Origin of the sequence: Sideroxyarcus emersonii (assembly GCF_021654335.1) — a bacterium.
Classification (GTDB): domain Bacteria; phylum Pseudomonadota; class Gammaproteobacteria; order Burkholderiales; family Gallionellaceae; genus Sideroxyarcus; species Sideroxyarcus emersonii.
In genome coordinates this window covers 1,172,408-1,403,093 of the sequence record NZ_AP023423.1, presented here as the reverse complement: position 1 = coordinate 1,403,093, position 230,686 = coordinate 1,172,408, and the positions used below count along the sequence as shown (strand labels likewise).

Here is a 230,686-nt window from a genome sequence, read left to right as displayed (position 1 = left end):
GCGTCGATCTGGTGATGGCGGGCAAGGTGGAGAACGCCTTCTGCAACATCCGCCCGCCCGGGCATCATGCCGAGCGGGACCGGGCGATGGGGTTCTGCATCTTCAACAACATCGCGGTGGCGGCGGCGCATGCCCTGGCGGCGCATGGCCTGAGCCGGGTGGCCATCGCGGATTTCGATGTGCATCACGGCAACGGCACCGAACACACGTTCCACGAAGACCCGCGCGTGATGCTGTGCTCGACTTTCCAGCATCCGTTCTACCCGTATTGCGGCGCGGACAGCGGCAACGACCACATCGTCAACGTGCCGCTGGCCGCGGGTTCGGGCAGCCGGGAATTTCGCGATGCGGTAACAGGCTTGTGGCTGCCGGCGCTGGAACGATTCCAGCCGGAGCTGTTGCTGATCTCGGCCGGTTTCGATGCGCACCGGGAGGACGACATGGCCATGCTGAAACTGGTGGATGCGGATTACGGCTGGGTGACCGAGCAATTGAAGAAGTTGGCCGAGAAACATTGCCGCGGGCGCATCGTCTCGATGCTGGAAGGCGGCTACGAACTGCATGCGCTCGGGCGTAGCGCCATGACCCACATCAAGGTGCTGAGCGGACTGTAACGGGAAAGATCATCGACATGGATCAACGGCAATTTGATTACATCATCATCGGTGCGGGCAGCGCCGGCTGTCTGCTGGCGAAACGGCTGACCGAGGACCCGGCGGTCAGGGTCCTGCTGCTGGAAGCGGGCGGGCAGGACGACTATCTCTGGATCCATGTCCCGGTCGGCTATCTGTATTGCATCGACAACCCGCGGACCGATTGGCGTTTCCGGACGGAAAAGGAGCCCGGCCTGAACGGACGCTCGCTGATCTATCCGCGCGGCAAGGTGATGGGCGGTTCCTCGTCGATCAACGGCATGATCTACATGCGCGGACAGGACGCCGACTACGCGCGCTGGGTGGATGCGACCGGCGATTCCGCCTGGTCGTGGCCGGAGGCGCTCAGGCGCTACAAGAAGTTCGAGGATTATCACGGCGGCGACAACGAATGGCACCGGCAGGGCGGCGAATGGCGCGTCGAAAGGCAGCGCCTGAAGTGGGATATCCTGGAAGTGTTCAGGCAGGCTTCGCAGGAAGCGGGCATCCCGTTTTCGGACGACTTCAATCGCGGCGACAATTTCGGCGTGGGCTATTTCGATGTGAATCAGCGTGCGGGCTGGCGCCTGAATGCGTCGCGCGCCTTCCTGAAGGAGGCCGCGCAAAGACCCAACCTGACGCTGCGCACCGACGCCCAGGTCAGGCAGTTGAGCATCGATCCGGCGAGCAGACGCTGCCTCGGTGTCGAATACCTACAGGGTGGCAGCGTCCATTCGGCGGAGGCACGCAGGGAAGTGTTGCTGACCGCCGGCTCGATCGGCAGCGTGCAGATCCTGGAACGCTCGGGCATCGGCTCCGGGCAACGTCTGAACCGGCTGGGCATCAAGGTGCACAGCGATCTGCCCGGCGTCGGCGAGAACCTGCAGGATCATCTGCAACTGCGCATGATCTATCGCGTCAACGGCATCGCCACGCTGAACACCCGCGCCAACTCATGGTGGGGGAAAGCCATGATCGGGCTGGAGTACCTGCTGAAGCGTTCCGGCCCGATGGCGATGGCGCCGTCGCAACTGGGCGCGTTCGCGTTCAGCTCGCCGGACCAGGCGCGGGCCAACGTGGAGTATCACGTGCAGCCGCTGTCGCTGGAAAGGTTCGGCGAACCGCTGCACAGTTTCAACGCGTTCACGGCCAGCGTCTGCAACCTGCGCCCCACCTCGCGCGGCAGCGTGCATATCACCTCGCCCGAGGTGGATGCCGCACCCGAGATCAAGCCGAATTACCTGTCCACCGAGGAAGACTGCCGGGTCGCCGCCGATTCGCTGCGACTGACCCGGCGGATCCTGGCCAGTCCGGCCTTCAAGCCGTATGCGCCGGAAGAATACAAACCCGGCAACGAGCATCAAACCGAGCAGCAGCTGGTCAAGGCGGCTGGGGATATCGGCACCACGATCTTCCACCCCGTCGGCACCTGCAAGATGGGGCGCGCAGATGACCCGACGGCGGTGCTGGATCCGGAATTGCGCGTCAGGGGTATCGACGGTTTGCGCGTCGTCGATGCTTCGGCGATGCCGTACATCGTTTCGGGGAACACCGCGGCGCCGACCATGATGATCGCCGAGCGAGTGGCGGAACTGCTGCAGGCCAAGGCGTGATGCACTGGCACGAGCCCGCCTAAGTAAGCTCTGATTAAGTTTCGACTCGTCATTCCGGCGCAGGCCGGAATCCAGTTCTTTCAATAAGCTGGACACCGGCCTGCGCCGGTGTGACGACTTGATCTGAACTTCCCTTATTCACTACTGGCAGTATGACTTCTCGCATTCGGCCTGACGTCACGCCGAAATTTCGGGGTATGATTTGACGCATCCATTCCTGTTTCCAGAGAGGTAGTGCTCATGTCACACGCGATTCGTATCCATCAGACCGGCGGTCCGGAAGTGTTGCAGTGGGAGCAGGCCGATGTCGGCGCTCCCGGCCCCGGCCAGGTCAAACTGAAACAGACAGCAGTCGGGCTGAATTTCATCGATGTCTATCACCGCACCGGACTCTATCCCTTGCCGCTGCCGTTCGTGCCGGGCATGGAAGGTGCCGGGGTCGTCGAGGCGGTCGGCGACGGCGTCACGCACCTCACAGTCGGAGACCGGGTCGCCTATGCATCGGTGATCGGCGCTTATGCCGAGAGCCGGCTCATCCCGGCAGACAGGCTGGTCAAGCTGCCGGCCAGCATCGACGACCGCACAGCGGCAGCGATGATGCTGCAAGGCATGACTGCACGCTATCTGATCCGCGACATCTACAAGGTCGGGCCGGGCGACACCATCCTGATACACGCTGCCGCTGGTGGCGTCGGGCTGATCGTCTGCCAATGGGCCGCCGCCCTGGGGGCAACCGTGATCGGTACCGTGTCCAGCGACGAGAAGGCCGCCCTTGCCAAGGCCAACGGCTGCCACCATCCCATCGTCTATACCCGCGAGGATTTCCAGGCACGGTTGCTGGAGATCACCGGCGGCAAGAAACTGCCGGTGGTCTACGATTCGGTCGGCAAGGACACTTTCATGAAGTCGCTCGACTGCCTGCAGCCGCGGGGCCTGATGGTGCTGTTCGGCGCTTCGTCGGGCGCGGTGCCGCCGTTCGACCTGTCCGTGTTGTCGCAAAAAGGCTCGCTCATGATCACCCGGCCGACACTTGCCACCTTCGTGGCGACCCGGCCCTTGCTGGAGGAGAATGCGGCCGACCTGTTCGATGTGGTCGGCTCGGGCAAGGTCAAGATCTACGTCAACCAGACCTATGCGTTGAAGGATGCGGCACAGGCGCATCGCGACCTGGAAGCGCGCAAGACCACGGGCTCGACCGTACTGACGGTCTGAGCTGACCGCACGCCGCGCCGATGTCCACTTCCGCCAGCTGGTTCTACTGGGCGCTCATGTCGGCGGTGTTCGCTGCGCTCACCGCCATCTTTGCCAAGATCGGCATCAGGGGCGTCGATTCCGATCTGGCCACGCTGGTCCGGACCGCGATCATTGTCGTCGTGCTCTCGGCTTTCATCTGGTTCACCGGGAAATGGAGCAACCCGTTCGCCCTGTCTTCCCGGACCTGGCTGTTTCTTGCGCTCTCTGCGCTGGCTACGGGCGCTTCGTGGGTCTGCTACTTCCGCGCATTGCAGATCGGCGATGCATCCAAGGTCGCCCCGGTCGACAAGTTGAGCCTGGTGCTGGTGGCCATCTTCGCCGTCGCTTTCCTGGGCGAGCGGCCGTCGTTGCGCGAGTGGGCCGGCATTGCGATGGTTGCCGGCGGGGTGCTGGTCCTGGCGCTATAGTTGGCAGGAGGAACACATCATGCAAGACATCGATAAAATTGTGTGCGGCAGCCGGATATTGCTGGCTGGCCTGATCGCTCTGGGTTGCCGGCTGGCTGTGGCGGCGGAAGATCCGGTGACCCCGGAACAGGTGGTCGGCGCCATCGAGAACACGTTCGGGGTGACGCCCGGCGAACGTCGCAACCATACCAAGGGCACCTGCGCGACAGGGGAATTCGTCGGCATGCCTGAAGCTGCGGCGTATTCGCGCTCGCCGCTGTTTTCCGGGAAGCGGATCCCGGTCGTCGCGCGCTTCTCGCTCGCGGGCGGAAACCCGAAAGCGCCGGACACCGCCAGGAGCCCGCGCGGGATGGCACTGGAGTTCGCGCTGCCCGACGGCAGCCTGCAGCACATGACGATGCTGAACATACCGGTTTTCGGCGCCATGCGGCCGCGCACCTTTCTCGACCTGATGGTCGCCTCCAGGCCGGACCCGGCGACCGGCAAGCCCGATCCTGAAAAGATCAAGGCTTTCAAGGCCACTCATCCGGACAGTCGGGCGCAATCCGAGTTCATGGCGCAGAACAACCCGCCGGCCAGTTATGCGAGCAGCGCCTACTATGGCATCCACACCTTCAAATTCATCGATGGCGGAAACAGGACCACCCTGGTGCGCTGGCGTTTCGTGCCGCAGGATGGCGAGAAGCGGCTGACGGATGAAGAGCTGAAATCCTTGCCCGCGAATTTCCTCGAGCAACGACTGATCGAGCGGGCCGGAACGGGGCCAGTGCGCTGGGATATGATGGTCAGCATCGGCGAAGCGGGCGATCCGGAAAACGATCCCACGCTGGCGTGGCCGGCGGCACGGAAGCAGGTCAGGGCAGGTACGCTGACCATCACCGCCGCGATGCCGCAGAAAGGCGCCGCATGCGAACCGGTCAATTTCGATCCCCTGGTAATGGGAGACGGCATCGCGCCGACCGGCGATCCGATATTGCTGTTCCGTTCCCCCGCTTATGCGCTATCGTTCGCCCGGCGGCTCGGCGGAATTTGAGTGCGCGTTCGTGTAGTGGATTAGATTCGTTTCCGGACAAGACCAAGGGGCAAGGCAGTGGGCGATTCACTTGAGAATCTGCGGCATGAACTGGAAGTTTCCCGGCATGCACTGGCTGAAGCCGAGGAGCGCTATGCCCGCCTGAATGCCGAGGGCTTGGCTGCTGCGGATGAATTCGAGAATGCCCGCAAGCAGATCGAGCGCGTGAAGCAGGAATGGATGGCTGCGCTCGACGTGGTGGAAGCGCCGATTTTCCTGCATGACAGGGATTTCCATGTCCTGCGCTGCAACCGCGCCTATCAACAATGCGCCGGGCTTCCTTACTCGGAGATCATCGGCCGGCGCTATTTCGAGGTGTTCCCCAAGACTCATGCGCCGCTGCGCAACTGCTTGCAGTCGCTGGAAAAGAAAATTGAAGCGGGCCATGAGGAAGAGGTGGAATTCGGCGATCAGGTCTTCCGTTCACGCGCCTATACCGTGAACGACGAGCTGGGTGCCTATCTCTATTCCGTGCACATTCTGGAAGACGTCACCGAACGCCGTCAGGCCGCCGAGGCCTTGGCCGCGAACGAGAAGAAGTTTCGCGAACTCGTCGAATCCTTGTCTGACTGGGTCTGGGAAGTGGACGAGCAGGGCAGATACACCTATTGCAGCCCCAGGGTGAAAGATATGCTCGGCTACGACCCTGAAGAACTGCTCGGAAAATCGCCATTCGACCTGATGCCGTCGGCCGAAGCGGCAAAAGTGAGGGACATCTTTGCCAGCCACATCGCGGCAAGAAAACCCTTGAAATGTCTGGAGAACACCAATCGCCACAAGAACGGGCATCTGCTCGTGCTGGAAACCAGCGGCACCCCGATCTTCGATGCCGATGGAAAATTCAAGGGTTACCGGGGCATCGATCGCGACATCACCGACCGCAAGAGGCTGGAGCAGGAACTGGAATACCAGGCGCATACCGACGTGCTGACCGGACTGCATAACCGGCGCCATTTTTTCGAACTGGCGGAACAGGAACTCGCACGTTCCAAACGCTATGGCAAGCAGCTTTCGCTGCTGATGCTGGATGTAGACCAGTTCAAGATACTGAACGATACCTATGGCCACCATGTCGGGGACCTGGTGCTGCAGAAGCTAAGCCAGATTTGTGCCCAGACCCTGCGCGAGATCGACATTGCGGGGCGCATCGGCGGGGAGGAGTTCGCCATCCTGCTGCCGGAAACCAGGTCCGATCATGCACAGGAGGTGGCGGAGCGGCTGAGGGTGGCCATCGCAGGTGCAACGGTGCCGCAGGAAAGTGGCGGCTTTCCGGTACAATTCACGGTTTCGATCGGGGTCACCAGCCTGGTCGCTGCGGATACCCAGATAGACGAGATGTTGCGGCGCGCCGATGTGGCCCTGTATGTCGCCAAGGAAGCCGGACGAAACAGGGTATGCACCGAAGAAGTCGCTTGAGACGATAAGCCAGAAAACTAAAGAAATCCGCAGAGTGGCCGTAAGTTACAAGAGACCACGGGATTCTCGGGTACAGCTGAAAAATCAAACAAGCTGGCCAAAAACAATAAAAACAGGAGCGGGGGAATGAAAAAGAATTTGCCTGTCACGCAGATCGAGAAGCTGTTCTCACAAGATATACGCATAGTCTCGAAAACCGACCTTAAGGGGCTCATCACTTATGTGAATGACGACTTTATCGAGGTCAGCGGTTTTACCAGGGAGGAGTTGGTCGGGAAGAACCACAACGTGGTGCGCCATCCCGACATGCCGCCCCAGGCATTCAAATGGTTATGGGACACCATCAAACAAGACCTGCCGTGGCGGGGCATCGTCAAGAACCGCTGCAAGAATGGCGACCATTACTGGGTAAAGGCGCTGGTGTCTCCCATCAAGAGCGATGGAAAGGTGGTCGGGTATCTCTCGGTCAGAAGCGTTCCCTCCAGAAATGAAGTCGCCGCGGCAGATGCCCTGTACAAGCAGCTCAATGCGTCGGGCGCGCCGATCGCCTCCAGATTCGATCGTTTCAGGTTCAGGAACCTTTCCCTGAACCTCAAGCTTCAGCTGCTCATTCAACCGGTATTGTTCTTCTTGCTTGCAGGTGCGACGTACAGTCTGTATGAGCAGATGAAGACGAGCGTGCTCAATACGGCGCAGCAGCGTGCCGAGGCAACCGCCATGCAGGTGATCGACACCGCCAACATGCTGATGGTCACCGGGATGATCTCCGACCAGGATAACCGGAAGCTGATGATCAAGAAGATCATCGAAGGCCAGCAGCTGAAATCGTTGCGTTTGATGCGAACCCAGCAAGTGGTGGATCAGTTTGGTCCGGGGCTGCCAGAAGAGCACCTCGACGATCCGCTGGTGAAGGAAGTGATCGAAACATCGGTCAAGCAGGGAAAAACCGTTCCCTACTTCAAGCAGTTCCAGGCGGACGGGAAGTTCCTGTTCAGGGCGATCACCCCCTACATCGAATCGCATTCGTTTCACGGCACCGACTGCCTGAGTTGCCACAATGTCGCGGAAGGCAGTTCGAATGGCGCATCCGATATCACGCTGGACCTGACCGACGATTTCGGCCACCTGCACAATCTGCTGTTCATCCTGATCGCATCGCAGATCGGCTTGCAGTTGCTGGTCTTCGTGATCCTGCGGGGCAGCTTCAGGCGATATGTGGAGAAGCCGCTGGTCGGAATGGAAAAGCAGTTCGAGGATGTCATTGAGGGCAACCTGGCTGGCGATATCGACATTTCCGGACGGGATGAAACCGGGCGGCTGTATTGCAAGTTGCAGATCATGCAATCGCAGATCCAGGTGATGCTGGACGAGATGGCGCTGGCCTCGTCCATCATCATGGAGCGCAGTGCCGAACTGGATGGGAAGGTGGTTCAAGTCGCCGAACATTCCAGCAACCAGAGAAACGGCATCCAGCAGATCACGAGCACCATGGAGAACTTCAGCCAGTCTGTATCCCAGGTTGCCCAGGATGCCAATGATTCTGCAGGAGCAGCCCAGAGTTCCCAGGCGATGATCGAGGAGAGCAACAAGCGGATGGAGAAGGCCATCGCCTCGACCACCAAGGTGGTGCAGGCGGTGAAGACCTCCAGCAATACTATCGACGAGCTCAAGGCGGCCATCCAGAAGATCGGCGATATCAGCAAAGTCATCAAGGAGATCGCAGACCAGACCAACCTGCTGGCCCTGAATGCGGCGATCGAGGCCGCTCGTGCGGGCGAACAGGGCAGGGGGTTCGCAGTGGTGGCTGACGAGGTGCGGAAGCTGGCTGAACGGACCGGCTCAAGTACCACGGATATTGCCAATATGGTGGAGAACATCCATGCCGTGAGTCAGAGCGCGGTTGCTTCGATGCATCAGGCGATACAGGAGGTCGAGGAGGAGGCGGTGATCGTCCAGGAGAACGGGGATATCCTGAAAAAGATCATGGAATCGGGCCGGCAGGTAACGGAAAATGCCCGGCGTATCGCCAGTGTCTCGGAGGATCAGTCGCACGCCAGCAAAGATGTGTCCCATAACCTTGAACATATCTCCGGGCTGGTGGAGAGCAATGCCGATATTGCGGATGCGGCAAAGCAGGCTTCGCAGGCGCTGATCAAATCTGCTACCGAGCTGCAGGCCATGATCGAATTGCTCAACCGCAAGAACTGACCGGCCCGCTGCAGATATCCGCGGTAGGTTCTTGCCTCATGGCTGCGGATTCTTGGACAGCAGGTTCCCGCGTACGAAGTTGATATGCAGGCGCAATTCGTAAAGCAGGTCGCCGAACGCGGCTGGCACGACTATCCTGTTGGCTGCATCTTCGATGCGTTCCAGCTGCTGCAGGAATTCATCCCGCCGGGCGGGATCGAATGACGACCTGATGGCGTTGCGCTCGAGCTCCAGCAATGCCCGGTACCAGCGATAGATGCGCGACCTGATCCGCCAGCGGTAGACGGCCGGAGCGATCTTCAATGCCGGAACCAGCAGGATGACGACCGGCACGATGGCTTCGAGTGCGCGCGAGATCAGGCTGGCGATCCAGAACGGAAAGGTACGGTAGAGGAAACTCTTGCCGGATGTGTAATAACGGCTGGCGTCCTTGCTGATGCGGAATTCGTGCTCCGCCGGGTTGGGGAATTCGCCGCGCTTCTTGTACAGGCCGGGCTTGCCGTGCACCTCCTGCGCCGCTTCCAGCAACACGTCGGAGAGTGCGGGGTGCAGGTTGTCGCGAGCGATGAGTTCCACTGTGGGGCCAACCAGGTTCAGGTCGGCCGGGGGGATGTCCTTGCCGAAGTCGAGTGCGCCCCTGGGGATTTCCAGCATGTTCAGGTATTCGATGCGGCGCGTATAACCTTCGGCCTGGGTGAAGTTAAACAGATGGACATCCGGGTTGTGCAGCAACGAGCGTATCGTGTCTATCGAGGTTGAATCGCTCATCAGGAAAACGGCATCGACGCGATTATCCAGCAGCGCTTTCGCCGGGTCCTCCCCCGTAGCCAGCAGCGTGGTTCCGTCGTTCGGCACGACGCCGTTGGCTTTCAGCAGGGCAAGCGCCAGGGTATGGGTACCGCTGCCTTCGAGGTCTATGTCCAGCCGACGCCCCTTGAAATCGGAAAGCAGTTTTTTCGGCTTGCCGCGGTAGAAAATCATCAGCGGCTGATAGGCGACATTGCCGAGGGACATCAGGTGTTCGATGTCAGTGTTGCCGACTTCTCCGCCCATCACGAATCCCACATCGACCTTGACGGCAGGATTGGAGAGCATCCTGAGGTTATCCATGGAGCCTTCCGAGGGAACGATGTTGACCGTGATGCCCTGCTTGGCCAGGATCGCCTTGTACTTCTCTGCGTTGTTCTGATACGAGCTGCCTTTGGGGCCGCTGGCGATGGTGATGGTGGTAGGGGTGGCGGAATTTATGAACACCAGAATCGCCATGCTTGCTGCGAACACGACGAGCAGTATTCCGCTTGCCGACATCAACAGGCTGATGCCGGTGATCGCTTTGAGTTGTGCCAGTTTCCTGGCCAGGTAGGCATGCATAGAGTTCATGGCAATCCGTCGATATGGATAAAGTGCTCGACCGATTCTATCTCAGGCGGCATACATCCAGCAGGTTCCGAAAAAACCGGATCACCCAGGACGGCAACAAAAAAGCCCTGGAAGGGCTTTTAATTTGTGTTGCGGAGTTTTTTTGCAGCGTCCTGACGAAACGTGCATATTTAATGTGGCGTCCCCTACGAGATTCGAACTCGTGTTATCGCCGTGAAAGGGCGGTGTCCTAGGCCTCTAGACGAAGGGGACTTCGTTGCTGCTTTTCTTTTTGGTGGAGGTAAGCGGGATCGAACCGCTGACCTCTTGCATGCCATGCAAGCGCTCTCCCAGCTGAGCTATACCCCCGGGATGCCCCGAAAAGAGCGCGCATTATAGTGATGGCATCCGACCTTGTAAAGCAACTCAAACAGATTTTTTCGCGAGGTTCTTTTCCATGCGCGCCAATACCATTTCGCGCGGGAAGAGTGCGACCAGCGCATCCACAGAAGGTGTCTGGGTTTGCCCGGTGAGCATGACGCGCAAAGGCATGGCAAGCTTGGGCATCTTCAGGCCGTGCTTGCCGATGACTTCCTTGATGGCGGCGCTGATGGCGGCGGTCTCCCATGCGACGGTCTTGAATTGCAGCAGCAGGTCGTGCAGGGCGGGGACGGATTCGGCAGAAAGCTGTGCTTCCAGCAGGGCGGCTTCCGGATGCAGGTCGATATAGAACACTTCGGCCGCATCGGCCAGTTCGTTCAGGGTGGCGACGCGTTCCTTATACAGGCCGGCGATGGCGCCCAGGTCCGGGCTGTCGCCGATCTTGATACCGCGCGCTTCCAGGCGTGGCCGCACCATGTCGGCCAGCTTTCCGTTGTCGGTCAGTTTCAAGTAATGGTTGTTCAGCCAGTTCAGTTTTTCGGTGTTGAACTGGGCGGCGGAAGGGGTGATATGGTCGAGGTCGAACCACTCGCAGAACTGCGTCACCGAGAAGACTTCGTCGTCGCCATGCGACCAGCCCAGGCGTGCCAGGTAGTTGATGACCGCCTCCGGCAGGTAGCCGTCTTCGTCGTATTGCATCACGCTCACTGCGCCGTGGCGCTTGGACAGTTTGGTGCCGTCGTCGCCGAGTATCATCGACAGGTGAGCGTAGTTCGGCAATTTCGCCCCCAAGGCCTTGAGGATATTGATCTGGCGCGGAGTGTTGTTGACGTGGTCGTCGCCGCGTATCACCTGGGTGATGCCCATGTCCCAGTCATCCACCACCACGCAAAAATTATAGGTCGGCGTGCCGTCCGAACGCGCGATGATGAGATCGTCCAGTTCGGTGTTGCTGAATTCGATATGTCCTTTGACCATGTCCTTCCAGCCAACGACACCTTCGGCAGGGTTTTTGAAACGTACGACCGGTTTTACATCGGCGGGGATGGCGGGCAAGGTCTTGCCCGGCTCAGGGCGCCATGTTCCGTCATAGCGGGGTTTTTCGCCGCGCGCACGTTGCGCTTCGCGCATGGCATCCAGTTCGGCCGGCGTGGTATAGCAATAGTAGGCATGGCCGGCAGCCAGCATCTGCTGGATGACCTCCTTGTAGCGCGGCATGCGCTCCATCTGGTAGTAGGGGCCTTCGTCGTAGTTCAGCTTGAGCCAGTCCATGCCATCCAGGATGGCTTGTACGGCCTCCGGTGTGGAGCGTTCGACATCGGTATCTTCGATACGCAAGATGAATGTACCGCCGTGTTTGCGTGCGTAGGCCCAGGAGAACAGTGCCGTGCGGGCACCTCCAATGTGCAGATATCCGGTTGGACTGGGAGCGAAGCGGGTACGGACGGTCATGTTGCTTTCCTGTTTGATGGGGCTTGAAATGAAGCCGCGCATTCTACGATAGTTGGCCAATACCGATAAAGAAATTGACCATATATGTTTCCCTATGATTAAATGCGCGCCCTCTATCGGGCGGTTAGCTCAGCGGTAGAGCACTGCCTTCACACGGCAGGGGTCACTGGTTCGAACCCAGTACCGCCCACCAGTTCGCTACAGACTTTCCAATGAAAAAGGGTTGGCAATTACGCCAACCCTTCAATTTATCCCTCCGACGAATCAGTGTCCGTGCATCAGATCATCGTGGTGGGTGACTCTATGTATGGCTGCATCATCAATCCAGATGATGATTGCGGCAACGACGACGATACCAAAAATAACAAATGGGACTATAGACATTTAACTCTCCTTGGAAAATTAAAAATCAACTCAGGATTAATGTCGAGATTGACACCGATCCGCCTTTGTTTCTTTGCTTGCCGTACCAATCAACGTGAGAAACGGAATGTGCCGACCTGGCAATTGAAGCGCGCTGCCTGATCATCAGCAAACCGTGGGATCATGCTTGCATTACCTAGTTAACTTGTCAAGTATTGTGCGACTGCCTTTAAATGCGCCGATGCACTCTGCTGACAGCATTGAGGTATAGCGCAACTAGGCCGGCTACCAGCCAAAGACTGCCGATAGCAGCGATCCAGAAGCCGACCGCTCCGCGTGGCGGACCGAGTTTGTCTGTCAACCCCAGCAGGATCCCGCCCCCCAGGCCCAATCCCCACAGGACGGAGGCATAGATCAGCATCGGTACGGCTGACTTCTTGTATCCCCGCAGGGCATTGACGGCCACTGCCTGTAACGCATCGCCAAGGTGATACAAACCGACCAGCGCAATCAGGGGGATAGCGATCTTCTGGACCTGCGGATCTGTCGTATAGATGGCTGCGATTTGTGGCGAACCTAGCCAGAACAGCAAGCTGATGACAACCGCGATCGACATGCCAAGGCGGATCCCTAGCCAACTGATATGCCTGGCACGTTCGGGTTGTCCTGCGCCAATGGCTTGTCCGGCCATTACTGCGGTTGCATTGCCAAGCGATAGCGGAACCATGAATGCCATGGCGGCGAGATTCGCCGCGATCTGGTGGGCGCCTGACACGACCGGCCCGAGCCTGGCAATAAATAGCGCCATCATGGTGAACGCAGTCACGTCGGCAACGAAAGTAAGTCCGATGGGGATACCCAGGCGCAAGAAATTCCAGATCGCTTCCCAGTCTGGCAGGGTGAATCGAGCCTGTATCTTGAATTCCGTGTAATCCGGATGTCGCAGGCACCAGATCCACACGAACACAGCCATCAGCCAGGCATCCAGTGCCGTGGCAACCGGACAGCCCGTTGCCCCCATCGCCGGGAATCCCAGCAAGCCAAACATTAAGACCGCATTCAGGGGGATTTTGAATAGCAGGGCCATCAGGTTGATGAACATGACAGGTTGCGGGCGGCCAATGCCTGTCGATAGGCCAAAGAATATTCTCAGCGCAATGGTGGCAGGCACACCCCATGCTGATGCTGCCAGATAGGCTCTGACTTTGCTTTCTACCACGGGTTGCAGCGACGAGATTGCGATGAACGGCTCAGGGAAGCAAAGCAGAGTGATCGCCACAAGCGCGAGCACCAGGGAAATCCAGATGCTCTGATGGATCTCGCGGCCTATGTCTGCGCGTTGCCCGGCACCATATAAGTGGGCAATTATCGGCGGGAGCGCGAGCAGCACGCTGATCAGTGACATCAGCACGGTGGCCATGATCGAGGAGGCAATTCCTACTGCGGCCAGATCGATCGCGGACAACCGGCCGGCCATCGCGGTATCGATTACGCTGTTTGTCATCAAGGCAAGCTGGGCAATCAGGACCGGCCAGGCAAATTGCAGCAGTTCTCTGGTTTGGGATGGGGAGTGGCCGTCGCCGGGCTTATCCGCAATTAGTTGCCGCATGATTTTTACAATTTTACATAATATACATTATGCGCAAAAAAGGTGTGATGAAGACAAAGCGGCTTCGACTTTAATCCATTCAATATCAATTAACTACAGCTGATTCAGGAACAACCGTTTGAAGTTGCGTGTGGTTGCCAGCCCAACTTCATCGACCGTGATATTCCGCAATCTGGCGATCTCCTCGGCAACATGCTTCACGTAGGCCGGCTGGTTGGTTTTGCCTCGATGCGGTGTCGGGGCCAGATAAGGAGAATCCGTTTCGATCAGCATCCTGTCGAGAGGAATGCTTTGCGCAACCCCCTTGATGATGGTCGCGTTCTTAAACGTCAGGATGCCCGAAAACGAGATGAAGAATCCAAGATCGATCGCCGCATTGGCGACTTCAAGGTTCTCGGTGAAACAGTGCATCACTCCGCCGACGCTGCCGGCATTTTCCTCGGCCATGATGCGCAGCGTATCCTGCGCGGCCGACCGGGTGTGGATGATGAGCGGTTTGCCGCATTCACGGGCGGCACGAATATGAGTACGGAAACGTTCGCGCTGCCATTCCAGATTACCGGTCAGGCGATAATAATCCAGGCCGGTTTCGCCGATGGCGACGACTTTCGGGTGCTGCGCCAGACGAACCAGTTCAGCCTGGGTGGGCTCGACCTCCAATTCGTAGTCGGGATGAACGCCGACCGAGGCATACAGGTTGTCGTGACTGTGGGCCAGTTCCAGCACCTGCGGAAATGAGGGCAAATCGACCGAGACGCACAAGGCATGCGAAACCTGGTTATCCCGCATATTGGCGAAAATGGACTCAAGCTGACCTGCCAGATCGGGGAAATTTAGGTGGCAATGGGAATCGATGAACATGGATCAGATCAGGCGGCAAACATCTGCCGGTAAGACAATAACAAGGATTCGAGGAACAGCCTCGGGTTGAGCGGATGAAATGCGGCTCGGCGCGCCTCGAGCAGTTCCTTCTGAAAACGCATCAACGCAGCAGCCGAGACGCCCTCGGCAAGCCTGGTGATAACAGCTGATTGCTCTGGGAAATAGCGGACTGCGCCTGCCAGTTTGGCGCTGGCGAGGTCGTGACACCATTGCTGCAAACAATGGATGACATGCACCGGCGTGCTGCGCTGCAGGCTGTCGGCCAGCGCCAGGACGTCCAGTTTGCTCGGCTGCCTGATAGCGGACAGCAGTACATTGCGTTCTTCCGCGCCCTCGCCCGACTCGGCCCAGTTCAAGGCTTGCAGGGGGGCGAAACCGGTTTGCGCCAGCGCGTGTTCCGGGTTTTTGATACCTTGCTGGGCGAGCCAGGCAGTTCCGGCCGCAAGCGTCGGAGTATGCACAGCAAAGCCGAGACAGCGGCTGAGTATGGTCGGCAGCAGTTGCTGCGGCTTATGAGTGACCAAAATAAACAACAACTTGTCTGTCGGTTCTTCCAGTGTTTTGAGCAAGGAGTTGGCCGCATTGCTGTTCATTGCTTCCGCCGGGTTGATAATCACGACGCGGTATCCGCCGCAATGGGCAGACAGGTTGGAAAAGCCGGAAAGATCGCGTATCTGGTCAACGGAAATCTCGCGCGATGGTTTTTTGCCGCCGGGCTTGTCATCGGAATCATCGGCCGCGGTCAGCGCATCTGGCTGGATGAGGCGAAAATCGGGATGGCTGTCCTGCTCGAACCAGTGACAGGAACTGCATTCCTGACAAGCCACACCTTCTGCCGACGGATTTTCGCACAGCAAAGACTGGGCGAAATTCAGCGCCAAGTCGAGTTTTCCTATCCCCTGCGCTCCTTTCAGCAGCAATGCATGGGGTAGCCGGCTGCGCAGCCCTTGCAGGGCTTGCCACGATCCGGTTTGCCATGGATAGAATGGTTTCATTTCAAAGCGATGCGACAATCTGTGCCAAAGCCTGTTGAACTTCAGCCATAGTCTTTTCGGCGTGAATGACGGCAAAACGTTGCGGGCTTTGGGCAGCCCTGGCGAGATACGCCTGCCTGACGCGCTCGAAGAATTCGCCCCGTTCCTGTTCGAAGCGGTCTAGGCTGACGTTATTGGCAAGACGCTGCCGCGCGATTTCGATCGGGATATCGAACAACAGGGTCAGATCGGGCTGCAGATCGCCATGCACCCATTGCTCCAGTTGCTCCAGTTTTGCCAGCGCCACCCCCCTGCCGCCGCCCTGATAGGCAAAACTGGCATCGCTGAAACGATCCGAAATGACCCAGGTGCCGCGTTGCAGCGCCGGGCGGATAACTTGCTCGACGTGTTCACGGCGTGCCGCAAACATCAACAGCGCTTCGGTCTCGGCATGCATCGGCTGATTCAGCAAAATCTCGCGCAAACGTTCCCCCATCGGGGTACCGCCTGGCTCTCGCGTCACCAGCAGATCTATGCCGCGCTGGCGTAACACATTGGCGAACCACTCCAGGTGGGTGCTCTTCCCTGCCCCGTCCACGCCTTCGAAAGTGATGAATTTGGCTGAGTTCATTTCTTTAATTGATAACGGTTAACCGCATTGTTATGTTCGGCCAGGGAGTTGGAGAATTGCGAACTTCCATCGCCGCGCGCGACAAAATACAAGGCATGACTGGCTGCCGGATGCAGCACTGCCTGCAAGGAAGCGGCCCCGGGCAACGCGATCGGGGTCGGCGTCAACCCATCGCGGGTGTAGGTGTTATACGGCGTGTCGTGCGTAAGGTCACGCTTGCGCAGATTGCCATCGAACTTGTCTCCCAAGCCATAAATGACGGTCGGGTCGGTCTGCAACCGCATGTTCTTGCGCAGGCGATTGATGAAGACCGAGGCGATCATGGGGCGGTCGCTGGATTGTCCGGTCTCTTTTTCCACGATGGAGGCTAGGATCAGCGCCTGATAAGGCGTCTCGAACGGCAGGTCGGGATCGCGCTTCTTCCAGCTATCCTGCAGGTTGCGTTGCATCAGCTGATATGCGCGCTTCAGCACTTTCAGGTCGCTGCTGCCATTGGCATAGTTATAGGTATCCGGAAAAAACAGGCCTTCGGCAACCGTTTCGCTCGCACCGATACGTTTCAGGATCTCCGCATCCGACAGCTGCTGGCTGTCGTGGCGCAAGGTGGAATCCGAATTCAGTATGGAACGTAACTCCTTGAAGGTGGAGCCTTCTATGATCGTAACGGAGCTCTGCTCGACTTGTCCTTTGCTGATCATGTTCAGCAGCTGCAACGGCGTCACTTCGTGTTCCAACTGGTAGTTTCCAGGCTTGATCTGCGACGCCTTGCGCAGCCCTCTGGCCAGCAATACGAACAGCCATTCGTTGTTCAGGCCGCCAGCCTGTTGCATCTGATGCGCGGCGCTTTTCAGGCTGCTACCCTGCTTCAGCGAGAATTCGAACGGGGTATGCTCCAGCGGGATCGGGGTACGCGCATAGTAAGTGAACAGGCCTGCCACGATGACCAGTACGAACAGCAGCCACAACGCCAATTCTTTAATGATGCTCATCTTTCAACCATTCCTGTATTTTCCAGGCCAGTGGATGCGTCGTGCGCCGGTAGGCGGCGAGTTCGCATACCGGCCATAACCCGAATACGCTGTTTACAACGAATATCTCGTCGGCCTGGACCAGTTCTTCCAAACGGAGGTCGGCCACCTTGCAGGTTACGCCATGGTGCTTGCCCCAGTCCATCACGCGGTCGCGCTGCACCCCAGCCACGCCGCAACGCGACAGGTTCGGCGTATAGAGGATATTACCGCGCAACATGAACAAATTGCTGCGGGTGCCGCCAATGACATAACCGGCGCTGTCGCTCATCAAGCCTTCCGGCATGTCGCGTCCCTGCAGCTCACTGGCTGCCAGCACATTCTCGAGCCGGTTCAGATGCTTGATGCCGGCCAGCAGCGGCTGGTGCCCGAGGCGGATCTTGCAGGCATGCATGCGCACGCCCTGTATGGCATTTTCCGCTGGATACGCGACCGGCGGAGTGACGCTAAGGATGCGGGTTGCTTCGGATTGGGCTTGAGGCGCATAGCCTCTCGCAGAGGGGCCGCGGGTGATAATGATCTTGGCGACTCCATCGGGCTGGGCCTTGCCAAGCTGTTGCAGCTCGCTGAACAGGATCAGCGCCGAAGGACAAGGGATCTTCAGCGCACCGCAATCGCGCTGCAGTTTGGCGTATTGGCGTTCCCAGCATACAGGACGTCCGGACCGCATCAGCAGCGTGCGGAACACGCCGTCGCCGTAGGTCAGGCCGCGATCTTCTGCATTGATTGTATTGCCCGGCGCGCCGTTGATCAGCATCACGGCGCGGGATCAGACCTTGCGGAACACCAGAGAGCCGTTGGTCCCGCCAAAGCCGAAATTGTTATTGATCGCCACATCGATCTTCATCTGGCGTGCGGTATTGGCACAGTAGTCCAGATCGCACTCCGGGTCCTGCTCGAACACGTTGATCGTGGGCGGTGCGATCTGGTGATGGATAGCCAGCACGCAGAACAGGGACTCGATGCCGCCCGCCCCGCCCAGCAAGTGGCCGGTCATCGATTTGGTGGAGCTCACCACCAGCTTCTTGGCATGATCGCCGAAAGCCAGCTTGATCGCTTCGGTTTCGTTCTTGTCGCCCAGCGGCGTGGAGGTGCCGTGCGCGTTGACGTATTGCACCTGATCCGGGGTGATGCCGGCATTGCGCAACGCATTGACCATGCTGCGCCTGGGGCCGTCCGTGCTGGGAGCGGTCATGTGATAGGCGTCCGCGCTCATGCCATAGCCGGTGATCTCGGCATAGATCTTGGCGCCACGGGCCTTGGCATGTTCGTACTCTTCCAGTACCAGCACGCCGGCCCCCTCTCCCATGACGAAGCCGTCGCGATCCTTGTCCCAGGGGCGGCTGGCCGTGGCTGGGTCGTCGTTACGGGTGGACAATGCCTTGGCGGAAGAAAAGCCGCCGACCGCCAGAGGCGAAATGGTCGATTCGGAACCGCCGGCGATCATGACGTCGGCGTCGCCGTATTCGATGATGCGCGCGGATTCGCCGATGCTGTGCGTGCCGGTGGTACAAGCCGTCACAACGGAGAAATTCGGCCCCTTCAACCCGTACATGATGGACAGGTTGCCCGAGATCATGTTGATGATGGTGCCGGGAATGAAGAAAGGCGAAATCTTGCGCGGGCCGCCAGCCAGGAAGTCGCTATGCGTCTCTTCGATCATCGGCAGGCCGCCGATGCCGGAACTGATGCATACGCCGATGCGGTCGGCGTTCTGTTCGGTTACCGTCAGGCCGGAGTCCTTGAAAGCTTCCATTCCGGCCACAAGGCCGAAATGCACGAAGCGATCCATGCGCCGGGCATCCTTGGCCGGCAGGTATTGGGTTACGTCGAAGCCGTTGACCTCACCCGCCACCTGGCAGGCGAACGGGCTGGGGTCGAAACGGGTAATACGCCCGATACCGGACTTGCCAGCCACGATGTTTTGCCATGTTTCGGCAACCCCCATACCGACGGGCGTGATCGCGCCCAATCCGGTCACTACAACTCTGCGCCTAGCCAAACTGGACTCCGCTGCGGAAAGAAACGATTAGATTCGGACTAAATTACTTGGAATGAGCGTTGACGTAGTCGAGCGCTTGTTGCACGGTGGTGATCTTCTCTGCATCTTCATCAGGGATCTCAACGCCGAACTCTTCTTCCAAGGCCATAACCAGTTCTACGGTATCCAGGGAATCGGCACCCAAATCGTTCACAAAAGAAGACTCGTTCTTGACTTCGGATTCGTTCACACCCAGTTGCTCAGCTACGATTTTCTTGACTCGTTGTTCGTTAGACATCCCTGATTCTCCTACTCTGATTAAAGTTCAAAAAGCGCAAGTATTCTACCAAACTTGCGCCGAATTCCAAAACACCACGTTTACTCCATGTACATCCCGCCATTCACATGCAAGGTGACACCGGTGATGTAGGCTGCGCCAGGACCGGCCAGGAATGCCACGGCGGCAGCGATATCGGCAGGCTGGCCAAGGCGTTTCAGCGGTACATGCTCGACCAGCTTGGTGCGCTGCTCCTCACCCAGAGCATGGGTCATATCGGTATCGATGAAGCCGGGGGCGACGCAGTTCACGGTAATGTTGCGGCTGCCGATCTCCTGCGCCAGCGATTTGGTGAAGCCGACCATGCCGGCCTTGGACGCGGCGTAGTTGGCCTGCCCTGGGTTGCCCATGCTGCCGACCACCGAGGAGATGCTGATGATGCGTCCGCCCCTCGCCTTCATCATGGCGCGCAGCACGGCGCGGCTCAGGCGGAATACGGATTTCAGGTTGGTCGCCAAGACGTCGTCCCACTCTTCGTCGGTCATGCGTGCCAGCAGGTTATCGCGGGTAATGCCGGCGTTGTTCACCAGGATGGAGATTTCGCCGAATTGTTCGCGGATGGCGGCCAGTACCTGTTCGCTCTGGGCCACGTCATTGACGTTCAGCGCAAAGCCCTTCCCTTTGATTCCTGCTGCGCTCAGGTATTCGTTGATGGCTTGCGCGCCCTTGTCGCTGGTGGCGGTGCCGACTACGGTTGCACCCTGCTTGCCCAGTTCCAGTGCGATGGCCTGGCCGATGCCGCGCGAAGCGCCGGTAACCAGTGCGATTTGTCCTTGTAGCGTCATATGTCCCTTCCCCTTTATACGAGTGCGGCCAAGGCCGCTTTCAGAGCTTCGCCGTCATTGATGGCCATTGCCTGCTGGTTGGTATCGATACGCTTGTTCAACCCTGCCAGCACCTTGCCGGGGGCGCATTCTACGTTATGGGTGATACCTTGTTTACCGAACGACTGTACGGTCTCGACCCAGCGCACCGGCGAATACAACTGGCGCACCAGTGCGTCCTTGATCCTGGCTGGATCGGCATATGCAGCGACATCGGCGTTATGCAGCACGGGAACAGCCGGGGCTTGCACGGACACATCGTTCAGGTAGGTACGCAATTGTTCCGCAGCGCCTTTCAGCAGGCTGCAATGAGAGGGTACGCTCATCGGCAGCATGATGGCGCGCTTTGCGCCCTTGGCCTTCGCCAGTTCCATACCGCGCTCGACTGCGCCGCGATTACCGGCGATGACGACCTGCCCGGGCGAATTGAAATTGACCGCTTCCAGCACCTCGCCCTGGGCGCCCTCGGCGCACACGGCACGTACCACATCGTCGTCCAGTCCGAGGATCGCAGCGATGCCGCCCACCCCTTCCGGCACGGCTTGTTGCATGCATTGGGCGCGGAACCGCACCAGCGGCAAGGCATCGGCAAAGTTCAAGGCGCCGGCGGCAACCAGCGCAGTGTACTCGCCCAGGCTGTGTCCGGCCATGATGGCCGGCTTCGCGCCGTTCTGCGATTGCCATGCGCGGTATACCGCGACGCCGGCAGTCAGCATGACAGGCTGGGTATTCACCGTGGCGTTCAGGTCGGCATCGCTGCCTTCGGCAACCAGTTGCCACAGATCCTGTTTCAGCACATCGGATGCTTCGACGAATGTATCGCGCACAGCGGCGAAATCGGCATAGCCGTTCATCATGCCGCGCGATTGCGAGCCTTGTCCCGGAAATACGAAAGCGAATTGAGTCATATCGAACCTACCACTTGATTAATACGGCACCCCAGGTGAACCCGCCACCCACGGCCTCCAGCAGAATGTTTTGTCCGGCCTTGATGCGCCCATCGCGTACGGCAGTATCCAATGCCAGCGGGATCGAGGCTGCCGACGTATTGCCGTGGTTGGCGACAGTCACCACCACGTTGCCCATTCCCAGGCCTAGCTTCTTGGCGGTCGCCTCGATGATGCGGATATTGGCCTGGTGCGGCACCAGCCAATCGATGTCAGTACCGCTCAGTTTCTGCTGATCCAGCACTTCCTCAACTACCTCGCTCAACACATTGACGGCAAACTTGAAAACAGCCTTCCCATCCATCGAGACCTTGGGGTCGGCTTTCAACATGTTGCGGTGAATGCCATCGGCGTGCAATTTGGTCGCCACGATGCCTGGCGTGTCGGAAGCGCGCAATACCACTGCACCGGCTCCGTCCCCGAACAGCACACAGGTGGTACGGTCATTCCAATCCAGCATGCGCGACAAAACCTCGGCGCCTACCACCAGCACAGTCCTGGCCTGCCCGCCCCGGATATAGAGATCTGCCGTATTCAAGGCATAGACGAAACCGCCGCACACCGCCTGCATGTCGAAGGCCGCCCCGCCGTTCCGGATGCCCAGCTTGTCCTGCAAGATGCAGGCCGTACTGGGGAACGCCATATCCGGCGAGGTGGTGGCCACGATGATCAGGTCGATCTCATCGGCTTGGATCCCGGCCGCTTCTATCGCCTTGCGGCTGGCCTGCAGCGCCAGATCGCTGGTCAGCTCGCCGTCGGCCGCAAAGTGGCGCTCGACGATGCCGCTGCGGGTGACAATCCAGTCGTGCGAGGTGTCGACGATCTTTTCGAGGTCGTGGTTGGTGAGCACCTTGGCCGGCAGGTAGCTGCCTGTGCCGATGATATTGGAATAAATCAAAGCCCCTCTCCTGCGGTTTGTTGGCGTGCGTGATGCCATTTCTCGATGTGCTCGCTGATGTGGTTCAGCATGCCGCCACGCGATTCTTCGGCGGCACGCTCGATGGCACACAGGTATGCGAACGAGTCGGCCGAACCGTGGCTTTTCACCACGATGCCTTTCAGGCCGAGGAAGCTGGCGCCGTTGTAGCGGCGGTGATCCAGTCTGTGCTTGAAGGCCTTGAGCACTGGCATGGACAACAACGCCCCCAGCTTGGTGAACCAGTTCTGGCTGAAGCCTTCCTTCAGGAAGCCGCCCATCATCTTGGCCACGCCTTCGGCGGTCTTCAGGGCGACATTGCCCACGAATCCGTCGCACACCACCACATCGGTCACGCCCTTGAAGATGTCGTCGCCTTCCACGTTGCCGTAGAAATTGAGGTCGCTGGCCTGCAGCAATTCGGCGGCCTGCTTCACCGTTTCATTGCCCTTGATGTCTTCGCTGCCGATGTTCAGCAGGCCGACCGTAGGCTGTTCCTTATGCTCCAGCGCGGATACCAGCGTGCTGCCCATCAAGGCGAACTGCAACAAGTGCTCGGCCGTACAGTCCACGTTTGCCCCCAGGTCCAACATGCAGACCTGTCCGTTGACGGTGGGCAAAAAGGAAGCGATGGCAGGACGATCGATGCCCGGCAAGGTTTTCAGCACGTAACGGGCCGTCGCCATCAACGCGCCGGTATTGCCGGCGCTGACGCATGCAGATGCCTCGCCGCTCTTCACAAGGTTGATGGAAACGCGCATGGAAGAGTCTTTTTTGCCGCGCAAGGCAGACTGGGGCGATTCATCCATGCCGACAACTTCAGTCGTGGCATGGATGCGCAGGCGCGTACGATCGGCAAAGCCGAGTTTGCTCAACTCGGCTTCGATGGCATCGGGCAAGCCGACCAGTATCACAGTATCGTCAGGATGTTTCTTCAGATAAGCGACAGCCGCGGGAACGGTCACCCGCGTCCCGTGGTCGCCGCCCATGGCATCAATAGCTATCGTGATATCCACCGGGCGATCCTCTTAGGCGAGAAATGGACAGAGTTCGGCTCCCGCACGGGAGAGCCAAGCAAAGGACCGAATGGACTTATTCGCCCTTGGTCTTGACGACTTTCTTGCCGCGATAGTAGCCGCTGGGGCTGATGTGATGGCGCAGATGCGGTTCGCCGGTGGAAGGCTCGATAGCCAGCGCCGGGTTGGTCAGGAAATCATGCGCACGATGCATCCCGCGTTTGGACGGGGATTTTTTATTCTGCTGAACTGCCATTTATCTACTCCTCACAAAAACTGTCTTACTTCTTCAATCCGGCCAGCACCGCGAACGGGCTTGCCTTCTGTTGTAAATCACTTGCTGCCGGAGCGCATTCACCTTCCGGATGCCGGGGCGCGAATGGCAAACTCAACAACAACTCTTCCTCAATCAATGCCAGCACATCCAGATTCGGGACTGCTTCGATGGCATCCATCTCGTCGTCATCCTCTCTGGCCTCATCCAGCCTGTCTGCAGGCAACAGCCACAACCTCGACACGATATCCACCGGATACGCCAGTTCCTGCAGGCAACGCTGGCACCTTAAGGCACAAACCCCTTGCAGGGTGACTTCCAGCATGTCGCGACCGTCCTCATGGTAGCCACGTACTATATAAGTCAAAGAACCTTCGGATTTAGCCAATACGTCGACCAATCTGGGCAGCGCTGACACCGCTATTTCGCCGCGTATTTCCTTGCCTTTTCGGGCAAAGTCCACGCTTTCTATGAAAGGCCGTGCAAACATGAGGCGCGCATGATATATATTCCGACCACCTCTGTCAAAGACGCTGTTAAAGGAACATCTTGAATTCTCAGCCGCTTGTGCTTGCCTCGACCTCTATATATAGAAGTCAGCTGCTCTCCACCCTGCAACTCCCGTTCCAGACCGCCGCACCCGATGTCGATGAAACACCGTTGCCCGGTGAGAGCGCCGAACAAACTTCGTGGCGGCTCGCACAAGCCAAGGCACAGGTCGTCGCCAGGCGCTTCCCCGATGCGCTGATCATCGGCTCCGACCAGGTGGCCTTGCTGGATGGCAAACAGATCGGCAAGCCCCTCAACCATGACAATGCCGTGCGGCAACTGAGCGCAATGCGCGGCAAGACAGTGACGTTCTACACCGCGCTGACCTTGCTGAACGCAGCCAGCGGTGCAATGCAAACCGATGTCGCCATCACCAAGGTAAGCTTTCGCGACCTGCGCGACGACGAGATCGAACGCTATCTCAAGAAAGAACAGCCGTATCATTGTGCCGGCAGCGCCAAGTCCGAAGGACTGGGAATCGCCCTGATCAGCCGCATAGAAGGCGACGACCCCAATGCGCTGATTGGCCTGCCCCTGATTCTGCTGGTCAGTATGCTTGAAAAACAAGGCGTTAGGGTTTTGTGATTGAGGCGTCCGAATTTTCAGGTTGCGACTGAAATTTCTTTCTGGTATTAAAGCGCGCTTGAAAATTTTTAGTTTCACCTTGGAGATCGACGTAATGCCAGCACCAGCAAGCAAAACCTCCGCACCATACAAGCCGAAAAAAGGCGAGGAATACATGAATCCGGACCAGCTGGAGCATTTCCGCAATGTTCTGAATGAGATCAAGCTGGGCCTGAGTCAGGATATCGACCGCACCGTACACACCATGCAGGACGAAGCGACTGTCTTCGCGGATCCCAACGACCGCGCCAGCCAGGAATCGGACATGAGCCTAGAATTGCGCAACCGCGACCGCGAACGCAAGCTGATCAAAAATATCGACAAGATGCTGGGCCGGATCGAAGCTGGCGACTATGGCTATTGCGACAAATGCGGTGTGGAGATCGGCCTGAGCCGCCTGGAAGCGCGCCCGACGGCAACCTTGTGCATCGACTGCAAGACACTGGATGAGATCAGAGAGCGCCAGGTCGCAAAATAACCATCCTGCGGCATGGCTCAAAATAAAAATCCCTGCCTAGGCAGGGATTTTTTTATGCCGTAAAGAAGCGCAATGAATGTTGGAGGCGCGAGCCGGAGTCGAACCGACCTACACGGATTTGCAATCCGGTGCATAACCGCTTTGCTATCGCGCCGTCAGGCTAATTGCATAGTAGCAAAAATTATGGGAAAGCCGTGAAGGCTTTCCCAAGTTATCTGGAGCGGGAAACGAGACTCGAACTCGCGACCTATACCTTGGCAAGGTATCGCTCTACCAACTGAGCTATTCCCGCAAAAAACGAAGTCCGCATTATATGGATATCGAACTTCGTGTCAAGAAAATCAGCACAGATATTTTTGTTTTGTTCGAGTTTCGCCCGCCTCTGTATAATGCGCCGCTCGTTAATTTCGGAACTGATGTTCCGTTATCGCCTATCTGCCCGGGTGGTGAAATTGGTAGACACAACGGACTTAAAATCCGTCGGGGAGAAATCTCTGTACCGGTTCGATTCCGGTCCCGGGCACCAAATACAGATGTTAAGCAAACTCAACCCCACTCAGCGCGAAGCGGTCAAACATCTTGGTTCGCCCCTGCTGGTTCTTGCCGGAGCGGGCAGCGGCAAGACGCGCGTCATCACGCACAAGCTGGCCTACCTCATCGAGGAGTGCGGCTATTCGCCGCGCAATCTGGCCGCCATCACCTTCACCAACAAAGCCGCCAGGGAGATGAATGAGCGTATCGGCAAACTGCTGGGCGGGCGGGAAGCCAAGGGACTGACCATCTGCACTTTCCACGCGCTGGGCATGCAGATCCTGCGCGAAGAAGCCCTTTTGCTCGGCTACAAAAAACAGTTCTCCATCTTCGACACCGCCGACACCGGCAAGATCGTCGCCGAATTGCTGGGCAGCCCAGATAAACAGGAGGTACGCACCGCACAAAGCGTGATGTCGAACTGGAAAGCAGCCTTCCTTACGCCCGAACAGGCAGGGAGCATGGCCGAGAACGAAGAGCAACAGCGCCTTGCATTACTTTATGCCCGCTACCAGGAAACGCTGCGCGCATACCAGGCCGTGGATTTCGACGACCTCATCCGCCTGCCGGTGGAATTGTTCAAGACGCAGGAAGAAGCATCCCAGCGCTGGCAGCATCGCTTCCGCTATCTGCTCGTCGACGAATACCAGGATACCAACGACTGTCAGTACCAGATGATGAAGCTGCTGGCGGGCGATCGTGCCGCCATCACGGCGGTGGGCGACGACGATCAGGCCATTTACGCCTGGCGCGGCGCCAGCACGGCCAACCTGAGCAACCTGCAGAAAGACTATCCCAGCCTGCGCGTCATCAAGCTGGAGCAGAACTACCGTTCCTCGCAGCGCATCCTGCAAAGCGCCAACCACCTGATCAAGAACAACACCAAGCTGTTCGAGAAGAACCTTTGGAGCGAACACGGCCCCGGCGACCCGGTACGCGTGTTCGCGGCGAAGGATGACGAGAGCGAGGCCGAGTCTGTGGTGTTGCGCCTGCTGGCGCACAAGTTCGAGCACAAGACGCGTTTTACCGATTACGCCATCCTCTACCGCAGCAACCATCTGTCGCGCGTGTTCGAGGAACAGCTGCGCACGCACAAAGTACCCTATACGGTCAGCGGCGGAACCTCATTCTTCGATTACGCCGAGATCAAGGACCTCACCGCCTACCTGCGCCTGATCGCCAACCCGGACGACGATCCCGCCTTCATCCGCGCGATCACCACCCCCAAGCGCGGCATCGGCAACAGTACGCTGGAAAAACTGGCCGGCTATGCCGCATCCCGCCACATCAGCCTGTTCGAGGCCGCATTCGAGCCAGCGATGGCGGAGCAGTTGCAACCGCGCCAGCACGAGGACCTGCTCACCTTCTGCAACTTCATCAACCGCATGCAGGCCAGGGCCGAAAAAGAACCCTGCAACGAAGTGATGGGCGACCTGATGAGCGCCATCGATTACGAAGCCTGGCTGTTCGACAGCCATGAGCCGCGCCAGGCCGAAACCAAATGGAAGAACGTGCAGGACTTCGTCGGCTGGATGAACCGGAAATCCGAGGCGGACGAAAAAACCATGATTGCGATGACGCAGCTGATCGCCCTGCTCAACCTGCTCGAATCACGCGAGCAGGAAAACGATGCCGTCTCGCTCTCCACCCTGCATGCTGCCAAAGGACTAGAGTTCGGTCATGTGTTCCTGGTCGGTGTGGAAGAAGGCATCCTGCCGCACGAGCGCAGCGAAGCACCGGAACAGATCGAGGAGGAGCGCCGTTTGATGTATGTCGGCATCACCCGCGCGCAGCGCTCGCTGCAGATCAGCTACTGCACCCGGCGCAAACGCGGCAAGGAGTTCTCCGGGTGCGATCCCAGCCGCTTCATCGCCGAACTGCCGCAGGCGGATATCGTCTATGCGGGTGTGGCGACGGTGGGCAACGCCCCCGAAGTGACGAAAGAGGAAGGAATGGACAAGCTGGCGCGGCTGAAGGCGATGCTGGTCAAGTAATTCAGTATCAGGGACCGCCGGGCGTGCGCTATACCTGATCGAACAGTGTCGCCGCGGTGTGCGCCAGAAGCGCAACATCAAGGACACCGATGCATTCTTCGGCGACCTCGATTCCGTTCAGCACCGCAGGACGTTCCGCTTCCGTGATCTCCCACACATCAGTGCTGTCGCCCCTCCTGCGCACGTCTGTCAGTGTCGTGATCGCAGTGTCCAGTATTTCGATGGCATCCGGGATCTGGGTGTTTTTCTGCGCCAGTGCCGAGCGGACGACACACAGCGCCACCGCAAGACGGCTAAATGCGGTGACACTGAATTTTCCTTCGCATGCGGCTTGATAAGGCAGGTACATGTCCATCGCGTAGATGTCTTTCAGCCCCTGAGTAACGGGTACACGCAACGGGGTGTTCTTTTTGGCCATGCTCTGCTTTCCAATCTCGCTGGTTCGCCAATTCCCGGCAAACGATTAATCCCAAAAACCTTTTTGTGCAGCAAATCTTGACCAGATCCTGCGGAACTCGGCAACCCGTTCCGCATAATCATGTTCCATCCAGCCGCGTATGAGCGCCAGTGTATCGCGCCGTGCGGCATTATCCAACTCGTTCAGCAACCGATGTGCCACGGCGATATCGTTCAAGGCTCCCAGGATATCCTGCAGCCTGGACAGGACGGCCACATACTCCTTGATCGCGGCATCATGGAACAGCGAGCCGAACATTTCTATGCTGTAGCGCAATTTCTTGCAGGCGATACGCAGAACATGCAGCTGTTCGGCATTCTCGCCGGCCGTTCCAGCGCCATATTTGAGTACTTGCCTGCTTCGCTTCTCAAGTATTTTCGCAACGAACCGGTCAAGCCTTGCTCCCGTCCCGAGCCATCGGTCACTGTGCATCCAGGCGCCCAAACGGAGCAACAGGCGCTGGAATTCCTGCGATGACAGATTGTCTTCCATGCCGGCATGCTGTTTCTTGCGCGCTCGCTCGCTCGCTCGCAGCACCTCGCGCAATCCAGAATGCTCCGGCATGCGCGTACAGATGGGGGCCAGCGTCTGTGTCACGAACACATCCCATTCACGCGATCTTCCCAGTTCGACGCATAGCCTGGCAACCTGTTCGCGCAATTCCGCCAGCTCTTCGTCATCCCCGTCAAAGCGTTGCGTGATGGAAAGTGCCACGCGCAACCGGCGCAACCCGACACGCACCTGATGCAGATACTCCTCATCCACTTTCAGCAATGCCCCCGGCACATTGGCCTGCACATGCGCCAGACAGGCGCCGATCAGGCTGGGCAATACACTGGCGGTGCTTTGCGATTTCCTCAATTCAGGAAAACGGGCTTTGCTGACCGAAGGTCCGGATGCCGAAAACAGCAGATAGCCGTATTCCGCCTTGCTGGTATGTTCGACCTCCAGCGGCACGATGTCGAGCAACGCCAGGGCCAGCTCGAACAGCTGCCGCGGTGCGCCGGATATGAGTTCGAGTTCCACCTCGGAGATCGGACAACTCGATTTCCCGGCCCGTATCTCGCCGCTGTCCATGCACAGCTCGATCCGGGCACCGCCGAATTCCAGCAGGCGTACGTTGCGCGTGAAGTCGGTGACAAACACCGGCTGCAGCCGGTTGCGCACACCGTGCGGCAACTCGCCGCCACCGGCCTTGAGCATCTCGAAATCGAGCTGCTCGGATGGCACCGGCGTCTCCCATTCGTTGCGCTGATGCAGACCGGCGCTCACCTGTCCGCCGCCTTTCAGGGTTTGTATCCATTGCCTGCCGGCACGACGCAGCCGCAACGCCATGGCTTGCCGGCGCAGCTCAAGATCGGCAGTATCGTAATAGATGCTATAGAGCTTTTGCGAACTGGCGCGACCGGTAGCCAGCGAGCGCAGCCATGGATGGCGCTTGAGCTTGAGCAGATGCTCCGGCGAGATATGCAGCTTGATTTCGGTTTCGACGATCACGATGGATTCAGAGCAGAACCGGCGCATCCGGCAACTCGTTGGCCTTGCTGCCGGTTTGCGGATAATGAAGCGCCAGATACCCTCCTACGCTGCGTATCCCGGCAATGACACCCGCTTCGAATTTCCCTTGGCGAAAGGCCGCTTCCATTTGCCGGCAGACCGTTTCCCAGGTTTCATTGCCAAGTTTGGCATGCACGCCGCGGTCCGCCACGATCTCGACATCACGATCGGCCAGCAGCAGATAGATCAGCACACCATTGTTATGTTCGGTATCCCAGATACGCAACATGGAAAAGACCTCGATCGCCCGTTCTCGGGCGCTCTGTCCGGCCAGCAAGGGCCTGGTGTCCAGTGCCGCCTCAACAACGAAGCGGATCTGGCCGGCATGCGTCCGCTCGACCTCCGCAATGGTGCGCTCGATGTTTTCCAGCGCGGCGCGCGGGAAGATCCTGCGCATCGCAGCCTGGCTGGACGAGAGATGTTTGATGATGCGTTTGATATCCATTTACCAATCTCCCGAGGCCCCACCACCACCGAATCCGCCACCACCGCCACCGAAGTCCCCTCCTCCTCCGCTTCCCCAGCTTCCGCCGCCTCCCCAGCCTGACGGAAAGGATGGCCCCCATCCGCTCGTCCCGAACAGCAGGGAGAACAGGAAAGCCGCCACTGCGGCGGCGATCGCCCAGGCCACCGAGAACAAGGTCGCCCAGACCAGCAACCCGATCACTCCGCCGACGATCAGGCCGCTGGGAAGCCGGCCCAGCAATTGCCGCAATATGATGTTGCCAACCATGAAGATGATGAATCCGATACCCAGCAACTGTCCCAGGCTATCAGAACCGTTGCCGGATGATGGCGATGCTTTCGGTGCGGGAGGCGGCAGCGACTCTCCTTCGACCACCTGGATGATGGCGCTCACGCCGGCATCGATGCCGCGGTAGAACTCGCCACGCCTGAAATAGGGTGAGATGACCTCGGACACGATGCGCTTCGCCGTGGCATCGTTCAGCGCGCCTTCCAGGCCGTAACCCACTTCGATGCGCAGCTTGTGGTCATCCTTGGCGACAAGCAGCAGCACGCCATCGTCCACCCCCTTGCGCCCGAGCTTCCAGGCATCCACCACGCGGATGCCGAATTGCTCAATCGTTTCCGGTTGCGTGCTGGGCAATATGAGCACGGCAACCTGCGACCCCTTGCTAGCTTCGAATGCCGCCAGTCTGGCGTCCAGCGCCTGTATCTCGGAGGCGTCGAGCGTGGCGGTCAGATCGGTGACGCGCTGGGTAAGCCGGGGCACCGCAACCTCGGCCCGCGCTGTGCCGCACAGCAGCAGCGCGAGCAGGAGAAGCTGTGCGAACCGCTTCATTTATTTTGCCGGCGCAGCCTTGGGCGCGGAGAAATCCACCGTCGGCGCCTTCGAAACAGCCTTCTCGTCTTCCACGGTGAACGAAGGCTTGACGCTGTAGCTGAACAACATTGCCGTCAGGTTGGTCGGGAACGAACGCGCCAGCACATTGTAGGCCTGGACCGATTTGATGTAGCGGTTGCGCGCCACGGTGATGCGATTCTCCGTACCCTCCAACTGCGCCTGCAAGTCGCGGAAGACGGCATCGGATTTCAGTTGCGGATAGTTCTCCGTCACCATCATCAGTTTGCTCAATGCCGTCGTCAGTTCCCCCTGGGCAGCCTGGAACTGGGCAAATGCCTTGGGATCGTTGATCAGTGCCGGCGTTGCCTGAATGGTGCCGACCTTGGCACGCGCCTCGGTCACCCCGATCAGCACATCCTTTTCCTGCTGCGCATAACCCTTGACCGTGTTCACCAAGTTAGGGACCAGATCGAAGCGGCGCTGGTACTGGTTCAGCACTTCCGCCCAGTCGGCCTTGACCTGCTCGTCATAACTCTGGAAATCGTTGTAGCCGCAACCGCTTAACAACGCTGTCATCAGTACCGCCAATAGTGCTCGCATCGTTGAATCTCCTTAGTTGAACCAGGATTCTGCCCGGGAAAATATATCACTAAACCGCCTGCCCTGCCGCGTAGGCAGACGACCAGGCCCACTGGAAATTGTATCCGCCGAGCTGGCCGGTGACATCCATCACTTCGCCGATGAAATACAGCCCGGGCACCTCGTTGCACTCCATCGTCCTGGATGACAGCGCATGCGTATCCACTCCGCCGCAGGTTACTTCCGCCTTGCTGTAACCCAGGGTGCCGGTCGGCGTGACCTGCCACGCTTTCAGCTTGTCGGCCAATGCCTTCAGTTCCTTTTCCGCATACTGGTTGAGCGGCTTGTTTTCCAGCCATTGCGTGGCGACGATCTCGGCCAGGCGTTTCGGCAGGTACTGGGCGAGGAAGTTGCTCAGCAGCATTTTGCTGCCGCGCTGTTGCAGGAAGATTTCCCGCACATCGTGATCGGGCAACAGGTCTATGGACAGCGGTTTGCCCGCTTCCCAGTAGGACGAGATTTGCAGGATGGCTGGGCCGCTCAGGCCGCGATGGGTGAACAGCAGGTTCTCGCGGAAACTGCGCTTGCCGAAACTGACGACCGCTTCCACGGAAGCACCGGATAATCCGGCGTACATTGCCCATTCTTCAGGATGGAAACTGAGTGGCACCAGGCCCGGTTTAAGCCTGGTCATGGGAATGCCGAACTGCTCGGCGACCTTGTACCCGAACGGAGTGGCGCCGATCTTGGGGATGGACATGCCGCCGGTGGCGATGACCAGCGCGGCGGCACGGAATCTCCCGCGCGACGCGGTCACGTAGAACGCATCGCTGCGCTCGATCTTTTCCACGCTGCACGGCATGCACCAGCGCACCCCTGCCGTATCGCATTCCGATCTGAGCATGGCGATGATCGCTTCCGAACCGTCGTTGCAGAACAGCTGCCCGAGCGTTTTCTCGTGATAACCGATGCCGTGCCTGTCCAGCATGTCGATGAAATGTTGCGGCGTGAAACGCGCGAGTGCGGAACGGCAAAAATGCGGATTCTGCGACAGGTAGTTATCCGGTTTTGCATGCAGATTGGTGAAGTTGCAGCGTCCGCCGCCGGAGATGCGTATCTTCTCGGCCAGCTTGGGCGCATGCTCCAGCAGCAAGACCGAGCGCCCTCGCTGAGCCGCGGTCAAGGCGCACATCATCCCGGCAGCACCTGCCCCGACGATCAATACATCGAACCTGGTTGTATCCATCAATGCTGCATCGTGTGGTGCCGGATGAAATCATCTACTGCAGCGCGATATTCGAGCGGCGCAATGATGGCGTTATTGTTGTGCTCGCCGCCCTCGATCAGTTTCAGCGTCTTCTGCGACGGTGCCCGTTCGAACAGGCGCTGGCTCATCCGGTATGGCACCAGACTGTCCCATGTTCCGTGGATCAGCAGCAGCGGAATCTTCAAGTTGCCTATTTTGCCGAGCGAGTCGAAGCGCTGGTTCAGCAACGGCTCCACCGGTAGATAGGGATATTCAATTTCCCCCATATCCACCAGCGAGGTGAAGCCGCTCTCCGCGATGACGCCGGCCGCTTCCGGGTGGCGCACGGCCAGATCGATGGCGATGGCACTTCCCAGCGAGTGGCCGAATATGAAAGTTCGTTGCGGATCGCTTGCGCGTTGCTTGAGCAGATAGTTCCAGCTCGCATCGGCATCTTCATACACCTTGGATTCGCTGGGTTCCCCCCCGCCGCTCTTGCCGTAACCGCGATAGTCGACCATCAGCAGGTTGTAGCCCATGTCGTGCAAGCGTGCCGCCTTGTCGATATCCAGCGCGGCCGAGATGTTCCTGTCGTTGCCGTGCAGATAGAGCATGGTCGGGGCATCGGCACTCGCCGCAGGTATCCACCACGCGAACAGGTCGCCGCGCTCCGCACCGCTGCCGGAAGGGATGTGGACCTCCTCGAATTTCATGCCGAGCCGTTGTGGCGAGGTCTGCAGCATCGCAACGGGTTTGAATATCTTCTCGCGTTGCGTTGCCCACATATAGGCGCACACCGACAGATACGCCAGTACCGCCAGCATCAGCGCCCAGCGGATGCGCCTGGACCACTTCAGGATGACGGCTGTTCTTCCAGCTTTTTCCATATGCACGATCCTTTGCTGGCCTTCTCGATGTCGGCAAGTTGCGCATTGTGCAGCGCCAGTTCTTCCTCGCTGGCCGGCAACACGCGCACGTTCAGGCGGATAGCCTCGCCCTCTGCGGTGAATTGCACGCCATCCTCTTCGGAACGCTCGTCGCCGAGCAGGCTTTCCTGCCCCCGCGTCATGCCCAGATAGACCTCTGCCAGCAGTTCAGTATCCAGCAACGCGCCATGCAGCGTACGGTGCGAGTTATCGATCTGGTAACGGTCGCACAGCGCATCGAGATTGTTCTTCTTGCCCGGATGCAGTTCCTTGGCCACCTTCAGGGTATCGATCACCGAATTGGTCAACGGCGGCAGGCCGGCAAGGGTCAGCTCGGCATTGAGGAAGCCGATATCGAATGGGGCGTTATGGATGATCAGCTCGGCACCGGCGATGAACTCCAGCAAGGCGGGAGCGATCTCGGCGAATTTGGGCTCGTCTTGCAGACGGTCCAGCGTCAGGCCGTGCACGGCCGCCGCACCTTCGTCGATCTCGCGTTCGGGATTGAGGTAACGGTGAAATGTCCGATCGGAGACCTTGCGCCCGTTCAATTCGATCGCCGCAACCTCGATGATGCGATGCCCCTGTTTCGGATCGAGTCCCGTGGTTTCCGTGTCCAGCACGACCTGCCTCATGCTTCCCCTCGCAATGTCTCGATACCCTTGTTGGCAAGCTGGTCCGCCCGTTCGTTGCCGTCATGGCCGGCATGCCCCTTGACCCATACCCATTCGACGTGGTGCTGTTCCGCCAAAGCATCCAGCCTGCGCCACAGATCCTCGTTCTTGACCGGCTTCTTGTCCGCCGTCTTCCAGCCGCGCTGTTTCCAGTTATGCACCCATTCGCTGATGCCCTGCTGCACATATTTGGAATCGGTGTGCAAGCGCACCCGGCATTGGCGTTTCAACGCTTCCAGCGCCGAGATCGCCGCCAGCAACTCCATGCGATTGTTGGTGGTATGCGCCTCGCCGCCATAGATCTCGCGCTCCTTGCCCTGCGTGCGCAGCAATGCGCCCCACCCCCCGATACCGGGATTGCCCTTGCAGGCCCCGTCGGTAAAAATTTCCACTATTTCACTCATCGTTTCCATTCTTCTTTTGCGTCACCCCCTTGTTCAGCTTGGGAGTGACTGGCAAGAGGTTCCTTACCAATCCATTGTTCCACTGCGGCTTGATCAGTCGCATCCCCGGCACGCGCTTGATCGCATGCAGGAAATACACGCCACCGCTCACCGCCCACCAGCGGTCTCCCGCCTTTTCCATGAAAGCGAAGCGCTCCAGCCATTTCGTGGTATGCAGCGGCGGCGCGTACGCGGCAAAGCGTCCGCCTGCGATCTCGAAGCCGAGCAGCGCCAGCCAGTCCTTCAGGCGCGGCAGGCGGATGAATTGCCCGCACCACGGGTAACCCTGTTTCCTGCCCAGCGCACGGTGCATGCCCCACAGGCTGAACGGATTGAACCCGGTAATGATCAGATTGCCCTCCGGCCTCAACACCCGTTCTACCTCGCGCAATATCTGGTGCGGGTTATCGGCGAACTCCAGCACATGCGGCAGCAGCACCAGATCCAGGCTGTCGCAGGAGAACGGTAGCTCATCGCAACACAAGCGCACATCGTTGCCAGCCAGTGCGCCAGCGGTAAAGCGCAGCGGCATGCGGCTCCTGCCCAGAAAATCGTGCTCCGGCAATCCCAGTTGCACGGCGTTGAAGCCGAAAATATCACTGACAGTATGGTCGAAATAAGCCTGTTCGCTGGCCAGCACATATTGGCCCTGGCCGCTGGCAAACCATTCGCTCAAACTTTGCGCAGTTAACTTACAATTCGGCATCCAACCCTCGTTTATATCATGCTCACCATCGACGGCATCCCGGCCCTGCAAGACAACTACATCTGGCTGCTTCAGCGCGCAGGCCGTGCCGTTGCCGTCGATCCTGGCGAGGCTGCGCCTGTACTGGATTTTCTGCATGCGAGCAACCTGCAGCTTGACGCGATCCTGTGCACCCATCGCCACCACGATCACGTTGATGGCATCGAGGAATTGCGCGCAGTATATAACGTGCCGGTGTATGGGCGAAGCCATCCGAACAATCCGCACATCACCCATGACTTGCGTGAGGGTGACCGCCTCCGGCTTGAGCAGCTGGAGGCGAGCTTCGACGTCATCGAAGTCCCCGGACACCTGGACGACCATATCGCTTTCATCGCCCCGCAGATACTGTTTTGCGGCGACATCATGTTTGGCGCCGGTTGCGGCAAGAATTTCGAAGGAACGGCCGCACAATTGCATCGCTCGCTGCAGCGGCTGGCCGTCCTGCCCGACGATACCCGTGTCTATTGCGCACACGAATACACCGCCTACAACCTGCCTTTTGCACTTGCCTGCGAGCCCAACAACCCGGATATCCAGCAGCGTATCGCCGATACCAGGCGCTTGCGCGCTGAGAATCAACCCACCGTCCCGTTCACCCTCGCCCTGGAAAAGGCGACTAATCCGTTCTTGCGCTGTTCTAACCCCGAACTCATCCGAACCCTGAAGGCCAGAGGACTGGGTAGCACTGACGAAACTGCCGTATTTGCTGCCCTGCGCGAGTGGCGGGATCGTTTTTGATTGCGGGAAACGGCGTTCTAGTTTATCCTGCGCGCCCTTTCGGAGAGGTGGATGAGCGGTTTAAGTCGCACGCCTGGAAAGCGTGTGTGGGGTAATACCCCACCGCGGGTTCGAATCCCGCCCTCTCCGCCAGACACAAAACCGTCCTTGCAGACGGTTTTTTTATTCAAGGACGAGCATTGGGCTTGTCTGTACCGTCTGCGGCGCGTCCATGCGTGCCATTTCGTGAATCTGCTTGCCGCTTCATGTGGCCGACTATATAGTCGTTGACGAGAGCGGCCAGACGACAGCCCCCGATCCACCACTGCCATGCACGATGAGCAATAAATTTATAGCGACACTGCAGAACAGATTGCCTGAATCGCACGCCAAGTCATTCACCGGCCTGATTCTTGTCGGCCTGCTCATCGTCGCGCTGCCCCTGATACTGCCCCTCATATACAGCACGACCTCCATCAGCCAGCTTTCCAAACAAAGCCGACAAGCCGTCAATCAGGCGGAACAAATTGCCCATCTCAGCCGCATCCTGGTCGATCAGGTTTCGGCGATGGAGCGCAGTACCCGGCTCTCGCTCATCTTGTCCGACAAATCTTTGCTGAAAGGGTATTACCAGAGTCACGAAAATTTCAGGGAAGCCCTGCAGAACCTTGCCAAGCTCCCCCTCACCGACAAGCAACAGCAATTGCTGGACGTGATGGATACCGCAGAATCGTCCATCTTTTCGCGCGTGCAGAGCATCGCGCTTGCGCATAAAAAAACGGGCAAACGGAATATCGACTTCACTCCGCTGATGGATTCGACACAAGCATTCCTGAACCATGGTGAAGCCCCGGTCGAACGAGAAGTGGAAGCGATGCAGGAAATGGCCGGGCAAGCGAACAAGGTAACCATCTGGTTGCTGATCAGCTTGGTACCATTAGCCTTGCTGCTGGCATTCGGTTTTTCCCTGCTGATCACTCGGCCGATTCGGCAGATCGACGATGCGATCAGGTCGATGGGCAACGGCGAACTCTCGAAGAGCATCAGGATCGACGGCCCCCAGGATCTGCAACAATTGGGCGACAGACTGGACTGGATGCGCCTGCGCCTGCTGGAGATCGAAGAGCAGAAATCCACCTTTCTCCAGCATGTTTCCCATGAGCTCAAGACGCCGCTCACCTCGATCCGCGAAGGCGCCAATCTCCTCACAGACGGGATCGCCGGGCCATTGACCGCACAGCAGAATGAAATAGCGCGGATACTTTCCGCCAACAGCATTCAATTGCAGAAACGAATCGAAGACCTGTTAAACTTCAGCGCACTGCAGGCTGGAAAAGCTGCACTGCATTGGCAAAAAATGGCATTGCGGACGATCCTTGACTCGGTATTGCACGATCAATATCTGGCGATAACCAACAAATCCCTGAATATCGATCTTCAATCCCCTGATTTATCAATTGAATGCGATGTGCAGAAAATCCGCACCGTGGTGGACAATCTGTTATCCAATGCGATCAAATATTCACCGCCGGGCGGACAGATTAAAATCTGCGCGGCAAATATCGACAATAATGTCAGGCTGGAAGTGTTCGATCACGGCCCTGGCATAGACCCTATGGACAGAGAGAAAATTTTTGACGCCTTCTATCAGGGACGCAAGGCGCCCCAAAGCCACATCAGGGGCACCGGACTCGGCTTGTCCATCGCGCGCGAATACGTGATGGCACATGGCGGTTCGATCGAATTGGTGGAAAGCGGCCAAGGCACTTGCTTCCGTGTCACCCTTCCCCTGACCCGAGCCATCGCAGCATCATGAGCATCAAAACCCCGTCCTTCCCGATCCTGAACGTGCTCTTGGCGGCAACCCTGCTGTCCGCCTGCTCTGTGCTGTCGCAATTTCGCCCGTCGACGAACCTCAACGTTTGCCCGCCGCCACCAGGAATCGCACTTTCGTCGAATCAGGTCGTGCGCTACTACTCCTGCCTTGGCACATTGGCCGACGAGGCAATCAACAAGGAATATCAAGCCACCAACCGGAGCTTCTCGATCACCGGGAGCGATTCCGACCGCCTCCGGCTGGCAATGCTGTTATCGCTGCCCGATACAGGTTTCCGCAGCATTGGCACAGCACTCGACCTGCTGCAACATCTGCCCGCAGGGACAACATCTGCCCCCTCTGAGCTGCAGGATATTGCCGGCATGTTGGCCAGGTTGCTCGCCCAGCAGTTGCGTGCGGATGGTGCGGTTGACGACCTGACCAAGGCTCTCGCCGCCGAAAAGGCGCATGCCGAATTCCTGCAAGGCAAGATCGATGCCGTCAAGGATCTTGAAATCAACCTGATACACCGGGATCAGCCATGAGTGCAGCACAGCAAACCACGGCGCCTGCACGCAGGATACTGATCGTGGACGACGATGCCGATCTGCTGCAGCTTCTTTCCATGCGGCTGCGTTCTGCCGGCCTCGAAGTGGATACGGCAAACAGCGCCGAGGCGGCGATCAACAGCCTGGACATTTCCAGGCCGCATCTCGTGATCACCGATATGCGCATGCAGGGCATGGACGGCATGGCGCTGTTCGAACATATCCACAAGACCATACCGACCCTGCCCGTCATCATGCTGACTGCGCATGGCACCATTCCGGATGCCGTCGACGCCACACAACGCGGATTGTTCGGTTATCTGACCAAGCCATTCGACAGCAAGGTGCTGCTGGACCAGGTCGCCAAGGCGCTCCAGATCTCATGCGCGGCGGCACAACCCGGAAAAGCGAACGACTGGCGTGCCTCCATCATCACGCAGAGCCCGATGATGGAGGACGTCCTGACCAAGGCAAAGCTGGTGGCCGAAGGGGATGCCAGCGTACTGATCTGCGGCGAGAGCGGCACCGGCAAGGAACTGCTTGCGCATGCAATACACGATGCCAGCCCGCGTGCGCAACGGCCATTTGTGGCCATCAATTGCGCAGCGATTCCGGAACAGCTGCTCGAATCCGAACTGTTCGGCCATGTCAAAGGCGCTTTCACGGGGGCGGTGCGCGACCACAAGGGATTGTTCCAGTCGGCCATGGGCGGCACCGTATTCCTGGATGAGATCGGCGACATGCCGCTGGTACTGCAAGGCAAGCTGTTGCGGGTGCTCCAGGAAAAACAGGTGACCCCGGTCGGTGCAACCCAGTCCGTTCCGCTCGATGTGCGCATCATTTCTGCGACCCATCGCAACCTGAGCGCCGAAATCGCCGCCGGCAACTTCCGCGAGGATATCTATTACCGCCTGAATGTGGTGGAACTGGCGATCCCGCCGCTTTCCAGGCGCAGGGAAGATATCCCGTTGCTGGCCAAACATTTCCTGGCTGTCCTGGCCGAAAAATACAACCGGAAAACCAACGGATTCTCCGCAGAGGCAATGGAAACGCTGATCAGCGCCCCTTGGCCTGGCAACGTCAGGCAATTATTGAATGTGGTCGAACGCAGCGTCGTGCTGAGCACCACCCCGCTCATCTCCTCCGTACTCGTCCAGCAGACGATCCATAAAGAAGAAGAGATGCTGATGTCGCTTGAAGAGGCGAAAAGCCGTTTCGAACGCGACTACCTGATCCGCATCCTGAAGATCACGGAAGGCAACGTGACCCAGGCGGCAAAACTGTCAAAACGCAACCGCACCGAATTCTACAAGCTGCTCCAGAAACATCAGCTCAGCCCATCGCTGATCCGGCAATCGCAGGACCTGCCGACATAAACTGCCTGCTGCATGAATGATCTTCCGTACAGGGCGATCATTCGTTCGAGCGCATCCAGCCCAGCGCCGGATCAGGCAGCCGACTGGTGATGAGCAATCAATTTGTCGATGAACTGACGCAGGAAGTGGTCGGGTTGCGAACTGTGGAAACGATCGAACTCCGCTCCCCGGCTATAGGCGATCACGGTGGGGAAACCGCGTACCTTGTGCTTGCCGGCGATACGCATGTTCTCGTCGGCGTCCACCTTGGCCAGCAGGAACTTGCCGTTATATTCCTTCGCCAGCCTTTCCAGGTGCGGCCCCAATACTTTGCACGGCGCACACCATTCCGCGCCGATGTCCAGCAGGACAGGCAGTTCCTGTGAGCGAACGAGCACGCGCTCGTCGAAATTGGCTTCTTCCACGTCATAAGAAAAATGATGCTGGTCTTGCATGTGCATGGTTAATCTGTTCCTTTAAGTCGAGTGCTGTTTACAAGGATTAGGGGTACACTACCTTAATACGATTTGATGGTGAATTAACGGCGACGCTATGCTACCAGACAATGCAATTCGTTTTGAGGCGGCAGATCGGACATGGCTGGACCATCTGGTCATGGAACACGGGAACGACCCGTCCAGCCTGTTGCAGATATTGAGGGGCATGCAGGAGCATTTCGGGCATATCCCGGCTCATCTTGTTTCCCGTCTAGCCGACCGATTGTCCATCCCGCGCGCCCGCATTGAAAGCGTCGCCTCGTTCTATTCCTTCCTGCAACTCAGGCCTCACGGCGAATACCGCGTCCTGTTCTCCGACAATGTCACCGACCGCATGTCGGGAAGCCAGGCATTGATGGAACTGATGTGCCAGCAACTGTGGCTGCAGCCGGGCAAACTCTCCGAGGACGGGCTGGTCAGCATCGACACGACCTCATGCACCGGCATGTGCGATCAGGGCCCTGCAATGCTGGTGAACGATCATGCCATCACACGCCTGGACCACCAGCGCATACAGGAAATCGTCCAGTTGATCCGCAACCGCACGCCGTTGGCCGACTGGCCTGCGGATTTCTTCCGCATCGAGGACAACATCCGTCGCAGCGGCCTGCTGCTCGGCAACACCTTGCCCCGCGGAGAAGTGCTGCGTGCAGCATTGGTGCTCGGCAGCCACAACATCCTCGAACAATTGAATGCTTCCGGATTGCGCGGGCGCGGCGGCGCAGGTTTCCCAACCGGCCAGAAGTGGGAAGCATGCCGCCATGCGGCGGGGAGCGGGCATTACGTGGTATGCAATGCCGACGAAGGCGAACCGGGCACCTTCAAGGACCGCGTGCTGCTTAACTGCCAAGCCGACCTGGTGTTCGAAGGCATGACCCTGTGTGCGCTGGCGACCGGTGCCAGGAAAGGCTTCCTGTACCTGCGCGGCGAATACCGTTACCTGCTCGACTCGCTGCGGGCGGTGCTGCAGCGCCGTCGCGAGGACAGGCTGCTGGGAGTTGATATCCTTGGCCAACCCGGCTTCGATTTCGATATCGATATCCATCTCGGCGCCGGCGCCTATATCTGCGGCGAGGAATCGGCGCTGATCGAATCGCTGGAAGGCAAGCGCGGCGTGCCGCGCAACCGGCCGCCGTTCCCGGTGACTCATGGCTATCTGCAGCAGCCCACTGCGGTGGATAACGTCGAGACCTTCTGTCAGGCAGCCATGGTGCTGCACATCGGACCGGAGAAGTATCGCGCCATCGGCACGGCCAGATCGAGCGGCAGCAAGCTCATCTCGGTGTCCGGCGATTGTCCCCGCCCCGGCATCTACGAATACCCGTTCGGCGTCACGGTGCGTGAAGTGCTGCAGGATTGCGGCGCGGTGAATGCTGCGGCAGTGCAGGTTAGCGGCCCTTCCGGCGTGTGCGTTCCGGAAAGCGAATTCGACCGCAAGCTGGGTTTCGAGGACCTGCCCACGGCAGGTGCGTTCATGGTATTCGACGACAGTCGCGACATGTTCGAAGTGGCGCGCAACTTTGTGCATTTCTTCGCGCATGAAAGCTGCGGTTTCTGCACTCCCTGTCGGGTTGGCACCTCGATGCTGAAACAGGGCATGGACAAGATCGCCGCCGGACATGGGACACACTACGATCTTGCCGAAATCGACAAGCTGGACCGTGTACTGCAGACCACTTCGCACTGCGGACTGGGGCGCACTGCCTGCAACCCGGTCCTGCATACCCTCAAGCACTTCCGCCCGGCATACGAAGCGCGCCTGAAATCGCTGGAATTCGAACCGGCCTTCGATCTTGACGGCGCGCTGGCGAGAGCACGGCAAATGACCGGGCGCGACGATGCCGGTGCACACCTGAAGGAGAACGAATGAACGAAACCTTCCAGCTCGATGGCACCAGCGTTCCCTTCGAACCTGGGCAGACCGTGATGCAGGCCGCACTGGCGGCCGGACATTACATCCCGCACCTGTGCTACCACCCCGAGTTCAAACCGCATGGCAGCTGCAAGCTCTGTACGGTCAAGGTCAATGGCCGTACCGTTGCTTCCTGCACCATGCCGGCCGAATCGGCAATCGTAGTGGAAAGCGACATCGAGGAATTGAACGCGCTGCGCCGTTCCCTGGTGCAGATGCTGTTTGCCGAAGGCAACCATTTCTGCCCGTCATGCGAAAAGAGCGGAAACTGCGTGCTGCAGGCGCTGGGCTACGATCTCGAAGTCCATGCCACAGGTTTCCGCCACCTCTACCCAGACCGTCCGCTGGATGCCTCCCACCCCGACATCCTGCTCGATTTCAACCGCTGCATCCTGTGCGAACTTTGCGTACGCGCCTCCAGCGAGGTGGACGGCAAGAACGTGTTCGCCCTGGCCGGGCGCGGCATCACCAAGCACCTGATCGTCAATGCCGAATCCGGACTGCTCAAGGACACCAGCATCGCGCTCACCGACAAGGCGATGCAAGTCTGCCCGGTTGGAGTGATCCTGCCCAAGCGTGTCGGTTTCAGCGTTCCCATTGGCGAACGGCGCTATGACCAGCGACCGATCAGCGAACAGGCGCTGGATGATGCACCGCGCCGGACAGATGCCAGCGGGAACTGCGCAGCCTGCGAAGGAACACCATGAACAGGAAACTGCGCGTCGCCACCACTTCGCTTGCCGGCTGCTTCGGTTGCCACATGTCCTTCCTCGACATCGACGAACGTTTGCTGGCCCTGCTCGATCTGGTCGAATTCGATCGTTCCCCGATCAACGACATCAAGCACTGCGGGCCGAGCGACATCGGCATCGTCGAAGGCGGCGTCTGCAATGCGGAGAACGTGCACGTACTGCACGAGTTCCGCAAGAACTGCAAGATACTGGTCGCCATCGGCGCCTGCGCCATCAATGGCGGCTTGCCTGCACAGCGCAACCATCTCGACCTCGGCTCTTGCCTGACCGAGGTGTACCTCACCGAGCCCGGACTGGCACATGGCCATATCCCGAACGACCCGGAGCTTCCGCTGCCGCTGGACAAGGTTCATCCCTTGCACGAAGTGGTGAAGATCGATTACTTCATTCCGGGCTGCCCGCCATCTGCCGACGCCATCTGGAAGTTTCTCACCGACCTCATCGCCGGCAAGACGCCGGAACTGGGACATGGGTTGATCAAATATGACTGATATCAACGACAATCTGGAAACCGCCGCCCATCCAGAGAAGCTGCGCCGCGTGGCCATCGATCCGGTGTCGCGTGTCGAAGGACATGGCAAGGTGACATTGCTGCTGGACGAGAACGACCGCGTGCACCAGGTGCGACTGCACATCGTCGAGTTCCGCGGTTTCGAGAAATTCATCCAGGGCCGTCCCTACTGGGAAGCGCCGGTGATGGTACAACGGCTGTGCGGCATCTGTCCGGTCAGCCACCATCTGGCGGCATCCAAGGCGATGGACATGATCGTCGGCGCGACGTTGACCCCGACTGCCGAAAAAATCCGGCGGCTGATGCATTACGGACAAATTCTGCAGTCGCACGCGCTGCATTTCTTTCACCTGTGTTCGCCTGATCTGCTGTTCGGATTCGACTCCGATGTCGCCAAACGCAATATCGTCGGAGTCGTTGGCGCCTATCCGGACATCGCAAAACAGGGCGTGCTGCTGCGCAAATTCGGCCAGGAAGTGATCCGCATCACCGCAGGCAAGCGCATCCACGGCACCGGCTCCATTCCGGGCGGGGTGAACAAGAACGTCGGCATCGAAGAACGTGACTACCTGCTGCAAGACATCGAACAGGTCGTGGCATGGAGCCAGGCATCGGTTGGCATCGCCAGACAGCTATTCGAACAGAACATCGATCTCTATAACAATTTCGGCCGCTTCAAGGCGCACACGCTCAACATGGTGCGCGAAGACGGTGCACTCGATCTTTACCACGGCGGCTTGCGTGCCCGCGACATGGACGGAAAAACGCTGTTCGACCATTACGATTACAGTCATTACTGGGATGTGATCTTCGAGGATGTGAAGACCTGGTCGTACATGAAGTTCCCGTTCCTGCGCAGCCTGGGACCGGAAAATGGCTGGTATCGCGTGGGGCCGCTCTCGCGTGTCACCCAGTGCGATTTCATCCCCACCCCGCTGGCCGAGCAGGCACGCAAGGAGTTCCTGGCCTTCAACGGCGGCTCAGCCGCGGGAGCAACGCTGGGTTTCCACTGGGCGCGCATGATCGAGATGCTGCATGCCGCCGAGGTGATCCAGGAGTTGCTGCACGATCCGGACCTGCAAGGCAGCGAGCTGGTCAGCCAAGGTGCGCGGCAGGAACGCGGGGTGGGCGTGATCGAAGCGCCGCGCGGCACGCTGATCCACCACTACAAAGTGGACGAGAACGACCAGATCGTACGCTGCAACCTGATCGTCTCCACCACCCACAACAATCAGGCAATGAACGAGGCCATCCGCCAAGTGGCACGGCAGTACATCGACGGCCGCCGCCTGACCGAAGGACTGCTCAATCATATCGAGGTTGCCATCCGCGCATTCGACCCCTGCCTGTCCTGCGCCACCCATGCATTGGGCAAGATGCCGCTGGAGGTTGAGTTGCTGGATGCCTCAGGCGAGCATGTGGATGTGCTGACGCGCTCATGCGACGGTTCTTTCAGCTGCGCTGCCTGATGCCTGCCCCACTGCTTGTCTTCGCCATCGGCAACGAATCGCGCGGCGACGACGCACTGGCCCCGCTGCTGCTGCGCCAACTCGCAGCGCAAGATTTCCCCCAAGCCGAGTTCGTCGAAGATTTCCAGTTACAGGTCGAGCACGTCACCGACCTCTCCGGGCGCGATGCCATCCTGTTCGTGGATGCAGACATGTCCTGTGCAGCTCCCTGCCTGCTGCAACCGATCACCGCAGCGCATGATCACAGCTACACCAGCCATGCCATGACGCCCAATTCCTTGCTGCATGCCTTTCACCAGTTCTATGGCAAAGCAGCTCCGCCCAGCTATCTGCTACGCATCCGGGGATATGGATTTGAATTGGGAGAAGGAATGAGCCCGGAGGCGGAAACGAATTTGCAGCTGGCGGAAGCGAAGGCGCAAGAGTGGATCGCTGAAGTCGGAACGCAGCTCAAACCCGATAATTGACTGGCAGCATGGTGCTGCGGATTCAAGCGGTCGTCGAACAATCAAAAGATTGATGGCATTCTACTGGTTGCTCCTAACCCACAACGGGCATCAGTATTCCTGAAATACGGAAATCAGACCATCTTGAAGGTTATGGTTTTTTTACAGTTCATCCATTAGAGCGAAAATGAATTACCTATGGATTTTCTTGAACCTTGATGCCTATTGCAGGCAACAGAGCCTTGAGGTCATTTAAACGGTTGATCGATAACTCGGAAAGAATATGTCCGGCTGACAAGATCAGGGTGCCGTCTTTAAGATGAACATTTTCTTTCAATGTCATTCCTGGACGCAACCTGTGTAGCGAAAGATGATGTTGCATCAGGCTCTCTCTTCTGGCGCGCACTTTGTTATCAGCTGCTTTATGGTCCCCGATGATGATGGCGGCACCGTCGTGGCTATTGACAGGACGATGATCAGAACCAGACAAACCTTTTAAATCAGTCCTGACCGCATCGTACGCTACAGGCGCGCGAAAATGGGGGCGCTCTGACAAGGCATGGGTTATCTTTTCATACACAACTGCCGGTATTATGGGCTTGACCAGGAAGCCGTTTATATCCAGCGCAAATGCGGAACCAATTACTTCCGGCTGGGAAAATGAAGTTACAACCACGATTCGAGTATCATGCTTGGCATTTGCCTTACCTGAACGAATCAATTGAACGAATTCGATGCCGTTCATCCCCTGCATATCCACATCAGTAATAATCAGATCAAACGTGTTGGACTCGAGTAGCCTGATTGCAGATCTTGCGCTGTCTGCACCAGTAATTTTATCGAATCCGAAATCCTGAAGTACACGAACAAGAATTTTGCGCGTGAAATCGTCGTCATCTACGACCAGGATATTTTTCTTACTTTGGCCCTGAGCAGATAGCAGTGAACTGGAAGCAGTTTTATAGTTTGCCACAAAATCGTGAAATGCCCTGGCATCCATTGGCTTGGCAATAAAGTAGCCTTGCACGGTATCGCACCCAATTCCTTTTAGCGCCTCCCAATCTTGTTGTGTCTCTACCCCCTCGGCAACGCTCTTGACCCGAAGTTTGTGTGCCATGTCGATGCTTGATTCGACAACGATACGTAACGCATCGTTGTCTGCGAAATCTTTTACAAAAGACTGATCGATCTTCAGTTCGCTGAATGCGATACGTGTGAGCTGCTGCAAGCTGGAATAACCAGTTCCATAATCATCAATGGATAGTGAGAATCCATTCATGCATAAACGCGCAAGATTTTCCAAAGCACTTGCCATATCAGTCATGGCTGATGATTCAGTGATTTCCAGTACAACATATTGCGGCTCGATTCCTGCCCTGCGGACCGTTTGGGTGATTCTGTCGGCCAATGCAGGATCATTCAATGAAACCAGTGACAGATTGACAGAAACCGTAAGCAAGTGGCCATTGTTGTGAAGAAGGCGGCACTCGGCAGCCGATCTCTCAAGCATCATGAAAGTCAGATCATCAATATTTCCGCTCTTTTCCAGAGGTGAAATAAAGGCATTAGGGCCAACCACACCATGAGTCGGGTGGTTCCAGCGGGCCAGCACTTCAGAGCCCACGATGCGGCCGGTCTTAACATCCACTTTGGGCTGGAAAAATGGAACGAACTGATTTTCACGGATTCCATGTAATATCTCCTCAAGAGTAAAGCTCATTGAGGGAACTCGTTGGGGTTCCTTCTTTATTGAGTGATCATATTTCAACAGCATCTCTTTGAGATGCGTCAGCAGAATGGGCTTTTCAATTGCTCCAAGCAGCTGGATGCCATACATCTTGGTCATTCTTGCCACTGAGGCCAGCAGCTTGCCATCCAGCGCACTGGTAATAATGACTGCAATATTCCTGCCTTCGTGCCCCAGATGCCGAAGGAACTCCATGCCATCCATTTCCGGCATGTTCAAGTCACAAAGCGCTACGTCAATTGAATTGGAAGCACCCTCACTCCGAATGATTTCAAGCGCATGTCGGCCATTGTCTGCAGGGAATATTGAGGTCACGCCCAGTGATCGCAACATGTTTGACAGTGTTTGGCGCTGGAAATCGTCATCCTCCACAATCAGGACATTCAATTCACTGATCTTCATCATGCGACCTCGGATTTTCTGTTGTCATCAAGGGGTCAAGAAATACTTCCAGCTGCCTGATAGCATCGTCCAAAGACCTTTTGGCTGCGCTTGCACCGGCCATATCAAAATCTCGCGCTGCTTGCTCGATAGTTGCACTCGCTGTTGCCAGATAATGTGCCCCAACCATTCTGCTGGAGCCTTTCATTCGATGCGCCGTGCTCTCCACCCTGGCTAGATCACCTTGCTGCAGCATTTCCATCAGTTTTCCACTGTCTGCGCGAATATGAGACTGGAAATCCCTCAACACTTGAATTTGATCCTCCCTGTCCGTCACGACCATGTTCAAGACTGAGAAATCTACAGGTTCGGTCCGTCCGCTGTTCGTAGCATGCGGTGAAGATGGGTTAATGACACCATCTGTTCCAATGACAGATAGCCACTTTGCCAGCGTCTTCTTTAGCTGTGCCAAATTTGCAGGCTTGACCAATAAATCATCCATGCCAGCATGCTTGCAACGCTCTGCCTCCACCGCCTGTGCATTCGCCGTCCATGCGATGATCGGTATGCGCGAGCGCGCCTCCTCGGCCTCAATCCGGCGAATCTCCTGAGAAAGCACATAGCCATCCATGTTTGGCATATGGCAATCGGTGATGACCAGCGCATAGCTTCCATCTCGCCACATCGACAATGCCATTTGCCCGTTCTCCGCTGTTTCGGACTGAAGCCCGAGTAACTTGATCTGGCGTGCAAGCAGGTCGCGATTGGTCGGATGGTCGTCCACTGCAAGTACCAACGGTGCATTCAAGCTGTCCGTAAACAAGGGAGACACTTCCCTATGCTTCACTTCCGGATGAATGTTCTGCACAATCTCCCCAGGCACACCGGAAACAGGCAGGGTCAGCGTGATGCTGAAGATGGATCCCAGTCCCGGCTCGCTCCTCAATCCGATTTGCCCGTCCATCATTTCCGAGAGACGTCGGCAGATCGCCAAACCTAAACCTGTACCTCCATACATTCGGGCTGTGTCGGCACTCTCTTGTCGGTATCGTTGGAACAAGTGCTCTTGGACTTCCTTGGCGATGCCTATGCCCGTATCCTTGACAGAGAAGCGTATCCGCTCACCACTATCAAGTTGCTCGATCAGTTCGGCACTCAACTCGATCTCACCGTACTGTGTAAACTTGATCGCGTTGCTGACAAAGTTGTTCAGCACCTGTGACAGTCGCAATGGGTCGACGATGTGAGCCGCACTAATGCGTGGATCGACACGCCGGTAAAGAATCAGATTTTTTGCGCTGGCTACTCGAGAATAGGTATTGACCACCTCTTGCAGAAGCTGGGGAATCGAAGTGGGGCGAAGCGAGAGTTCCAGCTTGCCTTCCTCGATCTTCGACCAATCGAGGATATCGCTGACGATGCGTAACAGCCCCCTGCCGGAATCCCAAGCGGTGTCCAAGGTTGTCCGCTGCTCCATATCAAGTTGGGTCATGGAGAGCAACTCAAGCATTCCGAGCATTCCGGTCAGTGGTGTGCGGATCTCATGACTCATCGTAGCCAGAAAGGAATCCTTGGCGCGGTTGGCAGCCGCCAGTTCCACCTCGCGCTGTTCAAGTTTCTGCATTGCAATTTTAAGAGCTCGATTGGCGTCCTTGACCTCGGATGACCGGCGCATTACTTCCGCTTCCATGCGCTCTGCATGAGCTTCTATCTTTCCAAGTTGTTCCACCTTTTCCAGATTGGCACGTTCTCGCCCTAGAATAAATTCAGTCACGTCTTCTACATGATGAATGATGTAGGCAACGCTGCCATCGTCGGCAAATACCGGAGTGTTAACCGGGCTCCAGTACTTGACCTCGAAGCCGTCCCCGCCATCACGCCGGGGAATGTCGTATTTCTGCACGCCCATGGTGTCCAATTTGCGATCCGAGACGACACGATTGAGCGACATGTGCAGATCGCCAACGCCGCTCACGGATTTATCATTCGGATTATCAGGGAATATTTCAAAGAGACCGTGGCCAATAATGGCATCGCGCTGAGTTCCCGTGGCTGACAGGTAGCGGTCGTTCACAGCCATAATGGTAAACACCGCATCCGTCCGTAAAATCAGGTAAGGATGCGGACTAGCCTCAAACAACAATTTGAAGAATGGGTCATGCTGCTTTTCCGGGAGATGATTCATCGCTGATGTATGGACATGGATGAATGTTCCGCTCGTTTCTTCCAGGCATGCCGAAACCAGCGAGGAGGTGGTGTCACAAGAAAAAATCGCGTCGAAGTCGGATTGGGAACTCTCATACGGCTCGATCCTTTATGGCGCCGAGATGGCATCTCAGCAGTGGCTGCCGACGACCGCTAATGCACTTCCGCTTAGCGGCTCCTGCAAGGTATGGTCATCCTTGGTCAACTTTTCCCCCTGACATTCTTGAATGACAGCAGAAGTAGCGGTGCAACCCAACTGGAACTTTACTTTACAAGTCCGTATTTATGAATAGGCCAAAATATCTATATAACTGCCTATACCTGCTATGGGAATTAGTTGGGTATTCTGGAGACGATAGCAAAAGGCCAGACGTTTATTTTTACGTTGTCGTCAGTGCTGGCCAGGTCAGAAGCGTCCATGCGACTCGATTCATACCGAACGGCTCCTAATTGGAAGACGCCCTCGAAAGTCTCCCGTTGGCCGATTCCTGACTGCTTCACATCTCAGCCGTAAAAGACTGCTCTTGGGAAGCAGCAGCCCGCCCTGCCCACTTGCCAGAATGATAGATGAGACGGCGATGGCCGGACAGCCATCGCCACAAGAGGTTAAACCACCTTCACCTGCACCAACTCTTCACCGTTCGGGTCGGTAACATGCACTGCGCAGGCGATGCAGGGGTCGAAGCTGTGCACGGTACGCAGGATCTCGATAGGTTGTTTGGCATCGTGCAGTTGATGACCTTTCAGCGCGCCCTCGTATGGCCCCTGATTGCCCTGCCCATCGCGCGGGCCCGCATTCCAGGTGCTGGGCACGATGGCCTGATAGTTGTCGATCTTCTGATCCTTGATGACGATCCAGTGCGACAGTGCGCCGCGCGGCGCCTCCATGACCCCCACACCTTGCGCATGGCTGGGCCAGGATGATGGCTCCCATTTCGATTCGTTGAAGGTCTTGATGTCGCCGGCTTTGATGTTGGCAACCAGCTGGTCGTACCAGCCCTGCATCGCATCGGCGACAATCTTGGTTTCCAGCGTGCGTGCCGCGGTACGACCCAGCGTCGAATAGAGCGCTTGCACCGGCACATCGAGCTTCTTCAGCGTCATGCCGACCAGTTCCTTGGTCTGCTCATGGCCAGATGCATATAACATCAGCACTCGCGCCAGCGGTCCAACCTCCACCGCCTTGCCTTTCCAGCGCGGCGATTTCAGCCAGGAATATTCCTTGTCCACATCCAGATAGTCGTAAGGTGGCTTCGGTCCGGTGTAATCCAGTTTTGTTTCGCCCTTGTAGGGGTGCAGCCCCTGATCCTTGCCCACCGAATAATCGTACCAGGCATGGCTGACGAACTCCTGTATCTCCCCTTCCGCATCCATATCGATAGGATGTATCTTGCTCAGGTCACGATCCAGTATCACGCCGGAGGGAATCAGGTAGGAGGACGGATCGGACATCCCCTTGGCGGGAAAATCGCCGAAAGTGAGGAAGTTACCGACTCCCTCGCCCTGCTTGAACCAGTCCTTGTAGAAACCGGCAATGGCCAGCGTATCCGGCACATAGACCTGGTCGACAAAGCTGCGCATTTGGTTGATCGCGTTCTGCACCGTTTGCAGCCCGACCGCATTGAGCGCAGTACCGGAATTCCCGCCGTGGAAATGGGGGCCGTTGCCCTGAGCGGAATGGCTCGGATCGATACTGATCGCGCAAGGAACACCGCCGACCAGGAACATCGGGTGCGGATTCTTGCCGCCGAACACGGCATGCAATTTCACCACGTCGCGCTGCCATGCCAGCGCATCCAGATAATGGGCCACCGCCATGAGGTTGGCCTCGGGCGGCAGCTTGTAGGCCGGATGCCCCCAGTAGCCATTGGCGAAAATACCCAATTGGCCGGCATCGACAAAACCCTTCAGTTTCTTCTGTACATCGCTGAAGTACCCCGGCGAAGATTTGGCATAGCCAGACAAGCTTTGCGCCAGCGCAGAAGTTGCCTTGGGATCGGCTTTCAGCGCCGAGACCACATCCACCCAATCCAGCGCATGCAGATGGTAGAAGTGCATCACGTGATCGTGGATGTATTGAGCACCGATCATCATGTTCCGGATCAGCTGCGCATTGCTCGGCACTTCGATCTTCAGCGCGCTTTCCACCGCGCGTACCGAAGCGATGCCGTGCACCAGCGTGCACACGCCACAGATGCGCTGGGCGAATGCCCATGCTTCGCGCGGATCGCGTCCGCGCAGGATGATCTCGATGCCGCGTACCATGGTCCCGGCCGATGAGGCACGAGTGATGCGACCAGAGGCGTCGGTCTCCGCCTCGATACGCAAGTGTCCTTCGATACGGGTGACCGGATCGACGATGACGCGACGTACAGCTGGTTCGTTCATGATGCGTTTTCCTCAACAAGATATTCGGCCAGCAACTCGGTCAGACCAACCACTTCGACCTTCATGTGGTAATGCTCCAGCCCCTCTTCCATCACGATGCGGCAATTGGCGCAGGCAGTGATCAGCGTCTGCACGCCGGTGGCCTCGATCTGCCCTTTCTTGTGCTTGAAAGCTTCCAGCCGCAATGGTTCGGCACGCGAATTGGCCGAAACGCCGCCACCGCCGCCGCAGCACCAGTTCATCACACCCGCATCCGGCATCTCGCGGAAATCCGTGGCCACCTCGCCCAGCAAGCGTCGCGGTTGCTCGACCACACCGCCGCGACGAGCGATCTGGCAGGGATCGTGGTAAGTCAGCGGACGTTTATCCTTGCCCTTGGTCTTGAGCTTGCCCGCCTTGTGCAGTTCGTCCAGTACCTCGAGGATATGTTTCACCTCGAAACCGAAGGGTCTTCCCATCAGGTTCGGCCCTTCCCAGCGTATCGCGGTAAAGGCATGGCCGCATTCCGGACTGATTACGCATTTCACCTTCAACCGTTCTGCCGCCACCACGATGCGGCTGACGATCTCGCGCGCCAGATCCGAAGCGCCGATCTGGATGCCACTGTTGGTTGCTTCGAATGCATCCTCGGCCAGGGTCCAGCTCACCCCGGCTTGCTTGAAGATGCGACTGAGCGCAGACAGGTATTCGGGGAAATTGATGATCTCCATCGAGGACATCAGGACGAGGTAATCAGCCCCTGCGCGCTCGACCGGCACCTCGATACCCGTCTCGGCCTGCACATGCTTGATCTGTGCCAGCACCGCCGGCCATTTGATCCCCATCGGGCTGCCGAGCGTGACGGCACGAGTGGTGGCATCGACCAGATCCTCTTGTGCATGTCCGGAAGCCGCCATGCCTTCGCGCATCTTGCGGATCATGTAAGTGATATCGTTACCCACCGGGCAAACCATGGAACAACGCCCGCACAACGTGCAGCTGTCGTAGACCAGCGGTTCCCATTCGTCCAGTTCTGCATCCGTCACCGCTGTGGACAAACCGAACATTTTCCCCAGCTTGCCCAGCAGCGTGTACTCCTGTTTCCAGACGCGCCGCAATGGTTCCAGTTTATGGATCGGCGTGTATTTCGCATCGCCGGTCTCGGTGTAGAACAGGCAGGCTTCGGCGCAAAGGCCGCAATGCACGCAGCTGGAGAAGAAGCTGGCAATCGGCGCATCGATCACTTCCTTGAAGGAATTGAGGCCTTTTTCTAGTGTCGCGGTCATGGCTAAGTCCCCTTTCGACCGGTTATGGGTCGGAAATCCGGGCATCGGCTGCCGGCAGAATGCTCGAATGCTCCCATCCCCACAGCTCGGCTCATGATGCCACTCCCTTGCGCGCAGCGATCTCGCCGTTGTACCAGCGCGAGACGAACAGGGAGAAGGTATGGAACAGCTTGGTGAAAGGCAGCAGCACCAGCAACAACTCGACCGAGAACAGGTGCAGCGCCAGCATCAGGGTGTATTCGAACAGCAGGTGATGATAGGAAAGATAGCCTGTCAGCAACGGCAACAGCGTCACTGTCCAGGCCAGGTAATCGCCGAATCGCGACAGCATCCGCTTCACCCGGTTGTTGAGCCGGTGCGCCAGCACCACCACCAGCGCCACGATCGCGGCCACAACCAGGGCGTCGACCAGCGCTGTGGGCAGGCTGGGCCAGACCAGGCCTGTCATGCTGCGGAAGAATTCGATGTGCGCTGCCAGGAAAAAGATGGCGACAAACAATCCGAAATGGAAAACATAACCGCCGATATAGGTCACTGAATCGCGTTTCAGCATTCCCGGCACCGGCATCGAACGAGTGAACATGGTGCGCCAACCGCTGCCTGGCGTGTCGCTCCTGGCCCTGGCCAGATCGGCTTTTCGTCCCAGGCCGAAGATCTCGAACAGGCGCAGCACGATACCCAGCACGAATATCGAAAGCGCCCAGTTCAACGCGCTACCGCGTGCGAAAGTCAGGAGTTCCAGATGGTTCATTTGTCCTCCCTGACCAGATCCTGCACGGTCACTCTTTCATGCGCCGCTTTTGCAGCAGCCTTGGTCGAGCGGTTGTACCAGGTGATCGCCACCCCGGCGGCGGCGCCGACCGCGGCTGCTTTGCCCAGCATGGCGGTCGAAGCCGATATCGGCATGGACAAGGCCTTGTATAAAGGACCGGCATCCCAGAACTTGGGTTCGGAACAGCCGATGCAGCCGTGACCGGATTCGATGGGGAAACTGGTACCGTCGTTCCACTTGGTGGTCGCGCACGAGTTGTAGGTCACCGGCCCCTTGCAACCCAGCTTGAACAGGCACCAGCCCTGCCGTGCCGCTTCATCGTCGAAACTCTCCGCGAACTTGCCCTGGTCGTAGAACGGACGGCGATAGCAGCGGTCATGGATCGTTTCGCCATAGAAGGATTTCGGCCGTCCCAGATCATCCAGTTCGGGAAGACTGCCAAAGGTCAGGAAGTTCGCCAGCACCCCGGTCATCACCACCGGGATGGGCGGACAGCCGGGTACATTCACGATGGGCTTGTCCTTGACGATCTCGCTCACCGGAACGGCTCCCGTCGGGTTGGGATTGGCCATGGGGATGCCGCCATAGGTTGCACAGGTTCCCACCGCAACGATCGCCGCAGCGCCTTTGGCGGTCTCGACCAGCATGTCGTAGTTGCTGATGCCGGCAATGGTGGAGAATCCGGGATTGCCCACCGGAACCGAGCCATCTACGATCAGCAGATACTTGCCTTCGTTGTCTTTCATCGCCTGTGCGCGGGCATGCTCTGCCGCTTCCCCGGAAGCTGCTTGCAGCGTGTGGTGGTAGTCCAGCGAAATTAGGTCGAAGATCAGGTTTTCCAGTGTCGGCGAATGCGAGCGCGTGATGGATTCGGTACAGCCGGTGCATTCCTGGAAGGAGAGCCAGATCACCGATTGCCGTCGCGCCTTGCTGATGGCATCGGCCATCACGCTCGCCATCGCGGGCGGCAACGCCAACAGGGCAGCCAGGGAGGTGCAGAACTGGAGGAATTCGCGGCGGGTCACCCCGCGCTGCGCCAAGCCTTCGCCTACGGTCCCGGGCAAGTAGCCCGGTTGTTGCTGTGCTTGCTTCATGCTGACTCCTTGTGGTCGTTGAACCAGGGAACGCCAGCGAATTCTGCGCGCGAGCATCGGCTGCGTCAACTCATCGCATGTCGTATTACAGCTACATGTCGGCAGAGAACCGCGTGACGATCCCCTCGGCGATTTCGCATATGTGCGGCAGCGCCGCCGCCACGGCCGGCGTCAGCGTCTCGCCCCAACCCACCAGCGCCGGCTGGATGGCGACCAGTGCGCGCCGGGACGGCCAATGGCCGGTGAGAAGCGAAACGGACCTGAGGTCGAGCAATCCAACCTCATGCACGCTGCTCTTGCGATTTTCGCCGAGGAAACGATCCATCTCCTCGCCCTCGAAACTCCGTACCGTCCCCGGCATGGCAGCAAGTTCGGCCGCATCGATCACCAACAATGCATCGCACTCGCTGATCGGTACGGCCAGCGTGAACGACAAGGTGCCGCCATCGAGGAATTCCATGTCTTCGCGCTCGCCATATCGGACAGCCAGTTCTTCCATCGCAACGATCCCCACTCCTTCGTCGGCAAGCAGGGTATTGCCGATGCCCAGTATGAGTATCTTCATGACAGCCTCATTTCATTCAGGACGCAAACAAGATAGCCCGGATCATCGCGGTCTCGCGATATCGGGAAAGTAGGCATCGAGGTTAGCCTCGCCCTGCATCGCAGCGGCCAGGCCGTCGAGTGCGAGATCGATTTCGGCTGCGCGCTGCGGGGTGAGCTTTTCGCGGGCATGCCCCAGTACCGCATACACCCATTCGCCGGGAGTCACTTCTTCCAGCAAAAGGGTGTTGAGCCGCTCGCGCCGACCGCGTCCTTCGCACCAGGCGAATGCGCCATCGACTTCGACTACCTGCATGGGGATACCTAGGCACATAGTGGAATCCTACCAGTAAAAAGCGGTTCGGATTTCACCGGCATAAATCATTGCCGTTGCCGTACAGCCTCGAACAGGCACACTGCTGTCGCTGCCGCCGCATTCAGCGACTCGACCTTGCCCGGCATTGGAATCACGAAATGCTGTTGTGCCGCATCCAATAGGCCCCTGGACAATCCGGCCCCTTCGTTGCCGATGGCAAACGCCAGTTTTCCGCGCAGATTGCAGTCATACAGCGATTTTTCCGCCTGCAACGAGGCGGCCAGTATCTTGCCGGTGAACTCCGTCGCGACCTTGAGCAAATCCGCCGATTGCATGATATCCAGCACGAAGTGCCCGCCCATCCCTGCCCGCAGCACCCGGGGCGACCACGCATCGGCACACCCGGGCGACAGGAACACCGCATCGCAACCCGCCGCTGCAGCCGAACGCAGCATGGAGCCGAGATTGCCCGGATCCTGGATATCTTCCAGCATCAAGGCAAGCCGGCTATGCGCAGCCTGGCTCCCGGCAGAGGGGATATCGATCAATGCCAGCAGGCCATTGGGGGTTTTGAGTTCGGACAGTTGTGCGAACAGCGCATCGTCGAATTGCGTCTGCGGCACATCGGCACAGGCATCGAGCAAGGCGACGATCTCGGCTTCCTGCAGCGCTTGCTCGTTCAGCAACAGATGCCGCGGGCGGTGACCGGAATCCAGGAAGGCGCGCAGCAGGTGGGGGCCGTCGAGCAGGGTCTGACCCGCAGCGTGCCGCTCGCGGCTGGATGAGGAAAGTTTATGCAGCGACTTGTAGAACGGATTGTCGCGCGAAGAGATGCGCTTGATCGCAGTCATTTAGGACGAAACACGCGAAGCAATTGGTTTGCTTTCCCCGCGCAAACGCGGAAGGATTGCCCCCGCACCAGGTAGCCCTTGGCTGTATAGCCGATGGATCTGCAACCACCACGCACAGGAGGGGGAACGGACCCGGTGAATTGATGGCTATTTCCCATGTCCGTCAGGCTGCGTTAGCTTCCGGTTCGGAAGCTGTCGCTCCGGCATCGAGCGCAGCAGGCTCGGCCGGTACCGGTTCATCGGCGATACCGGCCTCCAGCAACGAGCCCATCTCTTCCAGCGCTGGCAGTTCCTGCAGGGAACGCAGGTTCAGGTCGTCCAGGAATTGCGGCGTGGTGGCATACAGCGCCGGTTTGCCCGGAGTGTCGCGGGTACCGATGCTCTCGATCCAGCCGCGTCCTTCCAGTGTCTTCAACACTTGCGAGGACACGGCGACACCGCGTATCTCTTCGATGTCGCCGCGCGTGACCGGCTGGCGATAGGCAATGATGGCCAGCGTCTCCAGCACGGCACGGGAATAGCGCGGGGGTTTCTGCGGATCGAGCTTGTCCAGGTGTTGCTGCATCTCGGGACGCGCACGGAAACGCCAGCCGCTGGCGACGCGACTCAATTCGATACCGCTGTCGGCATATTTCTGCGCTAATTGCTGCAGCAGTTCCTCGACCATCCTGCTTTCCAGCGGAACCTCGCTCAGGCGTTTCAGTTCGGCGATGGACAAGGGCTCCTGCGTGGTGAGCAAGGCCGCTTCGAAAATGCGCGTCAGCAGCACGACATCGACCGCATGCTCCGCTTCCACGACAGCGGTATGCGCTTCACTCGGCAGTAATGGCTCGACTGGTTCTGACATAGATATTCCCCAAGCTTTCGGTTTGCGTGATCTCGACCAGGTTCTCTTTGGCAAGTTCGAGGATGGCGATAAACGTGACGACCAGCACCGGAATGCCGGCATCCAGTTCGAACAGGCTCTCAAACGACACGAAATCGGTATTGCGCAATTGCCGCAAGACCTTGGTCATCTGCTCCCGTACCGACAATTCTTCGCGCCGTACGCGGTGATGCGCGTTCACCCGGGCGCGGGTGAGCAATGCCAGCCATGCATTGCGCAGGTCTTCCACGCTGACAGCGGGCAGCCGCTCGATCACGGTGCGCTCGATCAGCACTTGTACCAGCTCGAAATCGCGCCCGGCCTGCGGCAGTTCGTTCAGCTTCTGTGCGGCCAGCTTCATCTGTTCGTATTCGAGCAGGCGGCGCATCAGTTCGGCACGCGGATCTTCCACGACCTCCTCTTCGCTTGCCTTGGGCGGCCGCGGCAACAGCATGCGCGACTTGATCTCGATCAGCACCGCCGCCATCAGCAGGTATTCGGCGGCCAGTTCCAGACGATGGCGCTGCATCGCCTCGATATAGACCATGTATTGCTTGGTCAGCGCCGCCATCGGGATATCCAGCACATCGAGATTGTGCTTGCGGATCAGATAGAGCAGCAAGTCGAGCGGCCCCTGGAAAGACTCGAGCACCACCTCCAGCGCATCCGGCGGGATGTACAGGTCCAGCGGCATCTCCGTGATCGGTTCGCCGTGGATATGCGCCACCGGATTGGCCGCTTGCTGCAGGGGCTGTGCTTCCGTCTCGCTCATGTTCAGTTGTAACCGAGTCCCATCGCCTCGCGCACATCGCGCATGGTTTCGTTGGCGAGCTTGCGCGCTTTCTCGCAGCCGTCGGCGATGATGTTGCGCACCAGGCTGGGGTCGTCCAGATAGAGCTGTGCGCGCTCGCGCATCGGCTTCTGTTCTTCCAGCACGCCGCTGATGACAGGCTGTTTGCATTCTATGCAGCCGATGCCGGCGCTCTTGCATCCCTGCTGCACCCACTGCTTGATGGCATCGCTGGAATAGACCTTGTGCAGCTGCCAGACCGGACATTTTTCCGGATCGCCCGCATCGGTGCGGCGGATGCGCGCCGGATCGGTCGGCATGGTGCGTATCTTCTTGCTCACTTCAGCTTCGTCTTCGCGCAGGCTGATGGTGTTGTTGTACGATTTGGACATCTTCTGGCCGTCCAGTCCGGGCATGCGCGAAGCTGCGGTGAGCATGGCTTGCGGTTCGGAAAGTATCATCTTGCCGCCGCCTTCGAGATATCCGAACAGGCGCTCGCGATCGCCCAGGCTCAGGTTCTGCTGTTCGTCGAGCAAGGATTTGGCGGATTCGAGCGCCTCGTCGTCGCCCTGCTCCTGGAACCTCGTACGCAATTCGGCGTACAGCTTGGCTTTCTTGCCGCCGAGTTTCTTCACTGCGGCTTCGGCCTTCTCCTCGAATCCGGGTTCGCGCCCGTACATGTGGTTGAAGCGGCGCGCCAGTTCGCGCGTGAACTCGATATGCGGGATCTGGTCCTCCCCCACCGGCACTTTGGTGGCGCGGTAGATCAGGATGTCCGCGCTCATCAGCAGGGGGTAGCCGAGGAAACCATAGGTGGTGAGGTCCTTGGAAGTCAGCTTCTCCTGCTGGTCCTTGTAGGTCGGCACCCGTTCCAGCCAGCCCAGCGGGGTGATCATCGACAGCAACAGGTTCAATTCCGCATGTTCCGGTACGCGCGACTGGATGAACAGGGTGGCTTGCGCCGGATCGACACCGGCCGCGAGCCAGTCGATGACCATGTCCCATACGCTCTGTTCGATGACCTGGGGGGAGTCGTAATGCGTGGTCAGCGCGTGCCAGTCGGCCACGAAGAACAGGCATTCGTACTGGTGCTGCATTTCCACCCAGTTCTTCAATACGCCGTGGTAATGCCCCAGGTGCAGGCTGCCCGTGGGGCGCATTCCGGATAACACGCGATCAGCAAACATAGTTCTACTTGACGGTAAACATTAAAAAATCGTTTCAATCACCCGGATCACGCCGCTCACCAGCGGCGTCAGAATCCAGCCCAATATCGGCTGCCCGCCGACGGGCACCACTGCCAGCAGGATCAGGATGACCATGCCATACGGCTCCACTTTCGACAGCTTGTAAGCCTGCCTGTGCGGCAGCAGGCTGATCGCAATGCGGCCACCATCCAGCGGTGGCAGCGGCAACAGATTCAGCACCAGCAGAACGGCATTGATTGTAACCCCGATCTGCGACATGCCTATCAGCGGTTCGGCAAAATAATTGCCGGGGAACATCAATGCCAGCTTGATCATCAGGCCCCATATCAGGGCCATGGCCAGATTGGATGCCGGCCCTGCCAGGGCCACCCAGAACATGTCCTGTTTGGGTCGGCGCAGTGCGGCGAAATTCACCGGCACCGGTTTGGCCCAGCCGAACAGGATGCCGCCCACGAACAACGTCAGCAGCGGCAACAGGATGGTGCCGACGGGATCGATATGGTGCAGCGGATTCAATGATATCCGTCCCTGCTGGTAAGCCGTCAGGTCGCCGAAATGGCGTGCCGCGTAGCCGTGCGCCGCTTCGTGCAAGGTGATGGCGAACAGCACCGGGATGGCGGCAAGCGCGATGGTTTGTATCAGTGCATCAAGATTCATTTATTCCTCTATTCCCAGATGTGCGACTTCTCCCCTGCCCCTGCGCAGCAATACCGGCACAGCCTCTGTCAGATCGATCACCGTGGTCGATTCGGTCCCTACCGGACCGCCGGCGATGATCAGTTCAACCAGGCGTTCCAGGTGTCCGCGTATTTCATCCACGTCCGTCATGGGCTGCTCGGCATCGGGCAGAATCAGGGTGGAACTCAGCAGTGGCTCGCCCAGTTCTTCCAATAAGGCCAGTGCGACCGGATGGTCGGGGATGCGCAATCCTATCGTGCTTCGCTTCGGATGCTGCAAGCGGCGCGGCACTTCCCGGGTTGCTTCCAGGATGAAAGTATAGCTGCCCGGCGTATTGTTCTTGAGCAGCCGGAACTGGGCATTGTCCACGCGTGCATACCTGGACAGTTCGGACAAGTCCCGACACATCAGCGTCATCAGGTGTTTCTCGTCCAGGCCGCGTATCTGCCGGATGCGCGTCACCGCATCCTTGTCGTCCAGATGGCAGCCGAGAGCATAACCGGAATCGGTGGGATAGACGATTACGGCGCCGTCGCGCAGCATCTCTGCGGCCTGCTTGATCAGGCGAGGCTGCGGGTTGTCGGGATGAACGGAAAAGAACTGCGCCATCGTTCAGGCTGCCGCCGTTTCCCACGAAGTCCACACCGGCCGGCATTCCAGCGGAAAATCCGGCAACCGCCCGAGGTCGCGATAGCTCTCTCCGGGGCCATGGAAGTCCGAACCGCAGGAACACAGCAGCCCGAATTCCCGGGCATAGCGGGCGAACTCGGCATACTGCGGCGGCGTATGGCTGCCGCTCACCACCTCGATGCCCTGCCCGCCCAACTCGACGAACTCTTTCAGCAATTCGAGCAACGTCATCCTGCCCATCGGCTTGCGGCCGGAAGTGTAGCGTCCCGGATGGGCCAGTACGGCGATACCGCCACTCCCGCGTATCCACGAGATCGCTTCCTGCAGATCCGCCCACTGATGCGGCACGTAGCCGGGCTTGCCATTCACCAGATAGCGATTGAACACGCTGCGCACGTCTTTGCAGTGCCCGATCTCAACCAGATAACGCGCGAAATGGGTACGCCCGATGATGTCCGGATTCGCTGCATAGCGATAGGCACCTTCGAGTACGCCGCCGATGCCGCTGCGCGCCAGGGATTCGGCCATCAGTTCGGCACGATGCCTGCGACCGCTGCGGATGTTGCGCAGGCCTTCGACCAGCGCCGGATATTCGGGATCGATATGCAAGCCGACGATATGCAGGGTGTGCTTGCGCCAGGTCACCGATATCTCGACGCCGTTGATGAATGCAATGCCATGACTCGCAGCCGCCCTGGCCGCTTCCTCCAGCCCGGCCACATCGTCGTGATCGGTCAGCGCCAGCACCTTTACTTCGCGGCTGGCGGCACGCGCCACCAGTTCGGTCGGCGTGAGCGTACCGTCGGAGACGTTGGAGTGGCAGTGAAGGTCGTAGTCCAGCATCAAAGGTCGCCGCCGCCCTTCTTCATCGCCTTGCCCTCTTCGGCGCGTTTGCGGCGCACCTCTTTCGGATCGGCGATCAGCGGGCGATAGATTTCGATGCGGTCTTTTTCGCGCAATACGGTGTCGGGCTTGCTCAATTTTCCGAAGATGCCGAACTTGCCTTTTTCCAGGTCGATCTCGGGATGCTTGTCGAGCAATCCGGAAAGCCTGATCGCATCGGCGATGGTCGTCGGCTGCGGCACCTCCAGCTTGAGCAGCGTCTGCTCGGCGGGAAGCGCGTAAACCACTTCGATACTTATCTTCTCGTCACTCATTTGTTCGCATAAACCTTGTCTGCGCGATGGATGAAGGCATCCACGAAACTGTTCGCTATATGGTGGAACACCGGCCCCACCAGCTTTTCCAGCAATTTGCTGGAAAATTCGTATTGCAGGCGGAATTCTATTTTACAGGCTTCGTCGCTCAAGGGGATGAATCGCCAACTGCCGTCCAGGTGCTTGAAGGGACCGTCCAGCAGCGTCATGTCGATCTGCTGCGGCGGATTGCGCTTGTTCTCGGTGCTGAAATGCTGCTTGATGTGGTGGTAATCGATATGCAGCGTGGCATGCATCGTCGTACCCTGCATGTCCTGGATGCTTGCCCCGCCGCACCATGGCATGAACTGGGGATATTCCTCTATCCTATCAACCAGATTGAACATCTGCTCCGCCGTGTGCGGGACCAACACCGTTTTCTCTACCAGGGCCATTGCTTTACCGAGCTGCCAAATCAAAGGCTGGTAGAATATCGCAACACCAGGCAAAACACATCGTCCAATGAGCATTATCCAGAATAAAAAAGCCTTCCACGATTACTTCATCGAAGAAAAGCACGAAGCCGGGCTCATGCTGGAAGGGTGGGAGGTCAAAGCCATCCGCGCAGGACGGGTACAGCTCAAGGAAGCCTACGTCCTGGCCAAGGATGGCGCGTTGTACCTGTTCGGCTCCCACATCAGCCCCCTGCAGAACGCTTCCACCCATATCCATCCCGATCCTGTCCGCACCCGCAAGCTGCTGTTGCACAAGCACGAGATCGACAAACTCATCGGCAAGGTGCAGCGTGCCGGCTACACCATCATGCCGCTGGACATGCACTACAAGGGAGGCCGCGTCAAACTCGACATCGGCCTGGCGAAGGGAAAGAAGGAGCACGACAAACGTGCGACCGAGAAAGAACGCGAATCCAAGCGTGAAGCGGCGCAGGCGATGAAAAAGGAACGTCGGTAACCCCCTCCCCGCTGCCGCACCTCCACATGGCGACCGGCCCTCGATGCCGCCGCAACATCCCGATCTCCCGTTGTGCGCGGTCCGCGCCGATCTTAAAAAAATATTAAATTGCCGCCTGCCGGATCTTGAATTAGGGTTGGCCGTCGACGCCTGCAGCTTTCGGCGCAAACAGGAGGCCCTTCCCTATGAGCGCATGGCGACCGCGCAACAGATCCGGCCTGAGGCAATGGTGCATCGGACTCATCCTGGCCACCGCAACCGTCGCGGTTGCTTCTGCCACTGCCTTTGAGCTTCCACCCATCGCCCAGCCGGCCAGCGGCGAACACCATCCGGGCAAGATGATCTGGGCCGACCTGGTCACGCCGGACCTGGTTGCCGCCAAACGCTTCTATGGCGGACTGTTCGGCTGGACCTTTCGTGATATTCATGGCCGGAATACGGAATATGCGGTCGCCCTGCTCGACGGCGCCCCCGTCGGGGGATTGGTGCAACGCGCGCTCCGGCCGCACCGGCACCCGGCATGGCTGACCTTCATCGCCGTGAAGGACATCGTCGCAGCCGAACGGAGCGTGCTGACCCATGGCGGCAAGGAAATCTCGCAGCCGCGCATGTATCTGCAGCGCGGCAAGCAGGCGGTATTTGCCGATCCCCAAGGCGCGGTATTCGGCGCGCTCCAGTCGAGCAGCGGCGACCCTGCGGATGTACAGGCACTGCCCGGAGAGTGGATATGGAGCTCCCTGGTGACTAGCGATCCCCGGGAAGCCGCCGCTTTTTACCAAGCGATTCTTGGCTACGAGATCTTTGATTTTCCCAGCGATGACGGCCTTGAGCACCTCTTCCTGGCGACCGACAACTACGCTCGCGCCAGCTCGAACACGCTTCCGCCAGGAGCCAATACATCCCCTCCTCACTGGCTGAACTTCATCCGGGTATCGAACGCCGCCGAAGCTGCCGCCAAAGTGAGGACGCTCGGCGGACAGGTCCTGGTTGCTCCGCATCCGGACCGACACGGTGGCATGGTCGCTGTCGTCGCCGATCCTGCCGGTGCGACCTTCGGCCTGCTCGAATGGACTGGCACCGACAGCAGCGAGGGGGCGAAATGAACCTCCCCCTGCTACGTCGCCCTGCCCGCTGGCTGCTCCTTGTCCTGCTGCTGGCATTCGGCGGCTGCGCAGGTATGGGTGGCGGCTACTACGATGAAGAAGATGGGTTTGAAAACATGGATGCCGTCGACTACCCCATGGGTTTCTATGAGCCCTATGGTTTCGGCAACTTTTATGCTCCTTACGGCTACTACTATGGTGGATGGCAACCCGGCTACCGGGTTGGACCGCCGCCTCCCGGCGGGTACAGCCGCCCGGCACAAGCCGTCCCATCTGTCCGCACCAGGCCGTTCGCCCGCTTTGCGCCCGCAGGACGCCCTATCCCTTCCATCCCGATGCGATCGCGTGGCGGACATTGGGGTGGCGATGGCCAGCGCCGGTAATTGTTGCAGCAAGGCTGGCGGACATTGACCATGGAAGGAAAAAGCCCCAACCGGCCATGAATGATTCATGCGTTGGGGCTTGATTGTACGACCGAACCGATGATGGCGTTGTGCGGTTTGCTTCAGCCGTCTGGCCGCCACCGACCTGCTCAATAAGCGTATTTAAGCGTCAGGTAATACGCTCTGGGGTCGCTCGGATAGTAGTAGTAACTTGATACAAACGTTCCATTGGGCATGCTCACACTCCCATGCCCTCCAGTCGTTGCATAGTTGCTCCCCGCAATGTTCTTGATGGTAAAGCGCGCTTCCCATGGACCGGATTTATAGCTTGAATACACATCCGCAACGGTTGCGGATGGTATTTTGTGCAGCGTATTGGTCACATCCCCATCGTAATACTGGCTACCGATATAGGTCATCACCCCGCCGAGTCCCCAATGGGCATCGAGCGTGTAACTGGCGCGCGCATTGAATGTGGCGTCCGGTACCAGGCTGATGGTATTGCCATTGTAGGCGCCACCAGCGTAGCGGGATTTCTGCAGCTTCCCGCCCAGTGAAACAATCAGATTCTGGGTGACGGAGGTGGTCGAATCGAACATGATCCCTTTTCGACGGATCACATTGGGATCATTCGCATTGGCCCCCGTGTTCGGGTCATACCTGATTTCATGCTGCGTATCCGACTGGAAGAGCGAGGCCGTCAACCGGGTCTGCCAGACATTCCATTCCCCGCCCGTTTCATAGGTCTGGGACACCTGTGGCTGCAGGATGCCATTGAATATCCGGTTGAACGTTACAGGATCCCATCCCCAGAACTCGTCGATATTGGGGAAGCGGAAAGACTGGTTCCATTTGACGAACACCTTCTGCCCATCGAGATAATTGAAGTTGACAGCCAGGTCAGCAGCATTCGCCGAATAGGTCTTGCTTGCATTGACAGCAGGAGAATACGCATTGGCATCGTACGCAGTTGCCGCCTGGGTCTGGCGCCTGGCACCTCCACTCACTTCGACCGATGAAGACAGCGGAAAACGCTCAATGATATAGGGCGAGCGGCTTAGCAAGGTTGCATTGCCGCTATCGTTCATGCGGCTTGCTCCATAGAGAGTCAGGTTCTGTTGCGCCAAGGCACTGTATTGGTCGCTTGAACCTTCGTTGGATTTGTTAAAGTCATACCCTGCGACCGTGGTTCCCCATTTGCCCCAGTCCGCTTTCACGCGCGGGGTCAGGTTCCAGGACCAGCTTTGCAAACTGTTATTGCTTGGGCTTGCAAAACCTGCATTGAAGGCAGCCTGGCTGGAATAATATGGCTGATAGAAGTTCGACGTTCGGGTGCCATACATCGCCTCCCCTTCAAATGTCAGCTCATCGCTCAGGCGCTGTACGTCCCCCAGCCAGACACGGCTGTTATCGACCTTGTTGGCCGAGCCCACGTTGTTGAACTTGGCCAGTTGCGGATTGCCTTGTCCGACTTCTCCCATCACGCCACCGGGAGCCTGGGCATTCGAATGACTTGCGTTGACTCCCAGGTAGATCTGATCCGGTCCATCCAGGAATTCGGTCAGTTTGCCGCCAAAAGAATACAGGTCCGCAGCCGAGTTTTCCCGCCAGCCATCGGTGTTTGCCGCATTGGCATTCAACTTCAGGACCGTGTTTCCGGAGCCCAGGTTCAGGTCTGCATTGGTCATGACCGTGCCAAAACTGCCTGCCTTGACCGTCACATCGTTGACTTTCGCACCAGTGTTCCTGGTGATGATGTTGATCACTCCGCCCACCGCGCCGTTGCCATACTGTACGCTGGCTCCCCCCCGCAAGATCTCGATACGCTGTATGGAACCCAGCGGGATCGACTCCCATGAGACGGCCGACGAATCGATAGGGTTCAACCTTTGACCATCAAGGAGGATCAGAGTCGTGCTATTTGCCGTTGCTCCATATCCTCCCATATCAACCGAAGCACCCAGCCCGAGCTGCCCCAGGCTGGTGCCGTTTACAACCAGCCCGCCAAGCTGGGACAGGACCTCTGGGATATTATTTGAACTGGAGTTCTCGATCTCCTCTCGCGTAATGACCTTGACGTTGGCGGGTACGTGATTTGAACTTTCTTCAAAGCGCGAAGCGGAAACCAATATTTCCGGCAATGCCGCTCTGTCGGTTGGTTCATCTGTTGCCGCATGGGCAACACCAAGCGCCGCACATAACAGTGCGGCAAAGATTCCATTTCTGATTTGCATGAGATATTTCCTGAGTAATTCCAAGCGTCCCCGTTGGAATGAAAAACACAGGAAATGCGGCGGCGGGAACCGCCAGAAGAAGCTGAAAACGGCGACTGGCCATCAATCAGGATCGTCCATGCTACCCACCCGCAGCATTTCCTGAACCATGACCGAAGCCGGTATCCGGGCTCGCAAGTCTTGATCTGTCGCCTTCCCATGATCGCTCACAGTGGCGCACTGACAGATCCGCACTTGCTGACCGTTGCGGGGGCAGCACAGGCATTGGATATCTCCTCACCTGTTTCCCGTTTAACTGCGTGTTATAAACCAGCAGCACTTCGAGTCGATGGCGATTATAGCTGAAACCCCTCTACCGGTTTTACATCACCATCAATCGTCTCAATGACATCAGGACTCTCTCGAAAGCAAATAGCTTTGCAGTTCAACAGGTTCCCTCTCGATAACGAGTTTTTTCGGGCTATTTGCATACCAACGAGTCGCCATACCAACCACCCCATATCGCAGCGATTCCGGCCCCTGAATGCACTCCAGCGCCATATTCGCATCGGATAGCATTGCCAATTTCGCACAGATGCATAACAATCCACACCGGCATTTCAACCACAACCAAGGGAGTTAACGATATGAACCGTAAAGAACTGATCGACGCATTGGCAGACAAGACCGGCAGCAGCAAGGCAGATGCAGACCGTACCATCGGCGCTCTGATCGAGATCGTCACCGGCGCACTGAAGAAAGGCGACAACGTTGCACTGGTTGGATTCGGGACGTTCGAAGTGCGCAAGCGCGCTGCCCGTACCGGCCGCAACCCTGCAACAGGGGAGACCTTGAAGATCAAGGCTTCCAAGGCCCCAGCTTTCAAGGCTGGCGCAACGCTGAAGGCAGCGGTGAATGGCGCCAAGAAGTAAATCCTGACGGTCTGCCGATATAACAGCGAAGCCCCGGAAACGGGGCTTCGTCGTTTTTCGGGCTGCCGGATGCCGTCTTATTTTTCCACAAGCATTTCGTAGCGGGGAAACAGCTCCCTTTCCTCAAACCTCACATGGTCAGCCAGCAAATGGCCAAATGCTGCCAATGCTGCCGTCTCGTTATGGTCGCAAATGGTTCGCACCATTCCCCGCATCGCCTCGTGCTCCTTGAGGGTACGTTCCACCAGTGCTGTGTCCCCCGCAGCCGATAAGACTGGCAGCAAGTTCCTCTCTTCAAAGTCGAAATGAGGCATCAGTTCTGCCGTAAAGGCGAGTTGCACATTGGCACACTGAACGGCAATTGCTGTGCCGGCATCAAGTTCTGCTGCGCGAATACAGGCCTTGGCCAGAACCAGCGCCGAATGGTGCTCGCGGGAAAGTGTTTGCAATGCCGGGATACGCTTCATGCGAACATGCGACCAAACATGTGAGACAGTCCTTTACGGAAAAGCCTTTATTGCCAGCCCTGCAAGGCACAACTCCAAACATGCCGGCATCTTTGGGGAATGTGGGATGACCGCCCCACTTTCATGCCTGGTCGGCGCCCAGTTCCCCTGCTCCGGGGATTTTGAAGATGCCTTGCAATTTGAGCAATTCGTTGCGATGCAGGTTCGCAATGACCTTAACCAATTTATTGCCTTCCGGCGTGAGATGAATCTCGACTGCCCGTTTGTCAATGCTGCCGCGCTTCCGATATATCAGCCCGAGTTTCTCGCAACGCGTGGCAAGAGAAACCACACCGTTGTGATGGGCCTGCAGTCGTTCCGCAAGCTCGCCTATCGTTGCCCATTCCCGGCCCTTATAACCCTTGACATGCAGCAGCAAGAGATACTGAAGATTGGTGATGCCATATTGATGCGTCAGTTCCTCGCTGAAGCGGATGAAACAGCGCAATTGATAGCGGAAATCGGAAAGCGCCTCGAATTCGTTTTTTTTCAGGGTCTCTCTGGCCATGGCATCCATTGATCAGTTGATTGCAAATTTTTAATATCACATGATGATATTAATCATATACAATATATCCCACTGCAGATGTTCTTGCATATCAATATTGTTTTGAATACATGGAGCTTGCCATGCAAAGACAAGGAATTGATGAAGAGGGATATCTGGTCGACCCGATGGACTGGAACGAGGAAGTCGCCAGGGAATTCGCCAATATCGAGAATATCGATCTGACCGAAGATCATTGGGATGCGATCCGGTTCATGCGGCAATACTATGCCGAACACCAGGTCGCACCGGATGTTCGCCACGTCATGAAACATCTGGCAGAGCGACTGGGGGCGGAATCGCGAAACAGGATATTCGAGCTGTTCCCGTATGGGTACGTCAAACAGGCTTGCAAGATTGCAGGCATGAAACGCCCCAGAGCATGGAGTACCGGCTAGCCTCTGCTGTAGCCATCGCATATCATCATCAAAGGCAAGGATCGCCACGCCTTTGTCTTGCCCGTGTATCATGAATCCATGGACTTGAATCCTTCACCCACTTTCCAGCAATTCGCCATGAAAGAGACGACCGCTACCACCGACAAGCCGGCCCAGTCCAGCAATGAAGTACCCGAGATGGAATTGACCGATGGCGATATCCTGGATGCGATGCAGCATATTCCGGGGTATCTGGACATTTCGACCGAAGATTTCCGCACCATCTACCATCTGGCCCACCACCATGCAGTAGGACGCCTCTTCGGCAACCTCCGGGCGGAAAATCTCATGCGCACCAATGTCCTGCCTTTGCATCCGGACATGTATCTCGACGAAGCAGCAAAAGCCCTCGTCCGCTCAGGCTACAAAGCGCTCCCTGTGGTGGATGCGGATGGTGCCGTGATCGGGATACTGACCGAGAACGACTTCCTGCGGCGACTGCAGGTCGGCACCTTTCTTGAGTTGCTCCTGCACATGCTGGATGACTCGTTCGAATTCCAGCATCGCTGCCATGAAACACCGGTGCACAAGGCGATGACCGCACCGGCCATCACCGTCAGGCAAGAGGCTGGCATCGGGGAAATAATCCATGCATTCCACCTGCATGAAGGTCGCAGCCTACCTGTCGTCGATGGTGGCGGCAAATTGCTCGGTTTGTTATTGCGCAAGGACTTCCTGAAAGCCTATGACATGGAAGCCCTGCGATGAAGATTCGGGAATACTTCGGCAAGATGAGCGGCACGACACGCGGAAGTCCCCCGCGTGTCAACAACGAGGAAGTCGTCCTGTCGTGGATCGGCGCATTCCTGGGCATTGCTGCAGTCGCATGGGTCGATCATTTCTTCTTTGAGGGAACCGACCTGTCGCTCATGATCGGCTCCTTTGGCGCTTCAGCCGTGCTGGTTTACGGTGCCGTACGCAGCCCTTTGGCGCAGCCGCGCAACCTGGTGGGCGGTCATATGCTCTCCGCAGTCGTCGGTGTCGTGTGCTGGAAACTGTTACATCAGTATCCCTGGCTCGCCGAATCGGTTGCGGTTGCCACTGCAATCGCCCTCATGCACCTGACCCGGACACTGCATCCGCCCGGCGGCGCTACCGCCCTTATTGCAGTGACTGGTTCGGCGGCAATACACAAACTGGGCTTCCTGTATGTGCTGATGCCGGCAACCATCGGCCCGCTGATCCTGCTTGCGGTAGCACTCCTGTTCAATAACCTGCCGGCATCGAGGCGCTATCCGGAAATCTGGTTCTGACGCGCGGCAGCATGCCGCCGCCTGCCCCAGCCGGGATATACGCCAGTCGCCACGCTATTGCCAATGCAGGGTCAGCGTGACGAATGCGCGACGATCGAACAAGGCTGTGGCGATGTACTCGGTGTAATTGTTGCTGAACAGGTTCTGCACCACCAGCGCCACATCTCCGCTCATGCCTCCGACACCCCTGAATGGCTGGGCAAGCCGCATATCGACGCGGCGGTGCTGCGGCTGGAAATCGATGGGGCCGCGATCGAATCCCTGCATGGAAGTCTGGAAATAATAGGCGGCACTGAATGAGGCATCGTTCGGCAGTCGCTGCGAATACAGCATGCTGACGATATTCCTGGGCAGGCTGGTGGCCAGCGGGGTCAACTGGCCCATCGACAAGGCAGCGCTGTTGCTGTCGACGTTCTCCGAGGTGTAGTTGAAGGTCAGATCGCTGATATCGCCGAAGGCATACTTGATGGTCGTTTCCGCCCCCCTGTAGTTCGCGGTCATGCCGTTCCCCCATAGGGCGGAATTGGGCAGCGGATAGATCATGTTGCTCATCTGGTCGCTGAAGAGCCGCAGGTCGATGGAAGTATTCATGTCGCGCAATTCGGCAAGATATCCTATCTCGCGCGACAGCATCTTTTCCGGCGTCAGCCCGGCGGAAGTGATATAGGGACTGGGCTCATACTTGTAACCCAATTGGTACTGGTTGGCCTGGCTGGCATAAAGCTCTCCCAGCGAAGGGGTTCGATGCGCGACCGACGCCCCGATCCGCACAGTCTGTTGCGGCAGTACATGGTAATTCAGGGAAACGCGCGGCGAGAACTCCCTGTTGCCCATGGCATCGTTTTCCAGCATGCCTCCCGTGTTGAAGATCAGCTTTTCGTTATAGCGCCACTCGTCGCTGGCAAACACGCGCGACTCGTGGAGCGTGAACGAGGCCGGAAAAACGGATGGGGCAACCAGCGGATAGTATGAATTTCCATCGACCCTGTCCTGGCGATAACCGGCTCCATACACCAGCCGGTTCATGTCCGAAGTCCGCAACGTGTGCTGGAACTCGATCTCGTCGCGGCCGGTGTTCATCGACGTGGCGACCGTGTAGGCCGGGACACCCAGCTGGTAATTCTCGTTTGTACTGTGCTGGATATGATAGAAACGCAGACTCGTTTCCGAGGTATTGTCGTTCCGGTGCAACCATTCGATCTGTTCGGTATTGGAGTATCCCGACATGTCGTGCGGCTTGTCGAGCGTGCTGTCCCAGAACCCCACGCCCATCACGTCGTGGCTGAAACCGAACTGGACATCGATATCGTCCACCGCGTTCGGATGGTAAGTGGCGCGATAATTCATCAGCCGCGCCTGATTGCTGTCGTTGGTGTTGTTGAGCAACCCGTTGCCCTGCGCCTGGGTGATGGTGATGTTGTTGGGCGGCGAGGTCAGGTTGTCGTAACCGTTATCGGCCGTATAAGCGAGTGTCACCCGGTAGTCCAGATTCTCACCGTGCTTGCCGAAATGCGCCGCCGCATCGTTGATCCCCTTGTTTCCCCGGGTGTTGGAGATGCTCAAGCCCTCTACTGCACCGGCATCGCGGGTGATGATGTTGATCACGCCATGCACCGAATTCTCGCCATACGAGGCTGCAGCCGGACCGCGTATCACCTCGATGCGTTCGATATCGTCCAGCGTGATCGGCAACAGTGCCCAATCCACGGTGTTGAACGGCGGCAGATATACGCTGCGCCCGTCTATCAGCACCTGCATGCCGGGCGCATCCTGGCTCAATGCGCCATGATAGGACACAACCGCCTGCGAGCCGGCGTAATAACTGACGTACATGCCCGGCACCAGCTTGAATACGTCGGGAAGCGAACGGAACCCCGATGCCGCAATCATCTTGCGATCGATCACGGTCATCGCATTGGGCGCCTCGGATAGCGGCTGCGACAGGTGCGAGGCGCTTAATACCACCGGAAATTCCTGGAGAAAGTCCTGGTCACTTGCTGAGTCGGCCGCCCAGACTCCCTTTGCGGCCAAAAATAAAATGGAAATGGAAAAGAATCCCTGTCGTACCTTCGTCTTCATATCGAAAAAATTGCCGATCACTTATGAGTACAGTTGCCATTTCGATCATCCTGTTCAGCCGTGATACATGGCTGTATCGGCATATCCCACGATGTCCCCCTGTTCGTCATTATCCCGGAACAATTCCATGCTGATGTCCAAAATCTGCGCATGGCCTGCTTGATGGTAGACGAAAATTATTATTGTTCTGACAGATGTTGCCCGGAGCCTTTCCGCAACGATCTTGCCTGTGCGGCAGATCCAGTTTGTTGCTCCCGATTTTTCAGTATCAGCCACCCCCTCCACCATCCAGCCTGGAACAGGCTGCATCGATCAGCTGGCGGGCAAGACTGACCGGTTCCGGCAATGGCGGCAGTGCACTGTGCAAGAACCATCCGGCATCTTCGATCTCCGATGCTTCCGGTGTGATCGCCCCACCGGCATAGTCGGCGAAGAATGCCACCATCAGGGAATCCGGAAATGGCCAGGATTGGCTCCTGAAATAACGGAGATTGCTTATTTCAAGCCCCACCTCTTCGCGGACTTCCCGTATCGCACACTGCTCCAATGTTTCGCCGGCTTCGACGAAACCGGCCAGCGCACTGTACACGCCCGGTTTGAAACGCGGGCTCCTGGCCAGCAACAGTTCGCTGCCGCGAACGATCAGCACCATGACCGCAGGAGAGATCCTTGGATAAGCCACCAGGCCGCAAGCCGGGCAAGCCATGGAAAACTCCTCCTGCCTTCTGGAGGTCGGCGAGCCACATCGGCCGCAATAGCGATGGTTTTTCTGCCAATCCAGCAGCAGCACAGCGCGCCTGGCAAGGGAGATTACCTCTGCTCCCGCCGTATTGAACAAGCTGCGCAATGGCATCAATTCTCCAGCAAGGCCGTCAGGCAGCCGGTCCAGTTCGGCTGCATAACAAGGAAGCCCCAGCCATTCGCCGACCGCCAATGCATCGGGAGGACTCCCGAAGTCCGACGCACGTCCACGCAGACATATCTCACCGGTACCATTGATCGTAAGAAGCTGGCTTCCGCTTCGCAGTATCCAGTAGGCCGTTTCATTCATGCTGTAGCTGGTCATGAAAGCAGAGTCAGCCTATCGTCCTGCGTGCAACCATCTTTTCGAATTCCGCGGCGGGCACTGCCGGCGAATACAGGAAACCCTGCACATAGTCGCACCCGAACGACTTGAGCAAGTCCCGCTGCTGCTCGGTCTCCACGCCTTCTGCAATGGTCCTGATCCCCAGCTTGTGCGCCATCACGATGATCGCCTCGGTCAGGGCCTTGTCGTCCTCGTTCTTTTCCAGGTCCTTGACGAAGGAACGGTCGATCTTGAGGTAGTCGATGTCGAACTGCTTGAGATAGGACAAAGAAGAGAAACCGGTTCCGAAATCGTCGATCGATACCTCGATGCCGCTGTTCCTGAATTCCAGCAGGCGTTCCTTGGCCTTGCTCGACTCCTTGAGCAACAGCCCCTCGGTGATTTCCACGGTAATCCCGTTCCCGGGAACGCCCAGTTTTTTCATCTGTTCCTGCCAGATGTATTTTTCTGGCTGTTCGAATTGTATTGGGGATTTGTTCACACTGACCTGGATGAGGCGTCCGAATCGTTGCTGCCAATCGGCCACGCGCGCGACCGCTTCCTGGAACACCCAATCGCCGATATCGTGGATGAGCCCCGCCTCCTCGGCCAATGGAATAAAGGTGGCCGGGCTGACCATGCCGCGTACGGGATGCTTCCAGCGCAGCAAGGCTTCGGCCTTGGTGACCTGGCCGCTCTGCAGTTCCAGTATGGGCTGATAGTAGACATGCAACTCGTTGCGGGCCAATGCCTGCCGCAGATCGTTGGTCAGGGCCAGTTTCTCTTTTGCTTCCTGCTGCATGGACTGGGTAAAGTAGCTGAAACGGTTGCGCCCCTCCGCCTTGGCCGCGTACATCGCCTGATCGGCGTGCTTCAGCAGCCCTCCTATGTCCTCCGCATCGTCCGGATAGATGGTGATGCCGATGCTGGCCGAAATGAAGCCCATGTGTCCTTCGCCCAGGTCGAAAGGCCTGATCAGTTCATTGATCAGATCCTGCACGATCCGTTCAAGATGGAGCCGCTCGCCGAATTCCGGCAAGATCACGGTGAACTCGTCGCCCCCCAGCCGGGCCACCATATCGGGGATGCGCACATTCATCTTGATGCGGTGGGCAGCTTCCATCAACAGCAGGTCACCCTTGGCATGCCCCAGGGCATCGTTGATCTCCTTGAAACGATCCAGGTCGATGAACAGCAGCGCCACCGGCGTTCCGCTGCGTTGCGATTTGAGCAGCTCCTGCTCCAGCTGGTTACGGAACATATGCCGGTTAGGCAGTTTGGTCAGCGAGTCGAAGTTGGCCTGTTTCCAGATCAGTTCCTCTTTCTGCTTCTTGTCGGTGATGTCGGAGAACTGCGCCACAAAACGATAGATGCTGCCGTCCGGATGGCGGATCAAGCTGATGTTGATCAGTTTGGCATGCAATCCGCCATTCTTGTGGCGATCCCATATCTCGCCCCGCCAATGCCCGGTGCTCAGGATCGACTGCCACATCTCCTGATAGAACTGCTTGTTGTGCTTGCCGGATTGCAATATCTTGGGATCCTTGCCGATCACCTCTTCCAGGGTATATCCGGTAATGGTGGTGAACGCCGGATTGATCTCTACGATGCGGTTGTTCTGGTCCGTCACCATGATGGCTTCGACGCTCGTCCGGTAGATCGTCGCGGCCAATTGCATCGACTCCTGGGCTTTCAGCTTTTCCTGCTCAAGGTCGAAACGGTCCAGCCCGCGACCGATATTCTTGGCCATTTCATTGAGCAAGCCGATGATCTCTCCAGTGAAGACCCCTTCTCCACTATGATAAAAAGCCAGGACCGCATAGGGCTCCCCCCCGCGGAGGATAGGTACAGTCCCTGACGAACCCCAGCCATATTTGAGGGTCAGCGCACGCCAATTGGCCAACATCGGATCCGTCTTTTGATTCTGGATGAAGATGGAGCGTTTCTCCCTGAATGCGGTACCCGTCGGACCTCGTCCAGAGGGCTCATCTTCCCGCGAAGAAATAACGATATTGTCGAGATAATCCGTATGACGGCCGTAAGCCGATACCGGCCTGATCCTGCCACTCTCTTCCTCATTGACCCCTATCCAGGCCAGCTCCAGACCACCGAATTCCACCACGATCCGGCATATCCAGCCAAACAGGGTCGCCTCGTCCTTGCTTTCGATCAATGCCTGGTTGGTTTGGGACAAGGCAGCGTATATCTGGGTGAGGAACTGAACCTTCTGTTCGACTTCCTTGCGCTCGGTGATATCCTGGACAGTGCCGCGCATTGCAACGGGTTTGCCTTCCTCATCCCGCATGACTTCCGCCAAAGCATGAATGATCCTGAGCCCGTCATCTGTCCGGCAGATCCGGTAATCGACATCGTATTGCCTTACGCCGTTCAAGGCATCGCTCAAAGCCTGATCTACCCTCTGGCGATCTTCCGGATGGATCAAATCGAGGAAGTTCTTCCGATGTTCGCTCAACGCATCCCGGTCGATGCCGAATATCCGGTACGTCTCATCCGACCATAAAGCGATGTTGTTTCGTACATCCCATTCCCATGAGCCGATATGCGCCAGTTCCTGGGCTGCAGCCAGGTTGGTCTGGATTTTTTGCAGTTTTTCGTCTGCCACCTTGCGGTCGGTGATGTCTCTTGTGATGCCCAGCAAGGAGGTGATCTGGCCGTCCTGGTCGCGCAACGGTGTCGCATGGGTTTCCAGATATCTGGAAGCCCCCTTCAATCCTGTTGCCCTGAACTCGAGCATCCCGCTTTCGCCGCCCATGACTTTACGATGCAGCCTCATGAAAGCTGTCCGATCATCCGGATGGATATAACTCAACAGGTTCTTTTGCTGGACCTCAGCGAGAGAGTCGGCTTCCAGCATGGCCAGACCGGCAGCATTCATTTCCACCAACTGTCCCTGGGCATCGACAACCTTTATGCATTCCGGCTCGGTATCAATGATGCTTCGCAAGCGCCTTTCGTTATCCTGCAACGATTTTTCGGCTTCCTTGCGTGCGGTGATATCGCGACTTGAGGCGAAAAACAAAGTCTGCCCGTCGATCTCGACACCGACCGTACTGACTTCCACGTTGATCAGCGTGCCGTCCTTGCGACGGTGGATCGTTTCGAATCTCGCGCTTTTGCCTACGAAATTCCTGAGCCGTTGCAATAGCTCATCCCTGGACCATTGGGAATTCCAGTCGGCGATGTTCAGCTTGGCCGCTTCTGCTGCGGTATATCCCAGCATGTCACAGAAGGATTGATTGGCCTCTATGATGTTGCCCTGCATGTCCAGAACATGAATGCCATCCAGCGCATTGTTCATCAACGCCTGATAACGCTTCAGTTGCGATTCTGCTTTCGTCATGATCTGCGGTATTCGCACGTGTGGCCGTCAATTCGACATCGCCCATGCTTTTCAGATTATCCAGTTCGTCAAGAACACTCAATAACTCTTCTGGCGATTATGATTTTTTTCTCCCGGCCGCTATCATACCAAGTCGCGGATGATGGAAGTGCCGCATGGGAATAAGTACAAGAACATCAGGCCGGCAACGCCGAATTTCGGGCCACTTCGCGTTTTTCCACCGCCTTGAGCATCAAAAGCAGCAAGGTGCCCGCAACCATTATCCCGCCCGCCAGATACAGCCCTGCTGCATAGCCGCCAAAACGGGTGGCAAGCCATCCGGTAAAGGCCGGGGCAATGATCTGCGCTGTACCGTAGGACAGGGTCATCTTGCCCATCATCTTGGCTGGCCGGGTTGGATAATACTGTCCGGCCATGGTCAGCACGAGGCTCACGATGCCCATGACCGTGCCGCCGAACAGCAATGCACCGATGAGCGATGCCAGCAGCCCTTCAGCCACGACCGGGAGCATGATGCCGATGATCTGCAGCACGGCGGCTGCAATCAGCGCATTGAGTTTCCCGATGCGCCGGGCGATCAAGTCCCAGGCAATGCACGATGGCGCGGCAGCCAGCCCGATGACCAGGAACACCAGACCGCCTTTGCCGGCAAGCCCCGGAATATGGTCGATAATTGCAACAATGAAAGTCGCGCTGACCACATAACCGACTCCCGCACAAAAATATGCGGCGGTAAAAAGGCGCATGAAGGCCGCGCTGGGCGGCGCATCTTCCATCTTTTTCCCGGTCCTGGTCACCGCACTCCGATCGGGCGGCGGCAGCCAGCGCAGGGCCGGTACAAGCAGCAGACACCCCAGGGCGGTGAGCGCAAACCATTGTTCGCTCCAGTTCAGCCAGTGGTTCATCAATGACACTGCAGCCGCAGCACTGGCAATCCCCAGACCGATGCCGGAAAAGTGGATGCCCAGTTCGCTGCGGTGGTTATGTCGAATCAACCAGTTGAGGATCAAGCCGCTGCCTAGCAACAATCCGGCAGCACTGCTCAGCCCCGCGACGAAACGCGACACGGCCCAGACGGTGAAATCGGTGGTCAGCCCCATCATGGCAGTGCTGACGATGGCCAGGATCATGCCGATACGATACAGGCGATCCTTCAGCACCATGTCGCTGATCAGGGTGGCAATCAGGGCGCCGCTGAGATAGCCGGCATAATTGATGGCCGCCAGCCAGCCGGCTGCGGCGACACCCAGGCCAGCCTGGTGCTGCATCAGCGGCAAGAGCGGCGTATAGGCGAAACGGGCGATACCGAGTACGAGGATCAGGCTGAAGATGCCGGCGCCAAGTACCTTGATCCGATTCTGCTGTTCGCTCACTGGAATTTCCCTTCGATTTTGTTGCACATCTCTCAAGCCTCTACGGCGCTATCCTTCGATGCCAGGCTGCCGATTGCCGACCAATCCAGGTTCTCGCCGCCATGGGCAGCAAGATTGAGGAAACGGTCGCGCAGGATGTTGGCGAAAGGCAACGGTACCTTCAGCTCTTCTGCGGCAGACAGCACCAGCCGCATATCCTTCTGGCCAAGGTGCGCCGCGAAGCCGGCCGGCTCGAAGTTTCGATCGGCAATCATGCCGCCATAATTCTTGTATATCGGCACGTTAAACAGCGTGGAGGTCAACAACTCCAGATACTGGTGTCGATCCACCCCGCCCTTCTCCACCAGCGACATCGCCTCCCCCAGCGATTCGATCACTGTGGCGATCATGAAATTTCCGCTCAGCTTCACCAGATTCGCTTTTTCCGGCGCATCGGATACCACGAAAGTACGTTGCCCCAGAATTTCGAACAGGGGCATGACCTTGTCCACGAATTCCCGCTTGCCTGCCGCCACCATGAAGAGCTTGCCGGATGCTGCAGCATCCGGGCGACCGAACACAGGCGCAGCAACAAAACCCTGCCGCTTCTGGCCATGCGCATGCGCCAGTCTGGCCGACAGCGCGACGCTGACCGTGCTGCACGAGACATGGACGGCATCCGCTGCGAGATGCTCGATCATGCCCGCCGCCCCCATCGCCACTTCTTCCAGTGCCTTGTCGTCAGCCAGCATGGTGAATACCACATCGGCGGCACAAGCCTCTCCGATGGTCATGGCAGCCCTGGCTCCGAGATCGAGCAGCGGCTGCATGCGTTGTGCAGAGCGGTTGTATACGATGACCTCATGCCCGGCCTGGCAAAGCCTCGATGCCATGCCCGTTCCCATACGGCCCAAGCCGATGAATCCTATCCTCATGATTACCTCCTCCGATCAAATGCGACACCGCTCATCCACGAAACCTCTCCTGCATGCTGCAGCCCTTCCGTCGGCCTCCCTGCACTCAGGGATAATCCTGCCGCGTCGGCCTGACCATGATGTCGCTGATATGCACATGCGGTGGCTGGGTGACGATGAAATGGATCGCATTCGCCACATCGCTCCCCTGCAGCAATGGCCCGAATCTCTCGTCGAAGGTGTGTACAAGATCTTCGCCGTAACCGGCGGCATCCTGAAACCCGCTGATCACGATGCCGGGTTCGACCAGCGATACGCGAATGCCTTTGGGCCCCACTTCCCGACGCAGTCCTTCGGCCAGCGCATGCACCGCGAATTTGGTGGCACCATAAACCGCACTGAACGGCGAGATGTGCCTGCCGACCACCGAACCGATGATCACGATATCGGCCGCCCGCTTCGGATAGTTCGCCTGCTGCTCTGGCAGCATTCTCTGTGCCGCCTTTTGCAACAGCTCCAGAGCTGCTGTCACGTTGAGCTTGAGCACCTCCTCGAATCTGGCCAGATCGGCATCCTTGACGGAACCTCCCAGGCCGCGCCCGGCGTTGACAACCACGATATCCGCCGTCTTCCCGAATCTTTCGGTGGCCGCGACGAAAAGCCGCTCAATCACCGCGCCGTCAGCCGCATCCCCTGCGACCCCGGCAAATGCGCTGCCCAGCTCCTGTTCGAGCGCATCCAGTTTTGCCGCATTGCGGCCATTGCCGACCACGCCATAGCCATTCGCCACAAATCTTCTTGCCGTCGCCTCCCCGATACCCGAAGTCGCTCCGGTGACAATGGCGATACGCGAATATTCCGCTGCCATGATGATCCTCCTGTTGATCCAGTTGCCAGCACCCGGCTGGCCCGATTGCAACGCCATTTCGAAACCGGCATGGTCGAGCCTTAATCCGGCCGTGAACTACGCGGTCTCGACCTCCATGGCCGGATAGTCGGTATAACCCACCCGCGGGTCCTGCAGGCCATATCCATAGAAGGTCTCGGGATGGAATGGGTTGAGCGGTTTGTGCAATTGCAGGCGCCGCGGCAAATCCGGATTGGAAATGAAATCCTTGCCAAAGGAGACAGCATCCGCCTCTCCCGCCTCGATCACCTGCTCTGCGGTCTCGCGGTTGAAACCTTCATTGGCAATGAGGACTCCCCGGAAACGTTTCTTCAACTGCGGGCTGATGCGGTTCTCGCCCAACGACTCACGGGTGAATATGAATGCGATTCCACGGCTGCCCAATTGTTCAGCCACATATCCGAAAGTCGCCAGCGGATTGGAGTCCCCCATGGTGTGCGCATCCCCTCTCGGGGCCAAGTGCATGCCAACCCGGCCCGCTCCCCAAACCGAAATCACCGCATCTGCCACTTCCAGCATCAACCTGGCACGATTCTCGATCGGACCACCGTAGGCATCAGTGCGCTTGTTGGTGCTGTCTTGCAGAAACTGATCGAGCAGATAGCCATTGGCACCATGAATTTCGACGCCATCGAAGCCAGCCCGCTGCGCATTCTCGGCACCCTTGCGATAGGCCTCGACAATGGACGGGATTTCGGAGGTTGCCAGAGCGCGCGGCATCACGTATTCGCGTTGCGGCCGCAACAGGCTGACATGACCTTGTGGTGCAATTGCGCTGGGCGCAACAGGCAGTTCGCCGTTCAGGAAATCGGGATGGGAAATGCGTCCGACATGCCAGAGCTGCATAAAGATGCGCCCTCCAGCCTCGTGCACCGCCTTGGTCACCAGCTTCCAGCCTTGCACCTGCTCGTCCGACCATACTCCCGGGGTGTCCGGATAACCCACGCCCAGGGGGGAAACGGAAGTCGCCTCGCTCAGGATCAATCCCGCCCCGGCGCGTTGCGCATAATATTCGGCCATCAATCCATTGGGCACTCTGCCTTCGCTTGCACGGCATCTGGTCAGCGGAGCCATCACGATGCGATTGGGAAGATTCAGGTCTCCGACTTGAATGGGGGTCATCAGCTTGCTCAACATGTTCTCCTCAGGTGTTGGATGGTGTTCAAAGGTCAGCCCTGATCCGCTCAAGGAATTTTTCGATCAAGGGCTCATTGCGCGAATAGAAAATCCATTGTCCGACCTTTTGCGGCGTAATCAGGCCTGCACGCTGCAAGGTAGCCAGGTGCGCAGAAACCGTCGATTGCGAAAGGTTCGCCTTTTCAAAAATCTTGCCGGCACACACTCCCAGCTCGAAGGAGTGGATTTGAGTCGGGAAAGATTTCTGGGGCGTCTTGAGCCACCCGAGTATTTCCCGGCGCACCGGATGAGCCAGCGCCTTGATGATGTCGTCGAGTTCGGGAGATGCCTTTTTTGCCATGCTCATACAATGGTTTTTTTGATATCCGCACATCAATAATATTTCGCTTGGATGCGAAATGTATATCGGGATAAATAGAAATACAAGAATAAAGATTCGTATCAGAATTCCGCTGACATGAAGCAAGCGGAGCCGGCACCATCAGGGGCAGCCATGCGGCTTAGGTGGAACGATGCAGAAAAATGGGCCATTTGAATCAGGTGCCAATTTATATATGTGGCCAGTACGCCCGAAGAGATAATCCGGATACCGGGAAACGGTGGCTCTACTCCACCCGACCTGCCGTTGCATGTGCAAATCGGCTTTGGATCAAATCACGTCCCAATTGATCTCGCTGTCTGGAATCAGCCTTTCAATTGCTGGCTTTGCAAAAAGGAAACCTTGAAATCGCTGAATGCCCATTCCCAGCAATGTCTTCAACTCCTTTTGCCGCTCAACACCTTCCGCAACGACAGATATCCCCAAAATCTCGGCCGTTCTCAACAAACCTTCGATGATTGCTTGCCTGGGCTTCTCGGTATCAACGTTTGCAACCAGGCATCTGTCGATTTTGATTGTGTCCGGTTGAAAATCGGAAAGAAGCGACAGCCCGGCATAACCCGCGCCGAAATCGTCCAAAGCGGTCTGAAAGCCATGCGCCTTGTATGTTTGAACGATCCCGGTTAGATGAGCGCGATCCATGATTTGCTCATCCTCGGTAAATTCAAAAGTAATCAGATCGAGCGGGAATTCGTGTTCCTGTGCTGCCTTCAAAGTCAGCCTTAGGCAAGCCTCCGGATGATAGACGGCATTAGGCATGAAGTTGATATTCAAGCGCCGATCAAGTCCCAATCGAGCTGCGGTTTCGATAGCTTTGACCCGACATGCTTGATCGAATGCGTATCGATTTTCCTCAGTGACTTGAGCCAGGACGGAAGCCGCAGACTGCCCCTCGGCTCCGCGAACCAGCGCCTCGTATGCATAGACACGGCGCAAGGGAATATCTACAACAGGTTGAAATGCCATGACGAAAGAGAATTCAGTGGAATCCGCACATGCGCCATCACATTTGAAATGATTTTTCGTTAACACCGATCTCTCCGCTCTGGTATGTGGTTGCGATGATCGCCCCGGATTCGCCAGCTACTTCCAGCTTCTCGAAATACCGCCTCTCGAACTCAACTGAAGACGGGGGGGTTATTGTACCCATGACGCCGTTTCGAGTTGTAGAACATCTGAATGCAATCGGCACATAGACGCGCCAAGGCATGGCCGATCATGACGTAGTTGCACAAATTGATGAGCTGGTGGAGGCGTTAAACAGCATCACGGATGAATACCTAAAGGCCAGCCAAGTTGATCTGTTTGGCAAGGTTTTACGGGGAAAGCTGCTTGCCACAGATTCCCCGTTGGCCAAGAGCTACCTGAATATCCTGGTGGATGAGATTGTGGTGCAGGACAAGACCACCACCATCAAGGGCAGCTATGCGGCGCTGGCAGAAACGATGCAGAAAATAAAAATGGGCACCCTGAATCAGGTGCCCACTTTTAACCTTGATTGGCGCGCCCGAAGAGATTCGAACTCCTGACCCCTTGGTTCGTAGCCAAGTACTCTATCCAGCTGAGCTACGGGCGCGTATTTGTTGCTATGTGGCGGAGAGGGAGGGATTCGAACCCTCGATACAAGTTTTAGTCTCGTATGCTCCCTTAGCAGGGGAGTGCCTTCGACCTCTCGGCCACCTCTCCGAAGGCCGCGAATGATACTGATTAGAGGCTAGGCGGTCAAACGATTTATGCGTCTTCCTGATCCAGGTTGAAGGCTTTGTGCAGCACTCGCACGGCCAGTTCCAGATATTTTTCGTCGATGACCACGGAAATCTTGATTTCGGAGGTGGAAATCATCTGGATATTAATGCCTTCTTCCGCTAGGGTACGGAACATCTTGCTGGCGATGCCCACGTGCGAACGCATGCCGACGCCGACCACGGAGACCTTGGCGGTCTTGTTGTCGCCGATGACATCGCGTGCGCCGATATGCGGCTGCACCTTGTTCTTGAGGATGTCCATCGCCTTGTTGAACTCGTTGCGGTGCACCGTAAAGGAGAAATCGGTGGAACCGTCCACGCCGACGTTCTGGATGATCATGTCCACGTCGATGTTCGCCTCGCTGACCGGGCCAAGGATCTGGTAGGCGATGCCGGGTTTGTCCGGTACGCCGCGCACGGTGATCTTTGCCTCGTCGCGGTTGAACGCGATGCCTGAAATGATTGCCTGTTCCATTTTATTGCCTTCCTCGAACGTGATCAGCGTACCTTCGCCCTCCTCCGCAAAGCTGGAGAGCACACGCAATTTGACTTTGTATTTGCCGGCGAACTCGACCGAGCGGATCTGCAGCACCTTGGAACCCAGGCTCGCCATTTCCAGCATCTCTTCGAAAGTGATGCTCTTCAGGCGGCGCGCTTCGGGCACCATGCGCGGGTCGGTGGTATAGACGCCATCGACATCCGTATAGATCTGGCACTCGTCGGCGCGCAGCGCGGCCGCGATGGCGACGCCGGTGGTGTCCGAACCGCCGCGTCCCAGCGTGGTGATGTTACCCGCCTCGTCCATGCCCTGGAAACCGGCCACCACGACCACATTGCCATTGGCCAGGTCGGTGCGGATGTTCTGCTCGTCGATGCTGAGGATGCGCGCCTTGGTAAAGGAGCTGTCGGTCAGGATCTTGACCTGTGCGCCGGTGTAGCTCTTGGCTTCCAGCCCGATATCTTTCAACGCCATCGCCAACAGGCCGATGGTCACCTGCTCGCCGGTGGAAATAACCACATCCAGCTCGCGCGGATCGGGGTGTTTCTGGATCTCATGGGCCAGATGGATCAGGCGATTGGTCTCACCGCTCATCGCGGAAACCACGACCACAACCTGATGTCCCTGTGCCTTGTATTTTGCCACGCGTTGAGCGACATTCTTGATGCGCTCCGGACTTCCGACAGAAGTGCCGCCGTATTTCTGAACTATCAATGCCACAATATGCCTGCGCCGTTTTTAAAGTGGGCGGCATTCTACCCGAACTGGCATCAAAAGACGATTACCCCTCTGCTAAACTGTGACAAAACCCGACGCCCCCTCCCGATGAGCAAGATCGCCCAACGCAGCTACCCCGCAGACATCGCAACACAACTGGCCGGAACCGGCATCCCTCCTTTGCTGGCACGCATCTATGCGGCACGCGGCATCGGTGAAGCGGCGCAGCTGGATACCGACATCAAGCGCCTGCTGCCGTTCACTCTGCTGAAAAATGCGGAAACCATGGCCGAACTGCTGGCCAATGCCATCGCTGCACAGAAAAAGATACTGATCGTCGCCGACTACGATGCCGACGGCGCCACGGCCTGTGCCGTTGCCATGCGCGGCCTGGGTGCACTCGGCGCCAGGGTGGACTTCATCGTGCCCAACCGTTTCGAATACGGCTACGGCCTGACGCCGGAGATCGTACGCCTGGCCAAGCGCTCGGAACCTGACATCCTGCTCACCGTGGACAACGGTATCGCCAGCGTGGACGGCGTGGCCGAGGCCGCCCGACTGGGCATGCAGGTGCTGGTGACCGACCATCACCTGCCCGGCGATACGCTGCCGAATGCATGGTGCATCGTGAATCCCAACCAGCCGGGCTGCGCCTTCCCCAGCAAGCATCTGGCAGGCGTGGGAGTAATGTTCTATGTATTGATGGCGTTACGGGCCGAAATGCGCAAGCGCGGCATGTTCGCCGGCAAGACCGAACCGAATCTGGGTACCCTGCTCGATCTGGTCGCGCTGGGAACGGTCGCAGACGTGGTCAGGCTGGACGACAACAACCGCATCCTGGTACAGCAGGGCCTGCAGCGTATCCGCGCCGGACGCAGTTGTGCCGGGATTCAGGCCTTGCTGCGCGTGGCACGCAGGCCCGCCATGCAGGCATCGGCCTATGAACTGGGCTTCATCGTCGGACCGCGCCTGAATGCGGCCGGACGCCTGGAAGACATGAGCCTGGGCATCCGCTGCCTGCTGACGGACGATACCGCCGAAGCCGGCGAAATTGCCGCAAAACTGGATGCGCTGAACCAGGAACGGCGCAGCATCGAGGCGGACATGCAGGACAGCGCACTGGCCACGCTCGACTCATTCGACCCGGCCGATGGCTATTCGCTCTCGCTGTTCAACGAGGAATGGCACCAGGGCGTGATCGGCATCCTGGCCTCTCGGCTGAAGGACAAGTTCCACCGCCCGGTGATTGCCTTCGCCCGCGCCCAGACCGGCGAACTCAAAGGCTCCGGCCGCAGCATCGCCGGGCTGCACCTGCGCGATGCGCTCGACCTGGTATCCAAACGCCATCCGCATCTGATCCTGAAATTCGGCGGCCATGCCATGGCAGCGGGATTGAGTATCCATGAAGACAGCCTGCACGACTTCCGGTCCGCTTTCGAAGCTGTTGCACGCGAACTGCTCGACGCAGAGGCGTTGGTCAAGACCATTGCCACCGACGGGACACTCGATGCAATGGAATTTTCTTTAAGCATCGCACGCGACCTGCAACGGCAGGTATGGGGGCAAGGCTTTCCCGAGCCGCTGTTCGAAGGCGACTTCCGCGTGCAGGCGCAGCGCGTGGTCGGCGAGAAACACCTGAAGCTCAAACTGTCGTCTCCTGCCGGAAGTTTCGATGCCATCCGCTTCTTTTCGGCAGAGCCGGCGCCGGACACTATCCATGCGGTGTATAGTTTGAGCATCAATGAATACAATGGCAGCGAGACGTTGCAGCTGATCGTGCGCCACTGGACAGGAGATTGAGAGCGTGGAATCGGTTTTATTGCAGAACAACGGCATTGAGGCATTGCCGCAGTTCCTGACCAGCCTGGCCATCGGCCTGCTCATCGGACTGGAACGCGAGCGCACCCCGTCCGCAAAAGCAGGGCTGCGCACCTTTGCCCTGGTCGCGGTGCTGGGCACCCTGCTGGCCATGCTCTCCACCAAGCTCGGTTCGCCCTGGCTGGTGATCGCGGGTTTGCTCGCCGTGGCAGGCATGATCGTCGCCGCCTACATCAATACCCCTACCGAAGAGAACGACCCCGGCACCACCACCGTGGTCGCCCTGCTGCTGAGTTATGGCCTGGGCGTGCTGATCTGGTTCGGACTTTCCACACTCGCCGTGATGCTGGCGATCGGCATTACCACCCTGCTCTATTTCAAGCCGGAGTTGCGCGGGTTTACGCAGCGGCTGACCCGCCGCGACCTGGTTGCCGTACTGCAATTCTCGGTGCTCACCTTCATTGTGCTGCCCATCCTCCCGAACCAGGACTACGGTCCTTATAACGCATTCAACCCGCACCAGGCCTGGTTGATGGTGGTGCTCATCTCCGGCATCAGCCTCGCCGGCTATGCCGCGCTGCATATGGTGGGAACACGATACGGTGCGCCGTTGCTGGGTTTTCTCGGCGGCCTGGTATCGAGTACCGCCACCACCATGATCTATGCCAAGCACGGCAAAGCCAACCAGGCGATGACCAACATCGCTGCCGCGGTGATCGTGATCGCCAGCGTAGTGGTTTTGCTGCGCCTGCTGGTCGTCAGCTCGGTCGTGGCATACGGCACCCTGCCGGGCCTGGCGCCGCTGTTCGCCGGCGGATTGATCGCCGGAGTGGTTGTCTCCCTCTATACCTGGCACAAGGCCAGCAAGGTGACCGAGCTCTATATCCCGGAAACCTCGAACCCGGCGGAGCTGCACTCGGCCATTGGCTTCGGCCTGCTGTATGTCGCGGTACTGCTGGGCTCGGCCTGGATGGCCGACCTGGCCGGCAGCCAGGGCCTGTACGCCGTGGCACTGGTGTCCGGCCTGACCGATGTCGACGCCATCACGCTGTCCAGCCTGCGCCTGTTCAATCTCGGCCAGCTGAGCGAACAACAGACAGTCACCGCGATCGCCATCGCCTTCCTGTCCAATACCGCCTTCAAGTTCGGCATGGTCGTCTTTATCGGCGACCGGACATTGGCAAAACAAGTCGCCATCGGCTTCGCCGCCATCGCCTGCGGCGTGCTGTTCGGCCTGCTGTTCAGGTAACCGCCCGGCTCCTTCGATACGTTCAAGACGTGTATAATCGCGGCCTTTTAAAGCAGCGATCAAACATACAAAAATGGAAGCCGAACAACTCAACGCCCTCTCCCACTCCCTGCAAGATTTGCGCAGTCGCAGCAACGAGTTACGGAGGTATCTTTGACTTCGACAGCAAGCAGGAACGCTTAGCCGAAGTCAATCAACTCGCCGAAGACCCGACCATCTGGAACGATGCGAAGCGCGCCCAGGAATTGGGCCGCGAACGCAAGTCGCTGGAAGACGTGGTGCTCGGCCTGACCCAGATCAGCCAGGACCTGGACGACGCTGCCGAACTGTTCGAGATGGCGCAGGCCGAGAACGACGACGACAGCCTGAACAGCATCGTCTCTGACGTGCAGGACATCGAGAAGCGCGTCGCCGCGCTCGAATTCCGCCGCATGTTCTCCAACCCGGCCGACCCGAACAACTGCTTCATCGACATCCAGGCGGGCGCCGGCGGCACCGAAGCTTGCGACTGGGCATCGATGCTGCTGCGTCAATACCTCAAGTACTGCGAGCGCAAGGGCTTCAAGGTCGAGGTGCTGGAACAGACCGACGGCGACGTCGCCGGCATCCGCAGCGCCTCGCTGAAAGTCGAAGGCGAATATGCCTACGGCCACCTGCGCACCGAAACCGGCGTGCACCGCCTGGTGCGCAAGTCGCCCTTCGATTCCTCGGGCGGTCGCCACACCTCCTTCGCCAGCCTGTTCGTTTCGCCCGAAGTGGACGACTCCATCGAGGTGGACATCAACCCGGCCGACCTGCGCATCGATACTTTCCGTGCGTCCGGTGCGGGAGGCCAGCACATCAACAAGACCGATTCGGCGATTCGCATCACCCACATCCCGACCGGCATCGTCGTGCAATGCCAGAACGACCGCTCGCAGCACCGCAACAAGGCCGAGGCGATGTCCATGCTGAAGTCGCGCCTGTACGAACTGGAACTGCGCAAGCGCCAGTCCGAGGCCGACAAGCTGGAAGCCTCCAAGACGGACGTCGGCTGGGGCCACCAGATCCGCTCCTATGTGCTCGACCAGTCGCGCATCAAGGACCTGCGCACCAACGTCGAGATCTCCAACACACAGAAAGTGCTCGACGGCGACCTCGACCCCTTCATCGAAGCCAGCCTGAAACAGGGCGTGTAACCGATGTCCGTGCCGGAAGACAACGGCCTCGCCGAGTTCTTCGTCGCGGGCGTCGAGCCCGCCGATGTGCCGCAATTCTTCCCGCTGTTTGCGGCCAAGCCGCTGATCGGCGCGATGATCGCGCTGTTCCGCGGCGGTGACGACGAGGTGATGGTGCGCCTGATGGTACTGCGCGAGATCGGTCTGCGCGCCGAAGCACCGGAGTGGTCGCCGCGCGAATTGCAGAGCCACTTCGCCTTCATCAACTCTTCCAAGCTCAACACCGTGCTCGGCCGCCTGCGCGAACACGAGCTGCTGTTGTGGGACAACGAGCGTCACCTGTATCGCCTTTCCTCCGCCGGACGCATGATGCTGTCGGCATTATCCAGCCTGTTGAATTTCAACACCGAACAGGACGGCGAGTTCCTCGCCGCGCAGATTGCTGCAGGCGCGGCCGTGGGCAAGCTGTCGCCGGAAGCGCTGGCGCACTTGCTGGCCCGCCTGGCCGAGCTGGAAGAAGAATTCTCGCAGGCCGTCACCTCGGGCTCCGAATTCAGGCTGCGCGAAGCGCAAACCAGGCTGGAAGCAGTGCAGAAATGGATGGACAAGGCCAACCAGGTCATGCGCGACCTCGCCACCGACGGGCTGGATGACTCGACCTGGAAACTGTCGCAGCAGATCGGGCAGCGTCAATCCAGACTGATGCGCATGTCCTCGGTATTCCAGCGCGAGCTGGCGGAAATCGGCCGTCAACAGGTGCACTTGTCGCACGGCGGCCTCAGTTCATCCGAACTGGCGGGGTGGCTCAAGCAGCGCAGCGTGGATGACCTGGTCGAGCTTGCCGCCGGGCAACTCGCCCTCACGCCGGAATGCACTTTCATCCTGCCCGATGTGATGGTGGACAACACCGAGGAGTTCGTCGCGCGCGAACAGCCCAACCGCCATGTCTCCGCCATGCCCGCGCCCGCCAAAGTCGAATACGTGGACGACATCGCGCTCGAACCGCCCTATCAACTGGCCGCGCTGGTGCGCCTGCTGGCCGGTCTGGAAGCGCCGATGAATCTGGCTGACGGGATTGTCGGCGGCAACTTCAGCGATGCCTCGTACCGACTGTCGCTGCTGTCTTTCCTCGGCGAACGGAACGTCGATCCGGAGCTGGCACCATTGGCCGAACTGCCGCTGCGCGTGCGCTGGGACGAGAGCCTCGAATTGCAGACCATAGGACGCGATGAGATCGCCGCGATGAGCGGCGGCCACATCGAACCGCAACAGGAGAAGAACACATGACCCAGGACCCTGCCGCCCGCCTGATCGCACGCCTGCTGGCGCTACGCTACCTGCCGCGCGAAGACAAGGAAGTGCGCCGCCTGCTGGTGGATGCCGGATTCCGCGACGAAGTGGAACAGCGCCTGGCCGCCAGCGGCCTGCGCCTGCTGGCCCACCCCTTTTCCGCCCACGTCGGGGTGGCGCTCACGCGCGAATGCGAGAGCGCGGTGTTCGAGCAGAACGATGCCTGGCAGTCCAGCAATCTCGGCCTGCCCAAGGATGCCGTGGCTTTGCTGGTGATCTTGTGGGCGCTGATCATCCTGCCCAAGCGCGAACGCCAGTTGTCCGGCGAGACCGCGCAGAAGGAAGAACAGACCGAAATGTTCGAGACCGTGAAGCTCACCCCGCTGGCGCACGAGGCTTCGCGCGGCATCGCCGAGAACGTGCTGCTGGAAGACTACGGCAAGCTGCTCGGCGGCAAGGCGCGCCTGCAACAGTTCGCGCTGCCGCAGCTTTCGCGCCTCGGCTTCATCGAACGCAAGAACAAGGTGATCCACGAAGGCCCGCTGCTCGACCTGGCCTTCGACTACGCCGAAATGGCACCGCGCATCCTGCAAGGTGCACTGTCCGATCTGTTGAAGCAGCGCGGCATCCTGCGCGATGTGACGCTTGAGGAGTTGCATAACGTGGAGGGATCCTGATGTTTAGGTTGATGGAACTGGAGACAGTCCACTGGGACTACTGGCGCAATTTCAAACTGCCGCTGGATGCGCCCATCATCACCATCTCCGGCCCCAATGGTTCGGGCAAGACCACGCTGCTCGACGCCATGCGCACGTTGCTGGCGCTGGAGTGCTCGAAGAAGCGCGATTACAAGCGCTATGTGCGCCGCAACGGCGAGGATTTCTGCTGGCTGCGCGGCGTGGTGGACAACCAATGCCCGCCTGGCGCGAGCTACCGCCCGTTCCGCCTGCCCTACCAGCAGGACAAGATCACGCTGGCCTGTCGCATCGACAAGAAAGGCGGCGACTGGTCGCGCAAATACTGGATCGCCGATGGCGAAGTGAGCCTGCAGGAAATCGAAGCCAAAGGCGAGGAATTCGGTGTGCGCGACTACCAGCGCATCCTGCACAGCGCGGGCCTCTCCCCCGCCATCGCCCGCGTGCTGTCGCTGGAACAGGGGCAGACCGACAAGCTGTGCGAGCTGTCGCACAAGGACCTGCTCGACCTGGTGTTCCAGGTATTCGGCGACAAGGAAGTGCTGGAACGTTACGAAGAAGCGCGCCACCACCAGGAACACACCGCGCGTGAACTGGATGCGACGCAGAACCAGCTCGAAGCGCTCGGCAACAATCTGGAGAAGCACGAGCAGAAGGTGAACCGCTACCTGGAATGGCATCGCCTGAACCAGGAGCGCGTGTCGCTGGTGTCGGAGATGCGCCCCCGGCTGAAGCACTACCTGTTGCAGAACGAGGCCGACAACGCACGCCGCACCCTGCTTTCGCAACGCCGCGAATGGCGCGCCAAGCGCGCCGAGCGCGAGATGCTGCAACTGGAATTGCAGGTGCAGCAACAGGCACTGGAAACCGCGCAACTGCGCAGCCAGGCGGCGCAGGAGAACGAGCGCGTGCAGACTGAGGCGCTGAACGTGCTGAGCGAACAGATCGGCGAACTCAGGACCATCGTCAACCAGCACGATCAATTGCTGCAACAGGCACAGGCCAGCGAAGGCGGCAAGGTCGCCGATGCGCGCGAGATCGAGCAACTGGAAGGCGAGCGCGCTGGACTGCTGGTGCGCATCGCCGAACTGGAACAGAAGCAGCGCCAGCTCGACGAGATGCTGGAGAACCTCGCCGCCGGACGCCGTGCCGATCCGCACGATGTCGCCGCCTTCCGCCAGGCGCTGAGCCAGGCCGGCATCGCGCACGACCTGCTCGCCGACGTGGTGGAGATCGCCGACCCAAGTTGGCAATCGGCGGTGGAAGCCGTGCTCGCGCCGTTCGCGCACCTGGTGCTGCTGGGCAAGGAGAAGGACACCGAAGCGGCGATGGCGCTGGGCGAGAAGCTGCGCTACCGCCACTTCATCGTGCCGGACTGCGTTGCCGCCGGACTCGCGCCCAAGGGCTCGCTGCTGGAAGTGGTGCACTTCGCCAAGCCGGTGCCGGAATGGCTGCTGCGCACGCTGGAACGCACCCGCCGCGTGGAGGACGCCGCCGCCGGGGCCAAGCTGCCGCGCGGCGAAGACTGGATCACCCGCCAGGGCTACCTGCGCGAACGGCGCGGCGGCCGCTACGCCGCCCCCGAACAGGCGCGCTTCGGCAAGGCGCGACTGGAGGCGCTGCGCGAACAGCGCGGCAGCATCGACAAGGCGCTCACCCCGCTGCGCCAGCAACTGGCCGACCTGACCGCCCGCATCCGCAACCAGCAGGCGCAACTGGCCGGCGTCAGCGCCGCCGCCCAATTGGCGGCCCGCGCCGCCGAGTTCGCCGACGCACGCCAGCAATATGACGCACTGGTGCTGCGCCGCCGCGACAACACGGTGCTGCAGGCGCAGCAGGAACGCGAACAGGCCGACAAGGCCGTCAATTCGGCCTTCGTGACCCGGCAGAAGATCGAGTTCGCCTTGCAGAACCTGGAAAAAGAGATCGCCGGCAAGGAGAACCGCACCGCGCGCGAGGAGCAGATCCGCCGCCTGCAGACGCTGCGAGCCAACCGCAGGCAGTTCCCTGCAGGCTGGTGCGATGCGGAGGCCAACCGCCAGATCGCCGACAAGTACCGCGACACCACCAACATCGACCGCCGCCTGGAGGAGATCGAATACCGCTTCAAGGAAGAATCCTGGGAGACCGACGACACCGTGGTGGCGCTGCGCGACAAGATCAAGGACGACTACCGGCGCATGGAAAGCGACCTCGCCTCGCGCCGCCGTGACAACGAGACGGCGCGCCACCAGACCGAGGCCGCACGCGAGCAGTACATCGCCGTGCTGCGCCACACCGTCGGCCGCTATGTGAAAAACCTCAAGGTGCTGGGCGACCTGGCCGGCATCAAGGTGGATAACGAGCCGGTGGCACTGGAAAACGACGACCTGTCGCTGGCGCAGGCCGGCCTGGCGGTGCGCTTCAACTTCGACGACAAGGGTTTCATGGGGATGAACGACGGCGATGCCTCCGGCGGCCAGCAGGTGATGAAGTCGCTGATCCTGCTGGTGGCGCTGATGATGGAAGAATCGCGCCCCGGCGGCTTCGTCTTCATCGACGAACCCTTCGCCCACCTCGATATCGTCAACATCGAGCGCGTGGCCAAATTCCTCAAGGCCACCCGCGCGCAATACCTGCTCACCACGCCGGTCACCCACAACGTCAGCGTGTACGACCCATCCATGCTGACGCTGGTGACTTTCAAGAAGAAACCGACGGATGCGTGGGCGCCGGGCGTGAAAGTGCTGGTGCGCGAACGGGCATGACGGGGCTGCAACCCGGCCAGAAACCCCGTCCCTGTGCTATATTTCACGCTGCTATTACTCAACACATACTTCAGATCAACATGAGCACCGAACCTACCATCCCAGCCCAAGACGAGAACCAGATCATTGCGGAGCGCCGCGCCAAGCTGAATGCGATCCGCGAAAAGGGCGTCGCCTTCCCCAACGATTTCCAGCGCGAACACATGGCGGCCGACCTGCATGCCGAGTTCGGCGAAAAGACACATGACGAACTGGAAACCGCGCAGATCCAGGTCGCCGTGGCGGGGCGCATGATGCTCAAGCGCGTGATGGGCAAGGCCAGCTTCGCCACGGTGCAGGACATGAGCGGCCGCATCCAGCTGTTCATCAGCAACGACATCACCGGGGAAGCCGCGCATGGTGAATTCAAGCATTACGACCTCGGCGACATCCTCGGCGCAGTCGGCGTGCTGTTCAAGACCAAGACCGGCGAGCTTTCCGTACGCGTGACCCAGGTGCGCCTGCTGACCAAGGCGCTGCGCCCGCTACCGGAGAAATTCCACGGCCTGACCGACCAGGAACAGAAATACCGCCAGCGTTACCTCGACCTCATCACCAACGACGAGTCGCGCAAGGTGTTCATCGCGCGCACCAGGATCATCCAGGCGATCCGCGAATTCTTCGTGCGCCACGGCTACCTGGAAGTGGAAACGCCGATGATGCACCCCATCCCCGGCGGCGCATCGGCCAAGCCTTTCGTCACCCACCATAACGCGCTGGACCTGCAGATGTACCTGCGCATCGCGCCGGAACTGTACCTGAAGCGCCTGGTGGTCGGCGGCTTCGAGAAGGTGTTCGAGGTGAACCGCAACTTCCGCAACGAGGGGGTTTCGACGCGCCACAACCCGGAATTCACCATGATCGAATTCTACGAGGCCTATCGCGATTACAAATACCTGATGGACTTCAGCGAGAAGCTGTTCGCCGAAGTGGCGCGCAAGGTGCTGGGCACCACGGTCATCACCTACCAGGGACGCGAACTCGATCTGGGCAAGCCGTTCCACCGCCTGACCATGGTGCAGGCAATCCAGAAATATCACCCGCAGTTCACCGATGCGCAGCTGAACGACCGCGATTTCCTGATCAACGAGCTGCAGGACCTGAAGGCCAAGTACAAGCCGGAAGACGGCGTCGGCGGCCTCCAATTGTCGCTGTTCGAGGAACTGGCCGAAGCGCACCTGTTCGAGCCGACCTTCATCATCGACTACCCCATCGAAGTTTCGCCGCTGGCGCGCAGCAGCGACAAGCGTCCTGAGATCACCGAACGCTTCGAGCTGTTCATCGTCGGCCGTGAGATCGCCAACGGTTTCTCCGAGCTGAACGATGCGGAAGACCAGGAAGCGCGCTTCGACGCACAGGTCGCTGCCAAGGATGCTGGCGACGAAGAAGCGATGTTCAAGGACAGCGACTATGTCCGCGCGCTGGAATACGGCTTGCCGCCGACCGCCGGCCAGGGCATCGGCATCGACCGCCTGGTGATGCTGCTGACCGACAGCGCCAGCATCCGCGACGTCATCCTGTTCCCGCACATGCGTCCGGAATAGAGATGATCCCCGGCGACCTCCGCCCTCGCCTGTTGCAGCATTACCCTGCGCTGGCCGAATTGCCGGCTGCGGAGCTGGACGGCTTCCTGGAGAAAGCGCTGGTGATGCCGCTGCCGGCCGGTACCGTGGTATTCGACGAGAACCAGCCATGTCAGGGTTTTCCCATGCTGCTTGCCGGCAGCATCCGCGTCATCAAGGCGGCACCGAACGGACGCGAGCTGCAACTCTACCGGGTCATGCCCGGAGAGAGCTGCATCCTGACCAGCAGTTGCCTGCTCGGCCACACCGCATACCAGGCACGCGGCATCGCCGAACAGGCACTGGAGATGGTGCTGCTGCCAGCCCCCTCGTTCCATGCGCTGCTGGGCAAACACAAGGCGTTCCGCGATTACGTGTTCCACCTGTTCTCCGACCGTCTCACTGACCTGATGCAACTGGTCTCCGCGGTCGCTTTCCAGAAACTGGACCAGCGCCTCGCCGCCCTGCTGGTCGCCAAGTCCAGCCCGTTGCATACCACCCATCAGGCGCTGGCTGACGAACTCGGCAGCGCGCGCGAGATCGTCAGCCGTTTGCTGAAGGGATTCTCGGAGCAAGGCTGGGTCAAACTGGCCAGGGAACAGATCGAGGTCACCGATGAAGCGGCACTGAAGCGATTCGCTTCCTTCTAGGCAATGTGATTTTTATCACAGACGTCACACTCTTTTCACATTATCATTAGGCCTCCTTCAACCCAATTCAAGGAGCAAACATGAAAATCAACGTTGGTGGTATTGATCGTATCCTGCGCATCGTGGCCGGCCTGGCACTGATCGGCCTGACACTGGCCGGCGTGATCGGCGCATGGGGCTGGATCGGTGTTGTTCCTTTGCTGACCGGTATCTTCAAGTTTTGCCCGGCCTATGCCATCTTCGGCATGAATACCTGCCCGATGGACAAGAAATAATCCGCCGTACATCAACTAACGCCCGCGCTCGTAGCGGGCGTTTTTCATTGGAGGAACCGATTCATGACCAGCAAGACTATCCTGTACGCACTGCTCGCGCTTGCTGCCGCGCCGGCTTGGGCCGACGAGGTCAGCCAGTATGCGGAAGAAAGCCGCGCCATCGTCACCCCTTTCATGCAGCAGCTCATGGTCGAGAACAGGAAAGCCATCATGGAAGGCGGCCCCGAATCCGCCATCGGGGTGTGCAAGAAGATCGCCCCCAGAATGGCTGGCGACCTCTCCCGCCAGCACGGTATCAGGCTCACCCGGGTCAGCCTCAAGGTACGCAATCCCTTGCTCGGCACCGCGGATGCATGGGAACAGGCGACCTTGCTGCAGTTCGAAGAACGTCTTGCCAAGGGAGAAAAGCCGGAGGCGCTGGAAGCTGCCGAGATCGTGAATGAACCCAATGGCAGATATTTCCGCTACATGAAAGGGATCGTCCTGCAGCAAGGATGCGTGGTTTGTCATGGCCCCAGCGAGCTGATGAGCGCCAAGGTCAAAGCGCGTCTGGCAGAAGATTATCCCCACGACCAGGCAACCGGCTATACCCCCGGCCAGCTGCGCGGCGGCGTCAGCGTCAAACGCCGCTTGTAAGCCTGCCTGCGGTACAGCGATCAGTCCGACTCGCTGCGCTTCTTCAACAGGAACAGCATCAACGAGCGCAGCTTGGCAGGCCGCACCGGTTTGTGCATCAAATGTAGCCCGCGCTGATTGACTGACTGCAGGATCTCCGGCGCCGTGTCGCCGCTGACCAGGATGAAAGCGGGGGGTATATCGCATTGCACCTTGAGTAGATCGGCGAGCATCAGGCCATCCCCATCCGGCAGCCGGTAATCGCAGATCACCAGGTCGAAATTCACACCGGAATGTCTGTCGCCGATCTCGCGCAGGCTATCTGCGACCGCGACGCGACACCCCCATGTCTCAAGAATGCCTGCGGTACTGGTGCGCACCAGGATGTCGTCATCTACCACCAGCACTTGGAGATTATCCAGCCTGTCATGCCTGGAAATCGGCACGGCCGAGATCGGTTCCGGTTCCGCAAGCAACTCTTCCACACCGATGACACGGGTCACGCAGATCGTGAAGTTTGAACCGCAGCTCGGCGCCGAACGCAGGCTCAGGGGATGATGCAGCAGCCTGCACAACCGGTCCACGATCGCCAGCCCCAAACCCAGGCCCTTGCTGCGGTCGCGCGCGCTGTTGGCCAATTGCACGAATTCGCGGAAGATATTCTGTTGCTCCTCCATGGGTATCCCGATGCCGTTGTCGCGCACCTCGATGCGCAATTCCTCGCCGCGCCGTCGGCATGCCAGCAGCACCGAGCCATTCTGCGGGGTATAGCGGATCGCATTGCTCAACAGATTGAGCAGGATACGTTCCAGCAACACCGGATCGCTTAACACCGCCCCTTCCACCGGGCGAACGCGCAAAGTGATGTTCTTGCGCTGCGCGATCGGCTGGAAGTCCTGCTGCAGGCGCCGCATCATCGCGCCCATATCGACGGCCTGTATCTGCGGGATCACGATCCCCGCATCCAGCTTGGAGATATCCAGCAGCGAATCCAGCAGGCTGGACAGTGCCTCCACCGATTCCTCCACCTTGCTGGCGATCTTCAGCTGATCCGGGGTCTCGAGCCGGCTGCGCAATTCGCCGATGAAAAGACCGAGTGCATGCATGGGCTGCCGCAGGTCATGGCTGGCTGCGGCCAAGAACCGGCTCTTGTCGAAGTTGGCCTTCTCCGCCTCTTCTTTCTTGAGGCGCAACTCTTGAGTCGCCTTCTCGATGCGTTGCTCCAGCGTGCTGCGGTCTTGCTGCAGCTGGTTCGCCATGTCGTTGATGCCCGAGGCAAGCGCATCGAGTTCCCGTACGCTGTTTCCTGCGATCCGCGTATCCAGCTGGCCCTTGCCGATGCGGCGGATCGCATTGTGCATCGCCATGACCGGGAGGGTGATGCGGCGCGACACCCGCATGGCGATCAGCATGGTGGTCAGCAGCACGAGCAGCAGCAACAGCAGATTGACGCCCAGCATCTCCAGCTTGTCGCGGTTCAGGGCCTCCTTGCCGACGGCGACTATGACGCTGCCCAGCACCTTGTTGGGCAGGTTCACTGCCCTGTCATTGTCGAATTCATCCAGCTGTATCTGTGTCGCCAGGATGGGCTGGTAAAGCCAGAGGAAATTATGGTCCTCATGGAACACAACTGGATTGTCCGATACCGGCATCGGGTTTTCGAACAGCACGCGCTCGTTGGTGTTGTTCAGGTTTCCCGCAACGGCAAGATTCCTCAGGTTCGCGTCACGCACGACGACGGAGCGGATATCCTGGTGCGAGGCAGCGATATCGACTTGCTGTTGCAGCAGCGACTGATTGCCGGAAAAAACCGGATATTCGCTGGAGGAAGCCAGCTGGCGGACGATCAGGTTGGCCCGTCTCAGCAAGCTGCGGTCCATCTCCGCATAACTCATGTAGGTGAAATATCCTTCCAGCAACAAAGCCAGAACCAGCATGGGAATGGCAGCAACCGCCAGGGTCTGCCTTTCGATGCCATGTTTAATCATTGCGCTCTCCTCACTTCGCCGTGCAGGTTCTCTGCATCTTTTATGGGTAGATCGAGCGATCTGGCCACCTGCTCGTTGACCGACACTTCGAACTCCTTGGGATACTGACTGGGGGGCAGCTTGCCGGAACTGGCGAATTGCCGGATCGCCTCGGCGGCCTGTTGCGCGATCTGGGCCGGGGTGCTGTAGATCGCACACAAGGCCCCCGCTTTGACATACGAATGCGAGATGCCGACCAGGGGGACCTGCTTGCGGTACGAGGCCAGCAGGATGTTGCGTATGGTTCCGGCGTTGTAGATCTCGATATCCGGCAATACCAGCAGGACATCGCTCTTTTCCAGCACGATTTCCAGCGCATCGAACAAGGTGCTGTCCGGCCCGACAGCCTGTTCATGCAGTTGCAGGTTCCTGTCCGCTAGCAGGCGCCTGAGGCTGGATAGCCCCGTTGGCGGGGCGCTATACAGCACCCCGATGTCTCTGGCTTGGGGCAGTGCGGCAACCAGCAGGGAGACCTGCCGCTCCAATGGCTGATCGATATAGATGGCACTCGACCGGACGGCACCGGCCGGTTTCTCCAGTTTGTCGTACCCCGCCTTGGGCACGAACACATCCAGCACCGGCTTGTTGACGGAGACGGCGGCACTGGCAGACTTCATGCCGACCGCCACGATCAGGTCGGCATCGCCTGCCGCATTGCCGTCGCTTACGTTGACGATGACCTGCTGGCCTCTCAGCGCATCCCGCAGGGCATCGCTGAATTCCTGGTATGCCCCGCCCCGTTCGCTCAGCAGGATCTGCACCCGCAACGGTGCCGCCTGTGCCGGCGGCACGCCCGACAGCAGGCACACCATCACCACGGACATCATTCCCGTGATGGTACGATGGGCCAGGCTAGCCATGGCTGCCCGGCTAGAAATGATAGGTCGCAGTAAAATAGGCCCGCCGATTGAACAAGAGATTCACGCGCTGGGGTACATTGCCGTATCCCGTATAGTTGTCCTGGAATGCGTTCTGGATGACCACCGCCACCTCTCCCCCTCCTGGTTTTTCTTCCTGCCCGAATGCTTTCGCGATACGCAGGTCCACCCGGTGCATCGGAGATTCCGGCGGATAGCCGGACGACACGTCAGTCACCCGGACCTGGCTTCGCAGGTAGTAACCGATGCTGAACCGGAATGAGTTCGGCAGCCGCTGATCCAGCAACAGGCTGCCGCTGTTCTCGGGTACCGACTGGCTGCACAGGTTCAGGTAATCCGTCTGATAGGCTTGTGCGAGATACTGCCCGGCAGTCATGGTGGCGGAGATCGGGGTCGGATTGAAATATTGGGTCGGATAGGCACCGAATGCGCAACTGGTCTGCTGATGCGAATAGTTCACGATGACGTTGCCGTCCTGCCACCGGTATTTTGCCGAAATATCCAGCCCCTTGAAGGTGGCATCGAACAGATTGTTGAAACTGTCCGTCCGGTTGAGCAGATTGCCGTTGACATAGGCATCGAGCATGATGATGTCCCGCACCTTGTCGTAATAGACGCGCCCATCCACGCTGATGTCGCCGAATTGCCCGACGTAGCCAAGTTCCTTGGACAGGATTTTCTCGGGCTGGAGATTGGTGGCAGGAGGCACATAGGCATTGGACCAATAGGCTCCTGCTGCGGTGTTCATGTAAAGTTCGGCCATCATCGGATTTCGCGTCGCGGTGGAGATCGAGGCACGGAAGGTATGCTGCGGCAGCATGTGGTAGTTCAAGGCGACCCTGGGCGAAACACTCCGGTGCCCCGCCCCGTCGTCTTCGTACATCGCCCCCGCGTTCATCAAGGCCGAGTCCGTCATCCGCCACTCATCGTGGGCAAAAACGCTGGATTGCAACAAAGCCTGCGCCGTGTTGAACAACAGGGGCTGGTCGGCATAGTCGTAACGCACACTGCCGCCCCATACCGTGCGGTTGCTGCTGCCAATCTGGGTCGTGTTCTGCAGCTCGATTTCCTGTCGTTGTATCTTTGCCATGTCCGGCGCAAATCCCTGCGAGACCGGACTCGCCGTAAATCCTTTGCACATGAACAAATCGATACATTTGTACGGATCGGTATAGGCCCGGTTGATCCGGTAATAGGTCAGCTTGCTTTCGTCACGGTCGTACCAGGTATGCAGCCAGGTCAACTGCTGGAAATCGTTCATGGTCGTCGCATCCCTGAACGCATCTTCCGGCCGCCCCAGCGTGCCCATTCCATACACTCCCTGATTGAGACCGAGCTGTATGTCGATGCTGTTCTCGCTGTCCGGCCGGTAATTGGTGCGCAGATTGAACAGCCTATTCACGCTGGTATCGTTCAATATCTGCGGATTGTCGCCCCCGTCTGCTCGGTAGCCGAAAGACAGCCGGTAATCGACATCCTGCCCGGCCTTGCCGAGATGGGCCGACACATCCGATATGCCCATCGTGCCCTTGTTGGCGGAGATGCTTTTTCCGTTCATGCTGCCCGCATCGCGGGTGATGATGTTGATGACACCATAGAACGAATTTGAACCGTGCGAGGCGGCAGCCGGTCCCCTCACCACCTCGATGCGCTCGATATCGTCGATCATCAGGGGCAGATCCAGCCAGTCGACCCCGCCGAAAGGGGGAAGATAAACGCTGCGGCCATCGACCAGCACTTGCATGCGACGAGAATACTGGTCGGAAACGCCGTTCAGCGAGACGAACGGCATGTTCGCGCCCGCATTCCCCACGTACATTCCCGGCACCAGACGGAACAGGTCGGCGATCGTCCGGAAACCGGACGCCTTGATCATCTGGCGATCGATCACCGTGGTTGCATTGGGCGCGTCCGACAAAGGCTGAGACAGGCGGGACGGGCCCAGCACGACGGGCAGATCCTGCAGGTAGGCTACTTCTGAAGCTGAATTATCGGCAGATGTGGCGATGGATGGAAAGAACAGGTATCCACACAGCAGTGCGGATGCACACCCCTTGTAACAAGCGAAGCCATGACGCATGACACCTCGCGCAAGCTTATGGTTCTTTTTATTTATATGGGGTGGCTGAACGGGCTCGAACCGTCGACAACTGGAATCACAATCCAGGGCTCTACCAACTGAGCTACAGCCACCATTGAAACCAGAAATCCATTGGCGTGCCCGACAGGAATCGAACCTGTAACCCCCAGCTTAGAAGGCTGGTGCTCTATCCGGTTGAGCTACGGGCACAATTCATCGGCAACCAACAAACTTCGTACTACTTGAACCTGGTCGGGGTGGAGAGATTCGAACTCCCGACATCCTGCTCCCAAAGCAGGCGCGCTACCAGGCTACGCTACACCCCGAAGGCCGCGCACTATACAGGCCGGGCTGAAAAAAATCAATTTTGTTCGCGCGACTTCTTGGTGATTTGCGGCATCGCCAGCATCAGGTAATACACCATCGACCAGAGCGTCAGCACCGCAGCAAGATAAATCAGGAATGTCCCCCACCACAGCGTCGAGATGCCGAACAAGGGCTCCTGGTACAGCAGGAACAGGATAGCCAGCATCTGGAAGGCCGTCTTGAACTTGCCCAGCATGGAAACCGCGACGCTCTTGCTGCTGCCGAGCTGTGCCATCCATTCGCGCAAGGCGGAAATCGTGATCTCGCGGCCGATGATGATGAAAGCGATGATCACATCCACCAGGTTCAGTTTGACCAGCACGATCAGCGCCGCGGCCACCATCAGCTTGTCGGCCACGGGGTCGAGGAAAGCGCCAAAAGCCGAACCCTGGTTCAATGCGCGCGCCAGATAACCATCCAGCCAGTCCGTGATCGCCGCCAGCCAGAACAGGAAGGTGGTGAGCAGGTGTTTCTCGTGCAGACTGATCGTGTCGTTCGACACATAGAACACCGCGACGAACACGGGGATCATCAATATCCTGAACCAGGTCAGCAGATTCGGTATGTTGAGCGGCATCTCTAATGTAGGTGCTGATATATCTTTTCTGCGAGCGCGGGACTGATTCCTTCGACTCGCGCCAATTCATCCACGCTGGCTTGCTGCACCCCCTTCAGCCCCCCGAAGTGAGTCAGCAGGTTGCGCCTGCGCTTCTCGCCCACGCCTTCGATATCTTCCAGCGATGATGCAGTGCGAGCCTTGCCGCGCCTGGCGCGGTGGCCACTGATGGCGAAACGGTGCGCCTCGTCGCGTACTTGCTGGATCAGATGCAAGGCCGGACTGTCTGGCGGCAATTGTAACGGCTTTTCCATATCGGGTCGTAACAATTGTTCCATGCCCGGCTTGCGTTCCACGCCTTTGGCGACGCCGACCAGCGCGATGTCGGACAGTCCCAGTTCCGCCATCACTTCTATCGCCATGCCCAATTGGCCTGCGCCGCCATCGATCAGGAGCAGGTCCGGCCGCTTGCCCTCGCCCGCCTGCAATTTCTGGTAGCGCCGCAGCAATGCCTGGCGCATCGCCGCATAATCGTCGCCCGGCGTGATGCCGCTGATGTTATAGCGGCGGTATTCCTGCGGCCGGATCGCCAAGTCGTCATACACCACGCAAGATGCCACCGTCGCCTCGCCCATCGTGTGGCTGATATCGAAGCACTCGATACGCTTGACGTCGGGCAACGCCAGGGCGTTGCGCAGGGCATCCAGGCGCAACGCCTGGCCTGCCTGCAGGCCCGCCTGCTGCTTCAGCGCCAGCAGTGCGTTGGCCTGGGCCATCTCCAGCCACTGCCTGCGCTCTCCCGTCACCGCATGGCGTATCTGTACCTTGTGCCCGGCCTGCTCGGTCAGCAACTGTTCCAGCGCCTCGTCGGAGATCTCGATGCTGGTGACGATCAACGGCGGTACGCTGCGTTCCAGATAATGTTGCGCCAGGAATGCCTCCAGCACTTCAGCGCTATCCTGCCCCTGCACGTTCTGCGGAAAAAAAGGCTTGTCGCCCAGATGGCGCCCGCCGCGCACCACTGCCAGATTCAGGCATAGCGCGCCTTCCGCCTCGACCACTGCAACGATGTCGGTATCGGTGTCGCGTCCGCTCTCCACGAACTGTTTCTGCTGTACCGTGTGCAGCGCCTGCAGCTGATCGCGCAACGCAGCGGCATGTTCGTATTGCATGGCTTCGGAAGCCTGTTCCATCGCCGCACGCAAGCGCTTCTCCACCTCATCATGCTTGCCCTGCAGCAACAGCCCGGCATTGCGCACATCGGTGGCGTAATCTTCCGGGCTGATGAGGCCGACGCAAGGCGCGCTGCAGCGGTGAATCTGGTGCAGCAGGCAAGGCCGCGTGCGGTTGTTGAACACGCCCTCCTCGCAAGTGCGCAGCCTGAATACTTTCTGCAGCAGGTTGATGCTCTCCTTGGCCGCCTGCGCATTCGGATAAGGGCCGAAATACTGGTGGCGCCTGTCGGTCGCGCCGCGGTAATAGGTCAGCCGCGGCGACGGGCTGCCGGTCAGCACGATGTAGGGATAGGATTTGTCGTCGCGGAACAGGATGTTGTAGCGCGGCTTCAGCGTCTTGATAAGGTTGTTTTCCAGCAGCAGCGCCTCGGCCTCGGTGCGGGTCACCGTGACCTCGATGCGCGCGATGTGCGACACCATCAGCTGGATGCGCGGCGACAGGTTGCTCTTCTGGAAATAGGAGCCAACGCGCTTCTTCAGCTGGTTGGCCTTGCCCACGTACAGCACCTGCCCTGCCTCGTCCAGCATGCGGTACACGCCCGGCTGCAACGGCAGCGAAGCGACAAATTCCTTGGGATCGAAGTCGGTGCCGTTCATCGCCTATATCAGGGCCTGCAGTCCACTGGCGAATTCGGTCGCCCCGCCGTTCGCCGGATGGCGCACCGCCCCGGCGACCTTCACCCCCATCTCGCCCAGCAGCCCTTCCGCCTTCTTGCCGACCGCAACGACCTTTGCGCGCGGGAACGCCTCGACCAGCAGACGCAAGGCAGGCTCGCCCAGCCGGATCTCGTCCGGGGTCGGCGTGCGGTTGGACCACAGTTCATCCGCGCGATGCGGATGCAGCTGCATCGCGTTCCACAGGATGGTGCGCTCTGCGATGCCAAGCCGGTAAAGCGTCTTCCACACGATGGTGGCGGATGGTTCGGAGAAAGGCAAACGCCGGTTCGACAGGCGTCCCGGCAAGGCCGGGATGCGCGGGATGGCCCCTTCGCCCAGCAGACGTTCGCTGGTGAAGGCGATGCCGCTGTAGCGGCAGCCCTGATAGCCCGGCGCTTCGCCGGCCAGGATGAACTCGGGTTTGCACGCCAGATGCAGGGCCAGCCGATCGAGCCTGGCTTCCGGCCCGTTGCCTGCGGCGTCATGCGGACAGCGCTCCGCCCATGGATTGAACAAGCCGGGCTTGCCGGCCGGCAGGGTAGCGACCAGGCTGCGCGCCAATGAAAGTCCTGATTTCATATCTTCCCTTCGTCCAATCCAGCCGCTGCAATGAAAAGCCCCGCTCGCGGCGGGGCTCGTCTCGGCAGCGGGCTGCCTTACTCGGCTGCCGGTGCTGCTGCTTCCGGCTGTGGCAGCAGCGCCTTCATGCTCAGACGCATGCGCCCCTTGTCGTCCACTTCCAGCACCTTGACCTTGACCACCTGGCCTTCTTTCAGGTGATCCGACACGTTGGCGATACGCTCGTGCGATATCTGGGAGATATGCAGCAGGCCGTCCTTGCCCGGCAGGATGTTGACCAGCGCGCCGAAATCCAGCAGTTTGACCACCGGACCTTCGTAGACCTTGCCCACTTCCACTTCCGCCACGATGTCCTCGATGCGTTTCTTCGCCAGTTCGCCGGCTTCGCCGCTTACGCAGGCGATGGTGATGTTGCCTTCGTCGTCGATATCGATGGTCGTGCCGGTCTCCTCGGTCAGCGCACGGATCACCGCACCGCCCTTGCCGATCACGTCGCGGATCTTTTCCGGATTGATCTTCATCTTGATCATGCGAGGTGCAAAACCGGAGACTTCCGGACGCACCGACGGCATCGCCTGTTTCATGATGCCGAGGATGTGCAAGCGGCCTTCCTTGGCCTGGCTCAAGGCAACCTGCATGATCTCCTTGGTGATACCGTTGATCTTGATGTCCATCTGCAGGGCGGTGATGCCCCTGTCGGAACCGGCCACCTTGAAGTCCATATCGCCCAGGTGGTCCTCATCGCCCAGGATGTCGGTCAGCACCGCAAAACGGCCGCCGTCCTTGATCAGGCCCATGGCGATACCGGCCACATGCGTCTTCACCGGCACGCCGGCATCCATCAGCGACAGGCAACCGCCGCATACGGAAGCCATCGAGCTGGAACCGTTGGATTCGGTGATCTCCGACACCACGCGGATCGCGTAGCCGCACTCCTCTTCGCTCGGCAGCACTGCGACCAGCGCGCGCTTGGCCAGACGGCCGTGGCCGATCTCGCGGCGCTTGGGCGTGCCGACGCGACCGGTCTCGCCGGTGGAGTATGGCGGGAAATTGTAGTGCAGCATGAAACGGTCGGAATATTCGCCCTGCAGTGCATCGATGGTTTGCGCATCGCGCATGGAACCCAGCGTTGCCACCACCAGCGCCTGTGTCTCGCCGCGGGTGAACAGCACCGAACCATGGGTACGCGGCAACACGCCGGTACGGATGGTGATCGGGCGCACGGTACGCGTGTCGCGACCGTCGATGCGCGGCTCGCCGCTCAGGATCTGGCCGCGCACGATCTTGGCTTCCAGTGCGCTGAACAATTCGCCGATCTCGTTCTTGGAGACATTTTCGAATTCCGGGGTCGCCAGCGCTTCGGCCACCTTGGCGCGGATCGCATCCACCTGCTGGGTACGCGCCTGTTTCTGGCGCACAGCATAGGCTGCCTTCAGGTCGTTTTCGGCCAGCGCGGCAATCCTGGCGATCAGCGCATCGTTCTTCGGTGCGGGCGTCCAGTCCCAATCGTCCTGCCCGACTTCGGATGCCATCTCGTTGATGGCGTTGATCACGGCCTGCATCTGCTCGTGGCCGAACACCACGGCGCCCAGCATCACCTCTTCCGACAGTTCCTGCGCCTCGGACTCCACCATCAGTACCGCTTTCGCCGTGCCGGCGACGACCAGGTCCATCTGGGAAGTAACCAGCTCATCCTTGGTCGGGTTCAGCAGGTATTGTCCATTGGCATAACCCACGCGCGCAGCGCCGATGGGGCCATCGAACGGGATGCCGGAGATCGCCAGTGCGGCGGAAGCGCCGATCATGGAAGGGATATCGGAGTCGATCTGTGGATCGGACGACAGCACGGTGGCGACGATCTGCACTTCGTTGTAGAAGCTTTCCGGGAACAGCGGACGCAGCGGACGGTCGATCAGGCGCGAAGTCAGGATCTCCTTTTCGCTGGGACGGCCTTCACGCTTGAAGAAACTGCCTGGGATCTTGCCGGCGGCATAAGTGCGTTCCTGATAATCCACGGTCAGCGGGAAAAAATCCTGTTCCGGCTTGGCATTCTTTTGACCCACCACAGTCACCAGCACCACGGTGTCGTCCAGGCTGACCATGACCGCACCGCTGGCTTGGCGCGCGATCTCGCCGGTCTCCAGTGTCAATTGATGTTTGCCGTAGCTCAGGGTTTTTTTATAGTGACTCAAGATAGCTCTCTCCAAATGTATATGCGTGACCGAGTTGCCAGCGTGGTAAATCGACTTCCAAAACGAAGCGGGTCGCATTCGCGACCCGCTTGCAAACTTTGTTACTTACGCAGATCCAGACGCTTGATCAGTTCTTTGTAGCCGTCCTCGTTCTTGCTCTTCAGGTAGTCCAGCAGCTTGCGGCGGCGGCTCACCAGACGCAACAGGCCGCGACGGGAGTGATGGTCCTTGTTATGCTCTTTGAAGTGTTCGGTCAGGTAGTTGATACGAGCCGTCATCAGGGCTACTTGTACTTCCGGGGAGCCGGTATCGCCCTTGGCGCGCTGGTAGTCAGTCACGATTTGCGATTTTTGTGCGGCGGTAATAGACATTGACTTCTCTCTCCAATAAAAAAGTGCGGCATTCTACCCCCGAATGGGGTCCCCGCTCAAGCTGTATCGCGCCGTGCTGCCGCTCTGGCCACGCCGGACAGCAGCCTGCCCGGCACCAGCCTCCCCCCCTCCAGGTCGCCTATGCCGATAAACCGTCCGCCGGCGTATAACCTGCGCTTTCCGGAGGGGAATGCATCCGTCAAGCCGAGTTTCTGTCCCTGCGCCAGCCGGTTGGCCTGAACCTCGTCCAGCTCCAGCGGCGGTAAGTTCTGCACCAGACTGTCCAGCGGCATCAGGCAGGCGTCGCGCGATCCCGCATCCATCGCCTCCAGCTGCTCCAGCGTATAGGCGTGGTCGAGGCTGAATTCGCCGATTCCCGTACGCCGCAAGGCGATCAGATGTCCGCCGCATCCCAGCATCTCGCCGATATCTTCGGCCAAAGTGCGGACATAGGTACCCTTGCTGCACAGCACGCTGAATTCCAGCTCGCTGTCCTGCAGCCGCTCCAGCGTCAGTTCGCGGATGAAGATGGTGCGCAGCTCGCGCTCCACCGTTTCGCCTTTGCGGATGTATTCGTAGAGCGGTTTTCCCTGGTGCTTGAGCGCGCTGTGCATGGGCGGCAATTGCCGGATCTCGCCCAGGAAACGGGCCAGCACGGTCGCCGCCCTCGCCTGATCGACCGCGACGGGACGCGTCTCGATCACCTCGCCTTCAGCATCGCCGGTGGTCGTGCGCTGTCCCAGCCTGATCGTCGCGCGATAACGCTTGTCGGCATCCAGAAGGGAGAGGGTGAATTTGGTAGCTTCGCCGAAACAGACCGGCAACAAGCCCGTCGCCAGCGGATCCAGCGTGCCGGTATGACCGGCCTTCTCGGCGTTGTAAAGGCGGCGGACCTTCTGCAGGGCGGTGTTGGAACTGAGCTCCAGCGGCTTGTCGAACAACAGGACGCCATCCAACGGTCTTGTGACCCGTCTGAATTGCTCAGTCTTTTTTGTCACTCGCAACCGCTTGGTCGATCAATTGGGAAAGATGGGAACCGCGCTCGATGGACGCGTCATAGACGAAATGCAGCTGCGGCGTGATGCGCAGCTTCATGGCATGCGCCAACTGGCTGCGCAGGAACCCGGCGGCGCGTTCCAGACCTTGCCGCAGCAACTCACTGTCGCCGTCGAGCGAGGTGTAGAACACCTTGGCATGGGCGTGGTCGTTGGCCACTTCGACGCCGGTCAGGGTCACTTTGCGCACCCGCGGATCCTTCACTTCAAGACGGACCAGCTCGGCCAGTTCGCGCCGGATCTGCTCGGCGATGCGGTCTGTGCGTGCAAAATCCTTGGCCATAAAATCAATTACCGAAGAATGAAAAATGTCGCGAGAGGCGATCAGGCAAGGCGGAAAACGGCTCAGAAGCAGCCACACTGACACGGTGGGACGAAGTCCTCAGGTGCGGGAAGTGCGACCGGCATCTGCTCCCGCAAGCGGCCGGCTGCGCCAGTAACGTGTCGCAGATGCGGTGTACATGCAGTACATGAGCATTCTGAGACGTTTTCCAACGCAGCATCATCGCCTCGCAGCAGTTTTTCACAGTGCCCGTGCCACTTCGACGATCTCGAACACTTCGAGCTGGTCACCCACTTCCAGATCGTTGTAACCCTTCAGCGACAAGCCGCACTCGAAGTTGGATTTGACTTCCTTCGCATCGTCCTTGAAACGCTTCAGCGAATCGAGTTCGCCGGTGTGGATCACCACGTTGTTGCGCAGCACGCGCACGCTGGAAGAACGCTTGATCATGCCTTCGGTGACGTAGCAACCGGCCACCGTGCCGACCTTGGAGATGTGGAACACCTGGCGGATCTCGACCATGCCGATGATGCTTTCCTTCTTCTCCGGTGCCAGCATGCCGGACAAGGCCGCCTTGATCTCATCCACCATCGCGTAGATGATGTTGTAGTAGCGGATGTCCACGCCGGACGACTCGGCCAGGCGGCGCGCAGCCGCATCGGCACGCGAGTTGAAGCCGATGATGATGGCCTTGGACGCCAGCGCCAGGTTGACGTCGGATTCGGTGATGCCGCCCACCCCGCTGTGGATCAGGCTGACCTTGACCTCCGGTGTGGAAAGCTTCTGCAACGAACCGGCAATCGCTTCGAGCGAACCCTGCACGTCGGCTTTCACGATCAGCGACAGGGTACGCACTTCGCCCTCGCCCATCTGCTCGAACATGTTCTCCAGCTTGGCGGCCTGCTGCTTCGCCAGCTTCACGTCGCGGAACTTGCCCTGGCGGAACAGCGCGATTTCGCGCGCCTTCTTCTCGTCCGCCAGCACCAGGAAATCGGCACCGGCAACCGGCACTTCGGACAGGCCCTGGATCTCGACCGGAATCGAAGGACCGGCTTCGTTCACCACCTTGCCGTTCTCGTCCAGCATCGCGCGCACACGGCCCGACACGGAACCGACCAATATCGCATCGCCGCGCTTCAGCGTACCCGACTGCACCAGCAGGGTCGCCACGGCGCCCTTGCCCTTGTCCAGACGGGCTTCCACCACCACGCCCTTGGCGCTGGTGTTCCTCGGCGCCTTCAGTTCCAGCACTTCGGCTTGCAGCAGGATGCCTTCCAGCAAGGTATCGATGCCCTGTCCGGTCTTGGCGGAAACCTCGACGAACATCGCGTCGCCGCCCCAGTCTTCCGGCACCACCCCTTCTGCCACCAGCTCCTGGCGCACGCGCTCGGAATTGGCATCCGGTTTGTCGATCTTGGTGATCGCCACCACGATGGGCACTTCAGCCGCCTTGGCATGGTGGATCGCCTCTTTGGTCTGCGGCATCACACCGTCGTCCGCTGCGACGACCAGGATGACGATGTCGGTCGCTTTCGCGCCGCGCGCGCGCATCGCGGTAAAGGCCTCGTGGCCCGGCGTATCCAGGAAGGTGATCATGCCGCGCGGCGTATCCACGTGGTATGCGCCGATATGCTGCGTGATGCCGCCGGCTTCGCCGCTCGCCACACGCGTACGGCGGATGTAGTCCAGCAAGGAAGTCTTGCCGTGGTCGACGTGACCCATCACGGTCACCACCGGGGCGCGCGGTTCCAGCACCACATCGCCATGATCGACAGCCTCCATCAGGAAGGCATCGGGATCGTCCGGCTTGGCCTGGACCGCCTTGTGCCCCATCTCCTCGACCACGATCATCGCGGTCTCCTGATCCAGCACCTGGTTGATGGTGACCATGGAGCCCATCTTCATCAGGGTCTTGATGATCTCCGCCGCCTTGATCGACATCTTCTGCGCCAATTCGGACACTGTGATGGTTTCCGGAACCATCACTTCCTGCACGATCGGTTCGGTCGGCAGGGAGAAGGCATGTGCCGCCTCGGGCTTGCTGTGCTTCTCATGACGCGGCGCACGAATCGCGCTGCCGCCGGTACGTCCGGCCAGGCCGCCGCGGGTATCCGCAGTGCGCGAAGGCGGGCGCTTCTTGTGCCCGGCCTCGTCCCATGGACTGTCCTTGGCTGCGGGCTTTTCCGTCTTCTTGGTCGGACGTGCCACCTTGTCGCCCGGCTTGAGTGTCGGCTTGTGCAAGGTACCTTCCTGAGCCACCGCATCCGCGGCAGGCGCAGCAACAACGGCGGGTTTCGCCTCGGCCACGGCTTCAGCGGCGGGCGCGGCGGCTGGCGCCGGCTCCGCAACAGCGGCAGCCTTGCGTTTGCTGCGTTCCTGTTTGGCCTGGATCTCGGCAGCCTGGCGCGCCGCCAGCTCCGCCTGCAGGCGCGCTTCTTCCTCGCGTGCCTTCTGCTCCTGTTCGTCCAGCACTTTCCTGGGCTTGGCCACCTTGGCCTCTTCAACGGCCGGTGCCGGTTTCGCTGCCACCAGCTCATCCGCCCCCGGTGCGGGGATAGGCGCAACGGTGCGTTTCTTGCGCACCTCCACCTGGATGGTGCGCGACTTGCCGGTGCTGTCGGCCTTCTTGATCGCAGTCGTTTCGCGGCGCGTCAGCGTGATCTTGCTCTTGCTGGCGCCATGCGCACCGCGCAGGTGTTCCAGCAGCTGCGATTTATCCTGTTCCGAGATGGAGTCGGTATCTTTCTGCTTAGTGACTCCAGCCGATTTCAACTGCTCCAACAGCAGTTCGACCGGCAACCCCAGCTCACCCGCAAATTGCGCGACGTTCATTTTTCCCATTACGACCCCTTAACCCAATACCAGACTACGGATAACCCTTGCAGAGCGCGCTTCAAGCTCAGACGAACCAGGGCGCGCGCGCAGTCATGATCAACTTGTTTGCACGTTCTTCATCCATTCCCGTCATTTCCATCAGCTCGTCGCCATCCAGGTCGGCCAGTTGCTCCTGTGTGCCGATGCCCTTGCCCGCCAGAGTGCGCGCCGTTTGCTCATCCATGCCTTCGATCTTCAACAGATCTTCGATGTTGTGCTCTACCTGCTCTTCGTTGGCGATGGCGGCCGTCAGCAGCGCATTGCGGGCACGGCTGCGCAGTTCGTTCACCGTCGCTTCGTCGAACGCTTCGATGGCCTGCATCTCTTCCAGCGGCACGTAGGCAACTTCTTCCAGCGTGTTGAAACCTTCCTGCACCAGGATGTCGGCGACTTCCTCGTCCACATCCAGCTTGCTCACGAACAGGTCGCGGATCTTGGAGAATTCCTGCTCGTTCTTCTCGGCAGATTGTTCCACCGTCATCAGGTTGATCTCCCAGCCGGTCATCTCGCTGGCGAGACGCACGTTCTGGCCGCCGCGGCCGATGGCCTGCGCCAGGTTCTCTTCCTCGACCACCACATCCATACTGTGCTTCTCTTCATCCACCACGATGCTGGTCACCTCGGCCGGTGCCAAGGCGTTGATCACATAGGTGGCAGGCTCTTCCGACCACAGGATGATGTCGACGCGTTCGCCCGCCAGTTCGTTGGTCACGGCCTGCACGCGCGAACCGCGCATGCCGACGCAGGTGCCGATCGGGTCGAGACGCTGGTCGTGGCTGCGCACCGCGATCTTGGCGCGCGAACCGGGATCGCGGGCTGCACTGACGATGTCCAGCAGCCCTTCTTCGATCTCGGGCACTTCCAGCTCGAACAGCTTGCTCAGGAATTCGGTCGTGATACGGGACAGGATGATCTGCGGACCGCGTACGGTGCGATCCACACGCAACAGATAGGCACGCACCCGGTCGCCCACGCGCAGGTTCTCTTTCGGGATCATCTGATCGCGCGGCAGCAAGGCTTCGATCTTGCCGAATTCGATGATGGCGTTGCCGCGCTCGATGCGCTTGATCGTGCCGGATACCAGGTGCTCGTTACGCTCCATGAAATCGGCCAGGATCTGTTCGCGTTCCGCATCACGGATCTTCTGGAAGATGACCTGTTTCGCCGCCTGCGCGCCGATACGGCCGAAGTCGATGTTTTCCAGTGGTTCCTCGATGAACTCTTCCAGCTGGATATCGGGATTCCGCTTGCGCGCCTCTTCCAGCTTGATGTGCAGTTCTGGCGTTTCGAAGGTCTCGTCGTCCATCACCTGCCAGCGGCGGAAAGACTCGTACTCGCCGGACTGGCGGTCGATGCTCACGCGCACATCCGCCTCCTCGTCCGCGAAACGCTTCTTGGTCGCGGAAGCCAAAGCCGATTCCAGCGCACCAAACACGATCTCCTTGTCCACGTTTTTCTCGCGCGCCAAGGCATCCACCAACAACAGAACTTCACGACTCATAACAGTCTCCAACGAGCACTCTGATTAAAACACCGGCACCAAACGTGCCTTATCTATATTGGACAGCTCGATCGCTACCAGGCTGCCATCCACGTCCAACTGCACTGCACCATCCTTCACCCCGCCGAGCATGCCGGCAAAATTCTTGCGGCCGGCCATCGGCACGCGCACCTTGATCTGCGCCTTCTGTCCGGCAAAGCGCTCGAAATCGGCGACCTTCTTCAATACCCGGTCCAGACCCGGCGAAGACACTTCGAGGCGTTCGTAATCCACCCCTTCCACCGTGAACAGGCGCACCAGCTGGTTGCTGACCCGCTCGCAATCTTCCACCGAGATGCCGTCCGGCTTGTCCATGAACACACGCATCAGCCCGCGACCGGACACTTCCAGATCGACCAGCTCGTAGCCCATCCCGGCCAGCGTCGTCTCTACCAGCTTCGCCACATCCATATCCGTACCCACAAATAAAAAACGGGCTCGAAGCCCATCTGAAAACGGCGCGCATTATAACAAAGGGATCAGCTAATGGAAACAGCTATTTAAGGAATCGCCCATTCCCGCCCTATTCTCGCGGGGGATTGGGGAAGGCAAGGCCCGATAAGGCTAAACCTGCATCAACTTGCGGATGCCTTGCGCATCCGGCTGCAGGATCACGCCCTTTTCCGTGATCAGCCCGGTCACCAGCTCGGCCGGGGTCACGTCGAAGGCCGGATTGCGTATCTTCACCCCCTCCGCCGCCCAACGGCAATCGCGGAAGCCCTTCACCTCGTCCTCCGAACGTTCTTCGATAGGAATATCCTTGCCCGTGGCGATGCTCAGGTCGATGGTCGACAACGGGCACGCCACATAGAACGGGATGTTGTGCCGCCTGGCCAGCACCGCCACCATGTAAGTACCGATCTTGTTCGCCACGTCGCCATTGGCCGCCACGCGGTCCGTGCCCACCACCACCGCATCCACCTCGCCCTGCGCCATCAGGTGCCCGGCCATATTGTCGGTGATCAGCGTCACCGGGATGTTCTCCTGCACCATCTCCCATGCCGTCAGCCGCGCGCCCTGCAGGAAAGGCCGCGTCTCGTCGGCGATCACCGAAATTTTCTTGCCCGCCTCTACCGCCGAGCGGAACACCCCCAGCGCCGTGCCCCAGCCCGCCGTCGCCAGCGCACCCGCATTGCAATGCGTCAGCACCCGCGCCCCATCCTTCAGCAAGGCCGCGCCGTGCGCGCCCATCGCCTTGTTGATGCGGATATCCTCGGCCAGTATCTCATGCGCCTCCGCCAGCAAGCGCTGCGCGATCCGCGGCGGCGTTTGCGTCGCGACGCTCTCCCACACCTTGCGCATGCGCTGCAATGCCCAGAACAGGTTCACCGCCGTCGGGCGGCTGGCGGCCAGCACCTTGAAGCCTTCCTCCATGCCCTTGTTGAATTCCGCCGCATCACTCCCTCGCCTCTCAGGGGAGAGGGCTGGGGTGAGGGATGGTGTCGCATTCGACAACCGCAACGCCTCCAGCGCCACACCATACGCCGCCGCCACCCCGATGGCCGGCGCACCGCGCACCACCATGCTGCGGATGCCCTCGGCCACAGAATGCGCCGTGTAGTAGCTCAGGTATTCAAAGGCGGCAGGCAGGATGCGCTGGTCGATCATTTCCAGCCGGTTATTGAACCAACGCAGGGTTTCGACTTTCACAGTTTAATCGCCCTCGAATTCGCACAACGCAAACACCTTGTGCCCGCGCTTCTCCAGCCGCGCCCGACCGCCGATGTCCGGCAGGTCGATCATGAAGCAGCATTCGACGATCTTGCCGCCCATCTTCTCGATCAGGATAACGGCGGCCTCGGCCGTGCCGCCGGTGGCGATGAGGTCGTCCACCAGCAGCACCTTCTCGCCCTTGGAAATCGCATCGGTATGGATCTCGATGCGGTCGGTGCCGTATTCGAGCGCGTAGTCGTGGCCGATGGTCTCGGCCGGCAGTTTGCCTTTCTTGCGGATGGGCACGAAGCCGACGCCGAGTGCATAGGCCAGCGGCGTGCCGATGATGAAGCCGCGCGATTCGATGCCGGCGATCTTGTCGATCTTCACGTCCTTGTAGCGGCGCACCAGTTCGTCGATGGTGGCGCGCAGGCCGACGGGGTCTTTGAGCACCGTGGTGATGTCGCGGAACATGATGCCCTGCTTGGGGTAATGCGGTACCGTCCTTACTCGTGATTTGATCGTCATCTCAGCTCCGTTTTTTGTAACCGACGAACTTCTCCTGCACTTCATGCATCTGCTGCTGCGTCAGGATATGCGGCTCGCCCGCCTGCAGGGTGCGCCAGTAGATCTCGCACAGGTATTCGACTTCGAGCGCGACGGACAGCGCGTCGGCCAGGTCCTTGCCCAGCGCGATCATGCCGTGGTTGCCGAGCAGGCAGGCCTTGCGGCCGTGCAACGCCTCCAGCGCGAGGTCGGACAGGTTCTGTTCGCCGAACACGCTGTAGGGCGTGCAGCGGATGGTATCGCCGCCGGCGATGGCGATGTGGTAGTGCACCGCAGGCACGTCGCGCCCCAGGCAGGCGATGGTGGTCGCAAAGGTGGAATGCATGTGCAGCACCGCGCCGATCTCGGGACGGGCCTTGAGGATGTCGCGGTGGAAGCGCCATTCGCTGGAGGGCTTGCCGCCCTGCAGCACCTTGCCCTCGGCATCCAGCAGCACCATGTCCTGCTCGGTCATCTCGGCCACGGGCAAGGCGGACGGCGTGATCAGGATATCGCCGCCGCAGCGCACCGAGGCGTTGCCTGCCGTGCCGCGATTGAGGCCGAGCTCGACCATGCGGCGCGAGGCGTCGAGCAGTTGTTTGCGTGAGAGTTGTTCAGTCATGTATCACCTGCATATCGTATTCAAAATCATTCGTCATACCGGCCTTCGCCGGATAACCAGCCACTTGCCAGCTTAGTGGATTGGCAAGCAGCTCCATCATCGACGGCATTATTTCAGCATCCGCCCTGCTATCGCCTGCAGTTTCTGCTTCATCGCCGCGTCGCGCGCTTCCGGAGCGGTGATGAGGGCGTGTTGCAGGGCGCTGCGGCAACCGCAGTCGCAGGCCCCGGCATCCGCGCCCAGTCTGGGCACGACATGCTTCACCAGACTCTTGGCCTTGTCGGCGTTGGCCAGCAGCACCTTGATGATCTGCTCCACCGTCACGTCGTCGTGGTTGGGGTGCCAGCAGTCGTAGTCGGTGACCATGGCCACCGTGGCATAGCACAGCTCGGCCTCGCGGGCGAGCTTGGCTTCCGGCATGTTGGTCATGCCGATCACGTCGCAGCCCCACTGGCGGTACAGCTCGGACTCCGCCAGGCTGCTGAACTGCGGGCCTTCCATCACCAGGTAGGTGCCGCCGCGCATGGCAGGAATGCCGGCTTCTTTCGCCGCGCGCTCGACATGGTCGCCCAGACGTTTGCACACCGGGTGCGCCATCGAGACATGCGCCACCAGGCCGCTGCCGAAGAAGGACTTCTCGCGGGCGAAGGTGCGGTCGATGAACTGGTCGACGATGACGAAGGTGCCGGGAGTCAGGTGTTCGCGCAGGGACCCGACCGCGCTGACCGAGATGACGTCCGCCACCCCGACGCGCTTGAGCACGTCGATGTTGGCGCGGAAGTTGATCTCGGACGGCGGGATCTTGTGCCCGCGGCCGTGTCGCGGCAGGAAGGCCAGCTTCACCCCGTTCAGCTCGCCGAACAGCAATTCGTCCGAGGGTGCGCCAAATGGCGACTCGACTTTCTCCCAGCGTTTGTTTTCCAGTCCGGCGATGTCATATACGCCGCTGCCGCCGATGATGCCGATGCTTGCCTGCCCCATGATGCTCCCTGCCCGATTGGAATAGGCGGGGATTGAAACAGGAAACCCCGTTTAGCTCAAGGTCAAGCGCAGGCACGATAGACAAGAAAGCCGCTCGGGCGTATCTTTCCCACCGTATCTTTCCACGAATCATTACCCCATGTCCCAAGCTGAAAATCACGCCGACCTCCAGATCGTCGGCATGCGTTGCGCCTCCTGTTCCAGCCGCCTGGAAAAAGCATTGAATCAATTACCTGAGGTCACTGCCGTGGTCAATCTGGCCACCGAAAAAGCCAGCGTGACTTTCGACCCCACACTCACCAACGTGGACGAACTCATCAAGACGGTGCGCGATACCGGTTTCGACGCCCATGTGACGCGCGACTTCGCCGCCGAAAAGGCGGATCGCCTCAAGGCCTACCAGCAGGAAAAGATCCGTTTCTATATCTCCCTGGCGCTCATCATGCCGATGGTGCTGGAGATGGCACTGATGCTGTTCGACGTGCATCTGATGATCCCGACCTGGGCGCAATGGGCGCTGGCGACACCGGTGCAGTTCTGGATCGGCGCGCGCTTCTACCGCGGCGCCTGGGCCAGCCTGAAACACGGCAGCGGCAACATGGACCTGCTGGTGGCGCTGGGCACCAGCGCCGCCTATTTCCTCAGCGTCGCCATCATCGTGTTCGACATCCATCAGCCGGTGTATTTCGAATCCAGCGCAGTGCTGATCACGCTGGTGCTGATGGGCAAACTGCTGGAGGCCGGCGCCAAGGCCAAGGCTTCGGACGCCATCGAGAAACTGATCCAGTTGCAGCCCAAGGTCGCCCATGTGGAACGCGACGGCGAAATCCTCGACGTCTCCGCCGGCCAGCTGCGGCCGGACGACATCTTCGTCGTGCGCCCCGGCGAGAACGTGCCGGTGGACGGCATCGTGCTGGAAGGCATCTCCACCATGGACGAGAGCATGCTCACCGGCGAGAGCATGCCGCAAACCAAGCAGGCGAACGACAAGGTGTATACCGCCACGCTGAACCATCAGGGCCTGCTCAAGTGCCGCGCCACCGCGGTCGGCAGCCATACCCAGCTGGCTGCGGTGGTGCGCCTGGTGGAACAGGCGCAAGGTTCCAAGGCCCCCATCCAGCGGCTGGCCGACAAGATCTCCGGCATCTTCGTGCCTGTCGTCCTGTTGCTTGCCGTTGCCACCCTCTTCATCTGGTACAAGGTCGACGGCGACCTGTCGTATGCGATCATCAATGCGGTGTCGGTGCTGGTCATCGCCTGTCCGTGCGCATTGGGCCTGGCCACGCCAGTCACCATCGTCGTCGCCAGCGGGCTGGCGGCGCGCGAAGGGATACTGGTCAAGGATGCGGCAGCGCTGGAACGCGCGCACAAGCTGTCGGTGCTGATACTGGACAAGACCGGCACGCTGACCGAAGGCAAACCCACCCTGACCGACCTGCGCCCCAGCGCCGCCAGCGGCGTCGGCGAACTGCTGCGCATCGCGGCCAGCCTCGCGCAGCATTCCACGCACCCGCTGTCCGGGGCGGTGATGGAATACGCGCAGGCCCAGGCCACCCTGCCCTTGCCGATCACCGAGTTCGAAGAAGCGCCGGGCAGCGGCCTGAGCGCCAGGCTCGACGGTGTCACCTACCTGCTCGGCTCGCCGGCCTTCATCACCCAGCACGGCATCGCGCTGGACGAGCCGTCGATACTGGCCTTGCAGAAACAGGGACGGACCGTGATCGCGGTCGCACGCGAGCAGGTGTTGCTCGGCTACATCGCATTTGCCGACAGGATACGCACCAGCAGCCGCATCGCCGTGGCACGCATACGCAAAATGGGGATACGCGTGGTGATGCTGAGCGGCGACAACCAGGCCACCGCACAGGCCATCGCGGCACAGGCCGGTATCGATGAATTCATCGCCGAGGTATCGCCGCAGGACAAGGCGCGCTACGTCGGCTCGCTCAAGAACAGGAAGACGCTGGTCGGCATGGTCGGCGACGGCATCAACGATGCGCCCGCACTGGCCGCCGCCGATGTCAGCTTCGCCATGAAGAACGGCAGCGACATCGCCATCGAGGCCGCGGATATCACGCTGATGCGCAACGACCTCAACAGCGTGGCCGATGCCATCGACCTGTCCCATGTCACGCTCTCCAAGATCCGCCAGAACCTGTTCTTTGCCTTCGCCTACAACGTGCTGGGCATCCCGCTGGCCGGCATCGGCCTGCTCAACCCGATGATCGCAGGCGGCGCGATGGCGATGAGCTCCGTATCGGTGGTCAGCAATGCGCTGCTGCTGAAGCAATGGAAACCCGGCACATCCGGCCCGGCGGAAGAACCTTCCGCAGCAGCCGGTCCCGAGGCGCCGGAAACCACCTGAAAAGCGGCATCCTGCAAAGCACAACGGGGGCCTGCGCCCCCGTTGCCTGTGACTTGTAACCAACCCTTCTGCGACTAGAATTCCTTCTCAGCCTGCCCCTGTGTTGCCGGCATCGCGGGAGAAGTCGCAAGCTCGGCAGACAGTTTCAGATCGCTCATCGCCGCCGGTCCGCTCGCATCCTGCCTGGGGGCGAACTGCGCGACCACGATGCTGCCGTTGCCGGCGACCTTCTCCGGCTTGGCATTCGGGCTGGCACCGCCGAACCACAGGCCCACGCTGAACAGCAGCGATGCCGCCAGGGCAACCTGGGTGTAGCGATTGATGCGGTGGGTCTTGCTCAGCCGTTGCAGCAACTTGCCCGTTTCCAGCCTGGACTTGGCCTGGTACAACTCTTCGCGCACCTCCTCGGTCAGGCCTCGTTCCAGCTCCTCGCTCTGATGCAGCGCAGCAATGGCGTCTTCCTCGAGTTTCAGTTTCTCCTGCACCGTCTGCTCGGCGAGCAGCTCGGCGAACTCGCGCTGGCGCGCCAGTTCGGCCATCTGCTGTTCCGCAGCGATGCGCGCTTCGGTCGCTTCGACGACACGGCGCTCGGCCTCCAGACGATCCTGGGCGGCGGCGGCCAGCTGTTCTTCGGCAACCCGGTTCTGCTGCTGCAGCAACAGGCTCTGCTGCTCCCTTGCCAGGTTCTGCTGTTCCAATGCCAGTTGGGCTGCTTCTTCGCGCTCGCGCTCTTCGATCAGCAGTTTGTTCTCTTCTGCGACCGCGATGCGCTGGCGCACCAGGGCAGCCACACGCTCGGTCGCGGCGCGTTCTTCCGCATCCCGTTCCTGCTGATCCCGCAAGAACTGTGCCGTTTCCTGGCGTTCGCGCTCTTCAATACGGCGCTTGGCCTCTTCAGCCGCTGCGATGCGCTGACGCGCCTGCATCACCGCAAGCGTTTCGGCCTGCAGCACTTCTTCTTCCGCCTTGGTGGTACGCGCCAGCGACTCGACCTTCAGCTTGGCCATGTTGATGGCACGAATCTCGGCTTCTTCCTGCACCTTCGTGGCGGCAACGATTTCTTCAGCCATGGCCTGCTTGGCAGCGGCGATCTCCTGGGCACGCACTTCGACGGCGATGCGCTCGTTGTCCGCCTCGATGGCGCGCAATTCCGCATCCATGCGTAGCGTGATCTGCTCGATGGCAGCGTTCTCGGAGGCCAGTTTGGCTGCCGCCACCCGGGCCGCTTCCTCGTCCAGAGCCTGTCTTTGCCTGGATGCTTCCGCCGCGAGCCGCTCGGCATCGGTACGTTGCTGCAATGCCTCCACCTCGGCCTGCTCCGCCGCCTGCCTCTCCTCTGCGGCCAGGCAGGATTCCACCATCAGTTGCGCGCGCCGTTCAGCCAGAGGCAGAGCGGAATTGATGGCATCCAGTTTCTTTTGCAGTTCGTATGTAGCCAGTTCGTCGGCCTTGGCCTGCGCCTGCTCTGCGGCAAACAATTCCTTTTCCAGTTCGGCCTTGCCTTCGGCGATGCTCCTGGCGCACTCGGCCATCTCGAAGTGCTGGTGGGCCCGTTCGATCGCTTCCGCCTCGGCATGCACCTGCAGCTCGATGGCATGCGAAGCGCGCATATCGGCTTCGGCGCGCTGTTGCGCCAGCACCATCAATTCACGCTCGGCTTGCAGTTTGACCTCGGCGGCCCGCCTGGCCTGTTCCTCCACGGCCAGCAGGTCGCCCGCTTCCAGTTCGATCTGCCGCAACACCTCGTTCGCCGCCTCGCGCTCCTTGATGGCAAGCTGCTCGGCTTCCACGCGCGACTCCAGCAGTTTCAGCATCTCCTGTTCGGCCTGCAGCTTGCGTTCCGCCGCCAGCCGTTCTTCCTGTTCGGCGGCAAGCGCCATCCGGGCGATCTCGACCGCCTTCAGTTCAGCCTCCACGCGGGCATCCGCCTCGGCCTGGGCCTGCTGCTCGATCCTGATGCGCAATTCCACTTCCTGCGTGGCTTTGCGCTCCTGCTCCACTTTGGCCATCGCTGCGCGCTCGGCTTCCAGTTCCGCCGCCACGCGGGCCTGGGTCTCGGCCAGCACCTGCATCTCGGCACGCACGCGGGCATTCATCGCTTCCTGTGCCGAATTCTCGGCCGCCAGCTTGGCATTGATCATCGCCATCGCTTCTTTCTCGGCCTTGAGCTTGCCCTGCATGGACTGGGTCAGCGCATCTTCGGTGCGCGCCTTCTCCTGGGCCAGCAAAGCCGCTTCGCGTTCGAGTTGCGCCTGTTGTTCGAGTTCGCTGCGCAGGCGCTGCTCGGCGGCCTGCCGCTGTTCCAGCTCGGCCTGCGCCTGCCGTTCTGCCGCGAGCTTTTCGTTCACCGCATCGGCCAGCTGCTCTTCCATTTTTTTCTTGGCATGCACTGCCGCCGCCAGTTCGCGCTCCTGCACCAGGCGCGCCTGGACTTCGCCGGCCAGTTCGGCTTCGGCCCGGGTGCGCGCCTCGATCTGTTCAGTCAGTTCGCTTTCCTGCCGCACCTTGCCCTGCAAGATGGCTCGTGCATGGGCTTCGGCGCGGGCCCGTGCCTGCGCCGCCAGCTGTGCCTCGATCTCGGCCTCGATGCGGCCGCGCGATTCCAATATCGCTTCCGATTCGATGGGGCTCTCTTCGCCACGGGAAGAAACCAACCGGATGTTTTTCTGTGCTGACATGTTCCACCTCTTTCGCGTTGTGATGCCAAGGGCATCGGCTCGACGCTAAAGTAACAGGTAGGGGCCAGTCTGAAGTGCGGAATAAAGGCAGAAAAACAGGCTATTTTGCCGGACCAGGAAGTGCCGGCAGCGGTGCTGCCGCACCGATTCGCGAGCCGGCGATCAGGCTCTGTTCTGCAGCAGCAATGCTTCCAGCTCTTCCGCAGGGATCGCCCTGGAGAACAGGAATCCCTGGGCATAATCGCAACCGGCACGCTTCAGCAGGTCGCGTTGCTGCTCGGTCTCGACACCTTCGGCGATGACCTTCAGGCCCAGTTTGTGCGCCATGACGATAATCGCCTCGCACAAGGCCATGTCGTCGGACTGGGTCCCGAGGTTGTTGACGAAGGACTGGTCGATCTTGAGGTAGTCGATATCGAACTTCTTCAGGTAGGCCAGAGAGGAATAGCCCGTACCGAAGTCGTCTATCGCCAGTTGTATGCCCGCATCGCGCGATGCCAGCAGCCGGTCCTTGACGTTGCCATTGTCGTCGAGCAGCACGCCTTCGGTGATCTCGACCACCAGGCTGCTGGCCTGCAATCCGTTCTGCCGCATCTCGCTCAGCCATTCCGCCGCCTTCAGCGGATTGTCGTTGTGGAACTGCACCGGGGACTTGTTGACGCTGATCTGGAAACCTCTGTGATGGCTGGCCTGGAGGCGCTTCACCTGATGCATGGCCTGGCGCAATACCCAGTCGCCGATCTCGACGATCAAGCCGGTCTCTTCTGCCAGCGGAATGAATTCGGCCGGGTTGACCATACCCCGCCTGGGATGCATCCAGCGGATCAAGGCCTCGGCCTTGTGGATATCCCCGGTCGCCAGTTCGACGATGGGTTGGTAATAGACGCGGAATTGCTCGGATGCCAGGGCGTCCCGCAGGTCGTTGACCAGCCGCATGCGTTTCTGCGCATTCTCCTGCAGGACAGGCGTGAAATAGCTGAAGCGGTTGCGCCCCAGATGCTTGGCCACGTACATCGCCTGGTCGGCGTTCTTCAGCAGAGCTTCCATGTTGTCCGCATCGGTGGGAAACAGCGTGATACCGACGCTGGCGGAGATGAAGGCTTTTTCTTCGCCCAGCAGGAAGGGCGAAACCAGTGTGGCGATGATGCTCTGCGCGATGCGTTCGATGCTGGCATCCTCGCGGATGTCCGGCAGGATCACCACGAACTCGTCTCCGCCCATGCGCGCGACCGTGTCGGATTCGCGTACGCAATGCTGGATGCGCTGCGCGGCGTCGACCAGCAGCAGATCGCCGGCATCGTGGCCCATGGTATCGTTGACTTCCTTGAAATGGTCGAGATCGATCAGCATGAGCGCGAACGCGGCATGGTCGCGCCTGGCCAGCCTGATCGTCTGCTCCAGCCTGTCGCGGAACAGGCGACGGTTCGGCAATTGGGTGAGCGCATCGTAATGCGCCTGTCGCCTGATGGTCTCCTCGGCCATCTTGCGTTCGGTGAGGTCGGTATGGGTGCCGATCATGCGCGTCACTTTGCCGTCGGCGGAACGATGCGCCACCATGCCCCGCGTAAGTATCCATTTCCAGCTATCGTCCTTGCAGCGTACCCGATACTCGCCGGAGAACTTGTCGGATTTCGAATGAAAAAATTCGCCGATCCGGCCAAGCAGGCGGGCGATGTCCTCCGGATGGACGCGCGCATTCCATTCCGACATGTCGTTGCCGATCTCGTCGTCGGCAAAGCCGAACATCGCTTTGCCGCCCTTGGAAAGCAGGACCTCGTTGCTCTGCACATCCCAGTCCCACACGCAGTCGCCGCCGCCTTCCAGCGCAAAGCTCCAGCGTGCCTCGCTCTCGCGCAATGCTTCCTCGATCCGGATGCGCTCAGTCACATCGACCGAGATGCCGATGGCGCCGATCACCTCGCCTTTGCTGTCGCGCAGCCTGGCCTTGGTCACTTCCAGCTGATGGAGTTTCCCATCGACCAGCGGCAAGGTTTCGATAGAGACATAAGGTTCATTCTGGGCCAGGCAGGCGCGATCCGAAGCGAGAAACCGGGAGGCGATCTTTTCGCCCAGCAGATCCGGCAGGTGCGTCGTGGACAGGAAGGCACTCTCCGGAATGCCTGTGGCGGCGCAAAATTTCCTGTTCACGAAACGGTAACGCCCATCCCTGCCCACCAGCCAGATACCCATCGGGGCATGATCCAGGATGGCCTGCAATTTCGATTCGCTCTCGCGCAGCGCCCAGGCGTCGCGGCGATGCTGGCGGATCGTGGTCGCCAGCACGATACCGACAAAGCTCATGCTCATCATGTACAGCCAGAAATTCAGCAGCCCGTTCTGGGAATCCTTGGCGAAGAATCCAGTTCCATCGAGCGCACCCAGCAGCCCCTGTATCGCCGTCAGGAGCAGCACCAGCGTCACCCCGTGACGCCCGAAGCGAATCGCGGCCCAGGCCAGGAACAGGAACATCAGGTAGCCGAACGGCATGTCCGAGAACGAACGCGGCGTCCATCCGCGAAAGGCAACCAGGCTGGCCAAGAAGGCGAATACAACGAACAACGACATCTCCAGCCAGCGGCCTCGCTGCTTCAACCATCTGTCCGATTTGCCCCAGACCAGCAGGAATGGCGCAAGCAATGCAATACCGAGCAGATTGCCCATCGTCCAGAACAACCATCCCGGCAGCATCGCTGCAGCCGGCAGGATGTCTGCGCTAACCAGGGTGACGGTCCCTAGGGTTGCCGCCAACATGGCGACGATGGCCCCAACCAGGATCAGCCACAGGTAATCGCGCGGTTGTTGCAGCGCAGGATCGAAGGATTTGACGAGCGACAGCAACCAGAGTGCCAGCAATGGCTCCCCCATATTGCTTAAAGCGATGAAGAACGAGACCGGGACAGAACGACCTACCGACAGGTAGGTTGTCAGCGCGCCGATAAAAATACCGGGCCAATATTTCCTGCCACCAATTATCAGTACGGCCAGGCCCAGGCCGCTCGGCAACCAGACCGGGGAGATGTTGCCGTCGGTTGTCAGATTGGCGAGAACCAGCCGGATAAGCAGTGCGTACAGCACTGCCAGCCCCAGCATCTTCGGAATATCCGACCAGCGATAGCCTGTGAATGGATGCACGCCAGACAACATCAGTTAATCATCCACCCCCGCGACCATCTCACTCCCACTCGATGGTCGCGGGCGGCTTGCCTGAGATGTCATAGACCACCCGGTTGATGCCGCGCACTTCATTGATGATGCGGTTGGAAACCTTGCCCAGCAAATCGTACGGCAGGTGCGCCCAGTGCGCGGTCATGAAGTCCTGCGTCTGCACCGCGCGCAGCGACACCACCCATTCGTAGGTGCGGCCGTCGCCCATCACGCCGACCGACTTCACCGGCAGGAATACGGTGAATGCCTGCGAGGTCTTGTCGTACCAGCTCTTGCCGTCGGCATCCCTGGTGTTGCGCAATTCTTCGATGAAGATGGCGTCGGCACGACGCAGCAGCTCGGCATACTCGCGTTTCACCTCGCCGAGGATGCGCACGCCCAGGCCGGGGCCGGGAAACGGATGGCGGTACACCATGTCGGCCGGCAGCCCCAGCGCCACGCCGAGTTCGCGCACTTCGTCCTTGAACAGCTCGCGCAACGGCTCCAGCAGCTTGAGGTGCATGGATTCCGGCAGGCCGCCGACGTTGTGGTGCGACTTGATGGTGTGCGCCTTCTTGGTCTTTGCGCTGGCCGATTCGATCACGTCCGGATAGATGGTGCCCTGTGCCAGCCATTTGGCCTGTTTCAGCTTGGCCGATTCGCGCTGGAACACTTCGACGAACTCGCGGCCAATGATCTTGCGCTTCTGCTCGGGATCGCTGACCCCGGCCAGATGCTTCATGAATTCGCCGCTGGCGTCGACATGGATGACCTTCATGTGCAGGTTCTTCGCGAACGTTTCCATCACCTGCGCGCCTTCGTTCAGGCGCAGCAGGCCGTTGTCGACGAACACGCAGGTGAGCTGGTCGCCGATGGCGCGGTGGATCAGCGCCGCTGCCACGGACGAATCCACGCCGCCGGACAGGCCGAGGATGACCTCTTCGTTGCCAACTTGCGCCTTGATCTTCGCCACCGCCTCGGCAATGTAGTCCGGCATGTTCCAATCCTGCCCGCAACCGCAGATGTCGTGCACAAAGCGTCCGATGATGGCCTTGCCCTGGTAGGTGTGCGTGACTTCCGGATGGAACTGCACCGCATAATAACGACGCGACTCGTCCGCCATCGCAGCAAACGGCGTGGCTGCGTTGGAAGCGATCACCGAGAAACCGGGCGGCAGCGCCGTCACCTTGTCGCCGTGACTCATCCATACATCGAGCAGGCCGTGGCCTGCCGCGTTGGTCTTGTCCTGGATGCCGTCGAACAGTTTGGAATGCCCTTGCGCGCGGATCTCGGCATAACCGAACTCGCGCACCTTGCCGCTCTCGACCTTGCCGCCCAGTTGCGCCGCCATGGTCTGCATGCCGTAGCAGATGCCGAATACCGGCACGCCCAGCTGGAACACCACCTGCGGCGCTTTGGGCGTTTCTTCCTCATAGACGGAATTCGGTCCGCCGGACAGGATGATGCCTGCCGGAGCGAACGCGCGGATATCCGCTTCGCTCATGTCCCACGGGTGCAGCTCGCAATAGACATGGGTCTCGCGCACGCGGCGGGCGATGAGCTGGGTGTATTGGGAGCCGAAATCGAGAATCAGGATTTTTTTATGCATGTTCAGGAACCGTGATGGAAAAAAGAGAAGGGGGAAGAGTGATCCCGGCAATTGCCCCTCTCTCTTCCCCCTTCATCTTTTTCATGTCGTTAATCAATATGGTAGTTCGGTGCTTCTTTGGTGATCTGCACGTCGTGCACGTGCGATTCGCGGATACCTGCAGAAGTGATTTCGACGAATTCCGCCTTGGCATGGACCGTGGGGATGTCGGGACAGCCGAGGTAACCCATGCTGGCTCGCAGGCCGCCCAGCAACTGATGGATCACCGCCAGGGCGCTGCCTTTATATGGAACGCGCCCTTCGACGCCTTCCGGCACCAGCTTGTCCTGATTGTTCTCGTTGTCCTGGAAGTAACGGTCGCTGGAGCCTTGCTGCATCGCGCCGAGGCTGCCCATACCGCGATAGGACTTGTATGAACGGCCCTGATACAGCTCGATCTCGCCGGGAGCTTCTTCGGTGCCGGCGAACAAGCCGCCCAGCATCACCGCATGCGCGCCGGCCGCGATGGCCTTGGCGATGTCGCCGGAGAAGCGCACGCCGCCGTCGGCGATGAGCGGCACTTCGGTACCAGCCAGCGCATCCGCCACGTTCTGGATGGCCGATATCTGGGGCACACCGACCCCTGCCACCATGCGTGTGGTGCAGATGGAGCCGGGACCGATACCGACCTTGACCCCGTCCGCCCCGTGATCGACCAACGCCCTAGCTGCCGCACCGGTGGCGATGTTGCCGCCGATCACCTCGACCTTGGGGAAATTCTTCTTGACCCATTGCACGCGGCTCAGCACGCCTTGCGAATGGCCGTGCGCAGTGTCCACCACCAGCACATCCACGCCAGCTTCGACCAGCAAGGCCACGCGCTCTTCCGTTCCTTCGCCCACGCCGACCGCTGCGCCTACCCTCAAGCGGCCAAAATCGTCTTTGCAAGCCAACGGATGCTCACTGGATTTGAGAATATCCTTGACGGTGATGAGCCCGCACAACTCGTAGTCGTCATTCACCACCAGCACACGTTCGATACGGTGCTTGTGCATCAACTGGCGCGCTTCGTCGCGATTGGCGCTTTCCTTGACCGTGATCAGCCGGTCCCGCGGCGTCATGATGTTGGTGATGGACTGGTCGAGATTGCTCTCGAAACGCAGATCGCGGTTGGTCACGATACCGACCACCTGCTTGCCCTGCAGCACCGGCAAGCCGGAGATCTTGTGCTGGCGGGTCAGATTCAGCACATCGCGCACGGTCATGTTCGGTGCGATGGTGATCGGATCTTTCACCACGCCACTCTCGAAACGCTTGACCTTGGCGACCTGTGCTGCCTGTTCTTTGGCTGTCATGTTCTTGTGCACGATACCGATGCCGCCCTCTTGGGCCAGGGCGATCGCCAGGCGCGCCTCGGTCACGGTATCCATCGCAGCGGACAACAACGGAATGTTCAGGGTGATGTTGCGGGTGAGCTGGGTGCGCAGGCTGACTTCGCGCGGCAACACGTTGGAATGCGCCGGCAGCAGCAGCACATCGTCGAAGGTGAGGGCTTTTTGTGTGATACGCATGGGAACCTTCCTCTGCAAAGCGCGCATTATATCAAAACTTGCGCAGAGGCCGCACAACGATTACCCGCCGCCTTTGCCTTTCCTGCCCATGACATAGATCAGGTACTCGAAGAACACTTCGCACCAGCTCTGGTCGTTGTCCTTCAGCGTCATCAACAACTTGTTGACTTCGCTGATCGGCCAGTTTGCATTGAAACGGACCAGCCTTTCCAGGGCATAGATCGCCAGCAATGCATTCAGGCTGCCCCCCTGCTTGTTGATCTCCTTCAGCATCAGGGCAAGATCTTTGTCGGAATCGATCTCCGCCGTGATATCGCCATAAGCCTTGGGGTGCTGCTTGGTATATTCGATGAAATTGCTGAGGACGTGGAAAAACTCGCTCCGGTTGTTCTCCGTCACCGAATCGCCCAGCATGAAAGGCAACACCGTCAATTCCAGCCAGTAATAGTTCAGTTTGGGATTCTTGCGCTTGCTCACTCCCACGTAACCCTGGCGCTCCTGCGCCCGATGGATGCAATCGTCGAGTATCAGTTTGTCGGAAGCGCGCGTCGTCAGTTCGGCGCCGTTGAGCACGGCGGGGTCGACCAGGAAGAAATCCGGCACATCGTCGAACAGCTTGCCGGTATTCTGGTGGGCACGGTAGTAGTATCGAAATAGCCGAAGCGCCAGATCCTGATTCTTTTCCACCTGGAAGTAATCCTGATTGATCCCAGTCGGCGAATGTGTGTGTGACATTTCGGCTTGCGGCTCCGCTAGTTGTCATTCCCGGAACCCTGCGATCAGGGGGCGGGTAAAACTCGGGCGCTATCATAAATTGACGCGAGACAAATTAACAGCTAGTTTCGCAACCATAAATTCACCGGAGGAATCCCAATGAGGCACTTTCTTGCAACGCTGGTACTGGCTTTATTCGCCCTGAATGCCCATGCCGGGCTCAGCAAATGGGTCGACGCCGACGGCAAGGTTCATTATTCCGACACGCCGCCGCCCGATGTGGCCGCCCAAACGGTACGCGACATCGCCGGCAAAGGCACGGCAGATGCCCCGGCCAGTTCCGTGTCCAAGACTTATATAGAACGCGAAGCCGAGTGGAAGAAGGCCCGGCAGCAGAAAGACGATGCGGCCAAGAAACAGGCCGAGCAGGACAAGCAGGCCGAGGCCAAGAAGAACAACTGTGCTGCCGCCCGCGAAAATGCACGCATCCTGGAAGACAGCCCGCGCATCTCGACCTATGACGCAAACGGCGACCGCACCATCATGGACGATGCGTCTCGCACCCAGAACCTGGAGAATGCACGCAAGGCGATCCGGGAAAACTGCAATTAGGCTGCGACTGCAGCCTTGCCGCCGGCATCCTCGCGCAGCTTCATCGCCTCTTCGATATCCACCGACACCACCTTGGAGACGCCGCGCTCCTGCATGGTCACCCCGACCAGCTGCTGCGCCATCTCCATGGTGATCTTGTTGTGGCTGATGTAGACGAACTGCGTCTTGTCCGACATTTTCTGGATCAGCTTGCACAGCCGCTCGGTATTGGTATCGTCCAGCGGCGCATCCACCTCGTCCAGCACGCAGAACGGTGCCGGATTCAGCTGGAACAGCGAGAACACCAGTGAAATAGCCGTCAGCGCCTTCTCGCCGCCAGACAGCAGGTGGATGGAAGCGTTCTTCTTGCCGGGCGGATGCGCCATCACCTGTACCCCACTGTCGAGGATCTCGTCGCCGGTAAGCACCAGTTTCGCATCGCCGCCGCCGAACAGGATCGGGAACAGCTCGGACAGATGGCGGTTCACCTCATCGTAGGTCGCCATCAGCAGGTCGCGCGACTCCTTGTCGATGCGGCGGATCGCATCCTCCAGCGTCTCGATCGCCTCGTTCAGGTCTTTCGCCTGCGCATCCAGATAAGTCTTGCGCTCCTGTGCCGACTGCAACTCTTCCAGCGCGGCCAGATTCACCGCCCCTAATGCCGTGATCTCGTTGCCGAGGCGCGTCAGTTCGTTCTGCAAACCACCGGCCTTGGCGCCTTCGATCAGCGGCAGCAACGGCTCCTCGTCCACGCCTTGCAGCTGTTCTGCCCATTGTTCGAACTGAATCCGGGCTTCCTGCTCCTTCAGCGTGATCTCGCTCACTTTCTCGCGCAGCGGATTCAATTTTTGCTCGCACAGCATGCGTTCCTGTTCCATGCGGTTCAGGTTCATGGTCGCGTTTTCGAGATTGTTGCGCGCCTCGGCCAGCACCTGCTCTTTCACCTGCCGCTGCTGCAACGCCGCTTGCAGCTGCTGGTCGGCATCACCCTCGCTGAGGTTGGCCTGCTCGTTGCGGCTGTGCGCCAGCGCCTCTTCGAGTTGTGTCAGCGTCTCGCCGTGCTGCTTCAGGTTCTGCTCCAGGTCGGCCAGTTTCTCGGCGCAGGTCTTGGCGAAGAAACGCGCTTCCTGCAATTCGTGCTGCGCCTTCTGCGCACGGTCGCGCTGCTCGCGCAACAGGTTGTCCTGGGTTCCGGCCTGCTGCCGCGCCTGATCGCTCTCCATCTGCTGCGACGACAGCTTCTCGCGCTGGATCGCCATCTGCTCGGCGATCTCTTCCATCTGACGCTGTTCGTTGGCAATACGGTCCGCCAGCTCCTCCAGCTCCTGCGCGATCTGCACGTTGCGTTCCTGCGTGCGCTCGTTGGCCTGGGTCAGTTTCAGGTTCTGCATCTGTATGCCGTGCTGGCGCTGTTGCAATTCGCTGACGGAACTGCGCAACGGGGCGATGCGGCCTTCCACAGTGTGATAGGCCTCCTCTGCCGCAGCGGATTGCTGCTTGCCCTGCTCCAGCGCCGCACTGCGCTGCTGCGCTTCCTGCTGCAATTGTTCGATCTCGCGCTGACGAGCCAGCACGCCGTGCAACTGGCTGTCCGGCGCGTGGAACAGCACGCTGTGCGCACCGACCAGGTGGCCTTGCGCCGTCACCAGCCAGGCTCCGGCCGGCAGGCTGCTGCGCTGATTCAACGCCTCGTGCAGATTCGATACGGCATATACCCCCGCCAGCCAGTCCTGCACTACAGGAGCAGCCTGTGCATCCTGGCAGCGCACGTAGTTCGCCAGCGGTGTCAGGCCGGCATGCGCACCTGCATCGTTCCGGCGCGAGCCATCCGCCGCATACACCGCCAGCTTGGCCGGAGGCGCCTCGTTCCAGCCTGCCGCATCTTCCAGGTGCGGCAAGGCCAGCGCGTTGATGCGCTCGCGCAGCACCGCCTCCAGCGCATCTTCCCACCCCGGCTCGATACTGATGGATTGCCACAGGCGCGGCGCATGGTCCAGCTCGTGCCGCGCCAGCCAGGCTTTCAGGTTCTTGTCGTTGTCGAGCTGGGCCTGCAGCTGCTGCAGCGCATTCAGGCGCGCCTCGGTCTGCGCCAGCAGGCGCCCCAGTTCCTGCACCGCATCGCGCTGCCGGCGGCGTTCTGCATCGGCCAGCGGCAGACGCTCCTGCAATTCAGCCAGCTGCTGCTGCTGCATCTCGTACTCGGCCTGCATCTCGGCGAGCTGTTGCTGGTTCTGCTCCAGCAAATCGGTATCCACTTGAGGCAGGTTGTCGCGCTCCAGCATCAGGCGCGAACGACGACCGTCCAGTTGTTGCATATTGCCCTGCACATGGCCGCGCTGGGTCTCGAATATCTGCAGTTGCTGCTGGATCAGCATCTGCTCGCGCTGCATCGAATTGAGGCGTTCCTGCGCCACGCGTGCCGCCTCTTCGACTTGCGGCAGGCTTTGTGCCTCCACTTCGCTGCGGTTCTCGCAAGTTGCCACGCGCACAGCGGCGTCTTCCTGCTGTTGCTGCCAGTGCGTGCGCAAAGTGCGCAGGCCCTGCAACTGCGTCTGCTGCTGAGCGATCTGGCGCTCGCCGTTCTGGATCTGTTGCGACAGGCGGTTGCGCTGTTCGACGATGAATGCGATCTGCTGCTCCAGCCGCAGCACTTCGGCATTGCTCTCGTACAGCTCGCCCTGCTTGGCGTGCAGCGCATCGGACAGGCCGAAATGCTCGCTGCGCGCGGTTTCCAGTTTTGCCTCCACTTCGCGCAACTTGGCGATCTCTGCTTCCAGGTCGTTCCTGGTCTTTTCGACTTGCTGCGCCAGACGGGCCCGGCGCGCTTCTGCCTCCTGCTTGTTCACCAGCCACAGCAGCTTTTGCGTGGTCTCGCGCCGGGCTTCCAGCTCGCGATAGGTCTTGGCCACCTCCGCCTGTCCGCCCAGATGCACCAGCTGTTTGTCGAGCTCCTGCAGGATGTCGCTGACGCGCAGCAGGTTGTCGCGCGTATCGCCCAGACGCAACTCGGTCTCGCGGCGGCGGTCGCGGTATTTGGACACGCCCGCCGCTTCTTCCAGGAACACCCTCAACTCCTCGGGCTTGGCCTCGATGATGCGCGAGATCATGCCCTGTTCGATGATGGCATAGGCGCGCGCGCCGACCCCGGTGCCGAGGAAGATGTCGGTGATGTCCTTGCGGCGCACCGTCTGGTTGTTGATGTAGTAGCTGGAATCGCCGTCGCGTTGCAGCACGCGCTTGATGGAGATCTCGGCATAGGTCGCCCACTGTCCGCCGACCTTGCCCAGCGAGTTGTCGAACACCAGCTCGACGCTGGCGCGCGCCACCGGTTTGCGCGTACCGGCGCCGTTGAAGATCACGTCCTGCATGGATTCGCCGCGCAACGCCGAGGCGCGCGATTCGCCCAGCACCCAGCGCAGGGCGTCAATGACGTTGGACTTGCCGCATCCGTTGGGGCCGACGATGCCCACGAGCTGGCCCGGCAGCGCGATATGGGTGGGATCAACGAAGGACTTGAAACCGGCTAACTTTATATGTGCGAGACGCAATTTGACTCAGGCTGACGATATAATGCGCCGCATTCTAACCCAAGCCGGAAACCTCACCAAATGACCACGCAACCCAGCAAAACCCTGGAGACCTTCGACAACCCGCAACCCGGACGCGATTACCACATCCACATGGAGATCCCCGAATTCACCTGCCTGTGTCCCAAGACCGGCCAGCCGGACTTCGCCACCCTGATCCTGGATTACATCGCCGACCGGAAATGCGTGGAATTGAAGAGCCTGAAGCTCTACATCTGGTCGTTCCGCAACGAAGGGCACTTCCATGAGGACGTGACCAATCGCGTGCTGGACGACCTGGTCGCCGCCACCCAGCCCCGTTTCATGCGCCTCACCGCCAAGTTCTATGTGCGCGGCGGCATCTTCACCAATGTCGTGGCCGAACACCGCAAACCCGGCTGGCAACCGGCGCCGCTGGTCGAGCTGACCCAGTTCCAGGCGCAATCGAACACCAGGGGATAGATTGCCACTCCGGCGAGCTGAATGCCGCGTCAGTCAGGATTGTTGCCTGGAAGTACGCACACAGTCGCGCCCCGCGTCCTTCGCCGCATACAGCGCCTTGTCCGCCTGCTGCAGCATCGCGTCCAGTGTCTGCGGGCCGCTCGGAAAGTGCACGCCGATACTGACCGTGAAAGAGAAATTCCGGGGCCCTGCTTCAATATGCAGATTCCGGATCGCCTCGCGGATGCGTTCGGCAATGGCGACCATTTCATCTTCATTGCACTCCGGCAACAGCAACATGAACTCTTCGCCGCCCCAGCGCCCCGCGTAGTCATAGCTGCGCTTCATCGAACGCAATACGTTGGCGGTAGCACATATCGCGAGATCGCCCGCAGCATGGCCATATTTGTCGTTGACCTGTTTGAAATGATCCAGATCCAGCAACAGCAGCCCCATTGACCCACCCTGGCGTGCCTGCCGTGCAACCTCCTTCTCCAGCTTGTCCGTCATGCCGCGCCTGTTCAGCAGCCCCGTCAGGTAATCGATCTCCGTCAACCGAAGCAGATCCTGCGTACGTTCATTCACCTTGCGCTCAAGCTCGACGTTGGCATTGCGTACGAATTCGACCATCTGCCAGAACGAGCGCGATAGCGCCGAAATCTCCCCCTTTCCGACAATCGGCGGTTCGATGTCGTAGTTGCCGCGCTGGATATGCTCGGTGGCCTTGGTCAGCCTGGCGATCGGATTGAGCACCCAGCGATGCAGCAGGAATCCGAGTATCAGCATCGCCATGAGGAATATCGTCCCCAGCAGCAGGGGCAGCCAGGTGAAGCCGCGCAACACTTGCAGGCTGCTTTCGTCCATGAGCGTCAGGTCGTACCAGCCGACTTCAGGCAAATAGGCCATGCCGAGCAGGCGCTTCTCCCCGCGGTAATCCACCCACAAGGTCGATACTTCGCCGCCCTGGTGCTTCTCAAGGTCGATGGCTGTCTGTCGCAATCGCTCGATATCCTCCGGATTCTTGAACAACACATCGATCTTGATGCGTTCGCCGACCGTTTTAGCGATGCTCGCATAGTCGATCAATTTAGGATCCGCGGAAAGCTGGATGGCCAGGCTCTTGTCGACGAAGAAGGTGTCCACCCCGGGCTGGTTGATATCCACACTCTCCTTCAGGAACTCCGTCAGGTCGATGCCGGTACCGATCACGCCCAGCACTTCGCCGCCGCTCTTGAGCAACACGTTGATCCAGACTTTCACCACCCCCAGGTGCACATCCGGATCAAGATTGACCTGGTAATCGACCCCGCTCTTCATGGTGGCATAGAACCAATAGTCACGCTTTTCATGAGGGGAAAGCGTATAGCGATACGGTCTATCCGAATATTGTCCCGCCGAGTCGTTGAAGTAATAGTTGCCGCTGCGGGCAAAAGCTGCGAAATAACTGTGATCCCGAAAATCGAAACGATAGCGCTCCATCACCCTGGTCGCCCGGCGCCTGACTGCCGCATCGTTTTCGTGCAGCGCCATCTCAAGCAACGCCGGTTCGGCTGCCATCTGGCGTGCCAGCTTGATCTCCCGTATCAGTGGCGAGAGAGTCCGATGCTTGTCGAACAACACCTGGCGCTCGGCGAATCGCTTCCCCCACAGCACGTTGATCTCGTTCACCATGTCGCTGAATGCCAGCCACGAGACCAGGCTGAAACTCAGGAATATGGCCGTCATCAGCAAATAGAATCTAACACTCAGCTTCATGTGATCACACCCGGGTTATGCATTGCCTGTGTCGCGACTTGCCAGCATTCCTGCAAATTCGCCTCCACTGCAGCAACCACACGATTGTCCAGTTTGCCGCTGTCGGCCTGTTGCTTGAGGATAGTCAGGATGACCTTCTGTTCCAGCGCACCGCGATAAGGCCGGTCCTGCGCCAGCGCCTGGAACACGTCCGCGACCGCAACAATGCGCGCCTCGAACGAGAGGTCGTCGCCTTTGATCTTATACGGGTATCCGCTGCCATCCATACGCTCGTGGTGCTGCAGCGCCCACAAGCTGACCTGTTCCAGCCCCCGGATGTTCCTCAGGATATTGTACGTGTCGAAACTGTGCCGCCGCATGACCACGATCTCTGCGTCATCCAGTGCGCCTGGCTTTTCCAGCAATTGATCCGGCACCCGCAGTTTGCCGATATCGTGCAGCAGGCCGACCAGTTCAAGCATCTCGCAAGTTGCGGGCGGCAATTGAAAATGCCGGCCAAGATAGCGGGCGAGATTGGCGACCCCGTCGGAATGCTTTTTGGTATACGGACTCTTCGCATCGACGATGCACGAGAACACATAGACCAGACTCCGCAGCTCGTGGAACTCCATGGTTCGTTCCGGAAAGTGCGACAGCCATGTTGCCAGATAAACGTTGACATAATCGCTCTCCAGCGTGAACCAGAAAGCTTCGGAACGTGATATCTCCATGAACACATCGACCAGTTCCGGGCAGAACCACGTATCGCGGCGCTCGAATATCTTGCGCCTGATCTCCTCCCTGCCCAACAGAATGTCCTTGCCGGCGATCTGGTAGCCCAGCGCAAGCACATCGACGCGGTCGACCATATAGATGCAATTCGCACGCAGCTTCACTTCCAGCGGCAGATCGAGGTCCTTGAGCACAGACCAGTGCGTATGGTGGTGCAGTATCGTATCAGCCAGATGGCACAACAACGAGCAGCCAGCCAGCAATGCGGCTCCTTGCGCGCAGTGATCGGCCTCGCTTTCCCATTCCATCTGGGCCAGCTGGGCGTGCACGGTCGTTTTGGAAACTCCGCTGTCATGCAGGATGGCCGACTGGAACAGGTCGTCCAGGCGCGAACCGCTCCAGCCCAGGCGCTTACCACATTCCGTCGCCATGTAGGCTACGCGCTTGCCATGATGGATATGCGTGACACCGACAAGGTCAAGCGCATTGGATAAGGAAAAGATCGCTTCATGCAGATTGACGTTATAAGTCGTCATTTTTCCAACTCTTTCCTCAATATCTGTAGCGCATTCTATGCGCCTCGATATCGCACCACAATCGAAATAACCCGGTCATCCCCTCAAGCGCGCTTCGAATTCCTGCAACGGCACCGGCCTGCCAAACAGGTACCCCTGGAAGGCATGGCAACCGCGCAAATCAAGGAACTCGCGCTGCGCTTCGTTCTCCACGCCCTCCGCGATGACATCCAACCCCAGCACTTCGCTCATCGCAATGATGGTCTGGACGATGGCCGCATCGTTCGCGTCATTGACGATGTCGCGCACGAAAGACTGGTCGATCTTGATCTGGTCCAGCGGCAGCTGTTTCAGGTATTGCAGCGAGGAATAGCCCGTTCCGAAATCGTCCATCGAGAAACTCACGCCCAGCAGTTTCAGCTCGCGCATCTTGGCGATGGCATCTTCGACATTCTCCAGCACGATGCTTTCGGTCAGCTCGAGCTTGAGCAACTCTGGCTTCGCGCCACTTTCCAGCAGCGCATGCCGCACTTGCGCGACGAAGTTCGGGCTGCGGAACTGTTTGGCGCTCACATTCACCGCCAGCGTCAGGTCCCGCGTCAACGCATCGCCTTGCCATGCCTTGAGCTGTGTGCATGCGGTCTGCAATACCCAGAGCCCGATAGGGACGATGTGCCCGGTCTCTTCTGCCAGGGGAATGAACTGGCCCGGGGAGATCAGGCCGCGCTGGGGGTGCTGCCAGCGCAACAGCACCTCTGCGCCGAGCGGATGCAAACGGTTGTCCATCTGTATCTGATAATGCAGGCAAAGTTGCTGCCGTTCGAGCGCATGCCTTAATTCTTCGGCGAGTTCGGCGCGCGCCTCGATGGCAGCCTGCATCACCGGATCGTAGAAACGGATGGTGTTGCGCCCGGCTGTCTTGGCCTGGTACATCGCGGTATCGGCATATTTCAGCACATCGTCCAGGCTTTGCTGATGGCCGCGGAACAGCACAATCCCGATGCTCGGCGTGCTGTAGTGTACATACTGGTCCAATCGATAGGGCTGGCTCAGGAGGTCGCGGATCTTTTCGGCCACCGTATCCGCCTGGGCAGCCGCTTCGTCGGATATCTGGCTGAGGGAGCCCAGGATCACGACGAACTCGTCGCCACCCAGCCGCGCCACCGTATCGCCGTCGCGTACGCAGGTATTGAGCCGCTGCGCCACTTCGACCAGCAGCCGGTCGCCGACGTCGTGCCCCTTGGTATCGTTGAGCGTCTTGAAATTATCCAGGTCGAGGAATAGTACCGCTCCATGCTGCCCGGTGCGCGCCTCCAGCGAGAACGCCTGCTGCAATCGCTCGATCAGCAGGCGTCGATTCGGCAGATTGGTCAAGGGATCGTAGAAAGCCAGCTGGTGTATCTGCGCCTCGGCTTCCTTGCGCTTGCTGATATCGGAGAACAGCCCGACGTAATAGAGCAGCTTGCCGTCCTTGTCATGCACCGGGTTGATGTTCAGCCAGCTTGGATAGACTTCGCCGTTGCTGCGCCGATTCCATATCTCGCCCTCCCAATGCCCGTTGTGCTCGATGTCGTACCACATCTTCTGATAATAGTCATGGTCGTGACGCCCCGAAGCCAGGATGCGCGGATCCTTGCCTTGCACTTCTTCCGCCCGGTAGCCCGTGATGCGTGTGAATGCGGGATTGACTTCGATAATATGCCGCCTGGAATCGGTGATCAAAACGCCGGAATAGCTGCTCTCGAACACCTGCTCCAGCAGATCGCGTTCCGAAACCAGGTCGCTGGTATAGGCATCATTGTTGCGGCAGAGCACGATGGCCTTGGCCAGATGTGCCAGCACCGGCTGCAGCATCGTCGCCAACGGCAGGCTCGTCGCCGGCTTCTCTGCTGCGAGCAGGACGATCACGCTGCGGTGATCGATGGGCAATCTCAGATAGGCACCGTATCGCGCCTGGGTACAACGCAAGGTCGACAACAATTCCGTCTGCTCTGATTCGTTGCCCGCCGGCTTGCAGATCAGCGCTGAGGGCAAGGCGACATATTTGCCGATCTCGCCGATCAGATCGAAATCGCCCACCACCGCATCGAGACGCACTTCGACCTGCTCGCCAGGCTGATTGCACGGGGCAATATCCAGGCAGATGAATCCGGCTGAGAACGAGGTGTGGTACAGCAGGCGCTGCAAGGTACGTGTCAGCAGCGGTTTGACACTGATCTCGCTGCCGATGGTGACAACCAGGTCGTACAGTACCGGCAGGATGTCGTTGCGTTCCATGCTACCAGCGCGAAGCGACCAGCGTTGCGTTGTGGAAAAGCGGGTAACCCTGCACCGTCGAGCCGCCGATCTCGCCCAGCGAGAGCGCACCGGCAACCTGGCCGGCATGAGTCAGCCCGCTGAACGCTTCCAGTTCGGTGGTCGCCATCGCCGCCCCGAGATGGAGCCGCCTTCCCGCGCAATAGAACAGCAGCAATTCCGCACCGGCGACATCCCCGTTCAGTTTCTTCAGGCCTTCATGCAGGTTGTGCAGGGTTTCGACCGTACGCACGGTCGGCGCTTTCAATAGCGTCAATACCGAGTTGGCCGGCACCTCGCCCACACAGAACAGCGAGCCATCTTCCGCCAGCATGACCGGGATGCGCACCACCACATGATGATTGGCGCGCACGATACCGAAGGGGAAATGGACACCGTATTGATAGAAATTCTCCGCCGTGACCTCCTCGCCAAAATGCTCGCGCACCAGTTCACGGTACACTTCGAAGGCCGGACGCCAATCGATCTGCGAAATGCAGTTGCCCTTGGTCGAGGTCGCATAGGACGTATGCGGATTGGTGTGGTAGCCATGCTCCAGAATCGCCCCTTTGTGCTGCGTCAGCAGCATCAGCAACAGGCCGTTCTGCACAGTACGGGAGGAATCGAACAGGCAGGGCATCGGCTGGAAGGTTTCGCTGCCCGCATTCGCGCCGGCATAATGGACCCGGTTCGCCAGATGCAGGTAGAGCGTATCCAGCAACGTGCCGATATTCGGCACCATGGCATCGAACAGCATGAACAGCGTGAGGTCCGGCACGTGGTCGATCTGGGCACGGACATCGCTGGCGATCTTCTCCGCCGCACTTTCCGCCTCTTCCGTTTCCGCCGGCAGGTTGTCGTACAGCGCAAAATAGGGCATCTGCTCAAAACACAGCAGCCACAAGCCATTCGTCAGGAACTGGCCGTCCCGCACCAGTGCGGGAAAGATCGCCCCGACCAGCGGCACCTTGTATTGCGCACAAGCCGCCTGCAGCACCGGGACTTTAGCTTTTTCCGTCTCCGGCAGCAGTGCGCAGATGCCGAGCCCGGGGTGCAGTGCCTGCAATTCGGCCAGCTTGCGCTCGATGGTTCCTGCATCGACCTGGGCCAGATAGTGCATCATGCTTGCCTTGTCCATATCGTCCCCGCTGTTCTTCCATCATCATCGTCATGCGCTTGCACAAGCGGCCAAGGCATTCCGTTTCCGCCGCTCCTCCGACATACAGGATGTCCATGTCAAAGCGACCAGGCCGGCTTCTTCATGGGCAAGATGCTAGCACGATGATGGGATTAAAATAACCGCTTCCAATCTTTACGAGGTCATCATGGAATACAGGCAATTGGGCAGCAGCGATCTGAAGGTATCGGCATTATCCCTCGGCACCATGACATTCGGCGAACAAAACACCGAGGCCGACGCCCATGCCCAGCTCGACCTTGCCATTTCATGCGGAGTGAACTTCATCGATACCGCCGAAATGTATCCGGTTCCGCCGCGCGCCGAGACCGCGCATCGCACTGAACAATATATCGGTAGCTGGCTCAGGCACCAGCAGCGCGACAGGCTGATCGTCGCCACCAAAATCGCCGGTCCTGCACGCGGCTTCAGCTGGATACGCGACACGCCCCGCATCAACCGTGCGCATCTCAATGCCGCCATCGATGCCAGCCTGCAGCGCTTGCAGACCGATTATGTGGACCTGTACCAGATACACTGGCCGGACCGCTACGTGCCGATGTTCGGCGCGACCAGCTACGATGCGGCACAAGAGCGCGACAGCACGCCCATCGCCGAGCAGCTGGCAATCCTGGCGGAACTGGTCAAGGCAGGCAAAGTGCGGCATATCGGCCTCTCCAATGAAACGCCATGGGGGGTTGCCGAATTCGTGCGCTGCGCCGAACAGCTGGGATTGCCGAAGATCGTCAGTGTGCAGAACGCCTACCACCTGATGAATCGCACCTTCGAAGCCGGCCTCGCCGAGATCTGCCATCATGCCGACGTCGGCCTGCTCGCCTACAGTCCGCTTGCTTTCGGCTGGCTGACGGGCAAATACCAGGGCAACCCCCAAGCCCGAGGCCGTATTACCCTCTTCCCGGGCTTCGGCCAGCGCTACGACAAACCCAACGTGCCGACCGCCGCACAGGAATATGCGCACATCGCCCGGGAAGCCGGACTTTCCCCGGCCTCAATGGCACTCGCCTTTGCCAGGACGCGCTGGTTCACCGGCAGCGTCATCCTCGGTGCGACTTCCCTGAGCCAACTGCAGGAGAACCTGGATAGCGCAGCGGTCACGCTGGCGCCCGATGTGCTGGAAAGGATTGAAGCCGTACACAGGCGCTATCCCAACCCGGCGCCCTGATACCCGGAAACGCCGCCGATCCGGGAAAATGGCAGCCTGCAGCGGGAGGATGCCCGACTTTGCGGCGTTTAGACAGGCAATAAATCCTGTAATTGGTTTATCATAGCGCTCGCGTACTTCAAAAACTTCTGGGAGGAAGAGATGGTTAAAAAGATCGTTGCTGTGGTGCTGATCGTATTGACGGCTGGTGGCTGGTTCTACATGGACTATCTGAACAAGCAGCAGTTGCAGGAAGCCGAAGAGCTGCGCAAGTCGATGGAACAGGCACGTGCCGTGGCACTGGCGAAAGCCAAAGCAGCAGCTGAAGCAAAGGCAAAATTCGAAGCCACCATCCAGGCCGACCTGGATGCCTGCAAGGCGACCGCGGAAAAAGCGAAAGAAGACTTCCTGGCCCAGAACCAGAAACCGGTGCGCCGCAAGCCTGGGCAATTCACCATCCCGCAGGCCGCCCAGGACGAAGCTGCCAAGACGCTCGAAGCGGCCAATGCTGCATGTCAGGCGACTTACGACGCCCGCCTCAAGAGCGGTTCATAACCAGAAGTTCTGCCTCGCGGCTTGTTGCGCAAATCGCGGCAAGCCGCCTACCCCAATGCCACGCCGCGGCTGTGATGCGGCAATTCCAGATAGCGATGCGTCTGCATCTCGGCCAACCGGCTGGTGATGCGCTGCGATTCGCTGTCATGCCGCCCGTCTTCGTAAAGCATGCCCGGCTCGACCTCGAACGACGCCACCAGCTTGACGTGGTTGTCGTATAGCACGTCGATCAGCCAGGCGAAGCGCCTCGCTTCCGGGGCATTCTCCGCTGTCATCCTCGGGATGCCGGATACAAAAACCGTCGGATAGCGATGGGCGATCTCCAGATAGTCGGATTGGTCGTGGTGCCCGCCGCACAACACCTTGAAGTCGAACCAGACCACTTCGCGCGCAACGCGCCTGACCGGGATCCTGATCTGCTTGACCTGGATTGCCTCCGTTTCGGCATGCATGTCTGCGGTGAGGCGACGGAAAAAAGCGCCCATGCGTTCTTCAGCCTTCGCATCGGTTGCAAGCGTGAATAACGGGTCGCGTGCCATATGCAACATGCGATAGTCGGTATCACTGTCGAGATGCAGCACCTTCAGTTCGCGCTTGAGCAAGGCAATCGCTGGCAGGAAATTCTGCCGCTGCAAACCATTCGGGTACAGCGCATCGGGAGAATAATTGGAGGTCGTGAGCAACACCACGCCCCGTTCCAGCAATGCCGCCAGCAGGCGGCCGAGGATCATCGCATCCGCGATGTCGTCGACATGGAATTCATCCAGGCATAACAGGCGCGTCGATCGTTCTATCTTCGCGGCTACGGCCATAAGGGGATCTCGCTCATGCGCGTGCCGCTTCATCTCCTGATGTACCTCGAGCATAAAGTTATGGAAATGGATGCGGCGTTTCCGGCGGTACGGCAGACAGTGGTAAAAACCGTCCATGAGGAAAGTCTTGCCTCGTCCCACCCCACCCCATATATACAGGCCCTTGGGCACGGCCGGACTGAGCAGGCTGCGGCCGAGAAACTGGTTGCGCCTGGCCTTGAATTCGACCAGTTGATGCCAGAGCGTCTCCAGTTCTTCGATGGCCGCGGTCTGACGCGTATCGAAAACGAAACCGGATTGCTCGCAAGCGTTCCGATACCAGGCCTTGGGACTGGTGCCGGTTTCAAGCAGTTGTTGCATCACCCGGCGACCTCGATGAATTCCAGCGCATTCTGGTCCGGGTCGCGGCAGAACAGGGCCGGACGCCCGGATCGGCTCAGCGTGTAAGGCACAGCGGCCGCCTCCAGTCGCGACACCAATTCCGGCAAATTATCGGTATGCAAAGCCACATGACGGTCCCGTCCGCCATGCGCCGGACGCTGCAATCCCGCTTCAGGATTCGGCAACAACATCAGGTGTATCTGCTGGTTCGGCGCTATGTCATACCACACGCCATCGAAGCTCATGTCCGGCCGGCGGGGATCGACCTGCAAACCGATCACTTCTTCGTAAAACGCGCGTGACCTGGCGAGGTCGCCGGTCAGCAAGGTGGCATGGTGCAGACCGACGATCATCAGGCTTTGAAAGGAACCACCTTGCCTGCCGCAAGCTTGGCACGCGCTCTTGCCTCGTCGGTATCCTTGCCGTTCGCCAAGGCCACTCCCATGCGGCGCTTCTTGAACGATTCAGGCTTGCCGAACAGGCGCAGATCCGATTCGGGCACACGCAATGCCTCCTCCACTCCCTTAAAGGAGATACCCTGTTCGTCCAGCTGGCCATAGATCACCGCACTCGCTCCCGCTGCCCGCAACGCGGTATCGACCGGCAAGCCGAGGATCGCGCGCGCGTGCAACTCGAATTCGTTGAAACGTTGCGTGCACATCGTCACCATGCCGGTATCGTGCGGGCGCGGACTGACCTCGCTGAACCAGACCTGGTCTCCTTTCACGAACAACTCGACTCCAAAGATGCCCAGTCCTCCCAGATCGTCGGTGACCTTCTTGGCGATCTCGCGCGAACGCTGCAGCGCGACCGGGGTCATCGCCATCGGCTGCCAGCTCTCCACATAATCGCCGTGTACCTGCACATGCCCGATGGGCTCGCAGAAATGCGTTGCGATCTCGCCGTCGGCCCCGACCGCACGCACCGTCAGTTGCGTTATCTCGTAATCGAAGTCGATGAAACCCTCCACGATCACCCGGCCCTGATTCACTCGCGAGCCGCTGGCCGCGTAATCCCATGCCTTCTTCACCTCGGCCGGGCCGTCCACCTTGGACTGCCCCTTGCCGGAAGACGACATCACCGGTTTGACGATGCAGGGATAGCCTATGCCGCCATCAATGGCAGCCTGCAATTCTTCCAGGCTGTCGGCAAACTTGTACGGCGAGGTCGGCAATCCCAGAGACTCGGCGGCCAGGCGGCGGATACCTTCCCGGTTCATGGTGAGTTGGGCGGCACGGGCGGTGGGAATGACCCGCACGCGGCCTTCTCGCTCGATCTGCACCAGCATGTCGGTGGCGATGGCCTCGATCTCGGGCACGATCAGGTGTGGCTTTTCCTTTTCGACCAGCGCGCGCAACGCCTCGCCATCCGCCATGTTGATGACATGCGCGCGGTGTGCCACCTGATGACCCGGTGCGTTTTCATAGCGGTCGACGGCGATCACCTCCACGCCCAGGCGTTGCAGCGCAATGATGACTTCCTTGCCGAGTTCGCCGCTGCCCAGCAGCATGACCTTGGTTGCAGAGGGGCTGAGCGGAGTACCGATGGTGATTTGCTTCATGATGTAGGGAAAGGTAGTTGGAATGCACAAAATTATACACAGGGAGTAAGATGGGCAAGCCATTTTGACCATCCGAGGAGCAAAATCATGACGAATATCGTGCAATTGCTGGGCGAAGAAGCTGAGCATCTGTTGCAACACCGTTGTGCGGGCATCCCCAAGGAATCGCTGCATCTGCCTGGGGCGGACTATGTCGATCGCGTGGTGGCCGTGAAGGACCGCAAGCCTGGCGTCCTGCGCAGCCTGCAGGCTTTATACGGACAGGGTCGATTGGCGAACTCCGGCTATCTTTCCCTGTTGCCGGTGGATCAAGGCGTGGAACACTCCGGCGGCGCCTCGTTCGCCCCGAATCCGATCTATTTCGATCCGGAGAACATCGTCAGGCTCGCCATCGAGGGTGGCTGCAACGGGGTGGCGTCCACGCTGGGGGTGCTGGGTTCGGTGGCCCGCCGCTACGCCCACAAGATCCCGTTCGTCGTGAAGATCAACCATAACGAGATGCTGACCTACCCCAACATTTACGACCAGACTCTTTTCGCCAGCGTGGATCAGGCATTCGACATGGGTGCGGTGGCCGTCGGCGCGACCGTTTTCTATGGCTCCGAACATTCGCGCCGGCAGATACAGGAAATATCGGAAGCCTTCGAACACGCACATGAGCTCGGCATGGCCACGATCCTGTGGGCCTATCTGCGCAATCCAGCTTTCAAGACCGCGGACAAGGACTACCATGTCGCCGCCGACCTGACCGGCCAGGCCAACCACCTCGCCGTCACCATCAATGCCGATATCGTCAAACAGAAAATGGCCGAAAACAATGGCGGTTACAACGCCATCAAGTTCGGCAAGACCAGCCCGAAGGTATACAGCGACCTGACCACCGACCACCCCATAGACCTGGTGCGCTATCAGGTGGCGAACTGCTATATGGGGCGGGTCGGCATGATCAATTCCGGCGGGGAATCTGGCAAGAACGACCTGCAACAAGCAGTACGCACGGCGGTCATCAACAAGCGGGCGGGCGGCATGGGATTGATCTCCGGCCGCAAGGCGTTCCAGAAACCGATGCAGGATGGTATCGCGTTGCTCAACGCGATCCAGGATGTCTATCTGGACAAGGCGGTGACGGTAGCGTGAAACAGATTTGCTTTCCCCGCAGACCGGCGGTAAAAGCAAATCAGATGTCCCAGCGCAAACCGATGGAGAAATATTTCCGGGTCATATTCGAGGGCGGCGAAATGGCAGGATTGGTCTTGGTCCAGTCTATGCCCCCCTCTCCTTCCATGGTAAGACTGTTCCTCAATCGATAACCCAGCTTGAATACGGGTGAAGTGGTACTGATTTTGCCGCCGGTGTTGTCCGTCTGCCAATACAGCCGTAACGTGCTATCGAACGTCCATAGTTCGCGAGGATAGGAATGGTTGTATAGCAGGAGCGATTTTCCGCTCAGGAAAGGGCTCTTGGTATAGCTCAACGTCCCCATCGTCATGTCTCGCTGGGTGATGACATCGCTACCGGACAACCGTCCGTTGATTGTCCAGGTATTGCCCGTGGACGGCGTCGCCGCCACAAAGCCTTCCAGGCCGGTTGTGCCATCCGGATTGAGGGTCCCGCTGGCAGGCAAGCCCGAAGTATTTGAAACGATAACGTCCGTCCCCGCCTGCCACTTCTCCTTGAAGCGCTGTGTCACACCGACCATCGCAAGGTTGGAGATCGCCGTGCGTGAATTCGCCAATGTCACTAAATCGTTCGTCGTCCAGCCGTTCTGCAGCAAGGTGCTGACGGTCGAGGTGGTACCGTTGATCGCATTCCGGATGTCCAGCACCGGGCTTCTGCGACGATCCAGCAGATAGTTGTAATCCGTGCCCGAATCGTAGTTCAGCGTACCTTGCAGGGTGAATATGTTCAGCGCCTTGAACTGCATGTCGTAATCCAGCATGGCCATCGCTGTTTTCCCCTGCTCGAAATATCTCAGGTAACCCCCGGCAGCCTTCCTGTCCGTGATGCCGCCGGCTTTCTGATTGATCACATAGGCAGAGCCTCCCAGCGCGCTATTGACACCAAAATCCACGCCGAGGCTGAGGAAGGTAGGTTTGGAATCGAGGGTAATGTCGGACAGTTGGCCCGTGGCAATGTTGAAGCGCCAGTTCTGCATGAAACCATAACCGGCAGCAATGCCGTCAAATCTCCCGAGCACACCGCCGCCCATTGCAGACTGGCGTCCGATGCGCGCCGAATAGTTGTCGACCCTGCTTTTAAAATCGTAATAAGCCGCATTCAACCGATTCTGGTTGCCCTGTCCCGGCAGGAAGCTTTTCGCATTGAAATCCTGGAACACCAGACGGTTGTCGTATTCGTTATTGTACGAACGTGCGGTCATGCTGACGTTGGTGATCAACGCCGACTGGTCGGTCAGCGATAAGGTAGATGGCGTCTGGACACCACCGACAGTCGCCACCGTGTCGGTCTGGGTTGCTCCATGGTAGTAATACATGGAAAGGCTGCCGTATTCCGCGGTATGGAATTCCGCAGATTGCTTCGCAGCGACAGGTTGAGGCATTGCCGGCGGCACGGCATATTGTATCGAATTCAGTTTGGCGAGCCGACCTTTGACCCAGGCTGTATCCTGTCCGTCCGGATAGAGCTTCAAATACAGCTCGTATTCCAGCTTAGCCTTGGCCAGCTGTCCGGATTTCTCCCTGGCAATGCCGATCCACACTTGAGCCGCTGCAGAATATTTATTCGGTGGCAGCTTGAGGACATTGTTGAATGCGTCGATTGCGGTAAACATCGCGCCCGTCAGGACCGCGTCGCGACCTTTCGCCATCAGTTCTGCAGCCTGGCTGTCTGCTCTCTTGCTCTGTTCCGCCACGGAAAGCGGCCCTGTCGTTTGGGTACTGACATTCTCCGGGGACGATTTCTCGATAGCCGGGAAAAGCGGCAAACCGTCTGCACCGCCAAGTTGTGCCGGTGCAGCTTGCGCAGGCGCAGGTGGCAAAATGGCAGCCGGTTTCACCGGCCCGGACGTCATGGTCGGCGCCACTGCCACCGCCTGTGCCGGAGGTATTGTCGCAGCCGGTATTGCCGGACCGACACCAGGCGAGCCTGATGCAATTGCTCCTGCAGTCTTTTCGTCGTTCTTCTGCTGAACAACACCCGGTTTGATGTGGATCAGAATGCTCTGATCATTCTTGCCTGCTGAGACGGTAAATTCTACCGGGTGACTGAATTGCACCTCGATCTTCGGACCGGTGCTAAGGTCGCGTGTCGTTACCGTAAACCCGCGCACGACCTCCGAAGCAGGCGATCTGTGAGATTCGTAGTTCTGCCATTCGTCGCGAGCCACACTGCCCAGAACATTGAAATAGATCGACAGGTCGGCGGATTTGCGCAGCGGAAAATACCGCGAATACTGAATAGGCACGGAGAACTTGATGACAGCATCGACCTCGCCATTCGGATACGTCTTCAGGTAGATGTCATCGATGATTTCAGCAGAGGCATAGCCTGGCAGTGCATACAACAGCAAGAGCTGGCAGAACAGCACTAGCTGTTTCTGCACTTTCTGGTAGGTTTTCAGGCACATGATGGATTCGGGGCCGGGCAAGCCCGCTCCTTAAGTCGTTTATGGGAGCGGGCTCTGGCGTAAATGAATGGATTGGACAAATTCTTACCAGACGGTATATGCCGTCCCGGTTTTTCCCAAGGGCTTGTGACAACTGGAACTCGAGCAATCCTTGGCAGTACTTGCGCCGTTATGGCTCTTTTTCTGCATTGAGCCCAAATAGGTCACGCCGGAGAGATGGCAGTTCACGCAATAGACTCCACCACCGCCGCCGCCCTGCGCGTTGTTGTGATTCATCTTCTCTTGCAGCCAGCCGGTGGAACTGGTGTAAGTCGGAGAGGTGTGGCAGGTAGTGCAATCCAGTCCCGCAGTGATCGTCGTCGGGATGTGGTTGGATACCTTGGCCTGGGCACCGCCATACTGCAGTCCTTGTGTCGTATATGCGCCCCCATGGCAAACGTCACAGCGCGTTGCAGTGACCAGCGCATGATTCATGGTTCCAGGCGCAAACGTCGTGACCGTGGTGCCGTTGTACATGGCATGGCATCCGTCGCACGACAGTGCACCGACCGGAATATGTCCCGTCGACAGTCCCTTGGCGCTTGCACCGTTGTGGCAAGACGCACAGGTCCCGGCCATGGAGGCGGTATGTGCCATTGCCCCGCTCGCTCCCAGGAATGTAGTGAAATTGTTGGTGTTGGTCTGGGTATGACAGGCATCGCAAGAAGCCGTGGTCACCATATGCGTAGCCGGCTTGCCGGTGGCAGTCGTGCCGTTATGACAGGTCGCGCAAGAACCGGGTGTCGGCGGATTCGGATTGTGGGTATAAACGGCCCCAAGGAAGGTGGTGTAATTGGCTGTATTGGTAGCCGTGTGGCAGCTGACGCAATCGAGTACAGTCAGCACATGAGTTGCCGACTTGCCCGTTGCGCTCACCCCGTTATGACACGCATCGCATCGGGTGGTGATCGTCACATGGGTGAAAGTGGCGCCAAAGAACGTCGTGTAGTTGCTGGTGTTGGTCGCAGTGTGGCAACTGCTGTTGCCGCAGTCCAGTCCAGCCGTGGTCGGTATATGGTATGCCGGCTTGCCGGTCGCACTGACGCCGTTATGGCATGAAGCACAAGTGGATGTCCCCAGGAAAGCCGCGGTGTGCGCAACGGTAGCACCCAGCCAGGTCGTGTAGTTGGCTGTGGTAGCCGAGGTATGGCAGGTATCGCATTGTGCAGTCGAGGCAACGTGATTGCTTGGTTTGCCCGTTGCCGTTGTACCGTTATGGCAAGTCGAGCAATTCCCCACGTCCGCCGGTTGATGGGCATACACGACGCCGAGGAAAGTGGTGAAGTTGCTGGTGTTCGACGAAGTATGGCAGGTGTCGCACTGCGCGGAAGTCGTGACATGGAGCGCATAGGATGATTTGCCCAGCACGCCGGGATATGCACCGTTATGGCAGGTGGAGCAGTTTCCGGCAGACATGGGCGTTATGTGGTCGTACATCGCCCCCAGGAAAGATGTGAACCCGCCCGTATTGGTGGCTGTATGGCATGCATCGCAGGCATTGCCGGCCCCCAATGTGGGAATGTGGAATGCCGGCTGCGCTTTCACCCCCGGCTGCTGTCCCAGATGGCATGTGCCGCAGCTACCCGCGACAACCGTGGAGTGGTTATATGTCGATCCGAGAAACGTGCTGGTGTTATGGCATACGCCGCAGTCGGCCGTCGTCACGATATGTGCCGCCGGCTTGCTGACGACGCCGGGGAACTGTCCGCTGTGACAAGATGCGCAATTGCTCGTCAGGCCGGTGTGATCCATCCTCCAGCTCAGGAAAGTATTGGTGCTGGTATGGCAGGATTCGCAAGGCAGCAAAGTAGGAAAGTGATTGGCCGGTTTGCTGACGACCCCGAAAGACTGTCCATTGTGGCAAGTGATGCAGCCATTCGTGATGGCGACATTGGTCATGCCCACGTGATTGAAGCTCTTGACCAGGAAGCTGGTCGGGCTCGTATGGCAGGTATCGCAGGGTTGGGTGGTCTGCACATGGTTCACGGGTTTTGGAGTTGCGCCGACGCGGCTTCCAATGGCGTGACAGCCGGCACAATCTTTCGGGGTATTCTTGAAGATGCCATCGACGTGACATTGCTCGCATTTCAACGTGGTATGTATGTCGCGCAACAAGAACCCCGTTTTGGAATGGTCAAAAGTGGCTGAACCACTTGCTGCCTGCACGGGACTTACCGCAGTTTGCGCATGGGAAATCGGCACAAAGCAGAACAACAGGCCAAGCAGCAAGGCAATTGTCGTTTCGTGGATGTGGCAACGAATCATGCTCATCTATATCTCCCCGGTTCTCATCTGTTCATGACCGGCTGACGGTCGTGCTTTTTCAGGCAGCCCGCGGTCATCAAAATCTCATTAACGGACCGTGAAGAGCGCGTAAAGAAGTCTAATGTTAAAAACCAGATTGATGGAAGGGCCGTTTATCCGTTATGCCGCAGCCTGACGAATGGCGACTTTGTCCGGACGCCGGAAAATTCAATGATTACTTGATGTTATGAAACTGAATGAATGGAGCAAACCGCCACTCTTTCAGACTGGATCACCGGCATGACGGGAGGGCTCACCAATGGATTCGATGAGTCGGAAAACTGGGCCAGTGCAGGGTCAAACACACCGCTCCGACAAAGCAAGCCGCGCCGCCAGGCAACCAGGCACGCTCATGGCAGGTGCACGGCAGAACTCGATCCGATGCAACAGGCTACTGCTGAATCCAGCGTTGCCCGCCGATCTTGATCTCTTTCCACCCGGATCCGGTGATGGTCTTCCACGACGATCCGACATGGCACTGCTCGCATCGCCTGCCGAATGCACCGTCGTGTTTATCGTCCTTTTCATGGCAGCTGACACAACTCGCGGCAAGCACCATCTTCCTGTCCACCGGCGTCTTGTGGCAATCGGCACAGCGCAATTCCTTGTGCTTCCCTTGCAGCTTGAAGTTGGTTTTATCATGGTCGAAATCCCAGTCCCGCCAATCGCGCGTGTTATGGCAAGACTCGCAGCCGGTTCCCAGGGTGCGCTTATGCACATCCTGCTTTTCGTGGCAGGACCAGCAGTCCGACCTGGCATCCTTGTACCTGATGGTGGAATGGCATTTCTTGCACTCCGTCAGCAAATGCTTGCCGGTCAGCGGAAAGCGGGACATCAGATGGTTGAAGTCGGTTTTCTGCCATGATTGCTCATGGTGGCAGGCCTCGCACTTCCTCCCCTCCTGCCCTTCGTGCTTGTCGTCTTTCTGGTGGCACGAGTAGCAATCGGACCGCAGCTTGTCCTTGTACAGGTCCCCCTTGTGACAACTGACGCACTTGGTGTCGCGATGCTTGCCCAGCAAAGGATATTTGGTCTTCTTGTCATGGTCGAACAGGATTTCCTTCCAGCTCTTCTCGATATGACAGGTTTCACATTTGGCGCCAAAGTTGCCTTTGTGCTTGTCGTCTTTCTGGTGGCATGAGTAGCAGTCTGTCTTCAGCTTGTCTTTATACAAATCGCCTTTATGACAGGCATTGCATTTGACGTCATGATGCTTGCCGAGCAAGGGGAATCTGGTTTTCTTGTCGTGATCGAAAGGAATGTCCTTCCAGCCGCGCTCGATATGGCAGGTTTCACACTTGGGTCCGAACTTGCCCTTATGCTTGTCGTCCTTCTGGTGACATGAAACACAATTGGTCTTCAATTTTTCCTGGTACAGGTTGCCTTTGTGACAGCTGACGCATTTCACTTCACTGTGCTTGCCGAGCAACGGGTATCTGGTTTTCTTGTCATGGTCGAACAGGATTTCCTTCCAGCTCTTCTCGTTGTGGCAGGTTTCGCATTTCGGCCCGAAGTTACCTTTGTGCTTGTCGTCCTTCTTGTGGCACTCATTGCACTGGATCGGCGTGTCCTTGAATTTTTCATTTGGGTGACAGGCCTTGCACTTCACCTCAATATGTTTCCCCAGCAACGGGAAATGCGTTTTGCTGTGATCGAAGTGAGTCGTCTTCCAGTCTTTTTCTTCATGACAATTCTGGCATTCGGGTCCCAACCCGCCTTTATGTTTGTCGGCTTTCTCGTGGCATCCGATGCATTTGGTGGGCGCCTGGCGATATTTCTTCTGGGGAGAGTGGCAATCTTTGCACAGCACCTTGCTGTTGAGATGTGCGCCCTTTAATTCAAAACCTGTTGTCGAGTGATCAAAGTTGATCGTATTCAATTTTGAAATACGGGCATCCCTGCCTTTGTGCTCCGTGTGGCATTCCCTGCATGGTTTTTCCTCCTGCATCAGGCCGTGGAAACCATGTTTTTCTGCAATATCCTTGCCGATATCCTTATGGCAGTCTTTGCACAGTCCGGATTGAGCACCTTTGTCATACGGTTTGTGGCAATTGTTGCAATCGCTCTCATATTTGATGTGTCCCTGGATCAATTGTCCAGGCATCAGCAGATCATTGGCCGAATCGGCATGCGCCGGAAAGACAAACGCGAGGATCAATGCAACCGCCTGGAAGGCCCGGACGAATAACCGCCTGAAGAAAAGGGCACTCATTTAATATTTATGGACCGCAATGACATGCCAAATCGCGCTGAATGCCAGCATGTACACCAGCGGCACATGGAAGATATGCCATAAGGAAAACAGCTTCTCGTAAGTCGAAAATTGGGCCAAGTCTCTTACGGTGAGCAGGTAAGTACGGATGAATCTTTCGTTCTGGTAAAAAAGATCGTCGAGGCGCTTCATTTGCGCATCGTTCCACTGTTTCTCATTGGCATTCGCATACATCGCGTCTTCCAGTTCCCTGACAAACACCCTGGAATACCATTTCGCACGAAAGCCAAGTTTGACGAAATTCCACAGGTCGAATTTGCCAGGCTTCGCAGATACGATCGCCTGATTTCGGAAATCCCGGAGCTTTTGCTCCAGTTCCGGTGCAAAACTGAGTATCGATTTCACGTCACCCTTGCTCTCCAGATTCGCCTGCAGTTGTTCGAGCGATGCTTTCCTGCCATACAGCCCATGATGGATCTTGGTATAGAAGAAGCGCCCGAATATGCCGCTCCCCGATACCAGCAACATGCATACCATGGCAACGCCGGCATTGACCGATGCGATCGAAAAGGTGGAATGGAACATGATGAAGGCCGGCCCGAGGATGCCGAAGATCATGTGCCACTTGAACCATTTCGGCAGAATGCTCCAGTTCCTCATGAAACCCATCCTTTTGCGCAACGGATAGATCAGCAGCGTCAGCATCATCAGGCCGCCTGTCAGGCCAAGGTTATAGCCGATGTTGTCGCCAGGTTTGTAAAGATGGTCGTAGGAAATGAAGAAGCCGGCCGCCATCAACAATGTAATCACTATGATGTACAGCGTCCAGCCATAATCCTTGGATGAGGGGGCGCTGCCTTGCTTGCGCCGGTCTGCCGGCGGTTGGGATGCGGTGAGCGATGTCATCGATAATTTCAGGGTCATCCTTGCATTACGGATCAAAACCCGTGTTAAATTAACGTGAACATTATAAACACAAACAATTCAGGCGCGCACAATCGAACCCCATTTGTTTACAATCAGTTACAAACAAGTCGATAAGCGGCATCCGCGGGAGGGGACGAGCGGCATCCATAAAGAGCCGTTAATTCCGGCTTCGGTGATTAAGCAAGCTTGCGTGTTTTTTCGACCACCCCGTTGCGCTTCAACATGGCGAAAAGCTCGGCTTCGTTATGCGCAACGACCTTGGACAGATAGACCATGTTCTTGGCGATGGCTTCCAGATAATAGTTGTTGTCGACACCCATCGTGTCCTTGAAGTGATATTCAAACTTCTTGTAGATTCCCCCTAATGCCCCATCCAGTTTTTCGCGCGTCGTTTCATAAAAACGGCTGGTCTGGCACAGCAGATCGTACATGCTTTGGTAGCTGCCGAAATGCGCTTCCCTGAACTCCAGGAACAGGAAGAGCAGTTTTTCCAGATATATACGGTCTGCCATCTGCCCGGTAATGTCGGCGGTGGCAACGATGCGAGCCAGCATGCGCGCCCTGTCGTCGTTGAAATCGATGCCCGCAAACGGACGATTGTGTTCGGTCCCGAGAATCATGCCGGTGACGGCAACTGCAATGTCCGGCGACAGATTGCGTTCGGCGAAATATCGTCGCATGAATTCGATACCGCGCTGGACATGGGTCTGTGTGTATTGGGCACCCGTGCCGCTCTCCTCGCCCCTCAATTGCGCATAACCGACATCGTGCATCATGATCGCAAGCACCACTAGGGTGATCTCCGCATCGCTCAGGTGATCGCCCGAGACATGCACGCCATGCATCAGCCTTACCCCGCACAGCAAGACTTCCAGCGTATGCGGCAGATCGTGGTACAGCGTCCTGATCGGGCCATATCCCGGATAATCCCCCCGGAACAGCTTCAGCACGTCGTCGAAGACTGACTGAATCAGACTGAAATCGTATGCCGGACTCATGCGCAGGATCAGCGCAGTCGATTTCGCCCAGACGATCTCGGGATCATTATTGTCGAATAACGCATTGACATCGTCAGACATCGGGTTATTTTCCATTCCGGCGCATCCTCGCATTTCGCAATTTCTTCACACAATCACGGCGTTGTCCAACACCGCACACAGTCTAACCCAAGCTTTTGTCCGAATACAATTTGCCCGAAAGCAGACTGGCCGAAACGATGAGGGCGGCACCGAGGCCATCCCGTAATCCCAGCGCTTCGTTCGCGAGGAAATATGAAGACAGTGAAGCAACCACCAGTTCAAACAGGAACAACACCACCGCCCTGTTTGCCGTGAGATGGGTAACGCCATATTGCACGGCAAAACTGGTCGCACAGAGCACCAGCCCCATCACCGCCAGCAACAGCCAGGAATGCCAGGAGATCGATACCAATTGCACAGTGACCTCGCCCTGCCACAACAGGAAAGGCAAGGCCAGGACCGCCGTCCCCAGCCACAGGCTGAAAGACTTTGTTTCCACCGACAGATGGGCTGCGCGGCGCGAAGTGACATTGGAAAGCGCAAAGCCCATGCCTGCCGAGAGCCCCAGCCATTCGGAAAGATTCTGCGGCAGCGGCAACCCCAGTTCTGGCTTCCATAACATGACCATGGCCCCGCACAGCGACAGGCCGAGGATAAGATAGCCATAGCGGTCCAGTCGCTCGCCCAGCATCCAGAAAGAAAACAGGATGGTCCACACCGGCGCAAGGTAGAACAGCAGCAGTACCCGCATCACCTCCCCATGCAGCATTCCCAGTACGTAGCCGAAATTCGCCCAGCCTGCGCTCAATACCAGCAACAAGGCCCACCAGCCGAACGTCGAACGCTCGCGCCATATTCGCGGCAACATGAACGCGCCGCACAGCATGGCCAACAGGTAGGTGATACACGTAGCCATCGCACCGGACATGCCGGCTTCCTGCAGGATACGGTAGGGATACCAGATCAAGCCCCACACCAAGGCTCCGCTCAATACACCGGCAACCGGCATCACATTTTGTTTTGTTGGCACCAGTGCGGCCCTTATAATGCGCGCTGAATTTCAGCACGTTGTGAAACCGTAATGAATCGCGACCTAGACAAGCTTCAACCCTATCCGTTTCAGAAACTGGCCAGCCTGTTTGGCGCAGTCAAACCAAATTCATCATTGAAACCGATCGGCCTGCACATCGGCGAACCCAAACATGCAACGCCGCAATTCATCAAGGATGCCCTGATTAACGGCCTCGATGGACTGGCAAATTATCCCACAACCATCGGCAGCGATGCTTTGCGCACTGCAATCGCCGACTGGCTGGCGAGCCGTTACGGTATTCCCCCCCTCGACGCCAAGACCCAGGTCCTGCCGGTGAACGGCAGTCGCGAAGCATTGTTCGCATTCGCACAGGCGGTCATCGACCGCAGCAGGAACGATCCGGCCGTGGTCTGCCCCAATCCGTTCTACCAGATCTACGAAGGAGCGGCATTCCTGGCTGGCGCGACGCCCTATTTCCTCAACACGCTGCCGGAAGACGATTTCGCGCTGAACTTTGCCCAGTTGCCCGAATCCGTCTGGCAGCGCACGCAGCTCATCTACGTCTGCTCGCCAGGCAACCCGAACGGCCGGGTAATGCCGTTGTCCGAATGGAAAACCTTGTTCGAGATGAGCGACCGCCATGATTTTGTCATCGCCGCGGACGAATGTTATTCCGAAATTTATTTCGGCACCGACAAGCCGCTGGGGGCGCTGCAAGCTGCACAGCAACTGGGCCGCACGGACTACAAGAATCTGGTGGTATTCTCCAGCCTGTCCAAGCGCTCCAACGTCCCGGGCATGCGCTCCGGTTTCGTCGCCGGCGACGCCAGGGTGCTGGAGAAATTCGCGCTGTACCGCACCTATCACGGTTGCGCCATGAACCCGGCGATCCAGGCAGCCACCATCGCGGCCTGGAATGACGAAGCGCATGTCGCCGAGAATCGCCGCCTGTATGCCGAGAAATTTTCCAAGGTCATTGCCCTGCTCGCTCCGGTATTGCCCGTAACCAGGCCCGATGCCGGATTCTACCTGTGGCTGCGCACCCCTGTCGCCGATACCGGCTTCGCGCAACAGCTCCACCGCGACTATAATGTCTCCGTGTTGCCCGGCAGCTATCTTGCCCGCGAAGCGCACGGGATCAACCCCGGCGCGAACTTCATCCGTCTGGCGCTGGTAGCCGGCCTGGACGAGACGCTGGAAGCCGCACGACGTATCGCCGAATTCACCCAAAAACTAAGTTAGGAATAGCCATGCCGCAATTGCAAGCCATCATCGAAGAAGCCTTTGAACGCCGTGCCGAGATCACCCCGCGCAACGTGGATGCGCAGCTGAAAGAAACCATCAACACCGTGATCGAGTATCTCGACCAGGGCAAACTGCGCGTGGCCGAGAAGATCGACGGCCAGTGGGTCACCCACCAGTGGATCAAGAAGGCTGTGCTACTGTCCTTCCGCATCGAGGACAATGCCTTCATCAAGGGCGGCTTCACCAACTACTTCGACAAGGTGCCATCCAAGTTCGCCGACTACAACTCCAAGGAATTCCGCGAAGGCGGCTTCCGCGTGGTGCCTCCGGCTGCCGCACGCCGCGGCGCCTACATCGCCAAGAACGTGGTGCTGATGCCTTCCTACGTCAACATCGGCGGCTATGTAGATGAAGGCACCATGGTCGACACCTGGGCCACCGTCGGCTCCTGCGCACAGATCGGCAAGAACGTGCACCTGTCGGGCGGCGTCGGCATCGGCGGCGTGCTGGAACCGGTGCAGGCCAATCCCACCATCATCGAGGACAACTGCTTCATCGGCGCGCGCTCTGAAGTGGTCGAGGGCGTGATCGTGGAAGAAGGCTCGGTGATCTCGATGGGCGTGTTCATCGGCCAGAGCACCAAGATCCTCGACCGCGAGACCGGCGAGATCATCTATGGCCGCGTACCTGCCGGCTCCGTGGTGGTCAGCGGCAGCATGCCTTCCAAGGACGGCAAGTACAGCCTGTACTGCGCGGTGATCGTGAAGAAGGTGGACGCCAAGACGCTGGGCAAGACCGGCATCAACGAACTGCTGCGAGGCATTTAACCCTTGAACGGGGATTGATGCCCGGACTGCACCGGCTCACTCGATCCCCACGTCTTCATCATTCTGCCAGGAGAACCTCATGATCATTACGCCATTGCTGCAACTGGCTGCCGACAAGCAGGCCTCCGACCTGTTCCTGTCGGTCGGCGCACCGATCAACATCAAGATCGATGGCGTGGTGATGCCGGTGAATGCGCAAATACTCGACGAAGCGACGGTCAGGCGCATCGCCTACGAGATGATGACCGAAGCGCAGATCAACGAGTTCGAACTGCACATGGAGATGAACTTTTCCTTCCGCGTGCCCGGCATCGGCAACTTCCGCGTCAACGTGTTCCGCCAGCGCAGCAGCGTCGCCGTGGTGATCCGCTACGTGCGCGGCGACGTGCTGAACGTCGAGGAACTGAACCTGCCGCTGGTGCTGAAGGAACTGGTCATGGAGAAACGCGGCCTGGTGCTGATGGTCGGCGCCACGGGCTCCGGCAAATCGACCACCCTGGCGGCGATGATCCAGCATCGCAACGAAACGCAGAGCGGCCACATCCTGACCATCGAAGACCCGCTCGAGTACATGTTCCGGCACAGCAAGTCGATCGTGAACCAGCGCGAGGTCGGAACGGATACCACCAGCTATGAGACTGCGCTGGTCAGCGCGATGCGCGAAGCGCCGGACGTGCTGATGGTGGGCGAGATCCGCGACCGCGAGACGCTGAAACATGCGTTGATTTTTGCCCAGACCGGCCACCTGTGCCTGTCCACCCTGCACGCCAACAACAGCTACCACGCGCTCAACCGCATGGTGAACTTCTTCCCCTATGACGCCCGCCCCAGCATCCTGTCCGACCTGTCGCTGTGCTTGCGCGCCGTCATTTCGCAGCGCCTGATCCGCAACTCGAAAGGAAAACTGATGCCGGCGGTGGAGGTTTTGCTGAATTCCTCGCTCATCGCCGACCTGATCAAGAGCGACCAGATCGACCAGATCCGCGATGCCATCGAGCAAAGTGTCTCGCCCGGCTCGCAGACCTTCGAGCAGGCGCTGTACAAGCTCTTCAAGTCAGGCCATATCAGCAAGGAAGAAGCCTTGCGCAACGCCGACTCGGCCAGCAACCTGTCTTCGCTCATCGACTACTCCCAGACCAGCAAGATGAAAGTGTATGACCCGAACGCGAACCAGCCCGGCCATGCTGCCCCTGCCGCCGATTTCGACGCCATCAAGCTCAATATCGAAGTACCGGGTTCGGGAACATGAAGCTGTATGGCATCCCCAACTGCGACACGGTGAAAAAAGCCCGTGTGTGGCTGGATGAACACGACGTGCATTATGAGTTCCACGACTTCAGGAAACACGGGGTTTCCGCGGCCCTGCTCAGCGCCTGGCTCGAACAGGTCGGCTGGCAGAAACTGCTGAAGAAGACCGGTCCGACCTGGGGAAAACTGCCGGACGCGGTCAAGTCCTCGATCAAGGACGATGCCTCTGCCCTGGCTCTGATGCTGGAAAAACCCAACGTCATCAAACGTCCCGTACTGGAGCACAACGGCAAAGTGCTGGCGACCGGATTCAACGTAAACGATTACGAAAACTTCAAACTGTGACCCTCATGAGCAAAACCCTGGAACTCACCAAACAACTCATTTCCCGCCGTTCGCTCACCCCGATGGACGACGGCTGCATCGACATCATCGGTGCGCGCCTGGCCCCGCTCGACTTCAGCCTGGAAAAAATGCGCCACAGCGAAGTGGATAACCTGTGGGCCCGCCGCGGCAACGCATCCCCCGTGGTCTGCTTCGCCGGACACACCGATGTCGTGCCGACCGGCCCGGTGAACAAATGGGACAGCGATCCCTTCACCCCCACGGTACGCGACGGCATGCTGTACGGCCGCGGCGCTGCGGACATGAAGGGCTCGCTGGCCGCCTTCGTCACCGCCATCGAAAAATTCGTCGCCGCACACCCGCAGCATCGCGGCTCCATCGCGCTGCTGCTCACCTCGGATGAGGAAGGCGTCGCTGTCGATGGCACGGTACGGGTGGTGGAAGCCTTGCAGGAACGCGACGAGAAGCTGGATTACTGCATCGTCGGCGAACCGACCTCGGTCAGCAAAATGGGCGATACCATCAAGAACGGCCGGCGCGGCTCGCTCTCCGGCACCCTCACCGTCAAAGGAGTTCAAGGCCACATCGCCTATCCGCACCTGGTGAAGAATCCCATCCACCTGGCCGCCCCGGCCATCGCCGAACTGGCTGCGACCGAATGGGACAAAGGCAACGAATATTTCCCGCCGACCTCCTGGCAGATCTCCAACATCCACGGCGGCACGGGCGCGACCAACGTCGTGCCGGGCACGGTAGAAATCCTGTTCAACTTCCGCCACTCGACCGCCAGCACGGTGGACCAGCTGAAGACCCGCGTGCATGCCATCCTCGACAAGCACAAACTGGAATACGACCTTAAATGGGAGATGTCCGGCAAACCCTACCTCACGCCGCGCGGCGACCTGGTAGAAGCAGTGAGTGCGGCCATCAGGCAGGTGCAAGGCATCGAAACCGAGCTGTCCACTAGCGGCGGCACCTCGGACGGCCGATTCATCGCCGACATCTGCACGCAAGTGCTCGAACTCGGCCCCCTGAATGCGACCATCCACAAACTCAACGAATGCGTGGCTGTGGACGATCTCGATGCGCTGTCCGAGATCTATTACCTGACGTTGTGCAAATTGCTGGCCTGACAAAATCGCCCAAGAGGAAAACGCATGGACATCAACCACTTTTCCGAGGCCAGCGCCTCGCTCACCACGGTACGCGACTGCCTGCGCTTCGCAGTCAGCCGCTTCAACGAGGCAGAGCTTTTCTTCGGTCACGGCAGCGGCAATGCCTACGATGAGGCCGCCTACCTCATCCTGCACACCCTCAATCTACCGCTCGACCGGCTCGACCCGTTCCTCGATGCGAAGCTGACCCAGTCGGAACTGTACGACGTGCTGGATATCATCGAGCGGCGCACCGAGCAGCGCATCCCGGCAGCCTACCTGACCAATCAGGCATGGCTGGGCGATCTGTCGTTCTACGTCGACGAGCGCGTCATCGTGCCGCGATCCTTCATCGCCGAGCTGCTGCGCGAACAGCTCGTGCCCTGGATCGCCGATGCGGAGCGCATCGGCAACGTGCTGGACATGTGCACCGGCAGCGGCTGCCTGGCCATCCTGGCGGCACATGCCTTCCCGAATGCCCACGTCGACGCCGTCGACCTGTCTGCCGATGCCCTGGATGTCGCCCAGTACAACGTCACCGACCATGCGCTGGAAGACCGCATCTCGCTGATCGAATCTGACATGTTCGCCAAATTGCAGGGCAAACGCTACGACCTGATCATCAGCAATCCCCCCTATGTCGATGCGCCCTCGGTCGCCGCACTGCCGCAGGAATATCGTTACGAACCGGAGCTGGCGCTGGGCAGCGGTACGGATGGCCTGGATGCCACCCGTACCATCCTCGCGCATGCCGCAGCCCACCTCGCCGATAACGGTATCCTCGTCGTCGAGATCGGCCATAACCGCGATGCACTCGAAGCCGCTTTCCCCAACCTGCCCTTCACCTGGCTGGATGTCAGCGCCGGGGATGAGTTCGTGTTCCTGCTGCACAAGAATGACCTGGCGTAATGTCTGTCGACCATTACGAGAATTTCCCCGTCGCTTCCATTCTGATGCCCCGCCGGCTGCGCAAGCCGGTGGCCGCGATCTACCATTTTGCCCGCGCGGCGGATGACATCGCCGATGAGGGCGACCTGCCCGACGCAGAACGCTTGCGCCGCCTTGACGAGTTCCGCGCCGAACTGAAGCGCATCGAAACCGATGAAAGCCCCCACACCCCCCTGTTCCGGCGCCTTGCCGCCGAGGTGCAGGCACATGCGCTGCCGATGCCGCCGTTCTATGACCTGCTCGACGCCTTCTCGCAGGACGTGGTGAAAAAGCGCTATGCCGATTTCGCCGAGCTGCAGGACTACTGCCGCCGCTCGGCCAATCCGGTCGGCAACCTGTTGCTGCATCTGTACGAAGAAGCCACACCGGTCGCCCTGGCTTACTCCGATGCCATCTGCAGCGCGCTGCAATTGATCAACTTCTGGCAGGACGTAGCCAGGGACTACGCCATCGGCCGCATCTACCTGCCACAGGAAGATCTGGCGAAATTCGGCGTCGAGGAGGCGCAGATCGCACAGGGTGTCGACGATGAGGCCTGGCGTGCACTGATGGAATTCGAGGTCGACCGTGCGCGGACCCTGATGCTGCAGGGCGCCCCTTTGGGCAGCATGCTCCGCGGACGCATCGGGCTGGAGATGCGCATGATCATCGCGGGCGGCCTGCGCATCCTCGACAAGCTGCAGGCAGCCGACTACGACATGTTCCGCCACCGCCCGGTATTGCGCCCGTTCGACTGGGTTATCATGCTGGCCAAAAGTGCGCCATTGCGATTCTGACCATGACTCCCGACGAATATTGCCAAGACAAGGCAGCTTCCAGCGGCTCCAGCTTCTACAACAGTTTCCGCTTCCTGCCCAGGGACAAGCGCCGCGCCATCACGGCGCTGTATGCCTTCTGCCGCGAAGTGGACGACGTCGTGGACGAGTGCTCCGATGCCGATGTGGCGCGCGCCACGCTCAACTGGTGGCGCAACGAGGTCGCCGCCATCTTTGGCGGCAAGCCCCAGCATCCGGTCGCCCAGGCTTTGGTGCCTGTCGTCAGGCAATTCAACCTGCCGCAGGAACACCTGCTGGAGATCATCGACGGCATGGAGATGGACCTCGACCAGCCGCGCTACGCCGATTTCAAATCGCTGCAACTGTATTGCTACCGCGTCGCCTCGGTCGTTGGCCTGCTGTCGGCCGAGATCTTCGGCTACACCGACCGCGAGACGCTGAAATACGCACACGACCTCGGCATCGCCTTGCAGCTCACCAACATCATCCGCGATGTCGGAGAGGATGCGCGGCGCAACCGCATCTACCTGCCGATGGACGAAATGCAGCGGTTCGGGGTCACTGCGGCAGACATCCTCAACGCGCGCGAGACCGAAGGGTTCGCCAGGCTGATGGCATTCCAGATCGAACGCGCGCAACGCTATTACCAGCAAGCGCTGGAACATCTGCCCGCGGTCGACCGCAAGGCCCAGCGCGCCGGACTCATCATGGCTGCGATCTACCGCGCCACACTGGATCAAGTCGTGGCCAGCGGCTGCCATGTACTGAAAGAACGGGTCTCGCTCACACCGACCTACAAGCTGTGGCTGGCATTCAAGGCATGGCTCGGGAACTGAACAGATCGCCCTCTTCTCCCCCGGCTCCCGCACACGGAAGCGGGAGCAATCGTGAAGATCATGGTTTGACTGTGGGTATCATCGGCGGCGGCTATGCGGGCATGGCTGCCGCAGTCGAACTGGCAGCACGCGGCATTCCCGTCACCGTCTTTGAAAGCGCCAGGCAACTCGGCGGCAGAGCGCGCGGGGTGCTGTATAACCACATCCGGCTCGATAACGGCCAGCACCTGCTGCTCGGCTGCTACCGCGAGACACTGCGTCTGATCGAACTGACAGGCGGCTGCACCCGGCAGGATTTCCTGCGCCTGCCGTTGCAACTGGATCTGCACGGCCATTTCTCGCTCCGGGCTCCCCGCCTGCCTGCCCCGCTCCATCTGCTGGCCGCCCTGCTCAAAGCTGACGGGCTGAGCTGGGACGAACGCATGAAAGCGGCCCGTTTCATGCTCGCATTGCGCCGCATGCGATTCCGCCTGCCCCAAGACATGACGGTCGCGGCACTGCTCGCCCTTCATGCCCAGGACGCCGACTTAACGCTGAAGCTGTGGGAACCGCTGTGCATCGCCGCGCTGAACACCCCCATCCACAAGGCCTCCGCACAGGTGTTATTGAACGTGCTGCGCGACGCACTGAACCGTTCGCGCGCCGACAGCGACATGCTGTTGCCGCGCATCGACTTCACGGCTCTGTTTCCGCAACGGGCGGCAGCCTTTGTCGAGCGGCATGGCGGCAAGGTGCTGCTCTCCAGCGGCGTGACCGGCATCGCACCGAACCACGGCGGCATCGAACTGCACACCGCCGACGGCAGCCAGAACTTCAGCCGCGTCATCTGCGCCGCGCCCCCCGCTATCGCCGCCCGGCTGCTGCGGCCCCTCGCCGCGCTCACCGGCACGGTCGCCCAGATAGACACGCTGGAATACCAGCCGATCTACACCGTGTACCTGCAATATCCGCCGCACATCACCCTCCCGCACCCGATGCTCGGGCTGCATCGGCGATTCAGCCAATGGCTGTTCGACAAGGGGCGCATCGCCGGACAACACGGGCTGCTGGCGGCCGTCATCAGCGCGGAAGGACTGCACCAGGAATTGGAGCAGAAGGAATTGGCGGAGAAGGTCATCACCGAATTGCGCGAAGAGTTCGGTATCACCGAAACGCCGGCATGGTTCCAGGTCATTGCCGAAAAACGCGCCACCTTTTGTTGCGCGCCCGACCTGCAGCGTCCCGCGCAACAAACCGCGCTTCCCAATCTGCTGCTGGCCGGGGACTATACCGCCGGCGACTATCCGGCCACGCTGGAAGGTGCGGTTATCAGCGGCATACGCTGTGCGGAGATGCTGAGCAGGCAAGCCTGAAATGGCAGGATGCACTGCCTACTTGAAGCGGTAGCTCAAGGAAACATACCCGGTATCCATATATCTCTGGCCCACGATCGGACTCTGCTGGATCGCATCGCCCAGCCATTTGCGGCGTATGTAGCAGTTCAGGTGATACTGCTCGCTCAACTTGATGTCGCCGATCAGCCCGAACAGGCCATTGAAAGAACCTGAAGGCGAATACAAAGCATACTGGCTGGCGGCCACTTCCTGGGGCGAAACGCCGTAGTAATAGCGCACATATTCGGCGGACTGGTATTCCGCTCCCAGCAAGGGGTATAGCGTGACCTGCGGCAGGTCGATCTCGCCCGCATAGATCGCCTCCAGCCATTCGCCATTCGATTTGCGCACATCGTGGAACGCATTGATCATGAACCCGCCCAGCGGCGTCACCTGTAACGTCCCGATCCCCAATGGCAGGGAAGTTTCGCGATTGCCCAGGCCTTTCAGGGCAGGCGTGTCGGTGCTGAAGCCATCCATGCTGACCCGGCCCACCAGTTCCAGGTGGCCATATCCCAGAGGCAGGGTCTTGATACCGAATGTGTCTACCCGCGCAAATATCCTGCCATACTCGAAATCGGCATAAGGCAGCACGCTGACCTCATCGCGCTTGCTGCGAATGTAGCTATGGATATAGTAGCTGCCCAGGCCGATGTCGCCTTCCAGGGTCTGCGGAAAGTCTTCGGCCTCCGCCACGGCTGTGCAGATCAGCAAGGCGCCGCCCAACATTGCGCGCAAACGCCCCCAACGATTTTTTTTAGCTTGCCGAACGTCCATGCCTGCCTGCCCTGAAGTAATCCTTGTTGTCGTAATACGCGGCACATTCGTTTTCCGCTGCCCAGCCCGGTATGCCAAGCAAGGGCACAGGCGTCAGCTCTCGCGTGCTGGCGAGATGCCGGCGGTCGGACAGATAGGTGGATAATTTTCCATCCAGATGTTCCAGTTGCCGTTCCGGCGTCCAGTTGAAGAATTCCTGTTCCGTCGCCAGCAGCAGCCCCTGGCCGGTCATGCCGACATAGGGGTGCAGCGCTTTCTCGTACAAACCATGGCCGAACAGGTAGAACCCCATGGCGGACCGCACTTGCGCACGCCGCACCCAGAACAGCTCCTTCCACTGGAAATCCCGCAGCAATCGAGCCAAGCCGTCATCGGCATAAACCACGATGACGCCGGATTCGTCCAGCAAGGTGCTGGTATCGCGCGTACTGCCGCGACTGCCAGACATGCCTGTGTCACTGCTTTTCGAACCGTCTGTCAGCGCATGATAGTGGCGCGCATTGATTGCCGCCTTGGCTTTGGGAAAGGCCATCCACACCAGCGCATTGAAAAAGTCATGCCAATTGTCCGCCCGCGTCGGCACCTCGCCCCTCAGGTAGCAACGCGGTTCGTATTGCGATTCGAAAGGCAGTTTACCGTATTCCTGCGCCACGAATCGCACAGGCTGCCCGCTCTGCACGGTCACGGCAGGAGTGCGCCATTCAAGCAGCGCATTGCACTCCTGCAGGGTTGGAAATGCATCGCCTCCAAGGCGGGAGATAAAAGGATGCAGCAGGGCAAAATACGGCATGTCCAGCAAGGCATCTTTGTGCCATTCGGGGTTCGGGCTCATGACGGCAAGTTTAGCCTAATTGCGCGGCGCAACACATCCGGCGTGGCTTGTGGTAAGTTTCGCAATGTTTGTCGAATTGAGTCATTTAGTTTCACCCGCCGGGGAGGGGAAAATGAACGAATTAGATGCCATCCAGGCCAGTCTGGCGAGTTTTACCAAGCGCCTGGACGAGGTTTCCACTGACCGCTTCCACGAATTGCGCAAGTGTTCGTTCTTCGATCCCATCCCCAGCGAATGGCTGAAGCCGATTTCGGAACAGGCGGAAATACGAACCTTCGCTGCCGGAGACTGCCTGACTTCGGAAGGCGACGACATGAATGTCTTTTACGTCGTGCTTTACGGCACGGCGACTGTCTACTTCAGCAGAAAAGTGGTCGGCACGATACGCAGCGGCGAATGCATCGGCGAGGGCATGTTCTTCGCCAACGAGACCATCTCGCGTTCGGCAACCGTGATCGCCGACGGACAAGTGATCGCAGCCGAGATCAAGCATGCCGGCATTGACCGCCTGCGCGGCGAAGCCAAAGCTTATATGGATAAAGCGTTGCTGCTCGCCCTGTTCAAGAAACTGCAGGGAGCGAACCGCAAGATCGAGGAGCTGCTGCGCTGACCTGGCTGTTGCCTCCGGATGATCGTTTCCGTTTTTTCTTTCGAAAGGAGCCTTGTATATGCTTAAGCCGCTATTGCTAGCCTGCCTGTTCTGCTTCTCGGTTCCTGCCATCGCCTCATGCGAAGACGTCAAGTCGCAGATCGACGCCAAATTGCAAGCCAAAGGTGTCAAGTCCTATACGCTGGATATCGTTCCCGCCAACCAGGCCGCGGCCCCGGCAGGGGCATCCGGCGTGGCGGCTGCCCCTGCCAAGGAGGCTGCCGGCAAGGTGGTCGGCACCTGCGAGGGCGATACCAGGCAGATCGTGTACAAGCGCAACTGACAGGCCACCGGGCACCCGTTTCCGGGAAAGGCAGACCTTCTCCCGCCCGGCGGCGTATTCCGCATGCTGCGGCCCGATTTCGGCTAGAATCGGGGACGTATGAGTATCATTGCTGTCTTCAATCAGAAAGGCGGGGTCGGCAAAACCACCACCGCCGTCAGCCTCGCTGCCGCATTGTCCCGCATCGGCCGTGCGACATACGGCATTGACCTCGACCCCCAGGCCCAGCTCAGTTCCATTGCCAATGTCACGGCAAAGTCCGGAGCGGACACCGTCTTGAGCATGTTCCAGAACAATCGTCCCCTGACACAGCTGGTGCAGGAATCGCCCAGCAAGATCAAGGTGATCCCCGCCCATACCGAACTGTCCAAGGTAGACGCGCTGTATGGCAAGGGTTTCAATGTGGTGAACAAGCTCAACAACGCGCTGCAGGCCGAACGCTTCGGCGGCAAGGACAATCCGGTGGTGATCGACTGCAACCCCATGGTCGGCGTGCTATCGCTGAACGCGATCTTTGCTTGCAGCGGACTGATCGTGCCGATCTCGGCCGACCATCTTTCCACCAAAGGCGCACTCCAGATCGAAAAAACCCTGAACGCCCTTGAGCAGGTCCTCAAGCGGCGGGTCAACCGTCGCTATCTGCTCACCCGTTTCGATGGCAGGCGGCGCATGGCATGGGATGTGTTGAAACTGGTTGAGGAGCACTTCGGTGCCGATGTCTGCCGTACCCGTATCGCGGAGAACGTCAGTCTGGCGGAAAGCCCGGCAATGAACAAGACAGTGTTCGAGCACGCACCCGACAGCCGGGGCGCACACGATTACGATGACCTGTTGAAAGAATTGCTGACCGACGGCTTTATCGATTGAAGTCGGCCTGGATCATTTGGATATCAGGGACAGGATGTCCTCGACCGACATGACTTGCTGGTTCTTGCCTTCCCCGGCATCCTTGGCATTACAGCTGACTATCTGGCAATAGCGGTACATCTGCCTCAGTTTGCGTTCGGCTTCGGCCTCGTCATTGCCCGCAATGACGATACTCTCCACCTTTTGGCCGTCGCGCGTCAGAATCGAGAAATCGAACTTCTGCATCACCATCCCCCTATCGCATCACTGTTTGACTATCCTCTGCCTTCTTGCCTCATACAAACACACCCCGGTACTCACCGACACGTTCAGGCTTTCCACGCTGCCATGCATCGGAATACGCACCAGCTGATCACAAGTCTCCCGGGTCAGGCGGCGCAGACCTTCGCCCTCTGCCCCCAGCACCCAGGCCGCAGCGCCCGAATGCCGCACATCATACAGATTTGTCTCCGCTTCGCCATCCATGCCGATGACCCAGATATCGCGCTCCTGCAGTTCGCGCAAGGTACGCGCCAGATTGGTGACCGTGATATAGGGCACCGTCTGTGCGGCCCCGCAAGCCACCTTCTCCACCGTGGCATTGATGCCTACGGCACGATCCTTGGGCGCGATCACGGCATGCACGCCGAAAGCATCGGCACTGCGCAGGCAGGCGCCCAGGTTGTGCGGATCCTGCACCCCATCCAGCACCAGCAACAGGGCCGGTTCGGTCAGCGTATCCAGCACATCGTCCAGGTGCTGCACTTTCTGCGCCGCATTCACCCGCGCCGCGACGCCCTGATGGCGCGGACTGCCGGCCATGCCGTCGAGGCGCTTGCCGTCCACCTGGATGATGCGCACGCCATTGGCCTCGGCCAGTTTGAGCAGGTCGCGCGCGCGCGGATCCTTGCGCTGCGGATCGACATACACTTCCAGCACACTGTCTGCGTTCTGGCGGATACGCGCGGTGACGGCATGGAAACCGTGAATGATGCGCGACTCAGCCATGATGCTTGCCTGCCTTTCCGGTGCTCTTTCCGGCTTTCTCCGATTTATGCGCCTTCTTCGGCGGCGGCGCCGCTCCCCAGGCGCCGACATCGATAGGACCGGCACCTTCAACCACCACCTTTGCGGTCTCGCCTTCCAGCACGAAATCGATCTTGGTGCTTTCCATATCCACGCGCACCACCTTCACGCGCACGCGGTCGCCAAGGCGGTAACGCTTGCCGGTGCGCTCTCCCAGCATCATGTGCTTGGCCGGATCGAAGTGGAAATAGTCGGCCCCCAGTTCGGATACATGCACCAGGCCTTCGACATACAGATCGTCCAGCGCCACGAACAGGCCGAAACCGGTGACCGAGGAAATGGTGCCCTCGAACACGCTGCCCAGATGGTCGCGCATGTAGAAACACTTGAGCCAGGCTTCCACGTCGCGCGTGGCGTCGTCGGCACGGCGCTCGGTCATCGAGCAGTGCACGCCCAGTTCCGCCCACTTGAGTTGCGGCTTGTATTGCTTGCCTTGCAGCACCGCCTTGATGGCGCGGTGCACCAGCAGGTCCGGATAACGCCGTATCGGGGAGGTGAAGTGGGTATAGGCCTCGTAGCCAAGGCCGAAATGGCCGGCATTCTCCGGCGCATACACGGCCTGACGCAGCGAGCGCAGCATCACGGTCTGCAGCAGCCCGGCATCGGGTCGGGATTTGATCTGCTTGAGCAGCTTGGAATAGTCGGCTGCCTGCGGGTCGTCTCCGCCGCCCAGTTGCAGGCCGAACTCCTTGAGGAATTCGCGCACCGCCTCCAGCTTCTCCGGCGTCGGCCCCTCATGGATGCGGTACAGCACCGGATGGTTATGCTCTTTCAGGAACGCCGCCGCACAGACGTTGGCCGCCAGCATGCACTCTTCGATCAGTTTGTGCGCATCGTTGCGGATCACCGGCACGATCTTCTCGATCTTGCCCTGGTCGTTGAATATCATCTGCGTCTCGACCGTTTCGAAATCGATGGCTCCGCGCTTCTCGCGTGCCTGCAGCAAGGTCTGGAACAGCTTGTACAGGTTGTTGATGTGCGGCAGCACTTCCGCATATTTCTGTGCATTCTCGCCCTGTGGATTGGCCAGCATGTCGGCGACCTGGGTATAGGTCAGGCGCGCATGCGAGAACATCACGGACGGGTAGAAGCGATGCTGCAGGATATCGCCGGAAGCAGAGATCTGCATGTCGCACACCATGCACAGGCGCTCGACATTGGGATTCAGCGAGCACAAGCCATTGGAAAGTTCCTCCGGCAGCATCGGGATGACGCGGCGCGGGAAATACACCGAGTTGCCGCGGTTGATCGCTTCCTTGTCCAGCGCATCGCCGGACTGCACATAGGAGCTGACGTCGGCAATCGCCACCACCAGGCGGAAACCCTTGCCGTTCGGTTCACAATACACCGCATCGTCGAAATCCCGTGCCGTTTCGCCGTCGATGGTCACCAGCGGCAGCTTGACCACACTCTCGCGTCCGGCGTAATCGGACGGCTTCACTTCTGGCGAGAAGGCTTCGGCCTGCTTTTTCGCCTCGTGCGGAAATTCGTTGGGCAGATCGTGCTTGCGCAAGGCGATCTCGATCTCCATGCCGGGATCGGCATAGTTGCCCAGCACCTCGACGATACGGCCGATCGGCTGCGCATGCTTGGAAGGCTGCTGCAATATCTCGAGGATCACCACCTGCCCTGTTTTGGCCCCGCCGGACGCCCCGGGCGCGACCAGAATGTCCTGGCTGATGCGCCGGTTCTCGGCCACCACAAACTGGATGCCATGTTCTTCATACAGGCGGCCAACCACGCGGGTATTGGCGCATTCCAGCACCTCGACGATACTGGCCTCGCGGCGGCCGCGTCTGTCTTCGCCGCCTACCCTTGCCATCACCGTATCGCCATGCAGCGCCTTGTGCATCTCCTTGGCGCTCAGCACCAGGTCCGGGCTGCCGTCGTCCGGGATCAGGAAGCCGAAACCGTCGGGATGGCCCTGCACCTTGCCCTTGATCAGGTCGAGCTTGTCCACCACGCAGATGGCACGCTTGCGGTTGCGCATGATCTGGCCGTCGCGCTCCATCGCGCGCAGGCGGCGCAGGAACAGCTCCTCCTCGTGGTGCTCTATCTGCAGCAGGCTGCACAGCTCGTCCTGCTCGATCGGCACCCCTTTTTCGGCCAGCACCTGCAGGATATATTCCCGGCTGGGGAGCGGATGTTCGTACTGTTCGCGTTCCCGTTCCAGAAACGGGTCGAGTTCGCGGATATTTTTTTTCTTTTTCGTCATTGACACAAATTCCTATAGCAATTAAAGTGCGCACCCTCGAAGCAATGCCCAGGTGGCGGAATTGGTAGACGCACTAGGTTCAGGTCCTAGCGGTGGCAACACTGTGGAAGTTCGAGTCTTCTCCTGGGCACCAAGATACACAATGGCTCGCGCAAGCGGGCCATTTTCTTTGGCATCTACCCCTTTTAAACAAAAACACGCATCGGTGTAACGATGCGTGTCCGTTCTTTGCGTCAGTATCACCAGATCAGGCCTTGAACGGGTGACGCAACACAATGGTTTCGTCGCGATCCGGGCCGGTCGACACCATATCCACCGGCACTTCGCATATTTCGGCGATGCGCTGCAGGTAGTTGCGCGCTTCCAGCGGCAGCTCCTCATAACGCTTCACACCCACCGTACTGCCGCTCCAGCCCGGCATATCCTCGTATACGGGCTCGCAACCGACCAGCGATTCGGCGCCGACCGGCAGGATATCGCTGAATTGGCCGTCGATCTTGTAGCCCACGCCGATCCGTACCTTCTCCATGCCGTCCATCACGTCCAGCTTGGTCACGCACAGGCCGGACACGCCGTTGATCTGGATGGAACGCTTGAGTGCAGCGGCATCGAACCAGCCGCAGCGGCGCGCGCGGCCGGTGGTCGCGCCGAATTCGTGCCCTTTTTCCGCCAGCATCTTGCCGATCGGGTCCTGCTTGTCCACCGCATCGTACAGTTCAGTCGGGAACGGGCCGGAACCGACGCGCGTGGTATAAGCCTTGGTGATCCCGAGCACGTAATGCAGCATCTGCGGGCCGATGCCGGCACCGCTGCAGGCCGCGCCGGAGATGCAGTTGCTGGATGTCACGAACGGATAGGTACCGTGATCGATGTCCAGCAACGTCCCTTGGGCCCCCTCGAACAGCAGGTTCTGCCCTGCCTTGTTGGCTTCGTACAGCGCCCGCGGCACATCCAGCACCAGCGGTTCGATGCGCTCAGCCAGCGCCAGCGCCTCATCCATGGTTTTCTGGAAATCCACGGTTTCCGCATGGAAATAGTTCTTCAGCACGAAGTTGTGGTAATCCAGCACCTCGCCCAGCTTGGCCGCGAAGCGCTTGCGGTGGAACAGGTCCTGCAGGCGGATGGCGCGACGCGCCACCTTGTCTTCGTAGGCCGGGCCGATGCCGCGCCCGGTGGTGCCGATCTTGCCCGCCCCCTTGGCAACCTCGCGCGCCTTGTCCAGCGCTTCGTGGTACGGCAGGATCAGCGGACAGGCTTCCGATACGCGCAAGCGTTCATATACCTGCACGCCGGCAGCGGCCAGCTTGTCCATCTCCTTGAGCAAGGCGGAGGGAGACAGCACCACGCCATTGCCGATGTAGCACATGACTCCGCTACGGAGAATGCCGGAGGGGATCAGGTGCAATACGGTTTTCTCGCCGTTGATGACCAGCGTATGGCCCGCATTGTGCCCGCCCTGGAAGCGCACCACGCCTTGCGCATGGTCGGTCAGCCAGTCGACCACCTTGCCCTTGCCTTCATCGCCCCACTGGGTACCAATCACTACAACGTTCCTGGACATAACTCTTTCCTGTTCCAAACAGTTTCTAATTCCTGATCGCGGCCACTACCCAGTTGCCGTCGCGCAACACCAGCTCGCGGTCGCAATTCAATTCGGCGCGATGCTCGGCCTTGCCCAGCAGATCGACCACCACGATCTCGCCTTGCGCGCGCTGCCTGGCGATGGCCGCATCCAGCGCCGCATCCTGGCGGTACGGCGCGTAGATCGCTTGCGGCTGTGCCTGCTTGGCCAGCAAACCGTGCAACTGGCGCAGATCCATGCTGAAGCCGGTGGCAGGGCGGGCACGCCCGAACGCCTTGCCTACGTCGTCGTAGCGCCCGCCCAGCGCGATGGCGTCGTGACTGCCCGCATGGTAAGCCGCGAACACCATGCCGCTGTGATATTGGTAACCGCGCAGCTCGGCCAGATCGATGCCGATGTCGTGCGCCAGGCCTTTGAGATGGGCAGCCGCCTGTCCGAGTTGATCCAGGGCTGCGGCGACTTCCGGGTAGGCCGGCAACACCGCACGGGCGCGGGCAATCACCTCGATCCCGCCGTAGAGTTGCGGCAATGCCAGCAAGGCAGCCTGCACATCCTGCGGCAGCCCTGCCGCCAGTGCGCGCACGCCCGGCACATCCTTGCGTTGCAACGCGTTGAACAAGTCCGCTTCCAGCCCGTGCGCAATCCCCGCATGGCGAACCAGCGCACTGAACACGCCGACATGGCCAAGATCGAGATGCACACCGTCGATACCGATCAGGGCCAATGTCTGCAACATCAGGCGCTGCACCTCCAGATCGCTCTCGATCCCGGCATGGCCATACAATTCGGCACCAATCTGCAGCGGCTCCCGCGTCCGCATCAACCCGGAAGGCTGGGTATGCAGCACACTGCCGGCATAGCACAAGCGGGTCACTCCTTGCCGGTTGAGCAGGTGTGCATCGATACGGGCCACTTGCGGCGTGATATCTGCGCGCAGGGCCAGCGTACGCCCGCTCAGCTGGTCGACCAGCTTGAAGCTGCGCAGATCCATGTCTTCGCTCTCGTTGATGAGCAAAGACTCGGCATATTCGAGCAACGGGGGAGCCACCAGCTGATAGCCGGAACGGCGCAGCAATCCGAGCAACTCGCTGCGCATGGCCTCGATGCGCCATGCCTCGTCCGGCAGCATGTCTTGAATGTATTCCGGCAACAACCAGTTCATCATTTTATCCAGTAAATCAGCAACAAGCCGCTCAACATCAGCGTCAGTCCGATGAAGCGGGCCTGCCCGTCATGGAATTGCGACGCTTTGCGCAGCGTATCGCGCCAGGAGGAAGGAAACAGGAACGGCATGATCCCCTCCAGCACCAACATCAAACCCAATGCCGTCAGCCAATAGTCGACCATGCGATCCTATTTGCCGTCCCTGCCGGAGCCTTTCAGATACTTGAAGAACGGCGAACCGGCATCCAGCACCATCACGTCGCTCTTGTTCTTGAAGCCCTGCTTGTACACATCCAGGCTGCGATAGAAGGCATAGAACTCCGGGTTGCGCCCGAATGCTGCGGCGTACAGCGCAGATGCCCTGGCATCGCCCTCGCCCTTGATCTTCTGCGCATCGCGATAGGCCTGCGCCAGGATCACTTCGCGCTGCCGGTCGGCATCGGCACGGATCTTCTCGCTCTCGGCATTGCCGGTCGCACGCAACTCGTTGGCAACCCGCTTGCGCTCCGCTTCCATGCGGCTATAGATGGAGTCGCTGATGGTGTTCGGGAAATCGACGCGCTTCAGGCGCACATCCAGCACCTCCACACCGATCTTGCGTGCGTCCACATCGGTCTTCTCCTGCACCACGCGCATCAACTCTTCGCGCTTGCCGGACACAACCTCATGGATGGTGCGCTTGCCGAACTCTTCGCGCAGCGTGGAATTCACGGTCTGAGTCAAACGCGTCTGCGCACGCGCCTCATCCCCCCCGACGCTGATGTAGTACTGCTTCACGTCGATGATGCGCCACTTGATGAAGGAATCCACCAGTACATTCTTTTTCTCGGCCGTGATGAAACGCTCCGGATCGTCGCTATCCAGGGTCAGGATGCGCGAATCGAAGAAGCGCACGTTCTGCAGCAGCGGCACCTTGAATTTGATCCCGGGCGCGGTTTCCACGCGCACCACTTCGCCCAGCTGGAACACGATGGCGGTCTGCCGCTGATCGACGATGAAGATACTCATGCTGGCCAGGATCAATGCAACCACGGCCCCTACCAGGAAATTTGTCATATTCAGTTTCATCAGCGGGCCTCCCTTTCGCGGCCGAACAGCGATTCGCGCACACGCGGCGCCGGCGCAGCCTCCGCCGGCACAGCCAGCTGTTCCGCTGTCTTTGCCGCAGGCGGCGCATCAGCGCCGGGATTGGTACTCTGGATCAGCTTGTCCAGGGGCAGGTACAAGAGGTTGCCGCCGCCGCTCTTCTGGTCCACCAGGACCTTGCTGGTACTGGTCAGTATCTGCTGCTTCATGTCCTGGTACATGCGCTCGCGCGTCACTTGCGGCGCCTTTTCATACTCGACCAGGATCTGCTTGAAACGGCTGGCATCACCTTCCGCATTGGCGACCACGCGCTGCTTGTAGCCATCTGCCTCTTGCATCAGGCGTGCTGCCGCTCCCTTGGCTCTGGGCACGACGTCATTGGCGTAGGCCTGGCCTTCGTTCTTCTGCCGCTCCCTGTCCTGGCTGGCTTTAACCGCATCGTCGAACGCAGCCTGAACCTGCTCTGGCGGTTGCGCATTGCGCATGGTGACCTTGCTGACGATGATGCCGGACTTGTAGCGATCCAGGATATCCTGGATCAGCTTGGTGGTGGAGGCTGCGATCTGCTCGCGCCCTTCATACAGTACAAAGTCCATCTTGCTTCGCCCCACGACCTCGCGGATGGCGGTCTCGGCGACTTGGCGGACCGTTTCCTTGTCGTCCGCCATGCGGTTGTTGAACAGGTATTCGGCCGGATCCTTGAGGAAGTATTGCACTGCGAACTGGATATCGATGATGTTCTCGTCATCCGTCAGCATCAGGGATTCTTTAAGCATCTTGTTCTTCTCGTTGTCGCGATAGCCGACCTCGACCGTGCGCACCTGGCTCAGGTTGACCACTTCCACCGTTTCGATCGGATAGGGAAAGTGCCAGCGCGGACCGGCATCCGTGATCTCGACCTGCTTGCCGAATCGCAATACCACGCCGCGCTGGCTGGCATCCACAATGTAGAAACCGCTGGCGATCCAGATCAATGCCACAATCAGCACGATCAGGCCGATACCGCTGCCCATGCCCCCCGCAGGCTGGCTGCCGCCGCCCTTGGGTGAGCCGCCGCCAGACCTGCCGAACAGCGACTCTATCTTGCGGTTAAATTTGCGCATCATCTCCTCGAGATCGGGAGGACCGCCGCTGTTCTTGTTGCCCCATTGTGGGTCGTTCAATCCCATAGTCTGTTACCTTTAGATCAAATCAGTTGTCGTTCAGGGGATGCCACTCTTCCACTTTCGCTTCCGCCACGGGCGCATCGCGCACTTCGGCCAGCGCGGCCCGCAGATCGGCCAGACCTGCACCGGTTCTGGCGCTCAAATGAATGCTGGCAATTTTACCATATTCATTGCGCTTCACGCCCGCTTCCAGGCCTTGCAGATCGATCTTGTTGTAGATCACGATCTGCGGGATGTGCTGCGCCCCGATCTCCGCCAACACCTTGTTCACCTCGGCCATCTGGTCGTGGCGTTCCGGACTGTTCACATCCACCACATGCAGCAGCAGGTCGGCCTGCGCCGTCTCCTCCAGCGTACTGCGGAAAGCCGCCACCAGCCCGTGCGGCAGGTGGCGGATGAAGCCGACGGTATCGGACAGCACCACTTGCCGGGCACTGTCGCCTTCCAGGAATATCCTGCGCGCCGTGGTATCCAGCGTCGCGAACAGCTGGTTGGCGACATACACGTTGGCATTGGTGAGGCGGTTGAACAAGGTGGATTTGCCCGCATTGGTATAACCGACGATGGATACGGACATCACATCGGCACGATTGCGCGCCTTGCGCTGCACCTCCCGGTGGCGCTTGAGCTGCTTCAGCCGCTCGTTGAGCAGGTGTACGCGCCGATCCAGCTTGCGCCGGTCCAGTTCGAGCTGCGTTTCGCCCGGCCCGCGCGCGCCCACGGCGAATTTCTGCTGCCCCATGTCCATGTTCATGCCCACCAGGCGGGTGGACAGGTATTTGAGCTGCGCCAACTCCACCTGCACCTTGCCTTCATGGCTTTGTGCGCGCAGCGCGAAGATGTCCAGGATCAGCATGGTGCGGTCGATCACCCGCGTCTGTATTTTGGCAGTGAGGTTGCGCATCTGCGCCGGGGACAGGTCGTGGTTGAAGATGACCAGCGGCGCTTCCAGCTCCTCGACCAGGGCCGCGATCTCCTCCACCTTGCCGCTGCCGGCATAGGTCGATGGATCGGGGCGCTGGCGTTTGCCTTCAACCAGCGCGAGCGTACGCACTCCGGCACTTTCTGCCAGCAGACGTAACTCTTCCAGGCTTTCTGCGTAATCTGGGGCGCCAAAATCGAGACTGACCAACACCGCCGTGTTGGCGGTAGTCGTAGACTCAGACATCACTCGGCGTCGAAAGGAATGGTAATGGCGCGTGCGGGAACGATGGTGGAGATGGCGTGCTTATAGACCATCTGGGTGACGGTGTTCTTCAGCAGCACCACATATTGATCGAACGACTCGACCTGGCCTTGCAGCTTGATGCCATTGACCAGATAGATGGCGACCTGCACATGCTCCTTACGCAGCGCGTTCAGGAACGGGTCTTGTAATTGTTGCCCTTTTGCACTCATGATGTCCGCTCTTGTTGTTCTCGGGGCGGTTACTGTACTGGAAAACCCGTCGATACGGAAGAGCGCGGAGCCATTAACCCCTGTTCCTGCGCGCAGGTTTGGTTCTCGCCGTCGCCACCCGCAATCCGGCAGGTACCGCACCTGTCATGGCGGCGAACAGGGACAAGGTCAAAACCGGCGCAACAAGCATTCCAAACAACAAGGATCCCATTTTTTCCTCCTGCATCATGAACCCGGCCTGCTTGAATGCTATTGCGGCACCAAACGCCATTTCTTGAGCCAAGGAACGGGGGCTAACCGTACAACCTGCGCCCCCGGATACGGGCGCGGTGCGCAGCACGCTGTTCGCTCTCAGTAAGCACATGTTTCTTATCCGCAAAGGGATTCTTGCCGGATTTGTATTCGATGCGCAGGGGCGTGCCCTGCAGCTTGAATGCGTCGCAGAAAGTCTTCTCCAGATAGCGGCTATAGCTGTCGGGGATCTTCTCCAGTGCGCTGCCGTGGATGATGATGAGAGGCGGATTGCTGCCGCCCTGGTGCGCATAACGCATCTTGGGGCGGAAAGAGCCGGATCGCGGCGGTTGCTGTTTCTGCATCGCCTCCTCCAGCACCCGTGTCAGTTGCGGCGTAGGCAGTTTGGCCATTGCAGCAGCATAGGCCTGGTTCACCGATTTCAGCAATGCATCGACACCGGTGCCGTTCAATGCCGAGATGAAATGATGCTTGGCGAAACTCAGGAAATGCAACTTGCGCTCGATGTCGCGTTTGGCCGTATCCCGCTTGTATTCGTCCAGGCCGTCCCACTTGTTCACGGCCAGTACCAGCGCACGTCCGGCTTGCAGCACGAAATCGGCGAGGTGCGCATCCTGTTCGGTGATCTGGTCGCGCGCGTCCACCACCAGCACCACCACGTTGGCGTCCTCGATGGCCTGCAGCGTCTTTACCACCGAAAACTTCTCGATGGCTTCGTCGATCTTGCCGCGTCGCCGCACCCCGGCAGTGTCGATGATGGTGTATTGCTTGCCGCCACGTTCGAAATCGATATAGATGGAATCGCGCGTGGTGCCGGGCTGGTCGAAGGCGATGACGCGCTCTTCGCCGAGGATGGCGTTGACCAGGGTCGATTTGCCCACGTTGGGACGTCCGACGATAGCCAGCTTGGGGTGATCGGATTTCTCCTCGACCTCCGCTGCCGCTGCGGGCAACTCGTCCAGCGCAACCTCGATCATTTCGGCGACATTGTCACCGTGCGCAGACGAAATGGGGATGGGTTCGCCCATGCCAAGCTCATGGAAATCCATGGTGACGCGGGAACGCTGCATGCCCTCGGCCTTGTTCACCAGCAACATCACCGGCCGGCCGGTCTTGCGCAGCTGCGTGGCGATAATACGGTCTTGCGGCGTCAGGCCGTCGCGTCCGTCGACGATGAACAGTACCAGGTCGGCTTCGTCCACCGCCTGCCGCGTCTGCTTGGCCATCTCATGCAGGATGCCTTCCTTGGCGACCGGCTCCAGGCCGCCCGTATCGACCACCAGGTAAGGCCGTTCGCCGACGCGCCCGCGGCCATAATGGCGGTCCCGCGTCAATCCCGGCAGATCGGCGACCAGCGCATCCCGGCTGCGCGTCAGGCGGTTGAACAAAGTGGATTTGCCGACGTTGGGACGACCGACAAGGACAAGTGTAGGCAGCATGGAGTCGGGTCAGTGGATGGTAATGGAGTACAGTTCGCCGCCGCTGGTCTGCACCAGAGCACCGTCGCCCAGGGTGACGGGCGCGCTCAGGATGGCACTGCCATCGGTTTTGCGCCGCGCGACAAAGCTGCCGTCCTCGATCTTCAGCACATGCAGGTAGCCTTCAAAGTCTCCCACCACCAGGTAGTCGTCAAGTGCGAAACCCGCGGTCGCGCTGCGCATCAGCAACTGGTCGTTCTTCCACATCGCAGCACCGCTGCCCTTGTCCAGCGCCAGTATGTTGCTGTCGGTATCGGTCAGGTACAGCATCTTGCCCGAAAGCGCCAATCCCTTGTCGCTGGACAGGTCGCGCGTCCACAGTGTGCCGCCCTGCACCGCATCGAAACAGGCAAGGCGTCCCTGGAATGCGACGGCGCAAACCTGCGAGTCATCCACCACCGGCAGGCTGGTGATATCGCTGATTCGCTCCAGCTCGGTGCTGCCGCGAGGCTGCGAAACCGAGGATTCCCAAACCACCACGCCGTTCTTGAGTCCGATCGCGGCCAATTTGCCCGCGGCAAAGCCGGCATATACCAGGCCATTCTGGATCACCACGCTGGCATAGCTGCGCACGATGAGCGTCGGCGTGGAACGTTCATACAGCCACAGGCGGCTGCCGTCTTTTGCGCTCAGGCCGGTGATGCGCTGATTGCCGGTGCGCACCACCACGATGCCATCGGCGACCCTCGGCGCGCTCAGCACATCGCTCGACACTTTCACCTGCCATAGCGGTTTGCCGCTGTCCGCATCGAATGCCGCCAACTGGCCTTTCTCGCCGCCGACCAATACCAGCCCCTCGCCCGCCCCCACACCGCCGGTAATGGGGAAGCCGCTATTGATGCGCCACTGCTGCTTGCCGTTATTGCGGTCGAAACGATACAGGTCGCCCTTTGCATTCGCCGCAAACACGGCCTCGCGCGTCACCGCGGGGGACAGTATGCTCATCCCCGCCTCGCCGACGCTGGCATTCCATCGCACCTCGATGCTGGCACTGGACTTGAAATCCACCAAACCGGCAGGCTTGATGCCCGGCTTGTCGCTGCCGCAGGCAACCAGCATCGCAGACAGCACCAGCGCGGCGAATTGACGGATCAATCTCATTTTGTGCTACCCAGGCCGTCCATCTTCAACTGGATCAGGTTGCGATACATGCTGTTGGCGTCGGTCTTGTCGTAGGCCTGCTGGTAGGCTGCACGCGCTTCCGCAGTCTTGCCCTGCGCGCTCAATACATCGCCACGGAGGTCGGCATACAGACCGGTGAAGGACTCGGGATGCGCGGCATCGAGCTGCTTGAGCGCCTCGTCATATTGCTTTTCGTCCAGCAAGACGCTGGCCAGCTTCAGGCGGGCCGTATCCTGCAGGGTGGCCTCGCCCGCATGCTCTATCACCCACTGCAGCTGGACCTTGGCATGCGCGACATCTCGTGCCTGCAAGCTCGCCTGCGCGGCCAGCAGCTGCGCACGCGATGCATAGGCACTGCTGCCGTAACGGCTGGCCAGGGCATCCGCGGCATCGCCGATGCGCTTTGCATCGTTGCTGGCGACTTGCTTCTCGACTTCGGCATACAACAGCGCCGCTGCGGCAGCCTGTTTGGCCTGGTAACCCTTCCAGTAACTGACGCCCGCAAAGCCGAGTACCCCGACCACCAGGACGCCGATCACCCATTTGCCGTTCTCTTTCCACCAGGCCTTGAGCGCTTCCACCTGTTCCTGTTCCTGCAGATCCAAACTCGCCATTTTCATTCCCTCACTTGATCAATTCTCGAATTTTTTGCCGTATATCCGCCAAGTCCACGCGCTGCTGCTCGGCCTGCACGCGCAGCGGCTTGAGCATGACCACGTTCGCAGCCGCCTCGTCGTCGCCGATGATCGCTGCGCAAACCGCCGTACTGCCATCCGCTTTTTTCATCTGCGACTTGAAACCGCCGCCGCCGCAATGCAGCAGCACGCGCAGGCCATCGTCGCGCAACAGCTCCGCCACGCGCCAGGCCATATCGCGAGCCTGCTCGCCCTGATGCACCACATACACATCCAGCCCTGCAGGCGGATTCTGCATGCCATCCTCCTGTATCAGGGCCAGCAGGCGTTCCACCCCCATGGCAAAGCCGCAAGCGGGTTGCGGCTTGCCGCCGATCTGTTCGATCAGGCCGTCGTAACGGCCGCCGGCGCAGATAGTGCCCTGTGCGCCGAGCCGGGTGGTGACCCACTCGAACACGGTACGATTGTAATAATCGAGGCCGCGCACCAGGCGAGGGTTGATCTCGAACGGGATGCCCCGCGACTTCAGTATCGCCTGCACCGCATCGAAGTGCTCCACCGCTTCCGCATCCAGTTCGTCCATCAGCCTGGGGGCGCCCGCGATTATGTCCTGCATCGCCGGATTCTTGCTGTCGAGGATGCGCAAGGGATTGCTGTGCAGACGACGCTGCGCGTCCGCATCCAGCTGGTCCGCATAGCGCTCGAAATAGGCGATCAGCTTCTCGCGGTGACGGTGGCGCGAGGACGCATCCCCCAGTGTATTGATCTGCAAGGTCACATCGCGGATTCCCAATTCCTTCCACAACCGCGCGCACATCACGATCTGTTCGGCATCGATGTCGGGCCCGGCGAAACCGAGCGCCTCCACGCCGACCTGATGGAACTGGCGGTAACGCCCTTTTTGGGGACGCTCGTGGCGGAACATCGGGCCGCTGTAATACAGACGCTGCGGCGCGTTATACAGCAGGTTGTGCTGCAGCACGGCACGTACGCACGATGCCGTCCCTTCCGGGCGCAGCGTGAGCTCATCGCCATTCAGCTCATCCGTAAAGCTGTACATCTCCTTCTCGACGATGTCGGTGACTTCGCCGATGGCACGCTTGAACAAAGCCGTCGGCTCCACCAGCGGCATGCGGATATTGCGGTAGCCGTAGCCTTCCAGCCAATTCCGCACCGTATCCTCGAACCACAGCCACAATTGCGCCTCGTCCGGCAGAATATCGTTCATGCCGCGCACGGCTTGTAATTTCGGGTTATTCATCTACTCGCTCAAACTGCCTTGATCTCGATACGCTTGCCGACTTTCTCTCCCGGCGCACGCCTGGCATAGTTGCGCGCCACATAGTCGTCGACGATCTGCTGGAATTCCTGCGCGATGCGATCGCCGCGCAGAGTGACGGTCTTCTCGCCATCGACGTATACCGGTGCGGCAGGCGATTCGCCGGTGCCCGGCAAGCTGATGCCGATGTTGGCCAGCTTGCTCTCGCCGGGTCCGTTGACGATGCAGCCCATCACCGCGACCGTCATTTCCTCCACGCCGCTGTATTGCTCGCGCCATACCGGCATCTGCGCACGCAGGTGATTCTGGATGCTCTGCGCCAGCTCCTGGAACACCGTGCTGGTGGTGCGCCCGCAACCGGGGCAGGCAGTGACCATCGGGGTGAACGAACGCAAACCCATGGTCTGCAATATCTCCTGCGCCACCACCACTTCCTGCGTGCGTGCGCCGCCCGGTTCGGGCGTCAGGGATATGCGTATCGTGTCGCCGATACCCTGTTGCAACAGCACGGCCAGCGCCGCCGTCGAACCGACGATGCCCTTCGACCCCATACCGGCTTCGGTCAGTCCCAGATGCAGCGGATAATCGCAGCGCCGTGCCAGCTCCTGGTATACCGCAATCAGGTCCTGCACCTCGCTGACCTTGCAGGAAAGTACGATACGGTCATGCGCCAGCCCCAGCTCCTCGGCGCGTCTGGCGGACTCCAGCGCAGAAACGATCAGCGCCTCGCGCGTCACCTCGGATACATCCCTGGGCTCGGCCAGCCTGGCGTTCTCGTCCATCATGCGCACCACCAGGTCCTGGTCCAGGCTGCCCCAATTCACGCCGATACGCACCGGCTTGCCGTACTGCCTGGCCACTGCGATCATCATCGCGAACTGGTCTTCGCCCTTGCGGTTCTTGCCTACGTTGCCGGGATTGATGCGGTACTTGGCTAGGGCCTGCGCGCATTCGGGAAACTCGGTGAGCAAACGGTGGCCGTTGTAGTGAAAGTCTCCGATCAACGGCACATCGCAGCCCATGTCGTCCAGCATCTTGCGGATGCGCGGCACCTGGATCGCCGCTTCGGATGTGTTCACCGTGATGCGCACCAACTCGGAACCGGCCTGCGCCAGTTCATAGACCTGCCGCGCAGTCCCTTCCGCATCGACGGTATCCGTGTTGGTCATCGATTGCACCACGACAGGGGCATCGCCGCCGATGGCGACATCGCCGACCTGCACGCGCTGCGTCCGGTGGCGCAGGATTGTTGAATGTCCCATGTGACTCACTCCACCTTCAGGTGCGCGACATCCTTGCCCGCGTAAGCCGAAAGATCGATCTCTCTGCCCCGGTAATACAGCTTCACATTGGCCGGATTGGAGATGGATATGTCGTAAGGCTCATGCCGCGGCCCGCCGATCCACTTCTCGGTGCCGCGCGCATTGTTCCTGGAAAGCAGAACCACGCCATGGCCGTCTATCACCTCGGCCCAGGCACTCTCGCCGAACACCAGATGCAGGGGACGGCGTTTGAGCGCCTCCAGCGGAATGGCAGATTGTGTCGCCGCCGGAGCGGAAGCCGCCTCGATCTGCGGCACGGGCTTTACGACTGGCTTCCTGCCGGTCTTGACCGGTTCGGCGCTCGTCTGATGATCGCGAGCATCGCCGGCAGGTTCCTTGCGCGTTTCTCTGGGGAGTTCGGCGATCGCTTTGGGGGGCTCCTGGGACGGCATCGTGGCCGCTTTCCGCTCTGCACCGGCGCCATCTGCTTCCGGCAGGCTGGACACAGGCGGCGTTTCGGCTGCAACCACGGCCGAGACAGCAGGCTCGGCGGGTGGCAGAGATACCGGTTCGACGACCTGGACCTGCTTGGGCAGCGGTTCGCCCCGGTGCAGCAGCACGAACAGTCCGAGCACGATTGCAACGACGAGCGCACCCGCGAGCCACATCGCATTGACTCGACGCAGCGATTTCATGACCGGGAAGACCACATTCACAGCCTGTGTCCTGTTTTCGGCCTGCCTGGCAGGCGCGGCCCCAGGCAAGGCGGCAATCAATGTTGCCTCGTCCAATTGCAGCACACGTGCATAACTGCGCACAAACCCCCTCAGGAAGGCCGGCTCCGGCAGGTGTGCGAAATCGTTCGCTTCGAGCGCTTCGACCTGCTTCGGGGCAAACTTGATCCGTTCCGCCACATCGTGCACGCTCATGCCCAGGCGCTCGCGCCCCGCGCGCAAGGCCATCCCCACGTCGAGCGGCGACTGCGATGCAGCGCTCCCGCTTTCCGAGTTTGCAATGGGATCAAAGGTATCCATCATTGCCCCTGGAATAGCAGCTTGGTCTCACGGGAGTCGGGGAAACGCTTGCGCAATTGCAGTGCATAGCTGGCTTCCGCGTCGTAATCCTGCATCTTGCGTTCGATGCGCACCGCCAGCCACAGTTGCTCTGCATTCAACTCTGGAAGTGCCTGCGAGAAACGCGCCAGGTAGGATTGTGCCGCTGCATAATTACCGTTGCCATAGTTCAGGTCGGCCAGACCGTACAACGCTTCCGGCATGTTCGGGCGCAGGGTCAGGGCGCGCTGCAGATTGCTTTCGGCCCCCTTCAGGTCCCCGGCCTTCTTCAAACACAAGCCCAGATTCGCATACGCCATTTCGGGCGTGGCATACAGCGGATTGCTCAACGCCATCTGGAACTGCTTGGCGGATTCGTTCATGCGCCCGCGCTGGCACAGGAACCAGCCGTAGTTGTTGTGCGTGTCGGAATTCACCTCATCCAGCGCCAGGCTGTGGCGGAAGTCCTCGTCCGCCTTGTCGTCTTCATGTAACGCCATCCGGATCAATGCGCGCACGTTGTAGGCTTGCGAAAAGCCGGCATCCGCCTTGAGGGCCACTGCGACTTCCTGCAATGCCACGCCATATTGAGCCCGGTCGTAATAGGATGCGGCCAGCTCTGTATGTATCCTGGCGATCTTCTGCGCACGCGTCGAATCCTGCTCCGGCGTCCCTTCGGAACCCCCTCCCGACGAGGCACAGGCCGTCAACAAGCACACGATGAGAAATAGTCCTGATAACTTCATTGGCTCGCCTCCATCAATCGAAGTGTTCGTTTCGTCTTGTCCTGCACCTGCCCCGCCAACTGCCCGCAGGCTGCCGCGATATCGTCGCCGCGCACCTTGCGGATGGTGGTAACGATGTCGGCCTGCATCAGCACATCGCGGAAGCGCAACACCGTCGGCATGTCGGATCGCTGGTACGGCGCCTGCGGGAAGGGGTTGAACGGAATCAGGTTGAATTTGCACGGCACATCGCGCACCAGCGCAATCAATTCCCGCGCATGTTGCACGCTGTCGTTCACGCCGGCCAGCATCACATACTCGAAGGTGACGAAGTCGCGCGGCGCCTTTTCCAGGTAGCGCCGGCAGGCCGCCATCAGTTCCTTCAGCGGATATTTCTGGTTGATCGGCACCAGCACGTTGCGCAACTCGTCGTTCGGCGCATGCAGCGAGATTGCCAGTGCGACCGGGCATTCCTCGCGCAGGCGGTCCATCGCCGGCACCACGCCGGAGGTGGAGACCGTCACGCGGCGGCGCGACAGGCCGTAAGCGTTATCGTCCAGCATCAGGCGCAAGGCATGCACCGTATTCTCGAAGTTCAGCAGCGGCTCGCCCATGCCCATCAGCACCACGTTGGTGATGGGCCAGTTGCCATCGGCGTTCTTGCCGATTTCATGGTTGGCCCACCACACCTGGCCGATGATTTCGGCAGTGGACAGGTTGCGATTGAAGCCCTGCTTGCCGGTGGAGCAGAACGCGCAGTCCAGTGCGCAGCCGGCCTGTGTCGAGACGCACAGCGTGCCCCTGTCCTCTTCGGGAATGAACACGGTCTCCACCGCATTGCCGGTGCCCACGTCGAGCAGCCATTTGCGCGTGCCGTCGGAGGCGGTCTCTTCACGCATCACCGTGGGCGTCTGGATGCAGGCGATCTGCTTGAGTTTTTCGCGAAGAGAGATCGCCAGATCGCTCATCGCATCGAAATCGGACTCCCCGGCCTTGTAGATCCAGCGCAACACCTGCTTGGCGCGGAACGGCTTCTCGCCGTGTTCCGCAAACCATGCAGTCATCGCAGCCGGTTCAAAGTCGAGGAGGTTCTGCTTCATCAGTCGCAGCTTAGCGAGAATAGACGTTCAGCGCCGGGAAGAAATACGCGATCTCGACCGCCGCCGTTTCCGGCGCATCGGAACCATGCACTGCATTGGCATCGATACTGTCGGCGAAATCGGCGCGGATGGTGCCCTTCTCCGCCTTCTTGGGGTCCGTCGCCCCCATCAGGTCGCGATTCTTGAGGATTGCGCCTTCGCCTTCCAGCACCTGGATCATCACCGGTCCGGAGATCATGAAAGTGACCAGATCGTTGAAGAACGGACGTGCGCGGTGTACCGCATAGAAGCCTTCCGCTTCGGCGCGCGACAGCTGGACCATGCGTGCGGCCACGATCTTCAGGCCGGCGTTTTCGAAACGGCTATAGATTTGACCGATGACGTTCTTCGCCACTGCATCGGGTTTGATGATAGAAAGGGTGCGTTCGACAGCCATGCTTCTCTCCAAAATGAATGTGCATCAGAAAATTCTGAGGGCGCGATTCTAGCAGGCTTTGGCCGCCCTGTCGCAGGGCGGCGGCGTATCCGATCAATGGCTGGCGTAGAGCAAATGGGGCAGCCACAGACTGATGGCTGGAACATAGGTGATGAGCGCCAGGTATGCCAGCATCACGAACACCCACGGCAGCGTGGCGATGGAAACCTCGGTCAGCCCCATCTTCGCCAGATGACTGGCGACGAACAGGTTGAGCCCGACCGGCGGATGGATCATGCCGATTTCCATGTTGATGGTCATGATGATGCCGAGATGGATCGGATCGATACCCAGCGTCTTGGCGATGGGCAGGAACAACGGCGCTAGGATCAGGATGATGGAGCTGGGCTCCATGAATTGCCCTGCGGCAAGCAAGGCCAAATTGACCACCAGCAGGAACATCCATGGATCCAGATGTTGCGCCAGCACCCAGTTGGACATGGCCTGCGGGATCTGTTCGGAAGTCAGCAGGAACGAGAACAGGATGGCATTGGTGATGATATACAACAGCATCGCGCTGGTGTTCGCCGCGGCCAGCAATGATCTCGGGACATCGCGCCACCTGAGATCGCCGTAGATGAACTTGGCCGCGATGAAGCCATATACCGCCGCCACGGCCGCCGCCTCGGTCGGCGTAAAGATGCCGCCGTATATCCCGCCCATCACGATGACCACGAGGAACAGTCCCCACCATGCATCGAGAAAGGATTTCAACAGTTCCTTGCCGGTCGGCTTGGGCATCACGGGGAAATTCTTGCGCCTGGCCTGCACGAACACCAGCCCCATCAGCACCAGCGCCAGCAGTATCCCGGGCACGATACCCGCCATGAACATCTTGCCCGCACTCTCGCTGGTCGAGACGGCATAGATGATCATCACGATGGACGGCGGGATCAGGATGCCGAGCGAACCCGATGTCGCGATCACGCCAACGCCGAAGCGTTTCGGGTAACCCGCCTTGACCATGGCCGGCAGCATCACCGAACCGATCGCCATCACGGTGGCCGGGCTTGAACCGGAAATGGTGGCGAAGAACGCACATGACAACACCGCCGCCATTGCCATGCCGCCCGGCATCCAGCCCACCAGATTGTTGGCGAACTTGATGATGCGCGCGGCAATCTTGCCGTCGATCAGGAACTGCCCGGACAACACGAAAAACGGCACCGCCATGATCGCGAAGCTCTCCAGCCCGGTGAACAGGCGCTGGGAGATGATATTGACGGTATCGAACGAGAACGAGGAAAAACCGAGCAGGAAGATCAGCACCGTGGTGCCGAGGGCGATCGAGATCGGCGTGCTGGTGATGAGCAACAGCAGCAGGATGCTGACGATGAGCAGGAAAGTCATGATCCGCTCTCCTCGCCCTGCTCGCCCAGTGCAGCATGGCTATGCAGCTGTCCGGTCTTCACGAACAGCGCCAGCGCCTGGATGAAGCGGTAGCACATCAGGCCCGAGCCGAACGGGATCGCCAGATAGATGATCCACATCGGCCATTCCAGGTCGGGCGAAGTCTGCCCGGTGCCGTAGATGAAGATCACCCAGCGGGCACCGAAGAACGCGATGGTGCCGGTAAACACCACGCCGAGCAGCATGGAGAGGATAACCAGCACGCGCTTGACGGACGGTCGCGCCGCATTGACCACGAAATCGACGCCGATGTGGATGCCGGTGCGCACGCCATAGGCTGCGCCGAACTTCGCCATCCAGATGAACAGGTAGATGGTCAGTTCCTGCGCCCAGCTGATGCCCGTACCGCCGACATAGCGCATCACCACCGCGGCAAAAGTCACCAGCGTTGCAGCCGCCATGAACGAGGCGATCAGCACCTCCTCAAGCCGGTCCAGAATACGATTGAACATGCTCCCCTCCAGGGCGCACAAAAAACCCGGGCACGCCCGGGTCCATGGCGCAGTTATTTTTTCTTCTTGTTCTTGCCGGCAGGATGCTGCTGTTCCTTTTCCACCTGCGCCGCCACGTCATACACATCCTGGATCAGGTCTTTGCCGATCACGTCCGCAAACTGGGCATGCACCGGCAGCAAGGCCTTGCGCCATGCCTCCCGCTCGCTGTCCGGCAGCACATAGATCTCGGTGGTCTTGGCCGCGCGGACTTTCTCCAGCGCATCGTCGTTGTCCTTTTGCGCGATGTCGCGCTCGAATTCGGTCGCTTCCTTCATGGCCGCGGTCAGCTCGCTGCGAATATCGGCCGGCAGGCCATCCCAGAACTGCTTGTTGGTCACCACGGCGTAGCCCAGATAACCATGGTTGGAAATGGTCATGTTCTTCTGCACTTCGTTCATCTTCTGCGTGTAGAAATTCGATACCGGATTCTCGGTACCGTCGACCACGCCCTGCTGCAGCGCGGAATACACTTCGCTGAAGGCCATCACTTGGGGAACCGCACCGAAAGCCTTCATTTCCGCATCCAGCACCTTGGAGGACTGGATGCGCATCTTCAGGCCCTTGAAGTCAGCCATGGTATGCATCGGGCGGTTCGAGCTCATCTGCTTGAATCCGTTATCCCAGAAAGCCAGGCCGGTCACCCCTTTGCTGTCCAGCTTGGCAAACAGCTTGTTGCCGACCACACCGTCCATGACTCGATGCAGCACGGTGCTGTTGGGGAAGATGTAAGGCAGGTCGAACACCTCGAATTCTCGCGCCCCCATCGGGCCAAATTTGGAGAGCGAGGGTGCCAGCATCTGCACGGAGCCCAGCTGCAATGCCTCCAGCTCTTCCCGGTCCTTGTACAGCTGGCTGTTCGGATAGACCTCGACCTTGACGCGGCCATGGGTCTTTTCTTCCGCCAGTTGCTTGAACTTTTCCGCGGCGCGCCCCTTGGGCGTATCCGGCGCGACCACATGGCTGAATTTGATGATGATGGGATCGGCAGATGCTGCCAGCGACAAACTCAACAACACCGCACTACACAACGCGCTCAAGCTTTTCATGGTTCCCCCTTGGTGTATTCGCTACCCTGACACGACAATTTCTTGTTCGCGGAATCATAGTCCAATTATGCCAAAGACACCAACACACCGGCCTCTCCCGCTGCTGCCTGATATTCGGCGTGGATGCCTACGCCCACCACACACACCAGCTGCTCGCCGCTGTACAGCAACGGTAATCGTTCCCGTCGCCAGGGCGGGACATGATGTTCCTGCAGCAGGTTCTTCAGGCTGCGCGTCGTCGCAGCGGGACCCGGCCGCAACGATTCCCCGCCGCCGCGCAGACGCACTGTCACCGGCGCTCGCCGCAATTTCGCCAGACTGATCCCCTGCTGCCGACTGTCGCGAAAATGGATGACCGTGTCCAAAGCGGGCCATTGCAATTCTGACTCTCCCTGCCAGGGCAGCACCAGACTCCGGTCGAACCAGCCTGCGGAACGGGATACGTAAGCCTTGTCCTGATAGCGTCGCAGCTGCCACTCGCCGAACCCGACGCATACTGCGGCATCGTCCCGGGCGGCGAGCAATTGGTGCAGCATTTCATCGAGTTGCGCGCTATGCGGCATAGGTGCGCCCTGGATTTGCAGGAAATGACGCAGCAGATTTTTTGCCCGGTGGGCGGCAAGTTCGCGCAGGGGCCGGATATCGAGCGCCGCGTCCAGCGCCATGCCTTGCGCATCCTGCCGCGCCAGCTCGTCGAGCAGGCTGGATGTTTCGGCAAAATGGCCTGCGCTGCGTACCAGTGTTTCGCGGTAAGCGGGAAAGCGTTCCTCCAGCAAAGGCAGCAGGCGATGGCGCAGGAAATTGCGTGGGTAACGCTCGTCAACGTTGCTCTCGTCTTCCACCCAGCGCAGACCATGATGGTGCGCATATTCGTGCAACATGCTGCGCGAGATGTCCAGCAACGGTCGCACCGTCGCAGGCGTGTCCCGCGTGGCCGGCTTGAAAACAGGCATCGCAGCCGCCCCCTTGATGCCAGCGCCGCGCAACAATTGCAGCAGCAGGGTTTCCACCTGGTCGTCGGCATGGTGTGCCAGCGCTACGGCGTCGCAGTCCGTTCCGGCGAAAGCGGCATGGCGCAGCTTGCGTGCGGCTGCTTCGATCCCGTGCCGGTCGCGCAACGGAGCAATATCGACATGGTGGAGATGCAGCGGGATGCCATAGCGCACGCACAGATCGCTGCAGAAATCGGCCCACGCATCGGCATTCGGACTGATGCCATGGTGGACATGCAGGGCGGAAAGCCGCCATTCGAAGCGGGCCGCAAGCGTGTGCAGCAGATGCAGCAGCACGACCGAATCCATGCCGCCGCTCAGGCCGACCAGTATATGACTGCGCGTGGGAAGCAACGGCGCGAGACGCGCCGCAACGGTGTCAGCTAAGTTCGATTTCCTTGAACTTGCCATAGCTCATCAAGCGGCTGAAGCGCGCCTGCAACATCTCATCCGTGGTTTGAGATTGCACTTGCTTGAGCGAGTCCTGCAAAGCTTTCCTCAGGGATTGCATCATCGCCGGATAATCGCGGTGCGCGCCACCCAGAGGTTCGCTGACGATCTTGTCGACCAGCCCCAGCGTCTTCAGGCGCGTGGCCGTGATGCCCAGCGTCTCTGCCGCATCGGCCGCCTTGTCTGCGCTCTTCCACAGGATGGAAGCGCAACCTTCCGGCGAGATCACTGAGTAAGTCGCATATTGCAGCATCAGCATCGCATCGCCGACGGCGATGGCCAGCGCACCACCGGAACCGCCTTCACCGATGATGGTGCAGATGATCGGCACCTTCAGTTCTGCCATCACATACAGGTTCTTGCCGATGGCCTCGGACTGGCCGCGTTCTTCCGCGCCCACGCCAGGATAGGCGCCCGGGGTGTCGATGAAGGTCATGATCGGGATGCCGAATTTCTCGGCCAGGCGCATCAGGCGCATCGCCTTGCGATAGCCTTCCGGGCGCGGCATGCCGAAGTTTCGGTACTGGCGCTCCTTGGTGTCACGGCCTTTCTGATGGCCGATCACCATCACGCTCTGCCCGTTGAAGCGGGCCAGGCCGCCGACGATGGCGGGATCGTCCGCATAGTTGCGGTCGCCATGCAGTTCCTCGAAATCGGTGAACAGGTGCTGGATGTAATCCAGCGTGTAGGGGCGCTGCGGATGGCGCGAAACCTGCGATATCTGCCACGGTGTGAGCTTGGCATAGATATCCTTGGTCAGCGATTGGCTTTTCTTTTGCAGCCTGCCGATCTCGTCGGAGATATCGAGCGCCGAATCGTCCTGCACAAAACGCAATTGCTCGATCTTGTTCTCCAGTTCGGAGACAGACTGTTCGAAATCCAGAAAGGTGACTTTCATCTGCACTATATCCGTGTTGTCCGGGGCGAATGATACAGGAAGCCGCCCCGCGAATTAAGCCCTAAATTTCAGCCCTGCTTTCAGCCAAGCGAAAAGAACCGCTTGATTGTAGCGAGTATCTCGCTGCGCTGCTGCGACAGATCCTTGTGCGATCCGGTCGCATCCGGATTCTGCATCGCCTCGTCCAGTTCGGCCCGACGCGTGACCAGGATATGCGAGACCTCCTCGGCGATGCCCGGACGCGCGTGCAGCAGTTCCTCGACCACGTCCTTGTCGATGCGATAGCACTCCACATCGGTCTTGGCGATGACCGAGGCCGAGCGCGGCGCCCCGGTCATCAGCCCCATCTCGCCGAAAAAACTGCCGCGATTCAGCGACCTGACCATGCGCCGCTTGCCGTTGGGCAGATCCACATACACCTCGGCCTCGCCGTTGATGATGATGTACAGCCAGTGCGAACGCTCGTCCCCCTGCCGGGTGATGACATTGCCCCTGGCGAACGGGGAATACCGCAGGCGCTCGGCCAGGCCGCGCAATTCAACCTCGTTCAGCTGCGAGAACAATTCGACCCGGCGCAGGGTTTTGACGCGCAGTTGCACCTCCCGCTGGCGCACCATCTCGTCGTACTTTTCGTTCTCCTTGGTCAGGTGGATGTTTTGTTCCTCCACCGCCAGCTTGATACCCGCCCTTTGCAAGGCGGCCATGATATGCCAGCGCAGCAGGCCATCGGTCGGATCGTCGGCAGCCAGATCGGTCAGCCAGTAGCGCAGGGCATAGCGTGCATAGCCCTTGCCGTCGAGATTCATCAGCACGCAGTTGGGTGCGGGATTCTTGGCCACATTGGCGATCTCGGTCTGCAGGATGGAGTCCTCCACCGTACTCATCACCCGTGCGGGGGCGACATCCAGCCCCACGTCGAACCATACCCAGCGACGCCATTGCACCGGCTGATCGCTCCGCCGTCCCAGTACCATGAACTTGTTCTTCATCAGCTGGCTGTTGGGGAACACCACGGTCTCCCAGTTGCGCGTCTCCACCAGCGTGGAACGCCAGCGGATGTCCACCACCCTGCCGGAGAGATCGTCCACCTTGATCCAGTCGCCTACCTCGATCGAATTGTCCAGCTGCAGCGCCAGGCCGCCGAGGATGTTGCCCAGGGTATCCTGCATGGCAAAGGCGACCACTGCGGTGATCATCGCCGATGTCGCCAGGATGCTGCCCAGGTCAAGCCCGGCATAGCGCAGACGCACCATGAACCAGGCCATGTAGGCGACGATGACGAAGATGTCTTCGGTAATGCGGGGAGGCTTGAGCCTGATGGCAGGCAGGACGATGCGGAACACCAGCAGCCCCCACAGCCTGATCACCGCGATGCCCGCACCGATGACGAATATCTCGTGCGTCACGTCTGCAGCGCGTTGGAACTCCAGGGCATGCAGCAGCGCGCTGAAGAATTGCCCGAACAGGCAGATGAAGAAGAAGCTGACGGTGTTGAACAGGCTCGCACGGTCTTCGTGCCGGAAATGCAGAAGCACGAACGCGATGCACAACACCATGACCAGCAGGGGGAACGACACGTCGCTCCAGAAAAATCCCATCATGCTGTCCCAGAAACCCATAGTCCGCACCCGTACGAAATAGAATTCATTCTACACTGCGTATCCAGCCAGCGACCGCGCCGCCCGCCAGAGCTTCCATGCATCGCCGCGCTCCAGTTCGAAACGCTGTACGACTTGCTCGCATATCACCTCCAGCGTCAGGCGACGCAAACGTCCCGCCTGCAATGCCTGCAACAAAGGCTGCGCCTGTTCCCGTTCCACCTGCTGCACCGCTTCCCGCCAGGCGTACACATCGCCACGCCGCATTGCGGCATCCGGCATCCCGCATGCCCACAGGCCGCTCTTGCCATCCCCTGCGAACATCGCCTGCAACGATGCGGGCCGGGGGATGCCGGCCACCCGGGCAAACATGCCGACCAGTTCGCCATCCCCGCCGACCGCATCGAAAACCTGCACCGGCGGCCTGGCCCGGCCGCCGCCCCAGAACCACAAACTGCCGACCATCATCTCGCCGCGCGCCTCGCGTGCCCGATTCACCGGGTGCGCATACAGCAGCATCTGCACCTCCGTGGCGATCCGCTGCCAGCCCAACGCATCCGTCCCTTGTGGCTGATGCAGTTTTGCATCACTCCCCGCCGCCAGGCGCAAGGGCGAAGTCGTCATCTGCGGCTCGGCCTCCAGCTGCACATACCAGCGTTGCGGATGCGGTGCCGAGAAACGCAGCCCCATGCCGGTGAAATGCTCGTTCAGGGAAGCGCATAGCGCGTTCGCTTCATCCGGGCCCGGCACAACATCCAGCAGCATGACTTGCGCATGCTGCAGTTGCAGATTCACCGGGTCGGCGCACAGCCAGTAGCTCCCTCCCGTCTCCAGCCCATCGGCTGCTGCACGAACCGGTGCCACGGCCTGCACTCCGAATGCGGCACAAAAACGATCCTCCAGCGTACCGGTTGCCGAGGCACGCACGCCTGCGCGGGACAGCAATCTTTCCAGCACCGGCACCCGCAATCCGGCACAGGCTTCGGCAGCGATATCTGGCGGGGGAAAAAGACCAGGGATGAGCAAGTGAACATGTTCCATGGCGGAAGTTTAACATCCCGCTCGGCGGGTACTTATGGCAAACTAGCGACTCGTCGTCATTACGAGCTCGCGTTTTGCAACCTTACGAATTATTCATCGGCCTTCGCTACACCCGCGCCAAGCGCCGCAATCATTTCATCTCCTTCATCTCGATGATCTCCATGTTGGGTATCGGCCTCGGCGTGATGGCGCTGATCGTGGTGCTGTCGGTGATGAACGGCTTCCAGAAAGAGATCCGCGCCCGCATCCTGGGCGTCACCCCTCACCTGCAGGTCGTCAGCGAGAATGGCCAGCTCAACGACTGGCAGCATGTGCTGGACATCGTCGCCAAACAGCCCGAGGTGCGCGCTGCCGCGCCGTACGTCGACGGCCAGGGCATGGTGTCGCTGAACGACAACGTGCAGGGCGTGATGGTGCGCGGCATCCTGCCCGACGCCGAACAGCGTCTGACCGCACTCGGCGACAAGATGAAGCGCGGTTCGTTGAACGACCTGCGTGCTGGCGAATTCAATATCGTGCTCGGCGTCGACCTGGCGCGCGCGCTGGGTGCGCATATCGGCGACAGCGTACTGCTGATCACGCCGCAGGGACAGATCACCCCGGCCGGCATGCTGCCGCGCCTGAAGCAATTCCATGTGGTCGGCATCTTCGAAATCGGCATGGCCCCCTATGACAATTCGCTCGCCCTGATTCGGCTCGAGGACGCCCAGAAGCTCTACCGCATGGGCGGTAGCGTTAGCGGCATCAGCGGCAGCCTGCACAACCTGGACCTGGCGCCGCAAATCAGCGCCGCACTGGAAGAGAAATTGCCCAGGGACAGCTATGCCACCGACTGGACGCGCCAGAACGCCAATTACTTCAGCGTGGTCGCGATGGAGAAACGCATGATGTTCATCATCCTGTCGCTGATCGTACTGGTTGCCGCCTTCAATATCGTCTCCACGTTGGTGATGGCGGTCACCGACAAGCAGGCCGACATCGCCATCCTGCGCACACTGGGTGCTTCACCCAGGAGCATCATGCAGATATTCATGGTGCAAGGCATGCTGATCGGGCTCATCGGCATGGGAGCGGGTGTCATCGGCGGCGTGCTGATCGCCCTCAACATCGGCACCATCGTGCCCTTCATCGAACACCTGTTCGGCGTGCAGTTCCTGTCCAAGGAGTTCTATTACATCAGCGAACTGCCGTCCGACCTGCAAAAGGGCGATGTGCTGGTTGTCGCCGGCATGTCCTTCTTCATCAGCCTGTTCGCCACGCTTTATCCGAGCTGGCGCGCGGCCAAGACCCAACCTGCGGAAGCGCTGCGCTATGAATAAGCCCCAGCACGTCATCTCCTGCCGCGACCTGCACAAGACCTACACGCAGGGCGATCTGACCGTACCGGTGCTGCACGGGATCGATCTCGACGTCGCGCAGGGTGAACGCGTCGCCATCGTCGGCGCCTCCGGTTCGGGCAAGAGTACCCTGCTGCACCTGCTCGGCGGTCTCGATACGATCACCAGCGGCAGCGTCAGCATCCTCGGCCAGGACGTGGCGGCCATGAACGAAACTCAGCGCGGCGAACTGCGCAACCGCTCGCTCGGCTTCGTCTACCAGTTCCACCACCTGCTGCCCGAATTCACCGCGCTGGAGAATGTGGCCATGCCGCTGCTGATCCGCGGCATGAAACCCGCCGAAGCGCATCCCCAGGCTGCTGCCATGTTGGAACAAGTGGGTCTGGCGTCGCGCATCAGGCATCTGCCCGCCGAACTCTCCGGCGGCGAACGCCAGCGTGTCGCCGTCGCACGCGCCCTGGTCACCCAGCCGGCCTGCGTGCTGGCCGACGAACCTACCGGCAACCTGGATCGCGCGTCGGCCTCCGCCCTGTTCGACCTGATGCAAACGCTCAACGCCAGGCTCAACACCAGCTTCATCATCGTCACCCACGACCTTGAACTCGCCGGCAGGATGCAGCGGCAGTTGCGCCTGGTGGATGGCGTGTTGCACCCCGCCTGAAGCTCGCCCCGGAACCGCCGTTTCGGCCTAGGCGCCTTCGGCCGCCTCGATCTGCTCGCGCATCACCTTGAGCTGGAACAGGGTGTTGCGCTCTTCCTCGGACAGGATGGATTCGATGTGGTGTATGGTGGCCCGGTAACGCGGGATGACGTTGTACTTCAGCGCATTGACGCGCTTCTGGGTCTTTCGCTGCTCGGTCAGCAAGCGCCACAGCGCGGTCTCCGCCTCCCCCAGGTGCGCCAGCAAGGCAGCGGTCTCCGTCATGCGGCTCCTGGCCTCGTCAAAGCTGGCATCGGTCCACATCAGGCCCACGGGCAAAATCGGGGCGCTTTCCACCGACACCGTCGGGTATTCGATACCGATACTGCTGCGCGGCAGGATGGTGATCGTCAAGGCCGGCTTGAGCCCGATCACGGCCTGGCGCAATTGCGTGCTGCCCATGCGCATGTGGGCGATGGCCACCCAGTGATAGGTCTGCTGCAGGGCATCCCGCACATTCAGGCGCAATTCGCGGTATTTCTTCAGGCGCTGGTGCACCAGCCTGGTGAGCAGTTCGCGCTTGCGTTCCAGCAGATCGTGTCCGTGCTGCAGCGACACCACCTGGCGCCGCAGCGCAAGCAGCGTGCTCTTGGTCGGACGTACCTTCAGCAGGCCTTTCATTTCTCGCCCGCCGCCGCGGATTGCCAGTGATGGTATTTGTCCAGGTCGGTCGCTCGCAAACGGGTCAATGCCTGCGGCGGGAGCAGCGACAGGATGTCCCAGGCCAGGTTCAGCGTCTCGATAATGCTGCGTTCCTCATCCTCGCGCTGCCCGACGAATCGCCGCTCGAAGGCATCGGCAAAGGCGAGATGGTCCTGGTCGATCTCGGAAAGGTCCTCGGCACCGATGATGGAGGCAAGGTTGCGCACCTCCAGCGCGCGGGCATAGGAAGCATAGAGCTGGCTGGCGACCCGGGAGTGGTCTTCGCGCGTATGGTCCTTGCCGATGCCATCCTTCATCAGGCGCGACAGTGAAGGCGGGATGTCCACCGGCGGATAGATGCCCAGGTTGTTGAGGTTGCGGCTCAATACCAGTTGCCCTTCGGTGATGTAGCCGGTCAGGTCGGGGATGGGGTGGGTGATGTCGTCGGAAGGCATCGAGACCACCGGCACCATGGTGATGGAGCCGTGCTTCTCGCGGATGCGCCCGGCCCGCTCATAGATCTCGGCCAGATCGGAGTAGAGGTAGCCGGGGTAGCCCTTGCGGGCCGGCACGTCGCCCTTGGCGGTGGCGACCTCGCGCAGCGCTTCGGCGTAGTGCGTCATGTCGGTCATCACCACCAGCACATGCAGGTCAAGGTCGAACGCCAGGTATTCCGCCACCGTCAGCGCCGCACGCGGCATGATCAGGCGCTCGATGGTGGGCTCGTCCGCCAGGTTGAGGAACATCACCACGTTGCGCAGGACACCGCTGTCGGCGAAGGTCTTGCGAAAAAACAGGGCATCGGAATAGGACACGCCCATGGCGACGAACACCACGGCGAAATGCGACTCTTCGCCGGGCAGTTTGGCCTGCCGCACAATCTGCGCAGCCAGGCGGTTGTGAGGCAGCCCGGAGCCGGAGAAGATCGGCAGCTTCTGTCCGCGCACCAGCGAGTTGAGCCCGTCGATCGACGAAATTCCGGTCTGGATGAACTCGCGCGGATAGGCCCGTGCAGCGGGATTCACCGGCGCACCATTGACGTTGCGCTTCAGCTTGGAGAACAGCGGCGGACGTTCGTCGCGCGGCAGACCCAGGCCGTTGAACACGCGCCCCAGGATGTCCGGGCTCAGCGCCACCTCGAACGGCTGGTCGAGGAAGCGTACCCAGGTGCGTTCCAGATCGAGGTTGTCCGTGCCTTCCAGCACCTGGATCAGCACCACGGCATCGGAGGTGCGGATCACCTGGCCGTTGCGGCGGCGGCCGCTATGGTCGCGTACCACCACACGGTCGCCCAGGGCCACTCCCGGTACCCCACGCATGTACAGCAGTCCGCCGCGTGCTGCCGATGCCAGCCGGTATTCCTTTTCGCTCATGCCACCGCCTTTCCGTGTTGCGCATATTCGTCGCGCAGCCGCTCGAACTCAGCCGTGGCCTGGGTGGCGAACTTGCCCAGCCCCTCCAGCTGGTCGTTGGCATATTTGCCTTTAAGGCGCTGCGCATCCGCCAGCAGCGGCAGGCGCAACAGTTCCTGCACCGGCACGCCCAGCTCCAGCATGTCCAGTCCCTGCTGGTAGATGGACAACATCTGGTCGAGCAGCGCGAATTGCTTCTGCGGCGAACAATAGCTGTCCACCGGATCGAGCGCGCTTTGCTGCAACACGCCTTCGCGGAACAGCGCGACGCCTTCGAGCGCCCAGCGCTGCTGCGGCGACAGCGCTTCGGGACCGACCAGGTTGACGATGCGTGCCAGTTCGTCTGCCTGCGCCAGTATCTCCAGCGCCGCCGCACGCTGCTCCGCCCAGCGCGGATCGACATGCTCCGCCCACCAGCCGCTGCAACTCGCGACATAGCCTGAAAAGCTCTCCACCCAGTCCACGGCAGGATAATGGCGCGCATCGGCCAGCTCCTTGGTCAATGCCCAGAAGGTCTGCACGATCTCCTTGGTATGGCTGGTGACCGGTTCGGAGAAGTCGCCGCCGGGCGGCGAGACGGCACCGATCAAGGTGATCGAACCGGTACCGCCTGCCAGGGTCTGCACCCGCCCTGCGCGCTCGTAGAACGCGGCCAGACGCGAGGCCAGGTAGGCCGGATAGCCCTCCTCCACCGGCATCTGGCCAAGACGTCCTGCCACTTCGCGCAGCGCTTCCGCCCAGCGGCTGGTGGAGTCGGCCACCATCACCACGTCATACCCCTGGTCGCGGTAATACTCGGCCAGCGTGACCCCCACGTAGATCGAGGCCTCGCGGGCCACCACCGGCATGTTCGAGGTATTGGCGACCAGCAGCGTGCGTTCCATCAGCGAGCGCCCGGTGTTGGGATCGGTGAGCTGCGGGAAGCTCTCCAGGATGTCGACCAGCTCGTTGCCGCGCTCGCCGCAACCGACATAGATCACGATGTCGGCATCGGCCCAGCGTGCGATCTGCTGCTGCACCATGGTCTTGCCCGCGCCGAACGGACCGGGTACGGCCGCACGCCCTCCTTTAACCAGCGGAAAGAACGTATCGAGGATGCGCTGCCCGGTGATCAGCGGCGCCACCGCATCGTTGCGCTGGCGGTATGGACGCGGGCTGCGCACCGGCCAGCGGTGGAACAGCTTCAGCTCCTGGATGGCGCCAGGATCGGTCTTGACGCGCGCCACCACAGCTTCCACGGTGATCTCGCCGGCCCCGACGATCTCCAGCAATTCGCCGCTGATACCCGGTGGCACCAGGATGCGGTGGGCAATCGTTTGCGTCTCCTGCACGCTGCCCAGCACAACCCCCTGCTCGACGCGCATGCCAACGGCCAGGTCCGGGGCCGGCTCGAAGCGCCACAGGCGGGCGCGGTCCAGCGGCGGGATGTGCACACCGCGCGGGATATAGTCGCCGTGCTGCCGTGCATGTTCCAGCAGCGGGCGCTGTACGCCGTCGAAGATGCCCCCCAGCAATCCCGGACCGAGTTCCACCGACAGCGGATGACCGAGTGCGGTGACCGGCTCGCCGGGACGCAGCGATTCGGTGGGTTCGTACATCTGCACCAATGCGCGCTCGCCATGGCGGGCGATCACCTCGCCCATCAATTCGAGCCGGCCAATCCTGACCTGTTCGCCGGTACGCACATCGGCCAGCTGCACAGTGACCAGCGGCCCGTTGACTTCGACGACCTTACCTTCCATGTGCCTCCTGCGCGACCGGACTCAGCCGTTCATTGATGGTGGTTTGCATTGTTTCGCTCATCCGCTCCAGGCGACCTTCGAAGGTATTGTCGAAACGGATGTCGTTGTCCGCACTGACGAGCAGCACACCGCCGGAACATTCGATGGTTTCGGCCGACAGCCGCAGCATCTTGGCCGGCGCGGCCTGCCTGGCAAAATCGCCCCAGCCTGCCTGCAGGCGTTGCCAGTCGCGGCGATTGACCTGCACCACCAGGTCGTCGCGTTCGATGGCCTGCGCACCTTCGCGCAGCCACTCGAGTAGCAGCGGCAGATAACGCTGCTCGTCGGCAGCCAGCTGGGCAAGACGCCCGGGAATTCCATCCAGCACCGACTGGACCAGTTGTATGCGCAGGCGGTCCAGTTCCGCATGGAGCTGCAGTTCCGCCGCCTGCACCTGCTGCTGGTATATCCGTTCGGCGTGTGCCTTGGCAGCAAGCACCTCGCGCTCCTCCTCCAGATGCAGGCGCATCTTGGCGTCGGCCAGTATCTGCTCGCGCGTCTGACGGGCATATTCCAGATACTCCGCCGCCAGCTTGTTGGCGCGTTCTGTCAGCGCGGCCTCCAGGCCGCCGATCTGATCCGGCTCATTCATTCCCGGTTCTCCAGCGCGGTCGCGCCCAGCACTTCCTGCACCAGGTTCTCCACGCGCGAATGGTAGCTGGCGGACAAGTGGATCTCCGGTATCTCGGTGATGATGATGCGGCCGCCCTCGCGCTGGGCCCGCGCCAGATTGCGTCCGGCGTTGCGCGCAAGGCTCTGCTCGATCACCACCAGCGCCCCCTGCTGATCGCGCATCAATTCATGCATCAGCCCTTCGATGGTTTCCGCCGCAGGATCGACGTAAGTCTCAAAACCGATCAGGGCGAACCCCTCCATCAGCGCGGCACTGCCGAAAGCGATCATGCGCGCCGGGGCCAGGCTGCTCGACGGCCTGGCGGAGGCTGACGGCTGGATCATGTTCATGCGATCTTGCCCAGCAGCAGGATGGTGACCACCAGGCCATAGATGGCGATACCTTCAGCCAGCCCCAGGTAGATCAGCGTACGGCCGAACATTTCCGGTTTTTCGGAGATGATGGCAAGAGATGCGGCCCCCACCGGCCCGACCGCCAGCCCGGCACCGAAAGCCGCCAGTCCGGTCGGCAGGCCGGCTCCGAGCAATGCCAGCCCCAGGCCGACGGATATCTCGCCGTGCGCTGTAGCCGTTTCCTGCGCCACCGCATCGTGCATGCCCAGCGCCAGTAATCCGATGCTGGCGGACACGAACAGCAGCAGGTTTGCCGCCATCGTCCCCCTCCACCAGCGCTGCGCACGCACGCCGTCCCGCATCGGGCGGAACTCCAGATAGATACCCACGCCCAGGGTAAGCAGCAGGTTCAGGCCGATCATTGCAGTGAGCCAGTACATGGTTGATCCTTTCTCGTTGAATTCCGGTATTCCGAATCTTACGACAAATGCGCGTCCGGGTCGTATTCCCCGCAACGGTTGTCCACGACAGTCCTGGCGCAGGCCATACCGGTGCAGATCCCGCCGCGTCTGGCTGTGATGACCGCGCTCATCTCACGCACCAATGTACTGTTCGCATCGGGCATCGGCCGACAGGTACAGATCGTGCAGCACGCAGATACCGTCGTCCTTGCGTACCGAAGCATGCCCGGAACTCATGGTCTGCAGTCCCCGATAGACGCTCTCCAGATATTCCGGCGAATTGCGGAAATGCACGCAGTTGAAACAGCATTCCCGATCTGCATCTTTAGCCATCAGAACCTCCATAGCGGTGCATGCGCACCCGCGGCAAGGGCCGGGGATGCGCATGCCGATCAATGTTTCAGGTTCGACCAGTAATTCGCAAACACCATCGTGGACAGCACGAAACCAAGGATCACGTTCACCACCACCCCGCTGGTGAAGGCCAGGAAGGGTTTGACGCCGGCACTGGCCAGTTCGCGGAAGCGGGTGGTGAGGCCGATGCTGAAGAAACAGAAGATGAACGCCCAGGTCCGCAGATTCAATATCGGGACGACGAGGTCAGGTTTGACGATCTTGTTGTAGTCAGCCTGGCTGTAGCCGGATGCGATCACGGTGATGAGTACTGAGGCCACGAAGAAACCCAGTACGAACTTCGGAAACCGCCACCAGATCTCGGCTGCATCCGGCTTGCTGCCGGCTTTCACTTCCCAGCGGGTGGTCGCGATCAACGCGAACAGGAACGCCCACACGCCGATCCACACGTCGCGGCCGATCACTTTCATCAGGGTGAAACCGAATACCGCGTCATCCGCAGTACCGGCGATGCCGGGGACATTTCCTGCCAGGTTGCCGTAGGCCTGTGCCGCGGCAAAACCAGCTGCGTCGGCGAATTCGGAAGTGCCTATCCACGCGCCGGCGACCCCGGTATGCAACTGCAGGGCACGCGAGGCCAGCGGCAACAGGAAGATCATGACGATCGCCCATACGATCACCATCGTGATGGCGATAGGCGCATGTTCCTTCTTGGCCCCCACGGCACCGGCGATTGCGATCGCACCGGACACACCGCAAACCGCGCCCCCCGCGCCAAGCGTGGCGGCCAGGCGCCGGTCCAGCCCCATGCGCTTGGCCGTGAAATAGATCACCGCGAAGGTGGTGACCGAAACGATGGTTGCCTGCACCACGGCCACCGGCCCCGCCCACACGATCAACGTGAAAGGCAGCGTGGCTCCGAGCAGCACGATCCCCGTCTTGATGTAGTACTCCACGCGGAATCCGGCATCCATCCATTTGGGCAAGCCGCCCAGATTCGAGATCAGCAGCCCCAATGCCAGCGCCAGCAAAGGCGGTTCCAGATTGTAGCGGCTCGCCTGATCCCATGCCCCGACGGTGAATATGACGATGGAAAAGACGTAGACGAACAGGAACGACGGCAGGAATTCCGACAGCTTGAACCTGAGGGCCTTGAGGCTGACCGTAAAGATCAGCGACCACATGACGAATTGCATCAGATACTGGTTGAGATGGCCGGTGAAGTTCGCCCACGCTTCATCCGGTGTATGCCACTTCGCCGGACTGATGGCGATCCACTTGATGCTGCTGCCATTGATGAAGAAGAGATACGCGGCAAGGATGATGCCCAACCCCAGATAGATGGCCCACCAGTCCTCCTTCAGATACAGCTCCCGCCATCCCATGCTGCGTACCTTCCGAGGTTCGCCGTTTTCGTTCCAAGCATCCTGAGTCTTTTCCATGTGCCCCCCTTGATTGGTTAAGATCTGTTGCCGGTACTGTGCCGAGTCCCTCCATGCGATGCACCACCGGAGACATTCCGCTTTAGTTCTTCCTCCTTGCAGCCACTGCCCTGTTGCAAACACACTGCGCTTTGTCGATGTTCCCGGTCTAATTGCACACCGGCTGAACCTCCCTGTACTTCCCCTGCAATTCCAGCATCCAGCCCGGGTATTCGGCCGGCAACCTGCTCACCCTGTCCAGCTCTGCCAGCTCTTCCGGGGTCAGGCAAAGTTGCGTCGCACCGATATTGTCATGCAGCTGTTCCACGGTCCTGGCTCCGATGATGACCGACGATACCGCTGGTTGCGCCAGCAGCCAGGCCAGGGCGATTTGCGCAACGCTCACGCCGCGCCTGGCCGCGATCGGATGCATGACGTCCACGCAGGCATAGGCACGCTCTTTGTCGACGACGGGAAAGTCGAATTCGTTGCGACGGCTACCGGCAGGCCCTTTGCCGTCACGACCATACTTTCCGCTCAGCAATCCGCCCGCCAGCGGGCTCCAGACCATCAGTCCCAGTTTCTGGTCGCCGATCAGGGGAATGATTTCGCGTTCGAGATCTCGCCCGGCCAGGGTGTAGTAGGCCTGGACGCTGGCAAAGCGCTCCCATCCCTTGGCGTCCGAAATCGACAATGCCTTCATGATCTGCCAGGCCGCCATGTTGCACAGGCCGATGTAGCGCACCTTGCCCGAGCGCACCATGTCGTTCAATGTCGCCAGCGATTCTTCCAGCGGCGTCAGCGGGTCGAAGCCGTGCAATTGATACAGATCGATATGATCCAGTTGGAGGCGCCGCAGGCTGGCATCCAGTTCATTCATCAGGTGATAGCGCGACTGGCCGCGACCGTTGGGCAGATCGTTCATGATGCCAGTCGCCTTGGTGGCAATCACCAGTTCGTTGCGAGGCAAGCCCAGATCCTTGATGGCCTGCCCGACACGCATTTCGGATTGTCCCAGGGAGTAGACGTTGGCCGTATCGATAAAATTGATTCCTGCAGCATGGGCCTGCTTGACCAGCGCGTTCACCGCCGCCTGGTCCAGGCCACCCATGACTTTCCAGAATCCATCGCCGCCGAAGGTCATGGCACCCAGGCACATTTCAGAGACATACAAGCCAGTACGGCCCAGCAAGCGATATTTCATGCTGCCCCCTTCCCGCTGTTTTCCCGACCCCGGCGATTCCCGAAAACACGTCGAACCGCGCTTGAGCGCCAAACTTACGCCTTGTTCCGCACGGAGTCAAAATGCGCCTCAAGCGCAGCCCGGATGATCGGGCCCTTGCAGCGGGCAGCTGATTCAGGAGATCAGAAGCTCACCAATGCGCTGACCGATACGGGATAGCCGATCCCGACCAGCCTGCCGTCGGCAGAGGCGGCATAAGTGATGCGATTCAGCTCGCTACGGACCGCTAGGTGCCTGTTTAACTGGTATTGTCCGCCAAGACCGAAGATGACGCCGTTGCTGAAACCGGTCCTGATGGCAGAAGCGCCATTGGCAAAAGTCGTGGTCGTCCTGCCGAAACCGACGCGAAACATCAAATTGAAATCATGCACCGGGGTCGCATTCTGGACCAGCGACAAACCCTCGAACCTGGCGGAGCCATTGCCCTCGACGCCGCCCAGTTTGATCGAACTGATCTCCAGTATGTCCACGTTCGTCCCAGCCCCGATACTGTAATTGGCCCCGCCGGTGCCCGCACCGGCTGCGACGTAGTACAGCCCCTGATCGGCGGCCATTGCGGCAAAAGGCAGGATTGCCAAGGCGAATGCAACAGCATGCAATTTTTTCATTTGAGATCCCCGATTCAAGCCGACGCCATTTTTAGTACAACAAATATATCATCGGCATCCTGGCCGGGATACCCATGGCTGGCTACCGAATGCTGCGGCAGGTGTGCAATGCCCGGTCGGCAATTCCCCGAAGCCGGTTGTCCCGCCGCCAGACTGATGGCAAATGGAGTCCGCACCTCTCAGGACATGCCGGACTTTGCAGGCTCTTCGGCACTCTTGCCGGACAGGAATCTCTGTGCCAGGGCCTGGTATAGCGAAACCGGGCAAACGATCCGCGATACGCCGAAAGCGATGAAGGAGGTCGCCATCAGCGGCAGCAGCATATTGTGGTCATCCGTCATCTCCATCACGATCACAAAAGCGGTGATCGGTGTTTGCACCACACCCGAGAAATAGGCCACCATGCCCAGGATCACCATGGCCTGCATAGGCACCCCCGGCATCACCGTGGCGAGCGATGCACCGAATCCTGACCCCACCGCAAGGGACGGCGCGAATATCCCGCCGGGAATCCCGCTAAGATAGCTCACTATCGTCGCCAGCATTTTGTAGAAACCAAACCCCTCGGTTGCCCGGGTGCCTTCCAGTATCCCCCTTGCTTCGTCATAGCCGGTACCATAGATCGTACTGCCGGAAGCGATGCCAAGCATGGCCAGGAGCAGGCCACACAGCATCGCAAACACCACCGGCCTTTCTTGCATCAACACGCCTGCCCTGCCGGGCAGGCCGCGGCTGGACAGAATCAGCAAGCGGCTGAACGCGCCCCCCAGCAAGCCTCCAGCGAGTCCGCAAGCAACGACGGCGGCCCATTCGCCGTTCAGCGCCAGGGTGACCGAAGTATGGCCGAAGTAGGCATAGTTACCCAGCATCGCCAGCGACACGATGCCCGCCAGGATCACTGCGATCAGTATCGTACCGCTGGTGCGCTGTTCGAAGGCGCGACTCAGCTCTTCGATGGCGAATACGATCCCGGCCAGCGGAGTGTTGAAAGCGGCCGCGATCCCTGCCGCACCGCCTGCCAGGATCAGTCCCTTGTCGAGTTCGTTGCGCGAGTAATGCGCGAACCGGCCCAGGTTATGCATGATCGAAGCGCCGATCTGCACGGTCGGTCCTTCGCGCCCGATCGAAGCACCCGATAGCAGGCCCATGATGGTGAGGAATATCTTCGCTACAGCTATCCGCAAGGAAAGCATGGCACCGCGCAAACCGGCAGACGGGGTTTCCAGGGCGGCGATGGTTTGAGGGATGCCGCTGCCTTGTGCGGCCGGAAAAAAACGCCGAGTCAGATAGACCACCGCTGCAAAGCCGATCGGCGTGACGATCAACGGAAGCAACGGAGAAATGGAAACGGTTTTGCGAAAGAGGGCTTGCGCCTGGTTGCTGGCAAGCGCAAACAAGATTGAGACCACGCCGACCGCGCAGGCACCGATCCAGAAGACCAAGTGGCTTTTCCAGTTTTTGAAGGAATTCAAATCGCTCCCCAGAAACACGGCATGCAATCAGAAGACAGCGTCACCGCCTGTATCCAAAAAAGAGAGGGGCTTGCGCCCCTCCAACTCTGACACTGCTCTGCAAATCACTGGTTCAGTTTGTGGTTGAAATCGACCCGGCGGTTGTCTTTCCAGCAGCTTTCGTCATGACAGGCAGAACGGGGCTTCTCTTTGCCATAGCTGACCAGCTTGATCTGCGCCTTCGGCACGCCCAGGAGCTGCAGTTGACGGCTGACCGCATCGGCACGCCGACTTCCCAGCGCCAGGTTGTATTTGTCGCTGCCGCGCTCGTCGCAGTTGCCTTCCAGGGTCACGGTGTCGTTCTTGTGGGCGCGAATGAATTCGGCCTGTTTCTTGATCACCTCGCCAAATTCGGATTTCACGGCCGATTTCTTATAGTCAAAATAGACGCTATCTTTCCTCAATTGCTGAAGCAGCTGCGCCTGCTCGGCCGCAGCCACTTGGGCGCTGTTGGCATCCGCTTGCGCCTGCTTTGCGTTGTCCTGGGTCGGCGATTTGGATGTATCGGTCTTGTTGCTCGATGCACAGGCAACCAGCGACAATGCAACCAACAGTGCGGCGATATAACTCTTCATAACACTCCTCGTTTTCAATTGAAAATCATTCGTAAAACACGCGTGCCAGGCATGAACGCGTGGCGCGCATTCTACCGCAAATACGTTTATTGCAATATATTTTAGACGAAACCATCTCCCGCATCAGGCATGCGCCAGCCTCTCCGGCCCCGCCAGGCGGATGCTTGAAAATCTGGAGAGGGGAAATCTAGCTGGCCCATTCGCGCTTGCCGCCCAGCGTAAGCGGACGGAAAGCCCGTCCGTCGCCGCTGAAGAAACGCGAGAAACCCTCATAGTATTCCAGGCGCAGCGTCTGGATGGCCACGATGCCGCCTTCCAGCAGCAGGATGAAGATATTGCCCAGCACCACGCTGACCCAGTATCCCGTCGCATGCATCATGCTGCCGATGGTAAAGATGGCGATGGTCAGCGCCACATGGTTGAGGCTGAATGCCGCCAGCCGCAGGAAAGACAGCGTGTTTGAAACATAGCCCATCACCGTCTCGAAGCCTTCCATCAGGGCGATCAGTATCCGCTCCCAGGTCGCCGCACCGCTGCTGTGCTGCCACGAATGGGCAATGATCATGCCCAGCGAGCTGCATACCAGCAACAAGGTGGCGATCCCGAATGTCCCTGCGGTGGCGTAGCGGTAACCGGCAAACACCAGCCCCAGGTACAGCGACAGTCCTGCCGCACCGTGGCTGTCGAGCAGCGCCTCCCGCATTCGCCCCGCTGCGATGCGGTTGCGGATGGTCAGTGCCGTGGCCAGCACGATGAAACCTATCCCCCAGCCCAGAGCCACGCCCAGCATGCGCAGGGGATCGGAAAGCGGCGGCATCCACAAGGCCGGCAGCAGCTGTTCGAAGCCGAACACGCTGCCATAGAGCAGGCCGAAAAAGGCGGAACTGATGCCCGCCGCAACGGCCAGTGCGGCATATTGCCCCAGGCGCCGCCGTAACAATGCACCGGCAAGGGCGATCGTCGCCCCTTGCCCCACATCGCCGAACATCATGCCGAACATCAGCACATAGGAAAGGGCGAACAGTACGGTCGGGTCGATCTCGTCGTAGCGCGGCACACCATAATTCAGCACCAGGCTGGCAAAGGGACGCAACCAGCGGTGATGGCTGATCAGCGACGGGACCCGCATATGCTCCTGCGGGATCGGATCGCGCGCGTGCAACACAAAGCGGTCGCCGAAGCGATGTTCCAGCATGGCGTGCAACTGCGCAGCTCGGCCTTTCGGTATCCAGCCGCTGACCATGACCAGGTTGCCGCGACCGCGCATCAGGACCGCAAGCTCGGCAAACGGGGCGGCACGGGCAAGCTGCTGCCCCGCATCGAGCAGGCGGTCGCGCAACTGACTCTGTGCAGCATCCGTGCTGCGCTGCAGTTCCGCTTGCTGCTGCTCCAGGCGAGCCATGCGCTGGATCAGCTCCTGGCGAACCTCCGCCGGACGCCCACGGAATTCCGTGGGAATGTCCGTCATGCGCCAGCCTGCAGCTTGCAGTACCCGCTCCACTTCAGCAGAGCGTCCCGTGGTGCCGGCAATGATCAGGTGCACCTGCTCCGGGCCGGTAAAGAAATCGATGGCGACATATCCGGCCATGCCGAGCGCCTCAGCGAAACGCTGCGCGTTGGCGCGAGGCAGCGTACCGACGCGGATGTCCAGCACACGGCTGTTCTTCTGCAACAGGGTGAGGTCGATATTGAGGTCCATGAACTGGCCCAGCGCCTTGAGCATCTGCGCTGTGCGCCGATGGTCGTCGCGCAATTTGCGCATCTGCTCCTGATCTTCGGAACAGGTATCCCACAGCGTCCTCAGCCACTCATCGAGTTCGGCAAGTTTCGCCAGGCTGACCGGCTGCGTGGGCGAAACCGGCCCTTCGCTGTCAGGCAGGCCGTAATGCAGGAGGATCTTGTCGAGACGGGAACGGCATTCGGCAAAAACCTGCCGGTACCCCTCGCCGGGAAGTTCAGGCAGATCGGCTGCAGTGACCTCGCTGACCTCCGGGTCGAAGCAGGCAAGATCGGCCAGCAGCAAGGCCGCTTCGGAGGCATGCTCCTTTAGCAGGCTCAGTTCGACGCGCTGCATGGCGACCGGCTTAAACATGCCCGGACTCCCCGCTTGCGGCACGGGCGTCGTGCAGCCCGAGTGCCGCGCGTATCATTCCCGCATCCATCTGCACATCGTGGCCGCGAACGATGGCGCGCAAGCGCCTCAAGTCGCGTTCGCGCAGCACGAGATAGGCCAGCGCACGCGCCACATTGAATACGCTGTGGTTGAGCGCATGCGCCGCCACACGCCAGGTTTCCTGCTCCAGCCGCAAGGTCACTTCGGTGGTATTGCGCGCGCCTGCCAGCATGCCGGCATAAGGCTCGGCAAGATTGCCCAGCACATCCTCGAAAGTCGGCTGCTGCGAAAGCTGCTGCAATTGCTGCGCGCTCAAACGGTTGCTGGCGGGAATAAGCAGGTAATAGGCCTGCGACGGCGGCAGGCGGTAAGCGAAGCGGTAGCGCAGCAACCACACCAGATTGACGCGATCGATGATGCTGCCGATGATGCCGCGCAGGAAGCCGCCGGACGTGTTGTCGATACTGCCGCTGCGCCTCGACAGGCCGGCGAAATAGCGCCGGTCGAGTGCCGCATCCAGGGCGAACAAGGCTTCGCCCTGCTCCAGCAAATGACGCGCCTGGCGCGCAAGTTCAGCAAACGGCGTCTGCTCCAGGTGGCGCAGCAATTCTGCGGCCGAGTCGCTCTGCAGCAGTTCGGCAAGCGGCAGGCTGGTGAAACGTCCCATGTCCAGCAATTGCCCTTCGATCGCCTGTTGCGGCTGCCCCGCCATCTTGCCGCGGATGATGACCTTGAGGTTGTTGAGTTCGAAACGATGCGCCCAGTAGCGCAACAGTTCGCGCGCCTCCCCGGACAGCGGCCTGATCAGCACCGCCAGATCCTGCAGCAACAGCGTGACATTGTTCTGGTCCAGATCGCCGATGTAATGCATCAGCCCGGCAGTGCGCTCTTGCCGATCGACACCGCCGGCCGTGTCATCCCCGGTACGATCGATCAGCGCATCGACTTGTCCGGGCTCGAGCAGCTTGCCGGCAAGCAGATTGACGCGCGCATTCAGGTAGGCATATTCGGCGGCAATCATGGTTCCGTCGGCCCGCCGCCGGTCAACAGTCCCAGGGCCGTATCCAGCGCCTGCGATTCCGACTCTTTGGCCGCATGCCGCAAGGATGCGGCACGGTCGGTATTGTGCCGTTTCAGTTCTGCGATGGTCTGCTGCGCGCGCTGAGCGGATTGGGCAAGGAATGCGGCGTGGATCTCCTTGATGCGCTCTGCATGCTGCCGTTCCAGAACCTGCACTTCAAGTCTGGCCTGATCGATGATCTTCTGCCGCTCGGCTTCCGCGCCGGCGATGACAAGCTCCGCCCGGGCTTCCGCATCCAGCAAACGCTTCAGCGCTTCGTCCACCATATGACCTCCTTGGTCTCAGTCCATGCATGGAAACACGGCAATCTCACGGTTCAATTATAACCACTATAACCACACTATCGCCGTCTTGCCGCTCCCCTCCGAACCGGTCGCATCATGACCAAGACATCGCGGAGGCATGCGGGCGATCCGGACCCGGCTGCAACCTTTCCGTCATCGCCATGTAACGAAAAGGGAATAGGGTACAGACAACCCACCCCAAGGAGCGCAGAACATGATCCCGTTTCTCTCATCCGGATTGCCGAACTCCAGCCTGCCGATTGTCGACGGTAGCGCACAGCCGTTCGAGCATCTGCTCGATTTCAAGACCTTTGCCTCATTGCGGCGCATGGTATCGAACCAGAAAAGCAAACCGCTGGTCAAGCGCGCCGATTTCATGAAACAGGTCACCCTGTACCTGCCCGAGGTCGCTGCGCGCATCGAAGAAAGCGACTTCGGCATCGTGCATCTGGAAGTCGGAGCCATGAAGCTGGTCGCCCGGGATGCCATCGTTGCTCGCGATCACGTCGCCATACGCAGATATCTGAGCCTGATCGCCGACCTGTTCGAGCGGGCCGATGCCGAACTCTATGATGCGATCCGCATCTCTTTTCTGGAAGCCCTGTTCCTGGGCGAAACCTCCATTGTTTATATGGAGGCCCGCCACATGCTCTCGCGGCCGATGGAAAATGTGCTGAGACAGGCGGAGGCGCGCTTGGAAAAATCGCGCACTGCCACGCTGTAACAGCCCAGTCATTACCCAGTACAAAAGAAACGCCCCGGTGCTTGCGCGCCGGGGCGTTGTGATTCATGGAATGCTAGATGGAAGATACGACCGACGTGAAGACCGGCAATGCAATGATGGCCATGACCACATCGATAATCCCCCATCGAATAAATTCAGTCACATCTTCATATGTTCGTTTCATTTCACACCTTTCCGCTTTAATGCAATATCCAGAAAGCCACTCAATCAGTGGCAAACCATCCGACTTTAATAGCCGATGGAAGTTCCCGGATATTGCCCGCTTTCATTTCAAGACTGGCCTGCTTGTCCATGCAGAATTCCGGCATGAAAATGCCCCGGAACATACGCTCCGGGGCATGTGAAATTCCTACCCAACTTAACTGGCAGCGCCGATGGAAGTGAATACCGGCAATGCAACGATGAATGCCATGACGGCCGCCACCACCCAACGTACGAACTTCGCTGCCTCTTGATATGCTTTTTTCATCTGACACCTCTCAAGTTGATGTCCTGCCGACATCAGCAGAACACAAAATAAGACCGTAGTAGTTGATAAAAGTTCCGGGTTATCGGCCATGCCGCCTGCGCCATTTCCATACTACAAACAGGCGCCAGACCAGACGCACCGCGACGTAACCGATGAACGCAAGGGCAACCGCCAGCAACGGCAGGCCGACCAGCAAGGGTTTGCCCAGCGCCACCAACCAGGCCCACAGTTGAGAAAATCCATCGTTCCAATGCAATTCCGGAAAAGCGGGTACCGCAGCAACATGCGATGAGCCGCTCACCCAGACGCCGATCTCATAGGCCAGCAGATACAAAGGCACGATGGTGAACGGGTTGGTGTACAGCGTGGTAAAGGCCGACACCGGCAGGTTGACGCGAAACAGCACCGCCAACAGCATGGCAGAGATGATCTGCAGCGGCCCCGGGATCAGCCCGCAGAACAGACCGATCGCCACACCGCCAGCCACCGAGCGCCGATGCAGGTGCCACAGGTTGGGGTGATGCAGCCAATGCTGCACGGGTCGCAGCCAGCGCATGCGCCGGATGGTGTCGTGGTCGGGCAATCGTTCGCGGAAGTATCTTCGCATGGGTGGATTCTATGTTTTTGCGGTACGCTATGCACTATGGTTGCGTTCTCACTTTTTTTCACCCTTGGCGTTTGGTATCTGCAGCAGCAAGCCGCATTACCCGTACTCCCCGTCTATTGGCCTCTTGCCGCGCTCGTATTGCTGCTTCCGCGTGCACAACGCAAGGAGCTGGCCTTTGCCCGCCGTACCGCCGTGCTGTTGTGCGCTGCGCTATTGGGTTTCTGCTATTCCGCCTGGATAGCGCAGCTCCGCCTGTCGGATCAGCTGCCCGACGAATGGCAGGGAAAGAACATCGTGATCACCGGCGTGGTCGCCGAGATGCCCCGTGAACATGAACGCGGCCTGCGTTTCGCGTTCGATGTGGATGGTGTGCAGACAGCGGGGGCGCATGTCCCGCGCCATATCCAGCTATCCACCTACGACGAGGACAGCAACGACCCGCTGGAATTGAATGCGGGCGAACGCTGGCAACTCAGCGTGCGCCTGAAACAGCCGCATGGCTCCAGCAATCCGTACAACTTCGATTTCGAGGCCTGGGCCCTGGAACGCAACATCCGCGCCATCGGCTATGTCTATGCCAAAGGCGACAACCGGATACTGGCGGAACAAACCTCCAGCCCGGCCTATCTGGTGCAACACCTGCGCGAGACTGTACGTTCCCATTTCCAGAAAACGCTGGGCGAAGCGCCATATGCAGGGGTGCTGGCGGCTCTGGCCGTTGGCGACCAGTCCGGCATCTCGCAGGACGAATGGCTGTTGTTCACACGCACCGGCGTCAACCACCTGATGAGCATCTCGGGCCTGCATATCACGATGCTTGCCGGCCTGGTCTTCGCCATCACCTTCTGGGTGTGGCGGCGCAGCACCCGCCTTACGCTGTGGTTCCCCGCGCGCAAGGCCGCCGCACTGGCAGGACTGGCCGCAGCGCTCTTCTACACGCTGGTGTCCGGCTATGAAGTCCCGGCGCAACGCACGCTGTACATGGTGGCGACCTGCACCGCGATGCTGCTGCTCTCGCGCACCTTTTCATTGTCGCAACTGCTGTCCGCAGCACTGATGGTGGTATTGCTGGCCGATCCGTGGTCGGTATTGTCGCCGGGATTCTGGCTGTCGTTCGGCGCAGTCGCCTTGATTTTCTATGTTACCGGCAACCGCCTGAAGAAACAGCACTGGCTGAAAGAATACGGCAAGGTGCAATGGGCGATGATGATCGGGTTGATTCCCCCGCTGCTCGCACTGTTCCAGCAGCTCTCGCTGGTCGCACCGGTCGCCAACGCCTTCGCCATCCCGCTGGTGAGTTTCGTGGTGGTGCCGCTCACCCTGCTCGGCACCCTGCCGCCGTTCGAATGGATGCTTTACGTCGCGCACGAGGCCATGGTCTTGTGCATGTACCTGCTCCAGATGCTGGACCAGCTGCCCTATGTAGTGTGGGCGCAACATGCACCGCCTGCCTGGACCGTCGTTGCCGGCATCGGCGGCGCACTGTGGATGCTCGCTCCACGCGGCTTCCCCATGCGCCCGCTGGGTGCTTTGCTGTTGCTGCCGATGTTCCTGGTCGCGCCGCAGCAGCCAGCGGCAGGCAGCGCCCGGCTGGTCGTGTTCGACGTGGGACAGGGTTTGTCCGTTTCGGTGCAGACGCATGCCCATGCGCTGCTCTACGACACCGGGCCCGATTTCTCCGGCGAAGCGGACAGCGGCAGCCGTATCCTGCTCCCCGCCTTGCGCGGCATGGGGATCGCGCAGCTGGATACGCTCGTGCTGTCGCATGACGATGTCGACCACATAGGCGGAACCAAATCCGTATTGCTTGGCATCCCGGTCACCAATGTCGTCTCGTCGTTGCCGAATCGCCATCCCGAGCTTCAGTTCGCCGCCCATAACGAGGCATGTGCGGATGGACAATCGTGGGAGTGGGACGGCGTGCGCTTCGAGATGCTCCACCCGGCCGCCGCGCATGCAGTGCAAGCAGCCGAGCACGACAACGAACGCAGCTGTGTGCTGCGCATCGGTACCGGGCAACATAGCGTATTGCTCACCGCCGACATCGAGAAACTTTCCGAGTCGCGACTGCTGAAGCTTCATCCGGACGCCCTGCCCGCCACATTCCTGGTCGTCCCGCATCACGGCAGCAAGAGCTCGTCCTCGCCGGCGTTCGTGGATGCGGTACATCCGCGTTATGCGATGTTCACCTCAGGCTACCTCAACCGGTTCGGACATCCCAAAGACGAGATCGTGGAACGCTATCGCGCGGCGGGCAGCCAGATCCTGCGTTCGGATGAGGATGGCGCGGTCAGCATCAGCATGGATGCGCAGGACTTCAAGGTGGAACGCTATCGCGCCAGCCACGCCCGCTACTGGCAGCAAGGGATCAGGCCAGCCGTGGCGGGTTCCTGACGAACGCCATAACGGCATCGGCCGCCAGCGGCCGCGCATAGAAATAGCCCTGTATCTCGTCGCAACCGCGTATGCGCAGGAAATCCAGCTGCTCCTGCGTCTCCACGCCTTCGGCGATCACACGCAGATTGAGTCGATGCCCCAGGCTGATGATGGAGCGGATGATGGCGGCATCGCCCTCGTCGGTCTCGATGTCGCGAATGAACGACTGATCGATCTTGAGCTTGTTCACCGGCAGCATCTTCAGGTAATTCAGGCTGGAAAAACCGGTGCCGAAATCGTCGATGGACAACTGCACCCCCAGCGCCTGCATCTCGTTCAGAAAACGCATCGCCACCTGGTTATCGCCCATCATGATGCCTTCCGTGATCTCCAGTTCAAGGCAACGGGGTTCCAGGCCGGTCTCCTGCAATATCGACCTGACCATATCCCCCAGTATCGGCTGGCGCAGCTGGCGGATCGACAGGTTCACCGCCATGCTCAGGTCCGGCAGTCCGGCCTTGCGCCATTCCGCCATCTGCGTGCAGGCGGTGCGCAGCACCCATTCGCCGATCGCGGTGATCTGCCCCGTCTCTTCCGCCACCGGGATGAATTCGGCCGGCGAGACCAGTCCCTTGACCGGATGCTGCCAGCGGATCAGCGCCTCGATGCCGCGCAAGGTGCCGCTCGCCAGGTCGGCCTGCGGCTGGTATTGCAGGAACAGCTCGCCGCGCTCCAGCGCCAGGCGCAGGTCCTTTTCCATGGAGAACAGCAGGTCGACACGGAAATTCATTTCCGGTGCGAAGATTTGCGAATTGTTGCGCCCTTCTTCCTTGGCGCGGTACATCGCCATATCGGCATTCTTGATCAGCGTATCGGCGTCCTGCGAATGATCCGGATAGATGCTGATGCCGATGCTGGCCTGCGTGGAAATGACCTGCCCATCCAGATCGTAAGGTGCCGCCAAGGCCGATAAAAGCTTCTGCGCCACCAGCGAAGCCGCGCTCTCGCCCGCTTCGCGCAGCAGCACGATGAACTCGTCGCCCCCGAGGCGCGCGACCGTGTCGCCTTCGCGCACGCATTCCTGGATGCGCAGGGCGACCGACTGCAACAGGCGGTCGCCGACCGAATGCCCCATCGAGTCGTTGATGTATTTGAACCGGTCCAGATCCAGGAACATCAGCGCGAACTGCTGCTTGTCGCGGTGCGAGATGGCGATCATCTGTCCCAGGCGGTCGCGCAGCAAGGTGCGGTTGGGAAGTCCGGTCAGCACATCGTAGTAGGCAAGGAAATGGATGTTCTTTTCCGCCTCCGTCTGCTCCGTGGTGTCTCGCGCGATGGAGATGTAGTTCACCACTTCGCCGTGCTGGTCGCGCACCGCAGTGATCGACATCCATTTCGGATAGACTCGTCCGCTCTTGTGCCGATCCCAGATCTCGCCCTGCCAGTAGCCATGGTTGTTGATCTCATCCCACATGACGCGATAGAACTCGGCGTCGTGACGGCCTGATGCCAGCATGCGCGGGTTCTTGCCCACGATCTCTTCGGAACGGTATCCGCTCATCGCGATGAACGCATGGTTCACGGCAACGACGTTGGCCCGTTCGTCGGTGATCAGGATGGCCTCGCCGCTGCTTTCGAACACCCTTGCCGCCAGGCGCAGCGCAGCTTCCTCTTTCTTGCGCTGACTGATGTCGCGGGCGAACCCGGTGGTGCCGATCGGCTCGCCGCTCTTGCCGATGATGGGCGCCTTGAAAGTTTCGACCCAATTTTCGCGACCGTTATCCAGCGATATCTCTTCCACCAGGTTCTGGCGCCGGCTGCGCACGACCTCCAAATCGTTCGCCCGGTACTTTGCTGCCAGCTCTGCAGGCCACAGGTCGTAGTCCGTCTTGCCCAACACCTCGTCCATCTCTGCACGTCCGGTACTCCTGAGGAACGCCTGGTTGACTGCGACGAAACGCCCTTCCTGGTCTTTCAGCCATGCCAGGTAAGGTATGTTGTCCAGCATGGCGCTGAGGCTGGCCTTGCTGTCCAGCAGCGCCAGTTCGGTGCGGTTGCGCTGTGCGTTCAACACCCCCACACTGAGCGAAGTCAGGCCGAGCAGCAGGTTGTACAGCCAGACGAAATTGACCAGCTCTTCCATATTGGCGGCACGCAGATCATTGAGTACCAGCAGGCCCAGTATCGAACTGAGGAAGATCAGCAACAACGCCCCGCTGACGCAACGCAGGTCGAAATTCAAGGCGATCCAGATCAGCAGCGGGAAAAACAGGCCGAATTCCAGCATCCGGCCAGGCAGGTCAAGGAACAATATCCAGCAGGCGATCAGCAGCACGACGGCGATCAGCGCAGCGCGGCGCATGCGTTCCGCCGTCCAGGCAAAGGGCTCGCCACGAGCCCAGGCGAGGATGGTCACGGTAAACAGCGAAACGCCCAGCGCATCGCCCATCCACCAGTACTGCGCGGTATGCAGGAAATCCTGCCACGATCCCCCGGTCGCCAGCTTGATCCACCATGCGCCATTGAGCGCCGCCACCAGGGTGCTGAGCAGCGCCCCCAGCACGAACAACTGCGCCACGTCGCGCAAGGTATGCAGGCGCTGGTCGAAACCGCAACGATGGCGCAGCAGGTAATAGCCCAGCAACCCGCTCAGGGCATTGCCGCAGGCAATCGCGCACACATGCGACAGCGGCAGGCCGATCCACAACGTGGCGAAGAACTCGCCGATCGCGATCGCCGGAAACAGCCGCCAGCCGAATAGCAGCAAGGCGGCCAGCGCAATCCCGGCGGGCGGCCAGAACAGCGTGACGGTATCGTGCACCAGCGCCAGTGCCAGGCCGATCTGCGCGGCAAAAAAATAAACCGCACTGAGTACCGCGATATGCAGTACGACAGTACGGTTGTAACCGGCAACGAAGCGAGGTTGGTGTATCAGCTGAGTGCCTTGATGATGTCTTCGACGACCTTCTTCGCATCGCCGAAGATCATCATGGTCTTGTCCAGATAGAACAGGTCGTTATCCAGGCCCGCATAACCGGTTGCCATGGAGCGCTTGACCACCAGCACGGTGCGCGCCTTGTGCGCCTCGAGGATGGGCATGCCGTAAATCGGGCTGGATTTGTCGTTCTTGGCCGCAGGATTCACCACGTCGTTGGCGCCGATCACCAGCACCACATCGGTATCGGCGAACTCGTTGTTGATCTCGTCCATCTCCACGACCTGGTCGTAAGGCACTTCCGCCTCGGCCAGCAGCACGTTCATGTGGCCAGGCATGCGTCCGGCCACCGGATGGATGGCGTAACGGACGTTCACGCCTTTTTCGGTCAGCAAATGCGACATCTCGTTGATGGCATGCTGCGCACGCGCCACCGCCAGGCCATAGCCGGGGACGATGATGACGGAGCTGGCATTGCTCATCAGGAACCCTGCATCTTCGGCGCTGCCGCTACGGTAAGTCCGCTGCACCGCATCGCCGCTCTCCGCCACCGCGCCCTCGCCGCCGAAGCCGCCGAGGATCACGTTGAGGAACGCACGGTTCATCGCCTTGCACATGATGTAGGAGAGGATCGCACCCGAGCTGCCCACCAGCGAACCGGCGATGATCAGCATGTTGTTGTTGAGGGTGAAACCGATGCCTGCCGCCGCCCAGCCGGAATAGGAGTTCAGCATCGACACCACCACCGGCATGTCGGCACCGCCGATCGGGATGATGATCAATACGCCGAGCAGCAAGGCGATCGCGGTCATCAGCAGGAATGGCGTCCAGCCCGGATTCATGAAGAACACCACGCCGAAGCCGATCGCGGCAAGCCCCAGCCCCAGGTTCAGCCAGTGCTGGCCGGCGAAACGCACCGGCTTGCCGGACAGGCGCCCGGACAATTTGCCGAAAGCGATGATGGAACCGGTAAAGGTGATCGCACCGACAAAAGTACCAATGAACAATTCGATGCGATTGCTGGCATGCAGCATCTCGCCCGGCAGCGCGATGCCGTAAGCGACCGGATTGTTGAACGCGGACATCGCGATCAGCACTGCCGCCAGGCCGACCAGCGAGTGCATCGCCGCCACCAGTTCCGGCATCGCAGTCATTTCGATGCGCTTGGCAACCACCGCGCCGATGCTGCCGCCGACGGCAATCGCGATCAGGATGTAGACCCAGTTATGCGTCAGGCTCAACGTGGTCAGCACGGCGATCGCCATGCCGATCATGCCGAACATGTTGCCGCGCCGTGCCGAAATCGGCGAGCTCAGCCCTTTCAGCGTCAGGATGAACAGGACAGCCGCAACAAGATAGGCCAGTGCAACGGAATTTGCAGACATGCTTATTTACCTTTCTTCTTGAACATGTCCAGCATGCGCTGGGTCACCAGGAAGCCGCCGAACACGTTGACAGCCGCCAGCATCACCGCGACCAATCCCAGCACGGTGCCGACATCGAGTTCCTTGGGGCCGGCAGCCAGCATCGCACCGACGATGATGATGCCGGACACCGCATTGGTCACGGCCATCAGCGGCGTATGCAGCGCCGGGGTAACGTTCCATACCACGTGGTAACCGACGAAGATCGCCAGTATGAACACGGTGAGGTTGAGAACAACGGGATCCACTCCACTCATTGCATGCTCCTTATTTGGTAACGACCGAGCCGTCGATCGCGATCAGCGAACCGGCGATGATGTCGTCTTCACGATTGATGTTGATGGCGCCGCCATTCTTGGGGTCGCACAACAGGTTGAGGAAATTGAGCAGGTTGCGCGCATACAGCGCCGATGCGTCCGCCGCCACCGAGCCCGCCAGGTTGGGATCCCCGACCAGCGTCACCCCGTGCTTCACCACCGTCTTGTTGAGCTCGGTGAGCGGGCAATTGCCGCCTGCCTCCGCAGCCAGGTCCACGATCACCGATCCCGGCTTCATCGATTTGACCATCTCTTCGGTGACCAGCACCGGTGCGGGACGCCCCGGAATCAGTGCCGTGGTGATGACCACATCGGCCAGCGCCACTCGTTTGGCGACCTCCGCCTTCTGGCGATCCATCCAGCTCTGCGGCATCGGCTTGGCATAGCCGCCCACCCCTTGCGCGGCTTCGCGCTCTTCATCGGTCTCATAAGGCACGTCGATGAATTTCGCCCCCAGCGACTCCACCTGCTCCTTCACAGCCGGGCGCACATCGGACGCCTCGATCACCGCCCCCAGACGTTTTGCCGTAGCGATGGCCTGCAAACCGGCCACGCCAACCCCCAGCACCACCACGCGCGCGGCCTTGACCGTACCGGCAGCCGTCATCAGCATGGGGAAGAAACGTTTATAGAGGCTCGCCGCGACGATCACCGCCTTGTAGCCGGCAATATTGGCCTGCGACGACAGCACATCCATGGCTTGCGCGCGCGAGGTGCGAGGCAACCGCTCCATGGCAAAGGCGGCGATACCCTGTTTTGCATAGGCAGCCACCTGATCCGCCTGGTGCGGAGCAAGCAGTCCGATCAATACGGCGCCCTTGTTCATCCGGGCAAGCTCGTCGGCAGCGGGCGCCCTGACCTTGAGCACGATCTCCGACTGCGCATAGATGTCCGATGCACCCGCCAGTTTTGCGCCGGCTGCCTCGAATTCGGCATCGGGGATGCTCGCACCCGCTCCGGCCCCCGTCTGAACCGTAACCTGATGGCCGGCCGCCAGCATCTTCTTCACCGTTTCCGGCGTAGCCGCGACCCGTGTCTCGCCTGCATGAATTTCCGCAGGAATCCCTATACGCATGAAGCCCTCCTGTTAACGTGCTGCTGCCAAACGCCCAAAAATCGGCGAATTTATTCGGCCGCGATTATATACGAGCTTGTTGCCCAGTCGCACTGCATTGTTGGCGCACAAACAAAACGGGACCCGGTTCCCCAGGCCCCGTCGATGTGGTTGTTTGCCCGGATTATTTTGCCGGTGCTGGCGCCGGGGTGGCCGGTGCGCTGGTACCCGATTTGGCCTTGCCGTGCTGGCTACCGTCACAGGCGAACACGCCACCAGAAATGGAAACACCGAACACTACCAGCATTGCGATCACTGCTTTCTTCATCATCGATCTCCTTGATTCATACACTGACATACGCGGCCCGGCACACCTGTCTGGCCACCACGAAACAACGTTCCCATCCTGCGCTTATTTGCCCGTTACCGTCAAGAAAGAAAGCCTGGTCACGCCCGCCTTCTGCGCCATCGCCATGACCTGGGCCACGCGGCCGTAATTCACGGCTTCGTCCGCCTGGATCTGCAGCTGGAATTGCGGATCGCCGGCGCGGCTTTTCAACAACTCCGCCAACCCCTGGTCGCTCAGGTGCGCAGATTCAAGCGAGACATCGCCACGAGCATCGATGGCCAGGCTGATTTTCTGCAGCTTGTCGTCATGCGCCACCGCTTCTGTTCTGGGCAGGCTGACCTTGAGCGATTGCGGCGCCAGCAAGGGGGCGGTGACGATGAACACCACGAGCAACACCAGCATGACGTCGACCAGCGGCGTGACGTTGATCTCGCTCATCATGCTGTCTTCCTGGAATGAGTTGCCGAATGCCATGATCACCTCACAGTTTGTAGTCGTGCTTCTGCGCGAGGCGCAGGAAATCGTGGGCAAAATTTTCCAGATCGGTCACGTGGACCTTGAGACGGCGCAGGAAGAAGTTGTAGGCCAGCACGGCAGGCAATGCCGTGGCGATGCCGATCGCGGTGGCGATCAGTGCCTCGCCGATGGGGCCGGCCACCACATCCAGCGAGGCGGAGCCGCTTTTGCCGATGTCCTGCAGCGCATGCATGATGCCCCACACCGTGCCGAACAGCCCGACGAAGGGAGCCGTGGAGCCGATGGTCGCCAGTTCCGCCAGACCGCGCTCGTGGTAGCGCTGGATATTCTGCAACTGCTGGCGCAACATGCGTTCCAGCACATCGTGCGGCGCCCCCAGATGCTTCAGGTCCTGCTGCGTCGCATCCAGCGCGCGCAGTTCGGCAAATCCGGCTTGTGCCAGACGGGCGATATCGCCCCGGCTGCCATGGGCGACCTTCTCCGCCTCGCCCCACTCGCGTACCGCCCAGAAGCGTTCGTTGAACTCCCGGTCATGCTGCTTTGCCTGCCACTGCTTCCACAATTTGAACAAGGCGATGGACCACGTCACGATCGACAACAGGATCAGCAACGCCAGGGTCGCCGAGACGATGGGCGAGTTGACTGGAAACAGATTGTTCATTCGGCATTACCCTCTAACGAGAACTTGATCGGGACCAGGAACCATTGCGTCACCGGCTGCCCCAGACGGCGTGCGGGCGTAAAGCGCCACATTCTCACCGTCTGCAGCGCAGCATTGTCCAGCATCTCGTGACCGCAGCTTTGATGCAGCAAGACCTGGCCAGCCTTGCCCTCTGCCAGCACTTCGACATTCAGGACCACCTTGCCGTGATATCCCATCCGCCTGGCCAGCAGCGGATACGGCGGGCGCGGGTTGTTGAGATAGTCGGCCCGATAATCCGGCTCCGCATCCAGCACCACCGGGGAAGGCGGGGTGACATCCTGCACGGCAGGCTGCGGCGGCTCCTTCACTGCAGGCGCTTGGACAGGAAGCGCGACGGCATCGTGTTGTTCGGGTTTGGGCATCGGCTTCGGTCGCGGCGCAACCTCGGCCTGCGGCAGTTGCATGCTGGCAAACGAGATCGACATCTCGTTGACCTGCACCGCCGGCGCTGCCGGATGCGTCCAGTAGGCCGCGATCAGCAGCCCATGCAGCAAGACCACCAGGCCGACCACCGTCATCCGCTCCAACATGGGAGAACGTTCCGGCAAAGAGGGAATGGGACAGGGCGCAGCCATCGGGGATTTCGACAGAATTCAATAACCGATATCGTACCAGTGCCAATACAAGGTGGCCAATCGCAAATATGGTCGACTGCGAAGATTCGTCGAGATGCGGAGCACGAACGCCTCCGCCCATCCGCTATAATCCTTGCCCATGTCTTCCATCCAGTTACTCCCCGACCTGCTCATCAACCAGATCGCCGCCGGCGAGGTGATCGAACGCCCAGCCTCGGCGCTGAAGGAGTTGCTGGAAAACAGCCTGGATGCCGGCGCCACCGACATCGCGGTGCAACTGGAGGCCGGCGGCATCAAACGGCTGGTGGTACGCGACAACGGCGGCGGCATCGCCAAGGAACAACTGCCGCTGGCGCTGATGCGCCATGCCACCAGCAAGATCGCCTCGCTCGACGACCTGCAGCGCGTCGCCAGCATGGGTTTTCGCGGCGAGGCGCTGGCCAGCATGGCCGCCGTGGCACAAGTCACACTGACCAGCCGCAACGCCAACGCTGCCCATGCCTGGAAGATCGAGGCGGCGGACGGTACGCAAAGCGGCGCCGCGCCTGCGGCACACCCGCAAGGCACCAGCGTCGAGATGCGCGAGCTGTATTTCAATACACCCGCGCGGCGCAAGTTCCTGAAGAGCGAGAGTACCGAATACGCCTGGTGCGAAGAAACCTTCAAACGTATCGCGCTGTCGCGGCCGGATGTGGCGTTCTCGCTGCAGCATAACGGCAAGAGCATCTGGCAACTGCCCAGGCACGACCTGGCACAGCGCATCACCGCCATCCTCGGCGCAGAATTCGGCCAGCACGCCGTCAATGTGGAACGCCAGATCGGCGCACTGCACCTCTACGGCATCGCCGCCCTGCCCGCCTATTCGCGCTCCACCCGCGACGAGCAATATTTTTTCGTCAACGGCCGTTTCGTGCGCGACAAGGTGCTGATGCACGCCGTGCGCCAGGCCTATCAGGACATCCTGCACCACCAGCGCCATCCGGCCTTCGTGCTGTTCCTCGACATGCCACCGGAACAGGTGGACGTGAACGTGCACCCAGCCAAGAGCGAAGTGCGCTTCCGCGAAAGCCAGGGTATCCACCAGTTCGTGTTCCATGCGTTGCAGGATGCGTTGAGTGCACCGATGGCCGCCGTTGAAGAAACCGCCAACCCCGCTTCGTCACCCCAGCGAAAGCCGGAGTCCGGTTTTCCGGAAAATGCGCTGGATTCCGGCTTTCGCCGGAATGACGGGATGCAGCAGACAATGGCTTTCAATGCAGCACAGCCACAAGCCGCCTACAAACTATGGGAAGAAGCTGCCGTGGTGCGCGAGCAGGAAGCCTCCATACCGCAGCCGGAAACTCATCCATTGGGATTCGCATTAGGACAGTTGTCCGGCATCTACATCCTTGCCCAGAACCAGCAAGGCCTCATCGTGGTGGACATGCACGCCGCACATGAACGCATCGTGTACGAAAGACTGAAGACCGCCTTCGACGCGCAGCAGATGCCGACCCAGCCGCTGCTGATCCCGGTCACCTTCACTGCCGAAGCGCTGGACATCGCTACCGCCGAAGAAGAACAGGAAGCGCTGCACCAGCTCGGCTTCGACATCGCTCCCATCTCCACCAACACGCTGGCGGTACGCGCCATGCCCGCCATGCTCAAGCAATCGCATGCCGAGACCGCCGCGCGCGAAGTGCTGCACGAACTGCGCGACTTCGGCGCATCCCGCGCACTCACCGAACGGCGCAACGAACTGCTCGCCACCCTGGCCTGCCATTCCGCCGTGCGCGCCAACCAGCAGCTTAGCCTTCCCGAGATGAACGCCATCCTGCGCGAAATGGAACAGACCGAACGTGCCGACCAGTGCAACCATGGCCGGCCGACCTGGTTCCAGGTCACGCTGGCGGAACTGGATGCGATGTTCATGCGCGGAAAATGATCGGGGAGCACATTGAAAGCGAGTGCAAAAAACAATGAAACAACAGATGTCGAGTCGGAAACCCTGATTCGGAAATTACACCTGATTTCCCGCAATTCCGGTGTCGGGTTTATTGCGACCGCATCTTCTTCCCTGATCCTGGTCGCCGCCGCAATCCAGTCAAACCATTTCACCATCTGGATCATCTGGTGGCTGGCGCTCCTGCTCGTTTCGACAATTCGGCTGGGCATGGCGCGCCGCTTCTTTCATGATGAAGCCGCACACGCTGTGGACGCGACAGCCTGGTCGAGCCGATACACGATACTGGTTGTGGCTTTGGGCGCATTGTGGGCCATGGGAATCCTGGGTTTCAGTTTCGGCGCAAGCGCGAACGAGCGTTTCCTGGCAGCTCTTGTAGCAGCAGCCATGTCGGCCGCGGCAATTTCCACACTCGCACCGCGCATCCGGCTTTACCGGATTTACGCTGCCCCCATGATCATTTCGGTCGCTCTGGCTTCATTCCTTTCAGCCACACAATTGTTTGACTGGATATTCGGTGTTATTGCCCTGATCTATCTGTATGGCGTGAACAGCAGCGCCACCTACCTCAACGATACCTTGACCAAATCAATCAGGCTGACTAATGAACTTCAAATTGCCAGCATGGTGTACCAGGCAATAGGCGATGCCGTACTCATTACGGATACGCATGGAATCGTCGTCGCATGCAACGCGGCTTTTAAAAAAATGAGCGGATACGAACTCAACGAAATCATCGCCATGAACGCACAGGAATTCAATTCTGGCCGCAACGACCGCTCTGTCCACAAGCAGATGTGGGAGGCACTCGCCACATCTGGTCATTGGCAGGGCGAAATATACAACCGGCGCAAGAATGGCGAGGAATATCTGAAGTGGCTGACCATCAATACGATCCACGATGACCAGGGCAATCCATTCCGTTACGTGGGCCTTTACTCCGACGTCACAGACCAGAAGCGGGCCGAGGAAATGGCATGGAAGCATGCAAACTACGACACGCTAACCTCGTTGCCGAACCGCAGATTGTTCCGTGACCGGCTGGAACAGGAAATCAAGAAGGAGCGTCGCGACCATTCTGGCATCGCGCTGCTCATCGTCGACCTGGACAAGTTCAACGAAGTGAACGATACGCTGGGCCATTCGTATGGCGACCTGCTGCTGCTCGAAGCCACCAGCCGGATCATGCCCTGTGTGCGCATGGCGGACACGGTGGCCCGAACGGGGGGAGACGAGTTCTCGATCATCTTGCCCGATTTCCCGGATGCCGAACACGTGGTGCGCGTCGCGGAAACCATCGTTCAAAAGCTGAGAGAGCCCTTCAAGCTGGATGGAGAGGGCGCATATATCTCGGCCAGCATCGGAATTGCCTATTTCCCAACGGACGCAGAAGACGCGGGAGAATTGATCAAGAATGCCGACCGGGCGATGTTCTCAGCCAAGAAGGCGGGTGGAGATCGTTACGAATTCTTCACCAACGCGATGCAGGAAACTGCGTTGTTGCACCGCAGGCTGACCAATGACCTTCGTGTGGCTGTCAGCGAAGGCCAGCTGCGCCTGGTGTTCCAGCCTATCGTCCGCCTGCAGGATGGGCGCATCGCAAAAGCCGAAGCATTGCTGCGCTGGGAACATCCCGAACTTGGAACCATCAGTCCGGTCGAGTTCATTCCGCTGGCCGAGGAATCCGGCCTGATCATCGAAATCGGGGATTGGGTTTTCCGCGAAGCGGCGATGCGCGCAAAGCAATGGAGCGACAAATTCAGGAGCAACATACAGATCAGCATCAACAAGTCTTCTGTCCAGTTTCACAGCATTGCGTACGCGAACGGGTGGATCGATTATCTTTGGGAAATCGGCTTGCCCGGCGAATGCATCGTGATCGAAATCACAGAAAGCCTGATCCTGAACTCAAACCCGCTCATCGCCGCCCAGCTGGCCATATACCGTGCGGCGGGCATCCAGATATCCATAGACGACTTCGGCACTGGCTATTCTTCCCTTTCCTACCTGAAGAAGTTCGACGCAGATTTCCTGAAGATTGATCAATCCTTCGTGCGCGATATCGAAAATGACCCCAGTGATCTTGCGCTATCCGAGGCAATCATCGTCATGGCGCACAAGCTCGGCATACAGGTCATTGCGGAAGGAGTGGAAACGGAACGGCAAAGCGCCATCTTGCTGGAAGCGGGGTGCGACTACGGGCAGGGTTACCTGTTTTCCATACCGGTGCCTGCGGCGGATTTTGAAAAACTGCTCGAAAAACAATCAGCGGCTTCTGGTGAATAAATGGCTGCACCGTATGGAATGACTCGCCGGCCGGTGCAACTATGGCCGGCCGACCTGGTTCCAGGTCACGCTGGCGGAACTGGATGCGATGTTCATGCGTGGAAAGTAAATTGCCAACCTCTCCTGCCCGAATTGGGTAGCAAGGTGCCCAATCCGGGTATATAAAACCAGACACCGCACCAAAGCTTGTAGATATAATCCGGCCAATCAACACGATAACTCATCGGAAAATGCGCCCTTCACTTGCCTTGCAAACACACCGCGATGCGATCCGCGAGATCGCCTTGCGCCATCGTGTGCGCAATGTGCGGGTGTTCGGCTCAACTTTGCATGGAAGCGACACCGAAGACAGCGACCTTGATTTGCTGGTCGAGCCGACGGCTGAAACCACGCTGATGGATATTGCAAGAATCCAGATCGAGGTTGAACAACTGCTCCATGTCGGCGTGGATGTACTGACCCCAAACGCGCTGCCCGATAAATTCCGCGCTCAAGTGATGGCGGAAGCCGTTGCGGTATGAGCAAAGCGGACGTCCTGCGCATACCGGACTATCTCGGTCACATCGTCGAGGCCATCGAACGTATCCACGAGTATGTTGCGGACATGAACGAAGTGTCTTTCCTTAAAGACAGGAAGACTCAGGATGCCGTCATCCGCAATTTCGAGATCATCGGCGAAGCCGCCCGCAACATCGAACGCCATCATGCACTATTCGCCGCAGCCCACCCGGAAGTGCCCTGGTCAGTCCTCTACACCATGCGCAACCGCGTGTCGCATGGCTACTTCAAGGTCGATCTGGAAATCGTCTGGAAAACCATACACACCGACTTGAACGAATTGCATGAGCAAATCCGCAAGCTGCTCGAACAAGCGAGCTAACCCTTTTCGATCTATTCTGCCGTGCGCGCCAACCAGCAGCTCTCATTACCCGAGATGAACGCCATTCTGCGCGAGATGGAACAGACGGAACGCGCTGACCAGTGCAACCACGGACGGCCGACCTGGTTCCTAGTGAAGCTGGCGGAGTTGGATGCGATGTTCATGCGAGGGAAGTAAGAATGTTTGATTATTAATTCTGGGGGCAAGTTATGACAGATGTTTTTATTAGCTATTCGACCAAAGATTCACAAATTGCCCAACAAATTCACACCTCGCTATCTTTGGCTGGCGTAAAGACTTTTATGGCTGAGTTATCTATCGATCCTGGCGCAAAATGGTCCGAGGAGATAATAAAAAACATGCGTAGTTCCCAATGGGTACTCTTCTTAGCATCGAAGGCAGCCATCAAATCACCTGCAGTTCAACAAGAAGTTGGCGCTGCAATTTTTTCCGGAAAAACCGTAATTCCTGTCATTTGGGAAATTTCGCCTGAAGAGCTTCCTGCATGGGCTAAAGAACAACAAGCAGTGGATATGCGTAACGGGAATATCGAATCACTTCAGCCTATCTTTCATAAAATCGCACAAACAGTTCGTTCCAATGACTTCATGGCCGGTGTTGTTGTAGCCGCTTTGTTTTTTGGATTTCTCTATTTAATTACAAAAAAATAGCCAAGTTAGTAAATTGAATACCACCACTCAACGTTCATTTACCACCCGCATCGCCTTCGCCTCCTTCATCGGCACCGCCATCGAGTTCTACGATTTCTACATCTACGGCCTCGCCGTGGCGATGGTGATAGGCCCGGTGTTCTTTCCCAACAGCGATCCGGCAGTGCAGGCACTCAACGCCTTCCTCACCTTCGGCATCGCCTTCGTCGCACGCCCTTTCGGTGCGCTGCTGTTCGGCCATTTCGGCGACCGCATCGGGCGCAAGACGACGCTGGTGGCGTCGCTGCTGGTGATGGGTACCTCCACCACGCTGATCGGCGTGCTGCCGAGTTATGAAGCCGTCGGCTGGGTGGCACCTTTGCTGCTGTGCCTGCTGCGCTTCGGCCAGGGCATCGGACTTGGTGGCGAATGGGGCGGCGCGGCCTTGCTGGCAGCGGAATATGCGCCCAAGGGCAAACGCGGCTGGTTCGGCATGTTCCCGCAGCTTGGCCCTCCTGTCGGCTTCCTGTTCGCGGTGGGCAGTTTCCTGTTACTGGCGAATCTGCTCAGCGATGCCGAGTTCCGCGCCTGGGGCTGGCGCATCCCCTTCCTTGCCAGCGCGGTGCTGGTGGCGATCGGGCTTTATGTGCGGCTCAAGCTGGAAGAGACGCCGGTATTCACCCGGGCACTGAAGGCGAACCCTCCGGTGAAGCTGCCGCTGGTTCCGCTGTTCGCACACCACGCCAAGCCGCTGATCCTGGGCGCGCTGATCATGGTGGTGTGTTACGCCTTGTTCTACATCACCACGGTGTTCTCGCTGAGCTACGGCGTCAGCAAGCTCGGCATCCCGCGTCCGCAATTCCTAGGCATGCTGTGTATCGCGGTCG

General features: G+C 59.6%; 214 protein-coding genes, 13 tRNA genes and 1 riboswitch (2 of these 228 cut by a window edge). Of the genes, 72 read left to right on the top strand and 155 right to left on the bottom strand.

The annotated features are described in order from the left end of the window. The 7 genes from L6418_RS06830 to L6418_RS06800 all read left to right on the top strand — a co-directional run. Positions 1 to 614, top strand: partial view of a histone deacetylase family protein gene (locus L6418_RS06830; RefSeq protein ID WP_237246175.1) — the 3' portion only. It extends 310 nt beyond the left edge of the window; only the last 614 of its 924 coding nucleotides appear in the window; the start codon falls outside the window, past its left edge; its stop codon occupies positions 612 to 614. A gap of 17 nt (positions 615 to 631) precedes the next feature. Then, the gene (locus L6418_RS06825; protein ID WP_237246174.1) at positions 632 to 2,245 is read left to right on the top strand and encodes a GMC family oxidoreductase; all 1,614 of its coding nucleotides are present in this window, start codon (positions 632 to 634) and stop codon (positions 2,243 to 2,245) included. Between the two features lie 240 nt (positions 2,246 to 2,485). Next, positions 2,486 to 3,457, top strand: coding sequence for a quinone oxidoreductase (locus L6418_RS06820; protein WP_237246173.1), 972 nt, complete (start codon positions 2,486 to 2,488; stop codon positions 3,455 to 3,457). 20 nt (positions 3,458 to 3,477) lie between these two features. Next, positions 3,478 to 3,906 (top strand): EamA family transporter, encoded by a 429-nt coding sequence (locus L6418_RS06815; protein WP_237246172.1) that lies wholly within the window; start codon positions 3,478 to 3,480, stop codon positions 3,904 to 3,906. 19 nt (positions 3,907 to 3,925) lie between these two features. After that, positions 3,926 to 4,939 (top strand): catalase family peroxidase, encoded by a 1,014-nt coding sequence (locus L6418_RS06810; RefSeq protein WP_237246171.1) that lies wholly within the window; start codon positions 3,926 to 3,928, stop codon positions 4,937 to 4,939. A gap of 57 nt (positions 4,940 to 4,996) precedes the next feature. Continuing rightward, positions 4,997 to 6,394, top strand: coding sequence for a sensor domain-containing diguanylate cyclase (locus L6418_RS06805; protein WP_237246170.1), 1,398 nt, complete (start codon positions 4,997 to 4,999; stop codon positions 6,392 to 6,394). Positions 6,395 to 6,520: 126 nt separating this feature from the next. Then, the gene (locus tag L6418_RS06800; protein ID WP_237246169.1) at positions 6,521 to 8,602 is read left to right on the top strand and encodes a PAS domain-containing methyl-accepting chemotaxis protein; all 2,082 of its coding nucleotides are present in this window, start codon (positions 6,521 to 6,523) and stop codon (positions 8,600 to 8,602) included. Between the two features lie 36 nt (positions 8,603 to 8,638). On the opposite strand, the gene L6418_RS06795 is transcribed toward L6418_RS06800, so the two are convergent. The 4 genes from L6418_RS06795 to gltX all read right to left on the bottom strand — a co-directional run bounded on the left by L6418_RS06795 (position 8,639) and on the right by gltX (position 11,794). Then, positions 8,639 to 9,982, bottom strand: coding sequence for a TAXI family TRAP transporter solute-binding subunit (locus L6418_RS06795; protein WP_237246168.1), 1,344 nt, complete (start codon positions 9,980 to 9,982; stop codon positions 8,639 to 8,641). Between the two features lie 176 nt (positions 9,983 to 10,158). Next, positions 10,159 to 10,234, bottom strand: a tRNA-Glu gene (locus tag L6418_RS06790). Positions 10,235 to 10,254: 20 nt separating this feature from the next. Beyond that, a tRNA-Ala gene (locus L6418_RS06785) sits at positions 10,255 to 10,330 on the bottom strand. A gap of 57 nt (positions 10,331 to 10,387) precedes the next feature. Continuing rightward, the gene (gene gltX, locus L6418_RS06780) at positions 10,388 to 11,794 is read right to left on the bottom strand and encodes a glutamate--tRNA ligase (protein WP_237246167.1); all 1,407 of its coding nucleotides are present in this window, start codon (positions 11,792 to 11,794) and stop codon (positions 10,388 to 10,390) included. Between the two features lie 118 nt (positions 11,795 to 11,912). Here gltX and L6418_RS06775 point away from each other — a divergent pair. Further along, a tRNA-Val gene (locus L6418_RS06775) sits at positions 11,913 to 11,987 on the top strand. 80 nt (positions 11,988 to 12,067) lie between these two features. Continuing rightward, complete coding sequence (locus L6418_RS06770) at positions 12,068 to 12,319, top strand: hypothetical protein (protein ID WP_237246166.1); 252 nt, start codon at positions 12,068 to 12,070, stop codon at positions 12,317 to 12,319. Positions 12,320 to 12,386: 67 nt separating this feature from the next. Here L6418_RS06770 and L6418_RS06765 read toward each other — a convergent pair whose 3' ends face one another. The 14 genes from L6418_RS06765 to L6418_RS06700 form a co-directional block, all read right to left on the bottom strand. Then, complete coding sequence (locus L6418_RS06765; RefSeq protein ID WP_237246165.1) at positions 12,387 to 13,766, bottom strand: MATE family efflux transporter; 1,380 nt, start codon at positions 13,764 to 13,766, stop codon at positions 12,387 to 12,389. Between the two features lie 93 nt (positions 13,767 to 13,859). After that, on the bottom strand, positions 13,860 to 14,627 hold the full coding sequence (locus L6418_RS06760) for a TatD family hydrolase (protein WP_237246164.1): 768 nt from the start codon (positions 14,625 to 14,627) through the stop codon (positions 13,860 to 13,862). 8 nt (positions 14,628 to 14,635) lie between these two features. Beyond that, positions 14,636 to 15,643 carry a DNA polymerase III subunit delta' gene (holB, locus tag L6418_RS06755; protein ID WP_237246163.1) on the bottom strand — a complete coding sequence of 336 codons (1,008 nt, stop codon included), beginning with the start codon at positions 15,641 to 15,643 and terminating at the stop codon, positions 14,636 to 14,638. Between the two features lies 1 nt (position 15,644). After that, positions 15,645 to 16,253, bottom strand: coding sequence for a dTMP kinase (gene tmk / locus L6418_RS06750; protein WP_237246162.1), 609 nt, complete (start codon positions 16,251 to 16,253; stop codon positions 15,645 to 15,647). After that, entirely contained in the window at positions 16,250 to 17,242 is a 993-nt protein-coding gene (gene mltG / locus L6418_RS06745) for an endolytic transglycosylase MltG (RefSeq protein ID WP_237246161.1), read from the bottom strand. Before mltG ends, tmk begins: the two co-directional genes overlap by 4 nt. Continuing rightward, entirely contained in the window at positions 17,229 to 18,038 is an 810-nt protein-coding gene (pabC, locus tag L6418_RS06740) for an aminodeoxychorismate lyase (RefSeq protein ID WP_237248710.1), read from the bottom strand. The genes mltG and pabC overlap by 14 nt, the downstream gene beginning before the upstream one ends. Before the next feature lie 12 nt (positions 18,039 to 18,050). Continuing rightward, complete coding sequence (gene fabF, locus L6418_RS06735; RefSeq protein ID WP_237246160.1) at positions 18,051 to 19,283, bottom strand: beta-ketoacyl-ACP synthase II; 1,233 nt, start codon at positions 19,281 to 19,283, stop codon at positions 18,051 to 18,053. Between the two features lie 43 nt (positions 19,284 to 19,326). Continuing rightward, positions 19,327 to 19,560, bottom strand: coding sequence for an acyl carrier protein (gene acpP / locus L6418_RS06730; protein ID WP_013029665.1), 234 nt, complete (start codon positions 19,558 to 19,560; stop codon positions 19,327 to 19,329). Between the two features lie 80 nt (positions 19,561 to 19,640). Continuing rightward, a complete protein-coding gene (gene fabG, locus L6418_RS06725; protein WP_237246159.1) occupies positions 19,641 to 20,384 on the bottom strand; it encodes a 3-oxoacyl-ACP reductase FabG in 744 nt (247 codons plus the stop codon). Between the two features lie 14 nt (positions 20,385 to 20,398). Continuing rightward, positions 20,399 to 21,331: an ACP S-malonyltransferase gene (gene fabD, locus L6418_RS06720; protein ID WP_237246158.1), complete on the bottom strand. Its 933-nt coding sequence runs from the start codon at positions 21,329 to 21,331 to the stop codon at positions 20,399 to 20,401. A gap of 7 nt (positions 21,332 to 21,338) precedes the next feature. Beyond that, on the bottom strand, positions 21,339 to 22,268 hold the full coding sequence (locus tag L6418_RS06715) for a beta-ketoacyl-ACP synthase III (protein WP_269807797.1): 930 nt from the start codon (positions 22,266 to 22,268) through the stop codon (positions 21,339 to 21,341). Next, positions 22,265 to 23,302 (bottom strand): phosphate acyltransferase PlsX, encoded by a 1,038-nt coding sequence (plsX, locus tag L6418_RS06710; protein ID WP_237246157.1) that lies wholly within the window; start codon positions 23,300 to 23,302, stop codon positions 22,265 to 22,267. The genes L6418_RS06715 and plsX overlap by 4 nt, the downstream gene beginning before the upstream one ends. 76 nt (positions 23,303 to 23,378) lie before the next feature. After that, positions 23,379 to 23,558, bottom strand: coding sequence for a 50S ribosomal protein L32 (gene rpmF, locus L6418_RS06705; RefSeq protein ID WP_013029660.1), 180 nt, complete (start codon positions 23,556 to 23,558; stop codon positions 23,379 to 23,381). Between the two features lie 25 nt (positions 23,559 to 23,583). Continuing rightward, positions 23,584 to 24,066 carry a DUF177 domain-containing protein gene (locus L6418_RS06700; RefSeq protein ID WP_237246156.1) on the bottom strand — a complete coding sequence of 161 codons (483 nt, stop codon included), beginning with the start codon at positions 24,064 to 24,066 and terminating at the stop codon, positions 23,584 to 23,586. Between the two features lie 59 nt (positions 24,067 to 24,125). Between L6418_RS06700 and L6418_RS06695 the strand changes: the two genes are divergently transcribed. Together L6418_RS06695 and dksA are read left to right on the top strand one after the other, a co-directional pair. Beyond that, entirely contained in the window at positions 24,126 to 24,710 is a 585-nt protein-coding gene (locus L6418_RS06695) for a nucleoside triphosphate pyrophosphatase (RefSeq protein ID WP_237246155.1), read from the top strand. A 94-nt stretch (positions 24,711 to 24,804) separates the two neighbouring features. Next, on the top strand, positions 24,805 to 25,227 hold the full coding sequence (gene dksA, locus L6418_RS06690) for an RNA polymerase-binding protein DksA (RefSeq protein ID WP_237246154.1): 423 nt from the start codon (positions 24,805 to 24,807) through the stop codon (positions 25,225 to 25,227). An 80-nt stretch (positions 25,228 to 25,307) separates the two neighbouring features. Here dksA and L6418_RS06685 read toward each other — a convergent pair. Continuing rightward, positions 25,308 to 25,381 (bottom strand) — tRNA-Cys (locus tag L6418_RS06685). Between the two features lie 62 nt (positions 25,382 to 25,443). After that, positions 25,444 to 25,519, bottom strand: a tRNA-Gly gene (locus L6418_RS06680). Positions 25,520 to 25,664: 145 nt separating this feature from the next. Between L6418_RS06680 and L6418_RS06675 the strand changes: the two genes are divergently transcribed. Then, a tRNA-Leu gene (locus tag L6418_RS06675) sits at positions 25,665 to 25,753 on the top strand. 7 nt (positions 25,754 to 25,760) lie between these two features. Next, positions 25,761 to 27,752, top strand: a complete 1,992-nt coding sequence (locus tag L6418_RS06670; protein WP_237246153.1) for a UvrD-helicase domain-containing protein — start codon at positions 25,761 to 25,763, stop codon at positions 27,750 to 27,752. Between the two features lie 28 nt (positions 27,753 to 27,780). Here the strand turns inward: L6418_RS06670 and L6418_RS06665 are convergent, their stop codons facing one another. Genes L6418_RS06665 through L6418_RS06620 form a run of 10 tightly spaced genes read right to left on the bottom strand, consistent with a single transcriptional unit; the run spans position 27,781 to position 35,646 of the window. Next, the gene (locus L6418_RS06665) at positions 27,781 to 28,170 is read right to left on the bottom strand and encodes a hypothetical protein (protein WP_237246152.1); all 390 of its coding nucleotides are present in this window, start codon (positions 28,168 to 28,170) and stop codon (positions 27,781 to 27,783) included. A 45-nt stretch (positions 28,171 to 28,215) separates the two neighbouring features. Then, complete coding sequence (locus L6418_RS06660) at positions 28,216 to 29,706, bottom strand: CYTH and CHAD domain-containing protein (protein ID WP_237246151.1); 1,491 nt, start codon at positions 29,704 to 29,706, stop codon at positions 28,216 to 28,218. Between the two features lie 7 nt (positions 29,707 to 29,713). Next, the gene (locus L6418_RS06655; RefSeq protein ID WP_237246150.1) at positions 29,714 to 30,211 is read right to left on the bottom strand and encodes a TPM domain-containing protein; all 498 of its coding nucleotides are present in this window, start codon (positions 30,209 to 30,211) and stop codon (positions 29,714 to 29,716) included. Next, a complete protein-coding gene (locus L6418_RS06650) occupies positions 30,212 to 31,069 on the bottom strand; it encodes a YgcG family protein (protein ID WP_237246149.1) in 858 nt (285 codons plus the stop codon). After that, positions 31,070 to 31,672: a LemA family protein gene (locus tag L6418_RS06645; RefSeq protein ID WP_237246148.1), complete on the bottom strand. Its 603-nt coding sequence runs from the start codon at positions 31,670 to 31,672 to the stop codon at positions 31,070 to 31,072. Positions 31,673 to 31,721: 49 nt separating this feature from the next. After that, positions 31,722 to 32,897, bottom strand: a complete 1,176-nt coding sequence (locus tag L6418_RS06640) for an NAD(P)/FAD-dependent oxidoreductase (protein ID WP_237246147.1) — start codon at positions 32,895 to 32,897, stop codon at positions 31,722 to 31,724. Then, complete coding sequence (locus tag L6418_RS06635) at positions 32,897 to 33,784, bottom strand: alpha/beta hydrolase (RefSeq protein WP_237246146.1); 888 nt, start codon at positions 33,782 to 33,784, stop codon at positions 32,897 to 32,899. The genes L6418_RS06640 and L6418_RS06635 overlap by 1 nt, the downstream gene beginning before the upstream one ends. After that, positions 33,751 to 34,458 (bottom strand): DNA polymerase III subunit epsilon, encoded by a 708-nt coding sequence (gene dnaQ / locus L6418_RS06630; protein WP_237248684.1) that lies wholly within the window; start codon positions 34,456 to 34,458, stop codon positions 33,751 to 33,753. The genes L6418_RS06635 and dnaQ overlap by 34 nt, the downstream gene beginning before the upstream one ends. Beyond that, complete coding sequence (gene rnhA / locus L6418_RS06625) at positions 34,455 to 34,910, bottom strand: ribonuclease HI (protein WP_237248683.1); 456 nt, start codon at positions 34,908 to 34,910, stop codon at positions 34,455 to 34,457. Before rnhA ends, dnaQ begins: the two co-directional genes overlap by 4 nt. Beyond that, a complete protein-coding gene (locus tag L6418_RS06620) occupies positions 34,894 to 35,646 on the bottom strand; it encodes a class I SAM-dependent methyltransferase (RefSeq protein WP_237248682.1) in 753 nt (250 codons plus the stop codon). The genes rnhA and L6418_RS06620 overlap by 17 nt, the downstream gene beginning before the upstream one ends. Positions 35,647 to 35,664: 18 nt before the next feature. Between L6418_RS06620 and gloB the strand changes: the two genes are divergently transcribed. The 5 genes from gloB to L6418_RS06595 all read left to right on the top strand — a co-directional run bounded on the left by gloB (position 35,665) and on the right by L6418_RS06595 (position 40,145). Continuing rightward, positions 35,665 to 36,426, top strand: a complete 762-nt coding sequence (gene gloB / locus L6418_RS06615; RefSeq protein ID WP_237248681.1) for a hydroxyacylglutathione hydrolase — start codon at positions 35,665 to 35,667, stop codon at positions 36,424 to 36,426. A gap of 41 nt (positions 36,427 to 36,467) precedes the next feature. After that, positions 36,468 to 36,558 (top strand) — tRNA-Ser (locus tag L6418_RS06610). 184 nt (positions 36,559 to 36,742) lie between these two features. Next, positions 36,743 to 38,221 (top strand): ATP-binding protein, encoded by a 1,479-nt coding sequence (locus tag L6418_RS06605; RefSeq protein WP_237248680.1) that lies wholly within the window; start codon positions 36,743 to 36,745, stop codon positions 38,219 to 38,221. Continuing rightward, positions 38,218 to 38,766 (top strand): hypothetical protein, encoded by a 549-nt coding sequence (locus L6418_RS06600; RefSeq protein ID WP_237248679.1) that lies wholly within the window; start codon positions 38,218 to 38,220, stop codon positions 38,764 to 38,766. Before L6418_RS06605 ends, L6418_RS06600 begins: the two co-directional genes overlap by 4 nt. Beyond that, a complete protein-coding gene (locus tag L6418_RS06595; protein ID WP_237248678.1) occupies positions 38,763 to 40,145 on the top strand; it encodes a sigma 54-interacting transcriptional regulator in 1,383 nt (460 codons plus the stop codon). Before L6418_RS06600 ends, L6418_RS06595 begins: the two co-directional genes overlap by 4 nt. A gap of 71 nt (positions 40,146 to 40,216) precedes the next feature. Here L6418_RS06595 and L6418_RS06590 read toward each other — a convergent pair whose 3' ends face one another. Next, positions 40,217 to 40,585 (bottom strand): co-chaperone YbbN, encoded by a 369-nt coding sequence (locus L6418_RS06590; RefSeq protein WP_237248677.1) that lies wholly within the window; start codon positions 40,583 to 40,585, stop codon positions 40,217 to 40,219. Between the two features lie 91 nt (positions 40,586 to 40,676). Between L6418_RS06590 and L6418_RS06585 the strand changes: the two genes are divergently transcribed. Genes L6418_RS06585 through L6418_RS06565 form a run of 5 tightly spaced genes read left to right on the top strand, consistent with a single transcriptional unit; the run spans position 40,677 to position 45,732 of the window. Further along, on the top strand, positions 40,677 to 42,491 hold the full coding sequence (locus tag L6418_RS06585) for an NAD(P)H-dependent oxidoreductase subunit E (protein WP_237248676.1): 1,815 nt from the start codon (positions 40,677 to 40,679) through the stop codon (positions 42,489 to 42,491). Then, the gene (locus tag L6418_RS06580; RefSeq protein ID WP_237248675.1) at positions 42,488 to 43,240 is read left to right on the top strand and encodes a 2Fe-2S iron-sulfur cluster-binding protein; all 753 of its coding nucleotides are present in this window, start codon (positions 42,488 to 42,490) and stop codon (positions 43,238 to 43,240) included. The genes L6418_RS06585 and L6418_RS06580 overlap by 4 nt, the downstream gene beginning before the upstream one ends. Next, a complete protein-coding gene (locus L6418_RS06575; RefSeq protein WP_237248674.1) occupies positions 43,237 to 43,776 on the top strand; it encodes an NADP oxidoreductase in 540 nt (179 codons plus the stop codon). Before L6418_RS06580 ends, L6418_RS06575 begins: the two co-directional genes overlap by 4 nt. Beyond that, complete coding sequence (locus tag L6418_RS06570) at positions 43,769 to 45,265, top strand: Ni/Fe hydrogenase subunit alpha (protein ID WP_237248673.1); 1,497 nt, start codon at positions 43,769 to 43,771, stop codon at positions 45,263 to 45,265. Before L6418_RS06575 ends, L6418_RS06570 begins: the two co-directional genes overlap by 8 nt. Further along, positions 45,265 to 45,732, top strand: a complete 468-nt coding sequence (locus tag L6418_RS06565; protein WP_237248672.1) for a hydrogenase maturation protease — start codon at positions 45,265 to 45,267, stop codon at positions 45,730 to 45,732. The genes L6418_RS06570 and L6418_RS06565 overlap by 1 nt, the downstream gene beginning before the upstream one ends. 175 nt (positions 45,733 to 45,907) lie before the next feature. Here L6418_RS06565 and L6418_RS06560 read toward each other — a convergent pair whose 3' ends face one another. The 17 genes from L6418_RS06560 to L6418_RS06480 form a co-directional block, all read right to left on the bottom strand. Continuing rightward, positions 45,908 to 47,863, bottom strand: a complete 1,956-nt coding sequence (locus L6418_RS06560) for an EAL domain-containing protein (protein WP_237248671.1) — start codon at positions 47,861 to 47,863, stop codon at positions 45,908 to 45,910. After that, entirely contained in the window at positions 47,847 to 50,024 is a 2,178-nt protein-coding gene (locus L6418_RS06555; protein WP_237248670.1) for an ATP-binding protein, read from the bottom strand. The genes L6418_RS06560 and L6418_RS06555 overlap by 17 nt, the downstream gene beginning before the upstream one ends. Before the next feature lie 626 nt (positions 50,025 to 50,650). After that, positions 50,651 to 52,432 carry a nickel-dependent hydrogenase large subunit gene (locus L6418_RS06550; RefSeq protein WP_237248669.1) on the bottom strand — a complete coding sequence of 594 codons (1,782 nt, stop codon included), beginning with the start codon at positions 52,430 to 52,432 and terminating at the stop codon, positions 50,651 to 50,653. Next, positions 52,429 to 53,697 carry a (Fe-S)-binding protein gene (locus L6418_RS06545; protein WP_237248668.1) on the bottom strand — a complete coding sequence of 423 codons (1,269 nt, stop codon included), beginning with the start codon at positions 53,695 to 53,697 and terminating at the stop codon, positions 52,429 to 52,431. Before L6418_RS06545 ends, L6418_RS06550 begins: the two co-directional genes overlap by 4 nt. Before the next feature lie 91 nt (positions 53,698 to 53,788). After that, positions 53,789 to 54,448, bottom strand: a complete 660-nt coding sequence (locus tag L6418_RS06540) for a hypothetical protein (RefSeq protein ID WP_237248667.1) — start codon at positions 54,446 to 54,448, stop codon at positions 53,789 to 53,791. Beyond that, positions 54,445 to 55,563, bottom strand: coding sequence for a hydrogenase small subunit (locus L6418_RS06535; RefSeq protein WP_237248666.1), 1,119 nt, complete (start codon positions 55,561 to 55,563; stop codon positions 54,445 to 54,447). Before L6418_RS06535 ends, L6418_RS06540 begins: the two co-directional genes overlap by 4 nt. 91 nt (positions 55,564 to 55,654) lie before the next feature. Continuing rightward, positions 55,655 to 56,128, bottom strand: a complete 474-nt coding sequence (locus L6418_RS06530; RefSeq protein WP_237248665.1) for a HyaD/HybD family hydrogenase maturation endopeptidase — start codon at positions 56,126 to 56,128, stop codon at positions 55,655 to 55,657. A gap of 42 nt (positions 56,129 to 56,170) precedes the next feature. After that, positions 56,171 to 56,440, bottom strand: coding sequence for a HypC/HybG/HupF family hydrogenase formation chaperone (locus L6418_RS06525; protein ID WP_269807837.1), 270 nt, complete (start codon positions 56,438 to 56,440; stop codon positions 56,171 to 56,173). Between the two features lie 47 nt (positions 56,441 to 56,487). Next, positions 56,488 to 57,273 (bottom strand): RNA methyltransferase, encoded by a 786-nt coding sequence (locus L6418_RS06520; RefSeq protein WP_237248663.1) that lies wholly within the window; start codon positions 57,271 to 57,273, stop codon positions 56,488 to 56,490. Between the two features lie 163 nt (positions 57,274 to 57,436). After that, complete coding sequence (scpB, locus tag L6418_RS06515; protein WP_237248662.1) at positions 57,437 to 58,120, bottom strand: SMC-Scp complex subunit ScpB; 684 nt, start codon at positions 58,118 to 58,120, stop codon at positions 57,437 to 57,439. After that, entirely contained in the window at positions 58,086 to 58,910 is an 825-nt protein-coding gene (locus L6418_RS06510) for a ScpA family protein (protein ID WP_237248661.1), read from the bottom strand. Before L6418_RS06510 ends, scpB begins: the two co-directional genes overlap by 35 nt. Before the next feature lie 2 nt (positions 58,911 to 58,912). After that, positions 58,913 to 60,115, bottom strand: coding sequence for a tryptophan--tRNA ligase (locus L6418_RS06505; RefSeq protein WP_237248660.1), 1,203 nt, complete (start codon positions 60,113 to 60,115; stop codon positions 58,913 to 58,915). A gap of 21 nt (positions 60,116 to 60,136) precedes the next feature. After that, entirely contained in the window at positions 60,137 to 60,793 is a 657-nt protein-coding gene (locus L6418_RS06500) for a site-2 protease family protein (protein WP_237248659.1), read from the bottom strand. Next, on the bottom strand, positions 60,794 to 61,423 hold the full coding sequence (locus tag L6418_RS06495; RefSeq protein ID WP_237248658.1) for an L-threonylcarbamoyladenylate synthase: 630 nt from the start codon (positions 61,421 to 61,423) through the stop codon (positions 60,794 to 60,796). Positions 61,424 to 61,426: 3 nt separating this feature from the next. Continuing rightward, the gene (locus L6418_RS06490) at positions 61,427 to 62,287 is read right to left on the bottom strand and encodes a 3',5'-nucleoside bisphosphate phosphatase (RefSeq protein WP_237248657.1); all 861 of its coding nucleotides are present in this window, start codon (positions 62,285 to 62,287) and stop codon (positions 61,427 to 61,429) included. After that, positions 62,287 to 62,601 (bottom strand): RnfH family protein, encoded by a 315-nt coding sequence (locus L6418_RS06485; protein ID WP_237248656.1) that lies wholly within the window; start codon positions 62,599 to 62,601, stop codon positions 62,287 to 62,289. Before L6418_RS06485 ends, L6418_RS06490 begins: the two co-directional genes overlap by 1 nt. Then, on the bottom strand, positions 62,598 to 63,035 hold the full coding sequence (locus tag L6418_RS06480; protein ID WP_237248655.1) for a type II toxin-antitoxin system RatA family toxin: 438 nt from the start codon (positions 63,033 to 63,035) through the stop codon (positions 62,598 to 62,600). Before L6418_RS06480 ends, L6418_RS06485 begins: the two co-directional genes overlap by 4 nt. Positions 63,036 to 63,102: 67 nt before the next feature. Between L6418_RS06480 and smpB the strand changes: the two genes are divergently transcribed. The 3 genes from smpB (at position 63,103) to L6418_RS06465 (ending at position 65,038) form a co-directional block, all read left to right on the top strand. Then, on the top strand, positions 63,103 to 63,552 hold the full coding sequence (smpB, locus tag L6418_RS06475; protein WP_237248654.1) for an SsrA-binding protein SmpB: 450 nt from the start codon (positions 63,103 to 63,105) through the stop codon (positions 63,550 to 63,552). A 185-nt stretch (positions 63,553 to 63,737) separates the two neighbouring features. Continuing rightward, positions 63,738 to 64,655, top strand: coding sequence for a VOC family protein (locus L6418_RS06470; RefSeq protein WP_237248653.1), 918 nt, complete (start codon positions 63,738 to 63,740; stop codon positions 64,653 to 64,655). Next, on the top strand, positions 64,652 to 65,038 hold the full coding sequence (locus tag L6418_RS06465; protein ID WP_237248652.1) for a hypothetical protein: 387 nt from the start codon (positions 64,652 to 64,654) through the stop codon (positions 65,036 to 65,038). The genes L6418_RS06470 and L6418_RS06465 overlap by 4 nt, the downstream gene beginning before the upstream one ends. A 149-nt stretch (positions 65,039 to 65,187) precedes the next feature. Here L6418_RS06465 and L6418_RS06460 read toward each other — a convergent pair whose 3' ends face one another. Beyond that, the gene (locus tag L6418_RS06460) at positions 65,188 to 67,272 is read right to left on the bottom strand and encodes a TonB-dependent receptor (RefSeq protein WP_237248651.1); all 2,085 of its coding nucleotides are present in this window, start codon (positions 67,270 to 67,272) and stop codon (positions 65,188 to 65,190) included. A 138-nt stretch (positions 67,273 to 67,410) separates the two neighbouring features. Continuing rightward, positions 67,411 to 67,610, bottom strand: a riboswitch (cobalamin riboswitch). Between the two features lie 288 nt (positions 67,611 to 67,898). On the opposite strand from L6418_RS06460, the gene L6418_RS06455 reads away from it, so the two are divergent. Further along, on the top strand, positions 67,899 to 68,183 hold the full coding sequence (locus L6418_RS06455) for an HU family DNA-binding protein (RefSeq protein ID WP_237248650.1): 285 nt from the start codon (positions 67,899 to 67,901) through the stop codon (positions 68,181 to 68,183). A gap of 77 nt (positions 68,184 to 68,260) precedes the next feature. Here the strand turns inward: L6418_RS06455 and L6418_RS06450 are convergent, their stop codons facing one another. Beyond that, positions 68,261 to 68,650, bottom strand: a complete 390-nt coding sequence (locus L6418_RS06450; RefSeq protein ID WP_237248649.1) for a hemerythrin domain-containing protein — start codon at positions 68,648 to 68,650, stop codon at positions 68,261 to 68,263. Between the two features lie 121 nt (positions 68,651 to 68,771). After that, on the bottom strand, positions 68,772 to 69,206 hold the full coding sequence (locus L6418_RS06445) for a MarR family winged helix-turn-helix transcriptional regulator (RefSeq protein WP_237248648.1): 435 nt from the start codon (positions 69,204 to 69,206) through the stop codon (positions 68,772 to 68,774). 113 nt (positions 69,207 to 69,319) lie between these two features. Here L6418_RS06445 and L6418_RS06440 point away from each other — a divergent pair, with 113 nt between their 5' ends. From L6418_RS06440 to L6418_RS06430, 3 genes are all read left to right on the top strand, one after another. Next, positions 69,320 to 69,634 (top strand): TusE/DsrC/DsvC family sulfur relay protein, encoded by a 315-nt coding sequence (locus tag L6418_RS06440; protein WP_237248647.1) that lies wholly within the window; start codon positions 69,320 to 69,322, stop codon positions 69,632 to 69,634. A gap of 117 nt (positions 69,635 to 69,751) precedes the next feature. Continuing rightward, a complete protein-coding gene (locus L6418_RS06435) occupies positions 69,752 to 70,381 on the top strand; it encodes an HPP family protein (protein WP_237248646.1) in 630 nt (209 codons plus the stop codon). Beyond that, the gene (locus tag L6418_RS06430; RefSeq protein ID WP_237248645.1) at positions 70,378 to 70,926 is read left to right on the top strand and encodes an HPP family protein; all 549 of its coding nucleotides are present in this window, start codon (positions 70,378 to 70,380) and stop codon (positions 70,924 to 70,926) included. The genes L6418_RS06435 and L6418_RS06430 overlap by 4 nt, the downstream gene beginning before the upstream one ends. A gap of 54 nt (positions 70,927 to 70,980) precedes the next feature. On the opposite strand, the gene L6418_RS06425 is transcribed toward L6418_RS06430, so the two are convergent. From L6418_RS06425 to L6418_RS06380, 10 genes are all read right to left on the bottom strand, one after another. Beyond that, positions 70,981 to 72,891 carry a TonB-dependent siderophore receptor gene (locus tag L6418_RS06425; RefSeq protein WP_237248644.1) on the bottom strand — a complete coding sequence of 637 codons (1,911 nt, stop codon included), beginning with the start codon at positions 72,889 to 72,891 and terminating at the stop codon, positions 70,981 to 70,983. Positions 72,892 to 73,059: 168 nt separating this feature from the next. Continuing rightward, positions 73,060 to 73,281 carry a hypothetical protein gene (locus tag L6418_RS06420; protein WP_237248643.1) on the bottom strand — a complete coding sequence of 74 codons (222 nt, stop codon included), beginning with the start codon at positions 73,279 to 73,281 and terminating at the stop codon, positions 73,060 to 73,062. Beyond that, positions 73,274 to 74,071, bottom strand: coding sequence for an NAD(+) diphosphatase (gene nudC, locus L6418_RS06415; protein WP_269807836.1), 798 nt, complete (start codon positions 74,069 to 74,071; stop codon positions 73,274 to 73,276). Before nudC ends, L6418_RS06420 begins: the two co-directional genes overlap by 8 nt. A 10-nt stretch (positions 74,072 to 74,081) precedes the next feature. After that, on the bottom strand, positions 74,082 to 77,432 hold the full coding sequence (locus L6418_RS06410) for an EAL domain-containing protein (RefSeq protein ID WP_237248642.1): 3,351 nt from the start codon (positions 77,430 to 77,432) through the stop codon (positions 74,082 to 74,084). A gap of 176 nt (positions 77,433 to 77,608) precedes the next feature. Beyond that, positions 77,609 to 78,805 carry a YbfB/YjiJ family MFS transporter gene (locus L6418_RS06405; RefSeq protein ID WP_237248641.1) on the bottom strand — a complete coding sequence of 399 codons (1,197 nt, stop codon included), beginning with the start codon at positions 78,803 to 78,805 and terminating at the stop codon, positions 77,609 to 77,611. 32 nt (positions 78,806 to 78,837) lie between these two features. Continuing rightward, a complete protein-coding gene (locus L6418_RS06400) occupies positions 78,838 to 79,719 on the bottom strand; it encodes an NAD(P)-dependent oxidoreductase (protein ID WP_237248640.1) in 882 nt (293 codons plus the stop codon). 85 nt (positions 79,720 to 79,804) lie between these two features. Then, positions 79,805 to 80,566 (bottom strand): SDR family oxidoreductase, encoded by a 762-nt coding sequence (locus tag L6418_RS06395; protein ID WP_237248639.1) that lies wholly within the window; start codon positions 80,564 to 80,566, stop codon positions 79,805 to 79,807. 96 nt (positions 80,567 to 80,662) lie between these two features. Beyond that, positions 80,663 to 81,727: an alkene reductase gene (locus L6418_RS06390; RefSeq protein WP_237248638.1), complete on the bottom strand. Its 1,065-nt coding sequence runs from the start codon at positions 81,725 to 81,727 to the stop codon at positions 80,663 to 80,665. Positions 81,728 to 81,767: 40 nt separating this feature from the next. Further along, the gene (locus L6418_RS06385) at positions 81,768 to 82,082 is read right to left on the bottom strand and encodes a helix-turn-helix transcriptional regulator (protein ID WP_237248637.1); all 315 of its coding nucleotides are present in this window, start codon (positions 82,080 to 82,082) and stop codon (positions 81,768 to 81,770) included. A 309-nt stretch (positions 82,083 to 82,391) separates the two neighbouring features. Next, entirely contained in the window at positions 82,392 to 83,153 is a 762-nt protein-coding gene (locus L6418_RS06380) for an EAL domain-containing protein (protein WP_237248636.1), read from the bottom strand. Between the two features lie 176 nt (positions 83,154 to 83,329). Between L6418_RS06380 and L6418_RS06375 the strand changes: the two genes are divergently transcribed. Continuing rightward, positions 83,330 to 83,650, top strand: coding sequence for a hypothetical protein (locus L6418_RS06375; protein ID WP_237248635.1), 321 nt, complete (start codon positions 83,330 to 83,332; stop codon positions 83,648 to 83,650). Here L6418_RS06375 and L6418_RS06370 read toward each other — a convergent pair. From L6418_RS06370 to L6418_RS06360, 3 genes are all read right to left on the bottom strand, one after another. Continuing rightward, positions 83,621 to 83,697: transfer RNA gene (locus L6418_RS06370), tRNA-Arg, on the bottom strand. The two genes, L6418_RS06375 and L6418_RS06370, sit on opposite strands and share 30 nt — an antisense overlap. A gap of 15 nt (positions 83,698 to 83,712) precedes the next feature. Next, positions 83,713 to 83,807: transfer RNA gene (locus L6418_RS06365), tRNA-Ser, on the bottom strand. A 45-nt stretch (positions 83,808 to 83,852) separates the two neighbouring features. Further along, entirely contained in the window at positions 83,853 to 85,085 is a 1,233-nt protein-coding gene (locus tag L6418_RS06360; protein WP_237248634.1) for an aspartate kinase, read from the bottom strand. A gap of 105 nt (positions 85,086 to 85,190) precedes the next feature. Between L6418_RS06360 and recJ the strand changes: the two genes are divergently transcribed. From recJ to L6418_RS06310, 10 genes are all read left to right on the top strand, one after another. Then, positions 85,191 to 86,882 carry a single-stranded-DNA-specific exonuclease RecJ gene (gene recJ / locus L6418_RS06355; protein WP_237248633.1) on the top strand — a complete coding sequence of 564 codons (1,692 nt, stop codon included), beginning with the start codon at positions 85,191 to 85,193 and terminating at the stop codon, positions 86,880 to 86,882. Positions 86,883 to 86,886: 4 nt separating this feature from the next. Continuing rightward, positions 86,887 to 88,149: an MgtC/SapB family protein gene (locus L6418_RS06350; protein WP_237248632.1), complete on the top strand. Its 1,263-nt coding sequence runs from the start codon at positions 86,887 to 86,889 to the stop codon at positions 88,147 to 88,149. Between the two features lie 73 nt (positions 88,150 to 88,222). Further along, a protein-coding gene (gene prfB / locus L6418_RS06345) for a peptide chain release factor 2 (RefSeq protein ID WP_237248631.1) occupies positions 88,223 to 89,327 on the top strand; the annotation gives its coding sequence in 2 pieces (ribosomal slippage) (positions 88,223 to 88,303 and positions 88,305 to 89,327; 1,104 coding nt in all). A gap of 3 nt (positions 89,328 to 89,330) precedes the next feature. Then, on the top strand, positions 89,331 to 90,593 hold the full coding sequence (locus L6418_RS06340; RefSeq protein ID WP_237248630.1) for a hypothetical protein: 1,263 nt from the start codon (positions 89,331 to 89,333) through the stop codon (positions 90,591 to 90,593). Beyond that, positions 90,590 to 91,273 (top strand): hypothetical protein, encoded by a 684-nt coding sequence (locus tag L6418_RS06335; RefSeq protein ID WP_237248629.1) that lies wholly within the window; start codon positions 90,590 to 90,592, stop codon positions 91,271 to 91,273. Before L6418_RS06340 ends, L6418_RS06335 begins: the two co-directional genes overlap by 4 nt. Continuing rightward, positions 91,273 to 94,038 carry an AAA family ATPase gene (locus L6418_RS06330; RefSeq protein ID WP_237248628.1) on the top strand — a complete coding sequence of 922 codons (2,766 nt, stop codon included), beginning with the start codon at positions 91,273 to 91,275 and terminating at the stop codon, positions 94,036 to 94,038. The genes L6418_RS06335 and L6418_RS06330 overlap by 1 nt, the downstream gene beginning before the upstream one ends. Before the next feature lie 80 nt (positions 94,039 to 94,118). Further along, positions 94,119 to 95,621, top strand: a complete 1,503-nt coding sequence (gene lysS, locus L6418_RS06325) for a lysine--tRNA ligase (protein ID WP_237248627.1) — start codon at positions 94,119 to 94,121, stop codon at positions 95,619 to 95,621. A gap of 2 nt (positions 95,622 to 95,623) precedes the next feature. Further along, on the top strand, positions 95,624 to 96,289 hold the full coding sequence (locus L6418_RS06320) for a Crp/Fnr family transcriptional regulator (RefSeq protein WP_237248626.1): 666 nt from the start codon (positions 95,624 to 95,626) through the stop codon (positions 96,287 to 96,289). An 80-nt stretch (positions 96,290 to 96,369) separates the two neighbouring features. After that, positions 96,370 to 96,564, top strand: a complete 195-nt coding sequence (locus L6418_RS06315; RefSeq protein WP_237248625.1) for a DUF2892 domain-containing protein — start codon at positions 96,370 to 96,372, stop codon at positions 96,562 to 96,564. Between the two features lie 63 nt (positions 96,565 to 96,627). Further along, positions 96,628 to 97,200: a DUF3365 domain-containing protein gene (locus L6418_RS06310; RefSeq protein WP_237248624.1), complete on the top strand. Its 573-nt coding sequence runs from the start codon at positions 96,628 to 96,630 to the stop codon at positions 97,198 to 97,200. 20 nt (positions 97,201 to 97,220) lie between these two features. On the opposite strand, the gene L6418_RS06305 is transcribed toward L6418_RS06310, so the two are convergent. The 20 genes from L6418_RS06305 to L6418_RS06210 all read right to left on the bottom strand — a co-directional run bounded on the left by L6418_RS06305 (position 97,221) and on the right by L6418_RS06210 (position 117,674). Beyond that, on the bottom strand, positions 97,221 to 99,167 hold the full coding sequence (locus tag L6418_RS06305) for an ATP-binding protein (protein WP_237248623.1): 1,947 nt from the start codon (positions 99,165 to 99,167) through the stop codon (positions 97,221 to 97,223). Then, positions 99,164 to 100,066 (bottom strand): ABC transporter substrate-binding protein, encoded by a 903-nt coding sequence (locus tag L6418_RS06300; RefSeq protein ID WP_237248622.1) that lies wholly within the window; start codon positions 100,064 to 100,066, stop codon positions 99,164 to 99,166. Before L6418_RS06300 ends, L6418_RS06305 begins: the two co-directional genes overlap by 4 nt. 10 nt (positions 100,067 to 100,076) lie before the next feature. Then, a complete protein-coding gene (locus L6418_RS06295; RefSeq protein WP_237248621.1) occupies positions 100,077 to 102,164 on the bottom strand; it encodes a TonB-dependent siderophore receptor in 2,088 nt (695 codons plus the stop codon). A gap of 37 nt (positions 102,165 to 102,201) precedes the next feature. After that, positions 102,202 to 102,277 (bottom strand) — tRNA-His (locus tag L6418_RS06290). A gap of 20 nt (positions 102,278 to 102,297) precedes the next feature. Beyond that, positions 102,298 to 102,374, bottom strand: a tRNA-Arg gene (locus L6418_RS06285). Positions 102,375 to 102,413: 39 nt separating this feature from the next. Then, positions 102,414 to 102,490, bottom strand: a tRNA-Pro gene (locus tag L6418_RS06280). A 35-nt stretch (positions 102,491 to 102,525) separates the two neighbouring features. Continuing rightward, positions 102,526 to 103,107: a CDP-diacylglycerol--glycerol-3-phosphate 3-phosphatidyltransferase gene (pgsA, locus tag L6418_RS06275; RefSeq protein ID WP_237248620.1), complete on the bottom strand. Its 582-nt coding sequence runs from the start codon at positions 103,105 to 103,107 to the stop codon at positions 102,526 to 102,528. A 2-nt stretch (positions 103,108 to 103,109) separates the two neighbouring features. Further along, entirely contained in the window at positions 103,110 to 104,918 is a 1,809-nt protein-coding gene (uvrC, locus tag L6418_RS06270; RefSeq protein WP_237248619.1) for an excinuclease ABC subunit UvrC, read from the bottom strand. Positions 104,919 to 104,921: 3 nt separating this feature from the next. After that, positions 104,922 to 105,557 (bottom strand): uracil-DNA glycosylase, encoded by a 636-nt coding sequence (locus tag L6418_RS06265; RefSeq protein WP_237248618.1) that lies wholly within the window; start codon positions 105,555 to 105,557, stop codon positions 104,922 to 104,924. Between the two features lie 77 nt (positions 105,558 to 105,634). Continuing rightward, entirely contained in the window at positions 105,635 to 107,749 is a 2,115-nt protein-coding gene (gene pnp / locus L6418_RS06260; protein ID WP_237248617.1) for a polyribonucleotide nucleotidyltransferase, read from the bottom strand. Positions 107,750 to 107,850: 101 nt separating this feature from the next. Beyond that, positions 107,851 to 108,120, bottom strand: coding sequence for a 30S ribosomal protein S15 (gene rpsO / locus L6418_RS06255; RefSeq protein ID WP_237248616.1), 270 nt, complete (start codon positions 108,118 to 108,120; stop codon positions 107,851 to 107,853). 56 nt (positions 108,121 to 108,176) lie between these two features. After that, positions 108,177 to 109,076, bottom strand: a complete 900-nt coding sequence (truB, locus tag L6418_RS06250; RefSeq protein ID WP_237248615.1) for a tRNA pseudouridine(55) synthase TruB — start codon at positions 109,074 to 109,076, stop codon at positions 108,177 to 108,179. Positions 109,077 to 109,101: 25 nt separating this feature from the next. After that, on the bottom strand, positions 109,102 to 109,458 hold the full coding sequence (gene rbfA / locus L6418_RS06245) for a 30S ribosome-binding factor RbfA (RefSeq protein WP_237248614.1): 357 nt from the start codon (positions 109,456 to 109,458) through the stop codon (positions 109,102 to 109,104). Between the two features lie 240 nt (positions 109,459 to 109,698). Then, entirely contained in the window at positions 109,699 to 112,299 is a 2,601-nt protein-coding gene (gene infB / locus L6418_RS06240) for a translation initiation factor IF-2 (protein WP_237248613.1), read from the bottom strand. A gap of 58 nt (positions 112,300 to 112,357) precedes the next feature. Then, positions 112,358 to 113,833 carry a transcription termination factor NusA gene (gene nusA / locus L6418_RS06235; RefSeq protein WP_237248612.1) on the bottom strand — a complete coding sequence of 492 codons (1,476 nt, stop codon included), beginning with the start codon at positions 113,831 to 113,833 and terminating at the stop codon, positions 112,358 to 112,360. A gap of 24 nt (positions 113,834 to 113,857) precedes the next feature. After that, complete coding sequence (gene rimP / locus L6418_RS06230; protein WP_237248611.1) at positions 113,858 to 114,283, bottom strand: ribosome maturation factor RimP; 426 nt, start codon at positions 114,281 to 114,283, stop codon at positions 113,858 to 113,860. A 153-nt stretch (positions 114,284 to 114,436) separates the two neighbouring features. Then, positions 114,437 to 115,522 carry an S-methyl-5-thioribose-1-phosphate isomerase gene (mtnA, locus tag L6418_RS06225; RefSeq protein ID WP_237248610.1) on the bottom strand — a complete coding sequence of 362 codons (1,086 nt, stop codon included), beginning with the start codon at positions 115,520 to 115,522 and terminating at the stop codon, positions 114,437 to 114,439. Between the two features lie 3 nt (positions 115,523 to 115,525). After that, positions 115,526 to 116,053, bottom strand: coding sequence for an adenine phosphoribosyltransferase (locus L6418_RS06220; protein WP_237248609.1), 528 nt, complete (start codon positions 116,051 to 116,053; stop codon positions 115,526 to 115,528). A 1-nt stretch (position 116,054) separates the two neighbouring features. After that, positions 116,055 to 116,693 (bottom strand): class II aldolase/adducin family protein, encoded by a 639-nt coding sequence (locus L6418_RS06215; RefSeq protein WP_237248608.1) that lies wholly within the window; start codon positions 116,691 to 116,693, stop codon positions 116,055 to 116,057. Between the two features lie 108 nt (positions 116,694 to 116,801). Then, entirely contained in the window at positions 116,802 to 117,674 is an 873-nt protein-coding gene (locus tag L6418_RS06210) for an S-methyl-5'-thioadenosine phosphorylase (protein WP_237248607.1), read from the bottom strand. Positions 117,675 to 117,813: 139 nt separating this feature from the next. Here L6418_RS06210 and L6418_RS06205 point away from each other — a divergent pair, with 139 nt between their 5' ends. Next, complete coding sequence (locus tag L6418_RS06205; RefSeq protein WP_237248606.1) at positions 117,814 to 120,039, top strand: cation-translocating P-type ATPase; 2,226 nt, start codon at positions 117,814 to 117,816, stop codon at positions 120,037 to 120,039. A 74-nt stretch (positions 120,040 to 120,113) separates the two neighbouring features. Here L6418_RS06205 and L6418_RS06200 read toward each other — a convergent pair whose 3' ends face one another. The 5 genes from L6418_RS06200 to L6418_RS06180 all read right to left on the bottom strand — a co-directional run bounded on the left by L6418_RS06200 (position 120,114) and on the right by L6418_RS06180 (position 129,755). After that, positions 120,114 to 122,717, bottom strand: a complete 2,604-nt coding sequence (locus L6418_RS06200) for a hypothetical protein (protein ID WP_237248605.1) — start codon at positions 122,715 to 122,717, stop codon at positions 120,114 to 120,116. A gap of 162 nt (positions 122,718 to 122,879) precedes the next feature. Next, on the bottom strand, positions 122,880 to 125,861 hold the full coding sequence (locus L6418_RS06195) for an EAL domain-containing protein (RefSeq protein WP_237248604.1): 2,982 nt from the start codon (positions 125,859 to 125,861) through the stop codon (positions 122,880 to 122,882). 28 nt (positions 125,862 to 125,889) lie between these two features. Beyond that, entirely contained in the window at positions 125,890 to 127,470 is a 1,581-nt protein-coding gene (guaA, locus tag L6418_RS06190) for a glutamine-hydrolyzing GMP synthase (protein ID WP_237248603.1), read from the bottom strand. 89 nt (positions 127,471 to 127,559) lie between these two features. Further along, positions 127,560 to 129,020 carry an IMP dehydrogenase gene (gene guaB, locus L6418_RS06185; protein ID WP_237248602.1) on the bottom strand — a complete coding sequence of 487 codons (1,461 nt, stop codon included), beginning with the start codon at positions 129,018 to 129,020 and terminating at the stop codon, positions 127,560 to 127,562. A gap of 60 nt (positions 129,021 to 129,080) precedes the next feature. Next, a complete protein-coding gene (locus L6418_RS06180) occupies positions 129,081 to 129,755 on the bottom strand; it encodes a hypothetical protein (RefSeq protein WP_237248601.1) in 675 nt (224 codons plus the stop codon). Positions 129,756 to 129,893: 138 nt separating this feature from the next. On the opposite strand from L6418_RS06180, the gene L6418_RS06175 reads away from it, so the two are divergent. Further along, positions 129,894 to 130,346, top strand: coding sequence for a DUF4124 domain-containing protein (locus L6418_RS06175; protein WP_237248600.1), 453 nt, complete (start codon positions 129,894 to 129,896; stop codon positions 130,344 to 130,346). On the opposite strand, the gene smc is transcribed toward L6418_RS06175, so the two are convergent. Continuing rightward, a complete protein-coding gene (gene smc / locus L6418_RS06170) occupies positions 130,343 to 133,873 on the bottom strand; it encodes a chromosome segregation protein SMC (RefSeq protein WP_237248599.1) in 3,531 nt (1,176 codons plus the stop codon). The genes L6418_RS06175 and smc overlap by 4 nt on opposite strands. A 60-nt stretch (positions 133,874 to 133,933) precedes the next feature. On the opposite strand from smc, the gene queF reads away from it, so the two are divergent. Further along, on the top strand, positions 133,934 to 134,353 hold the full coding sequence (gene queF, locus L6418_RS06165; RefSeq protein WP_237248598.1) for a preQ(1) synthase: 420 nt from the start codon (positions 133,934 to 133,936) through the stop codon (positions 134,351 to 134,353). A 33-nt stretch (positions 134,354 to 134,386) separates the two neighbouring features. On the opposite strand, the gene L6418_RS06160 is transcribed toward queF, so the two are convergent. From L6418_RS06160 to L6418_RS06145, 4 genes are all read right to left on the bottom strand, one after another. Beyond that, positions 134,387 to 136,087: a GGDEF domain-containing protein gene (locus L6418_RS06160; RefSeq protein ID WP_237248597.1), complete on the bottom strand. Its 1,701-nt coding sequence runs from the start codon at positions 136,085 to 136,087 to the stop codon at positions 134,387 to 134,389. Beyond that, complete coding sequence (locus tag L6418_RS06155) at positions 136,084 to 137,334, bottom strand: HD domain-containing phosphohydrolase (protein WP_237248596.1); 1,251 nt, start codon at positions 137,332 to 137,334, stop codon at positions 136,084 to 136,086. The genes L6418_RS06160 and L6418_RS06155 overlap by 4 nt, the downstream gene beginning before the upstream one ends. 75 nt (positions 137,335 to 137,409) lie before the next feature. After that, positions 137,410 to 139,590, bottom strand: coding sequence for a bifunctional diguanylate cyclase/phosphodiesterase (locus L6418_RS06150; protein WP_237248595.1), 2,181 nt, complete (start codon positions 139,588 to 139,590; stop codon positions 137,410 to 137,412). 1 nt (position 139,591) lies between these two features. Then, a complete protein-coding gene (locus L6418_RS06145) occupies positions 139,592 to 140,746 on the bottom strand; it encodes an FIST signal transduction protein (protein ID WP_237248594.1) in 1,155 nt (384 codons plus the stop codon). Positions 140,747 to 140,933: 187 nt separating this feature from the next. On the opposite strand from L6418_RS06145, the gene L6418_RS06140 reads away from it, so the two are divergent. Together L6418_RS06140 and L6418_RS06135 are read left to right on the top strand one after the other, a co-directional pair. Then, positions 140,934 to 141,968, top strand: coding sequence for an aldo/keto reductase (locus L6418_RS06140; RefSeq protein ID WP_237248593.1), 1,035 nt, complete (start codon positions 140,934 to 140,936; stop codon positions 141,966 to 141,968). Between the two features lie 141 nt (positions 141,969 to 142,109). After that, positions 142,110 to 142,502, top strand: a complete 393-nt coding sequence (locus tag L6418_RS06135; protein ID WP_237248592.1) for a hypothetical protein — start codon at positions 142,110 to 142,112, stop codon at positions 142,500 to 142,502. A gap of 47 nt (positions 142,503 to 142,549) precedes the next feature. Here the strand turns inward: L6418_RS06135 and zapE are convergent, their stop codons facing one another. From zapE to purT, 3 genes are read right to left on the bottom strand one after another with little or no spacing between them, the layout of a single operon-like run. Next, complete coding sequence (gene zapE / locus L6418_RS06130) at positions 142,550 to 143,674, bottom strand: cell division protein ZapE (protein ID WP_237248591.1); 1,125 nt, start codon at positions 143,672 to 143,674, stop codon at positions 142,550 to 142,552. Then, positions 143,674 to 144,048, bottom strand: coding sequence for a VOC family protein (locus L6418_RS06125; RefSeq protein WP_237248590.1), 375 nt, complete (start codon positions 144,046 to 144,048; stop codon positions 143,674 to 143,676). The genes zapE and L6418_RS06125 overlap by 1 nt, the downstream gene beginning before the upstream one ends. Next, complete coding sequence (gene purT, locus L6418_RS06120; RefSeq protein ID WP_237248589.1) at positions 144,048 to 145,256, bottom strand: formate-dependent phosphoribosylglycinamide formyltransferase; 1,209 nt, start codon at positions 145,254 to 145,256, stop codon at positions 144,048 to 144,050. The genes L6418_RS06125 and purT overlap by 1 nt, the downstream gene beginning before the upstream one ends. 87 nt (positions 145,257 to 145,343) lie before the next feature. Here purT and L6418_RS06115 point away from each other — a divergent pair, with 87 nt between their 5' ends. Beyond that, positions 145,344 to 146,393 carry a class I fructose-bisphosphate aldolase gene (locus tag L6418_RS06115; protein WP_237248588.1) on the top strand — a complete coding sequence of 350 codons (1,050 nt, stop codon included), beginning with the start codon at positions 145,344 to 145,346 and terminating at the stop codon, positions 146,391 to 146,393. A gap of 40 nt (positions 146,394 to 146,433) precedes the next feature. On the opposite strand, the gene L6418_RS06110 is transcribed toward L6418_RS06115, so the two are convergent. The 6 genes from L6418_RS06110 to L6418_RS06085 all read right to left on the bottom strand — a co-directional run bounded on the left by L6418_RS06110 (position 146,434) and on the right by L6418_RS06085 (position 156,373). After that, the gene (locus L6418_RS06110) at positions 146,434 to 148,863 is read right to left on the bottom strand and encodes a tol-pal system YbgF family protein (protein ID WP_237248587.1); all 2,430 of its coding nucleotides are present in this window, start codon (positions 148,861 to 148,863) and stop codon (positions 146,434 to 146,436) included. Between the two features lie 63 nt (positions 148,864 to 148,926). After that, positions 148,927 to 151,152: a cytochrome c3 family protein gene (locus L6418_RS06105; protein WP_237248586.1), complete on the bottom strand. Its 2,226-nt coding sequence runs from the start codon at positions 151,150 to 151,152 to the stop codon at positions 148,927 to 148,929. A 424-nt stretch (positions 151,153 to 151,576) separates the two neighbouring features. Further along, positions 151,577 to 153,397, bottom strand: a complete 1,821-nt coding sequence (locus tag L6418_RS06100; protein ID WP_237248585.1) for a cytochrome C — start codon at positions 153,395 to 153,397, stop codon at positions 151,577 to 151,579. Further along, a complete protein-coding gene (locus tag L6418_RS06095; RefSeq protein WP_237248584.1) occupies positions 153,398 to 154,303 on the bottom strand; it encodes a hypothetical protein in 906 nt (301 codons plus the stop codon). Between the two features lie 197 nt (positions 154,304 to 154,500). Next, positions 154,501 to 155,403: an HD domain-containing protein gene (locus L6418_RS06090; protein ID WP_237248583.1), complete on the bottom strand. Its 903-nt coding sequence runs from the start codon at positions 155,401 to 155,403 to the stop codon at positions 154,501 to 154,503. A gap of 82 nt (positions 155,404 to 155,485) precedes the next feature. Continuing rightward, positions 155,486 to 156,373: a DMT family transporter gene (locus L6418_RS06085; protein WP_332875554.1), complete on the bottom strand. Its 888-nt coding sequence runs from the start codon at positions 156,371 to 156,373 to the stop codon at positions 155,486 to 155,488. A 51-nt stretch (positions 156,374 to 156,424) separates the two neighbouring features. On the opposite strand from L6418_RS06085, the gene dapC reads away from it, so the two are divergent. From dapC to hpnE, 9 genes are all read left to right on the top strand, one after another. After that, positions 156,425 to 157,618: a succinyldiaminopimelate transaminase gene (dapC, locus tag L6418_RS06080; protein WP_237248582.1), complete on the top strand. Its 1,194-nt coding sequence runs from the start codon at positions 156,425 to 156,427 to the stop codon at positions 157,616 to 157,618. A gap of 8 nt (positions 157,619 to 157,626) precedes the next feature. Further along, positions 157,627 to 158,448 carry a 2,3,4,5-tetrahydropyridine-2,6-dicarboxylate N-succinyltransferase gene (dapD, locus tag L6418_RS06075; protein ID WP_237248581.1) on the top strand — a complete coding sequence of 274 codons (822 nt, stop codon included), beginning with the start codon at positions 157,627 to 157,629 and terminating at the stop codon, positions 158,446 to 158,448. A gap of 79 nt (positions 158,449 to 158,527) precedes the next feature. Then, positions 158,528 to 159,697 (top strand): PilT/PilU family type 4a pilus ATPase, encoded by a 1,170-nt coding sequence (locus L6418_RS06070; RefSeq protein WP_237248580.1) that lies wholly within the window; start codon positions 158,528 to 158,530, stop codon positions 159,695 to 159,697. Continuing rightward, entirely contained in the window at positions 159,694 to 160,041 is a 348-nt protein-coding gene (locus L6418_RS06065; protein ID WP_237248579.1) for an ArsC family reductase, read from the top strand. The genes L6418_RS06070 and L6418_RS06065 overlap by 4 nt, the downstream gene beginning before the upstream one ends. Positions 160,042 to 160,046: 5 nt before the next feature. After that, a complete protein-coding gene (dapE, locus tag L6418_RS06060) occupies positions 160,047 to 161,174 on the top strand; it encodes a succinyl-diaminopimelate desuccinylase (RefSeq protein WP_237248578.1) in 1,128 nt (375 codons plus the stop codon). 24 nt (positions 161,175 to 161,198) lie between these two features. Continuing rightward, entirely contained in the window at positions 161,199 to 162,104 is a 906-nt protein-coding gene (prmB, locus tag L6418_RS06055) for a 50S ribosomal protein L3 N(5)-glutamine methyltransferase (protein WP_237248577.1), read from the top strand. Next, positions 162,104 to 162,919 carry a squalene synthase HpnC gene (hpnC, locus tag L6418_RS06050; RefSeq protein WP_237248576.1) on the top strand — a complete coding sequence of 272 codons (816 nt, stop codon included), beginning with the start codon at positions 162,104 to 162,106 and terminating at the stop codon, positions 162,917 to 162,919. The genes prmB and hpnC overlap by 1 nt, the downstream gene beginning before the upstream one ends. A gap of 2 nt (positions 162,920 to 162,921) precedes the next feature. Then, on the top strand, positions 162,922 to 163,755 hold the full coding sequence (gene hpnD / locus L6418_RS06045) for a presqualene diphosphate synthase HpnD (protein ID WP_237248575.1): 834 nt from the start codon (positions 162,922 to 162,924) through the stop codon (positions 163,753 to 163,755). 71 nt (positions 163,756 to 163,826) lie between these two features. Beyond that, positions 163,827 to 165,107: a hydroxysqualene dehydroxylase HpnE gene (gene hpnE, locus L6418_RS06040; protein WP_332875555.1), complete on the top strand. Its 1,281-nt coding sequence runs from the start codon at positions 163,827 to 163,829 to the stop codon at positions 165,105 to 165,107. An 18-nt stretch (positions 165,108 to 165,125) separates the two neighbouring features. Here hpnE and L6418_RS06035 read toward each other — a convergent pair whose 3' ends face one another. Together L6418_RS06035 and L6418_RS06030 are read right to left on the bottom strand one after the other, a co-directional pair. Beyond that, positions 165,126 to 165,857 (bottom strand): MipA/OmpV family protein, encoded by a 732-nt coding sequence (locus L6418_RS06035; protein WP_237248574.1) that lies wholly within the window; start codon positions 165,855 to 165,857, stop codon positions 165,126 to 165,128. Positions 165,858 to 165,885: 28 nt separating this feature from the next. Next, positions 165,886 to 166,737 carry a DUF3025 domain-containing protein gene (locus L6418_RS06030; RefSeq protein WP_237248573.1) on the bottom strand — a complete coding sequence of 284 codons (852 nt, stop codon included), beginning with the start codon at positions 166,735 to 166,737 and terminating at the stop codon, positions 165,886 to 165,888. Positions 166,738 to 166,849: 112 nt separating this feature from the next. Here L6418_RS06030 and L6418_RS06025 point away from each other — a divergent pair, with 112 nt between their 5' ends. From L6418_RS06025 to L6418_RS06015, 3 genes are all read left to right on the top strand, one after another. Next, positions 166,850 to 167,347, top strand: coding sequence for a cyclic nucleotide-binding domain-containing protein (locus L6418_RS06025; RefSeq protein WP_237248572.1), 498 nt, complete (start codon positions 166,850 to 166,852; stop codon positions 167,345 to 167,347). Positions 167,348 to 167,405: 58 nt separating this feature from the next. Further along, entirely contained in the window at positions 167,406 to 167,669 is a 264-nt protein-coding gene (locus tag L6418_RS06020) for a DUF1161 domain-containing protein (protein ID WP_237248571.1), read from the top strand. Positions 167,670 to 167,768: 99 nt separating this feature from the next. Continuing rightward, positions 167,769 to 168,536, top strand: a complete 768-nt coding sequence (locus L6418_RS06015) for a ParA family protein (RefSeq protein ID WP_237248570.1) — start codon at positions 167,769 to 167,771, stop codon at positions 168,534 to 168,536. A 12-nt stretch (positions 168,537 to 168,548) separates the two neighbouring features. Here the strand turns inward: L6418_RS06015 and L6418_RS06010 are convergent, their stop codons facing one another. From L6418_RS06010 to rnr, 3 genes are read right to left on the bottom strand one after another with little or no spacing between them, the layout of a single operon-like run. Beyond that, complete coding sequence (locus L6418_RS06010; protein WP_237248569.1) at positions 168,549 to 168,761, bottom strand: hypothetical protein; 213 nt, start codon at positions 168,759 to 168,761, stop codon at positions 168,549 to 168,551. 18 nt (positions 168,762 to 168,779) lie between these two features. After that, positions 168,780 to 169,523, bottom strand: a complete 744-nt coding sequence (rlmB, locus tag L6418_RS06005; RefSeq protein ID WP_237248568.1) for a 23S rRNA (guanosine(2251)-2'-O)-methyltransferase RlmB — start codon at positions 169,521 to 169,523, stop codon at positions 168,780 to 168,782. After that, positions 169,516 to 171,816, bottom strand: a complete 2,301-nt coding sequence (gene rnr / locus L6418_RS06000) for a ribonuclease R (RefSeq protein WP_237248567.1) — start codon at positions 171,814 to 171,816, stop codon at positions 169,516 to 169,518. Before rnr ends, rlmB begins: the two co-directional genes overlap by 8 nt. A 46-nt stretch (positions 171,817 to 171,862) precedes the next feature. On the opposite strand from rnr, the gene L6418_RS05995 reads away from it, so the two are divergent. After that, positions 171,863 to 171,949 (top strand) — tRNA-Leu (locus L6418_RS05995). 114 nt (positions 171,950 to 172,063) lie between these two features. Here the strand turns inward: L6418_RS05995 and L6418_RS05990 are convergent. From L6418_RS05990 to L6418_RS05880, 23 genes are all read right to left on the bottom strand, one after another. Next, complete coding sequence (locus L6418_RS05990; protein ID WP_237248566.1) at positions 172,064 to 173,377, bottom strand: adenylosuccinate synthase; 1,314 nt, start codon at positions 173,375 to 173,377, stop codon at positions 172,064 to 172,066. Between the two features lie 25 nt (positions 173,378 to 173,402). Then, positions 173,403 to 174,563 carry an ATP phosphoribosyltransferase regulatory subunit gene (locus L6418_RS05985; RefSeq protein WP_237248565.1) on the bottom strand — a complete coding sequence of 387 codons (1,161 nt, stop codon included), beginning with the start codon at positions 174,561 to 174,563 and terminating at the stop codon, positions 173,403 to 173,405. Next, the gene (locus L6418_RS05980; protein WP_237248564.1) at positions 174,560 to 174,745 is read right to left on the bottom strand and encodes a DUF2065 domain-containing protein; all 186 of its coding nucleotides are present in this window, start codon (positions 174,743 to 174,745) and stop codon (positions 174,560 to 174,562) included. Before L6418_RS05980 ends, L6418_RS05985 begins: the two co-directional genes overlap by 4 nt. A 6-nt stretch (positions 174,746 to 174,751) precedes the next feature. Continuing rightward, entirely contained in the window at positions 174,752 to 175,630 is an 879-nt protein-coding gene (hflC, locus tag L6418_RS05975) for a protease modulator HflC (protein WP_237248563.1), read from the bottom strand. Further along, positions 175,630 to 176,817, bottom strand: coding sequence for an FtsH protease activity modulator HflK (gene hflK, locus L6418_RS05970; RefSeq protein ID WP_237248562.1), 1,188 nt, complete (start codon positions 176,815 to 176,817; stop codon positions 175,630 to 175,632). Before hflK ends, hflC begins: the two co-directional genes overlap by 1 nt. A gap of 22 nt (positions 176,818 to 176,839) precedes the next feature. Further along, positions 176,840 to 177,982: a GTPase HflX gene (hflX, locus tag L6418_RS05965; RefSeq protein ID WP_237248561.1), complete on the bottom strand. Its 1,143-nt coding sequence runs from the start codon at positions 177,980 to 177,982 to the stop codon at positions 176,840 to 176,842. Continuing rightward, entirely contained in the window at positions 177,982 to 178,212 is a 231-nt protein-coding gene (gene hfq, locus L6418_RS05960; RefSeq protein WP_237248560.1) for an RNA chaperone Hfq, read from the bottom strand. Before hfq ends, hflX begins: the two co-directional genes overlap by 1 nt. Positions 178,213 to 178,505: 293 nt before the next feature. After that, entirely contained in the window at positions 178,506 to 179,903 is a 1,398-nt protein-coding gene (der, locus tag L6418_RS05955) for a ribosome biogenesis GTPase Der (RefSeq protein ID WP_237248559.1), read from the bottom strand. Positions 179,904 to 179,912: 9 nt separating this feature from the next. Continuing rightward, positions 179,913 to 181,043 (bottom strand): outer membrane protein assembly factor BamB, encoded by a 1,131-nt coding sequence (bamB, locus tag L6418_RS05950; RefSeq protein WP_237248558.1) that lies wholly within the window; start codon positions 181,041 to 181,043, stop codon positions 179,913 to 179,915. Continuing rightward, complete coding sequence (locus L6418_RS05945) at positions 181,040 to 181,678, bottom strand: tetratricopeptide repeat protein (RefSeq protein WP_237248557.1); 639 nt, start codon at positions 181,676 to 181,678, stop codon at positions 181,040 to 181,042. Before L6418_RS05945 ends, bamB begins: the two co-directional genes overlap by 4 nt. A 10-nt stretch (positions 181,679 to 181,688) precedes the next feature. Beyond that, positions 181,689 to 182,960 (bottom strand): histidine--tRNA ligase, encoded by a 1,272-nt coding sequence (gene hisS, locus L6418_RS05940; RefSeq protein WP_237248556.1) that lies wholly within the window; start codon positions 182,958 to 182,960, stop codon positions 181,689 to 181,691. Between the two features lie 8 nt (positions 182,961 to 182,968). Then, positions 182,969 to 184,240 (bottom strand): flavodoxin-dependent (E)-4-hydroxy-3-methylbut-2-enyl-diphosphate synthase, encoded by a 1,272-nt coding sequence (gene ispG / locus L6418_RS05935; RefSeq protein WP_237248555.1) that lies wholly within the window; start codon positions 184,238 to 184,240, stop codon positions 182,969 to 182,971. 5 nt (positions 184,241 to 184,245) lie between these two features. Then, positions 184,246 to 185,277 (bottom strand): helix-turn-helix domain-containing protein, encoded by a 1,032-nt coding sequence (locus L6418_RS05930; protein ID WP_237248554.1) that lies wholly within the window; start codon positions 185,275 to 185,277, stop codon positions 184,246 to 184,248. Then, positions 185,274 to 186,038 (bottom strand): type IV pilus biogenesis/stability protein PilW, encoded by a 765-nt coding sequence (gene pilW, locus L6418_RS05925; protein ID WP_237248553.1) that lies wholly within the window; start codon positions 186,036 to 186,038, stop codon positions 185,274 to 185,276. Before pilW ends, L6418_RS05930 begins: the two co-directional genes overlap by 4 nt. Further along, a complete protein-coding gene (gene rlmN / locus L6418_RS05920; RefSeq protein ID WP_237248552.1) occupies positions 186,035 to 187,117 on the bottom strand; it encodes a 23S rRNA (adenine(2503)-C(2))-methyltransferase RlmN in 1,083 nt (360 codons plus the stop codon). The genes pilW and rlmN overlap by 4 nt, the downstream gene beginning before the upstream one ends. A 10-nt stretch (positions 187,118 to 187,127) precedes the next feature. Continuing rightward, positions 187,128 to 187,553 carry a nucleoside-diphosphate kinase gene (gene ndk, locus L6418_RS05915; RefSeq protein WP_237248551.1) on the bottom strand — a complete coding sequence of 142 codons (426 nt, stop codon included), beginning with the start codon at positions 187,551 to 187,553 and terminating at the stop codon, positions 187,128 to 187,130. 93 nt (positions 187,554 to 187,646) lie between these two features. Then, on the bottom strand, positions 187,647 to 188,942 hold the full coding sequence (locus tag L6418_RS05910; protein ID WP_237248550.1) for a TRAP transporter large permease: 1,296 nt from the start codon (positions 188,940 to 188,942) through the stop codon (positions 187,647 to 187,649). Then, positions 188,939 to 189,454 (bottom strand): TRAP transporter small permease, encoded by a 516-nt coding sequence (locus L6418_RS05905; RefSeq protein ID WP_237248549.1) that lies wholly within the window; start codon positions 189,452 to 189,454, stop codon positions 188,939 to 188,941. The genes L6418_RS05910 and L6418_RS05905 overlap by 4 nt, the downstream gene beginning before the upstream one ends. A gap of 53 nt (positions 189,455 to 189,507) precedes the next feature. Further along, positions 189,508 to 190,542 (bottom strand): TRAP transporter substrate-binding protein, encoded by a 1,035-nt coding sequence (locus L6418_RS05900; protein WP_237248548.1) that lies wholly within the window; start codon positions 190,540 to 190,542, stop codon positions 189,508 to 189,510. A 65-nt stretch (positions 190,543 to 190,607) separates the two neighbouring features. Beyond that, on the bottom strand, positions 190,608 to 191,945 hold the full coding sequence (gene tilS, locus L6418_RS05895; RefSeq protein ID WP_237248547.1) for a tRNA lysidine(34) synthetase TilS: 1,338 nt from the start codon (positions 191,943 to 191,945) through the stop codon (positions 190,608 to 190,610). Next, the gene (locus L6418_RS05890; RefSeq protein WP_237248546.1) at positions 191,914 to 192,882 is read right to left on the bottom strand and encodes an acetyl-CoA carboxylase carboxyltransferase subunit alpha; all 969 of its coding nucleotides are present in this window, start codon (positions 192,880 to 192,882) and stop codon (positions 191,914 to 191,916) included. The genes tilS and L6418_RS05890 overlap by 32 nt, the downstream gene beginning before the upstream one ends. Positions 192,883 to 192,962: 80 nt before the next feature. Further along, positions 192,963 to 194,501 carry a mechanosensitive ion channel family protein gene (locus L6418_RS05885; protein ID WP_237248545.1) on the bottom strand — a complete coding sequence of 513 codons (1,539 nt, stop codon included), beginning with the start codon at positions 194,499 to 194,501 and terminating at the stop codon, positions 192,963 to 192,965. A gap of 30 nt (positions 194,502 to 194,531) precedes the next feature. Continuing rightward, complete coding sequence (locus tag L6418_RS05880; RefSeq protein ID WP_237248544.1) at positions 194,532 to 195,521, bottom strand: hypothetical protein; 990 nt, start codon at positions 195,519 to 195,521, stop codon at positions 194,532 to 194,534. Positions 195,522 to 195,595: 74 nt separating this feature from the next. Here L6418_RS05880 and L6418_RS05875 point away from each other — a divergent pair, with 74 nt between their 5' ends. Together L6418_RS05875 and lolD are read left to right on the top strand one after the other, a co-directional pair. Beyond that, complete coding sequence (locus tag L6418_RS05875; RefSeq protein ID WP_237248543.1) at positions 195,596 to 196,840, top strand: lipoprotein-releasing ABC transporter permease subunit; 1,245 nt, start codon at positions 195,596 to 195,598, stop codon at positions 196,838 to 196,840. Then, positions 196,833 to 197,519: a lipoprotein-releasing ABC transporter ATP-binding protein LolD gene (gene lolD, locus L6418_RS05870; protein ID WP_237248542.1), complete on the top strand. Its 687-nt coding sequence runs from the start codon at positions 196,833 to 196,835 to the stop codon at positions 197,517 to 197,519. The genes L6418_RS05875 and lolD overlap by 8 nt, the downstream gene beginning before the upstream one ends. A 27-nt stretch (positions 197,520 to 197,546) precedes the next feature. Here the strand turns inward: lolD and L6418_RS05865 are convergent, their stop codons facing one another. The 15 genes from L6418_RS05865 to L6418_RS05795 form a co-directional block, all read right to left on the bottom strand. Further along, the gene (locus tag L6418_RS05865; RefSeq protein WP_237248541.1) at positions 197,547 to 198,179 is read right to left on the bottom strand and encodes a V-type ATP synthase subunit D; all 633 of its coding nucleotides are present in this window, start codon (positions 198,177 to 198,179) and stop codon (positions 197,547 to 197,549) included. After that, positions 198,176 to 199,573: a V-type ATP synthase subunit B gene (locus L6418_RS05860; protein WP_237248540.1), complete on the bottom strand. Its 1,398-nt coding sequence runs from the start codon at positions 199,571 to 199,573 to the stop codon at positions 198,176 to 198,178. The genes L6418_RS05865 and L6418_RS05860 overlap by 4 nt, the downstream gene beginning before the upstream one ends. After that, positions 199,570 to 201,354 carry a V-type ATP synthase subunit A gene (locus L6418_RS05855; RefSeq protein ID WP_237248539.1) on the bottom strand — a complete coding sequence of 595 codons (1,785 nt, stop codon included), beginning with the start codon at positions 201,352 to 201,354 and terminating at the stop codon, positions 199,570 to 199,572. The genes L6418_RS05860 and L6418_RS05855 overlap by 4 nt, the downstream gene beginning before the upstream one ends. Next, positions 201,344 to 201,985: a V-type ATP synthase subunit E gene (locus L6418_RS05850; RefSeq protein WP_237248538.1), complete on the bottom strand. Its 642-nt coding sequence runs from the start codon at positions 201,983 to 201,985 to the stop codon at positions 201,344 to 201,346. Before L6418_RS05850 ends, L6418_RS05855 begins: the two co-directional genes overlap by 11 nt. Further along, positions 201,982 to 202,356, bottom strand: a complete 375-nt coding sequence (locus L6418_RS05845) for a V-type ATP synthase subunit F (RefSeq protein ID WP_237248537.1) — start codon at positions 202,354 to 202,356, stop codon at positions 201,982 to 201,984. Before L6418_RS05845 ends, L6418_RS05850 begins: the two co-directional genes overlap by 4 nt. Then, on the bottom strand, positions 202,353 to 202,799 hold the full coding sequence (locus L6418_RS05840) for an ATP synthase subunit C (RefSeq protein ID WP_237248536.1): 447 nt from the start codon (positions 202,797 to 202,799) through the stop codon (positions 202,353 to 202,355). The genes L6418_RS05845 and L6418_RS05840 overlap by 4 nt, the downstream gene beginning before the upstream one ends. 153 nt (positions 202,800 to 202,952) lie before the next feature. Next, positions 202,953 to 203,153: a hypothetical protein gene (locus L6418_RS05835; RefSeq protein WP_237248535.1), complete on the bottom strand. Its 201-nt coding sequence runs from the start codon at positions 203,151 to 203,153 to the stop codon at positions 202,953 to 202,955. Positions 203,154 to 203,212: 59 nt separating this feature from the next. Continuing rightward, positions 203,213 to 204,616 carry a YeiH family protein gene (locus tag L6418_RS05830; RefSeq protein WP_237248534.1) on the bottom strand — a complete coding sequence of 468 codons (1,404 nt, stop codon included), beginning with the start codon at positions 204,614 to 204,616 and terminating at the stop codon, positions 203,213 to 203,215. A gap of 148 nt (positions 204,617 to 204,764) precedes the next feature. Next, on the bottom strand, positions 204,765 to 205,799 hold the full coding sequence (locus L6418_RS05825; RefSeq protein ID WP_237248533.1) for an aldo/keto reductase: 1,035 nt from the start codon (positions 205,797 to 205,799) through the stop codon (positions 204,765 to 204,767). Between the two features lie 161 nt (positions 205,800 to 205,960). Continuing rightward, complete coding sequence (locus tag L6418_RS05820; protein WP_237248532.1) at positions 205,961 to 206,446, bottom strand: hypothetical protein; 486 nt, start codon at positions 206,444 to 206,446, stop codon at positions 205,961 to 205,963. 179 nt (positions 206,447 to 206,625) lie between these two features. Continuing rightward, positions 206,626 to 207,918, bottom strand: a complete 1,293-nt coding sequence (locus L6418_RS05815) for a chloride channel protein (protein WP_237248531.1) — start codon at positions 207,916 to 207,918, stop codon at positions 206,626 to 206,628. A 104-nt stretch (positions 207,919 to 208,022) separates the two neighbouring features. Next, the gene (pal, locus tag L6418_RS05810) at positions 208,023 to 208,532 is read right to left on the bottom strand and encodes a peptidoglycan-associated lipoprotein Pal (protein ID WP_237248530.1); all 510 of its coding nucleotides are present in this window, start codon (positions 208,530 to 208,532) and stop codon (positions 208,023 to 208,025) included. Positions 208,533 to 208,719: 187 nt separating this feature from the next. Next, on the bottom strand, positions 208,720 to 210,624 hold the full coding sequence (locus tag L6418_RS05805) for a V-type ATP synthase subunit I (protein WP_237248529.1): 1,905 nt from the start codon (positions 210,622 to 210,624) through the stop codon (positions 208,720 to 208,722). Then, positions 210,617 to 211,666: a V-type ATPase subunit gene (locus L6418_RS05800; protein ID WP_237248528.1), complete on the bottom strand. Its 1,050-nt coding sequence runs from the start codon at positions 211,664 to 211,666 to the stop codon at positions 210,617 to 210,619. Before L6418_RS05800 ends, L6418_RS05805 begins: the two co-directional genes overlap by 8 nt. Continuing rightward, positions 211,663 to 211,992: a hypothetical protein gene (locus tag L6418_RS05795; protein ID WP_237248527.1), complete on the bottom strand. Its 330-nt coding sequence runs from the start codon at positions 211,990 to 211,992 to the stop codon at positions 211,663 to 211,665. The genes L6418_RS05800 and L6418_RS05795 overlap by 4 nt, the downstream gene beginning before the upstream one ends. A gap of 232 nt (positions 211,993 to 212,224) precedes the next feature. Between L6418_RS05795 and L6418_RS05790 the strand changes: the two genes are divergently transcribed. Together L6418_RS05790 and L6418_RS05785 are read left to right on the top strand one after the other, a co-directional pair. After that, complete coding sequence (locus L6418_RS05790; protein WP_237248526.1) at positions 212,225 to 212,734, top strand: hypothetical protein; 510 nt, start codon at positions 212,225 to 212,227, stop codon at positions 212,732 to 212,734. Between the two features lie 77 nt (positions 212,735 to 212,811). Further along, entirely contained in the window at positions 212,812 to 213,099 is a 288-nt protein-coding gene (locus tag L6418_RS05785) for a hypothetical protein (protein WP_237248525.1), read from the top strand. Positions 213,100 to 213,303: 204 nt separating this feature from the next. Here L6418_RS05785 and L6418_RS05780 read toward each other — a convergent pair whose 3' ends face one another. Then, positions 213,304 to 213,831, bottom strand: a complete 528-nt coding sequence (locus tag L6418_RS05780; protein WP_237248524.1) for a DUF2062 domain-containing protein — start codon at positions 213,829 to 213,831, stop codon at positions 213,304 to 213,306. A gap of 36 nt (positions 213,832 to 213,867) precedes the next feature. Between L6418_RS05780 and L6418_RS05775 the strand changes: the two genes are divergently transcribed. Further along, on the top strand, positions 213,868 to 216,225 hold the full coding sequence (locus tag L6418_RS05775) for a DNA internalization-related competence protein ComEC/Rec2 (RefSeq protein WP_269807834.1): 2,358 nt from the start codon (positions 213,868 to 213,870) through the stop codon (positions 216,223 to 216,225). Here the strand turns inward: L6418_RS05775 and L6418_RS05770 are convergent. From L6418_RS05770 to L6418_RS05735, 8 genes are all read right to left on the bottom strand, one after another. Continuing rightward, the gene (locus L6418_RS05770) at positions 216,200 to 219,088 is read right to left on the bottom strand and encodes an EAL domain-containing protein (protein WP_269807842.1); all 2,889 of its coding nucleotides are present in this window, start codon (positions 219,086 to 219,088) and stop codon (positions 216,200 to 216,202) included. The genes L6418_RS05775 and L6418_RS05770 overlap by 26 nt on opposite strands. 50 nt (positions 219,089 to 219,138) lie before the next feature. After that, complete coding sequence (locus L6418_RS05765; protein ID WP_237248521.1) at positions 219,139 to 220,527, bottom strand: NAD(P)(+) transhydrogenase (Re/Si-specific) subunit beta; 1,389 nt, start codon at positions 220,525 to 220,527, stop codon at positions 219,139 to 219,141. Between the two features lie 2 nt (positions 220,528 to 220,529). Then, on the bottom strand, positions 220,530 to 220,823 hold the full coding sequence (locus L6418_RS05760; protein WP_237248520.1) for an NAD(P) transhydrogenase subunit alpha: 294 nt from the start codon (positions 220,821 to 220,823) through the stop codon (positions 220,530 to 220,532). 10 nt (positions 220,824 to 220,833) lie between these two features. After that, positions 220,834 to 221,958, bottom strand: coding sequence for a Re/Si-specific NAD(P)(+) transhydrogenase subunit alpha (locus tag L6418_RS05755; protein ID WP_237248519.1), 1,125 nt, complete (start codon positions 221,956 to 221,958; stop codon positions 220,834 to 220,836). A 163-nt stretch (positions 221,959 to 222,121) separates the two neighbouring features. After that, positions 222,122 to 222,268 carry a hypothetical protein gene (locus L6418_RS05750; RefSeq protein WP_237248518.1) on the bottom strand — a complete coding sequence of 49 codons (147 nt, stop codon included), beginning with the start codon at positions 222,266 to 222,268 and terminating at the stop codon, positions 222,122 to 222,124. A gap of 81 nt (positions 222,269 to 222,349) precedes the next feature. Then, positions 222,350 to 222,760 (bottom strand): biopolymer transporter ExbD, encoded by a 411-nt coding sequence (locus L6418_RS05745; protein ID WP_237248517.1) that lies wholly within the window; start codon positions 222,758 to 222,760, stop codon positions 222,350 to 222,352. Positions 222,761 to 222,767: 7 nt separating this feature from the next. Continuing rightward, positions 222,768 to 223,424 carry a MotA/TolQ/ExbB proton channel family protein gene (locus L6418_RS05740; protein ID WP_237248516.1) on the bottom strand — a complete coding sequence of 219 codons (657 nt, stop codon included), beginning with the start codon at positions 223,422 to 223,424 and terminating at the stop codon, positions 222,768 to 222,770. Further along, positions 223,421 to 223,996 (bottom strand): energy transducer TonB, encoded by a 576-nt coding sequence (locus tag L6418_RS05735; RefSeq protein WP_237248515.1) that lies wholly within the window; start codon positions 223,994 to 223,996, stop codon positions 223,421 to 223,423. Before L6418_RS05735 ends, L6418_RS05740 begins: the two co-directional genes overlap by 4 nt. 184 nt (positions 223,997 to 224,180) lie before the next feature. On the opposite strand from L6418_RS05735, the gene mutL reads away from it, so the two are divergent. The 7 genes from mutL to L6418_RS05705 all read left to right on the top strand — a co-directional run. After that, positions 224,181 to 225,965, top strand: coding sequence for a DNA mismatch repair endonuclease MutL (gene mutL / locus L6418_RS05730; protein ID WP_237248514.1), 1,785 nt, complete (start codon positions 224,181 to 224,183; stop codon positions 225,963 to 225,965). A 12-nt stretch (positions 225,966 to 225,977) separates the two neighbouring features. Continuing rightward, positions 225,978 to 228,269, top strand: coding sequence for a bifunctional diguanylate cyclase/phosphodiesterase (locus tag L6418_RS05725; RefSeq protein WP_237248513.1), 2,292 nt, complete (start codon positions 225,978 to 225,980; stop codon positions 228,267 to 228,269). Between the two features lie 230 nt (positions 228,270 to 228,499). Beyond that, positions 228,500 to 228,790, top strand: a complete 291-nt coding sequence (locus tag L6418_RS05720) for a nucleotidyltransferase family protein (RefSeq protein WP_237248512.1) — start codon at positions 228,500 to 228,502, stop codon at positions 228,788 to 228,790. Beyond that, entirely contained in the window at positions 228,787 to 229,149 is a 363-nt protein-coding gene (locus tag L6418_RS05715) for a DUF86 domain-containing protein (protein WP_237248511.1), read from the top strand. Before L6418_RS05720 ends, L6418_RS05715 begins: the two co-directional genes overlap by 4 nt. A gap of 54 nt (positions 229,150 to 229,203) precedes the next feature. Further along, positions 229,204 to 229,326, top strand: coding sequence for a hypothetical protein (locus tag L6418_RS13450; protein WP_269807833.1), 123 nt, complete (start codon positions 229,204 to 229,206; stop codon positions 229,324 to 229,326). A 32-nt stretch (positions 229,327 to 229,358) separates the two neighbouring features. Beyond that, complete coding sequence (locus L6418_RS05710; protein ID WP_237248510.1) at positions 229,359 to 229,820, top strand: toll/interleukin-1 receptor domain-containing protein; 462 nt, start codon at positions 229,359 to 229,361, stop codon at positions 229,818 to 229,820. A gap of 13 nt (positions 229,821 to 229,833) precedes the next feature. After that, positions 229,834 to 230,686, top strand: partial view of an MFS transporter gene (locus L6418_RS05705; RefSeq protein WP_237248509.1) — the 5' portion only. It continues 428 nt past the right edge of the window; the window shows 853 of its 1,281 coding nt (coding positions 1-853); the start codon lies at positions 229,834 to 229,836; the stop codon falls past the right edge of the window.

Bases quoted from the DNA above. Each gene is read 5' to 3' on its own strand.
- L6418_RS06825 (WP_237246174.1), top strand. From the start codon at position 632: ATGGATCAACGGCAATTTGATTACATCATCATCGGTGCGGGCAGCGCC.
- L6418_RS06820 (WP_237246173.1), top strand. From the start codon at position 2,486: ATGTCACACGCGATTCGTATCCATCAGACCGGCGGTCCGGAAGTGTTG.
- L6418_RS06815 (WP_237246172.1), top strand. From the start codon at position 3,478: ATGTCCACTTCCGCCAGCTGGTTCTACTGGGCGCTCATGTCGGCGGTG.
- L6418_RS06810 (WP_237246171.1), top strand. From the start codon at position 3,926: ATGCAAGACATCGATAAAATTGTGTGCGGCAGCCGGATATTGCTGGCT.
- L6418_RS06800 (WP_237246169.1), top strand. From the start codon at position 6,521: ATGAAAAAGAATTTGCCTGTCACGCAGATCGAGAAGCTGTTCTCACAA.
- L6418_RS06795 (WP_237246168.1), bottom strand. From the start codon at position 9,982: ATGAACTCTATGCATGCCTACCTGGCCAGGAAACTGGCACAACTCAAA.
- gltX (WP_237246167.1), bottom strand. From the start codon at position 11,794: ATGACCGTCCGTACCCGCTTCGCTCCCAGTCCAACCGGATATCTGCAC.
- L6418_RS06765 (WP_237246165.1), bottom strand. From the start codon at position 13,766: ATGCGGCAACTAATTGCGGATAAGCCCGGCGACGGCCACTCCCCATCC.
- L6418_RS06760 (WP_237246164.1), bottom strand. From the start codon at position 14,627: ATGTTCATCGATTCCCATTGCCACCTAAATTTCCCCGATCTGGCAGGT.
- holB (WP_237246163.1), bottom strand. From the start codon at position 15,643: ATGAAACCATTCTATCCATGGCAAACCGGATCGTGGCAAGCCCTGCAA.
- tmk (WP_237246162.1), bottom strand. From the start codon at position 16,253: ATGAACTCAGCCAAATTCATCACTTTCGAAGGCGTGGACGGGGCAGGG.
- mltG (WP_237246161.1), bottom strand. From the start codon at position 17,242: ATGAGCATCATTAAAGAATTGGCGTTGTGGCTGCTGTTCGTACTGGTC.
- pabC (WP_237248710.1), bottom strand. From the start codon at position 18,038: ATGCTGATCAACGGCGCGCCGGGCAATACAATCAATGCAGAAGATCGC.
- acpP (WP_013029665.1), bottom strand. From the start codon at position 19,560: ATGTCTAACGAACAACGAGTCAAGAAAATCGTAGCTGAGCAACTGGGT.
- fabG (WP_237246159.1), bottom strand. From the start codon at position 20,384: ATGACGCTACAAGGACAAATCGCACTGGTTACCGGCGCTTCGCGCGGC.
- fabD (WP_237246158.1), bottom strand. From the start codon at position 21,331: ATGACTCAATTCGCTTTCGTATTTCCGGGACAAGGCTCGCAATCGCGC.
- rpmF (WP_013029660.1), bottom strand. From the start codon at position 23,558: ATGGCAGTTCAGCAGAATAAAAAATCCCCGTCCAAACGCGGGATGCAT.
- L6418_RS06700 (WP_237246156.1), bottom strand. From the start codon at position 24,066: ATGTTTGCACGGCCTTTCATAGAAAGCGTGGACTTTGCCCGAAAAGGC.
- dksA (WP_237246154.1), top strand. From the start codon at position 24,805: ATGCCAGCACCAGCAAGCAAAACCTCCGCACCATACAAGCCGAAAAAA.
- L6418_RS06670 (WP_237246153.1), top strand. From the start codon at position 25,761: ATGTTAAGCAAACTCAACCCCACTCAGCGCGAAGCGGTCAAACATCTT.
- L6418_RS06665 (WP_237246152.1), bottom strand. From the start codon at position 28,170: ATGGCCAAAAAGAACACCCCGTTGCGTGTACCCGTTACTCAGGGGCTG.
- L6418_RS06655 (WP_237246150.1), bottom strand. From the start codon at position 30,211: ATGGATATCAAACGCATCATCAAACATCTCTCGTCCAGCCAGGCTGCG.
- L6418_RS06650 (WP_237246149.1), bottom strand. From the start codon at position 31,069: ATGAAGCGGTTCGCACAGCTTCTCCTGCTCGCGCTGCTGCTGTGCGGC.
- L6418_RS06645 (WP_237246148.1), bottom strand. From the start codon at position 31,672: ATGCGAGCACTATTGGCGGTACTGATGACAGCGTTGTTAAGCGGTTGC.
- L6418_RS06640 (WP_237246147.1), bottom strand. From the start codon at position 32,897: ATGGATACAACCAGGTTCGATGTATTGATCGTCGGGGCAGGTGCTGCC.
- L6418_RS06635 (WP_237246146.1), bottom strand. From the start codon at position 33,784: ATGGAAAAAGCTGGAAGAACAGCCGTCATCCTGAAGTGGTCCAGGCGC.
- dnaQ (WP_237248684.1), bottom strand. From the start codon at position 34,458: ATGAGGCAGGTCGTGCTGGACACGGAAACCACGGGACTCGATCCGAAA.
- rnhA (WP_237248683.1), bottom strand. From the start codon at position 34,910: ATGGAAACGATGAGTGAAATAGTGGAAATTTTTACCGACGGGGCCTGC.
- L6418_RS06620 (WP_237248682.1), bottom strand. From the start codon at position 35,646: ATGCCGAATTGTAAGTTAACTGCGCAAAGTTTGAGCGAATGGTTTGCC.
- gloB (WP_237248681.1), top strand. From the start codon at position 35,665: ATGCTCACCATCGACGGCATCCCGGCCCTGCAAGACAACTACATCTGG.
- L6418_RS06605 (WP_237248680.1), top strand. From the start codon at position 36,743: ATGAGCAATAAATTTATAGCGACACTGCAGAACAGATTGCCTGAATCG.
- L6418_RS06600 (WP_237248679.1), top strand. From the start codon at position 38,218: ATGAGCATCAAAACCCCGTCCTTCCCGATCCTGAACGTGCTCTTGGCG.
- L6418_RS06595 (WP_237248678.1), top strand. From the start codon at position 38,763: ATGAGTGCAGCACAGCAAACCACGGCGCCTGCACGCAGGATACTGATC.
- L6418_RS06590 (WP_237248677.1), bottom strand. From the start codon at position 40,585: ATGCACATGCAAGACCAGCATCATTTTTCTTATGACGTGGAAGAAGCC.
- L6418_RS06585 (WP_237248676.1), top strand. From the start codon at position 40,677: ATGCTACCAGACAATGCAATTCGTTTTGAGGCGGCAGATCGGACATGG.
- L6418_RS06580 (WP_237248675.1), top strand. From the start codon at position 42,488: ATGAACGAAACCTTCCAGCTCGATGGCACCAGCGTTCCCTTCGAACCT.
- L6418_RS06575 (WP_237248674.1), top strand. From the start codon at position 43,237: ATGAACAGGAAACTGCGCGTCGCCACCACTTCGCTTGCCGGCTGCTTC.
- L6418_RS06570 (WP_237248673.1), top strand. From the start codon at position 43,769: ATGACTGATATCAACGACAATCTGGAAACCGCCGCCCATCCAGAGAAG.
- L6418_RS06565 (WP_237248672.1), top strand. From the start codon at position 45,265: ATGCCTGCCCCACTGCTTGTCTTCGCCATCGGCAACGAATCGCGCGGC.
- L6418_RS06560 (WP_237248671.1), bottom strand. From the start codon at position 47,863: ATGATGAAGATCAGTGAATTGAATGTCCTGATTGTGGAGGATGACGAT.
- L6418_RS06555 (WP_237248670.1), bottom strand. From the start codon at position 50,024: ATGAATCATCTCCCGGAAAAGCAGCATGACCCATTCTTCAAATTGTTG.
- L6418_RS06550 (WP_237248669.1), bottom strand. From the start codon at position 52,432: ATGAACGAACCAGCTGTACGTCGCGTCATCGTCGATCCGGTCACCCGT.
- L6418_RS06545 (WP_237248668.1), bottom strand. From the start codon at position 53,697: ATGACCGCGACACTAGAAAAAGGCCTCAATTCCTTCAAGGAAGTGATC.
- L6418_RS06540 (WP_237248667.1), bottom strand. From the start codon at position 54,448: ATGAACCATCTGGAACTCCTGACTTTCGCACGCGGTAGCGCGTTGAAC.
- L6418_RS06535 (WP_237248666.1), bottom strand. From the start codon at position 55,563: ATGAAGCAAGCACAGCAACAACCGGGCTACTTGCCCGGGACCGTAGGC.
- L6418_RS06530 (WP_237248665.1), bottom strand. From the start codon at position 56,128: ATGAAGATACTCATACTGGGCATCGGCAATACCCTGCTTGCCGACGAA.
- L6418_RS06525 (WP_269807837.1), bottom strand. From the start codon at position 56,440: ATGTGCCTAGGTATCCCCATGCAGGTAGTCGAAGTCGATGGCGCATTC.
- L6418_RS06520 (WP_237248663.1), bottom strand. From the start codon at position 57,273: ATGACTGCGATCAAGCGCATCTCTTCGCGCGACAATCCGTTCTACAAG.
- scpB (WP_237248662.1), bottom strand. From the start codon at position 58,120: ATGTCAGAACCAGTCGAGCCATTACTGCCGAGTGAAGCGCATACCGCT.
- L6418_RS06510 (WP_237248661.1), bottom strand. From the start codon at position 58,910: ATGAGCGAGACGGAAGCACAGCCCCTGCAGCAAGCGGCCAATCCGGTG.
- L6418_RS06505 (WP_237248660.1), bottom strand. From the start codon at position 60,115: ATGTTTGCTGATCGCGTGTTATCCGGAATGCGCCCCACGGGCAGCCTG.
- L6418_RS06500 (WP_237248659.1), bottom strand. From the start codon at position 60,793: ATGAATCTTGATGCACTGATACAAACCATCGCGCTTGCCGCCATCCCG.
- L6418_RS06495 (WP_237248658.1), bottom strand. From the start codon at position 61,423: ATGGCGCAGTTCTTTTCCGTTCATCCCGACAACCCGCAGCCTCGCCTG.
- L6418_RS06490 (WP_237248657.1), bottom strand. From the start codon at position 62,287: ATGCTGGACTACGACCTTCACTGCCACTCCAACGTCTCCGACGGTACG.
- L6418_RS06485 (WP_237248656.1), bottom strand. From the start codon at position 62,601: ATGAGTGACGAGAAGATAAGTATCGAAGTGGTTTACGCGCTTCCCGCC.
- L6418_RS06480 (WP_237248655.1), bottom strand. From the start codon at position 63,035: ATGGCCCTGGTAGAGAAAACGGTGTTGGTCCCGCACACGGCGGAGCAG.
- smpB (WP_237248654.1), top strand. From the start codon at position 63,103: ATGAGCATTATCCAGAATAAAAAAGCCTTCCACGATTACTTCATCGAA.
- L6418_RS06470 (WP_237248653.1), top strand. From the start codon at position 63,738: ATGAGCGCATGGCGACCGCGCAACAGATCCGGCCTGAGGCAATGGTGC.
- L6418_RS06465 (WP_237248652.1), top strand. From the start codon at position 64,652: ATGAACCTCCCCCTGCTACGTCGCCCTGCCCGCTGGCTGCTCCTTGTC.
- L6418_RS06460 (WP_237248651.1), bottom strand. From the start codon at position 67,272: ATGCAAATCAGAAATGGAATCTTTGCCGCACTGTTATGTGCGGCGCTT.
- L6418_RS06455 (WP_237248650.1), top strand. From the start codon at position 67,899: ATGAACCGTAAAGAACTGATCGACGCATTGGCAGACAAGACCGGCAGC.
- L6418_RS06450 (WP_237248649.1), bottom strand. From the start codon at position 68,650: ATGAAGCGTATCCCGGCATTGCAAACACTTTCCCGCGAGCACCATTCG.
- L6418_RS06445 (WP_237248648.1), bottom strand. From the start codon at position 69,206: ATGGATGCCATGGCCAGAGAGACCCTGAAAAAAAACGAATTCGAGGCG.
- L6418_RS06440 (WP_237248647.1), top strand. From the start codon at position 69,320: ATGCAAAGACAAGGAATTGATGAAGAGGGATATCTGGTCGACCCGATG.
- L6418_RS06435 (WP_237248646.1), top strand. From the start codon at position 69,752: ATGAAAGAGACGACCGCTACCACCGACAAGCCGGCCCAGTCCAGCAAT.
- L6418_RS06430 (WP_237248645.1), top strand. From the start codon at position 70,378: ATGAAGATTCGGGAATACTTCGGCAAGATGAGCGGCACGACACGCGGA.
- nudC (WP_269807836.1), bottom strand. From the start codon at position 74,071: ATGACCAGCTACAGCATGAATGAAACGGCCTACTGGATACTGCGAAGC.
- L6418_RS06410 (WP_237248642.1), bottom strand. From the start codon at position 77,432: ATGACGAAAGCAGAATCGCAACTGAAGCGTTATCAGGCGTTGATGAAC.
- L6418_RS06400 (WP_237248640.1), bottom strand. From the start codon at position 79,719: ATGAGGATAGGATTCATCGGCTTGGGCCGTATGGGAACGGGCATGGCA.
- L6418_RS06395 (WP_237248639.1), bottom strand. From the start codon at position 80,566: ATGGCAGCGGAATATTCGCGTATCGCCATTGTCACCGGAGCGACTTCG.
- L6418_RS06390 (WP_237248638.1), bottom strand. From the start codon at position 81,727: ATGACCCCCATTCAAGTCGGAGACCTGAATCTTCCCAATCGCATCGTG.
- L6418_RS06385 (WP_237248637.1), bottom strand. From the start codon at position 82,082: ATGGCAAAAAAGGCATCTCCCGAACTCGACGACATCATCAAGGCGCTG.
- L6418_RS06375 (WP_237248635.1), top strand. From the start codon at position 83,330: ATGGCCGATCATGACGTAGTTGCACAAATTGATGAGCTGGTGGAGGCG.
- recJ (WP_237248633.1), top strand. From the start codon at position 85,191: ATGAGCAAGATCGCCCAACGCAGCTACCCCGCAGACATCGCAACACAA.
- L6418_RS06340 (WP_237248630.1), top strand. From the start codon at position 89,331: ATGTCCGTGCCGGAAGACAACGGCCTCGCCGAGTTCTTCGTCGCGGGC.
- L6418_RS06335 (WP_237248629.1), top strand. From the start codon at position 90,590: ATGACCCAGGACCCTGCCGCCCGCCTGATCGCACGCCTGCTGGCGCTA.
- L6418_RS06330 (WP_237248628.1), top strand. From the start codon at position 91,273: ATGTTTAGGTTGATGGAACTGGAGACAGTCCACTGGGACTACTGGCGC.
- lysS (WP_237248627.1), top strand. From the start codon at position 94,119: ATGAGCACCGAACCTACCATCCCAGCCCAAGACGAGAACCAGATCATT.
- L6418_RS06320 (WP_237248626.1), top strand. From the start codon at position 95,624: ATGATCCCCGGCGACCTCCGCCCTCGCCTGTTGCAGCATTACCCTGCG.
- L6418_RS06315 (WP_237248625.1), top strand. From the start codon at position 96,370: ATGAAAATCAACGTTGGTGGTATTGATCGTATCCTGCGCATCGTGGCC.
- L6418_RS06310 (WP_237248624.1), top strand. From the start codon at position 96,628: ATGACCAGCAAGACTATCCTGTACGCACTGCTCGCGCTTGCTGCCGCG.
- L6418_RS06305 (WP_237248623.1), bottom strand. From the start codon at position 99,167: ATGATTAAACATGGCATCGAAAGGCAGACCCTGGCGGTTGCTGCCATT.
- L6418_RS06300 (WP_237248622.1), bottom strand. From the start codon at position 100,066: ATGGCTAGCCTGGCCCATCGTACCATCACGGGAATGATGTCCGTGGTG.
- L6418_RS06295 (WP_237248621.1), bottom strand. From the start codon at position 102,164: ATGCGTCATGGCTTCGCTTGTTACAAGGGGTGTGCATCCGCACTGCTG.
- pgsA (WP_237248620.1), bottom strand. From the start codon at position 103,107: ATGCCGCTCAACATACCGAATCTGCTGACCTGGTTCAGGATATTGATG.
- uvrC (WP_237248619.1), bottom strand. From the start codon at position 104,918: ATGAACGGCACCGACTTCGATCCCAAGGAATTTGTCGCTTCGCTGCCG.
- L6418_RS06265 (WP_237248618.1), bottom strand. From the start codon at position 105,557: ATGAAATCAGGACTTTCATTGGCGCGCAGCCTGGTCGCTACCCTGCCG.
- rpsO (WP_237248616.1), bottom strand. From the start codon at position 108,120: ATGTCTATTACCGCCGCACAAAAATCGCAAATCGTGACTGACTACCAG.
- rbfA (WP_237248614.1), bottom strand. From the start codon at position 109,458: ATGGCCAAGGATTTTGCACGCACAGACCGCATCGCCGAGCAGATCCGG.
- infB (WP_237248613.1), bottom strand. From the start codon at position 112,299: ATGGGAAAAATGAACGTCGCGCAATTTGCGGGTGAGCTGGGGTTGCCG.
- nusA (WP_237248612.1), bottom strand. From the start codon at position 113,833: ATGAGTCGTGAAGTTCTGTTGTTGGTGGATGCCTTGGCGCGCGAGAAA.
- rimP (WP_237248611.1), bottom strand. From the start codon at position 114,283: ATGGATGTGGCGAAGCTGGTAGAGACGACGCTGGCCGGGATGGGCTAC.
- L6418_RS06220 (WP_237248609.1), bottom strand. From the start codon at position 116,053: ATGACGATCAAATCACGAGTAAGGACGGTACCGCATTACCCCAAGCAG.
- L6418_RS06215 (WP_237248608.1), bottom strand. From the start codon at position 116,693: ATGACTGAACAACTCTCACGCAAACAACTGCTCGACGCCTCGCGCCGC.
- L6418_RS06210 (WP_237248607.1), bottom strand. From the start codon at position 117,674: ATGGGGCAGGCAAGCATCGGCATCATCGGCGGCAGCGGCGTATATGAC.
- L6418_RS06205 (WP_237248606.1), top strand. From the start codon at position 117,814: ATGTCCCAAGCTGAAAATCACGCCGACCTCCAGATCGTCGGCATGCGT.
- L6418_RS06200 (WP_237248605.1), bottom strand. From the start codon at position 122,717: ATGTCAGCACAGAAAAACATCCGGTTGGTTTCTTCCCGTGGCGAAGAG.
- L6418_RS06195 (WP_237248604.1), bottom strand. From the start codon at position 125,861: ATGTTGTCTGGCGTGCATCCATTCACAGGCTATCGCTGGTCGGATATT.
- guaA (WP_237248603.1), bottom strand. From the start codon at position 127,470: ATGCATAAAAAAATCCTGATTCTCGATTTCGGCTCCCAATACACCCAG.
- guaB (WP_237248602.1), bottom strand. From the start codon at position 129,020: ATGCGTATCACACAAAAAGCCCTCACCTTCGACGATGTGCTGCTGCTG.
- L6418_RS06180 (WP_237248601.1), bottom strand. From the start codon at position 129,755: ATGTCACACACACATTCGCCGACTGGGATCAATCAGGATTACTTCCAG.
- L6418_RS06175 (WP_237248600.1), top strand. From the start codon at position 129,894: ATGAGGCACTTTCTTGCAACGCTGGTACTGGCTTTATTCGCCCTGAAT.
- queF (WP_237248598.1), top strand. From the start codon at position 133,934: ATGACCACGCAACCCAGCAAAACCCTGGAGACCTTCGACAACCCGCAA.
- L6418_RS06160 (WP_237248597.1), bottom strand. From the start codon at position 136,087: ATGAAGCTGAGTGTTAGATTCTATTTGCTGATGACGGCCATATTCCTG.
- L6418_RS06155 (WP_237248596.1), bottom strand. From the start codon at position 137,334: ATGACGACTTATAACGTCAATCTGCATGAAGCGATCTTTTCCTTATCC.
- L6418_RS06150 (WP_237248595.1), bottom strand. From the start codon at position 139,590: ATGGAACGCAACGACATCCTGCCGGTACTGTACGACCTGGTTGTCACC.
- L6418_RS06145 (WP_237248594.1), bottom strand. From the start codon at position 140,746: ATGGACAAGGCAAGCATGATGCACTATCTGGCCCAGGTCGATGCAGGA.
- L6418_RS06140 (WP_237248593.1), top strand. From the start codon at position 140,934: ATGGAATACAGGCAATTGGGCAGCAGCGATCTGAAGGTATCGGCATTA.
- L6418_RS06135 (WP_237248592.1), top strand. From the start codon at position 142,110: ATGGTTAAAAAGATCGTTGCTGTGGTGCTGATCGTATTGACGGCTGGT.
- zapE (WP_237248591.1), bottom strand. From the start codon at position 143,674: ATGCAACAACTGCTTGAAACCGGCACCAGTCCCAAGGCCTGGTATCGG.
- L6418_RS06125 (WP_237248590.1), bottom strand. From the start codon at position 144,048: ATGATCGTCGGTCTGCACCATGCCACCTTGCTGACCGGCGACCTCGCC.
- purT (WP_237248589.1), bottom strand. From the start codon at position 145,256: ATGAAGCAAATCACCATCGGTACTCCGCTCAGCCCCTCTGCAACCAAG.
- L6418_RS06115 (WP_237248588.1), top strand. From the start codon at position 145,344: ATGACGAATATCGTGCAATTGCTGGGCGAAGAAGCTGAGCATCTGTTG.
- L6418_RS06105 (WP_237248586.1), bottom strand. From the start codon at position 151,152: ATGAGCATGATTCGTTGCCACATCCACGAAACGACAATTGCCTTGCTG.
- L6418_RS06100 (WP_237248585.1), bottom strand. From the start codon at position 153,397: ATGAGTGCCCTTTTCTTCAGGCGGTTATTCGTCCGGGCCTTCCAGGCG.
- L6418_RS06095 (WP_237248584.1), bottom strand. From the start codon at position 154,303: ATGACATCGCTCACCGCATCCCAACCGCCGGCAGACCGGCGCAAGCAA.
- L6418_RS06090 (WP_237248583.1), bottom strand. From the start codon at position 155,403: ATGTCTGACGATGTCAATGCGTTATTCGACAATAATGATCCCGAGATC.
- dapC (WP_237248582.1), top strand. From the start codon at position 156,425: ATGAATCGCGACCTAGACAAGCTTCAACCCTATCCGTTTCAGAAACTG.
- dapD (WP_237248581.1), top strand. From the start codon at position 157,627: ATGCCGCAATTGCAAGCCATCATCGAAGAAGCCTTTGAACGCCGTGCC.
- L6418_RS06070 (WP_237248580.1), top strand. From the start codon at position 158,528: ATGATCATTACGCCATTGCTGCAACTGGCTGCCGACAAGCAGGCCTCC.
- L6418_RS06065 (WP_237248579.1), top strand. From the start codon at position 159,694: ATGAAGCTGTATGGCATCCCCAACTGCGACACGGTGAAAAAAGCCCGT.
- dapE (WP_237248578.1), top strand. From the start codon at position 160,047: ATGAGCAAAACCCTGGAACTCACCAAACAACTCATTTCCCGCCGTTCG.
- prmB (WP_237248577.1), top strand. From the start codon at position 161,199: ATGGACATCAACCACTTTTCCGAGGCCAGCGCCTCGCTCACCACGGTA.
- hpnC (WP_237248576.1), top strand. From the start codon at position 162,104: ATGTCTGTCGACCATTACGAGAATTTCCCCGTCGCTTCCATTCTGATG.
- hpnD (WP_237248575.1), top strand. From the start codon at position 162,922: ATGACTCCCGACGAATATTGCCAAGACAAGGCAGCTTCCAGCGGCTCC.
- L6418_RS06035 (WP_237248574.1), bottom strand. From the start codon at position 165,857: ATGTTGGGCGGCGCCTTGCTGATCTGCACAGCCGTGGCGGAGGCCGAA.
- L6418_RS06030 (WP_237248573.1), bottom strand. From the start codon at position 166,737: ATGAGCCCGAACCCCGAATGGCACAAAGATGCCTTGCTGGACATGCCG.
- L6418_RS06025 (WP_237248572.1), top strand. From the start codon at position 166,850: ATGAACGAATTAGATGCCATCCAGGCCAGTCTGGCGAGTTTTACCAAG.
- L6418_RS06020 (WP_237248571.1), top strand. From the start codon at position 167,406: ATGCTTAAGCCGCTATTGCTAGCCTGCCTGTTCTGCTTCTCGGTTCCT.
- L6418_RS06015 (WP_237248570.1), top strand. From the start codon at position 167,769: ATGAGTATCATTGCTGTCTTCAATCAGAAAGGCGGGGTCGGCAAAACC.
- L6418_RS06010 (WP_237248569.1), bottom strand. From the start codon at position 168,761: ATGCAGAAGTTCGATTTCTCGATTCTGACGCGCGACGGCCAAAAGGTG.
- rlmB (WP_237248568.1), bottom strand. From the start codon at position 169,523: ATGGCTGAGTCGCGCATCATTCACGGTTTCCATGCCGTCACCGCGCGT.
- rnr (WP_237248567.1), bottom strand. From the start codon at position 171,816: ATGACGAAAAAGAAAAAAAATATCCGCGAACTCGACCCGTTTCTGGAA.
- L6418_RS05990 (WP_237248566.1), bottom strand. From the start codon at position 173,377: ATGTCCAGGAACGTTGTAGTGATTGGTACCCAGTGGGGCGATGAAGGC.
- L6418_RS05985 (WP_237248565.1), bottom strand. From the start codon at position 174,563: ATGATGAACTGGTTGTTGCCGGAATACATTCAAGACATGCTGCCGGAC.
- L6418_RS05980 (WP_237248564.1), bottom strand. From the start codon at position 174,745: ATGGTCGACTATTGGCTGACGGCATTGGGTTTGATGTTGGTGCTGGAG.
- hflC (WP_237248563.1), bottom strand. From the start codon at position 175,630: ATGAAACTGAATATGACAAATTTCCTGGTAGGGGCCGTGGTTGCATTG.
- hflK (WP_237248562.1), bottom strand. From the start codon at position 176,817: ATGGGATTGAACGACCCACAATGGGGCAACAAGAACAGCGGCGGTCCT.
- hflX (WP_237248561.1), bottom strand. From the start codon at position 177,982: ATGTCTGAGTCTACGACTACCGCCAACACGGCGGTGTTGGTCAGTCTC.
- hfq (WP_237248560.1), bottom strand. From the start codon at position 178,212: ATGAGTGCAAAAGGGCAACAATTACAAGACCCGTTCCTGAACGCGCTG.
- der (WP_237248559.1), bottom strand. From the start codon at position 179,903: ATGCTGCCTACACTTGTCCTTGTCGGTCGTCCCAACGTCGGCAAATCC.
- bamB (WP_237248558.1), bottom strand. From the start codon at position 181,043: ATGAGATTGATCCGTCAATTCGCCGCGCTGGTGCTGTCTGCGATGCTG.
- L6418_RS05945 (WP_237248557.1), bottom strand. From the start codon at position 181,678: ATGGCGAGTTTGGATCTGCAGGAACAGGAACAGGTGGAAGCGCTCAAG.
- hisS (WP_237248556.1), bottom strand. From the start codon at position 182,960: ATGAATAACCCGAAATTACAAGCCGTGCGCGGCATGAACGATATTCTG.
- ispG (WP_237248555.1), bottom strand. From the start codon at position 184,240: ATGGGACATTCAACAATCCTGCGCCACCGGACGCAGCGCGTGCAGGTC.
- L6418_RS05930 (WP_237248554.1), bottom strand. From the start codon at position 185,277: ATGATGGATACCTTTGATCCCATTGCAAACTCGGAAAGCGGGAGCGCT.
- pilW (WP_237248553.1), bottom strand. From the start codon at position 186,038: ATGAAGTTATCAGGACTATTTCTCATCGTGTGCTTGTTGACGGCCTGT.
- rlmN (WP_237248552.1), bottom strand. From the start codon at position 187,117: ATGAAGCAGAACCTCCTCGACTTTGAACCGGCTGCGATGACTGCATGG.
- ndk (WP_237248551.1), bottom strand. From the start codon at position 187,553: ATGGCTGTCGAACGCACCCTTTCTATCATCAAACCCGATGCAGTGGCG.
- L6418_RS05910 (WP_237248550.1), bottom strand. From the start codon at position 188,942: ATGACTTTCCTGCTCATCGTCAGCATCCTGCTGCTGTTGCTCATCACC.
- L6418_RS05905 (WP_237248549.1), bottom strand. From the start codon at position 189,454: ATGTTCAATCGTATTCTGGACCGGCTTGAGGAGGTGCTGATCGCCTCG.
- L6418_RS05900 (WP_237248548.1), bottom strand. From the start codon at position 190,542: ATGAAAAGCTTGAGCGCGTTGTGTAGTGCGGTGTTGTTGAGTTTGTCG.
- tilS (WP_237248547.1), bottom strand. From the start codon at position 191,945: ATGGCAAGTTCAAGGAAATCGAACTTAGCTGACACCGTTGCGGCGCGT.
- L6418_RS05890 (WP_237248546.1), bottom strand. From the start codon at position 192,882: ATGAAAGTCACCTTTCTGGATTTCGAACAGTCTGTCTCCGAACTGGAG.
- L6418_RS05885 (WP_237248545.1), bottom strand. From the start codon at position 194,501: ATGGGTTTCTGGGACAGCATGATGGGATTTTTCTGGAGCGACGTGTCG.
- L6418_RS05880 (WP_237248544.1), bottom strand. From the start codon at position 195,521: ATGGAACATGTTCACTTGCTCATCCCTGGTCTTTTTCCCCCGCCAGAT.
- lolD (WP_237248542.1), top strand. From the start codon at position 196,833: ATGAATAAGCCCCAGCACGTCATCTCCTGCCGCGACCTGCACAAGACC.
- L6418_RS05865 (WP_237248541.1), bottom strand. From the start codon at position 198,179: ATGAAAGGCCTGCTGAAGGTACGTCCGACCAAGAGCACGCTGCTTGCG.
- L6418_RS05860 (WP_237248540.1), bottom strand. From the start codon at position 199,573: ATGAGCGAAAAGGAATACCGGCTGGCATCGGCAGCACGCGGCGGACTG.
- L6418_RS05855 (WP_237248539.1), bottom strand. From the start codon at position 201,354: ATGGAAGGTAAGGTCGTCGAAGTCAACGGGCCGCTGGTCACTGTGCAG.
- L6418_RS05850 (WP_237248538.1), bottom strand. From the start codon at position 201,985: ATGAATGAGCCGGATCAGATCGGCGGCCTGGAGGCCGCGCTGACAGAA.
- L6418_RS05845 (WP_237248537.1), bottom strand. From the start codon at position 202,356: ATGAACATGATCCAGCCGTCAGCCTCCGCCAGGCCGTCGAGCAGCCTG.
- L6418_RS05840 (WP_237248536.1), bottom strand. From the start codon at position 202,799: ATGTACTGGCTCACTGCAATGATCGGCCTGAACCTGCTGCTTACCCTG.
- L6418_RS05835 (WP_237248535.1), bottom strand. From the start codon at position 203,153: ATGGCTAAAGATGCAGATCGGGAATGCTGTTTCAACTGCGTGCATTTC.
- L6418_RS05830 (WP_237248534.1), bottom strand. From the start codon at position 204,616: ATGGAAAAGACTCAGGATGCTTGGAACGAAAACGGCGAACCTCGGAAG.
- L6418_RS05825 (WP_237248533.1), bottom strand. From the start codon at position 205,799: ATGAAATATCGCTTGCTGGGCCGTACTGGCTTGTATGTCTCTGAAATG.
- L6418_RS05820 (WP_237248532.1), bottom strand. From the start codon at position 206,446: ATGAAAAAATTGCATGCTGTTGCATTCGCCTTGGCAATCCTGCCTTTT.
- pal (WP_237248530.1), bottom strand. From the start codon at position 208,532: ATGAAGAGTTATATCGCCGCACTGTTGGTTGCATTGTCGCTGGTTGCC.
- L6418_RS05805 (WP_237248529.1), bottom strand. From the start codon at position 210,624: ATGTTTAAGCCGGTCGCCATGCAGCGCGTCGAACTGAGCCTGCTAAAG.
- L6418_RS05800 (WP_237248528.1), bottom strand. From the start codon at position 211,666: ATGATTGCCGCCGAATATGCCTACCTGAATGCGCGCGTCAATCTGCTT.
- L6418_RS05795 (WP_237248527.1), bottom strand. From the start codon at position 211,992: ATGGTGGACGAAGCGCTGAAGCGTTTGCTGGATGCGGAAGCCCGGGCG.
- L6418_RS05790 (WP_237248526.1), top strand. From the start codon at position 212,225: ATGATCCCGTTTCTCTCATCCGGATTGCCGAACTCCAGCCTGCCGATT.
- L6418_RS05785 (WP_237248525.1), top strand. From the start codon at position 212,812: ATGGAAGATACGACCGACGTGAAGACCGGCAATGCAATGATGGCCATG.
- L6418_RS05780 (WP_237248524.1), bottom strand. From the start codon at position 213,831: ATGCGAAGATACTTCCGCGAACGATTGCCCGACCACGACACCATCCGG.
- L6418_RS05775 (WP_269807834.1), top strand. From the start codon at position 213,868: ATGGTTGCGTTCTCACTTTTTTTCACCCTTGGCGTTTGGTATCTGCAG.
- L6418_RS05765 (WP_237248521.1), bottom strand. From the start codon at position 220,527: ATGTCTGCAAATTCCGTTGCACTGGCCTATCTTGTTGCGGCTGTCCTG.
- L6418_RS05760 (WP_237248520.1), bottom strand. From the start codon at position 220,823: ATGAGTGGAGTGGATCCCGTTGTTCTCAACCTCACCGTGTTCATACTG.
- L6418_RS05755 (WP_237248519.1), bottom strand. From the start codon at position 221,958: ATGCGTATAGGGATTCCTGCGGAAATTCATGCAGGCGAGACACGGGTC.
- L6418_RS05750 (WP_237248518.1), bottom strand. From the start codon at position 222,268: ATGATGAAGAAAGCAGTGATCGCAATGCTGGTAGTGTTCGGTGTTTCC.
- L6418_RS05745 (WP_237248517.1), bottom strand. From the start codon at position 222,760: ATGGCATTCGGCAACTCATTCCAGGAAGACAGCATGATGAGCGAGATC.
- L6418_RS05740 (WP_237248516.1), bottom strand. From the start codon at position 223,424: ATGAACAATCTGTTTCCAGTCAACTCGCCCATCGTCTCGGCGACCCTG.
- L6418_RS05735 (WP_237248515.1), bottom strand. From the start codon at position 223,996: ATGTTGGAGCGGATGACGGTGGTCGGCCTGGTGGTCTTGCTGCATGGG.
- mutL (WP_237248514.1), top strand. From the start codon at position 224,181: ATGTCTTCCATCCAGTTACTCCCCGACCTGCTCATCAACCAGATCGCC.
- L6418_RS05720 (WP_237248512.1), top strand. From the start codon at position 228,500: ATGCGCCCTTCACTTGCCTTGCAAACACACCGCGATGCGATCCGCGAG.
- L6418_RS05715 (WP_237248511.1), top strand. From the start codon at position 228,787: ATGAGCAAAGCGGACGTCCTGCGCATACCGGACTATCTCGGTCACATC.
- L6418_RS13450 (WP_269807833.1), top strand. From the start codon at position 229,204: ATGAACGCCATTCTGCGCGAGATGGAACAGACGGAACGCGCTGACCAG.
- L6418_RS05710 (WP_237248510.1), top strand. From the start codon at position 229,359: ATGACAGATGTTTTTATTAGCTATTCGACCAAAGATTCACAAATTGCC.